The following is a 163,445-nucleotide window of genomic DNA, read 5'->3' on the forward strand; positions in this document are numbered from 1 at the left end:
CAAAGTCCGATAGGTGTCCTCACTAAAATCTTGGTGTCCAGGAGTGTCGAGTAAATTAATTTGACAGTTACGATAGGCAAATTGTAATACCGTAGAAGTTACGGAAATTCCCCGTTGTTGTTCCATTGCCATCCAGTCAGAAGTGACTTTGCGCTGGTCTCTGCGGGCTTTTACTGCTCCAGCTTCGTGAATAGCACCCCCGTATAATAATAGTTTTTCTGTCAGTGTAGTTTTACCAGCATCAGGGTGAGAAATAATCGCAAAGTTGCGACGCTGTTCCACCGCTTGACCTAATTCTGCTTGCAGTTCAATGGACATATCTGTAATTTCTTTGTAACTTCACTAAATGTAATCTTTTTCAGGACGGGGGAACAAATTTATAAATTCTCTAGCAGCTTTCAGTAAAACCCTTTGAATATAACGCTCTGGGATTAAAATTAGGATCTGATTCAAGTGCATACTGCTATATTAATTCTTGCCGTTAATTCAATCTTAATCTGGTTTATGTCAGACGACGCTATCAGAAATTTATGGGTGAGATAGTTGACAAATGCCGGACTTTCCCCTATTATAACAGTATAGTGGAAATCTGTGCGCCCATATATATAGGGGTTAAATTTTTCCGAAAGTATTAATTTCTAAATTTACCGAACATCGGCAAAAACCTTGTGAATATCAACTGCTCCATGATAGAAATGTTGATAAATAGCCATTTCATGCAGCAGTGATCTAAAATAGAGTTTCACAAACAATGTCTTGAGATTTTTAACAAATCTACAACTGCAAATTTTGTGTAACCAAAAAAACAAATTTATTCTAGCTATTGCAATTCCATGAAAGCAGAAGTGATTGAATTAATAACAACGGTTTTCCATGTTTTACAAGTTAATCTGCGGTGGATGACTTGGAATTTATTTTTGGCTTTTATTCCTTTAGCTTTGAGTGTTTGGCTATTTCGCCGTCAGCGCAGTGGTTCATGGGTTTGGTGGCTAGGATTTTTGAGTTTCTATGCTTTTTTACCAAATGCGCCTTATTTATTAACTGATGTCATTCATTTGATAGATGATATCCGGCGAGTTCAGTCAATATGGATGATTACATTAGTTTTAATTCCTGTTTATTTTGTTGTCATTTTTGGCGGATTTGAAGCTTATGTTATATCTTTAATAAATTTGGGTTACTATTTACATCGAACGGGTAAAAGTCAATGGATTTTTCCTGTTGAGTTAATCACTCATGCTCTTTCTGCTGTGGGTATTTATTGGGGACGATTTTTGAGATTTAACAGTTGGGATTTTATTACTCAACCAGATGCCATAATCACAAAAGGTGTAGAAGAAATTCTTGGTAAACAACCCTTGATAATTATTACTCTCACTTTTATAATCCTTTGGGGTTTGTATTGGTTTATGAAACGAATTACTTTGGGTTTTCTGAATAAGGGTGTTAATTCACAAATAAAATAAATGATCATCATATTCACAATATTAACTAATGACATTAAATTAAAATCAAATATCCCCGACTTCTTTGAAAAGTCGGGGATCTATTTTTTGAATATTTAAGATTAATCGTATAATTTAGGATTTAGAATAGGAAAGCAAATATAAACAGCTATAAAAAGTGAAATTGGTTAAACAGCGATTAGATACATTATTAGTAGATTTGGGATTATGTCCCTCCCGTCAGCAAGCACAACGGCTAATTCAAGCTGGAGAAGTGACTGTAAATCAACATAAGGTTGATAAAGTCGGGACTGAAGTTGATATTACCGCAGAAATTCAAGTTAAAGAACGTCCTCCTTTTGTTTCTCGTGGTGGTGAAAAACTGGCTAAGGCTTTAAAATTTTTTGAGATTTCTGTAACTGACAGGATTTGTTTAGACGGGGGAATTTCTACTGGTGGCTTTACTGATTGTTTATTACAAGCCGGTGCAAAACAAGTTTATGGTGTAGATGTTGGTTATGGACAAGTTGACTGGAAAATCAGAAATGATCAACGGGTAATCTTAAAAGAACGGACGAATTTACGTCAACTACAACCAGAGGAATTATATGCTGAAAATGCCATATTTCCTGATTTGATAGTTGTGGATGTTTCGTTTATTTCTTTAACCAAAATTTTGCCGGCGGTATGGCAATTAACACAAGCTCCCAGAGAGGCTGTATTGCTGGTAAAACCACAATTTGAGGTTGGCAAGTCTCGCATCGGCAAAAAAGGCGTTGTCCGCGATTCTGATGACCAAGGAGATGCAATTTTTAATGTGATGAAAGGGGCATTAGAGTTAGGATGGAAATATAAAGGTTTAACTTGGTCGCCAATCACAGGACCTGCGGGAAATATTGAATATCTTTTATGGTTGGGAATGGAAAGCGAAATTATCCCTCCAACTTTAGCAGCAATTCAAGAAATTACTAAACAAGTCATGCAGGAGTTTGGGAAAAAATGATGATTAATCAAGGTTATACTCAACACGGCTTAATAATTTGATTTTGTGGGTAGGGGTTTAGCAGTGCTAAACCCCTACAAATCTAGGTTTTTCGTAATTTTGTAAAAGTCCATGTCTCAACCGTGTTTAGTATAAAAGTGATTTTTTAGCAGCTTGACAGATAAATGTGTTTGATGGTATAAACAGTAAGGATTCGTTATACCAGATTTTGTTTATGCTTGATAAAATTATTGACGTATTAATTGGGGAAACAGTACATAAAGTCTTAGATAAATTAAAGTATAGTGAAATACGATTACAATTGTTAAATGAATTTGGTTTAAAACCAGATACACCACCAAATGATTTTGAGGGAGTTTATGTTTATACTTTAATTGAGTATGGTGTAGGGAAACAAAAAGTTATTTTACAGTTATTTAAAGAAACAGAAATTAAAGAAGAATTTAGGAGAGCATTTAGTCAAAATAGAAGTTTTAATATTCAAACATTAGATAGTTTTATTCAAAGTTCTCATATTGGCGATAAAATCAAAGATCAAAATATTGATTATCGCCGAGAATTGACTGAATTTGCCAGATTATTTATTGAAATTGCCAAACGAACTAGAACAGCAACGGAAACTTTACAAGACCATAAATTAGATAGTTTACAAAATAGTTTAACTCAAGTTCGGGAACAAATTAACCAACTTAGTTTACCAGAACTTCAAAAACAAATTGCCCAATTAGCACAAAGTCAACAGCAATTATTATCACCTGCGGAAATTATCAGAGAAACAGAATTAGCTAAACAATTAAAAAAATGGTTTGAAACACTGGGTTATAAATTTGAACAATACGAAGTTTTAGAAAAAGAATATTTTGAATGGATTATTAATATTCCCAAACGGCGAGGATATGACCGGATTTTAATTAGAGGAATCAACGCAGAAACAGGAATTAATGATATTAATGCCGTCAAAACAATCGTAGAAATTCAGAACGTTGATGAAGGTTGGATTGTCGCACCACGTCGAGTTAGTAAATTAGCTAGAAACGAAGTTAAAAAAGCTGAAAATAACCAGATTTTTTGTTATTCATTTGATGAATTAATTGAAGCTGATGCTGATTTTAGTGGTTATTTTGATTGGTTAGAAAGAGAAGTTAAAAGCAGAGGAATTGATCAATATTATGTTCCCTTAGCTTGTACTAAAGAAGAAATTAATCCCCAAACTAAACAGCGAATAGGCATTAGTCATTATGGTGAAGAAGATGGTTGGATTGAACGTTATATTAATGAATGGTTGGCTGACCCAGTAAAAGAACATTTATCTGTTTTAGGAGAATTTGGCACGGGTAAAACTTGGTTTGCTTTTCATTATGCTTGGTTAGCTTTACAAAAATATCGTCAAGCGAAAGCAGAAGGGTCACCTATTCCGCGAATTCCTTTAGTCATTCCTTTAAGAGATTATGCCAAAGCGGTGAGTATTGAATCTCTATTTTCTGAGTTCTTTTTTCGTAAACATAACATTGGTTTATCAGGATATTCTGCCTTTGAACAACTTAACCGCATGGGGAAATTATTATTAATTTTTGATGGCTTTGACGAAATGGCCGCACGGGTAGACCGTCAAGCAATGATTAATAATTTCTGGGAATTAGCAAAAGTTGTGGGAACAGCAGGAACAAAAGCAATTTTAACCTGTCGGACAGAACATTTCCCCGAAGCATTGGAAGGACGCAGCCTGTTAAATGCCGAATTACAAGCATCTACTTCTAATCTCACAGGAGAATCACCCCAATTTGAAGTTTTAGAATTAGAAAAATTTGATGATCAACAAATCAAACAGGTACTTAATTTTAAAGCCAAACCAGAAACCGTTGATATTATCATTAATAATGAAAAATTATTAGATTTGGCACGTCGTCCGGTAATGATTGATTTGATTATGGAAGCATTACCGGATATTGAAGCTGGTAAACCTGTGGATATTTCCCGTGTTTATCTCTATGCGGTGCGTCAGAAAATGGCACGGGATATTAAAGCTGACCGCACTTTTACCTCAATGGCAGATAAATTATATTTCCTGTGTGAATTATCCTGGGAAATGCTGTCAAATGATAAAATGAGTTTAAATTATAAAGAATTTCCTGATTTGATTCGTAGTTATTTTAGTGAAACGGTACAGGAACAAAAAGATTTAGATCATTGGCATTATGACATGATGGGGCAAACCATGTTAATTAGAAATGCTGATGGTGACTATTATCCTGCCCATCGATCATTATTAGAATTTTTTGTATCCTATAAATTGGGACGAGAATTAGGGATTTTAGCAGCAGATTTTCAGGAAGTTGTGGAGGTTCTTCCCTACGACCAAGGAACAACAGATTTAAGCCAAACTTTTGGGAAAACTCTCTTAGCCAAAGCCGTCTTAGATTTAATGTTTCCCATGTTGTCAACAACAGCAAATCAACGTTTATTAGCAGAGGTCAAAGCCACCAAAGGTAAAACTGAAACAATTGCAGGTTACTGTGGTAGTAATGCGGTACAGTTGTTATTAAAAGGGAGTCGGTTGGCTTTAGAAAAACAGGATTTGAGTGAGACAGTTATACCTGGTGTAAATTTTGGTTTGGCTAGTTTGTATAATGTCAACCTGACGGGAGCAAATTTAACAGATGCTTTTTTTGCTAAGGCATTAGGATCAGTTTATTCTGTTGCTTTTAGTCCAGATGGGAAATACCTTGCTACAGGAGATAGTGATGGTAGAGTTCAAATTTGGAATGCTGTAACAGGAAGGGAATTATTGACATTGGTAGGTCATAGCCATTTTGTTGTGTCATTAGCCTGGAGTGGAGATGGTCTGACCTTGGCTAGTGGTAGTTATGATACTACGGTGAAACTGTGGGATGTCCAGTCTGGGGACTGTGTGCGAACCCTAGAGGGTCATAGCGATTGGGTTTACTCAGTAGCCTGGAGTGGAGATAGTCAGACCTTGGCTAGTGGTAGTGGTGATAACACCGTGAAACTGTGGGATGTCCAGTCTGGGGACTGTGTGCGAACCCTAGAGGGTCATAGCAGTTGGGTTTGGTCAGTAGCCTGGAGTGGGCTGACCTTGGCTAGTGGTAGTCATGATACTACGGTGAAACTGTGGAATGTCCAGTCTGGGGAGTGTGTGCGAACCCTAGAGGGTCATAGCCATTGGGTTTGGTCAGTAGCCTGGAGTGGAGATGGTCACACCTTGGCTAGTGGTAGTGCTGATAAGACGGTGAAACTGTGGAATGTCCAGACTGGGGACTGTGTGCGAACCCTAGAGGGTCATCGCAGTGGGGTTAGGTCAGTAGCCTGGAGTGGAGATAGTCTGACCTTGGCTAGTGGTAGTGCTGATAAAACGGTGAAACTGTGGGATGTGCAGTCTGGGGACTGTATCGCTACCTTTGACCATAGGTTATATGCAGGGTTGAAGATTCAGGGGGTGAAAGGGTTAAGCCGGGCGGAAATATTGACTTTGAAGGCGTTGGGGGCTGTGGAGTAGGGGGTTTTATATTTTTTGATCATAAATTGGGTAGGGGTAAAGCACAATGCTAAACCCTGATCTAAATTAAAGATAATTAAAGATCGTAAATCAAACATTCCAACGCATCTGGATACATTTCGCAGTAGTCTTCTAAGGCTGTTTTGCGGTGTTTTGCTTGCTTTTGATGGGCTTTTTCTGCTTGCAATTCTTCGACAATATCCCATGCTACTGCACAATTAGCGGAATTATTGCCATTTTCTGTACAGGTTGTCCGCGCTTCTGTAATCGCTTCAAGAATTGCTTCTTCAATGGGTTTTTTACCATTGATAACTTCGTTTAGGGATACCATGATCATGTTACCTTTGTTGAGGAAAATAAAGGTTAATTAGGAATTTTAAGGATTGCTAATGAAGAGAATTACTCATAGTTGGTAAACTCTTTTTCAGAGTAACAATTCAAATAATTATTTTTAGTTAATTTATATACTTTTTGATTCTATGATGGGATAACCATGACATGATACGTCAGGAGTCAGAAGTTAGGAGTTAGAAAGAAGGAAGGGTTTAGCAATGCTTTACCCCTACAATCTTGTGTAATTTCAAAATTCACCAAAAGTACTGCCTAATTCTTGCTGTAAGCGATACAAAATAGTATTTTTATCAACTTGTGACAAAATTTCCTGAATGACGGTATTAGCGCCTAATTGTCCCCAAGTACAGCCTTTTTCTAGATATAACTGGGCGGCTTTACCGACTGTATAAGCACCATAACCGGCAATTCCACCTTGGGTAATGGCACTCCCGAAAAAAGTAGTAATATTAAAGGGATTATCACCACTAGCTATGGCTGCGGCACTTTTACCTAAACCTAATATAAAACTACTGCCAATTTCACTTAATAATAAACCACCAGAACTAAATAAAATTGTTTTTAATAATTCACTGGCTTCATAGCTAGTCATGGGTAAACCATACAATTTAGCTAATGCCCGAATTAAGGCTAAATCGGTAATTAAACCACCTATTATATCTAAGAAAGCAATAGGATTTAAACCAATGGCTAGGGCTTTATATTGGCTAAACCTCCAAATTATATCTTCTGCTTCTTTTTCGCGGATATGAACGGTTTTTTGAGCGATATTTTCTTCGGATTCTCTAGCTTGAATAAGTGCATTTAAAGCTAAAAGAGATCGTCCTTCTCGATTTAATATATTTAAGATTGTTTGCTTTAATTCATCTACTTGCGGTGGCGGTGTTTCCCATTCAGAAGTAACGCTTCCATCTGCATATTCTACTCTCACTTCCATTGGTGCAGGTTCAGCCGCTATCATCACAATTTCATCAGGTAATAATGGCTGATTTTGGATATTTCCTGCTCCTAATTGTTGCAGATTTTTATAAATTGCATTTTTATCTGTATCGGGATATAAATCAATTTTATTAAATACCAAAATTAAAGGTTTTTGTGCTTGACGTAATTCTAATAATCCTTGATATTCAGTTCTCGTAATATCCCCAGAAACCACAAACAAGATTAAATCAGCTTGACGCGCTACGTCTCGTGCCATTTGCGCCCGTGAATCGCCTTCAATTTCATCTAAACCGGGAGTATCAATTAATTCGACTAATACCTTATCTCCTGGTTTCCAAGGTACAGAACGCGGCCATTGAGTGACACCATTTAGGGGTCCGGTTTGCAGAATTTTTTCTCCCAATAAAGAATTTAATACTGCTGATTTTCCCCGACTGACTAAACCAAAAGCGGCAATTCTGATAACATTGGCATCTAATTTATTGAGTGTGGCATTTAAGGTTTCTATTTCTGGTTTTAGCAAACTTGCTAACTCTGGATTTGCTGCCATTTGTCCCGATTTACGGAGATATCCATACCAAGATAATGCTTGTCTGAGACTAGCACGGGCGCGATTTAAATGAGTTTCTTGTAGGTTACGATTCATAGGATTTTTGATTGTGGATTTTCAGATCCCCGACTTCTTAAAGAAGTCGGGGATCTAATTAATGCCGATAATTTGCGGTTCGGGTATTGGTTGTCCGTCTTCTAAATAAGATGAAATCAGCATTTCTAAAACTTCTTGGGCATTTTTCAAAGCCTCTTCATAAGTGTCTCCATGAGTACAAGGTTGCATAATATCTGTAAAATCTGGTAATGAGACTACATAACATTTATCTTCATTTGACCATTGAATAACAATTGTATATTTCAGTTCTCTAATTTTTTTGGGCATATCTAATATAATATCATTGTCCTAAATATGCTTCTAAAACTTTGGTATTATTTTGGATTTCTGTAGGGCTACCAACGGCTAGATTTTGTCCTTCAGCTAATACCCAAACTCGATCACATAAGGACATAATTACGTCCATGTTATGTTCAATAATCAAAAATGTCATACCGTCGTGACGATTCCACGCTAGAATGCGATCGCATATGTCATCAATTAATCTGGGATTTACGCCAGCAGCAGGTTCATCTAGCAATATTAACTTAGGATTAGTCATCAATGCCCGACCGATTTCTAAAAGTTTCCGCTGTCCCCCAGATAAACCACCGGCATAATCAGCGGCTTTTTTTTCTAAACCTACTGACTCTAATAAAAACATTGCCCGTTCTTTTAGTTGCTTTTCTTCCTTAGCAACAATGTGGGGTTGAAATTGTACTTGCCAAAAGTTCTCCCCGGTTTGTTTTTGCGCTCCCAAAAGCATATTTTCTAATACTGATAACTTCGATAAAACCCGGGCAACTTGAAAGGTTCTCACTAATCCCTGTTGGGCAATTTGGTATGGTTGTAATTGATGAATGGGTTCACCATCAAAAATCACTCTACCCTTATCGGGACGAATAAAATTAGAGAGTAAATTAAATAAAGTGGTTTTACCAGCCCCATTTGGACCAATTAACCCAGTAATGCTACCTTTGATTACTTCAATATTAGCTTCCTGAACTGCTTTAATGCCGCCAAAATTTTTAGAAAGTCCAGTTGCAGCTAAAAGAGGTAGTTGGGGTGATGCGATATTATTTACCATTATAATTTTCTTCTCAACTTCATTTTTAGGTTTTTTGTTGGTTTTTAATTATTGTTATGAAATAAAAATTGTCGGAGTTCATCAAATTTTATCCCTGGAAAACCTCAGCCACAGTTAACTTTAAATCACTAAATAGAGGCGAACAAATCATATCATCTCCCCTATAAACCTGCTCCTCATAAAAACCCTCCACCCATTCTAAAACCGTCACTTTTTGCCCAATTGGATCAACAATCCAATACTCAGTAATTCCCCGCGCTGCATACTCAGAACGCTTATAACGATAATCACGATTTTCCTGATTTGGACTCACTACCTCAACCACCAACAGAGGCGGCGGCATATCCATTAAAATCAGCGAGCGTGTAGCCCCCTGCATCACCTGAGCTAATTCTTCAGAAAACACCACCAAATCAGGAACACGCACCCCCACTTGGCGACTATTCACAGCAATTTCTGTTTTCATACTCAAGCGGTAATAGGGAATACCCAATTTAGAAAAATAGATTAATAAAAATGTAGCTATTCGCCGATTTAGCTCACTTTCTAAAGGCATAGGAATTAATTCTCCATTATCTAATTCATATAAATTATCCGTCCCATCGTCAAACTGAAGAAATTCTTCCAAAGTCATCTTGTTAGCAGTTGCAACTATCATGGCTATTCCTCCCATAAACGGCTTGTATCAACTATTTTAACATCACAAATGCCCAATTATTTACCAAGAGTCAGTTCCTCCTTTTTCCCTAAAATCCCTTGAGGTCGCCAAATCATCAATACCATTAAAAGTAACCCAATAAACATGATCCGAAACGCACCAATCCGTTCTACATCTAGGGGAACAATTTTGGGTAAAAATTCTCTAGTGAGGGCATCATAGGTAAAGAAAATGACTGCACCTAAAATAGTTCCCAGATTGTTGCCAGAACCACCTAAAATTACCATAATCCAGGCATCAAAGGTAAGTTGGGGTTGGAAGTTATCGGGGTAAATTGCGCCTAGTTGCCAAGCAAAAAATGCTCCAGCAATGCCCGCAATTGCCCCACCTAACATTAATGATTGTAGTTTATAGGAGAAAACGTTTTTGCCTAAGGCTTTGGGAATTTCTTCATCTTCACGAATAGATTTTAGCACTCTTCCCCAAGGCGATCGCACTAAAATTTCTAACCGCCAAAAGACAAAAGCTAAAATTAACAATATGAACAACATTAACCCGGCTTTGGGATTATAATTATAGAGTCCAATCACACCAGAAATATAAATTGCAACAGCTAATAACCCTAAAGCAATTCCGACTATTAACCGAGAGGTAAATTCTTGTTTAAGACTACTATTTCTAACTATACTATTACTTGCAGAAATTTGAGCAGTCCGTACCCAACGCCATAGGGAAAATAATGTAATTCCTGCTAATAAAGTTAATACTCCAATCATTACCAAACGGAAAAATAAATTGGGAGTTGTTGATAAAGGGATAACATAACTTTGCACACCGAAAGATCCCGATATCCACGTATTACCTACAGGTAAATCCTGATTATTGACTATTAATCGAATTAATTCACCTGTACCAATGGTGACAATTGAAAGATAATCTTCGCGTAACCGCAAAGTTGCAAAGCCAATTACTAAACCTAGCATTGCGGCAACAATTGCCCCAATTCCCGCCGATAGCAGTAATGGTACGCCCTTGAGACTTAATAAAACCGTCGTATACGCACCCAAAGTCATAAAAGCAATATGACCAAAGTTAATTAAACCGGTAAAACCCCATTGGAGATTGAGTCCTAGTCCGAACAGGGCGAAGGTGGCGGTAGAAATAGCGAGAAAAATCAGGTATTCGATCATAAGCTGTCACGCATTTAAATTACTGGTTGGGAACAGGGAACAGAGAAGAGTTTGATGGCTTATTTTCTAACTTCACTAAATCAAATTTAGATGCGTTATAGCTTAATTTAGTTAGTTGTCAGTAATAATTATTTATTTGCTGCCCTGCTTCTTAGTGCCATAAATTGTAGTGTATTTTGAATCTTTTTTAGTGGACTTCAAAAGTTTAGAACCCACGTGCTATGAACGGGTGTATAATTTTGTCCTTATTGAATTAGCGGAAAAGTTACAATTCCATTACCTGCCAGAATTACGACAGTTGGACGAGGAGGGGATTTTCTTCCGCTTTAGATAATTATTTGATAGGTGTATAGAAATTAGGGGAGAAATAGTTAGGTTTCTGCGTGTTGTGCCAATGCCGGATGTTTAGGTAACGGGACACTTTAATTTGAGGTAAACATCAGATTGTTGCCAAGGGTCAGGTTGATAAAAGAAATTAGGTTTTAGCTCAATATTTTCATAAGTGCGATGAAAAACTGGAGTTGCAGACCCAGACATCGGAGGCACAATCCAAGACCAGTCTGCATAAGCACATCTTTTATTTAATTTTTCTTTATTTTCAAACTGGATAAAATGACGACTTTCTGTATGATGATCAACGATAGTTACGCCAGCTTTTTGAAATGAGTAAAGAACAGCGACATTTAATTCTACTAAAGCACGATCTCGCCATAATGTGTAGCTAGATCGAGGATTCAAACCTAATTTTTGTGCGACGATAAATAACAAGTTATAACGAGATTCATCTCCAAAATTACGAGATCCAATTTCAGTTCCCATATACCAACCATTAAAGGGAGCAGATGTATATTTAAGTCCACCAATATCTAACATCATATTGCTAATTAATGGTACTGCGTGCCACCTCAAACCCAATTCAGCAAACCAAGGATATTCAGGATGTTGAATTGATACTTCAAGAACTACATCAGGAGGTAACTCGAATAAATGAGGTTGCTGGTTAGGCATTTGAATGACAATTGGTAAAATATCAAAAGGAGTGCCTTTACTTCCTTTCCATCCCATTTGATGAACAATTTTTGTGAACTCTACATATTTTGGATCACCAATAATAGAACCATCAGATTGTTTATAACCTGCATAGCGAATAAGTTGTTCATTCCAGATTCGGATTCCTGGTTGATTGGGTTCTTGCGGTGCAAAAACAGTGATCAAAGGTTTAATTCGACCTTCATTAGTAGCCAACCTTAAATGTTCTACTAAAGCATCAAATATTTCATCTGGTTTATTTAAACTGCGGTAATCACTAACTGCCAATAAATCCCAATAGTTACGACCTATACATCTAGTGCTATTACGCCATGCCAATTTAGCACCATAAGCTAACTCATCATAAGTTTGCCAATATGTTCCTGTTGCTTTTATTTCATTTTTTATATCTGTGAATCTTTGAGTTTCAGATAAATATAACTGACATTCTTTTTGTAATAAAAATAAGAACTCTTGAACTTCACAAATTATTTGATCTGTTTGGTTACTTTTAGTTTTTGATGGATGGGATTTTAAGTTGATTTTTGGGAATTTAATATTTATTTTTTTAATTAAAGATAGCAAGTATTTTACTGTGTCTTTTTTGAAGCCTATCAACAAAAATAATATCTTATTTAGCATTTTATTAATCCTTAATCTTAGAGGATGTTTGAAAAGTATCAGAATTAATCGAGATCCCCCCAACCCCCCTTACAAAGGGGGGCTAAATTCCTCAAAGTCCCCCTTTTTAAGGGGGATTTAGGGGGATCTGCGGGTGTCAGATCCCACACGAGAAAGTTTTCAAACATCCTCTTAGATAAAAGTCGGGGGACTATTACAAAACAGCGGACACAGTGCTAATACGGTTAGATATTAGCACTGTGTTAGAGAATGAGTTAAGTGATTAAAGCTTTTAAGATTCACGTAGTTCACGTAGTGAAGAGTTGAACTGAAGCACAAAATTCCGAACTTCTTAGAGAAATCAGGGATCTGAATAATTACTGATGATATATTATATAGCACATTTTCCCTATGTTTCGGCAGATGATTACAAACTGTATAAGACAAAGCAGGGATCGCCAAAACCATACATTAAACTGGAGTTTGATCAATATATTTGAGAATTCCCTCTTATGGATGCTCAGGCACTTTGGCAACGATACCAAGATTGGTTATATTTACACGAGGGATTAGGACTGTATTTAGATATCAGTCGAATGCGTTTTGATGATGGGTTTGTGGCATCGTTACAACCTAAGTTCGAGAAAGCGTTTGCGGATATGGCAGAATTGGAAAAAGGGGCGATCGCCAATCCCGACGAAAACCGCATGGTAGGACATTACTGGTTGCGGAATCCAGATTTAGCCCCCACCCCCGAACTCACCCAAGAAATAGTTCAAACCTTAGAACAAATCGAAGCATTTGCCGACCAGGTACACACCGGGGCAATTCATCCCCCCAAGGAATGCCGCTTTACAGATATCATTTCCATTGGTATTGGTGGTTCAGCCTTGGGTCCACAATTTGTCACCCAAGCCCTATCCCCCGACCTACCACCCCTACAAATTCACTTTATAGACAATTCCGACCCCACCGGAATTGACCGGGTTCTTGCCCAACTTGGCGATAAACTAGCCACCACTTTGGTATTAGTCATTTCCAAATCTGGAGGCACACCCGAACCTCGCAACGGCATGATTGAGGTTAAACAAGCCTACACAGCCAAAAAATTAGACTTTGCTAAATATGCAGTTGCGATTACCGGACAAGATAGCAACCTGGATCAAGTCGCCAAAGCTGAAAATTGGTTAGCCCGGTTTTCCATGTACGATTGGGTAGGTGGACGTACCTCAGAAATGTCCGCTGTAGGGCTAGTACCTGCGGCATTACAGGGCATTGATATCCGTGCCATGCTGGATGGTGCAAAAGAAATGGATGATGCCACCCGCGTCCCCAATCTCAAAAACAACCCAGCCGCTTTATTAGCCCTTGCTTGGTATTTCTCAGGAAATGGCAAAGGTGAAAAAGATATGGTAGTCCTCCCGTACAAAGACAGCCTGTTGCTATTTAGCCGCTATTTGCAACAACTGATCATGGAATCCTTGGGTAAAGAAAAAGATTTAGATGGGAAGACTGTATTTCAAGGGATTGCAGTTTATGGTAACAAAGGTTCTACCGACCAACACGCCTATGTGCAACAGTTGCGCGAAGGTGTCCCCAATTTCTTTGCTACCTTAATTGAAGTTTTGGAAGATCGTCAAGGAAAATCCGTAGAAGTTGATCCTGGAGTCACTTCCGGTGATTATCTTTGTGGTTTCTTGTTAGGAACTCGTCAAGCATTGTATGAGAATCACCGCGATTCGATTACAGTCACTATTCCTCAAGTTAATGCTCGCACAGTTGGCGCGTTAATTGCATTGTATGAACGGGCTGTGAGTTTATATGCCAGTTTAATAAATGTCAATGCTTATCACCAACCAGGTGTGGAAGCTGGTAAAAAAGCCGCTGCTGTGATTCTGGATTTACAAAACCGAGTCTTAGAAGTGTTAAAAACTCAGAAAAAAGCACTTTCTATTTCTGAACTTGCAGATATGTCCGGCGCTGCTGAGGAAGTGGAAGCAATTTACAAAATTCTCCGTCATTTACACACCAATAATCGGGGTGTGGTGTTAACTGGTGATTTAGCTAAACCTGGAAGTTTAACTGTTTCTCTCGGTTAAAAATTTAGATCCCCTTAATTTAGATCCCCGACTTCTTTAAGAAGTCGGGGATCTTGTTTTGTGGCTATAAATTATCAAAAATATTAAAAGTATCATTAGATAGAGATAAAAAAATAACATATTAGGTAAATATGATAGATACGCTAATAACTTATTTAAGCCAGAAAAAAGAATTTTTAATAAATTCAGTAAATTCAGGAGATTAAATTATGTCCAATATTGTAAAAATATCCAAAGAAGATATTATTTATCACCTCAAAATATCTTGTCAAATCCCTAGTTTGTTAGAAGCGATCGCCACCAGAACAATTATTACAGAAACTGCTAAAAAAGAAAATATTACCATCGAAATAGCAGAATTACAACAATCCGCAGATAGTTTACGATTAGTTAATAATCTACTTAAAGCAGAGGACACATGGCAATGGTTACAAAAACATTATCTTTCCTTAGATAACTTTGAAGAAGTAGCAAATCTCAATCTCCTATCAGCAAAATTAGCTCATCATTTATTCGCTGAAAAAGTTGAACCATTCTTTTATGCTCACCAACTTGATTACAGCGGAGCAGTTACCTATGAAGTCATATTAGATGATGAAGATCTAGCTTTAGAAATATTTTATGCTCTTCAAGAAGGAGAAATTAGTTTTCAAGAAGTGGCTCGTCAATATATCGAAAATCCCGAAATTCGTCGCGCTGGAGGATATCAAGGTATCCGCAAACGTAGTGATTTTAGACCAGAAATTGCTGCCGCAGTTTTTGCAGCTAATCCCCCAGAAATTATTAAACCAGTCATTACACCCAAAGGAGTCCATATCATTATAGTTGAAGAAATTATTGCCCCCGAATTGAATGAACAAATGCGCGTAGCAATTCTCGGAGATTTATTTACCAATTGGTTAAAAGAGCAAATTAATAAATTAGAAATTGTTGCCACATTAGGAGATGAAATAAATTCTCCTGTTTCTTCCATAGAAATGTTTAGTGAAGCTAGTTAAAATTGAAAATAGTTAGATCCCCGACTTCTTAAAGAAGTCGGGGATCTGAGTGAGTATCATCCATCTAAAGTAGTATAAATATCTTTTGAATCGGGATTAAGATAAGGATATTGTAAATTAATTTTGTGTAAAGTAAATTGTTCCAAAATAGCTGTCATTCGACTTTCAGGATGATTATTCCCCCCTTGCCAAGCAGCAATTAAACCATTAGCAATCATTTGACAACGATTAGTCCCAAAACTTTCTTTTTCTGCCAACTTATTGGTTGGTTCTTCAGCACAACCTAATCCTGGTGCTAGTTGCTTAGTAAACAACGGTACTTGTGGAAAAAAACTATCTTGATTTTCTGAATATACCTGTTGTAACATAGGATAAATTGTTTTATATTGATGTTTATTAAAGTAAAGAACTGCCGAATCATAACGTCTATATTCATCAGGATTATATAGAGCTTTAAAGGAGAAAGCAATGTGCATATTATTGAGTTCTCTAGTCACATTATCCATCACTGATACCGCCCCATCAGGTGATACATTAAAGTAGATTCTAACAATATCTTGATTATCTTGAGTACCTAGATTAGATACTGCCATATAAAATCCATTTTGGACTAGATTTTTAGGCATTTTAATTGCCACCAAATCACCAACATTAGCTGATTTATCAATTTCTGATAAATATAAATCCCGCTCAATATGCAAAGTCAACCCATTTTTTTGGACTGCTAAACAACCATCTTCTTCTTCATTAACTACTAACCAATTTTTACTCCAATAACCTCCACCTGTATTACTCGTATGGAGTCTTTCATAAAACGCCAAATCCATGCCAAATAAGCTATTATTACTGAGGTTATTTATTTGATTGTCATCACCAAGAGAATCATGCCAAGAACCATTGTAATAAGCACTATAGAGAAAATTACGTAAGTGAATACGCAAATGCTTCTCTTGAATATCTAAGGATAGATTTTTAAACCGAGCGATTACTGATTCTGGCAATTCTAATAATTTGTAATCTGGATGCTTAATAGAATAAAATGATTTAATTTCCAGATTATCAACAATATTTTGCAGTGCTGTTTGTAATTCTTTTGGTAATTGGAAAAGTTGACTATTTATAGAATCTAATACTTGCATACAAGCTTTCCTTTTCTAAACGAGAGATAAATTTTTAGTAGTTATTGTTGACAATTCCATCCCCAAAATTGTGGGAATAGATGCTTGAGGACGACATAATAAACTTTTAGCAACTTGGAGCATACAAATACCTGAATTATCAAAGGTTTTTTCATGTTGAAGTCTAGCTTGAATAGCTCTAATTAAAGCTAAACCACTAAACTGCATCACTAATTGTAAGAAATCTGGACGCAATTCTAAAATCTCTGGAAAAGTAGTTAAATAAGCAGTAACTAATGTTGATAAAGAAGGTTGAATCATTGATAAGGGAATCGCAGCTAAACGCAAACATTCCTCAATTGGTATGGTTTTACTAGAGACTATGCTATATAACCAAACTTGCAGATAACTAGCAATTATTGTGCCTAAATCATTAGCAGGATCTCCCCAATTACCTTTTTCCCAATCAATTAGTCGGATGATATTTTTATTTTCAGGTAATTTATCTTCTATTTCTATTTCCCAGTTCAAAGATACAAGAATATTATTAAGTTTGAGATCATTATGGGTGAGACAAGCAGGAGTAAAAGCCTGATTTAATTGTGTAATTGCTTTTCCTAAATTATCGTAACGTTGATAGAGAGTAAAAAACTTTAAACCATCAGCCGGAAGTTGACCAAATATTTCTGGTGTAATTCTATCTAATCCTTTGTTAATATTTTGAGATTTTAAAGAATTTTCAAAGAACTTTTGATAGTTATTATTGTCTATTGTCATGCGATGAATAGCTGCAATAGTTGTGCCAACTACCTGAGCAATTTCCTCCGGAAATTCCTGATCTTTGGCGTAAAATTCAGCTAAGTCTTGATATTGATTTAGATAGTTAAAAACAATGATAGAGTTTTCTAAATCAAAATGAATTGCTTCTGACAAAGATGCTCGTAAATGAGTTATTTCTGGGAATTTTTGCCAAAAATCATGAACTCTCCACTCATCTATAAATTCACCTAAAGTTTTACCATTTCGATCATAACGCTCTTGTTTTACTAATAGTTGACGACCATCTGATAAAGTGATTAATAGGTTAAAGTTTTTAGCAGATTTTAATTCGATTTTACTTAGGGACTCCTCTTGTGGCTGACAAATTTTGTTTTCAACAAGGTAATTGAAAACATTTGCAAAACTAATTATGAATGGCATGATTTCAAATGATAATAATATATGTGTGTGAAATTGCTATTGCTGAGTTAATTTCAGTTTTAGTAAAATGATTAACTTGATAGGTTGGAAATTATTTATTTTCTAAATGTCTTCGTTAATAGTGAAATGGCATCTATAGCATAAATTACTAAGACAAATTCTAGAGCCTTAACGCCATAATTAAGTATTTGACTAGCATTATTATATTCACCTCCAAATACAGATACTGCGTCTAAATTACTTAAATTAATAATAAACTTTTTTTCATCAGTATTCTCTAGATTAGAAATCCTAATGTTTGCCATTTCTTACCTCTAGAAAGATTCGATTTTTGTGTACTGCAATTTTATTAACTATCCAGAATTATTAGTAATCAATCTCATGCAAATAACATAGATTAGTTTTTACTTTTACTCCTGGATAGTTATATCGGCTTTGTAGTTAACTACAAAGCCAAGTAATTAGTGTCCGTAGTGAGAATCATTGCTGAAGGATTTAGCGATATGCTTAATACTAGCAATCGCATAGCCATCAACTAAGAATTCTAGATATTTAACACCAAAGTCACCATAAGCACTAAAACCGCTGAAATCGCCACCACCACCATTGATTGATACGGAAGCTGCATCATTCAATTCATTAAGATAGCTTTCAGAATCTGCAAATAATTCAGAACCAGTTGTATTTAGTTGAGAAAGGGTAATAGTTGCCATAATTTCCTCCAAGAAGATTTGTTTTTGTAAGTTAGAATTTGTGAGTCGGTTAAGTTGGTGTTTCCTTAACCGTTACTCCTATTTTTATTCATAAAAAATAGAAAAATCAAGGCTTTGAACCTAGTAAAAAAGACACAAATATCTGAATTCTGTCTTTTATAAAAACTGCAAACTATGGAATTAACCTCCATAAAAAATCGTGTATCTTCAGGTTAATAAATCTGAAAACACACGAAAATAAGTAAAATATTGAATTTTTTCACAGCAGATATTAAAAATCGAATTTGCTTCTTAGACTATCTGTTGTATCTTTGAGGCTGATTTTCCACCTTTCCATACTACTGTCTAGTTCTTTGAATACTGTTGAAAGATCAGTTGTATTGGTTATATTGGTTGTTGGCGGATTTATTCTGTCTTTTCTCATCACGTAACCACCTTTAAGAGTCTTCATTTCCCAAGGTGTTAGTTGATCCAGAATCGGTTCTGCAAGCCTAATTTCTAATTCAGAAATTGTAATTCTCATTGTTGATTCACCTCCTTGAATGCTCCATTTATATGGAATCAGGCTATAAATTTATCCTGCTCTTATATTCTGGAATAGTATCTGACAAAATAAATGATTTGAAACTAATTTATTAGACAGAATCAAGGGTATTTTGTCTATCAAAACAAAAAAAGCAAAGGAAGTTTCATAAAAGTAACTTCCCTTGCCTTAGATGAATTAAAAACTATCTACCTCTATCAAAAGGTGGAAGTTTCTTTCTAGCTTTAGTAATTAACCAACAAATGCTAACCGAGGTGCAACCGCAGCAGGACGTTCTACACCTTTGAGGTAAGCAAGAACGGTATCAGCATCAGATACTTCAAAAGGATCACTACCACAGTTATCTTCAAAACCTGGTTCAATGAACATTTTTTCAATTTCGCCGTTATTAACAACCATTGCATAACGCCAAGAACGCATTCCAAAACCGATGTTAGATTTATCAACTAACATTCCCATTTTGCGGCTAAATTCTCCACTACCATCTGGTAACAAGAAAACATTTTTAGCGCCTTGTTGTTTGCCCCATTGGAACATTACAAATGCGTCATTAACTGACAAACAAATGATTTGATCAACACCTTGCGCTTTGAATTCTTCAAACAGTTCTTCATAGCGAGGCAAATGAGTAGAAGAACAGGTAGGAGTGAAAGCACCAGGAAGCGCAAATAATACTACTTTCTTACCGGCAAAAATTTCTTGTGTGGTGACATCTTTCCAAGTGTAAGGATTTGGTCCACCGATAGATTCATCCCGCACACGAGTCTTGAATACTACATTTGGAACGTGAGTAATAGCAGTCATAAATACCTCTTTTTTAGATGGAAGATTTTAACTCGTGTTGCTGCTTTTGCTTAGAGCATCAGTAGCTTATCTCATAAATCAGAATAATTCTGATTTAGGAATTAGTCAATAGTCATAAATACTTATTTTATAATGTATTTATTAAAAAATATTAGTTCTTAAAAATGAACGTTATAATAAGAGATTATATTTTTATATAGCTAAGTAAATCTTATGCAGCAAAAAGCTAATGATATTGTCAAAACCTTGAAAACTAGAGGGTTGCGAGTCACACCCCAGAGATTTGGCGTTTATGCCAACCTATTAGCCAGACGAGATCACCCGACGGTTGATCAAATTATGAGAGACTTGAATCATGAAGCACCCACTTCTTCTCAGGCAACCGTATATGCGGCACTTCAGGCACTGCGAGAGGTGGGTTTGGTGCGAGAAGTGCTATTAGAGGAGGGTGTCTCCCGTTATGATGCTAACGTTGCCCCCCACCATCATTTTCGCTGTAACTGCTGTGGTGCAATTGAAGATATCAACTGGAATACTTTCCCCGATATTGATGTCAGTCAATTGCGACAGGGGTTAAAAGTGGAACGGTATGAAGTGACAGTTGAGGGAGTGTGCGATGTTTGCAGCACCCATGTTTGATATAATAATTAACTAGAATTGCATAGGAGTAGACAATGTACGACAGCGATAAACGGAAACTCTTATCAGCATTGTGTCATGGAGCAATTTTTTTTAGTACCACAATTGTCTCCGTTGGCTTACCCATAGCCATACTATTTGTATCAGATGATCCTGTTGTCAAAGAGAATGCCAAAGAATCTATCAATTTCCATTTTAACGTTTGGTTATATGGAGCAATTCTGGGAGCATTGTTTTTTCTGTTTGGTTGGTTGATTTTACCATTATTCATCTTGTTTCCACTCGCAGGTTTAGGTTATATCCTCCACTGGGGATTGACAATTTGGGCGCTAATTGGCGTTTTTAGTGATCCTAATCAACCTTGCCGTTATCCGTTTATTTTTCGAGTTTTTTAGCTCATATCAGGAAAGACATGGTAGGTTAATTAATCATAGACCTTTGATTAAACAACTTACCAAAATTAATTCCATGATTTTTTAAGATTGTTTTTTGCAAATTTGTTATAAGCAAATGTCTATCAAGTTGTAAAATATAAAATTGCCCCACAGCTTCATCAACAGTAGGGCAAAAGACAGTTACGCACTGCTTGTAGTTTGTCTGAATAGAGCAAGTTGAAAACTTGCTTTTGTGACGCTTTATTCTATGTCCATTGTATTATTTTGTCTGCACAAAATTTATGTTTCCTATACATCGCCCTCGTCGTCTGCGTAGCCATACCCAATTGCGTCGGATGGTACGTGAAACCGTTTTAACTACTAACGATTTGATTTATCCATTGTTTGCAGTACCAGGAGAAGGTATTGCCAAGGAAGTCAAATCTATGCCCGGTGTCTATCAACTTTCAGTAGATAAGATTGTTGAAGAAGCTAAGGAAGTTTATGATTTAGGAATTCCGGCAATTATCTTATTTGGAATTCCGGCAGATAAAGACATAGATGCTACCGGGGCGTGGCATGATTGTGGTATTGTTCAAAAAGCAGCAACCGCAGTTAAAAATGCTGTTCCTGATTTAATTGTTATGGCTGATACTTGTTTATGTGAATATACAAGTCATGGTCATTGTGGTTATTTACAAGTTGGTGATTTAACTGGAAGGGTTTTAAATGATCCAACTTTGGAATTATTAAAGAAAACCGCAGTTTCTCAAGCTCAAGCTGGTGCAGATATTATCGCACCTTCGGGGATGATGGATGGTTTTGTGCAAGCTATTCGCGCAGGTTTGGATGAGGCGGGATTTGAAGATATTCCCATTATGTCCTATGCTGCTAAATATGCTTCGGCTTATTATGGGCCATTTAGAGATGCGGCGGACTCAACACCACAATTCGGGGATAGACGCACTTACCAAATGGACCCCGGTAACGCTAGGGAAGCACTGAAAGAAATTGAGTTGGATATTGCTGAAGGTGCTGATATGCTCATGGTAAAACCAGCTTTAGCATATATGGATATTATTTGGCGCGTCAAGGAAGCTACTAATTTACCTGTGGCGGCTTACAATGTTTCTGGTGAGTATGCGATGGTGAAGGCTGCGGCTTTAAATGGTTGGATTGATGAGCAGCGCGTTGTTATGGAAACTCTGACTGGCTTTAAACGGGCTGGTGCTGATTTGATTTTGACTTACCACGCTAAGGATGCGGCTCGGTGGTTGTAAGTTAGGATATTATCTCACCCTCCAGGCGCAAAGAGTGTTTTTGTGTTTGGGCGTGAGATTTTTTGGTATATTTTAAACTAAACCCTTACTTTACAGCACATTCCATCTGCGTGAGTTACAGCATTAGCGAGCAAGATGCTCGCACTAAGGATTTTATTAATGACCCTAAAGGTGAAATTGTACGGTTATTGACGTGCGATAAAAGTATAACTGCTTCGGCTTTGGTTGCTATTGTTTGGTAGTTTGTAAATGAAGTCTATTTTAGCGATTCCTAGGTCGCGCACTGCTTGCAGCAGCGCAACGCTTACGCACATCCCTAAACCCCTAAACAGCGATTACTAGGTCGCGTTTCGCTATTGCTATCTCACACATCCCAAAACAGCTATATCTTCCCTTGACAAAATATTTTCATACAATTAACATGAAATTATCAAATAATTTGTTGAAATTATCATGTTTAGCCTAAGCGATATTCACCCCTTATCAGAATTTCAGCGTGGAGCAAAGATGTTTCTGGATAAGTTAAAAGAAACTAAATCTCCCATTGTGCTGACTGTGAATGGTAAAGCTGCTGCTGTGGTTCAAGATGCTGAAAGTTATCAAAAACTTATTGATAGACTGGAATTACTGGAATCTGTTGCTAAGATCCGTCAAAGTATAAATGAGTTTAAGCAAGGTGAGGGTATGCCCTTAAATCAAGCATTTGCAGAATTTAAGGAAAAATATGGCATACCGGATTGAGATTTCACCTAGTGCTATTGCTGATATTGAGAGTATTTTCCTGTGGATAAAAGAGGAGTCACAGGAACGAGCTTTTCGTTGGGTGCGGGGATGTTATGAAATTATGCTGACGTTGGAAAATTTTCCCCAACGTTGTTCTTTAGCTATAGAAAGTAGGTATATGGGAATTGATGTTCGACAACTTCTTTACCAAAAACAATTTTTGATTTTATTTACGGTTCAAAACCTTGGGGAAGAGGAAGGAGAGGAAGGAGTTGTATATATTCATCGTGTTCGTCATGGTTCTCAGCAGAGATTGGAAAATATACAGGATTTATTAGGAGATGAGTTATAAAATTTGAGACTCAAAAGCGATTCCTAGGTCGCGCTTCGCTATCGCACTCCTACACATCCCCAAAACAGCGTATAGTTAAATTAGGCTTAAAACTATAAATAAGCAAAAAATGTATGTCTAACTATCAAGAATTGTTACAACAGGCTAAAAATCTGACTCCAGAAGAACAACTTAAATTAGTCGAAAATTTATCTATCTTAATTCGTCAACAATTGAAAATGACATCAAAACCAAAACGTAGTATTTTAGAATTGCGTGGTTTAGGTAAGGAAATTTGGGGAAATATTGACGCTCAGAAATATGTTAATCAGGAGCGTGATTCATGGAATGGTTAAATAAATTACAGGGTAAAATTATAGGTTTAGATACTGCACCGCTAATTTATTTTATAGAAGAAAATCCTATTTATTTAGAAGTTACAGATACTTTTTTTACAGCCATGTATAGAGGTGATTTTAGTGTTGTTACGTCAGTTTTAACTATATCAGAAGTATTAGTTTATCCTTTACGTGCAGGAAATACAATATTGGCTCAACAATATCGTGATATTCTCTTCAATTCTCAAGGTTTAACAACTATTGAAGTTTTACCAGATATTGCTGAAAATGCAGCCAAATTAAGAGCAGATTACAATTTAAGAACACCGGATGCTATTCAAATGGCCACTGCTATTTATGGTGGTGCGTCTTTTTTCTTAACAAATGATATTCGTTTACCTTCTTTACCAGGGTTAACGGTTTTGGTTTTAAATCAGTTGATGAGTTGAGTGTTTTTGAATACAGCGATTCCTAGATCGCGCTTCGCTATCGCAATATTTTCTCTTAACTGGTATAATCATTCCTATAGTTCACTGTTTAAAGAAACTATGCAAATTAAAGAAATGACGGCGGAACAGTTACAAAACCTAATCCGTACTACTGTAGATGAAATGCTAGATGAATACTTCGGTGATCCTGATGAGGATAAGGAAATTAAAGAATCATTCAAGCAAAGTTTATTGGAAATCCGGCGTAAACGTCAAGAAGGAAGACCTACTATTCCTCTAGCCGAAGTTTATAAAAGGTACGGGATAGAACGTTAAATGAGTTATTCTGTAAGTTTTGAATCAGAGTCTATCACTGATTTAGATAATTTAGATCAGGTTGTGCGTCTGCGGATTCTGAATAAAATTCAATGGTTAAGTGTCAATTTTGAGCAGATAACTCCTCTATCTCTTACAGGTCAATGGTCAGGTTTTTATAAGTTAAGAGTGGGTGATTATCGAGTTATTTATGAGTTAGATATAGAAGAACAATTAATCATTATCATTAGAATTGGTCATCGTAGAGAAATTTATTAGATCAACATCCCCAAAAAGCGAACTGCTTGCAGCAGCGCAACGCTTACGCACACTGTCAAAATATAAAATTATGATATAATTCAGTGGTACTATTAAGCAAAAAAATGTATGTCTAATTATCAAGAATTGCTACAGCAAGCTAAAAATTTAACTGCTGAAGAACAACTTAAATTAGTAGCTGAATTAATATCAGTGGTTCGTAATCGCGTTATAGATAAATCAAAAAAGCGTAGTATCCTAGATTTAGAAGGTTTAGGTAAGGAAATTTGGCAAGGTATTGATGCTCAAGAATATGTTAATCAGGAACGTGGAAAATGCAATGGATAGAACAATTACAGGGACAAACTGTGGCTTTAGATACTGCACCTTTTGAATTTATCCAAACATTAAAACTAACAGAATATTTTTTAAAAGAGGTTTTACTACTATAGCCTGGATAACCTTCTTCTAGCTTTTTAACAGAAGTTAAAGGTGGAATTTTTGCATGATTTTGAGACCATTTAATTACTGTTTTTATACTTTGTTCTGGCAGTGCATAAGCTGGTAAGATTTTACAATTTAGCACAGCTAAACTTAAACTAAATGTTAATGCTAAGTAATGTTTTGATTTCATAATTATAGACACTATCTACATCTTAAAAATTTACTCTTGTTCTACGTGATAAACTACCAAATCATCCCCAAATTCAAAACAAAACCCTTTAAAACATCTTCCCCCGAAACCGTAACAGGAGAATCCAAAACCTCAACCTCTTTTCCTGGTCTATAAATCTCCACTTGACGAGATTTACGATTAATTAATATACCCAAACCCACTCCATTATCTATATATTCCCTCATCTTTTCCTGTGTAGTTTTCAAACTATCACTAGGAGAAAGTAACTCAATTACAAAATCAGGACAAATCGGGGGGAACTTTTGTTTTTCCTCATCAGTTAAAGCATCCCATCTTTCCAACTTTATCCAACAAGCATCAGGAGAACGATCTGCACCATTAGGTAACTTAAAACAAGTGGAAGAATCAAAAGCTATCCCAGTACCATCAACATCAGTCCAATTCATTACTTGTTGAGTAATTCTCGCATTTTTATTTCCCGTTTCTCCTCCCGTTGGTGGCATAATAATTAATTCCCCATTTGCAGTTCTTTCAAATCTCAATTCCCGGTTATTTTGACATAGCTGAAAAAACTGATCATCAGTCATATCTATCACTGATTTTAAACTCACAGTTAAAGCATTCATAGCCATATCCCACAATTACAAAAATTATCACTTTACTCAAATCATAAACCAATCTCTCTCTTTCTCCGCGCCTCTGCGCCTCTGCGTGCAAAAAAATCAAAAATAGGCAGGTTTTATACCTGCCTATATAACCCACATTCCGCACCCTCAATCCGATTTTCCACCTCCTGATACAACTCACGTAACCGGTCTAAATTCTCCTCGCTAGTCTCCCAATAACCGCGTCCATTCATTTCCAACAAAGTAGAAACAATCTTGCGGAAAGAATTAGGTTAGTTTTCGCTATCGCATTTATTTATGATTTTGTACCTTCCAATAATTTGTTAGACCTTAGTTTTGGTTGTAGTGTAACAACTTTATGTCCGCTTGAATTTTGCTTTTTTTGTAAGTCCAAAAATATGGCACGCAAATCATAGTTAAAGGACTTAGCGTAGGCTTCTCGAACGTGATGAATTTCTTCTACAATTTCATCTTCCCACATAATTTATCGCTCCATTAATTCGTAAGGTGTACAAATAGTTGGCATTTCATAGCCAAAGTCTAAACTGACTTGAGCCAATTTTTTCTGAATTTGTGCGTTAGCAATATGTTTACAATTCCATGTTAACAGATAATCGATACCATGAATTGTAGCTAGTGCAATATGTATTGCATCTGTGGCAGCTTTAGAAGGTAGGTTACTTTTATTAATAAATTGTTCTGCAAGATTTATAACAGTTTCGTTTATTGATAAAAGTTCAAAGTTTTCCAGCAATTCTAGCCGTTTATTAGCTATTTCTATATCTCCTGCGGCAACTTCATCTAAAACAGCTTGAGAAATGTTTTAACACCTAAAAAGTTTCTTCTGTGGTTTGGAACTACTGCCCGTTATACAGTTTATTATAAAACAGTAAGTTGGCTAACCATTGATTTCTAGTAATTCCATCAGGATGATGATTATCAAATATCATTTCTACTCCATCTATTATAATCATAATCCCTTGATGACGACCATTAATAGAGATTGCATCCCCAGAAACACTTTCATCATAGATATAACTATCGCGTCCTATTCCTGAACCTGTATAAAGTTTTAGCCGCTTTCCCGAAATTCTCTGTGATACCAAGTTTGGATAGCTTGAGCGCATTCAACACATTCCAGATTCTTATATTTGGCAATAATTTCTTTAACTTTGTAGATTTGCTTAATACTAACTGGAATCAAGTTTTCTCCTAAAGAGTCAAAGATAAGTGGTTATTTTATCACTAAAGCGATCGCTGCGGAGCATTTCGCTACACCCACAAAAAGCGAACTACTTGCAGCAGCACAACGCTTACGCACTCACACACATCCACAGCAGTGAACTGCTTGCAACAGCGCAACGCTTACGCACTCCCACATCCCAAAAAGCGATTCCTACGGAGCGCAACGCTTACGCACTCCCACATCCACAACAGCGATTCCTACGGAGCGCAACGCTTACGCACTCCCCACATTCCCAAAAGCGATCGCACTCCCAACATCCCAAAAGCGATGACTATCATACAAACTCCTCCGTGTATCAAGAAAGTGAAAGAAAGGTGCTATGCTGGAAAAACGTCAAAAATAAAAACTTAAATTGTATGAAACAGAAAGTTAAACAAACTCATCAAAATGTTGCACAACTTTCTCTGGTATTAGATTACAAAGATGCACTACACCAAATCCGTAACTATTTAGCAGGCCAAATGATAGGCGCTACCCGTGATGAAACTTTACTAGAGGAAGTTATTAAGTGTTTATTTTGCAAGATTTATCTAAAAAAACACCAAAATATAGTAATTAACCCCGATACTAGATTAAGTATTCAACAACAATATCAAAAAACTTTTAGCGAAATTCAGATTCTATTACCTAACTTATTTAATTCTCAAGATAAATTACAGCTAGATAAAAATAGTTTAGAATTTGTTGATCAAAAATTAGAAATACTTGATATTCATCAATGGAGTTATGATCCTTTCGGAGATGCTTATGAAGTTTTTACTAGCTCTATTGTTAAGGGAAAAGAAGGACAGTTTTTTACCCCTCAAAATGCTATTGATTTATTAGTTGAATTAATTAATCCACAACCCGGTGAAACAATTATAGATCCTGCTTGTGGTGCTGGAGGTTTTTTAAACTCAGCAGCACGTCATCTTATTAATTTAGGAATTACATCTGAAGAGGTAAATCAATATGTTTTTGGTATAGATAAAGATAATTATTTAGTTCGGCTTGCCTCAGCTAGATTATCATTATTTACTAAAACATCAGCTAATATATTTTGTGGTGATTCTTTGGCTTGGGATGTAGATAAATCATTACAGGATAAACTTGGTACTTTTGATATTGTTTTAGCAAATCCACCTTTTGGGACTCGAATTGTTGCCGCTTCTAGTAACACTCAAAGAACTTTTGAATTAGGTTATAAATGGCATTTAGATAAAAAATCAGATAATTTTATTAAATCCAATGAACTGCAATCCTCTGTACCTCCACAAGTATTATTTATTGAAAGATGTCTTTCTTTAGTTAAACCTGGAGGACGTTTAGGTATAGTAGTTCCAGAAAGTCTAATTTCTAGTAAAACTTATCGCTATGTTATTAATTATATTGAAGAAAAAGCAGATATCAAAGCGGTTATAGGAATGCCAGAAGAATTATTTAAGGTTTCAGGAAAAAGTGGTACTCATACAAAAACTTGTTTATTAGTCTTACATAAGAAAAAAGAAGCAAATATACAGCAGAAGAATAATATTTTTATGGCTGATGCTAAATTATGTGGACATGATAGCAGAGGACGGAAAAATAGTAGGGACGATCTGCCAACTATTGCCTTAAATTATCATAAATATAGACAGAATAATCTAGTTAATTCTAGTTTAGGGTACGAGGTAGAATTTAGTAAAATTACAGATTACATTCTTGCCCCTCGTTATTATAACCCAGAAATAATTAATGAATTGCAAAGATTGCATAATACCCATGATTTGATTCCCATATCTGAATTAATCTCTCAGGGTTTACTAGATGTAACAACAGGTGATGAAGTAGGTAAAGAAAATTATGGAACTGGTGATATTCCATTTGTAAGAACTTCAGATATTTCTAACTGGGAAATAAAAAGAAATCCTAAACATTGTTTAAGTGAAGAAATTTATCGTTCTCTTGCTGCTAAACAAGATGTCAGAGAAGGTGATATTCTCATGGTTAGAGACGGAACATATTTAGTAGGACACTGTGCTTATATTACGAAATATGATAAGAGAATAGTATTTCAAAGTCACATTTATAAATTGAGAATAAAAGATAATTCTAAATTATCTGCATATTTATTAATAGCAGCTTTAAGTTCCGAACCTGTAATTATGCAGATCAAGGCTAAAAGATTCACTCAAGATATTATTGATTCATTGGGTGATAGACTAGGTGAAATTATTTTACCTATTCCTAAAGACTGTGAATTAAAGGAAAAAATTACACAAATAGTAAAAAGATCCATAGATGATAGAATTGAAGCACGTGAACTCGCTAGACAAGCCTGTGTTGAATTAGTTAGTTAAAAGCGAAAATTTAGTATTTATAAAAGATTGTTGTCTTTATAGTTATTAAAAATCTTTTTTAATAAATTTCTAGTTTCATTTACTGAGCGATTTTGCTGGATTTCATTACCTTCTGAACTAATCCAGCAAATATTTTCTCCACTTTGTATTTGAAGATCAATTACACCTTTAGCTTTTCTAGGAACTATATGACCTACTTGAAACTTAGATTCCCCATGAGTACGATTTAATAATTCATTTTGAAAATCAGTAAACAACAAATTTTCCATTGTTATGGGACATTTGCAAGATTCGGGAATAATTTCCCCTTGTTCAATTATTTTTTCTTTTTCAAGACTCTGAATAATATCTACCGGAAATCCTTTAAATTCTAAAATTTGTGTAATTAATTTGTATTCTATTTCTTGACAATCTCGAACAAAAGCAAACTCTATAGACTCTGGATGTACTTCCCATCTTATTTCACGATTAGTTGGATAGTCTCCTGTTTGACTGCGATCTGTTAAATAGGCTTTAGTTCTTACTTTATTATAAATTTCTTTAAAGAGTTTATAATAATCTGGATTTTTAGTTCCATTTATTAAAAATTTTTCTAAATTAAAGATTTTCAATATCAATTGATGTCTACTGAAATTAATAACTTTTATATTATCAACTTTGTGAATACTATCATCATTTATTTTGTGTTGATAGTCAATCCAATAAAATTTTGTCCAATTTTGGAGTTGAATAAAATTTGTTGTATTTTCCTCTATTTCTAAAAAATTTACTAAATCACTTAATATTCTAATAAATATATCTACACAATTTTCATATTTACTGTATCGTGGATCTTCTAATTTCAAATGTTCAGACCATCTTCTAGTGTAATTAGCAGACCCTCCTTTTTCTCTGACAATTTGAATAAAAAAAGAAAATCTGAATATATCAGTTAAACTGCTAAATATCTGTTGTTCTGTTAAAAATTTCTCAAGTTGCAAACATCTTTTATCTATCTCAGGTTCTTGTTGTAAGATAGGCAAAACTTTGTTACAGAGTGAAATAAGTTTAAACTGTTTTTTCTTAATGCTTGTGTCTAATTTACTTTGTTCCTTGCTCAAATCAATTGCTTTTAGTTCTTCGTCCAGAATAATCTTTACTTGCTCAATAATACTATTCATTGTTTTCAATATTATATTCTGAGAAAAGATCAGAAATAGAAATACCTAAAGCTTTAGCCAGCTTTTCTATATTTTTTAAGGAAGGGTTACGAGTACCTGATTCAATCCCCGAAATATAGTTACGATGAAGACCAGCTTTTTCAGCAAGCTGTTCTTGCGACAAATCTAGTTCTCGCCGTCTTCTCCGAATTGCTTTTCCAAAACGGTATTCAATTTCGTCTTTTATTTTTTCCACATCAACATCTTTAAATACTCAGCAGGGAAAGTCTATACATTATTAGTGGAGTTTTGCACACTATAAGTTTATGTAGTATAATTTTTTATAAAAAAAAGGAGCTATCTAAGCTCCTTTCTATTAGTGATAATTTTTTAAGTCTGAGTGATAGATTCTACTCAATTCCCTCAATCCGGTTTTCTACCTCCTGATACAACTCACGTAACCGATCCAAATTCTCCTCGCTAGTTTCCCAATAACCGCGTCCATTCATTTCCAACAAAGTAGAAACAATCTTGCGGAAAGAATGAGGATTGAGATTCATGAGACGCTTTTGCATTTCCTCATCTTTGATGAAAGTTTCGTTCGTGTCCTCATAAATCCAGTTATCCACAGCGCCAGCAGTCGCACTCCAACCAGTAGTATTTACCAACCGCTTAGAAAGTTCGCGCACACCTTCGTAACCGTGAGATAACATCCCCTCATACCATTTGGGGTTTAACAACTTCGTCCGCGCATCTAAACGCACAGTTTCTGATAAAGTTCTCACCTGTGCATTCGCTGTAGTTGTATCTGCAATGTAAGAAGATGGTTTCTTACCATCTGCACGCAGACTTGCTACTAACTTAGTCGGATCTGAGTCAAAATAGTGGGAAACATCTGTTAAACTGATTTCCGAAGAATCGAGATTCTGGAAAGTTGCATCAGCAGTTTTCAAAGTAGTTTCAAAAATCTCCCGCGACTCATCCATAACCCCAGGATTATCAGAATTGAAAGAGAAAGATTTCCGTTTCAAATACATTTCCTGTAACTCAGCTTCACTATCCCAAGTGCTATTCTCCACCGCTAAGTTAATATTAGAAGAATAAGAACCAGAAGCATTAGAGAAAACGCGAGTTGCAGCTTGACGCAGATTTATGCCCATGTCCTCCGCTTGTTTCAAAGCGTGCTTGCGGACAAAATTCATTTCCAAAGGTTCATCAGCTTCCGCAGCCATTTTTACACCTTGGTCTAGCAAATTCATTTGGTTAATGAACAAGTCGCGGAATACACCAGAACAGTTAATTACAACATCAATTCTAGGACGACCCAACTCTGATAAAGGTATCAATTCCAACTTATTCACCCGTCCCAAAGCATCGGGTACTGGACGCACACCAATCATCCACATAATTTGGGCGAGGGATTCGCCGTAGGTTTTGATGTTATCTGTACCCCAGAGGACACAGGCGATGGTTTCTGGCCAGTTTCCTTCATTTTCTGACTTGTTGCGTTCTAATAACCGATCCACGACGATTTTCGCAGATTGAACTGCGGCAGAAGTGGGGATAGATTGGGGATCTAAAGCGTGAATATTTTTACCTGTGGGTAATACGTCAGGATTACGGATAGGATCTCCACCGGGACCAGGGAGAATATATTCACCGGCTAAACCTTGGAGAAGTCCACCCAGTTCGTTATCTGCACAAACTTGTTTTAAGCAGAATTCCAAATATTCAAACAGGGGTTTTAACGCAGAGGTATCAACTTTGGTGTAACCTGATTGATGCAGTGATTCTACCCAAGGTTCTTTTCTCCCCATATTGAAGAAATTCAACTTGGAAACCGCGATAACTCGACCTTCTGCGTCAATTTGTTCTTGAACTAATGCCGTTACAGCCGCACGGGTAGCGAGGGTGATATCTTGTAATAATTGCACATCTGCCAAAATTCCGGCATCATTGTTTCTGTAGATATCCTCAATGGTGCGTCCCAGACTTCTGGCAATAATTCCCGGTAAACCTTGAATTTCTTCCTCTTGTCGATCTAAACTGGCAATATTGACCAGAGTGGCGATCGCTTCTTCGGCACTAGGAGGCTTACCAATCACGTGCAGTCCACAAGGTAACAAGCGCGATTCAATCTCCATCAACCGCCGATAAACGCTACCAACAATGTTATCCCGTTCTTCCGAGGACATATCCTTAGAATCGGTTTCTGGTAACTCAATATCCTTGTCTAAGTTGACAATGCGGCATTTATCCATGATGGAATTGACAATGGAAACGCCCCGGCCAGTGTCTTTTAAAGTTTGGTAAGAAGCAATTAACTCACTGAGTTCCTTCAAACCTTTGTATAAACCAGCATTTTCCGCAGGTGGTGTCAGGTAAGAAATAGTTTCCGCATAACTCCGACGTTTGGCAATTGTGGCTTCACTGGGGTTATTGGCTGCGTAATAATACAGGTTAGGAATTGAGCCAATTAGTTGATCTGGGTAACAATCACCAGACATTCCCATTTGCTTACCAGGCATGAATTCCAAAGAGCCATGTGTCCCAAAGTGTAACACAGCATCAGCGCCCCAAATCCGTTCTAGATAGGTGTAATATGCTGCAAAACCGTGATGGGGACTTGCGGAACGGGAGAATAACAACCGCATGGGGTCGCCTTCATAACCAAATGTTGGCTGAACACCAATGAAGACGTTACCAAATTGTTTCCCATAAATCAAGAGATTTTGTCCGTCGCTGTTGAGGTTTCCGGGAGGTGGTCCCCAGTTTTCTTCTAAACGTTGGGAGTAGGGTGTCAGTGCTTCATATTCTGGCACAGACATTTTGTAAGCAACGTTGAGTTCAGGACTGTTGTATTGTGCTTGTGCGTCGTGGATGACTTGTTCTAACAACTCTTGGGGAGTTTCGGGAATGTCTTGTACATCGTAACCGTTGTTTTTCAGTCCTTTCATGACTTCATGGATAGAACCGAATACATCTAAATATGCGGCTGTACCCACGTTACCTTTGTCGGGAGGGAAGCTGAAAACAGTGATAGCAACTTTTTTGATTAATTTAGGTTTGCGGCGCAGAGTTGCCCATTTTAAGGCGCGTTGGGCGACTATTTCTACCCGGTCTTGGAGGGCGATCGCTCTCCCGGTTGCCCCATCTTTACCTGATAAGATAATCGGCTCAATTGCCCCGTCTAGTTCAGGTATAGCAATCTGTAAAGCCACTTGAATGGGATGTAACCCCAAATCGCTATCTAGCCATTCTTCGGTGGTTTGGAAGACCAAAGGCAAGGCTACCATGTAGGGACGATTGAGGCGTTTTAAGGCTTCAATAGCTTTAGGATGGTCTTGTCTAGCCGGTCCACCCACTAAAGCGAAACCAGTTAAAGAGACTACTGCATCTACTAATTGTAATTTAGTTACTGGTTCATAGAAGTAAGCTTCTATTGGTTTAGAGAAATCCAAACCACCAGCAAACACAGGCAGAACTTTTGCACCTAATGATTCTAATTCCTGGACAATTGCCACATAATGGGCATCATCACCGGTCACTAGGTGAGTCCGTTGTAAAACCAAACCTACACAGGGTGCAAGGGGGTCTTTCAGGTTACTAGAAATGTCCTTGCGGGCAGAATACCAGTTAAGATATTCTCGCACATCCTCAAACATGGTTGGTGCTAAAGGATGCCAAATTCCCATGTCGGGATAAACAACTGGCGCTTCATACTTAGCAGCAGCAAAGCTTTCTTTTTCTACGCCTTTCAATACGTATTTATCAGCCAGCATCAGTAAAAAGTTTTCCAGGTTTTCCGCTGAACCACCTAGCCAATACTGAAAACTGAGCATGAAGTTTCTCGCGTCTTGTGCTTTTTCCATGGGGAGGAATTTCAGCACTTGGGGGAGAGTCCGCAATAACTTCAACATTCCGTCTTGGAAACCAGCGCCAGATTTCTCTTTGCGCTTTTTCATGAAGTTAGCGATTACGCTTTTGGATTGTCCTAACTGCGCCAAAGAGAAGCTACCCATTTTATTGAGGCGCATAACTTCGGGCATGGAGGGGAAGACAACGGATACATCTAGGTTATCACGATGGGGTTCAACTGCGGCCACTACTTTCTGTGCTAAGTCTTCTATAAAAATTAGAGAAGCAATGAATATATTAGCACTGGCTATATCGCGTTGAAATTCTCCATAATTTTCAGACCCGCGTAGTTCTTCAATCAAGTATCCACTGATTTCTATTGCTATGCTGGGATGATTAGCGTTAATTTCCCGTACCGCTTGGGACAAGGAACTCTGGTACTGGGACTCCAGCACGACATAGACAACCTTGATTAACTTACGTCCCCGTAAATCGTCAGGTGCAATATGTCGAATCGTGGACTTGACTTGGGTAAACATTCAAATAAGCTCCTTTAAGGCGTATTTCTGCGAAGTTCATGGCGGTTAATCTGGCCGTTTGTAACTTCAATTATCTTCCACAATAAGAGTTTTTTAGCAGAAAACTCCGATTCTGTGGGGGTTTTGTCCTATATCTGACACAAAATGATATAGAAAACAATACATTTATTAATGAATCTTAACAAAGAATACAGGTTCTCTCACCTGGTTTTAAATTTTGTTTACATAGCTAAATAATTACTTAGTTATAAACTAATGGAATTATTCAGCAAATTTAACATTCTATAGTTCTATTTGACACCAAAAACTCCAAGATGATGACAAAATAAAGCTATTAATTGGTAACTAATAATATAGAATAGGATATGAGATAGTTAAAATTTCTCCCTGAACATTCAATGAGGATATGACAATGAATGCTTTAACTGTCAATTTGAAATCATTAATAGAAATGACTGATGAGCAGTTTTTTCAGTTATGTCAAAACAACCGCGAATTGAGATTTGAAAGAAATGCAAATGGAGAGTTAATAATTATGCCACCAACGGGAGGAGAAACGGGAAATCGTAATGCGGGTATTACTGCTCAAGTTTGGATTTGGAATGAGCAAAATAACGAGGGTATAGTTTTTGATTCTTCTACTTGTTTTAAATTACCAAATGGTGCAGATCGTTCTCCTGATGCTTCTTGGATCAAGTTAGAAAGGTGGGATGCTTTAACTGATGAGGAAAAACAAAAGTTTCCTCCTATTTGTCCTGATTTTGTGATTGAGTTACTTTCTCCTAGTGATAGTTTGAAGACTACACAGGAAAAGATGCAGGAATATATAGATAATGGTGTGCGTTTAGGTATATTAATTAATCGTAAATCTCGTCAAGTGGAGATTTATAGACCAGGGAAGGAGGTTGAGGTTTTGGATTCTCCTGCTACGGTTTCGGGGGAAGATGTTTTAAAGGGGTTTGTTTTGAATTTGGGGATGATTTGGTAGAATCATACAGTTATGAAGTTGTTATTTTGGTATATATACAATTAACAATGTCTTTCATATACACTAAATTTTCAGATTCTTCATCTGCTATTTCTATCTCAAATTATTCTTCCAAAGCCGTAAATAATTCCATTGCTTCGACACTATCACCCGAATAAGTCTCCCATACTTGTTTATAGGTATGAAACTTGTCCCATTCTGGCCATGAAACCTTAGTAAAATTACTAAGACCTCCTTGATATAATGTGGTTGTAAATATTTGAGTTTCAATAATTTTCATAAATAGTTCATTATTGAAAACTTCCTCATCATCTAATTTATCGTTTTCATCTTTATGAGAATAAGGATAAGAAAAGTAATGTTCACAACATAGTTTATGAACTCTGATAAAAACGTCTAATTTAATTTTATCAAAATTTAACTCTTTTGGTAAACTGTCAATAAAATTAGTAATTTCACGTTCTTTTTTTAATCTAATTTTTTCCTGATAAGCTTTTTCTTCTTCGGCTTTAATTCTGGTTATTTCTTGATAAGCCTTTTCCTGTTCAGCTTTAATTTTCATCATTTTCTGATAAGTAATCATTTCTTGATGAGCTTTTTCTTCATCTTTTTTAAGTTGCTCTTTCATATCTTTAATTCTCTGATCAACTACATCTCTAGCAAAAGACATAGTAACTTTATATCCACTTTGATTATAAATCGCACTGACTATATCCCAAACAAGTTCATCTTTATTAGCTTCAAGTCTTTGTAGATTTTCCTGAGATTTTTGTAAATTTTTATCTAAATATTTATTGATCGCAATTTTTAAAATATTGGACTCATAAACTTGTTCTGAATTATCCATAATAATTATTTTACCTCAAAAAATCAACAATATCTATTGTAAAACAACATAGTCAATAGTGATCGCTGTTTTGGGATATTGGGGTGCGATAGCGAAGCGCTCCGTAGGAATCGTTTAAAATTGGGGTTGTGAGCGATAGCGAAGCGCTCCGTAGGAATCGCTGTTTGGAGATGTTGGGAGTGCGATAGCGTAAGCGCTGCTGCAAGCAGTTCGTTTAAAATTGGGGTTGTGTGCGATAGCGAAGCGCGACCTAGGAATCGCTGTTTGGGGATGTTGTGAGAGCGATTATGATTTTTTGTCAGAATCAGGATAACCAGGATTAAAGGATTTACAGGCTGTTATTTAATAATTGTTGGTGAAAATTTGGGGATTATTTTGTTTATTCTGATATGGCTAACGCCACGCTACGCTATCAGACAATTACAACATTAACCACCAACAAACAAATGAGCAATTACATCCTGTACATCCTCAAATCCTGGACATCCTGATTCAGACAAAAAATCCGCGTTTATCTGCGTTCACCCCTGAATCAAGAAAAATAGGCGATCGCTATTTAGGGATGTGGGGTGCGATTGTTTAAAATTAGGGGGTTGTGTGCGATAGCGAAGCACGACCTAAGAATCGCTGTTTGGTAATGAGTATTAAAAAATTAATTTATTGAACGATATAATATAAATAAGAATTAGATTTTTCCAAAGCACAAACAGAGTAAACATCATGCAAGAACAATTAACCGACTATCAACAAGAACTAACAGAACGCATTTCTCATGTTGTAGATAAACTATTTCGAGGTAGTAGTTTCTACATGGTGAAATTAGATCAATATGAAATGACCGCAACGTTAATAAAATTATTTAGCAGATTTTCCCCAGAAGAAATGAGAGCAATTAAAGAACATGATTTAACTAGAAGAATTAGTAAAATATTAACATTAGAAGCTGTTGCTGGGACATTAAATGATTTAACACCAGAAGAAATAGCGATTTTTGATGCAGCAGTAGCGAGAAAATAAAACCATGAATTTTTTACTTGATTCAAATATCGTTAGCTATGCGTTAAAGAAAAATATAACTATAAATAATAAATTGAAAGAGTTAAGCTTTCTCGGTGCAGAAATATTTATTAGTTGTATAACCTACTATGAAATTAAAAGAGGTTTGATATCTCTCAATGCTACTAAACAATTAGTAGATTTTCATGGATTTTGTAATGATTATCCTGTATTATTGTTAGAGGATGTTTGAAATTATTGAAAAATCCTGTGAAATTCATGCAAAATTAAAATCCAAAGGTACTCCTATCCAAGATGCTGACATTTTAATAGCAGCTACAGCAATTGTCCGGGATTTAATTCTCGTTTCTAATGATTCTGATTTATTAAGAATTGAAGAACTTAAATTAGAAAATTGGTTATGATAAAAATTCAGGAATAAGTTGGGAGAGCGATAGCGTTCGCGGAGCGTCCCGGAGGGAACTAGCGCTGCTGCAAGCAGTTCGTTTAAAATTGGGATGTTGGGGTGCGATCGCCATTTAGGAATAAGTTGGGAGTGCGATAGCGTAAGCGCTGCTGCAAGCAGTTCGTTTAAAATTGGGGTTGTGTGCGATAGCGAAGCGCGACCTAGGAATCGCTATTTGGGGATGTTGGGGTGCGATCGTTTACAGCGCGACCAAGGAATCACCAATTTTGTAGTGCCAGGATACTACGAAGAACCGTTTGCTATGATTGAGATTAATTCTACAAATATTATAGTAACTATGAAGTGGCGAGTCATACTTGAACCTGATCCAGAAACAAGCGAATGGGCAATTTGGTGTCCAGAACTCCCTGGATGCACCTCTGCTGGTGTTACACAAGAAGAAGCCCTTAATAATATAAGAGAAGCGATCGAGCTTTATTTACAGCCCGATACTATTCAACTTCTTCCTGGAGCAGTAATCCGTGAGGTTATGCTCGGATGACTCGACTCAGGAGAATGAAGGCTGATGATGTTGAACGCATATTACGTAAACATGGCTTTGAACTGATATCTCAGAAAGGTAGTCATAGAAAATGGCGTAGTCAAGCTCAAGACACCCAAGTTATTGTGCCTTTTCATCAAGGTAGAGACTTGCCCACTGGAACATTACGTAACATTATGGTTACAGCTATGATCCCAGAGGAAGAGTGGAAATCTCCTTAGAAGTCAACCAGAGGGGGCAATAGTGCAAGCTCTAACTTGTCAGTTCGCTGTTTAGGATGTTGGTTGGGAGTGCGTAAGCGTTGCGCTGCTGCAAGCAGTTCGTTTAAAATTAGGAGTAGTTGTAAGCGATAGCGAAGCGCTCCGTAGGAATCGCTGTTTGGGAGAGCGTAAGCGTTGCGCTGCTGCAAGCAGTTCGTTTAAAATTAGGGTGGTTGTGTGCGATAGGAAGCGCGACCTAGGAATCGTCTGAATAATCTATAACTTGTGGCATAATCATAATGTAAATTTTAGGAATAGAAATTTAAAATTTAGTATAATAATGAATAAGTTGGAATTTACTTGGGATTCACAAAAAGCCGAGAGTAATATTCAAAAACATGGGATTTCTTTTGAAGAAGCAAAATCTGCCTTTATTGATGATAATGCTCGTTTAATTTATGATCCCGATCATTCTCAAGATGAAGATAGATTTATTTTATTAGGAATCAGTGTTTATTATCGCCTTTTAGTTGTTTGTCATTGTTATCGAGAAAATGATGCAATAATTCGGATTATTTCAGCCAGAAAAGCAAATAAACTAGAACACAAACAATATCAGGAGTTCCTATGAGAGAAAATTATGATTTTTCTAAATCCGTTAAAAATCCCTATTCTAAACAATTAAAAGAACAAGTTACAATTGATTTAGAAAAGGATATAATTCAATACTTTGAAGAAATAGCTCAAGAAACAGGTATTTCTTATTTGAATTTAATTAATCTTTATTTGCGTGAATGTATGGAAAATAAACGTAGGTTATCGTTGATAGAAAGCAACAATTAAATCTGTATAGTGCGATCGCTGTTTGGGGATGTTGGGGTGCGTAAGCGTTGCGCTGCTGCAAGCAGTTTGTTTAAAATTAAGGGGTTGTGAGCGATAGCGAACGCATTGCGTCCCGGAGGGAACTAGCGCGACCTAGGAATCTTTTAGAGTAATTTTTCATACATTAATTTACCTGTATTTACGTTTAGCTACTGGTAATTTTTAGATACATAGCCATGTGATTATGTATCTACAGCAGCTTGATCTAAAGATTAGTTTCCACCAAATTATGATCTAAGATTAAACCACCTTGCTCTGTAATTCTTTTCGCTGCATCTAAAAGATACTCATAATAGGTATGAGCAATAATGGATAATTGCTTACCAGCAGGATAAACCATATACCAAGTGCGTTTAATGGGAAAGTGCTGGACATCTAAAATGCTAAATTCCGCAATGTCCGTGAGTAAAGTATGACGAGATAATACGGATATACCTAGACCACCAGCGATCGCTTGCTTAATCGCTTCATTACTCCCCAATTCCAACTTCACCTTCACTTTTACCCCATGTTCCTCAAATAGACTTTGGACAGCGCTGCGAGTTCCTGAACCCGGTTCACGCATAATAAACAGTTCATCACCTAAACGTTCAATAGGAATATTTTTTTCCTTCGCTAAGGGATGATTAGCTGGTGCAAAAACTACTAAAGGATTTTCTAAAAATGGCTGAAAACTGACATCGAAATGATCGGGAATCTGACTCATAATATACAAGTCATCTAAATTACTCATCATCCGATCTAAAATCAGTTCATGATTTGTGACTTGGAGAGAAATATCAATCCCAGGGTAAAGCTGACAAAAAGGCCCCAACAATCTGGGAATAATATACTTTGCTGTGGTAATTGCTGCCAGCCTTAATTGTCCTTGCTTTAGTCCTTTTAAATCTGCAATCGTCATTTGAAACTTGTCCATAGTCTCAAAAATTTGCCGACAAGTAGCAAATAATTCCCGTCCTGCTTGTGTCAAATATAAACGCTTTCCTACCTGTTCAAATAATGGCAAACCTACGGATTTCGTCAACTGTTTAATTTGCATGGATATGGTAGGTTGAGTCAAAAACAACTCTTCCGCAGCGCGTGTAAAACTACCATGCCGGGCAGCAGCCTCGAACACCTTCAACTGGTGCAATGTCGCTTGGTTCAAGCCGATTCTCCTCTGATAACAATTTTTATATATAATAATATAGTATTCTGTAACACTAATAAAATTTTGAGTGTTATTTATACAAAGTTCTCAAGTCCAATCTTAAATCTCTCACATAAAAACAAAAATCTATAACTGAAGATTATCCAGAAATTTTCTGTCTTTGGGCTTCATATAACATTAAAGCAGCAGTGATTCCTACATTCAAGGATTCCACCCCAGGATTAAGAGGAATTTTTACTTGAATATCTGCCAACGCGGCTAAATCCGCTGATAATCCTGCCCCTTCGTTACCCAATAATATTAAACTAGGTTTACACCAATCTACCTGCCAATAAGTTAAATCGGCATGAGGTAAGGTAGCTACTACCTGCATTCCTGCTTGCTGACTTTGTTGAACTGTGGCTTTCAAATCTCCACTTACAGCCATATTCAAACGAAACCATTGCCCAGCAGAAGCGCGTAAAACCTTGGGATTATCTAAGTCTACACTATCTTCACTTAACCACAAACCTGATGCACTTGCCGCTGCGGCTGTGCGAATCATCGTCCCCAAATTACCAGGATCTTGGACAGTTTCCAAAGCCAGAACTAAACCAGTAAACGGAATTTGTCTTGCTTGTGCTTCTCGTTGAGCTATCGCCACTATACCATCAGGATTGACAGTTGTTGCCATTGCTGCTAAAACTTCTGGACTAACAATTTCAACACGATAGCATTGACCACAAATAATTTCCCACAATTGGGGATGTGTTTCCTGCCATTGAGGAGTGCAACATACCGCATCTAAAGGATAGCTAACCGCACAAGCTTCTTCTAATAAATGCGTTCCTTCCAATAAAAAAAGCTGTTGCTTATTTCTCTCCTTGGTGGAGTGCAACTTGCGGATTTGTTTAACTAGGGAATTTTGTAAACTTGTTAACACAATCTTAGATTTGAAATTTCGGATTTGAGATCAATCCAAAATTGATATACTGATATGCGGAACCCGGGACTTGAACCCGGAAGCCCGTGAAGGCACTAGAACCTGAATCTAGCGCGTCTGCCAATTCCGCCAGTTCCGCTGGAATTGAATCTTATTTACGATTTATCATTATGTCCTAATCATTTTCATTTGTCAAGAAAAAATTTGCCAGAATAGACATCTAGCTAATCCCGATTTTTCCAATCAAACTGGCATACCGCATGATAGAATCTAACGACTTTATGGCATTTGACAACTTCAAGAAAAATCTTCCCGCTTTTAGCTAGATGATTGTCGAGATAGAATCAAAACCAACATCAAACCTTTATAATTACTTACTTTTGGAGGTAGGCTTATTAATTCTTCTAGCAGCTTACCAGATGCCAAATCTTCACTAGAAGCAGACTCCTCAGTCTTGCAAATCAGTGGAGGGCATTCTTTGGGCGGTCATGTAAACATTAGCGGGGCTAAGAATTCCGCACTGGTAATCATGGCGGGAACGTTCCTCTGTTCTGGCGATTGTCGCATTCGCAACGTTCCTTTATTGGCGGATGTAGCGCGAATGGGACAAGTTCTATCAGCTTTAGGATTACGTTTAAATAGAGAAGGGGACATTTTAGATGTTGATGCGCGGGAAATTACCACATCTAAAGCCCCTTATGAACTCGTTACCCAACTGCGAGCCAGTTTTTTTGCCATTGGTCCAATTTTAGCCCGACTAGGAGTTGCACAAATGCCCTTGCCGGGTGGTTGTGCCATAGGGGCTAGACCGGTAGATTTGCACGTCAGAGGACTGCAAGCAATGGGCGCAGAGGTGCAAATTGAACATGGTATTTGTAATGCTCATGTTCCCGGAAATAATGGTAGGTTAAGAGGCGCGAAAATCTACTTAGATACTCCCAGTGTCGGTGCGACGGAAACCTTGATGATGGCTGCTACTCTAGCAGATGGAGAAACCATCCTTGATAATGCTGCCAGAGAGCCAGAAGTAGTTGATTTAGCTAACTTCTGCAACTCAATGGGAGCAAAAATTCAAGGTGCGGGAACAAGTACAATTACTATAGTTGGCGTACCTAAATTACACTCAACCGACTATACTATTATTCCTGATCGCATTGAAGCAGGGACTTTGTTAATCGCTGGAGCAATTACCCGCTCTGAAATTATTCTATCCCCAATTGTACCGGATCATTTAATCCCAGTTATTGCTAAATTGCAAGAGATTGGCGTGTCAATTATTGAGGAAGGAAAAGATTGCTTACGGATTTTACCAGCGAAAACTCTCAAGGCTATAAATATTGATACCTTGCCTCATCCTGGGTTTCCCACGGATATGCAAGCACCTTTTATGGCTTTACTAGCTGTAGCAGAAGGTGACAGTATCATTAATGAATCAGTCTTTGAAAATCGCTTGCGTCATGCTTCCGAATTGAATCGTTTGGGTGCAGATATCCGTGTTAAAGGTAATACTGCTTTTGTGCGGGGAGTGCCAATGTTATCAGGCGCACCAGTTATAGGTACAGATTTAAGAGCTTCCGCAGCCTTAGTTATCGCCGGATTAGCAGCATCTGGAACAACAACAGTGCAAGGATTACACCATTTAGATCGGGGTTATGATCGTCTGGATCTGAAGTTGCAGCAATTAGGAGCAAAAATTATTCGTGTAAATGAAGCGTCAAAAGATGCAGATTTACTTGTTAATAACATTAATCCCCCAGCCTCAGTTTCTATCTAAGGTTTGAGTATTTTGTTGTTGTAAACTTAATGGCGATCGCTCTCCGTATTGTGCGAAGTGCGATCGCTTTTGGCTATTGATTAAATTTGACAAAGTTGCTAAAATCCTGGACATCCTGATCCGGCTTGCACCACGCTAGGCTATCAGACAATTTCACCATCTATTTTCCCCTTTCCCGATGATTAGCAGCTTGTAATAATAAAGATTCAGCAAAAGAAATTGCCTCATTTGCCGATTTACCACCAGCTAACTGAGCTAATTCTTCCCGACGAGTAGTTAAATTATCCAAACTTGTCACCCTCACCACAGTCCGCTGTTCATCATTACTATTTCTGGCTTTATTAATAACTAATTTATCAACGCGAAAATGACGATCTGCCATTGCGGCAACTAGAGGCTGATGAGTTACACATAATACTTGATGTCCTTGACTAAGTTGGTGCAATTTTTCCGCTATAGCTTGGGCAACTCTACCAGAAACTCCCACATCAATTTCATCAAATATCATTGTTCCCACTTCATTTCCTTGATGGAAACAAGCTTTTAAAGCTAGTAAAAAACGGCTCATTTCTCCACCAGAAGCAATTTCTGTTAATGGTTGAATAGGTTCACCGGGGTTAGGACTAAACATAAAAGTAATTTTATCTGCACCTGTAGCTGCGGGAGAAATGGGGACAATTTCTACTTTGAATTTCACCTTATCCATCGCTAACGGCTTGAGTTCAGCTAATAACCGAGATTCTAAATTAGCCGCAGTTTGCCGCCGTAATTGGCTTAATTGGTGACTAATTTGTTGGAGTTCTTGTAAAGATAATTGTTCTTGTTGTTCTAAAGTTTCGATAGATTGTTCACTATTATTTAATTCAGCTAATTCAGTTTGAATACGTTCATAATAAGAAATAGCTTCCGTCAGAGTCGGTCCATATTTGCGACAGATTTGTTTTAATTCCCGTATCCGTTCATCCACCTCTTCCAACCGTTGCGGATCTGCTTCTAACCCTTCTCCATAAATACTAATTTGTCTCCCCACTTCCATTACCGCTGCAACGGCATCTCGCACCAATTCCAACAAAGATTGTAATTGAGAATCATACTCCACCATGTGAGTTAATGTCATCTCTCCATCGGCTAATAAATCAGCAGCAGTCCGAGTTTCCTGATCATCTTGATACAAAGCCTGATAAACTTTGTAACTCATTTGTTGTAAATCCACAACATGATTCAGGCGTTCCCGTTCTTGATTTAATTGTTCCATTTCCTGGGCATCATCAAGATTAGCAGCGCCCAATTCTTGGACTTGATATGTTAATAAATCCAATTGTTGCAGCCGTTCCCGTTCCGATGTCCGGCGTTTTTCCAGCGCTTGCCGGGCTTGTTGATATACAATGAAAGCAGCAGCGACATTTTGGCGTTTGTGCAACAAAGCATCACCACCATATAAATCTAACCAATCTCGAACTTGGGCAGATTGTCCCACTTGTACCGTTTGCCCTTGTGCCGTAATTTCTACCAAGTTATCCCGTAATCCTGCCATTAAGGGGCGATTCACCAGTACCCCATTCACCCGTGACCGACTGCGGATATTACTGGTAGTAGTGGCAATTTCTCGACTAATGATCACAGCATGATCATCGGTTAAATCAATTTCTTGTTCACTCAACCAAGCTGCTAGGGGCGGAGTAACGCTAAAAGTCGCCTCCACTATAGCGCGATTTGTGCCAGTTCTAATCACCCGACTAGAGACTTTACCACCTAAAACCGCATCAATAGCATCTAATATAATTGATTTTCCTGCGCCGGTTTCTCCCGTCAACACATTCAAACCCGCACCAAAATCCAATTCCAAATGATCAATTAAGGCGAAATTTTCAATTCTTAAATATAGCAGCATTTAAATAATCCTTACTATTGCAGATTTACCCGGTTTCAAATTATGTTTCGCGCAAAGGCACAAAGAAGCAAAGGCGCAAAGGTGAAGATTTTTAATTTTCCTTTTTTTTACTTCAATATGGCTATCAGCAACGCTCAAAACTTAGAGGTGTAAGGGTTTAGTTCAGGCTTTACCCTACCTGTAGAATCAAACTTAGGCTATGGGAAACATAGTAATGGTTGTATCTCCACTCCCAGCCGCTAATATTTTACCATCTGGACTAAAAGCAATTGAGTAAATTACAGAATCGGTACATTTTACGCTGGAAATTTCTTCTCCACTAGCGACTGACCATAATTTCACTGTTTTATCTTTACTAGCGCTCGCTAAAATTTGTCCATTGGGACTATATGCAACGGAACAAATATGATCAGAATGTCCTGATAAGGTTTTAATTTCTTGACTAGTTTCTAGATTCCAAAGTTTAATAGTTTTGTCTTGACTACCACTAATTAAAGTTTTTCCGTCGGGACTAAATGCTAGAGAAGTAATCCCTCCAAACCAATCAGAATGTCCTGTTAATGTTTTCACTTTATTTTCAGCTAATTGTAAAATCTTGATAGTTTTATCATTACCACCTGCACTACTAGCTAATAGTTTACCGTCGGGACTAAAAGTTACAGATAAAACATCATCGGTATGACTTTTGAAAGAGTAAACTTCTTTTCCTGTTTCTAATGACCACAGTTTAACTGTTTTGTCTTTACTTCCACTTGCTAAAATTTTTCCCCAGGGACTAAATGCGACAGCATTAACTCTTTCTGCGTGTCCTGTAAAAGTGAAAATTTCTATTCCTAGATTTACATCCCACAATTTAATAGTTTTATCATCACTGCCACTTACTAAAAATTTACCATCTGGACTAAAACCTAGGGAATTAATCCCTCTAGACCAAGAATATTCCCCATGTCCTGCAAAGGTGCGATGTTGCTGAGTTGCTAAATCCCACAATTTAATTATTGTATCATCACTTCCACTTGCTAAAAATCTACCATCAGGACTAAAAGCGACAGAGAGAACTTTATGTTTATGTCCTTTGAGATTACTGAAAAATACTAATTTTCCTGTTTTGTCATCTGTTATAGATGTGGTAGGAATTACTTCTAGTGTTTCTTGATAATTATCTGATTCTTTTATACTTGATTCATTTGCTAACTGTGACGGGTTAAACCAAGGATTTAATTCCGTTAATACATCTAATGTTTTCAACGATTTGTTAATAGAATTGCTAATAGAATTTAAGTTATTAGTTGTGGAAATTTCTGCTTTTTCTTGACTTGCTGTTTCTGGTATTGGATTTGTTTGGGAATTTGATTTATTTTCTACCTGTAACGGTTGTACCAAAGCTGTGAATAAACTATCTAATTCTGTTAATCCATCTGTCAACCGTTGGTTAATAGAATCAAGGATATCATTATTTTTACAACTTTCACTTTCTTGCTTTTCTTTAATTTCACCTATCGCTTGTCTTTGTTCTAAAATTGTCTGATGTAATTTTTGTGTTGAATTATCAATTTCTGCAAATCGAGAATTAACAACTTCGATTTGTTGATGAATCTGAGTAAATTCCTGACTTTGATTTTCTTGATTATCCCGTAATTCTGCTAATTGCTGTTGACTGCTTTCATTACCATTTCTGATAGAAGTTTCAATTTCTGCAAATCGAGAACTAAAGACTTGTAGCTGTTGATTAATTTGTGATAATTCAGTTTGCAATTCTGCAATATTTCTCAAATATTCATCTTTATCAACAGTAGAACCTAAACTTTCTAAAGAAATATCTAATTGCTGTACCCGATTATTGATAACTTGCATTTGTTGATGAACTGCATTAAATTCTGTACTTAATTTTTGCATTGATATTTGAATTTTCTGGTCAACAATTTGACTAATTTCCTGTTTGTAAACTTCAAGTTTTCCCAAACGTTCATTAATTGCCATCTCAATTGTTTGGTCAATAATTTGGCTGAGTTGTTGTCTCCAAGCTTCGATTTGTTCCAAACGTTGATTAGAGGTATTCATGGTTTTTTCTACTTGGTGAAATTCTTCAGTAATATTTTGCAAACCTGTCTGTAATTGGTCTATTTGTGATTGTGATTGGGAATAATTAAACTTAGGACGATTGACTAAATTTAAAGCTACACTTAAACTCAGGGGAATAACTGCATAAACCACCTGTTGCGTCACTGTCGCTACTATTGTTCCCAATACTGATAACCCCAAACATACATACTCGCTAACTTCTAGCAACTGACGATTATTCATGTTAACTGGTATTACTTGTCAAGTCGTGATTACTATATCACAAAACATAGTCAATAAAATTCAGCAAATAAAACTTTATACTCTTTGCGCCTCTGCGTCTCTGCGTGCAAAAAATTCTTTCCTTCCGCAACGCTAATTTTTAGATATGAAAACTTCCAGATTGTATATCTTGACAATAGCATAAAATTTCCAGATGTCAATACCCTAGTAAAATCCTTAGCTTATTGATTACATGAGATTCTAAGTAGAGAAAAGACACAAGAGCCGCTATGAATTACCAAAAATGGTATTAAAATCCATTATCAGGAACAAGCGGAAGGTGGGTTTTATTAAGGTAGCATTAGTATTATAATGTATCAGTTACACTAAGACATAAGACCAAGTTCTCATTAAGAGGGAACTAGTAGTCTGTCAATCCAAAAATGACGGGTAAAGGCAAGCAGGGGGAGAAGAGGAGGGAAAAACAGAAGTTTTTTCCGATCATTCGTCAAAATAAATTTGACGAACTACTAGCGCGACCTAGGAATCGCTATTAATTTGGATAAAACCTATATACATCAATGGTTCTGGACATATAAAAGGGATATTTAATCACAAGGGGAGCGGTAGAACCAACTCTTCCAAACTTGGCACATTTACCCAACTTCCTGTTTCATGAGATTCATGGGATAAATCCATTAACAATTGCGAATAAACCCCTTCTTTTAAAGAAGGTGTAATTTCTTGATGATTAGTAATTCCTTTTACCCATTCATCAACAACACGAAGAAAAGCACAAATTCGCCCATCATGATAATGTTGAGGAAAGAGAAATTGTTGGGGAATTGCTATTTCTGTTAAAGATTCTCCCGGTTGAGAACCCCAAACCCGAAAACCATGAATATAGTCTTTTTGATTCTTGCTACCTAAAACTAATGTTCCCTTATCACCATAAACTTCTATCCAATGAGTTCTAGCTGCATGAACAACCGCACTAATAGCAACTTGGCAAGGTGTACCATTTGCCAATTCTAGAGATAATAAACAAGTATCATCAGTATCAACTGCTTGTAATTCTCCAGTTACTGGATTAACTCTTTCCGAAATAGCAGTAATTAAATGAGCGTTTAATTTGTGAACTGGACCAAATAACCAATTAATATAATCAAAAGCATGAGAACCTAAAGAACCTAAAGCACCACCACCTTTTTCTTGAGTAGAATACCAATTCCAAGGACGAGAAGTATCAGCGCGAGAAGAACCCAACCAATCAATTTTAATTAATCGGATATTCCCCACATAATTTTCAGCAAGAAGTTGAGCAAAAAATTGCCATTCTGGAACAAAGCGAAATTCAAAATCTACAGTGGCAATTACACCTTGATTTTTGGCTAATTGATATAATTCTTGAGATTCATTGACATTTAAAGTTATAGGTTTTTCTAACAAAAGATGTTTACCAGCTTGCAAAACCTGTTTAGCCATTTCATAGTGTAAAAATGGCGGTGTGGAAATGCTGACAGCTTCAACTGTCGGTAAAGCTAGAATTTCGGCTAAATTATCGCTTGCATAAGGGATATTATGAGTTTCTGCAATAGTTTTTGCTTTATTGACATCTCGATGATAAACAGCGACAATCTTAGTATTATGATGTGCTTGAAATGCGGGAATATGGACTTTTTGACCAAATCCCGTGCCAATAACTGCTACCCCAATCATGTTTAGTCTTTGCTAAGTTTACTTAAAAATAATTGTACCTTTGTGAAGATAGAAAATCAATTATTTAGTTTGATCAAATTTAATCACGAAAGCAATTGCAATACTCACCATCAAAATCAATACCATACTCAATGCTGAACCAAACCCCCAATTTTGACTAGCACCTAGAAACTGATTATAAACTAACCGCGCAGCAGTCATACTCGAAGTACCACCCAGTAATTCTGGGTCTATAAAATCTCCTAACCCAGTAATAAAAACTAGTAGCGAACCAGCCGCAATTCCTGGTAAAACTTGAGGTACAGTCACTTTCCAAAAGGTTTGCATGGGATTTGCACCCAAATCAGCAGCAGCTTCTAACAATTGTTTATCTAACTTTTCTAAGGAAGCATATAAAATTAATACCATGTAGGGTAACAGGCTGTAACTCATGCCAATTAATACCGCTAAGTTACTGTTCAAAATATTGATAGCGGGTAAACCAAAACTGGCTAATATACTATTTAATAATCCAGTGGGACGTAAAATTGTAATCCATGCGTAAGAACGCAATAAAGAAGAAGTCCATAAAGGTAAAACAAAAGCTAATACTAATAAAGTTTGCCACCGCTTCGGTGCTATTAAAGCAATCCAATAAGCAACGGGAAAACCTAAAATTAAAGTAATAATAGTAGTACCAAATGCCAAAAGAAGTGAGTTGAATATCACCTTTAAATAAATCGGTTCAAAAATGCGAAGATAGTTACCTAAACCGCTGGGATTTACTAAATCTCCTGGTCGAATATCCGGGACTAAACTTAACTCAAAAATTATTAATGTTGGCAAAACTAGCAACATTAATAACCAAATACCAGATGGTGCTAGTAAGCCCAAAGGAGATAACCAATTTTTCCCAGCAGGTTGTAATTTCTCTATTTTGTTCAGGTCGCTAGAAGATTCCATTTGCAAATTAGTGATTGTATAGCGGTATGCACTTGAATGAGATATTAATATTTACGGTAAAAGCCATAGGACAAAATATTTTCCTCCTTCTTTCTTTCCTCCTTTCCTCCTTCTTTCTTTCTTCTTTCTCCTGACTCCTGACTCCTGACTCCTGACTCCTTAAGTTAGTAATTGAGTCCAATAACGTTCATAAATCTCTTCAAATTTTCCTAAAGGTGTCAGACGTTCACATTTTGCTAAAAGTGATTGAGGAGGAAATAAATTAGTATTCTCTTGAATTGCTTTTGGTAACTGTTCAAATCCTGCCCGATTAGGAGTAGAAATATATAATCTTTCAGAAATTTTTGCTGCTACTTCTGGTTGCAAAATTAAATTAATCCAGGCATAAGCACCAGCTATATTAGGATTAGATTTGGGAATGACAATAGTATCAGTCCATAATGAAGAACCACTACGAGGAATTACAAATTTGAGTTTGGGATTTTCCTTGCAAATTTTGACGGCATCAGCAGAATAACACATAGCGACCGCTAAATCTCCCGCCAGAATTTTATTTTGCCAAGCATCTGTATCAAAAGCCGCAATAGCAGGTTTTAATATCTGCAATTTCTGATATGCTTGTTTAACCTCATTTTCATTTTGGGAATTATAGGAATAGCCCAACATCCGTAATGTTGCACCCATTACCTCTCGCACATCATTGAGTAAGGTAAATCGTTTATTTAGTTGATCTTGATTTTGCCAAAGATACTCCCAATCTTCTGGGGCATTTACCAGTTCTTCTGAATTATATAATAAACCCGTTGTTCCCCAATTAAAAGGAATACTATAACCATTATTTGGGTCATAAGTAGGATTATTAAACTGGGGAAATAAATTATCTAAGCCAATTAAACGGCTATGATCTATTTCTATTAATAACCCTTTTTCCGCCATCTTTTGTACCATATAGTCAGATGGGTAAATGATGCTATAAGTACCACCACCTCCAGCTTGCAACTTAGCCAACATCACATCATTGGATTCATATACATCTGCTATTACTTTCACACCTGTTTGGGTCGTGAAGGTAGTTATTAATTCTTTATCTGTATATTGAGTCCAGGTATAAATATATAGTTTGTCACTTTGATTAGAGCTAATATAGTTTGACCCCACATTAGCTAGTCGCCAACCACAACTACCTAAAGATAAGGTAGAAAATGCCGCCATCTTTTTGAGAAAATTCCGTCTGTTAGTCATCTAATTTACATCTTGACTAATAGCTAAACAGTCAAATTTTTCCCACCAAGCATAAATGGGTGTATTTCTATCTGGTAAGCTACCATAAGTATTGGGTTGTAAAACATTGAGGTTCACACCATTGATTAATTCCACAACATAATTAACATGAGTTCCTAAATACATGACATTAATTAGCCGTCCCTCGAAACAATTTGTGGGTATATTAGGTTGATAAAGGGAAAGTTGAATTTTTTCAGGACGCACACTAACAACAACACTTTGAGCTATTTTTAGAGGAGTTTGTTCATTACGACCAACAATTATGGTTAATCCGGTTTTAGTAGAAATTGTCACAGATTCTGCATCTACTTCCACAATTTCACCGCTAAATAGATTAGTATCACCAATAAAGTCAGCCACAAAAGGTGTTTGCGGACTTTCGTAAATTTGGCTAGGAGTACCAATTTGTTCTATTTTGCCTTGATTCATCACCGCAATGCGATCAGATAAGCATAGTGCTTCTTCCTGATCATGTGTCACCATCACAAAAGTTAACCCTAAATCCTTGTGAAGATTAGATAACTCAACCTGCATCTCCTTGCGAAGTTTTAAGTCTAATGCTCCCAAAGGTTCATCGAGGAGAATGACTGCGGGACGATTAACCAAAGCCCTTGCTAAGGCTACCCGCTGTTGTTGACCACCGGAGAGTTGACTGGGAACACGCGATCGCAAACTTTCCATTTTTACTAGTTTCAAAGCATCTGTAACGCGACTAGCAATTTCCGATTTGGATATTTTTTTTAATCGCAATCCAAAAGCAATGTTTTCCCACACATTCAAGTGATTAAATAAAGCATAACTTTGAAATACAGTATTCACAGGTCGCAGATAAGGAGGAACATCAGTCATTAACTGACCTTGAATGAGTAACTTACCAGCATCCACCCTTTCAAATCCAGCAATTAAGCGGAGTGTCGTTGTTTTTCCACAACCAGATGGACCTAAAATACTAAAGAACTCTCCCTGCCTAACATCCAAATCCACTCCGTGGACTGCGGGTTCTTGGTTGAAAAACTTAAATACGTTACGCAATTCAACATCAAGTAGCTGTAATGTTTTTGAACCTCTTTGATTCTGTATCGCAGTTTGAGCCATAATCTTGTCAGTTGTCAGTTGTCAGTAGGGGCGAAGCATTTGGAAGATAAATTATCGGTCATTGCCAAAAATAGTTCTCCAAATGCTTCGCCCGTACAGCCGAAGCATTTGGAAGATAAATTATCGGTCATTGCCAAAAATAGTTCTCCAAATGCTTCGCCCGTACAGTTGTCAGTTGTCAGTAGGGGCGAAGCATTTGGAAGATAAATTATCGGTCATTGCCAAAAACAGTTCTCCAAATGCTTCGCCCGTACAGGCAAAGCATTTGGAAGATAAATTATCGGTCATTGCCAAAAATAGTTCTCCAAATGCTTCGCCCGTACAGTTGTCAGTTGTTCGTTGTCCCTAGTCCCTAGTCCCCAGTCCCCAATTCCTATGGCTATCTTATCATCATTATTTAGTATAAAAAAAAATACACGCACAGTTGGACGTGGTGTCCAATCCACATTTGTAATTTTATTCACATTATTAATGTTATCTGGTATCGGCGCTAGATTAATATATTTACAAATTATCGAAGGAAAAAACCACCGCATCCGCGCAGAATCTAATCGGATTCGGATTATTTCCAAACAACCAGAAAGAGGTAATATTTTTGACCGAAATGGTAAATTATTAGCCAGCACCCGTTATCCCCGATCTGTATATTTGTGGCCAATGGCACATACCAAACCCTCCTGGCCGGTAGTTGGTCCACGTCTAGCCAAAATTCTTGACACCTCCCCAGAAGAGATCGAGAAAACACTTGAACAATCTGCTGTTAATCATTCTTCACTAATTCGCATCGCTCGCAATTTAAACGAAGCACAGGTAACAGCCTTAAAAGAGTATGAAAATGAACTACCAGGAGTAGAAATAAATACTGAAGCGGTGCGTTATTATCCTCATGGTCAAGAGTTGGCTCATATACTTGGCTACACCCGTGAAGTTACCGCTAAACAGTTGGAAAAAAAGAAAGCTGAAGGCTACAGATTAGGAGATGTCATGGGTCAAATGGGAGTAGAAAAAGCGTATGAAAAATTGTTAAGAGGTGAATGGGGAGGGCAGCAAATAGAAGTAGATGGTAGCGGTATACCTCTACGAATATTGGGGAGCAAACAAGCGAAAGCTGGTAATGATCTGCACTTGACCATAGATTTAGATATACAAATGGCAGCAGAAAAAGCTTTAGGTAAACGCAATGGCGCAATAGTCGCCATTGACCCTAAAAATGGGGCTATCTTAGCCATGGTATCTCATCCCACCTTTGACCCCAATATCTTTTCTAAACAAAAACTTTCTCAAAAAGATTGGGAAACTGTCCAAGGTTCTGAACATCCTTTAGTCAATCGTGCCATTAGTGTCTTTCCTCCAGCCAGTACCTTTAAAATCGTCACCACAACCGCTGCACTAGAATCAGGTAAATTTTCTCCTGATACGGTATTACAAACCTACGGTTCTTTAACTATTGGTGGGACTACCTTTGGTGAATGGAATCATGCTGGTTTTGGACCATTGGGTTTTGTAGGAGCGATGCAGTGGAGTAGCGATACCTTCTTTTATCAAATTGGTAAGCGAGTCGGTGGACCAACATTGATCGAATGGACTCGTAAATATGGATTTGGTCAAAAAACCGGCTTTGAATTTACTACAGAAGAGTCCAAGGGTTTAGTTCCCGATGAAAATTGGAAACAGAAAACATGGAAGATACCTTGGAGTGTCGGTGACACTGTGAATATGTCCATTGGCCAAGGTGCTTTACAAGCTACACCTTTACAAGTCGCAGTCATGTTTGCTGTCCCGGCTAATGATGGTTATCGCGTCCAACCCCATGTGTTGAAAGATAATGAAGAAGCTAGAAGTTGGAGAGAATCATTAAATCTCAAGCCCACAACTGTCAAAATTTTGCGGGAGGGATTACGAAAGGTGGTTAGTGAAGGTACAGGTAAGGTCTTAAATGTCCCCTCTCTTCCCCCGGTAGCCGGTAAGAGTGGGACGGCTGAAGCTTGGAAGAAAGGAGTTAAAGAAAATCACGCTTGGTTTGGGGCTTATGCACCTGCGGATAAGCCAGAAATTTTAGTGGTGGCCTTTGCGGAACATTCCGGTGGTGGTGGTGGTAGTGTTGCAGCACCCATGATTTTAGAAATAATGGAAAAACATTTTGCTCGAAAATAGGTGATTGTTAAAAACACAAAAAAATACCCTGAAATTATCTCCAGGGTACATATACGTTTTTCAGGCATTAATAAATTTAAGACTACTCGACCTTAAAAAATATTGCTACTACCTAAAGTAGAGTTATCAGAAAATAGGCTGAAAACCCCGGAATTGACACCTAAAAATCCAAAAAGTTTTTAGGTGTCCTTGATGATTAGCGGGCAAAATGCCCGCACTACCAAAAACCCGTCAAAATAAATTTGACAGACTAAGTAGGTGAACGGAAAAAACCGTAGACGCGGAGCGGCTTCTCGAAAAGTAATATGTAACGAAAAGTAAAGTTGCTCAAAACCTCTTATCTGTTTCCCGTTCCCTGTTCCCCGTTCCCCGTTGCCTCTGAATTTGATTTCGCTTCCAAATTTTCCAGCCGGCTTTTCAATTCCTGATTTTGCTGTTTAATTTGATCAAGTTCCTCACGTAATTGCTTCAGGGTTTTGTCTGTGCCAATATTCTTTTGCACTTTACTCACTTCCTCTTCAGCATAGCGACGAACACGGCCATCTGCGGTTTGATTGGCTAAAGATTGCAAAATACCAATGGCTTTGGGAGTTTCCATTTGTCCCAAGGCTGTTAAAACCGCTACCTGAGTTAAAAAGAAAGTCTCTCTAGCAATTTCCGCTAATCGGTCTAAAATTCGTTCAATATTAGCGGGAGTTTGACCAGTGGAAATTTTGCCAACAGCGCGAATTGCACCGAGACGTAATGGTTGCGGTATCCCAGCTTTCGTGTATTCCAGTAATAAACTTAAAGCTGCTTCTGAGGATTTGAATTCAGCTAAACCAGCCACAGCCCCACTGCGGACAACTTCATTCCAACCAGCCCGTTCTTCTAAAACAGATTTGAGTAACTTGATTACCTTGTCTTCATGGGGTTTATCTTCCAAATGTGCCGCTGCTATAGCCGCAATAGTCCGACAAGCCGCAGCTTCTACATAGTAGCTGGCATCCCCATGTTGGACAACACTCTTTACAGCTTTATAGCTATCATGAGTTTTAATTCGCGCTAAAGAACTAATCACAGCCCGCCGCACAAAGGGACTAGGATCATCTAATCCAGCTACTAAACCATCAAAAGCTTGATCTAATTGAATTTCTGCCAATTCCTTAGCAACTTCGATCCGCACACCCCAAAAAGGCTCATTTTTCAAAGCTGAGGATAGGGCTAAAGTCGCTTCTAATCCGCCTTTTTTCGCTAAAGCTTCCGCAGCATAAATGCGAGAAATGGGATGAGGATCAAATTCTAATTGGGCTTTTAATTCGGAAATTGGAAATTCTAACTTGACTGTTTTTAAGTAATTATTGCCCACATCAAAGCTAATAAAATCAGGCTTTTGTGTTAGTGGAAAGTAAAAACTTTGTTCTTTTTCATGTACCCGAACTGTAAAAGTTGTGAGTTGGGGATTTTCTTTATATCCAAAACCAATGGGAATCCTGAGATTAAATAAATCCTTACTATCGGCTTTGGCTTGGGTTTGGGTGACTGTCACCTTCGCTAAATTTGCGTCACCATCCCAGGCATAAGCTACTTTAAAATCAGGATGACCACCACGATAGACATATTGATCAAACAGGAAAGCCAAATTTCGTCCTGTGGCTTTTTCAATTGCTCTTAATAAGTCTATAGTTTCGACAGTGTTGTGGGCGTTGTCTTGAACAAATGTTTGGACTGCTTGCCAAAATAATTCATCACCCAATTCTGCCCGAATCATGTGATAAACACAAGATCCTTTTTCATAAATGTGGCGGTCATAAAGTTCAATTGCTTCCCGGTAAACATGAGTTACCATGGGTCTGCGGTAGCGACTGCTATCTTCACTTAAATAACTCCACGCTTCCTTTAACCGATAATATGCGGCTTCTTGGTCGCCATATTCCCGTTGGGTCCACATTACCTCTGAATAGGAAGCCATGCCTTCCTTAATCCAAGCATGGGACCAATGTTTAATTACCACCAAATCCCCAAACCATTGGTGTGCAAGTTCGTGGACAACTAAACTTTCGGTATTACGATTATCTAATATTGCTCGTTCGTCTAGTAAACATCGGTCACTTAATAGAGTTGTGGAAGTATTTTCCATGCCTCCAAAAATAAAGTCGTCTACGCAAACTTGAGCATATTTGGGGAAAGCGTAAGGATAACCATACTTTTCACTGAGAAATTCAATCATTTGGGGAGTTTTGCCCATGCTGCGTTGAGCATCTGCTTCTCGTCCCTTTTCGACGTAGTAGGTAACGGGTTTATCATGCCACTCGTCCCGAATTTCCGCAAAATCACCAACGGCTAAGGTCATCAAGTAGGTAGGATGAACTTGTTGTTGTGACCAATGGTAGGTTTTGTATTTTGCCTCCTCTACGGTGTCAATTAGTTCACCGTTGGAGATAGCTACTAAGGGATTGGGAACACGAACGCGAATTTCTGAAGTTGATAATTGTCCAGGGTAGTCGAAACAGGGAAACCAGTAGCGAGAATCTTCGTCTTCTCCTTGTGTCCAGACTTGGGTCGGTTTGTGGGGGTAGTGTTTGTTTGGTTGAATAAAGTAAATGCCCCGTTGGGGTTTTTCGGCGGCGTAGGCGATCGCAATTAACAAGCGATGACCAATTTCAGTGGGTTGTGACAGGTAGATACCAAGTTTTTCGCCATCATATTCAAATTTTTGCTCAACTGCGTTTACTTGTACAGCGGTGATCTTCAGATTTACCGCATCCAAAGTCAATCTATCAATCCCATTCCGCACTGGTAATAGGCGAATACTACAAGTTCCGTAGCAACTTTGGTTAGGGATATCCAAACTCAGATCCAGAAAAATATGTTCTACCTGTCCAGGTCGGTCAGGGTTATAGTGTGGTTTTGCCCCTGGTAACTCAAAACGGTTGTGTCCGGTTTTTTCGGTATCAAAATAAAACTGCAACATTTATTATTTCTAGCCTTCTAATTCTAAAAGATTTAATGGGATGTAAATCATACAAGTAAAGAAGTGTAGCGTAGTATGACATTTTTTGATCAGCAAACTCTTCCCTACCTTGATTCAAGAGAATCTTGATCCGTGATCATTTGTTATTGAGTACAAATACTACTAATTTTCCATATAGATTAGTTTTAGAATAACTTGGAGATGAGAAATTGACTATTGTTTTCACAGGAATAAGATATCATTTGCGGATTCAGCCTTAACCATAATGGAGTATTATTTAGACCCAATTACAACTTTTTGGTGAGCATAAACCGTTAATTATATCAGTAATTACCGTAAAATTAGCGGAAATTAGGGATAAAAAAAGGATTTAAACATCAAAATCTCTGGGAATTATGTTTTTTCACCACTTGATTGTAAACTGTCTCTAACCGCCAGGTGTTTTCACCCTTTTATACTCAATATGCGATATTTACTGATGTCAACTAAGTTGACAAAATCTCCAAAATATACTTGTTTTTCATGGGTTCTCCATTAGATAAAATCCTCTGTCTACCAATGATCATTGCGTAGATTCTGCAATAAAATTTACAACAACAAGGAGCATTTATCAATGTCTGAAAAGAAATCATCATTTTTAATCCCTATAATCGGTACTGCTGTAATTATAGCAGGAGGCATAGCAGCTTATATGTATCTAAAGGGTGGTGGTGATAGTTCTAGTCCTTTAGGTAGTGCTAAATTAGTACCGGCAACTGCTCTAATGGCAACTTATATTGACACTAATCCTGAATCCTGGCATAAGTTACAGCAGTTTGGTACACCGGAAGCGCAGAAATTACTGGCCAAAGAATTCCAGAGTTTCAACCAACAAATGTTGAATGATCATAAAATTTCTTACGAAGCAGATATCAAACCTTGGGTTGGTGGGGTGATGATTGCGGTACTACCACCAGATGCAAAAAAAGTATCCGAGAATAACTTTCCCGCCTCCGAAGCCCCAAATTATTTGTTAGTGGTAGGGATTAAAGATAAAATAGCTGCTTTGAAATTTGCCAATAAGTTGAAAGACCAAAAAAACGTCAAAATTCAGGAATCGGACTACAAAGGTCAAAAAATTATCGAATCTACTGGTCAAGGTCAACCGACTTATGTAACAGTTTTGAATAATGACCATTTGCTGTTTACATCCAATAAACAATCTGTAGAAAAAGCGATTGATACCTATAAAGGCGAACCTTCTTTTGCTAGTAAAGAAGGGGCAAATGATATTCTTAGCAAAGGTGTGGATGTTAAAAACAGTTTAGCGCAAATTTATGTTCCTGATTATGCCAATATGGTAAAACAATTAACTGCTTTCAATCCTCAATCTAAACAATTACCTCCACAAACCCTCGCGCAAATTAAGCAAGTCAAATCACTGACAGCAGGTGTGGGCATAGATGATGGCGGATTAAGATTAAAAGCAATTGTGAATTTAGATCCCCAACTGAATAAATTTGAATATCAAACTACTCCCGCCAAAATTGTGGGACAATTCCCCAGTGAAACTTTGGCTTTAGCTAGTGGACAAGGTATTAGTAAAAGTTGGCAAACTTTTGTGGAACAATCTAAAGATTATCCCGAATTAAATCAAGGAATTCAACAAGCGCGGACTCAATTAAAAAGTCTGCAAATTGATTTAGATAAAGATATTTTTGGCTGGATGAATGGAGAGTTTGGTTTAGGTGCAATTCAATCTAATCAAGGTTTATTAGCTAATACCGGTTTTGGAGGTGCGCTAGTATTAGATACGAGCGATCGCAAAACTGCTGAAGCCACTTTCACTAAACTCGATAATTTTGCCAAACAGCAACGGCTGAATGTCGCTCAAAGAACCATTGGCGGTAAAAATGTCACAGAATGGCAAATCCCCCAACAAGGCGCTCTAGTGGCACATGGTTGGCTCAATGATAATACAGCATTTCTGGCTATTGGTGGACCCGTTGCGGAAATACTGGCAGATCGCAAAGGTGCATCACTTGATCAAAGTGATACTTTTAAAACTGTTACAGGTTCTTTACAAAAACCCAATGGTGGTTATTTCTATTTAGATATGGAAAAAACCAAAACCATAATTGAGCGTTTATCCGCTCAAAGTCAACCTTTACCTGCGGACGCTACTGCTATTCTCGATTCTCTTCGTGGTATTGGTGTGACTGTTAATAGTCCTAGTAAATCTCTGACTCAAATGGAGATGCTGTTATCTCTTAAATCTGGTAAAGGGAAATAATATTCTTTTTTGAATTTTTTTCACTTTCAGACGCACAAGGCACAGAGAGTAGTTTGTAGGGTGCGTCAGACCCGATAATTTCGTAAAAAACAGATATCTTCTCTCTGACGCACCTTATTCACTGGAATCAGATTTCTAGTCAAAATAGACTTTACGATTCCTTAGACATAATTCTCACAAATACATATAATATATGTATGCAAGTTGAATGGAATCCTGAAAAAGCTAAAAGCAATTTACAAAAACACGGAGTCAGTTTTTCTGATGCTGAGGCCGTCTTGTTCGATCCTTATGCACTTTCTTTTGAAGATCAATCAGCACAAGGTGAACAACGATTTATTATTATGGGGATGGATCACCTTTGGCGGTTGCTAGTAGTAGTCTATACCTATCGAGGTGATAACATTCGCTTAATTTCTGCCCGTCCTGCTACTCCTAAGGAGAGACGTGAATATGAAACCGGAATATGATTTTGATCAAGCTAAACGGGGTGCGATTATCCCACAACAAGGTAAAACTCGTATTACCATCTATATTGATGATGATATTTTGGAAGCGTTTAGACAAAAAGGAGACGCTGAAGGGAAAGGTTATCAAACAATGATGAACCAAGCGTTACGAGAATATCTTGATCAAGCCAAACCTCCCTTAGATGAAGATACACTACGCCGAGTCTTTCAAGAAGAACTGCGGGCTGTAACTGTTGTTAGTTAAGTTTATGATTAATTGAACGCGGATAAACGCAGATAAACGCAGATTTTTATGATTCTGTACAGTTTCATATAAAATTGTGATTATTCCATGACGGCTAATACAGATTTTGGTAAGAGTTTTTCTTTAAACCAAATTATTCTTGCGGGAACGTTATCTAGTTTGACTCCGGCTTTTTCTAGGTTCAATCTTTCGGAAATTGCTAAGATCAAATTATCACAATTTGCCTTTCTTACTTGAGCAAATTTCTTTTGTAAATATTCTGGTCGCCAATAACCGACAATTTCTAAGATAAACACCCGTCCGTCTGGATGAACTAGCCGAAAATCGGGAATCATCACACTACCAGGAATGGGAATTAAATCTACTTCTCGTTCTAAGATCCAACCACTTTTTAAGGCATCCCATTTACTCGCAAAGGATTCTTCTAACATACTATCATAGGGTTTACCTGGGGGATAATGGGATACTAATCCACATTCTGAATTGAGGGTGAATCGTCCGGTTTTCCATTCGTTTGTATAAGAATCACGGGTTTTTAAGGTTGCTGATAAACTCCATTTGGTGACATGAAGTAAAGCCGGAATTAGTTTGGCTATGGCTAAACCGTAGCGGGTGCTGGGAGTAAATAAACTGGTAGGACCATCCACACTAATTGTAAAACCATGATCAGCATCACCTTCAATATAAGCCATTAGTTGAAATAGCTTTAAATAACGAAATAAGAGTTTATATTCTCCGGGAACATTGCGATGTGCATTTAATACTAATTGACTAGCTTTATAAAAAACTCCTTGGACTTGAGATAAATTATAACGATGTAAAACTTCTTCTGGTTTAGGTGCATCAAAAGCAGTTAAAATTTTATTTTCTGATAAATCAGCATAAAGTCCATTTTTTATTTGAGCAGGTAAAACTTCTTGGTTGAGTTCTTGACTTAAATCATCAGCAATTTTATTTAAAATAATATCAGTTGATTCTCGACTAGCAACGGATTTTGCTGCTAATGCAAATACTTTTGCTCTTAACATGGGAGGTTCGAGGGGACTAACTACTTCAAATGTACAAAAACCACTTTTCAGAATATAAGCTAAACCCCGTTTCATGCGGTAATCTGTGGTATCTCCTTCAAAGTCTGCTAACTGACGTTCTAATAATCCTTGAGTTTTTCCGACTGCTTCCTGAAAAAAGCTAATTAATTCAGTTGCTAGATTCAAATGTTTTTGATCAAGTTTCAGTCTTTTTGGGATAATTTCTTCGCCGTTTTGGCGGTGTATCAGTAGGTCTGTTGGTAACATCTTTCTTTTCGGTTGAATAATTAATTTCTAACTGTTCTGCTGCTTTTAAATCGCTTTTCTTTTCACTACTATAAACAACTTGTAAATTTGCTCTTTGCGGTTTTTCTTCCTGACTATTATTTTCTCCTCTGCGTCTGGCTGAAGTTCCTTCTTCGCTGGTATCTTCGGCTATGACTTCATATAAAATTGCCTGTTTATTTTCTATATTACCTTTGCGTAAAATCCTCCCTAAACGTTGAATATATTCCCTCGTTGAACCTGTTCCTGATAAAATAATGGCAATACTAGCTGCGGGGACATCTACACCTTCATTTAAGACATTAGAAGCAACTAAAGTATTATATTCACCTGATTTAAATTTAGTTAGGATTTCATGTCTTTCTTTAACTGGTGTTTGATGAGTAATCGCGGGAATTAATAAGTCTTGAGAAATGCGGTAAACTGTGGCATTGTCAGCGGTAAAAATTAAAATTCTTTCGGGATAATGGGTGGCTAATAAGTCTACAAGTACCCGGATTTTACCATCTGTGCCTAAAGCGATTTCTTTGGCTTGACGATGTGATAACATTGCCCTACGTCCAGGTTGAGAACGCGCACTCATTTGCACAAACATTTGCCAACCTTGGAGACTTCCTAAAGATATTTTTGATTGCTTTAAAAAATCATTGCGAGTTTGAATTAACTGATTATATTTTTCCCGTTCTAATTGGGATAATTTAACCTTAATTTGCACAATTTCATGAGCAGCTAAAGCTTTTCCTGCTAAATCTTCAGCGCATTTGCGATAAACTTCTTTACCAATGAGGATATCTAAATCAGCGTGTTTACCATCTGTGCGTTCTGGGGTTGCGGACAGTCCTAGCCGATAGGGAGCGATCGCATATTCCGCAATAACTCTGTTAAAATCTGTAGGTAAATGGTGACATTCATCAAAAATTATTAAGGCATATTTATTACCCAAACTTTCTGCGTGAATAGCCGCACTATCATAGGTAGCAACTAAAATTGCGGTTCTATCCCGCGAACCACCCCCCAGTAAACCTACTTCCCCGTCAGGAAAAGCCGCTACTAAGTGAGCATACCACTGGTGCATTAAGTCCAAGGTGGGGACGACAATTAACGTGGTGCGCGGTGTGGCTTGCATCGCCATTTGGGCTAAATAGGTCTTACCCGCTGCTGTCGGCAGGACAACTACCCCCTGTCGTCCTGCGAGTTTCCAAGCCGCTAACGCCTCATTTTGGTGAGGATAGGGAGTCATTTCCAAACTAGCAATCAACTCTAAAGGATAAAAAGCCTTAGCTTCATCAATAAAATCTGTTGCTTCTGCTTGGAGGGCTTCAACTAAAGAACGGTATCTAATTGCCGGAATACGGAATTTTTCAATTCTATCATCCCAAATTGCATAATCTATCCAAGTTTTACTGCGTGGTGGTGGGTGTAAAATTAACGTACCACGATCAAAAGTTAAAGTCGGGTGACGAGCCATTTATTTTCTCTCAATCCAGTTACACTGATGTAACTACTCATAACGCAAAATGGGGATTGAGAGAGAGCACAGAATAATAATCATCCATATTTATCTGCGTTTATCTGCGTTTATCTGCGGTCAATTATTCTTGATATTTTATTCTATGCAGCTTCATATTAATTTGGTTTTAGATGTTCTTAATGCCAAGCGCGATCATACTGCTTGGGGACTGATACAGGTTGGCGTAGTTGCTTTGCAGCCCGCCTTGCCCAGTAAGGATCACGTAACATTTCTCGACCGATTAACACCATGTCTGCTTGTCCAGTGCGAAGGATCTGATCGGCTTGTGCCGGTTCTGTAATCATGCCCACTGCTCCGGTAGCGATTTTAGCTTCGCGGCGAAGGCGATCGCTAAAAGCAGTTTGATAACCAGCACCAAGGACAAATTTCTCTCCAGGTACAATTCCCCCTGATGAGCAATCTATTAAATCAACACCCAGGGATTTTAAAATATGACAGAGGGCAATACTTTGCTCAATATCCCAACCATCACTAATCCAATCAATGGCAGAAATCCTCACCCACAGCGGCATCTGATCTGGTAAAATGTTTCGCACGGCTTGAACTACTTCACATAAAAACCGAATCCGATTTTCAAAACGGCCACCGTATTCATCTGTCCGCTGATTGCTCAGTGGAGACATAAATTCATGCAACAAGTAACCATGAGCCGCGTGAATTTCAATTAAGTTAAATCCGGCTGCTAGGGAACGTTGAGCCGCATTTACAAATGATGCAATCAGTTCTTTAATATCTTCAATACTCAATGCTTTGGGAGCAGGACTTTCTAACCTAAAGGCAATACCCGTGAATGAAATTAATAGCCTACAAATAATTACTAATATTAATTCTGCAAATATTAAGGCATAAAAATAACTTCAGTTTAGTCTAAACTCCAGGCAAAATGTATCTAAAATTATATGATCATGAGATTTTTCTTGAATTTATAAATCATCAATCTTGTCAATTATTTGAAATCAAATTTAAAAAATCATAAATGTGTCATTTTTTTCGTCGAGAATTTTTATTCCTGCTCCAAAATGAGTAGCCTGATAGTATATATTGACAAAATATGAAAGAATATTTAAGCTTTATAAGAGTTTATTTCAAGTCATCGAGCCAAGGTAAAGGAACTGGTGAGAGGACTTTAATGACTAAATTACTGGCACAATTCTCAATTTAGAAAAATCTACAGAATCGCATAAACAATGGAATCAGGAAAGTATCATTGTCCGAGTTATTGAATATCAAATTCCTGGTTTTCTCCCTCGTCGTTTAGTTACTAGTATTATTGACCCTAATATTTCTGCCAAAGAATTAATTATTCACTATCATTGCAGATGGGAGGTGGAAATTAGTTTCTGTGAAATAAAAACACATCAATGTGCTACGCTCAAAGGACAAATGCCCACTATTTTTCGGAGCAAAACATCTGAATTAGTCGAACAAGAACTTTATGCTATGTTAATTGCTTATAATCTACTCCGCGATTTAATTTACCAATCTGCTAACGAATATAATAAAAATCCTTTACTCCTTAGTTTTCTTGAATCTTTGCAACTAGTTATAGATTTAGTACAACTCATCAGCCATTCATCCTTAAAATTACGAGAAATTCAACATCAATATTTATTATCATTAATTTCCCAGTCTGAAATTGATCGCCCCCGACGAAAACGTATTAATCCCCGTGTTGTCAAAATTAAAATGTCCAAATTCAAGCGCAAAAACTCTTCCCATAAATCTGAAATCAGAGATATAGAAAAAGACTTGAAAATCCTTCCCCCACAAGCAGTTTGACAATTTCATTCACGGGTATTGAAATTAAATCAGTTTCTCTGGTGTCAGATGTCTTTGTTTCTGATACCTGTAAAGCTTGATGAGAAAGAGATTCTAAAAATTCAACTGCTTTTACTAAAGATTCTCCCGGTAATTGTTCCAGGAGTGCAATTGCCCTTTGACGAATTTCTGTAGGTGCAATCATACTCAATCTGACCTCATTTATATATAGCTTAGATTATAAATCTTGCTCTAAACTAAAATTTATTACCTAATTTCAATAGAATACAATACCCATGACCGTACAACTATCACAAACAGACTTCCAACGCCTAACCCGTATAATCCAAAATTTACCAGATTTTGTCACTGTGCGCGATCGCTGTTGTAATTGAGATGCCAAATTGTGATTATTTTAGATTCTATCGCTCAGTCTTCAAACTTATGTTTATGGGAATTTAATCACAGTCAATTCCCAATCTCTCAACCTGCAACAGCTACAATGAGAATTGTTGTGATGTTCTCTATTAGCTAAAGTGTCAGACTCTTTACCATTACGCGAGCATTATCTCGCTTTAATTAACGATATTATCGAAACCACTCTCAAGGGTAAAATTAGCTCTGTAGAGCAGGTTTATCAAATGTTGCTCAAAGGTATCACTTCCGGGACTGGGGAGGTGTTTGAATTAGTTTTGAGCGATCGCCTGAATACGATACAATCTCAGGTAGACTCGGAAACCGATGAACTGAAAAAAGCCAAAGCCACCCGGAGTTTACGCGCGGCTAAAACTATCCAAACTCAATGGCAACGGTGGCAAGAACAAAATAAAGCCACTGAAGCGATATCTCTATCTATGCGGGAAATTACCACAGCCACCGCAGATGAGCGATTAACGGCTTTGCTACGAGCTACTGATCCTAATCAAAAGTATCCCTTAAATTTGTCTCAACTTCAACAGTTAGCCAAATCTTTACAACAATTTGCCAGTGCTAATCAAGATTTTCAGCAAATTGCTGACGGGATTAATCGTGGTATCGCTTCTTGGCAAAGAATCCAAGCAAATTTACTGAATTGGATGTATGAACGCAAAAATTCATTAGGATTTGGAGGTGTACCTGGAGAAAATAGTCCCTGGGCAAGTTGGGCTAAAGTAGTTAATAGTGAAGTTCCCCAAGCCTTTTTTCATACCTTAGCAGTAGAACAATCAGCCCTAGAATTTGCCGAAAAACAACAGGCAATTAGTTTGAGTAATTGGGTAGAATTAACAATAATTTTACAGCTTTTACAAAGGGGTTTAATTAATTGGTTTGACCAACAAGCTTATGATATTCAAGCAGGACCCAAATTATCTATTTCCACATTTTTAACATTTGCCGTAATTTGGAGTCAATTAGCCAGCGGTTTTCAAAATCAAGCTTTAATATATAGTAACAGTGCATCGCAAATCATGCTGCAAATTTTGCGAACCTTTGCCCAACGTCCTTACTTTCCCCTTTACGGTGGGATTTTTGCCTCATTTTCTGGTAGTTATTTACGAGATGCTTTAGATTATTTAGATGCCCCTTTACGTTCTGCCGAAGGTACTCAAGAAAAAGCCCGGATTTTGACATTATTGGGGTATTCCCAGCGCGGTTTAGGCAGATATGATCGCTCCCTTGATTTTCATCAACAAGCCGTAGAAATAGCCAGAAATGCCGGAGATAAAATCTGTGAAATCGCCAATCTTAACCATCTGAGTCGGACTTATGTGCAACAACAAAATTATGGTGAAGCAATTAATTATAGTCAACGGGCATTAATTTTTAGTAGACAAACCGGGGACAAAACTGGAGAAGCTAACGCTTTAGTAAATCTAGGTTATAGCGAAGTCATGCAAGCCAAGCAAACAGAACTTAGTGAACCAGAAGTTTATGAATTTGCAATTAACTATCTGGAACAAGGATTAAAACTAGCAGAAAAATTAAATGATTTACAAAGTCAAGCTTTATGTTTTAGTAGTTTAGGAATTGCTTATTTAGTTACCGCACAATATCCAACAGCAATTAACTATTTAGAAAATGCCTTTAAAGCCGCCCAAGTTTCTGGTGATTTGTATTTACAAGGCAGAAATTTAGCATATTTAGCTGAAGCTAATTATCTTATGGCTAATTATGAAAAAGCCAGTTATACTGGTAGTCTAGGAATGTATCTTTTAGATCAAATTGCTTCTGATGAATGGCGACAACCTGCTGGTTTATTGACTATTATTAGGGGACAAATTGGTACAGACAAATTCCAATTATTACTCCAACAAAATCGCCCCAAAATGATTGCCATTATTGGTGTTGATGGCTATGATTATATTCCTACATTGTTAGTGAAATATCAAGAGGATATGTAATTACTTACCTGTGGGTAGAGAAGGCAAATTAGGGAAAAATACGTTGATTTACCCTTAATATAAAATGTTGGGTTTTCTTGCGTCAATCCAACCTACCTCACTAGAATGGACACCTATTCTATAATTAGGACTAAATGTCTTTGAAGTGCTGAATAAATCTTGTCTAACCCCTAGTGTTTAGAATTAGGTTGCGAATTTTGCTATGCTTAATGTATTGTAGACTATATGTCACAGAACAGTAACCTTTTATATCAATTATCGAATGCAAGGAACACAAATTTCTTTTTTACCTAACGAAGATGAACATAACCCTAGTAAAAAGCAAAAGAAACCAAAATTAGGGCGTTATGAGCGTATTAAGCGCGAACTAGATCAAAACAATTCTGATCCATATAAGATATTTACTGATGTTAGTTCTCAAACAAGTCCATTATCTCAATATACTTTTGTGGATCTGTTTTGTGGTGCTGGGGGAATTACACAAGGATTATTTCAAGCTGGATTTACACCATTAGCTAGTGTAGAAATTAGTCAAGTTGCTTCGGCTACGCACAAAAAAAATTTCCCACAATGTCATCACTTTTGTGGAGATATTGAACAATTTTCTGCCCAAGATTGGCTGCAACAAATAGGCTCACCTGATGTTAATGTTGTTGTTGGTGGTCCACCATGTCAAGGATTTTCAGTAGCCGGAAAACGTGATCCAAAAGATCCTCGAAATAGGTTATTTTATGAATTTGTACGTGTTGTTTCCGAAATACGTCCTTGGTATGTCGTGATGGAAAATGTACCAGGTATTTTGACAATTCAAAAAGGGGATGTAAAGACAGCAATTATTGAAGCTTTTGAATCTATTGGTTATCCTCATATTTCTGTGGCAATTCTGGAATCTGCGGCTTATGGAGTTCCACAAATTCGACCAAGAGCTATTTTTATTGCTAATAGATTTGGAATGCCAAACCCTTATCCTCAATCTCAATTAAATCAAGAAGAATACAAACCTATTGAGTCAGCAATTTCTGATTTACCCGAATACACTCGAATATCAGAGATTAATCACGAGTGGACTAAACATTCACAGGAGTATATGGAACGTCTTGCTCAAGTTCCTCCTGGTGGTTCATTATATGAAAAATATGTTGATGCTTTCAAAAGACAATATCCTGGTAAACCAAGTATGACTGTGAAAGAAAATCATGGTGGTACACATATTCATCCATATTTAAATCGCGTGATTTCCGCTAGAGAAATGGCAAGATTGCAAACATTTCCTGATTCATTTATTTTTGAAGGTAGTATGAAAAAAGCCATGTGGCAAATTGGTAATGCTGTACCACCACGTTTAGCAGAATGTATTGGTTATGGACTGATTCCTTCCTTAAATAATATTTACTTGAACCAAAAACGACCAGTTAATTTTCCTCATTGTCAACAAACTCAGCTAACTTTTGATTAAGTGAATTACGCCACTTTTCCATATCGTACCAACCACAGCCAATACAGCCTGTTTCAGCATCTTTGCCATTTTTAGGTATATAATTTGGCCATTTTTCATCACCTTGATAATAAAACTTAATGCCAAATGGATAAGGTCGAATATTACTTTCATAGCATTGACGGCAAACTTCTCTTTTTTGCAAGTTACGCTGATTTGTCATCAGTTGAAAATCATTTTTAATTTCTTCATCTGTAAGATTATCAAGAACTTCTTTGGTTCTTGGTGTGGTTATATTCCATCTTATTTCAGGAAATTTATGTTCTATTAATAATCCTTTTTTATTGACAGTTTTTCCTTCATAAACATCATAAGAATTAAAAATAATAAAGCATCTATTTATGAAAGTAGGTGACATTATTTCATATTGTAATTCATCTCTACGAGGAAGTGGAACAAGAAGAATATGAGTTCTTTTATCTCCACACTTTTGACATAGCATCAACTCATGAGTTGCAATGCTATAACCCACATCTTTTAACCTCTTGTATCTATTTGCAGGATTATTATTCCCTGGAAGTACGCAGGTAACACAAGTCCACTGAAAGGTTAGTAATTTGTAAAATAATGGTTTTGTTACTAACTTGGGAGGTGATTTTGTAGACTTAGTTGGTAATGGTGATTCCCAAAATTCTTGTTGTTTCTCTATCCATTGCTTATGCTGATTGGGGTCACAATAAATATAGGCCTGTTTTAGATAGTCTTTAATCTTTGATTCTTCCTGTATATCAATACCTGCACGGCGACACTTAATTACGATAGAACCTTCCCATGATCTATCATCATTATAAGTAAAGGTTACATCCAAATAGCTTTCTTGAGCTTTTCTATTATGACGTGGTTGACTATGAACCTTTATATTTTCCAGATCGTCATAGTTATAGTTGAATTCTGGAGATTTTTTTGAGGCTTTACTACTAGTGCGCTTACGAGTAACCTTGTTTTTTTTCATTCTGTGTAACAGCTTTTTCTTCTAGATCACTAAGCAGAACGGAAACACTAATACCTAAGCCATCTGCAAGACTTACAAGAGCAGTGAGAGAAGGATTTCTGACTCCACGTTCCACACCAGAAATGTATGTGCGGTCTAAGTTAGCACGTAGTCCTAACTCCTCTTGTGAAATTCCTAACTCCGTTCTGCGTTGTCTGACTAGATAACCTAAAGCATTCAGAATTTTTTGTTTTGATTCATCCATCTGCTGATTTTGAGCGTTTATGGACTATCAGTCTACGGACGATGTGTCACATTAAACAAGGAAATTCTCAAAAAGAACAACTACTTAAATTTATGATTGTCAGCAATAGCATATTCAAATTACACAACTCGGACAGGCAAGATGCCCGTCCCACAATGGTTTTATTTAAATATAGTCTGCAAATTAGAGATTTTTTAACTGATTACTCCATTGCTTCATTCACAGGGAATCTATCAATTAACTGCATCGCCCGTTGAGCATTCCGCCGCAACATATCTGGTAAATTAGGAACATGAGGAATCTGAGATAATAAATCCAGAGTGCGGCGTAAAATTCGCACTACGTCTCCTTCATCTAAAGTGGTTTTTTCACATAATACTTTCCACTCTACCCCTAATGCCCACTGTTCCACCAAAGAGATTAAGCTGATAAAACGAGTTTCTAAACCTACAGGTAAGGCTACCCCATGACGATACTGCACCTTTAATACAGAACGACGAATGGGTTGCAATGTTAACCAAGCTGCGTCCGCTTCTGGAGATAGATTAAAGTCAACTTTTGTATCTGGACGGGGGCTTTCAGTCACCAAAGCGGCTATTACTGCTGCTAAGTTATGGGGACCAATATTATCTAACTCTCCACTGGACAGAACTAAACCTAACCATAATTCATTTTCACCGCGAATAGCCGCAGCAATTTGTCCTAATTTTGTGGGGACTAAATTATCTAAACATTCAAAGGATTGCAAGATTTCAATTAAACAGAGAAACTCTTCCCAATATCGTTGGGATTGTAATGATACTTGCTCTTGTAAATGTTCAAGTTCTGCTTCTAGTTCCACACAACGCGCTCTATTTTTAAATATTTTGGCAATATTCCCCGATTTATAAATGGGATGGGTTTCTAACTGTTCTTGAACCGCAGTTAAGCGACTGAGTTGCTCCTGTACCTCTGTCGGTAGATGATTAAATTCTTCAGGATTGGGTATACTCTGAGCGATCGCTATCGTGCTTTCATCACCACGGATTGATTGTCCTCGTTTCAAGCTCAATTCTGAAGGTGGTATTAGCTGCGCTGGAACTTCTACCCGTGGTATTTCCGCATACATATCTAATATATCTGCTGAAGTTGCTACATACCAACGGTTATTTTGCCCTAAGCAGACAAAGTAAGATGTTTCACCCACACTCACGGCTTTGTCAACCAACACTACTGTTATCGGTAGGGGTGACATGGCGTTTCTGTCGTTGAGACTCAACATAGTTCCAGATATGGCAAAATCTAGCATCATTGCCAATTGTGCCTGTCTATCTTCCTGTGCTTGTTCTTGTAAGGTTTTGAAAATTTGCCGTTCTACTTTCAGCCGTTGACGCAATTTTTCATATTGCATCAATTCATTTTCATCAATAGCTGCCAATTGTGACTGAATTTGCGATAATTCGCCTTGAACTTGCGCCAGTTCTTCAAAATCTGGTTGCAAATGCAAGTTGGACATATATTGTCCAAAACTTCGTTCTATCAGTTCTCTGGCTTTTTCGATGGTGTGAGTTTGCAGCAGGTTCAATACCATGCCGTAACTGGGTGTAAACTGACTAACTAAGGGATCAGCCTTAGATGTAGCTAAATAAGACGCTTCTTTAGCTCCTTCAAAAGGAGTTTGTAATGTCACTACATAGCCTTGGAGATCCATGCCCCGACGACCAGCGCGACCTGCCATTTGCAGGAATTCCGAAGCATTGAGTAAGCGGTGTCCATTATCAGTCCGTTTAGACAAAGTAGAAATTACTGTTGTCCGGGCGGGCATATTAATTCCCGCTGCTAAGGTTTCCGTAGCGAATACAACTTTAATTAATCCCTGTTGAAACAGTTCTTCGACAAATCCTTTCCAGGCTGGTAAAATCCCGGCATGATGGGCAGCTATGCCTCGATACAGTGGGGCAACTTGTCCAGCCCTGCCAGCATCAGGGTTTTTGCGTAAAAATTCATCAATTTGTTGCCGCAGGATTTGGGACTCATCATTATTAACTAACCATAAATCACCAACTTCTTCGACAGCCTTATCACAGCCCCGACGACTGAAAATAAAGTAAATCGCAGGGAGCATATCCCGTTCTTGCAGTTGGCTGAGGGTATAAATAATACCGGGCGGTTCTGGTCTACCAGCTTTGCCTTTTTCCCAATATCCTTTTTTAGCCTTTTTGACTAAGCGGGGATTAATTTTGGTATTGGTTTCATTTAATAACGGAAATAATCCTTTGGGATTACAAAAGTTAAATTCTAGGGGAACGGGGCGAAAATCGGAGTAAATCAGGTCTGTTGGCCCATGAACATGATTTAACCAACTGGTGAGTTGATCACTGTTGGCAACGGTAGCGGAAAGGGCTACAAGTTGGACGCTGCGGGGACAGTAGATAATTGATTCTTCCCACACTGTACCGCGTTGGCGATCGTTCATGTAGTGGCATTCATCTAGCACTACAGCCTCAACATCTGTCAAGGAGATCCCGATTTGACCTATGGGTGTACCATAGAGCATATTGCGGAAAATTTCTGTGGTCATGACCAAAATTGGTGCATCCCTGTGAATGGAAGCGTCTCCGGTGAGGAGTCCAACTTGATCAAAGCCAAATTTTTCGCGGAAGTCTCGAAGTTTTTGATTAGATAATGCCTTTAAGGGAGTGGTGTAAAATACCCGTTTCCCGCGAGATAAGGCACGATAGATAGCATATTCCCCGATGAGGGTCTTTCCTGAGCCTGTGGGCGCACAGACGACTACTGAACGGTCAGCATTGAGGGAGGCGATCGCTTCTTTCTGGAATTGATCTAATTCAAAGGGGAAGATTGACCCAAGGTCAATTTCATTAGCGAAGGCAGAATAATTCACTCAATCATAATTTACAAGCAGACTATCCACTATCATAACGTGATTCGTGGTTTGCTACGTTGACATGAAAAGCGCAAGTTGTGAGGCTATTACTGAGCTTTTTTTAATCATTTTACTATTTCAGCAATTTTGCGGAGAACTCGACAGGCAATTACACTGACTACTTCCGCCAAGAAGTTTGTTGCAAAATTTGATCTATTTCTTGAGGAAAAGGACAATCATCAGGAAAAGAAAAAGATTGATAATCAGAGTTCTCTCGCAGAGTCGTTAATGCGCTGATATAACATTCTATAAATATTTCATCCCAATACGGTCTTAAGCTGGGAGAGTCTTCCAATAAGCCTTTCAATTCTCGCTGACTACGCTTAATTGTTTCTGTCCAACCACGATAGTCTTGAACGTAGTCTGAATAACAAAGTTTAAGACAATGTTCTAACATTGTGATGAGCCGATTTCGCAATTCTCGCTTTTGACTCCTTCCCAAACTTTCAATCTCCTCAATTAAGTCTTCCCAGTCAACACTATGATAATTTTGCTCTTTCAATAGATTAATTGTCTCTTCAATCCAGAGGGCGTAATCTGTTTGGGTTAGCATAGTATTTTTCCTCTTTCCCTAATTTTACACTTTTTTATCATTTTACTATTTCGGCAATTTTGCACAAAACTCGACAGGCAGATTCTAATTCGCTTTGGGTAGATAGTGGGGCAAATACTCGTGATATGGCATAGTGTTTATTTTCTAGTTTGACAAACACAATATCGTCACCATTGGTTAACATTCCAAAGTTAGGTAGATTAGTGTTGGGACTAGCCATTAAGTAAGCCAGGGTTTGTGGCAATGCTGACCACACTGATAACATGATTTTTTTTGATTCTAAAACAATTACCCATAGTTGATCTTGCAATACCAGTAAATCTATTCGACCCTGGAGAGTTTCTTCGCTATCAGCTATTGTTATTTGTACAGATTCTTCTGCTTTGATGCGAAAAGGTGGATCATATAAACCTGCAATGGTCAGCAATGGAGAAACGAGTAATAGCATTACTGTACTTTCTAATAAATGCCCACCTGAACGATGATAAAGATAACGTTTCCACAGAATTTCTAGGTTGGTGTGGTCATTAGAGTTAATTTCAGGTAATTGATCATGCCATTCTGTGAAAAAATCCTCAGATTCATTGCGACTCAAGCCAAATCGTTTTTCTGCTTCAGCGATGGTGGTGATAGTTTCAGTCACAAAAAGATGTTCAAAAACTTGGTTACTGAAGTAGACCCTTAATGCAGTCATAGCAGCAGTTTGTATATCTTTCATAGGATGGGACTTAAAACGCTGTCGATAATTATCTAAACCATCCCACTTTTTAATACTACTTATCCCACCGTGTACAAGTTCGTTCCGAAGTTTAAAAAGTTCATCTATACGCTTCTCCCAGTCGTTTTGATCAGGAAATGTTTTTCTGATACCTTCTTTAAGATTTTTACGAACTTTATTTTGTTCACAAAAAAGAGCATCTAAGGCAATGAAGAAGTGAATAAAACGCTCTGTACCATCATAAACAATTCCATAGTTAATAAAATGGGCAGCCGTAGTCGCTCGTTGTTCAGCCAAGTTTGAAGCATTAGACTTTAATTCATACCAACTTTGTATTTCAGATAATATATCTGATGATATATGAAGACAATTGTTAACCAATAAAGGTGGAAATAGATTGCCTATTCTTGCGGTTATAGAACCGCATTCTGCTTTACTTGCATCATCTGGAAATTGAATTGAATAGGTAGTTGGATCTGCACCACTCTTAGTTAGAAGGTTAGGTATTTGATCATCTAAACAAGAGCAAAGAATAGCAATGAAAGTACGCATACTGTCCCCTGCAATACTTCTAGCACCAGAGGCTGTCCCTGATGCTTCACAAATCAACCAAGTTGGTGAAAATAAGAAGTCCTTATTGCTATGGTCACTTATTCCATTTGCCCAAGTTCCAATGCTAGGCATCCAGTCTTGTGATTCATCGTAATTTTCAGAAAGTTTTTTCCATTGATCTTGATCATTAGCCCTAAGAAGAGTTAAACCATCAAATCCAAGAATAAATGAATCAGTTCTGACTAAACGCAGTGGGTACATAATTAGCCATTGAACTAGCGAATTAGCTAAATTGCGATGGATTTCATTCCACAAATGAGATGCAAATTCGTCCGGATTTTTAATTGCTCTGGCTTCAAAAAGTGTACTGGCTCTTCTTAAAAAAAGACTGTCAAAGGTAAAAAGATTTGGGTTAATTGCATTTTCTCGCAATGTTTCTCTAATTATCTTTGAAAAAGACTCTTTGTCACCTCCTTCAAGCTGAGGATCAAAACGTATAGCTATATCTGCAATATCTTCACAACATTCAAACACACCACGATTTATCCACCACTCCATTCCAAATGATGAACCCAGATGTTTCCCAGTCATAAATGATTCTAATAATCCAGAACCATCTTCTGGCTCGTTCAAATAAATCTGTTTTGTCAAATGAATAAGCTTCTTGATAAGCTTCTTGATAAGAGCATTATTGGCTTTCATTATTTCGATAGATTTTATAAAATCCTTTTTATTATAGCTGTTATCCTTTGGATGCAATACAATAGAGGGCGGGGAAACCCTAATCCTAAAGATTTTACAACTCACAGACTTTTTCACAAACTGGAGAACCGTTAGACAGCAATTTCAGTCAGAATAGAATAGTGTGTTTGAAGTAAGCCGCATTCCTTTAAATCAATATATGGATACTTTAACCAAAAACCGAGAGCAGATTATTGAGTCAATTAAGACATTGCCAGAAGATTCACTCACTGAACTCATCAATTTTATTGATTACCTGCGCTATAAAGCAACTCAAAAACAATCCCAAAAAACTAGTAAAAACTTTTTGCTTTCAATTGCAGCCTTGGGAAATTCAGTAAAAAAGAGTGATAATGGAAAATATTAACGCAGCCATTTCTGGTTTCCCAATTTAATCAGCTATGCAAAACCTCACCAGAATTACCCGTAACCCAGAAGTAATGGGCGGCAAACCCTGCATCCGGGGAATGCGTGTCACAGTTGGTACTATCGTTGGACTAATGGCATCTGGACACAGTGCAAATGATATACTCAAGGCTTACCCATACCTTGAAGAAGCAGATATCTATGAAGCTCTTGCCTATGCTGCATGGCGGGCTGAAGAAATTGAAGTCCCGTTGATAAGTGCATGAAAATTTTGATTGATATGAATCTTTCCCCTGATTGGGTAGCGGTTTTTGGGAGGTATAACATTACCGCTGTCCACTGGTCTACAGTTGGCGATACCCGTGAGAAAGATTCGGTAATTATGGAGTGGGCAAGAACTAATGGATATATCGTCTTTACCCACGATTTAGACTTCGGTTCTCTATTAGCTGCCACAGGTGCAAATACTCCCAGCGTTATTCAGGTTCGGACTCAGGATATTTTGCCTAGTAGCATTGAAAATATAGTAATTTCAGCCCTGAACCAGTTTGAATCTTCTCTTTTTTCCGGTGCGTTGCTAACAGTTGACAAAGCCCAATCTAGGGTGCGTATTTTACCCATTAAACGTGGTTAAGAGGGAGTGGATATTTCTGGGTTTTCAACCATAAACCGCTGTATTTTGTAATTTCCCGTGCTGCATATCATAAAAAAACTTCACTTATCACCCTTTCCCCAATTCCTGAGCGCGTTCTTTTGAGGCTTTGACGGCTTCAATGATAGCAGAACGAAAACCGGCTTTTTCCAAGGCGCTGACACCGGCAATGGTTGTCCCCCCAGGACTGGTAACTCTATCCTTGAGTTCCGCTGGGTGGATTTTTGTTTCTTGTATCAGTGTAGCTGTTCCTAATACCGTTTGTACAGCTAGTTGTTGAGCGATCGCTCTTGGTAAACCCACAGCCACACCTCCATCAGCCAACGCTTCAATCATCAATGCCACATAAGCCGGTCCACTACCAGATAATCCTGTCACCGCATCCATGAGGCTTTCCGGGACTTCGACGACTTCCCCCACAGCGGTAAAAATCTGCTGTGCTGTTTGTTGGTGATGGGGATGAGTATATGCACCTAAAGAAATTGCCGTTACCCCTGCACCTACTGTAGCGGGAGTATTAGGCATAGCCCGAATTATGGGAACTTGGGGAAAGGCTGCTTCCAATTGTTTTAAAGTTACACCCGCGAGGATAGAAATGATCAGGGGTGAATGTTCTGTGGGCAGGATATCTGCTAATTCTTGAGCCACAGCCGTAAATATTTGGGGTTTGATTGCCAACATCACCGCTGTTTTCGCTTCCCCTAACACCAAGCTATTATCCGTAGTTACAACCACCCCATATTGCTGCTCTAAATAGCTACCGCGTTCAGCCTGGGGTTCACTGACGATGATTTCTGAGCCTTGATAAATACCACTGACAATAAGGCGGGATAATAGAGCTTCTCCCATTACCCCACCGCCAATTAAGCCAAATTTTATATTCATTTTCATTAGTCACTAGTTAGTGGTCAATTAATTATCAGAACTAATGACTAATTTACCTTACTGTGCCATCCGAGTGGGTTCATTTCCCCAAGCGGTCGTTGCTGCTGTCGCTGCGGGACGAGCGGGACGAGCTTGGCTGATAGGCACTTCATGTATTAAACCACCTTGAGTGCTAACTTGCACGCAACTGGGAGTAAACAAGAAGATGCTTTCACCAATTCGTTCTTGATGTCCGTCTAAGGCATAAGTACCACCGGCAACAAAGTCAACTGCACGTTGAGCTTGGTCGGGGTCCATAATGGTCAAATTTAATACTACTGATTTGCGTTCGCGCAATGCTTGAATCGCTTGGGGCATTTCTTCAAATGTGCGAGGTTCGAGGACTAGAACTTCAGAGATTCCATTAATTGCGCCTGGCATACCAATAACATTACTCATAGGTTTGGATACTGTTGTTGCTACTTCTTCAGTAGTGGTAGGTGGATTTTCCCGCCAACGCCGATTGGCAGGAGTAGTTTCCTGTGGCGCTGGTTGAGGATTTTCTTGCTGATAGATGTTTTGATAGTTATTGGCTGTATCAGCTTCTTCTTCGTAGTATTCGTATTCTACCTGCTCATTTAAGCCAACAAAGTCCCTGAGTTTGGAAAATATATTACTCATGTTGTACGCTCCCGGATTAAAATTCCCCTAATTTTCCTGGCTATAAGTTACATTAAAGTTACTTTTAGGCAGTAGTCGTAACTATAGTAGATGTTGGACGTAGCAATTGTACTACTGATTTTACTCTTTAGTACAAATTCTCAATTATCAACAGATACTCATGTTAATGCCTGCACATTAACGAATCTGTAACATTGAGTTAAAATTGTAGCCTAATGATCATTAAAAATAAAGGGGGTCTGACCACCTTTGCAATTAAGAATTACTTATGAGAATATTATATTTTTTGACAATTATCAATACTTGGTAGTAAATTCGCAACCGAGTGTTAATCATGCCGTCTCGAAGTATGACTACAGCTATGTCTAGGCTCGTTCACCAAACAAAATTGTACCTAATCGCACCATTGTTGCCCCTGCTTGCACTGCCAATTGGTAATCCCCAGACATACCCATTGATAATTGCTGCATTGTAATATTTGGCCAATTTTGTGATTTGATGGTTTGTGCTAATTTGTATGTACTATTAAATAGTGTTAAAATTTCTGCATCCGCCAAACCTTGCGGCGGAATTGTCATCAAACCTTGAATTTGTAAATTTTGACATTGGTTGAGTGCTGCCAAGTCAGCTAATAATTCTGGAACCATCCAACCAGATTTATTCGCGTCGGGGAGAAGTTTGACTTGTAAGCATACGTTAGGATTCACTCCCAGTTCTTGCGCTAGAGTATTTAAGCGTTGTGCCAGCGGCAAGTTATCAACGGAGTGAATCCATTGAAATAGTTCTAAGGCTTTTCTGGCCTTGTTCGTTTGCAGATGTCCAATTAAGTGCCAGGTAATATCCGATAGATCTTGCAATTCGGCTTGTTTACTGGCAGCTTCTTGGATGCGACTTTCGGCAAAATCACGAACTCCTGCGGTGTATGCTTCCCGCATTAATTCGGTAGATACTCTTTTTGTAACAGCAATCAACCTCACTGTAGATGGGAGTGAGGCGCGAATTTGAGTAAGGCGATCGCTAAGTGAACTACTCATTGGAATGTGCGCTGAAATACACCTTGAAGTTGCTCGTACTCTTGAGAATTACCACTGCGGCGCAAAGTCCGTAGGCGATTTTCCAGCATCATTCTGGCTTCAGTCCGGCCAATTGGCTGAAATTTCAGGGCTTTAAGCTCAGTTGTTACCAGAAAAAATAAGCGTTGGGCGTAGAGTGTGGTAAACAGATCCTGGTTCTCATCAACCATACAGATCCTATAGAGTAAACCCCAAGTTGGATGATTTATGTAAGTTTCTGAGTTTTCTGGATTCATTTCCTAGTCAGGGTGGGGAGTATATGTAGCCGGGAACGGGGAACAGGCTGAAAAGTTTGATGATAACTGGATGTTTTCATGCAACTGACAACCGCTATAGCTTGTTCTGCAATTTACTAACATTCAGAGGATAGTATATCCCTTCCGCCAAATTTTTCGTTGACAGTGCGAAACTAACAATCTTCTTGACGGTTTCTGAAGCAAAACAACACCCTTTTAAGTCTGTGATGTTGCACAGGCTTCTTTCTATCCTGCCACAATTCTCACCCAACGGCGCAAAAATGGACATTTATCCAGCCGGCATATAGTAGGAGTCAGGAGTCAGGAGATTAAGGAGTCAGGAAGAAAGAAGAAAGAAGAAAGAAGAAAATTTTTTCTCGTTCCCATACTCTGTATGGGAATGAATTCTCAAGGCTCTGCCTTGAATAACAATAGAGGCAGAGCCTCTAGAGGCAGAGCCTCTAGATAGTATTCCCAGTCCGAGACTGGGAACGAGATGAAAAATGTCATATTAGAATTGAGGGCTTCTGTCTCTCGACGGATGAAAACACCTAAATTCATTGCTTAAATCTAGAATACCGGGAATTCATGCGCCAATTTACCAACGAGGAGAAGCAACCCTGCTGCTTTTGCCGCAAGCATTAATAATTCCTTTTCCTTTTTGCAGAGGTGAAGTTCCTCTGTTGTCATTTCATCGTAGTCGAGTTCCTCCTCAATGAGATCAATGATCTCTCGAGCTAGTTTCATTGTAACGAAAAGCACTGTGCGCTCGTCTTCGCAGAACGCTACAGGTGCCATATCCCAGGCTTTCGTAAACGTGAGTATATAACCCGCCTTACTGGGACAGAAAAACTTTAACTCAAACCCAATCTCCTTTAGATCCGATATTTTAAGCGACTTCCTGTTCTCGTAAGTGATCGGAACGTCTGTTCTTAGGAATTTCATGTCTTTAGTCTTTCTGCTTTATGTATATTATGTATATTATGTATATATTGTAAGATAAATGCGTTGCTTATTTACCAGAGTCAGATCCCCGACTTCTTGAAGAAGTCGGGGATCTTGTTACCGATTTTTCAGAGAAGGAAAATTTTTCCCACCTAGTTCAATTTGTCCAGTTACGCACCCAGCTTTTAACCTATTTACTAAATACTCCAAATCATTAGCAATAAAATTTGTGCCATGATCTGGTTCTACTAAGCTAATTAAATTGACATCATTGATTATTTGATCACCTAAATCAGCAATTCCTAGAAAATTGAAAACCCCTGATTCATAAGTTCCACAAGGTACAGAAGGATTATTCATCCCCACACAATATTCATTGTCTTGAAACCAATCAAAACTAGGATAGCCATGAAAGTGAACTATGGGCGCACCATTGGCAATTAATTCTGGTGTGTATAAAGCCGCAGCTAAACTAATGGCTAACATGACATAGATATCATAGGAAGGTTTGATATCTGCTTTTTTTGAATTACTTCCTAATGGTAATTGCAGATGTAATTTATCTTGTAAACCAATCCGCAGAATATCAGAATCAATGTTTAAATCCGTTTTATTTGCCCCAGAACGAGAACTAACTAACCAAATATCAGGTATTTGCTTAAATCTATTTTCGGCGTTGATATTTAGTTTAATAAAACGTCTACCTTGTTCATTTTGGCGAAGTTCATAACTACTAAATCCGGCTACAGGTAATAAATTCTCCCATTCATCAATAGTGATTTCTGGCTTACCGACATAATGAGGAGGTTCAGCATAAGCCACAAAACCATAAGATACTCCTGTTCTGCCATTAACGATGACATTAACAATGTCTCTATGGGATTTTCTTTTAATAACTTCATCTAATTTAAATCCGGCGGGAAATAAACCTGTAGATGCTAATTCTTGCCCTAATTTTACCAGCTTTCCGGCATGGTTTGATAGATGAGGATTATATTCTCCTAGTTCAAAGCGACTAATTAATAATGGAGTAATGGGGACAAATACTTTAGGAATAAGTGATTTTAAAGCAAAATTTTCAATTTCATGGGGAGCGAATTTAGAATCAGAAAGATTCATATTCAAAATAGAAAATTTTTCATCAGATACACCAATAACAATTTCTGAAAAGGTTTTAACTAGTGTATTGATACCAATGCGAATTTTTTCTGAATAAGGTGTGAGTGGATTAACAAATTCAGCATCTATATCAGTGAGAATTATTACTTGTGTATTTGTCGGATCTTCCACATATTTGGCAGCATGATCTTCAGCCCAACTACTTAATTTAGCAATTTCAATAACGGACATTTGCTGTTTTTCTTTCAACCATGTATAAGATAACTTATACCAAGCCTCAGCTATAAATATTCCTAATTTTCTTAACCATGAGTTTGGTCTTTCTACGTCTATTACAGCATCAATATCTGCTCTGACACTCTGCATTTTTAAAGATTTCTGCCAGTTAATAATGGGGATTTTAATGGTATGTTTTAATTCGGTTGTGGCTTCTTTCCAGGGAATTACTTTCACACCATGCTTTTGCAGATAGAAAATTAATTGTTGGCGAAATCTGACAATAACTTGATGATGATAATTATCGGGTAAAGGTCTAAAAGTAACTTTTAAGTTTTCAGCCATGAATTGAGGATTAATAATTGGTGCTTGATATCCTGTGGGTGATTCTCCAGAAAAGCCACCAATTAATTTACCAATAGTTTGTAAACTAATACCTTGAGTTAAAGGTTCATGGGCATAGTTATTTGTAACATTCATTTCCTGGATTAATGCTAAAATATCTTCTTTATATGTAGCTATTTCTATTTGTATTTCTGGAGTAATTACACCCTTGGGAGAACGAATATTTAGCTTGCTATTTTCTGACCAGAATAAGACACCTTGTTGAGTGAGTTTTGCTAAAATTTCTGCTGCGTTCATAACAAAATTTCCTGTATTTAAAAATAGGAAGTTAGAAAAGAGGACACCTGGCTGAATTAGGCTATCCTAATCTAGCGAAGTGTCCCAATAATCAAGGAGGAAAAACTGGTTTATCAGTAATTAAACAGAATTTGTAGAGGTTATATCTGGATAATTTCTGACTGGGAATTTTCTAATTCTTCAGATAATCTGAGAGAAAGTTCTTCAATGGTGGGATAATACCAAAGGTGGATAAGTGATAATTTAAATCCCAAAAACTTTTCGGCTCTACTAGCGATAATTATGGTTTGTGCTGAGTCTAAACCGTAACTATCTAAAGGTTCACGAATATTTATTTCTTCTGGATTAACTCCCAGTAAAGAGGAAATTTCGGAAACTAACCAAGCTTGAATTTTAGTGGCGTTATCTTGGTTGTCGGGTAGGGAATGAGAGAGATTGTTATTCATTTATGTACCTCCTGGTATTAAGTAATGAGATGAGATCTTCATGATATAATCAATGCAATTATCAACAAGTTTTTCTATGGTTTGGCGATTAAGTGCAGGTTGAGAAAAAACAAAATTTAAAGTCATTTTTTCTTGAAAAGTAGCAGCGTGAACAATAAACATTCCTGCATATAAAGCATGAGAACCAACAAAACTGATTTCTTCTAGTTCTAATTCTCCATAAGTATGGGGAATATTAACTTTACCAATGTTAGAAACTGAAACTGTAGCAGATACTTGATTCGGGAATAGCAAAGAAAAATTTATCAATTGTTTAGCGAGAAATATCATTTGAACAATTTCTCCTTGGCTAATTTTTTTATTAAGAGTATGTTTTGCTTTTCGCGCTAATTCCCAAAAAGATATATTATTAGTAATTCGATAAAATCCCATGATAGAGGCTGCTAAAACCGTCATATTTTCTTGACTAATTTCTGGTTGTAACCGTCTTCTTAAATCAAGATATGATAAACAACTAACTCGAATATTATCTTCATGGCTTTTAGTCAGTTGTTTGGAGACTGTTAACATTAATGCCGCACATAAAGCACTTTGTACTGTAGTTTTTTCTTGTCTGCATTGCTGAATAAACTGTTGTGTTGATTCTTCGCTAAGTTGTCTATGAATAATTTCGCAACGCCGTTGAGAAATGGGAACATATTTTTCTACTCCTAATGTTTTTGGTTGATTCCAATATTTTTGCAGTGCGAGATTTAATAATAAAGCAATTCTCCCTAGTTTGCCTTTAAAACTATTTGTCCATGGAGGTAATAGTTTTTCAATGGGTGGAAGTGGTTCTAACGTAGTAACTGCTGGAATGGATTTACCTGCGGTAATTTTTTGACAGTAGGTTAAAATTTCTGAATGAAGTTGGATGCTTGATAAACCGTCGGTAATAGCATGATGTGTAGTTGTAATTAGATAATTAATATTCTGCTGATTTAATATTTTTACAAGTACGACTCGTAGCAGATATTTACTACTATCAATTACCTGATTCATTTCTGTATTAACGATTGCTTCCCATTCCTGACTTTCTCTAATATTAACAACTTGCAAAGGAAGTTTTCCTGTACCTTTGGACTGATAATAGTAGGAATTTCTAGAATTAATAATATGAGCATTAAGCGCAGGATGACGATATTGAATAATATCTAAAGACTGTCTGAGAACCGTTTCTTGAATATTTCCTTGAATCCGGCTAATGGTAACTAAGTTCCATGTTTTAGCTCGTTGATTCAGGATTTCCATTGTTTCTTCTAGCTGTCCTAATTTTCTATTTATAGCCATTTTTATCACCGTTGTTGGTAGTGAGGGATAAATCCCTCACTTGCATATAAATCTAATTTGATTTGTTTATGTTGTGGGCATTATTGTATTTTGATAACGAACCACAGAGGCACAGAGATCACAGAGGAAATGCTGTATAGTGCTAACTACAAATTTTGTGGATGATATTGGCTGAATTCTTCTGGCATTTGTAAGCCTTGAATTTTTAAGTTTTGAATACGATATAAATACGCTGCACCTGTCATAATTTGATCGGCTATATCAACTACTCGACGATTATTGATATCTGCTAAGTAAGAATGACGTACCCAATTATTAAAACTTCCCATTGCTGGTCCACACCAGATTTGATAATCAATTTCCCGACCTTTTTCTCCAGTATTTGACCACCGGGAAGATAGTCCTAAATACCAGCGAAATATTAATGCCATTTTTAATTTAGGATTATTAGCTGCTTTGCTTAATTTTTCTGGGTTACGTTGAGATAAATAAGTAGATGTTTCTTGCCAAATTTCGGCAATTGTTTTTCGCAGAATTTGTTTTTCTAACTTTTCTATTTCATCTGGAGGAATTTCGGCAAACGAATTATAATTTCTGTATAATTCCCCTAGTTTTTGAGCGCGAAGGGGGAAAAGAGTTCCCCGCTTAAGAACTTGTAATTTGACTCCCATTTCAAACATATCTGCTGCGGGTGCCATCATTACATCAGTCATTTCTGCTTCAGCTAGGAGCTTTTTTGTATATTCAGAAGTCCCAGCTTCAAGGCAAGATTGATTAATAGAACCGGTGACAATATAAGCTGCACCCATCATTAAGGCTGCTAGTGCTGATTGGGGTGTGGAAATTCCCCCAGCTACCCCAATTCTTACAGGTTGTTTATAACAATATTTACGTTGAATTTCGTCTCTTAATTCTAAGATAGAAGGTAATAAACAAACCAAGGGACGATTATCTGTATGTCCTCCTGAATCTGCTTCTACGGTAATATCATCAGCCATAGGAATCTTCGCGGCAAGATTAGCTTGCAATTCGCTAATTAATCCTTGTTCAACTAATTGGGTGAGAATTTTTGTGGGTGCAGGTTGGAGGAATTTAGTGGCAACTTCTCGCCGGGAAACTTTGGCAATAATTTTATTTTTGATTTCAATGTCATTAGCTGAATTTAAACTTAGTCCAGCAGCCCGATAGTAGACGATATTATCACTCAAATCTAAGAATGCAGAGGCTTCAATTATTCTGACTTGATGCTGTAAATACAAATCAATTAAACGCCGTTCAATAGCAGGTTCGCTAGGACTATGAAGCAAGTTGAAAACATAAGATTTGTTATGCAAAGCTTGTTGAATTTTGTGAATTGCTGTTTCTATCCGGGAAGGAGATAAACCTCCTGCACCAAAGGAGCTTAAAATGTTGGCTTTTCCCAAGGTAATTACCATTTCTTCAGATGCAATACCTTGAGCCATTGCCCCAGTCATATAGGCATATTTTACGCCGTAGAACTCTAGAAAAGTTGGATCACCTAATTGATGAAATCCGATAGTAGGAACAGTTAAAAGCATTTCCAATTTCTGAGTTTTACCGTTAGCACTATATGATAAACTGCCTTCATTGCTAATGCCAATTTGTCCTTCTTTATTCAGAATATAACAAGGAGAATTTAAATTCATCAGTTTATTTTTAATATTTACTGCATCAAAAGACACAGTATTTAAATCGCCTTGCCATCCTTGATAATTGTTATTCATTGAAGGAGAAAATTTGAGTTGTTGTTGATATTTGTTTTCTAAATTAACCACGTTATTTAACCTCTAATCATCAATTTGAATGTTTTGGACAGGCAAGATGCCTATCCCACAATAGATTCACAAGAATTACTCTGTATTTCTACTTTTCTTTTCTAACTTGGGTCACCATTTTTTTGTACAAATCTAATTGCTGCTGGAGAAAGAGACTAAGTTGTTGAAGTGATGTTTGCCGGGACTTTAATAAAAATCCGTGTGCTTTAGCCAGCCGGACATGATGATCATTTAAACTTTTATAATTAGGGGTGGATTTTATTTTGTGTTCATAATTTAATAAGGAATTATCTGGAAAAGATGACTGATTTTCGCAAGCATGATCTTGATCCAATTTGATGTTGGGAAAAGAATATAAAGGTGATAAATCCAATTCAACTCGATGACTAAATAGCTTGGCTAAGGCTTTAATAATGGAGGTATGATCATCTACACCTCTTCTATTTAGAGATACAGCTAGATGTTCTTTGTCTTTGAGAATTTCGCTAATCCACCGACTACAGTTACTACCAACACCAACTTCAATAAAGATTCTGATATTGTCATTGTAGGCACGATTAACTAAGCGAGGAAAATCAAGTTGGTGACAAAGGGCTTTAGCAATATTTTTGCCTATTAAATTACTATCAATTTTCATGGGTGCGTATTCTGCCGCAGAGTAGAAAATTGTTTTTGAATTTGCTTGGCTAGGTAAGGTATTGATTTTTACTAATTCATCATATTCAGAGTGCATTGGTTCACAATGAATTACATGATTAATTGATGTTGGAAAAGCGTCACATTTTAATGTTTGAATAACTCTTTCACAAGCTTGAGTTTCACCAGCAATAATGACTTCTTCAGGTGTATTAATTAAAACGATATAAACCCGACTTTCATTTTTTAGGACTTCTTGGACTAGGGAAGAGGAACATATCAAAATATAGTTACTCCAAAATTCTTCGCTTTTACCTGTATAAATTAAAGGTAATCCCCAATGCTGACGAACTGCATTTTTTTGACCAGATAGCCGGGTTTTAAATAAAGGGGATGAATTCAAATAATCACTGGTACTTTTAAAGCTAGTCCAGACCCCTTGTGCTAACATCATGCTAGTTTCACCAAGGCTATATCCAAAAGCATAGGGGGACTGAATGCGAAAGTGATTTTTCAGCATTACTGTCATTAATCTCGCTAAACCAACTTCCCATTCCAGCATAGAAACTGGATCATTTATTAATTTTTGTTCTATAGTTTCTAGTTGTCTTTTTGATAATTTATTAATGCTGCGAGGATAGATAAATTTTTCAATGTCAGCGGCTCGATTATAAACGCTTTTAACAACAACATCATCGTAGAGTTGAGGGAAAAGACGGAAAATATTTCGTCCCATTCCTATATAAGAAGTAAAAGAACCAGGATAAACAAAAGCAATATGACCTTTTTTTCCTTGGGGATTAACTGTAAAATAACTACCAAGAGGAGTTTGCCAATCTTTGCCAGTGGCAAAAGCAATTTTCACTCCCTGAATTGCCCTTTCAATTTCTCGTTTTAATTCTTCTGGATGTCGTGAAAGAATTGCTAAAGCGTAAGTTGATTGTTGATATTGCTGATATTTTTGGAAATAATCACTAGCAAGTTGCGATAGAGAAGAAACATCTGTGAGACTTTGTTGAAGTGCGGTAATTTGTGTTAATAAAGAAGCACGATCATCAGCCGCAATGGGAAATAAATAATAGGACATTTCTGCTAAATATTGACTACTGCGTTCTATCTGGCTGATTTCTTCTGACAAAATTAAATGTCCATAAATATTATCTTCTTCCATTATATTTACCGCAGCTATTCTTTTAGTCGCACCAGGTTCTAAAAACCAAGGTTTTGATTCTACGGCTACATAAAAGGGGCTTCCATGCCAAATTTCTGGCTGTTTAGGATTGAACCACTGGGGAACACCGGGAATATAACGATAATATAAACAAAGTGCGGTTTTAATGAGGCTAAATATGCCCGCAGAGGCTTGTGTATTGCCAATATTTGCTTTAACACTACCCAAGGCACAACTCAGATTTTCTGCCCCTGTCTGATAAGCCGATATTAAACCTTGAATTTCCGCTATATCTGCGTTAGGAATCCCACTAGCAACAACTTCCAAATAACCAATATCTGCGGCATTAACATCTGCTATTTGAAACGCCTCTTGACAAGCTTGCTTAACAGTTTCTGGATGATTTGGAGCATCTTTCACTACACTCAAACCATCAATGACTGCATAGATGCAATGATTTCGTTGCTTGGCTGTTTCATACAGTTGTAATACTACTGCGGCAGCACCTGCTGTTTTTATGATACTCTGAGCTTTTTCGTCATAACTGAAAGCATATCCAGTCGGATTAATTTCTATCTGGTAATTCTTATCTATCCCGACAATTAAAACAGCTTCAACTTGTTGGGAAATTAATAATTTTTTACTGACATCCAAGGCTGATAAAAGCGAATTTTCTTCGGCAAAAAATGCTAATTCAGCAGAAATATAATTAGCTAATTTAGCAGAATTTTCTGTGGGAGAAATGATGATTAAAGCTATCTTTCTATCTGGTTGAATTTTAGCATCTTCCAGCGCAGAATTGATCACCTCTCGACTTAAAGGAGTTTGCTGATAATTTTCAGATGTAACTGAATTTTGCTTACCTTCATAAATCAGACGTTCAAACTTATTTAATGTTGGTGAACTACTCACAAAACAATCCATACCGACAATTGCTAACTTTTGATTCTGTGCAATTGATTTCATTATGATTCTCCATTTTTTTATAAACTAACCGAAACAGAGGACACAGAAAAAATATTTGCAGATAAATACACTCTTAATTCTCTCCGTGCCTCTGCGTCTCTGCGTGAAAAAATCTAATCTTTGACTATTTGTCGAGGTAGAATTGTTCCTTTAGCGCCAATCATGCGATTATAAATTTGTCCTTGATGACCATAGGTAATCACATCTGTAACCACCGATGATTCTGTCTTTGATTGCACTTCACAAGTCACATAAAATGTCTCACCAAAAGGCACTTTTGCAAATTGTTCAAAGTTCTTAATTTCTGATGGTAAACATCCAACTTGATGAAAATGTTGTGTCCAAATCCAGAGAGAATGAATCTGGACATCTGCTATGTAGGAATTGAATGTTTGCACTGGGAATTGTCCCTGTTGTTGTGCTGTGGGTTCTGGTAAGTAGCATTCAATCGTTATCTGACTAGGGCTGGTATTTAAAACTGATTTTACACCTTGAAAGGTGACTCCATGAAATAGGCTAGAAGCATTTACTTGATATAATTCTTGATTGGTTTTGAGGAGATTTTCATCCTGATTAAAGTTCAGGTTTCCATAATTAGGAGGTGTGGGGATTTCTCGTTTGAGAATTAGATTTGTGCTGAAATGATAGCGGACTTTTCCGTCTGATGTCTTACTACTAATTTTAGCAGCAAATTCTATTTTCTGATTTTCATGTTTTGCAAGTTCTTGAATTTCTAAAACATACTCATTTGTTGAGGTTTCATCAAAAACTATGCCTTTTAAAACTTTGAAATTGGGAGAACCGAAGGCTGTAAATCCAGGATAGAGTTGTTCACAAGCATTAGTCATCCATAATAACCCACAGGTGGCAGGAAGTACGGGACGACCGAGGATAACATGATCATGTAAAAATGGGTTTTCTGCTAATGTTAATTGGCGGTTAATTCGATAGGTTTTTAGCTCATTAGATAAGGTTGCAGGAACATAAGTTAAGGGACTACCAATCACTAATTGAACTGTGTCTTGATTAGCGGTAGTTAGTTCATTAACTAATATTTGTGTTCCTGTCTCTACGGGAATAACTTCAATTCCTCTTTCTGCAAAAGCTTTCTTTAGTTCTGATGATACCATGCCACTTTCCCAGGGACCCCAGTTAATAGCCATGACATGACAATTGGGGTAATTATGTTTAATTAAATGGGCAGATTTGTTCAGGATTTCATTGGCTATGGCATAATCTGATTGTCCCACATTGCCATAAAATCCTACCACGGAAGAAAACAAAACTAAATATTCCAATTGACTCGCTGGTACACACCGCAGAAGATTTTCTAAACCTTTAACTTTAGCTGCATAAACATTTTCAAAATCCTGAATTGATTTTTTTTCAATGCGTTTATCAGCTAAGTTTCCTGCACCATGAATTATGCCAGTTATCGCCCCAAAACGTTCAATTACATCTGCAAGTTTTGATTCTAGTAATACTGTGTCGGTAATATCTACACTCAGATATTCTGCTTTTCCTCCTGCTTGTTCAATGGCTTTAAGATTACTTTGAATTTCTCGCTGTGAGGAAATTGCTTGATACTTTTTCTGTACCATTATTGGTGTTGCTTTTTCCCCTTGGGCTTGGAAATTTTCTAAAATTCGCTGTTTTAATTCTGCTTCATTTTCGCAATTTTCTGCCCAAACTGGTTCAGGTTCTGGACTGGAACGCCCTAAAAGAATAAATTTACATTGATATTGCTGGGCGATTTTAATGACACATTGGGCTGTGATTCCTTTTGCACCACCACTAACTAGAAAAACTTGATCTTTGGTAATCTCTCTTTGAGAATTAGTAGTTGGTAATGGGCTGAAGTCTGCAATTAAAGTGACTCTTCCTTTTTTGCTATATCCTACTTCTTGAATTAACAAGTTTGAATCATGAATTTCCGCGAGGATATGTTTTACAGATGTTTCTGGATCTATTTCTGGATTTAAGTCAAGGGAACGACAAAATACATTTTCCCATTCTTGATTAATACTCTTGCTAAGTCCGAATAATCCTCCGGAAATTGCACTAAAATCATGGGTTTCTCCTAATCCAAATTCACCATCTAAACGCGCAACGTTAATAAAACAACTGCGGCCAAATTTTGCGGCTTCGTTGAGTGGTTCTTTCAGGTATTTAGCGATTAAGAAGACGTGACGCAGAATGGATTTATCTATGTCTAATGGTGTTGCTGGGTGGAGATGAATAAATGCAGCTACAGTACCATAATTATCAGCAATCTGTTCTAACTGTTGTTGTAAATTTTCTTCATTCCAATCAGTTAAAACTACTCTATTGATTCCTTTATGAATATTTGAATCAATTCCAGGGAAACTTAAAACTACAGTTTTCCAACCTTTAGCTGTCAAACTTTCTGCTAATTTTTCAGTAGTAGAAGAACCATCATCAGTTATTAATACAATGTGGTTTTCAGGAAGAGAAAATTCTAAACTATCAGGTGTGGGAAGTTGCTGTAATTTGGCAATACTGCGGCGGATATTTGGCAGAAATGTGGTTGTTGTGATCTCTACTATTTCTTCAGTCAATAAATTAGAAATTCCCTGGGCTTGTTGCTGCATATAAGTGGCAATTTCGGCCAAAGTTCTCAATTCTCCAATTTCTTCGAGGTTGGGTTTAGGTAAGTCGGGATATAGTTCTAATAAACCTCCTAAAATTTCTACCCGTTTGATAGAATCAATTCCCAAATCTGCTTCCATATCCATTGACAGTTCTAACATTTCTACTGGGTAGCCTGTTTTATCACTGACAACTGTTAACAGAATATCGCTTAAATCTGCGGGAATTTCTACTTCTGCTTTTTGTTCTTCAATTTCAGGTGTGGATGTTATTAATTCCGGTTGAGGAACTTCTACTAATACCTCTGTGGTAATAATTGCGGTTGATGTTTCTATCTGTTGATTTAAGACATCTGAAACTAAAGTTTGCATATATTCGGCAATTTGTTCCAAAGTTCTTAATTGTCCCAATTCTTCGGGGTTGGGTTTAGGTAAATCGGGATATATTTCTAATAAACCTCCTAAAATTTCGACTCGTTTGATAGAATCAATTCCTAAATCTGCTTCCATATCCATTGACAGTTCTAACATTTCTACTGGGTAGCCTGTTTTATCACTGACAACGTTTAGTAGAGTTTGACTAAGGGTAGCTTTATCTATATTTGGGATGATTTTTTCTTCACGCAGAGGCGCGGAGGTACAGAGAGGAAGAGGTGGAGATAAGTCGGTTTTTTCATCGTTTTCTAAGTCTTGTTGAATTTGGGGAGAAAAAGTGGGTTGAGGATGATTTACATAATTGATGACTTTATTTTCTGAAGTCAGTAAATGAAAATGTTTTTGCAGAAGTTGAAAGTAATTTTGGGTATATTCATGTTGATATTTGAGATATTGTTCATGAATGCGGAGGGTATCACCTTGATGATCATGAAACCGCATCATGTTCTGTTCAGAATTGGAAATTGCTAGTTGCTGAGTTTGAGATTGATGTTCTGTAGGTTCATTATTTCCCAATAATGAATACTGCTGCTGCATTAATTGAGAAAATGTCTTTGTGTATTCTGTTTGATTTTGCAAAGATTGTTCATGAACATGGATAATGTCCCGTTGTTGCTGACTAAATTCTGTGATGAAATTTTCTAAGCTGTGAATAACTTTTTCAGAATTTTGAGGGTGAATTTCTACTTTTTCTAATTTACTGTTGAGTGAAGTTGGAGGCTTTTCGTTACCCTGTGGTTGATGATTTCCGTTAAATGAAGTTGGAGGCTTTTCGTTACCCTGTGGTTGATGATTTTCGTTAAATGAAGTTGGGTAATTTTCGTTAATTGTTGGTTGGGAAGATATCACCCCTACATGATGACCATTTTCTAAGGCTTTCGCAAAGGCTTTTTGAGTTCTTTCGGTAATATTGGTACTATTTAACCGCACATTCAAAACTTTTTGTTGAGGAATTTCGGGAATTTTAGTTACGACTTGATAGGGATCTAAATTTTGCAAAGATAACCCAGCTACCTGCAATTGAACTATGGCTTGTCGAAGAGTTTTGTCGCTATTTTTGGTATGATTTGGATTTACAGCTATAGCTATATGGGGTTGATCATTTAAAATCTCCTTTACCAAATTTGTAAGCACATTTTTAGGACCAAATTCCACAAAACAATAACCACCAGCAGCATAAATATTTTCAATCTCCTGCTGAAATAATACCTGATTGAACAATTGTTCTTTGAGGATTTTTTGGATAGCGTGGGGTTCTTGAGGATAACAGCCACCTGTAACATTAGTATAAACGGGAATTTGTGCTTCGTTGAAATTTACTTTTTCAACAGCTTGGGCAAAAGGTTTTTGAGCATGAGATACTAATGGTGTATGAAATGCTGCGGAAACTCCTAATAAAAAAGTAGTAAAACCTTGTTTTTTGAGAATATCTTGGACTTGACTAATTTCCTCTTTCTTCCCAGCTAATACTATTTGGTGCTGAGAATTTTTATTAGCAACTGCTACCTGGGGAAACTTTTTAATTACTGCCGTTATCTGCTGAATATCTCCTTTAACGGCTAACATTCCTCCAGCATCAAAATTGGGATTTGCCGGTGCAGCCATAGCTTGTCCTCTAGCTTTTGCTAAGAACAAATAATCTTCTTCATTTAATACACCTGCAACCCACAAAGCTGTTAATTCACCAAAGCTATGACCAGCAACAAAATCAGGTTTAAATCCAGCTTGTTGCAAAATTTTATATAAACCCGCACTAAATACTCCAATTGCTGGTTGTGCATATTCAGTTTTTTGCAACGTTGCTAACTGAACTTGCTTTTGTGCTTCATCAAAAACAGGCTGAGGAAATACTACCGTTGACAAGGGCTGTAACCCGTCCTCACACAAAAGGCTATCCATGTGCGTATAGGTTTGGCGCAAGCAGGGAAAATTCATCACCAACTCCCGCCCCATTTCTAAGTATTGTGAACCTTGTCCAGAAAACAAAGCCACTACTTTACCTGTCGGATCTATCCCCTTTTGACGGTAGTAAATCCCTTGAGGATGTTCCCAGGATTCGGCTTCAGGCTTCTGTTTTAGCCCTGCAATCGCAATTTTTAGTAATTCCTCAGCTTGCGCTAAATCATTAGCTACAAAGCCCATTCTGGCATAATTAACGGGAATTTTCCTGGTTTGAGAATCAGTAATTAATTGTTGATAGTGTCTTTCTTTACCCTCAATCTGTAATTGTTGCTGGATTTGTTGACAACGAGATAACAACTCTGAAGGGGTGGGGGCAAATAGCAGTAAGGATTCTGGCCTATGGTGTAAACGGTAAGGGTGATGATGTTCATGCTCGTATTCTTCCAGGACAACGTGATAATTTGTACCACCAAAGCCAAAAGCACTGACTCCTGCCCTTCTTGGTTGGGTAGGATGACTTACCCAAGGTCTAGTTTCCGTATTTAAATAAAATGGCGAGTTCTCAATATTCAGTTTAGGATGGGGTTTACTGATATTGATCGTCGGTGGTAAGACTTTGTGGTGCAACGCTAAAGCCGCTTTGATGAGACTAGCTGCACCAGCCGCCGCCTTAGTATGTCCAATTTGAGATTTGACAGTTCCCAAAGCAATATGCTGTTTTTTCGGGTTATTTTCGCTAAAAACGCTGGTAATAGATGTAAATTCTGTAGGATCTCCTACCATCGTTCCCGTGCCATGTGCTTCGATTAATCCTACACTAGCAGGAGAAACACCTGCATCTATATAGGCACGAACCAAAGAACTAATTTGTCCTTCTGCCCGAGGTGCGTAAATACTTTTATACTTGCCATCGCTAGAACTACCCATCCCTTTAATGACTGCATAGATGCGATCGCCATCTCGTTGGGCATCTTCTAGACGTTTAAGTACCAGCATTCCCACGCCTTCGCCTAATAGCATTCCATCTGCATCAGTATCAAAGGGTCTTACCTTTTCTCCAGGGGAAACAGCAGGGGTTTTACTGAAGCACATATAGGCGAAAATTGAGTTATCCGTATCCACCCCGCCAGTTATCATCATGTCAGCGCGATGTTCCACTAACTCGCTAATAGCCATTCTTAATGCACCCAAAGAACTCGCACAGGCTGCATCCACTACGCAATTCATTCCGCCCAAATCCAGACGGTTGGCGATACGTCCAGAAATCACATTAGCTAACATTCCGGGGAAGGCATTTTCGTCCCATTGCACATATCCACTTTTGAGTTTTTCAATAATTTTCTGGCTATCTTCGTCTGATAAACCACTATTTTTGAGAACTTTTTTCCAAAGTGGATCTTGCAATCTTGCACCTAAAGGAACAGCCAATTGTCTACCAATTGCTACTCCTAATATTACTCCTGTTCGTTCGTGATTAAATTGGCGAGATGTCCCATAACCAGCATCTTCTAATGCCTCTTTTGCCACTACCAAACCGAGTAATTGAGAAATATCTGTCACCTCCAAAATATTAGGAGGTAAGCCAAATTCCATGGGATTAAAATCAATATCTGGTAAAAAACCACCCCGTTTACAATAGGTCTTATCCGCTGCTTTGGGGTCAGGATCATAATAATCATCTATTTGCCAACGGGAAGCCGGAACATCAGTAATACAATCCACTTTCTGAATAATATTTTCCCAGTATTCCTGTAAATTCTTCGCCTGGGGAAAAATAGAAGCCATCCCAACAATTGCTACATTAGTTGTTCGCAATTTAGCATTAATTTCATTTTTCATCTTTGTGGTATCAGGCATATTTTTTTTAACCTTTATCATCTTGAGTACAGACTTTTCACAGTTACTAATTTCAGATTGCAACTGTGCAAAAGCAGCTTCAAATTTGGAAGCAGCCATGATCATATTTCCCTCTTTTGATCGAGCAATATAGAGGTGAATAGCAGCTTGTTTTTTGACTAAATTAAACTAAGCTAGAATTGATTTTCATTCTTAACAGTATTGAAATCTGAACTCGACATAAATTATTGATAAATATTGTGGCGATTAAATATGAAATAGTCTGATTAATCCTCCAGACTATAAATTAAATTTCCGCCTATATTAATCTGAGTTTGGTGACAACCCTATTGCAACTCATAAGCAACTTACGTGCAACTTTATAAAAGTCTTGCAGATGTAAAATTGATAGAGTCGTCGCAGAAATATCTTTGCTTATCCAATACACTAATTATTATCTAAGTTTTAGCCATTTTGACAAAAGTTGCATAGAGATTGCATATTATTAGTTCCAACTTATTGAAAACTTTATTTTACAATAACTAAGAATAACAAATTCTCTGGATAAAAATAGAATGTGCAATATGTAATTATTGTTCATTAGTTTCTAATGCTAAATAGTTATTTTTTACATCTATCTCCAGAAATATTTTTTCACCTTTGTAAAATAGATCACTATTAAATATATCTCAGGAGTTAAAAATATATTTTTTCATCAACTTAAGTCCTAAATTTGAGATAATGCAAAATTAGTAATCCTCTATTTAAAGAATTAAAAATTTGAGGCTTGCGATTTTTACAAATCCCAGATAGTGCGATAAACAAGGTTCTATGAAACAATCTGTTGCATATAGGTTGAAATTCTCAAAAAATAAGTTTACTCTAAATTATTAAATCAGGGAAATTTAGACTGTGAATTTCAAACAGTCTTCGAGCATAAAATTAGTCAATTAAACGTTATTGCATTATTTGGCTTCTGCAATATTGGAATTACAAAAACTACAAGGAATTGCTGGCATGAGACTATCTGAATTAGATCCACTCATCCCGCTGAATGAGTTACGAGAACAACTCCTCAAATTACCAAAAGGTTACTCATTTCATGAAGATGAATTAGTAGATTTTCTATCACGGAGAAGATGGCCTGAAAGCAATCGTCGAATTGATAGAACCACATTCTGGCGGTGGCGGAATGACAACGCTATTGAACATCAAAAAATCTTCAGTCGCTTGGATCTTCTCAAACTTTGTCAAATTTGTGATCATTATCGAGTAGACGGAACCCGCAGCGAATATTTGGCAATCATGCGGAAGAAAAAAGAGAAAGAGGTTGTGTTAAATAAATAAAATTTTGATCATGGTAATTGGTAATAGTCAGCAACTAATTACCAATTACCTGGCAGAATTTTAGTATTTAAGTATTTTATGTAACTTTCCATTTAGTCAACCAAAGTAAAGAATTTTTGATTAGTTGTATTTTGTTGGATATTAAGGTTATCAATTAATCCAGTTCAGTTAATTATGTAGGTTGAGTTGACGGCAGTAAACCCAACAAAATGATTGATAATGTTGGGTGGTGCTGTCACTTAATCCAACCTACTTTTTTCTTAACTGAACCAGATAAGGTTATCAAGAGATGCTATCAAGTGTAATGGCTTTTCTGTCTCTAATTTAGAGTCAGAAATATTGTCATATTTCCTAATTTAAAAGACAAAATTATGGTACACAAAGAAAAGCACTCATTCACAAAACCTATGAGTTTGTGGCCGATAATGTTAGGAAGTGCTGGAGTTATAGCTACTAGCATAATATCTATCTATAGCCTTTCATATTTTCAGAAAACGTCTAAATCATCCCCGACCATATCTTCTATTTCTCCCATTTCAGCCCCTACTATTACTGCTGTTGCTGCTTTAGGGCGTTTAGAACCCCAAGGAGAAGTAATTCGTCTCTCCGCACCTAATTCTCAAACAGGGATAAGAGTTAATCAACTCCTAGTTAAAAAAGGAGATAAAATTCGTCAAGGACAATTAGTAGCAATTCTTGATAATTATATACCTAATCTTGCAGCTTTAGAAAAAGCAAACCGACAAGTAGAAGTTAGTCGAGCGAATCTTCAACAAGTAGAAGCAGGGGCAAAAGGAGGGGATATTTCAGCCCAAAAAGCCACAATTTCTCGTTTAGAAGCTGATTTACGAGGATCAGTTTCTACTCAAAAAGCTACAATTTCTCGTTTAGAAGCTGAACTAAAAAATTCAGAAACCGAAAATCAACGCTATCAGAAATTATATCAAGATGGTGCTATTTCTGCTTCTGATGCAGATACTAAAAGATTACGCCGGGATACTGTGCAACAACAACTTAATGAAGCTAATGCTAGTCTAAAACGAACTATAGAAACTTTGCAAAAACAGTTAACTGAATCTCAAGCTAGACTTAATAGTATTGCCGAAATTCGCCCCACAGATGTGCAACTAGCTCAAGCAAATGTAAAAAGTGCTATAGCATCTGTTCAACAAGCTCAAGCCGAGCTAAATTTAAGTTCTATCCGTTCCCCTATTGATGCTCAAGTTCTAAAAATTAATACTTGGCCAGGAGAAATAATTGGCAATAAAGGCATAGTAGAACTAGGACAAACTCAACAAATGTATGTAGTTGCAGAAGTCTACGAAACTGATATTAAAAAAGTTCGTTTAGGTCAATCAGTAACTATCACCAGTGAGGCTTTTAGCGGAAAATTAAAGGGAACTGTCGCAGATATTGGTTTACAAATTGGTAGACAAAATATCTTCAATACTAATCCCGGTTCAGATACAGATAACAAAATAGTTGATGTGAAAATTCGCATTGACAACTCGGCAGATAATCAACGAGTTTCTAGTTTAACTAATTTACAGGTACAGGCACTTATTAAAATATAACAAAGTCTGAACTATGATTTGTCTGATTAATTTGATTTGGATGATTTATATAGCGGTATGCACTTGAATGAGATACATCATAGTCCCCTCCTCGCTTGCGGGGTGGGGTGCATTTATATAAGGAATAGGAGGTAAAACATGATTTTAAATATACCTTTGCCTTGGCTACAATTGATCAAACAAAAAGTGCGCTTTTTTGTAGCATTGGCTGGGATTGCTTTTATTTCTGTGTTGATGTTTATGCAAATTGGGTTTCAGGATGCTCTTTATTCTAGTGCTACTCAAGTCCATAAACACCTGCGAGGTGATTTGTTTTTAATTAGTTCCCAATATAAATCTTTGACTTCTACTCAAAGCTTTCCTCGTAGTCGTTTATATCAAATATTAGGTTTTAACGGCATAGAATCTGTTGAACCTTTATATGTCCAATTTGCTAAACTCAAAAATCCCATTAATGGCCGCAAATATCCTATTTACATTCTAGGATTTGATCCGGTAAAATCTATCTTTACATTACCAGAAGTAGATCAAGATTTTCAATTACTAAAAATTCCTGATCAAGTATTTTTTGACCGCGCAGCCCGGCCAGAATTTGGACCAATTGCTGAATATTTTCAAAAAAATCAGCCTATAGGTATGGAAATATTTAGTTATTTGGGAACTATTGGTTATAAGGTTAAAGTTAGTGGTTTATTTACTCTTGGTCCTTCCTTTGGTGTGGATGGTAATTTAATAGTCAGTTCTTCTACTTTTTTTAAAATCTTTCCAGAACATAGATCAAATCAAATAGATATAGGCTTAATTCATCTAAAACCTAATGTTAACCCCCAAACAATTCTCACAACTTTATCTAATAGTTTACCAAAAGATGTCACGGTAATGACACGCCAAGAATTTATTGACTTTGAAAAAAGCTATTGGACATTAAGAACACCAATTGGATTTGTATTTAATTTAATGGTAATGATGGGTTTTGTGGTTGGTGTAATTGTTGTTTATCAAATCCTTTATAGTAATATATCAACTCATTTTGTCCAATTTGCGACACTTAAAGCTATGGGATTTAGAAATAAATATCTTTTAAATGTCGTATTTCAGCAAGCTATAATTTTAGCTGTCTTGGGTTTTATTCCTGGTTTTGCTATCTCTCTAGGGCTATATGATATTGCTAAAGATGCAACTAAATTACCAATTGTTATGGATTTAAGTAAGGGATCATTAGTATTCACTTCTGTGATTATTATGTGCTTAACTTCTGGTTTCTTTTCTACCAATAAACTCCGTAAAGTAGATCCAGCAGAAATCTTTAATTAACTAATAATGCAATATTTACCTGATGCCAATATTTTGAAAATCACAAATCTTAATCATTACTTTGGTCATAGTAAATTACGAACTCAAACTTTGTTTGATATTAATTTAACTATCAAAGCTGGAGAAATTGTGATTATGACTGGACCATCTGGTTCAGGAAAAACTACTTTATTAACATTAATTGGTGGTTTGCGTTCTGTCCAAGAGGGAAGTTTAAAATTTAATGGACAGGAATTATTAGGTGCTAGTAATGAAGAATTAGTCCAGGTACGGCGACAAATTGGCTATATTTTTCAAGCTCATAATTTACTAGATTTCCTCACAGCTATGCAAAATGTGCAAATGTCTTTGGAATTACAACGCAATATTTCTCAATGGGAATCTTATATCCAATCAGAAACAATGCTCCAGGCTGTGAAATTGGGAGATAGAATTAATTATTACCCCTCCGATCTTTCCGGGGGACAAAAGCAACGAGTAGCCATTGCGCGGGCTTTGGTGAGTCATCCTAAGTTAGTCTTAGCTGATGAACCTACGGCGGCTTTAGATAGTAAATCAGGAAGAGATGTGGTTAATTTAATGCAGCAATTAGCAAAAGAACAAGATTGCACCATTTTAATTGTTACCCACGATAACCGAATTTTAGATATTGCTGACAGAATCATTAATATGGAAGATGGTTATTTAATCCAACATGATTGATTTATTTAGATCCCCGACTTCTTGAAGAAGTCGGGGATCTAGTAGTTATAGTAAACTAGCAGAATTAACATCTAAAAATAAAGTAGCTTGGGGTTGTTGACGTAAAATAGAAGCTGGACAATTAGTAGTAATATTTCCTGTTAACAGAGTTTTAACTACTTGGGCTTTTCTGGTTGCTGGTGCTAAACAAATTATTTTTTTAGCATGACAAATCATGGGAATAGTTACAGTAAATGCGTATTGAGGAACATCTGCTAAATTGGCAAAATATGCTGTATTTACTTGTTGTTGACGGTTAACATGATCCAGTTTGACAAGTTTAACTTTAGCAGGATCTTGAAAATCTGCCACCACTGGATCATTAAATGCTAAATGTCCATTTTCCCCAATACCTAAAAAACATAGGTCAATAGGTTGATTTTCTAAGAGTCGAGTATAGCGATCGCACTCAGCTATTGGTTGTAATGTATCCCCTGCTATATAATAAAATTGTTGGGGACACACCTTTTCTTCGACCCGTTCCCGCAAATAACGCCGAAAACTAGCAGGATGATCGGATGTAATTCCCAAATATTCATCTAAATGAAATAAAATTATCCGTGACCAATCTATTCCCTCTAAAGCAATTAAAGCCTCCAAAAATCGAATTTGGGAATTTCCTGTAGCTAATAAAATCGCAACTGTATCCTGTTTGTCAAGCAGATTTTGTAAATATTGATGTGTGATTTTAGCCACACTTTCTGACATTTCCATTTCAGAAGCATAAACCTCTACCAATAGATGATCAACATAAAAAGATTTGCTAGGTTCTATCATTTGTTTACTCCCAATTACTAATTATCAATTATAAAAAAAGACAGGCAAAAAGCCTGTCAAATAGCTGATGATTTAGCAAAGAATTTGTCAGTATCCTCAACCCTGATTGTTGTAATCAATCATCTCAATCAAATCAATCACACAAATCATAGTTATGATTTAGAAATTCATTTCCGCAGCTTGAACCCTGATTGTTGTAATCAATCAAATCAATCACACAAATCATAGTTATGATTTAGAAATTCATTTCCGCAGCTTGAACTTTTTCTACTTGTTTCTTCTTGAGAACTAGCATTACTTGTGCCAACATCACCAAACAGATAAAAGCAACCAACCATGCAACTCTAGAAGAATCTTGCAACACAATTTCTGCATCTTTTTGACCAAAACCACCAACATTGGGGTTGTTAGTCAAAGCATCACCAATTGTAACTACTTGTCCTTGAGTCACAATTAGTTCAGGACCAGCAGGAACTGTATCTGTAACAACATCACCAGTTGCAGTTGTGATACTAATCAGATTCTTAACGTTACCGTCCTCATCTTCTGTTTTAGCAATTTTGCTAATTGTACCGGCAGCAGAAGCGTTGAATGCGTTATTATTGCTCTTTTCACCTGTGGGGTAAACTTGTCCACGGCCACGATTACCGCCTACATGAACAGAGTATTTGCCAAAGTGGATATTTTTGTCTGTAGCGGGGTTAGGAGAAAGAATAGGGAAGACAATTTCTTGATATTCTTCACCAGGTAATGGACCAACAATGACAACATTATCTGTACTGTCGTTGTAAGGAGTGAATGTCATATCACCCACTTCTGCCTTGAGTTCTTCAGAAATGCGATCTTCTGGGGCAATCTTGAAGCCTTGAGGCAACATTAGTACAGCACCAACATTTAAGCCCACCTTAGAACCATCAGCACCCACTTGTTGCACAGTGGCATCGTAGGGAATCTTGACAACGGCTTTAAATACAGTGTCAGGAAGCACAGATTGGGGAATTTCCACTTCTGTGGGTTTAGCTGCTAGGTGACAGTTAGCGCAAACAATTCGACCCGTTGCTTCGCGGGGGGTTGCAGGAGCGGTTTCTTGCGCCCAGAAAGGATAGGCAGCAGCAGTTTGTGGGACGGCTATATCGCTAGTGAAGAAAAAAGTCACAGTAGCGATCGCTATAAGCAGTGTATTAACCATTGCTTTAGCAGTGCGAGTTAACCTCGCAGGTGTAAGGGCATTTCTCATCTCTATAAAGTCATTTGTCAGTGGTCAGTTGTCAGTTGTCAGTTGTCATTGGTCAGTAGTCAGTAGTCAAGAGTTGATTAAAAGCCCTAGATTGTTGACTTGAGACTAATAACTTTTGCACTATTTAAGCCCACCAAGCGGCATCCCCAGTGCGGAAATCGGTTTCTGTCCAAGGTGTTAACAGAATTTTGTCGTCTGCCACTTTGGCATGGGCTAGAGGCAAGGATTTTGGTGCAGGACCGCGAATTACTTTACCAGTAGCGTCATATTGTGAACCATGACAAGGGCATTTAAACTTATTTTCAGCCACATTCCAAGGGACAACACAACCTAAGTGGGTACAAATAGCATTAATCCCGTAGTCAGCGATCGCTTCTTTACTTTCCACTACAATATAGGTAGGATCTCCCTTGAGTCCTTGTACCAAACTGCGACCGCCCACATTATGGCTGTCTAGAAATTGACTAACACTAACATCATTACCCAATTCATTCTTGGCTACTGTACCGCCACCAGCACCACCGCTAGAAGGAGGAATAAAGTAGCTAACAACAGGGTACAATGCACCCAACGCCACTCCGGTAACAGTCCCAAAAGTGAGTAGGTTCATAAACTGACGACGACCCATATCGGGAACATCTGCTGATTCAGAAAATTGAGCCATAATCTCCGCGCTGTTTGTGTAATTTATTAATCATTTTGACAAGAGTACCAGCACAAGAGCCACTCTTATCTGAATCGAAATCATAACGCTCACAGCGATACCCTAATTCTCAGTTGCAAGACATAGTGAGCATCTTTATCTGTTAGCATTACATTTCTTTATATCCTTATCATACTGGAGTCACGGAACTTAATATCATAACTAAATGTAAAATCTAGATAAGCTCAGGGAATAGGGAATAGGGAACAGGGAACAGAAGGAAACTTCTTAACAACGGACAACGGTACGGGCGAAGCATTTGGAGAACTATTTTTGGCAATGACCGATAATTTATCTTCCAAATGCTTCGCCCCTACTGACAACGGACAACGAACAACTGACAACGGACAACGAACAACGAACAACTGTACGGGCGAAGCATTTGGAGAACTATTTTTGGCAATGACCGATAATTTATCTTCCAAATGCTTCGCCCCTACTAACAACGGACAACGAACAACGGACAACGGACAACGGACAACGGACAACTGTACGGGCGAAGCATTTGGAGAACTATTTTTGGCAATGACCGATAATTTATCTTCCAAATGCTTCGCCCCTACTAACAACGGACAACTGACAACGGACAACGGACAACGGACAACGGACAACTGTACGGGCGAAGCATTTGGAGAACTATTTTTGGCAATGACCGATAATTTATCTTCCAAATGCTTCGCCCCTACTAACAACTGACAACTGACAACGGACAACAGACCAAAATTACTATGACCGGAAAGGAATTACGCCAACTGTTGATTGATAAATGGGGACAACCTTATGATGTCCAGTTTCGCCGCACTCAGGGCAAAATATTTCTACAAATCATGTGGAAATACTTTGGACAAGCCTCTTTCCCTTTAAGCGAAACAGATTACCAAGATCATCTTGACAGCATTGCTAATTATCTCAATGCCTTGGGAGGAATACAACAAGTACAAACTTTCATTCTAGAAACCAAAGAGCGTCCCCGTCTTGGTAAAGCAGTTAGTATCCCCCTGGACTTAGGTGAACGCGCTTCAGAATGGATCGTTTAAAAATTAGGCAATAGGTAATAAGGTGTTACTCCTAACTCCTGACTCCCAACTCCATAACCTTAAACTGAAGATATAAAAAAATTAACGGAAATGACTAATATATCTGTTACTATCTACACTTATTGTACTAGGTCAACACGGTATTAATCAAGCTATGATTATGGGACGGTTTTAGAAGCCTGGAACGCTCTGGGTAAATTATGTTAATTTTTACGAGATGCTACGAGAACACAGTGCAGGGGACGTAAGCTGTGCGAATTCCGCTTGATTATTACCGAATTCTAGGATTACCGTTGGCGGCCAATGAGGAACAATTGCGACAGGCATACAGCGATCGCATTGTCCAATTGCCCCGACGGGAATATTCGACTACATCTATATCTTCTCGCAAGAAGCTGATTGAAGAAGCTTATATGGTTTTATTAGATACCGACGAGCGCAAAGCCTACGATCAGCTTTATCTAGCTCACGTTTATACTCCTAACAAAACTGCTGATCAAGTTCCACAACAAACCCTAACAGATAATAACTCCAAAGATCAAGATGCTCAAAGTCTCAGCATTGAAATCACCCCAGAGCGATTAGTTGGCTCTTTGTTAATCCTCCAAGAACTAGGAGAATATGAATTAGTATTAAAACTTGGTCGCCCGTACCTAGTTAATAAACCTAGTTCAGTTAGTCTTAAAACAGGTCATCGTGCTACCCAAATAGAAATTCCCGAAAACCCTGACTTACCAGATATTATCCTCACCGTCTCCCTAGCTTGCCTAGAACTAGGACGGGAAGAATGGCAACAAGGTCACTATGAAAATGCCGCCGTATCCTTAGAAACAGGTGAAGAATTATTAGCACGAGAAGGCTTATTTCCCAGCGTCCGCGCTGAAATGACCGCTGATCTTTACAAACTGCGTCCCTACCGCATCTTGGAACTATTAGCACTACCACAAACACAAATTCCCAAACGTCGGCAAGGATTAGAATTATTACAAAGTATCTTAGAAGATCGTGGCGGTATTGATGGTACAGGCAATGATCAATCAGGATTAAATATAGATGACTTTTTACGATTTATCCAACAAATTCGCCATTATTTAACAGTCGCAGAACAGCATAAACTCTTTGAATTAGAAAGTAAACGCCCCTCAGCCGTGGCCACATATTTAGCAGTATACTCCCTAATCGCCAGAGGTTTTGCCCAACGCCAACCAGCATTAATTCGCCAAGCCAAGCAAATGTTAATGCAATTAGGCAAACGCCAAGACGTGCATTTAGAACAATCGCTTTGTGCTTTGCTAATGGGACAAACCGAAGAAGCCACCCGTGTTTTAGAACTAAGTCAAGAATATGAAGCCTTAGCTTTTATTCGGGAAAAATCCCAAGACTCACCAGACCTATTACCAGGACTGTGTTTATATAGTGAACAATGGTTACAGCAAGAAGTATTTCCCCATTTTCGGGATTTAGCAAAACAGCAAGCCTCTTTAAAAGATTACTTTGCCGATAGACAAGTACAAGCTTATCTAGAATCTTTACCTACCGATGCCCAAATTACTAATGAATGGTCAGTAATTAATCATCAATCCTTTCCCCAACCAGATATTAATAATTCTCGTTACCATACTAATAACACCACACAAACACCGCAACATCATCAACCCGTCAATCCTGAGTTACCACAAACCCAGCCTCGACCTCAACCTGAATCTACCCAAGTTTCCATACCGAGATGGAATCATCCACCAACAAATGCAAATGCGGGAAATCAAACATCACAAATACCCTCAACAGCAGCAACCCCGAACCTAATACCACATCAAACCAATGGTACTCCGACCACAGCAACAAACCACCAACCCCCCAAACGCAGAAGACGTAAACCTACTGCTAATAACCTTTCCCAGCGATTCATCCAGTCTCAAACTAATTTTCTCAGTAGTCTAGATCCAAAAACACGCTTAGTTTGGCTAGTTTTCTTCTCATTGGGAGGAGTATTAATTTTTTCGTTATTAGTATCAACAACTTTTGGCTTGGTCAAAAATATCTTCTTTCCCAGTGCATCATTCCAGGGAGAACAGTTAGCAATACAACTAAATCAACCACCAATCACCATTCCTGACCCCAACAGCGAACCTGAATCAAGCACCGAAGAACTGACCAAGGAGACAGCAAAAGAAGTAATTGAAACTTGGTTATCAGTCAAAACCTCAGCTTTAGGGCAAAAACATGACATTGATGGTTTAAAGGAAATTTTAACAGGTGCAGTTTTATCACAATGGCAGTCAGTAGCCCAGCAAGAACAAGAAGAGAAACGCTATCGCCAATATAAACATAATGTAGAAATAGTAGCTGTTTCTAAAAAAGGTACAGATAAAGATTATGTATCTGTAGACGCTAAGGTACAAGAAGTTACCCAGTTCTATCAGAATAGTCAGCAGAAAAAGTCTTCTAATGAAAACTTGCGCGTTCGCTATGATTTGGTTCGCAAAGAAGGTAAATGGCTGATTCAGCGAATGTCAGTAATTCAGAATTTTTTGTAATTGGTCAGTTGTTAGTAGGGGCGAAGCATTTGGAAGATAAATTATCGGTCATTGCCAAAAATAGTTCTCCAAATGCTTCGCCCGTACAGTTGTTCGTTGTTAAATCTACTCTTTTCCATGTTCCCTGCCCTCAATGTCATCAAACCTTGACAGTAATCCTCTATCTGAGATCACTATATTAAGATTCCATGACAAACTGATCCCCGCAAGGCTGATAACTACGTGAAATATAGTAAAACCTATCTTTAGACCCCTTGATCCCTAGATAGTTTTACTGGTTAATATTTACTTAACAACTTTTGGCAATCCCAAAGAAATGCAAAACAACGGCATAACTAGGAATTTCGATGAGTTGGTATCTTAATAAAAAACAAACAGTAAACAAATTTAAAACTGGAGACAAACCAGGAGTCAGGAATAAAAAAATCTGGGTAGATGATATTTCATCAAAATTTTTTTAACCCGGAAAAAATAATTTACCTTGTAAACTACTGGAGTCCAAATCAATGGCAAAAGAACGGCCACCGCTAGAAGAGATGACCCTACGGCAATTACGCAAAGTTGCCAGTGAATTCTGTATATCTCGCTATAGCAGAATGCGGAAATCGCAGTTATTAGCATCAATTGAAGAAGTTCAGCATAGTAAGTTCTCGCTCAGTTCATCCCCTAATCTGGAGGCACAAGAAACCGTGGAAGCAGCAAAATTTGAGTTAGGTCAAGAAGATCGGACTGGTGGTTCTCTCGCTGATGTTGATGAAGCACTAGCAGATTTACCAGCTGGTTATGGTGACAGTCGGATTGTTCTGTTACCTCGTGATCCTCAATGGGCTTACACTTACTGGGATATTCCTAACGACCATAAAGAAGCACTGCGTCGTCAAGGTGGACAAACCCTAGCTTTGCGGATTTATGATGTCACTGATGTTGATCTAGATTATCAAAGTCCCCACAGTATTCAAGAATACCCTGCTGATGAACTAGCGAGAGAATGGTATTTGCCAATTCCCGTGAGCGATCGCGATTATGTGATAGATGTTGGTTATCGCACCGCTGATGGTGGTTGGTTAGTATTAGCACGTTCTGCGAGAGTACATATTCCCCCCGTTTATCCTTCCGATTGGATTGAAGATGTCTTCATCACCGTAGACTTTGAAGAAGACCTGCGTGCTAAGACTTTCTACGAACTAGTTCCCCCATCTAAGAAATTAGCAACTGCTGCTGCTGCGACTGCGGGTGGTGGAAATCCCATTTACGAACAAATCTTTGGTCTAGCAGAATCCGCTGAAGCTCAACGGGTAGCAGGTTCTATCTTCGGTTCTATGCAGCACGTCCCCGGTTCTGCTGCTCCCGAACAAGCTCTCAGTTCCTACGTTTTCCCATCTGGTGTGGGTATGTGGGCTGTTCCTACCGTATCTGGTTTAACCATGTCCGGTGTGGGAATGTCCGGTTTCTCCGCTTCTGCTGTTCCTGCACGTCCTCGCAAATTCTGGTTAGTTGCTGACGCTGAATTGATTGTTTACGGTGCAACTGAACCTGATGCAAATGTTACCATTGGTGGTCGTCCAATTAAACTCAATTCCGATGGTACATTCCGCTTCCAAATGTCCTTCCAAGATGGTTTAATTGACTATCCAATTTTAGCTGTTGCGGCTGATGGTGAACAAACCCGTTCTATTCACATGAAATTTGAGCGGGAAACACCTTCTCGTCATACTAATACTAAAGATGAAGCTGTTCTGGAATGGCTGGCATAATATTTGTATCTGAAAATTAACCATAACTGTAATTGTTAATTTTACCCGCTATAGTATTCCTATAGCGGGTTTTTTACTGAAAAAAATAAACAACTTTAGCTCACATTCCGACCTCAACTGTCACAATTGTTAATGACTGGAAGAAAAATATAAATTAAGAATAAATATGGAAGATTTGATTTATAAGATAGTAGAATAGGGGACAGATAAGCTGCACCTAAGAGAGGAAGGGAAATTGGAAGAACTCAGGGCGGTATTGGAACTAGCTACAGAAGAGGAACTACAGGACTTAACAGCAATTCTGTTTAGTCGCAAGTTTAACCCCTTAGATTATGTTCACACACCCGAACCCATTGCAGTACAAAGCCAAGATCGTCAAACTTGGTTAGATACAATAGAAAATCGCTTTCGTTTTTTAGCTGCTGACGGGATGACAGTATTACGGGGACGTACTGATCAAGTAACTTACAGACAAGCCCTAATTCAAGTATGCAAATATTTGAAAATTCACTATTATCAAGATCTAACAACAATTGATTTAGAAGCAGAAGTATTTTTGCATCTCTTAGGAAAGGTTTGGAAAAAACTACCAAAACAGGAAAAACAACAACTAACTATTAATGTTCAACATCAATTAGCACAATCAAAACTTAAACAACCATTACCATTATCATTGCAACGTGATCCTTTAGGATTAATATTTAAAGGTGGTAGTGCCTTGGCTGTAACGTCTGTAATCCAACCTTTTGTTCTCCAACAAATCGCCCGTCAATTTGCTATTCATTTAGCTACTTATCAGGTAGCGAAAGAAGCCACAATTACAGGTACAGGATTAGCAACCAAACAGTTTCAAAACTATGTAGCTTTACAAATGTCCCGTCGAGGTATGACTATGAGTGCAGCCCGTTATGGTGCGGTTCGCAGTGCGTTTGCTTTGGTCGGTCCAGTCATGTGGGCTTGGTTTTTTGCTGATTTAGGTTGGAGAGCGATCGCCACAAACTATGGCAGAATTATTCCTTGTGTCTTCACCCTCGCGCAAATTCGTCTTACCCGTACAGAATGTTGGGAAATAGCTTAAATAAAACTTTTTATCATCCAAATTCCCGCTTACAAACCCCTTGGAATTGGTTGCAATTTGGACTATTATCTTGCCCCCTGAGTCCATTTTTGGGCGGTATTTCTATCGTCGTGGCATCATTGTTAACTTGGCGAAAACAATCGCGGATTATTAGCAATCGGCCAATTCACAAGGGATTTGCTCTTTTGAGTATCTTACTACTCATTACTACCGGATTTGCCTATCGTAAATTAGATGCTTTTTTAGGTTTATTCAACTTCATCCCCTTCTTTTTCTTTTTTACAGGACTAACTTCCCTGATGCAAACACCCAACCAATTACGACAAATTTCTTGGATCATGGTGTTTGGTTCTGTACCTGTTTTAATCATCGGTTTTGGGCAATTATTTCTCGGTTGGAATTTCCGATTTCAGGTTTTATGGATTGTCTTTGATTGGATAGTTGCACCAGAAAAATCATTATCCGGACGCATGGCTTCTAACTTCATGCACCCAAATACCTTAGCCGCATACTTAGTAACTATCTTTATTTTGGGTTTAGGTTTATTGCTAGAAAACTATCACAAACTCAAGCAAAAAAATCGCCTGATTATCTTCTTAACAATTACGGTATTTGCTAATTTTATCGCCTTGATATTAACCAATTCTCGCAATGGTTGGGGAATAACTATTTTTGCCTGTTTAGTTTATGCTTTATATCAAGGTTGGCGATTAATTGTTGCTGCTGTTGTCAGTATTACAAGTTGTTTTTTCTTGGCAGCTTTTGCACCTTCACCTATTGCCCAATTTTTCCGCCTTTTTGTTCCCTACGGCATTTGGGCGCGGTTAAATGATGATATGTTTCCTGATAGACCGCTGGAATTAATGCGGAAAACCCAATGGGAATTTGCCTGGAATTTAACTCAGCAACATCCTTTAACTGGTTCAGGTTTACGCAGTTTTAGTGGACTTTATAAAACCCAAATGCAAATTGATGTCAACCATCCTCATAACCTATTTTTAATGCTGTCTGCGGAAACTGGGTTAATTACTACTTTGCTATTTTGTGGTTTGCTGGCTTGGATATTAATTGCAGCTAGTCAAATTTTATTTAACAATAAGAATAAGATCCCCGACTTCTTAAAGAAATCGGGGATCTCTGCATCTATAGAAGCAGAAAATCGCCTAATCTTCTTTAGTTATCTAATTACTTTTATAGGGTGGATATTATTTAATACCGTTGATGTTACCACATTTGATATTCGGTTGAATACTCTCTCTTGGGTTTTTGTTGCTGCATTGTGCGGAGTTATGTATGAATATCAATCACGTCAAACAAGTAGGTAGACTGGGGAAAACCCAAATGTGTAAAGCAATCTTAACAAGAGGATTAGTTGTGAGGAAAGGGGTAATTAACAATTATCAATTACCCCTTTCCCCATTAAAATCTAAGCATTAAGCTTTTGCAAAATTTTCAGCGACAAAATCCCAGTTCACCAAATTATCTAAGAAATTCTTGATGAATCCAGGACGAGCATTTTTGAAGTCAATGTAATATGCGTGTTCCCAAACATCAATGGTAAGCAATGCTTTTTTACCATGTGCAAGGGGGTTTTCGGCGTTAGGGGTTTTCATTACCTTGAGTGTGCCACCATCATCAACCAACCAAGCCCAACCACTACCGAATTGAGTTGCAGCAGCAGTAGAAAATTCCTCTTTGAATTTCTCAAAGCTACCAAAATCCTGTTCAATTTTAGCTGCTAATGCGCCTGTAGGTGCGCCGCCACCTGCTGGTTTCAAGCAATTCCAGAAGAAAGAGTGATTCCAAACTTGAGCCGCATTGTTGAAGATTCCAGCCTTAGCAGAGTCACCAAAAGCAATTTGAATTACTTCTTCCAAAGACTTATTAGCTAATTCTGTACCATCAACAAGCTTATTCAAATTATCTACATAAGCTTTATGATGCTTACCATAGTGATATTCAAAGGTTTCCGCTTTCATGCCATAGGATTCTAAAGCATCAGAAGCAAAAGGTAAAGCTAGTTGGGTAAATGCCATTGTGTGAGATCTCCTCTCTTTACTGTTTTCTAGTTGAAAGCTATTGCCAGAGCTAGGCAAATTACAGGTTTCGTATTCAGGAATTTTATACAAAACTTAACATTATTATTCTACTACCAAACTGAAAATTCCCAGCAATTAGTTTATAAATAAAGCAAATTTCATCTATTTAGACCAAACTCCTAACTTCCCTCTGTTGCCTCTGCACCTGAAGCGTGAGAAAAAAGCCCAGTCTAAAATATATAATGATTAACTCAGACTAATATCCATCTCAAGATAGATGAATCAATCTGCAAATAGTTTAGGATGTAGTTCAAAGCAATAAAATCTAATAATGGTGAGTCCGTCGGCACTCACCACCATTTTCAACTCAAAAATTCCCGAATTACCAATGGGATAGCCGTTGATTGTAGTGGCTAATAATTTGTGCTGCTACTTCAGAAGCTGTTAAACCATCAGTTTGTAATTCAATCGCATCAGCCGCTTTTTGCAAGGGGGAAACCTTGCGAGTGCTGTCTTTCAAGTCCCGTTCAGCAATGTCCCGTTCTAGTTGTTCTAAACTAACTGCGGGTTGGTTCTGCCTTTGAAAGTCTTGCTGACGACGACGCGCTCTTTCACCCACAGAGGCGGTTAAGAAGATTTTAATTTCCGCATCTGGGAAAACATGAGTGCCAATGTCCCGACCTTCCGCCACTAAACCGCCACGTTGTCCCCAGCTTTGCTGTTGTTGAACCAATGCTTGACGCACAGTGCTTTGAGCAGCGATCGCTGATACTTGAGAAGTGACTTCAACTGTGCGAATTTTCTGAGTGACATCAATATCATTAATCTGGACTCTGACGGGAGATTGCAGGCTTTGACTGGGAGTCAGTTCAATTTTACACCCAGCAACTAATTCAGCAACAGCACAATCATCATCAATGGCAATCCCCTGTTCCAGCACTAACCAAGTAATCGCCCGGTACATAGCGCCCGTATCTAAATAGACTAAACCTAACTGATGTGCCACTTGGCGAGCGACGGTAGATTTACCAGCACCAGCCGGACCATCAATAGCAATGATTGGTTGGCGTAGTCCGTCGTTGCCATCGCGCAAAATCGTATTGTCAATTAACCGTGTAGAACCAAGACGAGCAGCGATCGCCAACATTCCTTCATCCTCAACTTTTTCTAAAAACATCAACGTATTCGGTTCAACCAATTCAATATATTCCAAGCTGATATTGCTAACTTTTGCGATTTCTTGCCGCGCTAATGCTATGAGTTCACCACTGTCACGAACGCCAGCCCGAAACGCCGCCTCAGCTTGCCGTAAACCTTTAAATAACACCGTTGCTTGCTCTTTTTCTGTAGCCGTCAAATATTGATTACGAGAACTTAAAGCCAAGCCGGACAATTCCCGCACTGTAGGACAAGCAACAATTTCTACTGGCAAATTTAAATCAGCTACTAACCGTTTAATAATTGCTAGTTGTTGACCATCCTTTTGTCCAAAGTAAGCTCGGTCAGGTTGTACCAAATTAAAAAGCTTGGTAACAATCGTTGCCACACCTTGAAAATGACCCGGCCGAAAATTACCACACAAACTAGATATCATATCAGATGGCGGGATCACTTGTGTCACCTGAGTTGCTGCTATATTCTTCCCAGGGACACCAATTTCCTCCGGAGTTGGGGCAAAAATCACATCAACTCCCGCCTGTTCACAAAATTGTCGGTCTTGCTCTAGAGTGCGGGGATAGCGTTGATAGTCCTCATTTGGTCCAAATTGCAGGGGATTGACAAAAATACTGACAATCACCGTCGAATTTTCCTGTTTAGCCCGTTCAATTAAACTTAAATGACCTTGATGTAAACCCCCCATAGTTGGCACTAAACCAACTGCTGTGGGAGACCAACTGGTTTGTTCATCAAGTCCGAGATCCTCTGGTAGCCTAAGATGGCTTGGCCAGCGACGGCGATTTAAATAGCAGCGTAAGGCTACAACTTTTGTCAGCACACGCACAAAATACCCCTAGTTCCAATAATCCTTTCCCCCGTTAGTGTATATCTGATAGCGCAGCGTGGCGCAAAGGATAATTGGGGGATAGGAGGGACGAACCAGGGGAATTTAATAGTGAAGAGCGAAAAGAGAGTAGGAATGAGGAAACGGGTTATTTTCCTAAAACCTCAAGACTGACTGGAGCAATGCCACTGCCGATCATGCCTAATAGCCGGGCAGCACCAGCCGAAAGGTCAACAATTCGACCCCGGATGTAGGGACCTCTATCATTGATTCGCACGACGACAGAGCGACCATTCCGGGTGTTAGTGACACGGATTTTTGTCCCCATGGGTAAACTCCGGTGAGCCGCAGTTAATCCTTCGGGATTATATCTTTCACCACTGGCGGTTTTATTGCCAGAGCCATCATATCCGTACCAAGAGGCTATCCCTTGAAAACTGAGATTGATATTTCTAAAGGCAATCTTTTGCGGTAGGTTGGCTCTGGAGACTGATCTATCTACTGGTAAGTTGGCAATTGCTTGAATAGGAGATGCGTTACCTATAAGTCGCCGCAGTCTATTAGTTGCTTGTAAGGCATCTTGGGCAAGATTTTTGGTACTATCTGCTAATATTGTGAGTTTATTGACTTCTACCAGTTCTTGACCGTCAATAGTAATGGTGTAGCGATCTGCCGACGGTTGTTGAACGATGAAGCCTGGCTTTTGGGCTTTATTGTTAATTGTGGAGTTATCTCCTGTTTTCCAACTGACGGTAATCTTGCTTGCGTCTACATTTTTTTCGATCAGTTCATTGATTCTAGCGGCTATGACACTAGCTTTTTGAACTGGATCATTGTCAATGGATCTAACTTTTTTGTTAAAATTGACTACATTCCCAGTATTGCTAAAACTGGTAACTTTGGCGGAGTTGGTAGCAGTCTGCGGGTAAAAATTTAAATTCTCGCCATTGCCGATTACTCCAACTTTTGTTTTGCTGTTAGTAACTGGGTTAGAACCCAAAAAGGTGAGAACGGGAATATCCCGAATATAAAGAGTTGCTGCTTGTAAGCCGCGAATACTGTGAGGATGAATTCTGGTAATCACAGGATTGGAAATGGGGCTTTCTGTCTGGGATTGGTACTCTCCTACTTTGACTGCATCATTCACAGATGATGCTTGGCTAGTTGGGGAAATTCCCGCAATGGTTTGAGTTCGACCAACTGAGGGTAGACCCAAAACAGCTAGAAATACGGCAACTGTAGTCCACAAATGTCTTTGATTCATGCGTCCGATTTTAAAGCGACTATAGAACTTAAGTTTTATTTAGCTAGTACATCACGGCGTAAATAAAGCAACCATATTCAATCGCCAAAAAGCTTACTGTATATTAGTTTTGACTTTTGACTTTTGACTTTTGACTTCCGCCCTGCGGTACTAGGGTTTTTCACTTGATGAATAGTGATCCCCTTTGGAAACTCGAACCCGTTCCGCTTTCACTTTGCGTTTTGTAACTCGAATACATTAGCATGAATTTTTGGGCTTGGGGATCAGGGTTTTAGCGGAAGTCTGAAAGAAATGCTTAAATTTACGGTTGAGCTTGAGCTTGTAAACCGTGTTCAAGTCAGGATTTTGGCTATGTAACGTTTTTTTGGGAAATTTCCAGATTTTCCTAGGGAAACTTCATGTTGGCTGATCACATAATTCAACGGTTACTCCCTAACATTTATCCTCAGTAGTTGTAAATTATTAAGTATTGAAAAATGATCAAGTCAATTTGCGTTTAGATAAAATTTTACTTTCAATAATTTGATTGTTAGAAGCTAAAATTAGCGCAAAAACAATCTCTCTAAAGATTTTATTTGCAAAATACTTTGGTTGTTTCGCTCAAGGATGATAGTTTTTGACCTACATTTTAAATAAGTAAATACTATTAAGTATTTAATTTTATAAGTATTAATTATTACAATAATTACTCAAGCAATAAAAGTGATTTATCTCCAGTAAGTATTTATTCTTATCCTGAGATAAATAATTAATGAGACAATGAAAAGAGTGGTCAGCGCGTATATATGAGCATTTTAGGTATAAGAAACTACCCTATAGTAGCTTTTACCGTAATAACCCCAGCAATCAATTTTGTATCAATCAATCAGCCCCATCTTTAAGCCAGAAAATCCAGAAATATTACCACCAGCACTTTTAGACATTCTCAAAGAATTGCATTCCCAGTATAAATCCCTGAAAGATGGTGTAGTAGCCAACTATATTCCCAAACTTACCAAATTAAATCCTGATTTATTGATGATTTGTAGCGTTACCACAAACGGACAAATTTACGAAGTTGGAGATTTTCAACAACTGTTTACTATCCAGTTAATTGCCAAAGTCTTTGTTTATGGACAGGAGGCGCATTTAACGCCATTATCCTTGATGGACATTCCAAGCGTCCTGATCATCCGGTGGTAAATGCTGGGGCTATAGCAATTATTTTTAAACAAAATGCCTTGAGAAACAGCCATATAAATTGTAAAGTAGTGTAATTTGTATTGTTTCAACTGACAAGGCAGTTTACAATAGTTCTAGTATGGAAGCTAGAAAACACTATTCACACGCACCAATCACCGAAGCAGTGATTAACATCCAAGCTCAACTGTCGCCAAAAGTTAAGCTCGATGTTTTGTGGCAAATGTACTCAAATATTCAAACTGAGTACCCAAAGTGCGAAGATGTGTTCATTTTGCAGGGACAAATGATTGTAGCTGCTACTGTAGAGCCCACAGCCACTCAATCTCAAATTGGTTATAGAGTCTTAAGTAGTGACCAAAAGCATATTATAGAAATGCGATTGGATGGATTTAGTTTCAGTCGTTTAGCGCCCTACGACTGTTGGGAAAACTTCCGAGATGAAGCCCAGCGATTGTGGAGTATATATCAATCATTGACATATCCACAAGCTATTACTCGTTTAGCAATTAGGTATATTAATAGGTTAGATATTCCTCTACCTGTTGGTGATTTACAAGAATATTTAAGGACATTTCCTGAAGTTTCTGGTGACTTACCTCAAGGACTAAGCGGCTATTTTATGCAGCTACAAATTCCTCAGGATAATTTAGGAGCAATGCTAGTTATTAACCAAGCAATTGTTACACCACCTACAGAAGAAGTTGTTTCTATACTATTAGATTTAGACTTATTTGTGGAACAGAATATTGCTAATAATGAACTAGGAATTTGGGAACTTCTAGAACAAATGCACACACAAAATAATCAAGCCTTTGAAGCTTGTATTACAGAACGCACAAGGGAGTTGATTAACTAATGGCTACTATTACCCCCCTACGTCCGAATGGGACTCTTATCCCACAAAGACGAATAGTGTTAGACACAAAAGCAACTTCACAGTTGCAAAGTCCAGAAGGACGCAAGATTGATGATATTTTGCGTAATTTGATATTTATCAAGCAATATCTAGAATCTATTGAAATAAGTAGTGAAATAAATTACAATCCTGTTTTACCAAAACGCTCAGAACGTATAATTATGCGTGCCAAATTTAAAGGGCGTGGAAAACCTATGCCATATCCTTTAGAAGAAGAATGACGATAGAATCTTTTTGGGTGCAGATAAATGAAGCGACGCTCAGGCAAGGAGATTACCTACCTGGGTGTATTGTGCCATTACCAATATTTGATCCGACAACTTTTGGAAAAAACTATGAAACTCAGGACATAGAAATAGAAGTAAATGAATATGATTTAATTATTTTAACTCAGAGTTGTGATTTAGATAATAAAAAAGTTAGTCAAGTTTTACTATGTCCTATTTATTCAATATCTGAATATGAAATTGCCAATCCAGCATTTGCCAAAAAGGGTAAATGGAATGAAGTGTTAAGAGGTAGAATTGAGGGATTACATCTACTTGCTTCGCCCATAAATCCAGGTAATAATAGGGAAGCGTTAGTTGTGGATTTTCGTCAAATTTACAGTTTACCTTATGAATATATTTTAAAACACGCTACAGAATTGGGTTCTAGATGCCGGTTAAAATCTCCTTATTTAGAACATTTTTCTCAAGCATTTGCTAAATTATTTATGCGAGTTGGTTTACCATCTTCAATACCTCCTTTTTCTTAAAATATACCCAGATACCCGACTTCTTAACGAAGTCAGATACCTTATTTCTCAATTTACAATTTCTGCAACAATTCCTGAGTTAACTGCATAAATGCCTTAGAACCGACTGTATTCGGACTTAGTAAGGAAACTGGCATAAAACTATCAACAGCTTTGGCAACATTAACATCAACTGGTATTTGGGCTTTACAGATTTTATCTACTCCAAAATCTTCGATAACTCGGTGCATTACCTGTTTATAATATCTGCCATTCAGGAGATTAGCATTGGACATACTAAAGACTATTCCCAACATTTTAATATCTATTTTAGCTTCGTGTTCATGACTTTCTTTTAATTGGGCAATACGTCTTTCTAAAAGTTGAATTCCGACTACAGATAAGGGTTCTGGTCTAGCTGGAAGAATGTAGAAATCACTAGTGGCTAAAGCACTCCGAGTCAAGAGATTATAACCGGGAGCGCAATCTAAAAGAATAAAATCATATTCATCCCGGATAGGTTCTAAAATATCTCTAATTAAGACCCTTTCAAAGCGATTCCAGATGGTTTCAAAATCCTGTTCTCCTAATGCTACTGATTGATTATGCAGCATTTCTGAAACCACAAATTCATCATATAAATCTATGTCTCCCGGTAATAAATTTAATCCTGTCAGGTTACAAAGTTGAGGTTGAATGATGTCCCCAATTGTAAATTTTGCCTCTGGTTCAGGGTTGATAATTTGATCTAGTAAATATCTAAATGTCTTTCTTTGTTTGCGACGTTTGGCAAAATCTACTGGTGACATTAAACTTAGCGTGGCACTAATTTGACTATCTAAATCTAAGACAAGTACCTTTTTTCCGTGATTTTTGGCTAAACAAGTAGCTATATTCACGGTAATGGTGGTTTTACCGACTCCACCTTTCATGTTTGCGGTTGCAATTACATATCCCATTTTAATTCCCCTACTGACGCTTTCCCAATGATATAGCGTTTATATTATCTAATAAATTTAGATCCCCGACTTCTTAGAGAAGTCGGGGATCTTTTTTTTAAGGTAGTTTAATAGTTTGTGCTAATAAGCTTTGAAGACGTTGTCCGTGCGAACCACCTTGGTAAACTAAATCACCTTTGCCTAATAAATAGGCTGCTGTTGTTTCTTTTCCACCCAGAATAATACATGAATCTGCTTGGCTGGAGGTACGCAGGGCGACTCGTCCAGGTAGGTTAGAACGGATAATTGGGGTGACAATACTGGCTTCTGGGCGTTGTGTGGAAATAATTAGATGAATACCTGCGGCTCTTGCCATTGCGCCTAAACGTTTGATACTTTGTTCTAAGATGGTGCGAATTTCTTTTTCTGCCATAAAATCAGCATATTCATCAAATATACAGACAATACGCGGTAAAGCTGGGGAAGAACGTTGATTATAGGTGGTTAAATCTGCACATTTAGCTTTTTCAAATTTCTGATAACGAGATTCCATTTCTGCAACTAGTTCCTGCATTAATTCTACGGCGCGATCGCTATCTTTGACAACTGGTGCATATAACGACGACATTTGTTCAAATTCGGGAAATGTTACCCGCTTGGGGTCAACTAAGGCAATTTTAAGATGTTGGGGAGAATGACGATAGATTAAACTGAGAAGAAGCGATCGCAAAAATTCACTTTTTCCGCTTCCTGTTGTTCCTCCCACCAAAAAATGACAGGTATTCGGATCTGATAAATCAGCCTCTAATAACTTCCCATCAATACCCACTCCAATAGCAATTTTTACGGGTGCTGTTGGTGGTAAAAACTGCTTTTGAATATAATCTTCAAATTTGGCAATTTGTCTATCTTGACGCGGCAAATCAATACTTACATAACCAGCTTGAGGAGCAATTAAAGGCGGATATTCTAACCCCAATTGTACTTGTAAATCAGCGGATAATTTGAGAATTGAAGGAACTTTCACACCTAAATGTGGTTTAATTTTCACCCGAATAAATGCCGGACTTACATCAGCACCATAATAATCTACATTAACCTTAAAAGATTCTAGAATTGCCACTAAAGATGCGCCAATTTCATCAGCATTAATAAATGTATCTTTCTGACTTTTAAAAGTATCTGAAAAACCTCTCTCCAAACCTCTCTCCTGCAAGGAGAGAGGCTTTGAATTCTCCCCCTTCCCTCGTAGGGAAGGGGGTTGGGGGGTTAGGTTTCGTGTTGGGTTTTCCAAATAATGTGAAAAGTCAGATATATCTTCTCGTTTTTTGGAAGGTGCTATAAAATCAGGATTGTCATTATCTGGAATAACTTTATTTGGCGGTGCATTAGATTCAACATCGAAAAAAGTCTGACACTTTTGTTGTTGGGGGCAAATTTCACATAAATGAGGTTGAGTTGTCGCAGGTGGTGGGTTAGGATTGGGAGATTCCCAACTTAACCATTGTTGCATTTGTAATAATTTATAGGGAATTAATTGATGAACCGTATTTTCTAACTGTTCCCAAGAATATTTGTATTCTTTAAATTCTGGTAAAACACAATAAACAGCAGAATCAACAGGTGCTTTTTTCTGCTTCCACAACATATAACTATAAAGAGAAACTTGCGCTAATTGTGCTGCTGAATCTACAGATTGATAGGTTTTAAACTCCACCATACAAAGGCGTTTAAGTTCAAAATTAAAAACCAGACAATCAAACTCACCTCTAATTAATTGTTTTGTCCCATTGGGTAAATCAAAGTAATATTCTAAATTGCGTTCTTCTGAAATAAAAGTATTCTGAATAACTGTATCAGCACTACAATAACGGCGATTGATTACTAACAATTCAGTAAAATTTTTAATTAATCCTTGTAATCCTTGCCAAACTTGTAATAATCCAGGTGCTTTACTATAATCTTGACTGATAGTATCTTGTAAATAAGGAAAGAATTTGATTTGATAGAATAATTGTTGAATTTCTGATGTAAGTTCATCTACATTTAATTGTGTTGCAGATGGATTCAATAAAGCTTTAAATCTGGGTTCAATTAGCAGTAAATTGATAAAATCATCCGCTAGTTGGTGAAAAATATTTCCAATACCTGTAATGGCATCTTTAGGAAAGAATATTGCTTTATAATTAAAATTATGGTTTAGGTAAAATAGTCGAGGACACTCAAAAGCTAATCTAACTTTAGTAGGAGTTAAAGAAGAGTTTGCAGATTTATGATTTACCATATTAAATATATTACTGATAGCATCAGGATTGGATATTTCCAGTAAGCGACGATGAACAGCAGCTAGATAAACTGTATCCATTGCTGCATAGTTTAACTGTTTTTGAGTGAGAGGGCGTTTTCCCCAGTCGCTTGTTCCTTCTTCTGCATCTACATGAGAAAAGTGGCAGAGTTCAGCAGCTAAGGTTTTTAGTTTTAAGTTGGTAGTTTGTAAAACTTTACGGTTAATTTTTTGGGCTAATTTTAAAGTACAGGTAACATTTTGGGCTTGAGTTTTGCCTAAATATTTTAAATCAAAACCCGCGCTATGAAATACTTTTTCAATTTGCGGATTAACCATAATTTGGGTAATGAAATATTCTGTTAAATCAGGTTTATCTAAGACATCAAAAAGGTAAGCAGATTCACCTGTGGAGTCTGTAGAATCAGCCAATGCCTGAATTAGTGCTAATTTGGGATTATGAGTATTCCAATCAGCAATTTCTGTATCTAGCCAAAGGGTTTTATAACTTGCTAGTTGAGATATTTGCTTGTAGATTTCAGAAGCTTCTGTCAGGTAGTGCATTGGCTGATTATATGATAAAAAACAAGTGAATTTAAGCAATTAAACAAATTAATTGATCTGGTAATTTAGCTTTTGGATTAATCAACTTCACTTTCTTTTCTTGACATAATAGATCAATTAAATGTTGAATATCAGTTTCTTTGGTATCTGAAAACTGATTAGAAGCTTGTGAAATCAATGTAGGTACTCCCATAAATTGCTGAGTTTTGACTAGATTTAATAAAAAATCCTTAACAGGTCTTAAATCTCTTTTTCCATTTCCATTATTTGTACCTGGTTCTTTTTCTGGTTGAGAAACAAGACCTAAATAATGCAATAAAGTACATTTCTTCTGCAAAATCTCAGATTCACGAATTAAAGTTTCTAGTCTTGGTAAATTAATCGTTTTCCCACCAATTACTAATTCTTGCGATTTAGCAGAATTTACCAAACTTTGGTATGTTGCCAAGTAGTGAATAGAAGCCAGACTTGGTTTAATATGAACATGATTAGTATTGGTGAAAATCTGTCTATAGAGTTGATTTCCAGTCATGTTTGGTTTTCCTAAATCCCCACCACGAATTAAGTACATAGTTTGACAGAGATTTTTTTGAATGACTGTTTGACAAGCATTCATTACATGATAAAAACTGGTCATATTTGAGTCTTCTGTCCAAACTATACCCAATTTTTGCCGATTTGTAGGATGTTGATAACTCAAGGAATAACTAGCATACTTTCCGCTTAAAAGTTTAGACTTAACTCCCTGTATTTTTAAAGTAGATATAGACTGCTGCAACATCTGAATTAAATCAGGTGATGATAACAAAGAAATCTTGGTAATTTTCCCCTGACTTTTTGTATATTCGTGCTGCCATAATAATTGAAATTCTGCTTGAGTTGTATCTTGATTATCTTGATGTCGTGGTGGAACAATGATTATAGGTTTAGGAACAGTTTTTTCATCTTCATCTAATAACGAACCTTTATATTTTTGATATTCATCACGACCTAGAGTTAGTGCATTTCTAGGCATAGTTTTACCACCAGGATAGGTTTTCTCTAAAATTTCCCGATTTAGGGGAAAAATAGGAGATTCAGGTCTAGGATTTGCTAGTTGATGTAATGGCTGAAGTTGATAAGCCCAAAGTGCTTCTGCCTGTTCTATAGTAATAGGTTTTAACTGAATTGTTTTATGTATTCCGGCTTTATCTGCTGGCAGAATTCGATCAAAATGCCGTTTTAATGTGTTTGTAATAACGCTGATAATCACCAAAAAATTTTTTAAATTATCTCCATGAATTGTGGTGTTGACATTAAAAAAAGGTTGTATATCCAGAAAACCTTCTGGTAACTGGGGCATAGTATCTAAATTGTCAAAACATAAAACAATCGGTTGGGTTTGTGTGGAAATTCTGCCAAAGTTGGCTAAGATATTTTTTGCAGCATCTTCTGTATCAATGCAAGTTTTGACCTTGATTTCTTTCATGGAATCTTCATTTAAATCATCACCACGCAGCCATTCACAAGCTAAATCATATAATTCTGGATTTGCGAGATCATGTAGCACTCCAAAAAACATATCAGGGTTATAAATACCTGCTTTTTTATAACTATCCTTGAGGTGTTTGATAAATTTCTGCCGATTACTTTGTAATGCTTCCCAAAAATTATCATTAAATATTCTTTGTTTGATATCACTTCTTGTAAATGCCGTTAAACTTTTTAGCCACAACATTAACTGTGATTCTTTTTCACCTTCGGGAACTTGAATTAAACTATCAACAGTGTGACGTAAAATATGCCGCCAGATATTACCACTATCAGCCCAGTTGCAGAGAATATAAGCAAAAAAGGCTTTCGGGTTAAGAGTACGTTTAAGCCGACCTAATAAATAACTTTTGCCAGAACCAGACTCACCAGCTAATAAAACTGTACGGCTACGATGATCTTTACCTACTAAATCAAGTAAACCTTCAATTTCTATGATTGCGTTTTCATGAATTGACTCAACCATGAGTTTTGAATCTTGTTCTTCAGCCCAAAAATTAGTGGGCTTTAAATTGATCACGTCAAAAGGGTTGACCTCGCGTTTAATAATGTCTTTAATGTCTGTCATAGATATGGGTGAGTGAGAGGAGGAAGTAATGAAAAAATGAAAAATATCGGGAATACTGTTAATTAACTATGAGAAAAAACAGTTGTCCACCAATATTTTGAGGAATTCCCGCGTCAATTTGTTCTGGTGTATAAGCACTGACTTCTTGTAGGGTACTAAAATCAATTTTGTCACTTTTTTGCAACCTATACAAAGCCTGATCTAAATCATCTCTTAATAAAGGCGGTTGTAACTTTTGCCGTAAATGGAAAATTGGTAAATAATTCTCTGTACCCAATTCCCTATCTAATTTCTTGATAGTCTCTAAAATTTCTTCATCACTGATATTGCTAGTAATATCAGAATGTGATTCCAAATTATCAGAAACTAAAGTAGAAACTTGTTCTGGCTTAACCCGCAAATTCTTCCGCAAAAAGCGCAAGTAATTACCCAGCAATTCCAAACTAATAACAGGGTTAGCACCTTTATGGGGATTATATTCATCCCGCAAAAACTCAATTCCTCTTTCCGTTAACCAAACTTCAGCCTTAACCCTTTTCATCTTGATTTCAGCAGCAATTAAACCTCGTTCACTCAAGATTTTTAAGATTGCGTCTCGTTCATCTGATTTTAGCGATGAAACTTTGATTTCACTGGGGGCTATTTTTCCAGAACTCTTACCTATCTTCTCCAGTACCTTGAGTTCTTTATCATCAATAGGTAATTGTGCCGAGTCGAGTTTCAGTAGTGCTTGACCAGGAGGTAAAATCTTGACTGTGGCAATTTCGCGGGAATAGTCTACATATTCCAGTTCCCCCAAATCTCGACAAATTTTGTTTTTCTCACTTTTAAAACTATCAAAAGTGCTGGAACTCAAGCCAGTACGATAATTGGGACATCCCAACAGTTTTAAGATGAACTTTAACTCTTTCGTTTCCATACGGTTAGTCTTGCTGTATTCGATACTTGACTACTTTAGCGCGAATCACAAAAAAATAACACACAGTTTCTATATTAACTCTAATAAGAGCGATTCTTCCCTAAAAACTCAAAATATTATCCAAGTTTTCACTGATTACTTTCTAAATAAAAGACGGATTTTTTCTAGAGTTTTTCTACAAGCTTCCATGACATCAAAAAATTGGGAAGACTTGGATCTTCTATCCATTGGACTTTTTTAGAAAAATTTTATACAGATATTAAGTAAGTAGACGAAAATAAATCAAAGTAGATTAAGTAATGTAAAAAATCTGGAGATGATTTCGTAGTGAGGGCTTCAGCCCTCAAATGACGAATAAATTCCTGACTACAAACTTTGAATTATTCAAGCCGTTCTACTTAAATAAATTCCACCATATAGCGAGATTTATATGTATCATCTTTTAGATGACCAGATCATTCTATCTTTGACATTTCCTACCCATTCACAAAAGTTTAACTATTCATATTTGCACATTATTTACCGGAAATTCACTGTATCAATTTATTAGAGATAAAGACCTTACAGACTGCAATTAATATCTTTCTTGCTTTGCATCTTGGCGTGAGAAAAAAATATAGGGTAGAATAAAAACCTCCCCTAATCAACAATTTGCCAAAATCAAATTCCACTCATCTTGAGACAAAGGTATTACCTCTATTTCCATAGCAAAACAATCACAAGCTGCGGCTATTAAAGCCTTAATTATTGTTTCTTGATTGATAGTTTCTGGAAATTGGATAGGATGAAAAAACTCTTGATTAAATACCTTTGCAAATAAATCTGCATCTGGATTCAATCGCATAGAACCATGCTGAAGAACTGCGTCACCTTTCCTTAATTGAGCGCTACCAATCAGTTTAGAACCATCTGCTAAAACTAAATCTGCACCTGTCGCAGTCCCAAAACAATTAGGATTGTGAATATAACCGCGTCCAGCTTGACCATAGTACAATTCTATATCGAGCGATCGCCATCCTTGAATCAAAAACTCACAAATCTTCGCATACACATCTAACCGATTTCCCCTCAGTCCAGACGTGACCACAGAGTAAGTTAAATCACCTTGATGTAAAACAGCCCTCCCACCTGTATTCCGGCGCACCAAATCTAATTTCTCCCCTTTCCACCGCAAACTTTGCCAAAATTCAGGATATTGACGTTGATGATAACCTAAAGAAATTGCGGGTGGCGACCAAGTATAAAAACGTAAAGTTGGCGGATGTTTTCCTGACTCATGCTGTGCTAATAACCAGCGGTCTATAGCCATCTGAACATCACCAGCGGCTGCTAAAATCGGAATAAGTCGCCACACCTCCTGATCCGGCATTAAATATCACATCCCTAAACTAAAATTCTGGAAACTTAAACTGTACCAAACTCAGATTGCAGATATTCATCATTATCATCAGCAATACTAGCAACGATAGTAATGATCCGAGAAACTTCCCCTGGTGACAACTCCGCTAAAGTGCGTGTAGAAATCACAACCACCTGATTATCAATAATCCCGAACCGGGCTTCAAAGGTACTCACACAATTCATCTCTAACAAATATCGTGTCAATTTTGGTTCATTTTTAGCGGGTAACTTCAGCACCGCAGACCAAACCGTGATTGTATCTTCATCAGTAATTCCCGTCAACTGCACAAATACTTCTATACTGCCATATTGGAATTTCCACAGATATCCACCCTCGGCAGCATGACTAACCATTGCACTTTGATCTTGTGCTAGACTATCAATCACATTTTCAATTACTTCCACATGGTTTGGGGTTGTGGTGTCTTCAATAAGTTCAGTCAACAACTCATCTGGAGACTGGGCTTCTAGGTAGCTTGCCATACAGATTTTTCTCTAAAAATATAGTTACTGCCTTAATCTACTATTATGCTACCAAAAATGCCAGCATCTACTTCGTCTATTGTTCAAAGTTGAGATATCAGCCATACATTCGCCATTTTTTGCAGCTTGGGTTAAGAAACAGCGCAACTCAACGCATTTATTGAATTATGGTTGATGCCTCGGACACGCTACTGTGAACAACCTAACCTACAAATCAAAGCTTTTTCCAATTTGGTGAAGGTATTGATTAAAAGATGAGAAAGTATTGATCAAGATCACAGCCATACTGATTAGTATGACATAGGCTCAAGTTATTATTGTATATGTCAATTTCCTAATTATTTTTTCCCGGTTTCAGGCGTTTACATCCAGAACCATTAGATGTAAGTTACCTTTAACCTCATTGGCTGTCAACATCAAGTAAAGATATTAGAATTTATTATCTAACTCTCTACTGTACCTCATTAATAAAAGACAAACAAAACCCTATTTTGTCTATATTACATCATTCAATGCCTACTATCGGTTACATAAGCTACCAATTTCAGTTAAAATAGGCTATCAAAAACAGTTTATTTAGGGGTAGCACAAAAATTACTCGCCAGTTTGATGTTAAAAGATGTAAAAATGATGGCAGAGGAACAATTTACTGATTTACAGCATCAAGGGATACAAAACGATCAGTTAAATTGTGAGTTGCCGAATGTACAGCGATTGATCAAAACTCAAGTTGACAAATTGGGGTGCTATCTGTTAAAAGGTTCTAGAATGTGACGTAAAAACCCGAAAAAAACCCGAAAACTTTTTTGAGATTTTTCCGGATTAGTCAAAAAATCTGCGATTATTGTTACACTGATTTTAATAAGCACTATGAATATTAAACTTGATCACAGCACTCCATGTCATTTAACTTCCTTCTTTAGCCTACTGATGAAGGAAGGTATTTCCCCTAATCAAATCGTTTTGGGAATTGTTCAATTAGCCACCCAGACTCATGAATTAGACGGAATGATGGCATCAGCAGACTGTTTACGGTTGCTACTGGTACTGATGCCAGCAGAAACCTGTGCTAAAGGCGTTTCTCAGTATATATCATCTTTAGCAGCGGAAGGCGTTACTACTTTAATGTTATTAGATGCCTTGAGTCTAGCTTGCTATGTTTGTGGACAATCAGATGAAGCTAACCTAGTTCACTTGACTTACAAGAGATTACAAGCTGATGCTATTATCTCCCAAATGCTTCGTGATTAAGCCCTAAAATATTAATTTTTCATCCTTTTTTCAAAATCCAACTATTTTCAAGTTAACTTGTACTCAGACATGGCAATCATGGCAATTTTGTACTGAATCATTCCGTTTATTCATTAGGCAACCAGTCAATTCGATTAATTTATATTTTCTTTGCGATCCTTAGCCAATAGCTGTTAGCAGTGGCTATAATTTGAATGTCGCCATATTTATGGTCAGTTTGACAGCACCGCATCTACCACTTTTGATCTGGTCTAGAAGTCTCTAGCACTGGGAAAACCCTGACATCAATAACTTTTCAGCTTTCTTATTTACCCTGTTGATATTCAATTAAAGCTCTAAACTAAAATAGTTATCTGCCAAATTGCCAAAATATTAGATCATTGCCGAAACATTTCTGGAATTCTCTGTTTTGCATAGATAGCGAGCATTTAGTTTCCAGTATCTCTACTGTTTTGTTGATTATTGGCTATAGAAAAATTTTTGACATTAAAAAGCGCCTGGGAGTGTTGCCGTGTTTCCACCCCAGACGCTTTTTAAATTTTCTCCTCACACACAAATATAACTTATCACTCTTTTCTTCAAATGGCAAGTACCTGAGACAACAATTTTGGAAATTGTTTGAAAGAGGGAACAGAGAATATTTTTCTTCCCCATGACAACTGTACGGGCGAAGCATTTGGAGAACTATTTTTTGTAATGACCGATAATTTATCTTCCAAATGCTTCGCCCCTACTGACAACTGTACGGGCGAAGCATTTGGAGAACTATTTTTTGTAATGACCGATAATTTATCTTCCAAATGCTTCGCCCCTACTGACAACTGTACGGGCGAAGCATTTGCAGAACTATTTTTTGTAATGACCGATAATTTATCTTCCAAATGCTTCGCCCCTGCTAACCACTGTACGGGCGAAGCATTTGGAGAACTATTTTTTGTAATGACCGATAATTTATCTTCCAAATGCTTCGCCCCTACTGACAACTGTACGGGCGAAGCATTTGCAGAACTATTTTTTGTAATGACCGATAATTTATCTTCCAAATGCTTCGCCCCTACTAACCACTGACCACTAACCTAATGTAAAAAGTGCCTGACACCAGTGACAACCATGAGTAAACCCAGTTCATTAGCGGCTTTGATAGAGTCTTTATCTTTGAGACTTCCCCCTGGTTGGACAATGGCAGTAATTCCGGCTGCTGCTGCGGCTCTGACGGTATCATCGAAGGGGAAGAAGCCGTCACTAGCGAGAAATGCTCCTTGGGCTTTTTCTCCAGCTTGTTCGATAGCGATTTTTGTCGAACCAACGCGGTTCATTTGTCCAGCCCCTATACCCAAGGTTGTGCGATCGCTCGCAATCACGATAGCATTGGATTTAACGTGTTTGCAAACTTTCCAGGCAAATAGTAATTCCGCTAACTCACTGGGGGTGGGTTGACGCTCCGTGACAACTTGCCATTGACTAGGATCAGCAATGATATCATCAGCAGATTGGACTAAAAACCCACCTGCTACTACTTTCACAGTTTCTTTTGGTCCAGTCAATAAATCTGGTAAAATCAAAACTCGGACATTACCTTTTTTAGTTAAAATTTCCTGGGCTGCTTCGTCACAACCAGGAGCAACCACGCACTCTAGGAATGTCTTCGTTAATTCCGTCGCTGTGGCTGCATCAATAGGACGGTTTAAAGCGACAATTCCGCCAAAAGCAGAGGTGGAATCAGCATTAAAAGCTTTTTGATAAGCGTCAAAAATGTCTGCTGCTTCCGCAGTTCCACAGGGATTAGTATGTTTGATAATTGTTGCTGCGGGACTATCTGTAAATTCAGCAATTATCCGCCGTGCAGCTTCCAAATCTACCAAATTATTGTAGCTAAGTTCCTTCCCTTGCAGTTTGGTGGCCGCAGCCCAACCTGTAGCTTCATTTCCTGTTTGATACCATGCTGCGGGTTGGTGAGGATTTTCCCCATAACGCAAAGATTGGAGTTGTGTACCGGAAATAGTAAATTCTTGGGTTTGTGTGCCAGCTAAATAGGCAGCAATGGCATGATCATAACTAGCAGTATGCAAAAATCCTTTTAACGCGCATTTTTGGCGAAACTCTAAAGATGCTGCTCCATTTTGGCGTAATTCTTGCAAATACTCACCATATTGGGCAGGATCACATAATACCGTCAAATGGGCGTAATTTTTAGATGAAGCCCTTAACATTGCCGGGCCACCAATATCAATTTGTTCCACTGCGTCAGCTAGGGTAACTCCTGGTTTAGCAATAGTTTCCGCAAAAGGATAAAGATTCACAACTACCAAATCAATGGGTCGAATTTGATTATTTTCTAAATCTGTTATATCTTGTTCGACATCCCGCCGTGCTAAAATACCGCCATGAATGCGAGGATGAAGAGTTTTCACCCGACCGCCTAAAATTTCCGGTGAACCTGTATAATCAGAAACTTTTGTAACTGGTATGCCAGCATCTTTCAGGGTTTTGGCTGTTCCCCCACTGCTGATGATATCAAAGCCAAATTCTTCAACTAAACTCCGGGCTAAATCGCCTACACCAGTTTTATTAGATACACTCAGCAGGGCTAAACGCGCCATAATTCCCCAGATTCCTTTGGACTAAATTGCTTTCTGTGATGAACATTCTACCGAAAGGATGGTCAGAATCATAATTAGCCTGGGGAGTATTGGCAAAATATGAAAATGCGTAGGTTGGGTTGACAAAGGAAACCCAACAAAATCTCAAAATGTTGGGTAACGCTATCGCTCCACCCAACCTACAATTATCTTTAATTCTTATCTCAATTATCCATGACTCCAACATTAGATTTTATTAGGGTTTCTCCACCAAAAAACCAAACACCAGACGCTTTAATCGTCACTCTACATGGTTGGGGTGCAAATGCCCAAGATGTGGCATCTTTAATCCCTCATGTCAATTTACCTGATTACGAATTTTTACTCCCCAATGCCCCCTATCCTTATCCTTATGCTGATACAGGTAGGGCATGGTATGACCTGCGGACGGAAAATATGTATGATGGATTAAATGAAAGTAAACAACTACTGATAGATTGGTTGCTCTCTTTAGAAAGTAATACAGGTGTACCGTTATCACGCACAATTTTGAGCGGATTTTCTCAAGGTGGGGCGATGACTTTAGATGTAGGATTAAGCTTACCCTTGGCAGGGTTAGTAGTGATAAGTGGCTATTTACATCCTAGTGTGGCCATGCTGAATCAAGGTAATTTTCCGCCGACATTAATCATGCACGGGACACAGGATGAAGTTGTTCCTCTCCAAGCGGCAATTAAGTCGAGAGATGTGGCACAATCTCTAGGTGTAGCAGTGGAATATCATGAATTTGCCATGGGACATGAAATTAATTTCCAAATGCTAGAAGTGCTACGAACTTTTGTTGTCAACACAATTGGTCAGCTTTAGTTACAGAATTTTTACAATTCCGGTGAAATTCACAAGAATTTTTACAAATTTAATGCTCGTTAATGAGTAAGATAGTAAAGGTGGAATCAACTCCACCCTCAGCTGAATGTAAGCGCTGCAAAAGGGAGGGGCAAGCATTATGAAAACTCTAAGCATTTCCAAAACAGAAATTTCTGCTATGACAGCGACAGAGGTAAAAGATTTGGCTACACGTCTGGAATTAGATAATTATAGTAATGCTTTTGAGGGTTTAAATGATTGGCATCTATTGCGAGCAATTGCTTTTCAGCGTCCAGAGTTAGTTGAAGCCTATATCCACCTCTTAGATTTAGAAGCTTACGACGAAGCCTAAGAATTTTAGATTTTGGATTTTGGATTTTAGATTGGGTGGGACGGGCTAAAATCAAAGGTAATCGGAATTTTGCCCCAAAATGCCATCATTTACAAATCTCAAATCTAAACGGGTTATTATCTGTGTAGGCGGTGGTATAGCCGCCTATAAAGTCTGTGAATTGGTATCTACACTGTTCAAATCGGGGCTAGAAGTGCGAGTTATTCTCACTAAATCTGCCCAAGAATTTATTACTCCTTTAACTTTATCTACTTTATCCCGTCATCAAGCTTATACAGATGATAATTTCTGGCAGCCCATTTATTCTCGTCCTTTGCATATTGAGTTAGGTGAATGGGCTGATTTAATTGTAATTGCGCCTTTAACTGCTAATACTTTGGCTAAGTTAGCTTATGGAATGGCGGATAATTTGCTAACAAATACGGTTCTCGCTTCTACCTGTCCGGTGTTGTTAGCACCTGCCATGAATACAGATATGTGGCAACAGGTAGCAGTACAAAGAAATTGGCAGCATCTATTGACAGATAGCAGATTTTATGGTATGGAAACAGGTTCTGGGTTGTTGGCGTGCGATCGCATTGGTGCTGGTAGAATGGCAGAAGCCGCCGAAATATTTGTTTATATTCAATCTTTATTACACACCCAAGGCAAGAGAGATTTAGCCGGGAAACAGGTTTTAATCAGTGCTGGGGGAACGCGAGAATATTTAGATCCGGTGCGATTTATTGGCAATCCCTCCACTGGTAAAATGGGTTTAGCATTGGCACAGGCTGCACTGCACAGAGGGGCAAAGGTAATATTAGTCCATTGTCCGGCGAATTGGGATGTACCTTTGGGAGTAGAAGCAATTCCGGTTGTGAGTGCAGACCAAATGCAGCAGGTAATGTTCAAGCATTTAACCAATGCAGATATAATTATCATGTCAGCCGCAGTTGCAGACGTAAAGCCTAGAGATTATAGTAGCGAAAAATTGCCCAAGCGATCGCTTCCTGAAAATTTACCTCTAGCAGCAGTACCAGATATTGTCGCTGAAATTGGAAATCGTAAACAACCCCATCAATATTTAATTGGTTTTGCAGCACAAACTGGAGATATTATTACTCCTGCGAAAGAGAAATTGCAAAGAAAGAAATTAGATGCAATTGTCGCAAATCCTATTGATAAAGTTGACAGTGGTTTTGGGAGTGATCATAATCAAGCGGTGTTTTTAGATAAAGAAGGGAGAGAGTTAGAAATTCCGACTTGTTCTAAATTGGAAATGGCGCATTATTTGTTTGATTTTGTTGTTTAATCGAATCAAATTATATTGTACTTTCTTTAGTATTCTGGAAATCGGCAAATAATTCATCTTCATTAATACCTCTTGTTTCCAGCAATTGTTGGATTTTTTGGACTGCTGTTTGTAAAGCCATTAAATCTTGTTTTTGAGGAGTAGGTTGTGTTGGTATGTAGTAACCTATTGGGACTCCATGAGAAGTAATTGCAATTGGTTCAGATGCTTGTTGTGTGTACTTATGTAAATTAGCCCGAAATTCTTTAATACCTACAGATTGGATGTCCATAATGGTGAATTGACAAATTGTGTACACCTAAGTACACTATAATATAAACTTTGGGTTATTGAAGTTATTGATAATAAAAATTTATCTTTTATCAGGCTGGAAAAGAGATAACTTTGACCATTTTCCGTCGTATTTATCCCCAGCAAGTTAGGATTATAGAGATTTTTGTTTATCAAAAGCTCAGTAAATCATTTAATAAATGTCAAGCATTATACAAGTGCGAGTGATTTAATTAGGGTACATAATGAAGTAAATTTAGTCCTATAGTGTATAATGGAGATGTCCAGTCAATACTACTGGAATATGAACAATTCCGATCTTGATAGAAATCTTGATATAGAAGAACTAGCTGAGTATATAGCTACGGCATCTCAAACGATAGTTAATGAGATGAAAAAACAAGGTGAAAATCATTTGGATTTTAATGAAGCTGTTCAAGCAATGAAAAATGAATCATTAATAGAGCAACAGAAATGTCAGGAGGATTTTAATGCAAGAAGATCTCGAATTAAAAGAAAATTTAATAGAAGAAGATGAGATTTTAAGCTTAAAACATTTTATTTATTTGGATAAAATAAAATTACATTCTTATTCTTCTCAATTATTTGGAGGTCTAGTACAACTGAGAAGATTAACAGAGAATGAAGGTACTAAATCTACACAAAGTTCAGGTGAAGAATATAAGGAAAGAATTCAAGAGGATGGTAAAGAAGGTGAAATAAGCATTGGTCCCAAAAATTATGCAGGTGGAGCTAGTGGAAAAACAGTAGATAAAACAACCCAGAAAGATGGATATAAAAAAGGGGTTAATACTACATCCGATGAATATTTATATTCTACCACTGAAGATATTGTTGAACATGACTATGGCTATCTAACATTTGAAGAAATATTAATAAATAAAGGAATTTTAAAAGAAATAAAAGACATAGAGGAATTAGAAAAATATTCATCGTTAATAAAAATAACTGGAGTTTGTAGATTTATTGATTGGGATTCTATTATAGAATTATTTAGTCATGATAATGTAATAAATCTTTTTTTACCAAATTCTGACCAAAATAGTAAGAAGGGTTTTAAGCAGAATACTCAACAAAAAAAAGAAGAAGAAAATCATTTGAAAACTACAAAAGCTGGATTAGAGATAATCAAAGCATTTTCAATTGGTTCTGTTACAGTCAATACTAATATAGGAAATTCAAATCTAATAGGAACTATAAATCAAGAACACCTTCGGATAACAAGAGATCAACTTAGATCAGCATATATTATGCCAGGGGATGTAGAAATGACAATAGTTGGATTTATACCGAGAAGAGGAATAGAAAAAATTACTTTTCCTGGTCTTTCAGGATTAATAGATATGACAGAAGTATGGAAAGCTTGGACAGGAGAAATTGACTTAGTAATAGAACCAATAGCAATATATACAGAAATTAAATAGAAATTTATATTCAGCTTATCTTCTAGTTGTAATTGTAGGTTGGGTTAAGCAAAGCGCAACCCAACAACAATTAATAAATGTAAAAATTACGCGACTTTCAAAGACTTAACTAATGAAAAAAATATTGATAAAATGGGAACGTCAAACTAAAAAACTAGGATTTTTAGCAGCTATTATGGCCGTGAGTATGATTGCATTCTTCATGCTATCATTCCCCTTAAATGCTCAAATTCCTAAATCCACAGAATTACGGGGAGTATGGTTAACAAATATTGATAGTGACGTTTTATTTGAGAGTAATCGTCTAAAACAAAGTTTACGAACATTACAACAACTCAACTTTAACACCGTTTATCCCGCCGTCTGGAATTGGGGATATACACTTTATCCTAGTAAAGTCGCAGCCAAAGTTATTGGTAAAGCAGTTGACCCTACCCCCGGACTGCAAAAGCGAGATATGCTCAAAGAAATAGTCACCGAGGGACATAAACAAAATTTAACAGTAATTCCCTGGTTTGAATTTGGCTTTATGGCACCTGCTGATTCTCTCCTCGCTAAAAATCGTCCTACTTGGTTGACAAACCGCAGAGATGGCACAAAAATAGTCAAAGAAGGAACACATAACCGAGTTTGGTTAAATCCCTTTCGTCCCGAAGTGCAACAATTTATTCAAGATTTGATAGTAGAAATAGTCAAAAACTATAATATTGATGGGATTCAATTTGATGACCATTTCGGCTTACCATCAGAACTAGGATATGATGCCTACACCACAGCATTATACAAAAAAGAACACCAAGGAAAACTTCCTCCCGCAGACTTCAAAGATCCAGAATGGGTAAATTGGAGAGCGAACAAAATCACCGACTTTATGAAACGAGTCTTTACAGCAATTAAAGCAAATAAAAAAGATTGTATCGTTTCCGTTGCTCCTAATCCCCAGCGTTTTTCCTACGAATACTTCCTTGCAGATTGGCAGAAATGGGAAAGAATGGGAATAATTGAAGATTTAGTTTTACAGATTTATCGAAATGATTTAAACGTCTTTATCAGCGAATTAGAATATCCCGAAGTCAAACAAGCCCAAACTCATATTCCCGTCAGCATTGGCATTTTAAGTGGGTTAAAAAATCGCACAGTTCCTATGGAACAAATCAAAACCCAAATAGAAAAAGTCCGAGAGAGAAAATTTGCCGGCGTTTCCTTCTTCTTCTACGAAACCCTCTGGAACATGAGCCAAGAAAAACCCCAACAACGTCAACAAACATGGCAAAAAATATTCCCCACACCCACAAACTACCCCAACCTATTAGCAACCTGGAAACCGTAGAAAATTGGTAAAGAAAATCTGGCGTTGCAGAATTAAAGGATGAAAGTGAAAAATTTAAAAGCATAAACTTTGCGCCTTTGCTCCTTTGCGCCTTTGCGCGAAACATAATTCTATGCAACGCCAAAATTCCTAACTACCGATACCCAAACGCCCAGCTAAAGCCGGAGTCAAAGGTAAAAGAGTAGCAATCATTAAAAACAAAGCCAAAAGGCATAAAGCCGCTCTAGCATCATCTGGTTCACTGATTTCATTCAAACTAGGACGTTCTAAATCCCGTTGTAAAAACAAAATCACAATTGCCCAATACATCGCCAAAGGATTACCTAATGATACGATAGCCAGTAAAACTATCGTCGCAAAGGTGGTTCTCCCTGCGGTTTTGCGTCCATAAATCGCTTGTACAATTCTCCCCCCGTCCAATTGTCCAGCGGGCATTAAATTCAAAGCAGTAATGACTAATCCTAACCAACCAACAATTACCAAAGGATGAATATTCACCAACGGAGATTGTAAAGCCGAACCGAGGACAACTCGTGCCAAGCTACCGACTAAAATTGAACCTTGGAAAAACTGATTGGGTAATTGAAATAAACTGCCTGGGTGGGACAGTAGCAATCCTATTACCAGTAATAGTAAGGAAGTAATCCCCCCAAAAGCCGGTCCAGCCAAAGCAATATCAAATAAAGCATTCCGGCTAGGGACAAGGGACTCAAACCGAGTAATTGCCCCAAAAGAACCAATTTGCACCGCTGGTAAAAAGAATGGCCAACTTAATTTAACTTGGTGACGACGTGCTAATAACCAATGTCCCACTTCGTGAGAGATCAAAATTACCAATAAACCCAAGGCAATAGGTAAGGTTTCGGCAAAGCGTTCGGGGTTACTGAATAAATCGAAATTCTGTAATATACCCCCCACTTCTAAGCTGGTAGCGATAGTTGCTATCAACAAGATCACCGCAAAAGCTTTTTGTGCTAACTGGGTGCGTTGGGGGTCTGTGCGGCTAGGGAGAACAATCATCACAGGTTTACTGTCAGTATCTTCTACCAAAAACAGCCGATATTTATCATCTAACCGTTCTCGTAAAGTTTTCGTCAGTCGGTTGTGAACGGCTTCTGGTTCTCCGCGCAAGTTGCCTTTAAAAACTACTCCTTCTTGGTAGGGAATAGTTTCGGTGGCAAAAAATGTGTCAATGCCAAAAATGCCTCTAATTAGGCTTAAATCTGCTTCAGGTATGGGTGTTGGTGCTAATTGTAGTTCTGATACTACGACTGAACTGTCTTTATCACCTTCGCTTGCAGTTTGGGCAGCGAGTCGCTCTGTTGCCCGTTGTTTGAGAATAGCATCTTGTCCCGCGTCCCGTAATTTTCTACCCAGGAAAATATACAATCCAGCGGAAGCTACCACTAAGAATAAGATACCAACGATGTTGATATAAATCCCAGCGGCAAATAATCCAAAGAACAAAAGCCAGGGAGTCATTAAAACGAGGGATTGTAACCAGGCTAAGATGCCTAGTTTACCAAAAGGTCTGGCGCGATAAAAGCCCCAGCCTAAAATGCCGGACGCTATCAGCACAATGGCTGCAATTATAGGAGTTTCCGATGAAGTCAACATCTCTAAACCTTTGCTATTGAGACCGAAGCTAGTACCGCAGTGCGGAATTAAAAATTAAAAATTAAAAATTAAAAAAGCAGATTACACAAGCTTTTGTCAAATTTTTAATGGTTGATTGACTTACGCCGTTGTGTACTAGTACAAGTCTGTTTTTCTATATATTTTACCATTTTTGAGGATAAAATCAATAAATAAGTTGATTTGTTTTCTGCTCAAATTGCGCTATGTTGTGGTGACACTACACGCAGTTATCAGGCTTTAAGTAATATTCTTTTGTCAAAGAATTGACAAAGTGCAATTTTTATGATTTGAAAATTCGCTACAAAAGGACAGTATCAAAGTTCTGATGCTGTTTCAGGGGCAATAATTTCTCCAGCACCCAGTTTTAACATTATATCCTGATCGGTAATCAATTCTTTGAGTTCTTTAACTTGCAAATTCATTTTTTCACAAGCTTGGCGTAATTCTTGAGCAAATGTATTAATATCATCCCCATAACCACACTGACACGCAGCGGTTTCTATTCCCTGGTTGGCGTTTGCTCTAGCACAATCTACTAATTCTGTATCATGTAATGGTTCTGGAGATGCCATAAGTGGATTTTTTAATATTTATCTATTTCCATTTCGCAATTATATTAGTTATTAAATATTTATTTATCTGTCTTTAGTCTGAAATTTTTATTAATTAATATGGCATTTGTTTGTGTGGTGAACTGTAATTTTTTTTAACGAACCGCAGAGGCGCAGAGGTCGCAGAGGTGGAGAATGAAGAGATGGAGATTTTTATATTTAACAAAACGATACATTTACAATCTTTATCTGCACTCTCTCTTGGGGTATATATTAGGTAAGGAAGTAGTATGGGTATGGGGATATGGTGACACTAAATATTGATGATTTTCAGGAAGTTGATAAATTTCGGAGTTTACAATTAACTTTACGCGATCGCTGGAAAACTAGCGAGTTATTCGATAATAGTGAAGCGGATATTTTAATTATTCCTTCTTTGAGTATAGATCAGCGGGAATTACTCAAGGTGGAAGGCTGTGAGCATTATGAGGAAAGGTTACTTTTTTCGTTAATGCGGTTACGAAATCCCCGCACTAGGTTGATTTATGTGACTTCAATGCCGCTTCATCCTAGCATTATTGACTATTATCTGCAATTACTTCCGGGTATTCCTTTTTCTCATGCTCGTCATCGGTTATTATTACTTTCTACTTATGATTCTTCTTTAAAACCTCTGAGTCAAAAAATATTGGAACGTCCTCGCTTATTAGAAAGAATTCACAAGGCTTTGCGGTTAGATAAGGCTTTTATGGTCTGTTATAATTCTACTTTTTGGGAATCGGAATTATCTCTAAAGTTGGGTGTACCTCTATATGCTGCTGCACCAGATTTACAAATTTGGGGAACAAAAAGCGGCAGCAGACAAATTTTCAAAGAAAGTGATGTCCCCCTTCCCGACGGTAGTGAGTTAGTCAGAAATACCAACGATCTAGCCAATGCTGCGGCTGATTTGTGGGAACGTCAACCCACATTACAAAGAATGGTAATTAAGTTGAATGAAGGGTTTTCAGGAGAGGGAAATGCACTCTTAGATCTAAGACAAATAATGGATTTTGCACCGGGAAAAGCTGATCATATTCACAGGGTAGCAGCTATTAGCGATCGCTTTCTAAATTTACGCTTTCAATCTTTACAAGAAACTTGGGCAAATTTTTCCCAACGCATTCCCGAATTAGGGGCAATTGTTGAAGCTTTTATCGAAGGAGAAATCAAAAATTCTCCCAGTGTTCAAGGCAGAATTACACCCAATGGAGAAGTAGAAATTATTTCTACCCATGACCAAATTTTAGGGGGTCCAGACGGGCAAATTTATATAGGTTGTCGTTTTCCTGCGGATGCAAATTATCGCTGTGAGTTACAGGAATTAGGTTTAAGAGTTGGCAAAAAATTAGCAGAGAAAGGAGCTTTGGAAAGATTTGCAGTTGACTTTGTGACTGTTGATAAAGGTGATGGTAAATGGGATATTCAAGCCATTGAAATTAACCTTCGTAAAGGGGGAACAACTCACCCATTTATGACTTTAAAATTCCTCACTAATGGTCGTTATGATTTATCCACGGGTTTATTTTATAGTCAACAAGGTAGACCAAAATATTATATTGCCACAGACAATTTGCAAAAAGCTAGTTATCAGGGATTATTACCTAATGATTTAATGGATATTATCGCCCACCATAGACTACATTTTGATAGTGGCACGGAAACAGGTACGGTATTTCATCTTATGGGTTGCCTTTCCCAGTTTGGTAAATTAGGATTAACAAGTATTGGTGATTCTCCCCAGGAAGCCCAAGACATTTATCACAAAGTTATTGAAGTTCTTGATCAAGAAACTAGCAGCGATTATACTAATCGTGCTATGTTTTCTGATGACAATTTTCCTCTAACTGGAGATGGATATAGTTGTTAAAATTTTGAGGGTGCTATGTTACAAATATCAAAAATGTATAAGCAACTGAACTTACCTAAGTATTCTATAATTTTATTATGGTTTTTATTATCACTGATGGGAGTGCTAATGTTGTTGGGAACGTTCCCACCTACTAACACTAATAATCCCTTAGAAACAAGCAATACCGTAGTATTACATGATCAACAAAAACAATATAAATTAGGGAAATATCTGGAAATTTTCCAAGATCCAACCCAACAGTTAACAATAGCAGATGTTAGTCAACAGCCACAAAAATTTACCCCCAGTCATACAGATATCCCGAATATGGGCTTCTCTAAATCTGCAATTTGGGCTAAGGTAAAGTTACAAAATCATAGCACTGTCACCTCAGAATGGTATCTTCAAGGCGCACCTAATAATGTGGATCAGGTGGAATTATATATTCCTCAAGGAAATACCTGGATTAAAAAACAAATTGGTCGCTTACTGCCTTTTTCTAATCGTGAACTGTCAGATCGTAAGCTTATATTTATCCTCCCTTTAGCTGTAGATGAAGAAAAGACTATTTATTTGCGATATACCAGTCAGGGAACTATAGCCATTGATGTCATTCTCTGGACACCTCTTGCTTACTATAAAAGTAGTTCTACCCAGCAACTATTACTGGGTGGATTTTATGGGATTTTATTGAGTTTTGTAATCATAAATTTACTGCTGGTTTGCTTATTAAAAGATGTCGTTTACCAATACTACGTTCTTTTCCTAATTGGTCTGACTGGTCAGTTTTTTATCAGATATGGTTTGGCCTTCCAATATCTATGGCCAGAATTTCCTGGATATAACATTCCTGTTTTATTAATATTTCTATGCATTATTCTAGTAGGCTGTTCCAGCTTCTTTATCTCATTTTTGCAAGTGCGTGTTTATAGTCATCAACTCTACAAACTCATGAATTGGTTTCGCTGGACTAGTGTGGGATATACTTTATTTAATTGGTATTTTCCTGTTCGTAATAGCATCATTATTATTATGTTGTTGTTGATAATTATGTCTATAGTGATGATTTATGCTAGTTTCTACATCTGGTCTAAAGGTTTTACTCCGGCTCGATTTGCTATTTTAGCATTTAGCTGCTTTTTATTAGGTATAGCTATGTTGTGTGCTACCTACCTTGGTTGGTTATCTGTCAATCCATTGACTGAAGCATTTATTCGTCTTGAAGTAATTGGCTTATTATTTTTTTTAGCCATAGCTTTAAGCGATCATATTAATTTACTGAAAAAAGAACGCAACAAACTAGCATCAGAACAACAAAAACTAGCCATGATAGTGGAAAATAGTTCAGAATTTATTACTATTACTAATCTTAATGGAGAAACAATTTTTATGAATGATGCGGCGAAGAAAATGATCGGTTTAATTGGTGAAAATTATGATTCAGAAGTAAATATATTAGATTATCTTTGTCCAGAGGAGCGAAATTTATTTGAATCACAGATTTTGCCAACTGTATTAGAAATAGGAAGTTGGGAAGGAGAATTAAAATTTTGTAACTTGAAAACAGGAACAATCATTTATAGTATCGCTTATTTTTTATTAATCAAGGATCAGCTAACAGCAAAAACCACTAGTTTAGCATCTATTATTAGGGATATATCTCCAATTAAACAAGCTAAAAATGAGATAATTGAGGCACTAAAAAAACAAAAGGCTATTAGCGAAATGAAATCGCGCTTTATGACAATGTCATCCCATGAGTTTCGCACACCTCTAACCATTATCTCCTCATCTACAAGCATTTTACAAAACTTTGGCGATCGCCTCACTTCAGAAAATAAACAGGGACACCTAGAGACTATCCAAGAAACTATTACTCGGATGATTCAACTTCTAGACGATGTCCTCACTATCAACCGCACCGAAGCTGAAAAAATAGAATTTAACCCAGAATTAAGTGATATAATTGCTTTCTGTCATGATCTCAAAGAGAAAATAGAAACTACTTGTCAGCACCATACCATTGACTTTTCTTGGAACTTAGGCGCAGGAGTTGCAGACAGTTCTCTAATTGTTAATTTTGATCAAAAACTCTTGCATCAGATTCTCACTAATTTACTGACTAATGCCATTAAATACTCACCTGGAAAAACTTTAGTTGATTTTAATTTAACAAAAGAAAATGACCAACTGATCTTTAAAATCACCGATAGTGGCATCGGTATTCCTGAAAAAGATCAGGTTAATTTATTTACATCTTTTTATAGAGCCTCTAACGTCGGTTCGATTTCTGGCACAGGTTTGGGATTATCCATAGTGAAAAAATGTGTAGATTTGCACAAAGGCAAAATTATCTTAGATAGTCAAGTAGGACAAGGAACAACATTTACAGTAATTATTCCCTGGGAACAGTAAAAACTTATTTACCGCTTAATTATACTCCAATGATTAACATTAACGCTAACAATACAAATACACTATACTAATCATGTGTTAACATTAAACATGGGTTGAGCATTCTGGAAAATAGTTAATAACTTGATTTTAAATGCTCCAAAGCCGATAATTAGTAGTTGTGAGAATTGATTGATTTTTATATTTTAATCTTTAAAAGCCTTAATGGACGGTTGCTTCTCGGTTCACTGCATAAATCCCCATTGTCAACGTCCCTATCCTCAACCCTGGGGAAACAAATTCTGTAACAGTTGTGGCGCACCGCTGCATCTGTTAAATCGCTATTTCTCTCTTAAACCTCTCGGTGCGGGGGGATTTGCCCAAATTTACACAATTTGGGATGAAAAGACACAGACAGAAAAAGTGCTGAAGGTGCTGGTAGAAACCTCACCCAAGGCGCTGGAATTATTCAAGCAAGAAGCGGAAGTTTTAAGTAGTTTCCGTAACTCTGGCGTACCAACAGTTGATGCTGACGGATATTTTCAAATTAATTTGGTTAACCCTAAACCCCATCAATTACCATGTTTGGTGATGGAAAAAATCAATGGCTACACTTTAGAGGAAGTATTAACAAATTCTCCTCAAGGTTGTTCCGAAGATTTGGTAATAGGTTGGTTTATTCAAGCTGTACAGATTTTACAGGAATTACATCAACGCCAAATTATTCACCGAGATATAAAACCTTCTAATTTAATGTTGCGTACTTCTACACCCGCAACCCCTGGGAAGGATGATAAATTGGTGCTAATTGATTTTGGCGGAGCTAAACAATTTAGTGGTTCAGTTTTGCGATCGCATCCCACATCTACACGCTTGTACTCCTCCGGTTATAGTCCTTACGAACAAATTCGCGGTGGTAATGTTGGCCCAGCCGCAGATTTTTATGCTTTAGGACGGACTATAATTCAACTACTAACAGGTAAGTATCCGCCAGACTTAGAAGATAGTCTGACAGGTAAATTACGCTGGCGTAATTACCGACAGATTAAATCAGATTTAGCGGATTTAATTGATGAGATGGTACAGGATGATCCGAAATTTCGTCCAGCGGATGCAGCTATTATTCATAAGCGATTAATCAAGATTGCTTCTTTACGTCCACACAAGGGGTTATTGATCAGCGCAGGTCATTGTGTTGTAACATCAATTACTGATATTACTCAATTCATAAGTAATACTACTGTATTTATAATTGAGGGAATATATAAATTTTTATTAGCTTGTTTGGCGACTATTTGGGTGATGATTCTGACAAGTATCTGCGCGGGAATCGGGACTATAATTGGTTTTGTCCTGGCTTACCATACCAGTTTAGGCGCTCGCTGGTTAGAATTACTAGCCTATCCATTACCAACATTAGTCCAAAAACAACCTTATATAGCCGCAGAAAGTATAGTTTATGGTTTTGCAGGTTTGGGAACAGGTTGGGGATTAACCTTATCAGGCTGTTTTGGACAAAAGCGGCGGTTTCTGATCACAGCTTTAATGGGCTTAATTGGCTACAGTTTAGGCTGGATAGCTTGTCAATTCATCACCACTCCAAATCCGGCGGAAAGCTTAGTCACATGGATTTTAATCTCACTTCCCCTCTTAACCCTCGGCTTAGGTCTTCGCAGTCATCAAATCGCTTATGCTGTCATTGCAGGTTTAGGAAGCGCCAACCTCATAGCCATTCTTGTGCGGTTAGGATTGGGACTGCTTTTATTCCATTTTTCCAGTCAACCACAAGGGCTTGATGTATTTTCACCCATAGGTTTTTTTAGTTTAGTGAGTATCTTAATTAGTTTTTCCTTGAGTATAAGCTATTACCTAGTTGTCCCTTGCTTACGCTGGCTAGGTTGGCGATAACAATTAAAAATTCGGTATTAGTAACAATACCTTGTCCATTCTCTGTAGGTTGGGTTAAGTGACAGCGCAACCCAGCGCTCATGTTGGATTTCATGCTGATTGCTTGGCCTTCACGCAGTGTCCCGCAGGGATACGTTTACGTTCCACAACCCAACCTTGTATCTTATGGATTATTTAACTTTTCAAGTCTTGCGTGTCTTTTTTGCTGATGCAAGCGGTAAATTTTTATTTATCTATTTTAGCTCAATATGTAAAATTGCCCCATCAAACTCAAGCTATGATTGAGGATGGCTATATTCACCAACTGTAAAATCAATGGACAGACGATCTTTTTTATTGGGTACAAGTACCTTAACACTTTCTCAATTGATCACAGGATGCGGAACAAACCAGCAACCTCCCTTAAATGTACAGCTATTAAAAAATTCTATTCCTGGTCAGGTAGTTAATCAGTTTCGGAAAACTGTAACTCAAGGGGGAAAATTGAAATTTACCCCAGTGAATCAGCTTCAGGAGTTATTTAAATTATTACAGACTTGGCAACAACCGCCAACTAATAATCAGCAAGAATTGACTCGTTATTTACCATTTAATCAAAATCAAAAATCACCGACTGCTAATTTAGTTACCTTGGGAGATTATTGGTTACAAGCAGCAATTGATCAAAAACTAATTCAACCATTAGCAACAACAAATATCAAAAATTTAGCTAACTTAAATGAAAAATGGCAACAACTAATTAAGCGTGATCAAGAAGGTAAAATTTGGGGTGTTCCTTATCGGTGGGGGAATACAGTAATTATTTATAATCAAGAAAAGTTTCAACAATTAGGTTGGAAACCAACAGATTGGAGTGATTTATGGCGGAGTGAATTACAAAATCGGATTTCTTTACTTAATCATCCCAGAGAAGTAATTGGTTTAGTTTTGAAGAAATTAGGAAAATCTTATAACACGGAAAATATCAAGCAAATTTCTGCACTAAAACCAGAATTACAAGCATTAAATCAACAAGTCAAATTCTATGATTCTCAAAACTATCTAGAACCATTAATTACTGGGGATACTTGGTTAGCAGTTGGTTGGTCTCATGATATTATTCCGGTAATCAGTCGTTATCAAAAATTTGCCGCAGTTGTTCCCCAATCAGGAACAGCAATTTGGACTGATTTATGGGTAAGTCCTACAGGTGTTAGTAATGATGGTTTAGCATATCAATGGTTAGATTTTTGTTTACAACCCAATACCTCTAAACAAATTGCCTTACTAACTAAAAGCAATTCTCCTGTGGACAATGCTATGGTCCTGGGGGATATTCAGAAACAGTTACAGAATTTATTATTAACTGATGCTGAAATTCTGGCCAAAAGTGAATTTATACTCCCCTTACCTCCAGCAGTTATGAAAGAGTATGAAGATTTATTCATCAAGATCAAACAATCATAATTTTGGCAAGAAGAACGGAATCCAACTTTGCTTTTGATGATTCATTCTTGAGGATAATTGCTGATTTTGTCTCTTTGGACTCTAATCCATAACTGCTGACTTTTGTGAAATTTTAAGTTCAGTAAAGATGTTTGTAATCAATAGGGCTTACGGACTGGTGGAGTTTTGGAAAATAGCCTGGTTTTGAAACCAATCCTTTCCTATCTGAATAGTAATATCTGAACCGATATTACCAGTGCTTTCTACGCGTACTTCCCCAAATCCCAAGAGACTACGGACTGATTCGGCACTATCTCCATCTCCTTGTTGTGCCACAATGTGAGTTATATCCAGGGGTTGTCCCCAGGGTTTGGAGACAAAGATATTTTTATATCCAGCTTTTTCCAATGTTCTAATTAGGGGACGCAATTGAGAGCGATTGTTCCCTGTACTATCCTGAATAGCTACACGCAGATGACTAGGTTCAGCAAACGATATTTCTGCCGTCTTCGCTTCTAAACCAAAATGCTGCGTCATTACTTTCGCAATATTCCGCCCATCTGGAACCCAGTAGCTGGCATCAAACTCATGATTGTCGCTAAAGCGTCCAGGTAGCATTAACATTTGCATATTCGAGCGATTGATTTTTGAGCCAAAACCAACCAGCGCTACTAATTCCTCAACAGATAAGTTAGTATCAATATTTTCCTTAACAACATTGAGAATGTCTGGTAATTTCGTGATGGTTGTCGGGTTCAGAGTCTGTTCAATTAAGGACCGCAACACCATTTGCTGGCGCTGAATTCGACCAATATCTCCCAGTTCATCATGACGATAGCGGAGTAATTGCAATGCCTGTTCACCATTGAGATGTTGTTGACCCGCTTTTAAATTAATGTATAAATGCTGGGAATCATCCCGATATTTCATATCTTTGGGAACATAAATATTCACTCCCCCCAAAGCTTCAATTAGCTTACTAACGCCCAAAACATTAATGCGAATATAGCGATCAATTCCTACTCCACCTAAAAGATTACTAACGGTTTTCGCCGTTAACGCTGGTCCACCCTCTGCATTAGCCGCATTAATTTTTTTCACTCCATACCCTTCAATTTCTGCACGGGTATCTCTAGGCACAGAAAGCATGACTATTTTTTTTGTCTCTGGATCAAATTTGATCAACAGCATGACATCAGAAAGACCGTCAAAAGAATTAATTTGGGGTAAATAACTCAGATTTTTGCTGTCAGAAGGGGGGTTTTGGACATCTGGAGGCAGTACGCTCATCCCCATTAGCAGGATATTAACAGGACGAGTTAGTTGGGAAAATTGTAACCCATTGCCAGAAATACTATCCCCATCAAATACCGCTTCCTCCTGGGGACTGAGTTGAGCTTGTTGCAAAGGCGTACTTTCCCAAGAAACCGCCAACAACGCCCCTGCAAGTCCAGATACTAGGGCAATCCCACCCATACCCACCGCAAACCATAGCCACCGTCCTAATTTTGATGGGCGGGAATTTTGCCCTTTCCCCTTATATTTAGCTTTTGCGGCTCTTTGTTGTGCTGCTGATGTTTTTTGACTAGTCACAGACTTCCTCTCACCTACGATTTTAAATAAAGTAAATTTGCCGACTCAATACATCCCCAACAAATCAGACTATAATAGCTAACTTCTCATCAAATTTGCTATAATAAACCTCCGAATATACAACAGAATTCACAAACCAGGGGTTAGGGGTGAAAGCCTTTTTATTAATCTTGAGATTTTGATTTGAAATTTATACTTCCGGCAATCTGTAACGGGCTGCGATAATTTCTATGATTTTCCGATTTGCTATTTAATACTTATGCCATAGTCGCTCTGCCAAGTTGCTAAATCCTGGTAAATGGGAAGATTTGCCTTGAATGACCCGGAAAATCAAGCAAACACTGACTAAAAAGTAACCAGAAGTCAGAAAACTATTGAGAATTAACAAGCGCAGTGTCAAAAAATCTGTTGCTGCTCCAGTAGTTAACAATAAATAACCTAACATCCAGATAAAGGCCAAGGTAATAGATAAACGGCTGGCAGTAACTTGTTGCCGGCTACCCTGACGCTGGTAGAGAGTCCACAGCGAGGGAAAAAAGCCGATAATGGGAATCAAATATAAAATAAGTTGTGTTTTTGAGATATCTGTATCTTTTGCTGGCAAGTTATCCATAGTGGTTGATGTGATCATAAACTAGAGATGGTGAATAATAGTCATTAAGTTAGAGATAATAACCTAAGTTGTTAATTAGGTAGGGGCAACTAACAATTTAAATTACCGATGACCAACTTCCATGGGATTAATACTTTGTCAAGAAGAAATTAATTTAGTTCTATAGTGTAATTACCTAAAAATGCAAACACGTAAGCTACTCAATTGGTGGCAAACATTGACACCTATAGCGAGATACTTAGCGATCGCGCTACTTGCACCATTATTAGTTCTCAATGGTTGGGCTATTGCCGCAATTTTCAATTATTTTCACTCCCTGATCGTTATTTTAGTCGGAGCTTCGGTAATAGCATTTTTACTCAACTATCCCGTAAGTTGGATGGAAAATCACGGAGCAAAACGAGAGCAAGTAGCCATCCTCGTATTTTTGTTAGCATTATCCATTTTATTAGCTCTAGGTGTCACCCTGTTTCCTCTCGCCCTGACTCAAGCCCAACAACTGGTGGCGCGTTTACCAGACTTAATTGATTCAGGACGTTCACAATTAATGATACTCAATGGCAAGGCAGAAAGTGTAGGTTTACCCATTAACTTAGATGCTTTAGCTGCACAAATCAATGATCGCGTCAAAGGACAATTACAGTCCATAGCTGGACAGGTGCTAAATCTAGCCGTGATCACTGTTACCAGTTTGTTGGATTTCCTACTAACAATGGTATTAACGTTTTATTTATTACAGCATGGCGGTGAACTTTGGCAAAGTTTAGTAGAATGGCTACCTTCTAAATTTCGCGCTCCCTTTTCCAAAACAGTCCGTTTAAGCTTTCAAAACTTTTTTATCACCCAATTAATTTTATCAACCTGCATGGCTTCCGCGCTGATTCCTACCTTTTTATGGCTGAAAGTTCCCTTTGGTCTATTATTTGGGTTAACTATTGGAGTCATGGCACTTATCCCCTTTGGCGGTTCTGTGGGTATCGCTTTGACAACTTCTTTGGTTTCACTCCAAGATGTTTCTATGGGGGTGAGGGTCTTAATAGCTGCCGTAATCGTGCAGCAAATTCTCGAAAATCTGATTGCACCCCGAATTTTAGGCAGTTTTACGGGTTTAAACCCCGTTTGGATTTTAATTTCTGTCTTAACTGGAGCGAGAATTGGCGGACTTTTAGGAGTAATCGTGGCTGTCCCCTGCGCTGTGGTTATTAAAAGCATCATCAGTGCTATTCGCCCCTCAGCACTGAGTCTTGATCCAGAAGACTCTTCTCTGGATGATATAGCCACACCTATGACACCAGAAGCATCTCCAAAAGTAGAAACCAATAATTCCTTGAGTGTTTCATAAGACCTCGCGGTAAGTGGGAAACGAGCGTGTCTTTAGACTTTCTGGTAAAAAGCCTAGTTCTGTATTGGGTAGATAAGATCTAGTAAAAACGTTATTGCTGTTATCTATCGAGGAATAAGCAAACGCACCTAATAGCATAACACTAGCGGCTGCTAAAACATAACGTCTGCCCAAACTTACCCCATAACGTCGTTGCAGAAAATTGGTTGTGATAGAATTCATAATTATTTCCTCAATTACTCCAGATTTTCGGGTGTCTATTGCAAAAGACGTTGCTAATCTACTAATTGTTCACTATCTCATCCACAGATTCATAAATCCTCAATCGTTACAGTTTTGGTAACAACTGTTCCCTGTTCCCTGTAGATAAACATCAATTATTCTTACTCACAAATACAAACCCCCGCGTCTTGGCTGCTGTTGAATCAACAGTATTCATTGCCTTCCATAAATCTGCTGTTTTCACCCAAACAGGTGGATATTTATAGCGCGAAACATCCATAATTAAAAATCTATCTGTTAACTCGTTATATGCAGCTAAAGGCGAAATATGTCCACCTCGTTCTTGACCAATTTCCTGACGTAAATAGTTAATAATAATAAAATTTCCTGGTTGCTTTACATTCTCTGCTGCTAACTTGCGAAACTCTGCTAAATTTATCCCACCAGCATGATACACCTTAACTTGCACATCATAACTTTCCAATAATCCTCCTAACTGATCTAAAGTCATACCTTGACGGGCAACAACTTCAGAATTTACGACTTTTCTAGTTTTTTCATTACTGAAAAAGTTATCTTGGGTAAATACTCGAAATGGTTTATATTGTGGTGCTTCTGGTGCAGGAATTTTCAAGCTATTTAGCACCATCACCATACTAGCAACTCCACAATATGCCTGATTAATTTGGGTGACAAATTGTGTACTTAATGGGAAAAAATCACTTTTTGATTTACTAGCAATTAATAATGTTTCACCTTCAGGAGTATCAAAACCAATCAAGTTAGGGGAAAGTGATAATGTTTGAGCAAAAACATTTCCTTTCGCTAAACAAATGCCTAAAATTATAACTCTAATTGATGTTTTGATAGGATTGATTGCTGCCAATTTCATAGTTTATTTTCAGCCTAATTTAAGTTGTTTGAAGGGAAAAACCCAGGTGCGATTGTATATTATTGTTAAATCAAAATCCCCGCAATTCCCGCAGTGATAAAACCCGCTAATAATCCACCAATCATAGTTCTTACACCCATACGGGCTAAGTCTTGTTGGCGGTTGGGTGCTATTCCTGTCATCCCCCCAATAGTAATGCCAATTGAGCCAATATTAGCAAAATTACACAAAGCGTAAGTGGCAATAATTGCTGAACGTTGAGAAATTTCTTGTTTCTTAATCATTTCTCCTAAATCCAAATAGGCGATAAATTCATTAAGAATCGTCTTTTTACCTAATAATGCCCCAACTTGTCCACAGTCGGCCCAAGGTATACCCATCAACCAAGCGACGGGAAACATAACAAAAGATAACATCCATTCTAAGGACAATTGCGGATAACTTACCAAACTCCCCAACCAACTTAAACTGGCATTGACAGCGGCTAATAAACTCAAAAAAGCAATTATTATGACTCCAACATTAACCGCTAATTTTACGCCATCAATTGCCCCAGAAGTCGCAGCATCAAGAACATTAACATAATTACTTTTGATCTCTATATTCACTGTTCCAGTAGTTTCCGATACTTCTGTTTCTGGATACATGATTTTAGATACTATTAGAGAAACAGGGGAAGTCATGAAAAAAGCCGCAATTAAATGTTCTGGCGGAATTCCAAAGGACAAATAAGCACCTAGTACACCCCCGGCAATGGTAGCAAAACCACCAGTCATGACGGCGTGCAATTCAGATTTTGTCATGTTTGCTAGGTAAGGTTTGACCATGAGTGCTGCTTCTGTTGGTCCCAAGAAGATATTTCCCGCACAGGACAAAGATTCAGAACCTGATGTTTTCATGGTTTTCATCATCAACCATGCTAGGGCATTGACAACTCTTTGCAAAATGCCATAGTAATAAAGAATACTGATAAATGATGAGAAAAAGATAATTGTGGGGAGAATTTCAAAAGCAAACAGATGATCTTTGAAGTTTTCACCAAAGACGAATTTTGCACCAACATCAGAAAAAGCTAAAAAGTTACCAACGATATTTCCCAAGGATTTAAATAAGTTCAAACCCCAAGGGGTCTTGAGAATGACTATAGCCAAAATAAATTCTAACCCCAATCCCCAGGCGACTGTCCGCCAACGCACAGCTTGACGACTCACGGACAGGACGTAGCATATACTGATGAAAACACAAATGCCTAAAAATGAAATAGTGCGTTCCATATTCAATGTTTCCATATTTTTTGCAAATAAGCTTCAGAATAACTTAATTTCCGATCATTAAGTGCCGAATTAGCTGATTTAGGCGGTATTTATCACCAAAATGCTGCTAGTGCAAGGGAAGAAAAACAGGATATTTGCTGGCTTAATTAATCTTAAATATAAAGAAATAATTAAAAGTATACAAAACTTAAATAAATTGTTATTACAGAACTATGCAAATGGGAATAAAGAGTGTATATTGGTTTCAACTTCAGTATACCGAAAGATTTATAGTCTACCAATTATGAGATACCTCTGGTTCACAACAAAATGAACTGGGGGTATCTGTGTTTTGGGAACTGTAGAGACGTTCCATGGAACATCTCTACAAGGGTTTCAAACCACGCACGTTTAATTCTCACCAGATGTCTATTGATAATCATAAGTAATGAATTATACATTACCCAATATCATGCTTATCTCTCCAGCTTGTTTCTGTAAATCTAAATCTTGATAGATTTGCAAACTCTGAGTTAAAAACTGATGAGCAATAACTTGATTATCAGGCTGTTTTTGCTTTAATAGCTTGCTGTGCAATTTGCAAACCAATCAAAACCTACAACTTCAGCATAGCCAATGTTATATCTATCTAGGGCTGTTTGGGTATCTATCCAAATAACAGTATGTGTATTTCCTAATTTTTGTTCTAATCGTCGCAGTTCAGTAGTTTTACCGCCACCTCGATGACCCGCCAGTAAAAATTTTGCTGGATCATCTACCACTTCTTCTAACATACCTCTAAGATACAAGGTTGGGTTGTGGAACGTAAACGTATCCCTGCGGGACACTGCGTGAACGCCAAGCAATCAGCATGAAATCCAACATGAGCGCTGGGTTGCGCTGTCACTTAACCCAACCTGCAAAAAATGGCTAAGGTATTGAAACAAGATGAAAAGTTAAATAATCCATAAGTATATCGAAGATCCTCAGTAAAGTGAATAACATAGAGACAATATTTTTTGGTGCAGGTATTAAATGGAATCTTTAGAAAAACAAATTCTCACATTGAGCCAGAAAGTTGATGCTATCTATGAAGTGATTGAAAGGCTTGATATGCGGCTATCTCAAGCTTTGTCAGATTCATCTTTAGATAAGTTACCAGTCATAGAACATTATCTAGAAAAGAAACAGCCAGTGCCTGAGTTAAAAGAATTGAAGCATAAAGATATTTTGTCAGATGGTATTGTAGAAATGAATTATCAGACGACAGATAAACAAATAACACCAGAAATCCAAATTCAACGGCTAACAGCTCAGTTAACCGCTGCATATCATCGGATTGCTGCTTTGGAAGAACAGTTACTCAGACAGAGAGCTTATTAATTGCGGCTAATTTCTTCAAGTTGGGCTTCAATAGCTGCTAATAATTGATTTTGTTGCCAATTTTGACTTAAAGAGGCAGCGATACAAGCCGCACCAGCACCAATACCTTCTTTGACAAAACCCCGTTCATAAGCTTGAAGTTGAGGATATCGAGAATTAGCAAAACTCAATTGTGTAGCTAACAAGGGAGGGATGCTATTTTTGTGTAAACTTTGGGCTAAATCAACTGTTGCACCTGTGGGATCTTCTGCTACCCAACGGGTTGTGCCGATGACAATTTCTGCGGGTTGCCAAGATAAAGAATATGTGTAAGCGATCGCTTGAATTAAAGCATAAACTGCTAACATTTGTGTACCTCCACCCAATAATACCCCACAACTCCGACTCGCGGCGATCGCCATTCCTGCTACTACCACCTGCATAGGATCACCTACTGCGGCCACCAGTTCTAAAGGATCAACTGACGGGGGCATTTTTGCCAATCCCGCTTGCACCAAATCCCATTTCTGTCCGTGATTACACACAGGATGGCTACTATTAACTTTACCAACAGCATCAATGCCCAAACCAGTTAAAATTGCCAAGGCTGTTGTTGTGCCACCGACAACGCACTCGCTGAGAATTAAATACCCATGAGAACTTAATTCAGAACTTAATTGATCACCCCAACGCAATCCTTGTGCTAATAAATGTTTGACAGTATCTATATCCATAGCTGCACCCTGACTTAAACACTTCGCCGGCGCACCACCCAAATCAATTAATGGTACAGGTGGAGTATGGGGTAATCCCGCATTAAACAAGTACACAGGGATATTTAAATTAGCCACCACCGCCCGCGAAATCAGCACAGGAGAAGCCCCGGAAGTCAAAGGAGGGAGAGGGTACTTGGGTTGATGTTCAGCACCGTAATAGAGAAATTCTCCATCAGCACAAGCTGTATATTGGCGATCCTGTGGAGTCAACCCAGCGGCAGAAATACCAGGAATTAAACCCGTTTCTGTAAATCCCAAAATACAGGCAAATATCGGTAATTTACCCCGATAACGATGAAGCCATGCTTTGCCCTGGGGAACTTGTGTGTAAATATTAATCATATCTAAACTGTGATTTTTCTGATTTTTCTGATTTTCCTGATTAATTAATCATCTTTATCAAATTAATCAAAAAAATCATAGTTATGACTTTTACAATTAATCATCTTCATCAAATTAATCAAAAAAATCATAGTTAGGACTACTCATAATCCATCAACACTTGCAACCAATGAGGTGGACGGGGAATGGGATTTCCTAAGCGATCCAAAAGTAACAAAGCAGTAAGATGGACTATAAACAAGTAAATAAAATTATTAAGAACAATGAAAGCGATCGCTCCTAATTGAATTAATAATAAATTGGGAGTCATTAACAATTCCAACTTTAAAAAAATCCATTCAATAATTTCTGTCACTTGGTTAATCACATAAACCCACAAATCTTCCCCCGATAGCACAGACAAAAACCACAGCCGAAAAAACACCCCCATAGTCCCCAATAACGTCCCTAAAGTCATCGAAACAATCCAGGGGACACGACGATACCAAGTCACCCCCAATAGCACACCCATCAAGCCAAAAGGCATGACAAATAACAAACTGCGGAATGGACCCATCAACACAGACAACAGCAACCCAGAAGTCACTGCTGCCATCCAAGCTGCCCGTTTACCCCAACGTAAATAAACCAAAGCAATAGGGATAGGAAAAAATACCCGCAATACAGGACCCAAAGGAAAATAAAAATTAATAAACCAAATTAAACTCGCCGTACTTGCTAAAAAAGCCGTTTCCACCATCCTCAAGGTACTCTCAACTTTAAGAGGTTGGTACTGTAATTGAATTTGGGGAAGAGATTCAGGAGATGAATCTTTCTCTGGTTCTTCTGGGAGCAAATCAACAATACTCATGCAGGCAACTAAATTAAACGATGGTTTTTTCCAAAGCTGACCAATCGGGAATATGAATTCTATCTTATACTAAACACGGGTGAGATTTAAACTTTTGCCAAATGACAAAGAACCCAGATGTGTAGGGGTTTAGCAGTGCTAAACCCCTACGTTTAGAATCAAACAATCAAGCCGTTTTGAGTATAATCTCTCACAATCAAACCCTTTTTTTCTAATTTTCTCAGCACTCTTGTCACAGTTTCCCGTGCCAATCCGCTTAAACTACTTAACTCGCGGTGGGGTAAATTAGGAATTTCCGTGCCTGTATTCTCTTGTTTGCTTTGCCCCTCTGCCAAAAATAGCAACGTATCCGCCACCCGTGACTGACTATCTGATTCCCGTAACTGCAATTTTCTGTTAACTTGTCGCAACCCATTAAATTACAACCACCTTTAATAGAGATTGTCTGAGATTACACCAACTATGTTATAAAAATTTCAGAGGGAACAGGAAAAACTCATGTTTAAGTTCCCTGTTCCCAGTTAAGAGTTCCCTGTTCCCTTGTCATAACGACAATTTTTAACGCCAACCTACTTAGAAGTATTATTTGATTTTCCTGTATCCCTCACGAGAGTGCATGAATAACACCACGCAATCGCGTAGACTGCGCTCTGCGCTTAAAAACTACCTAAACCTGAATCTTCTAAAATTTTGTACATTTTTAACTAAGGTAATTTAACGTGACTTCCCATATTGATGAAATTCACCAACTAATTGCAGATATTGATCACTTACTGTCTCACACAGCTAAAGGCATTTCTAAGTTCCTGTCTAACCAAGGACAACAGGAAAAAGACGTTTTACAACGAGTGCATAACTTCTTGGTGCGACTGAGTGAGGAGGAAGTATCAAAAGATGATGTCCTACCGGAAACTACAAACCCACTTCCCACACCAAAATTTTCATCTCTCTTGACACAATTTAACCAAGAGGTTAATGTTCCATCTGTATTTGAGTCTGGTTCGCATCAACCAGAGCTTAGTAGTATTGAAACAGGACAAATCAAACAAGAATTGATGGTCTTAATTCAGCCTTTACAAGCGGAATTATCCAGGCTGTTAGCAGAAAGAGCCGATTTGATTCAGGAAATTAGGCAACTAGAGCAAAAGCGACTGCAAAACCATTCATTAAGTCAGCAGTTAGCGAACCAAGACGAAATGATTTCTGAATTTTTAGAAGTCCTCATGGGTCGTTTAGTGCCACATCTAAAATCAAATTCTGCGGTAATAATTAACCCTGATTTACAGAATTTAGAAGCAATTACTTCTGCCATTCAACCTATTTTAGAATCAGCAGAACGGGTAGAACAGTTGGCAAATTTGGCTCGGAATTTAGATCAACACTTACTGTCTCTAGATGGAACTGTTAATACTATTTTTGAAGCCCTAGAACGGAATATTAACGCCTATTATCAATCCTTATCCCAAGCATTAGCTAAAATGCACAATGAGGGGATGCAAGGTGAACAATTGATGGCGAAGTTTCTCAATAATTTGACTCAATATTTACAACAACAAGTCTTGATTAATGAGTCTTCTATTTCTGATGTCAACACTGAAATAGTTTCGGCATCACCATTATTAACTGAGTCCTCTGTTGTTGAACAATTAACACCTTCAGAAAATGTATCTACAGAACTTCCGACTGCGGCATCACCATTATTAGCTGAGTCCACGGTTGTTGAACAATTAACACCTTCAGAAGATGTACTTGTAGAACTTCCTGCTGCGGAAATATTGCCAATTGATCTGGATACAGAGTTGTTACAAGAGCCAACACAATCTGCAAAAGATTTACAATTAACAAATACTGATGAAGTAGCTGAACTTTATGCCAGTTTCTTTAATACTGAAATTTCTTCACCGCTAAGTTTCTCATTTTCTCCTGATATTTTGCTGAAGGAAGATGAAAGTTTATCCATTGCTTCTGAAGTGGTTAATCATGATTTATCAGCATTAGAAATTAACAGTTCGATAGTTTCTAGTCTAGCTGACAGCACTACGTTAGCAGAACCAAATTCTGTGGATACAATTACAGTTCTGACTGATTTGTTAGTAGATACGACTCATGAACAAGTACCAATAACAGTTATCAATCAATCAGATAATTCCCACATAGAACCGGAAAATCAGGATGTAGCTTTAGATAACTGTCAGGAAGTAGATTTAAGTTTGACAACTCAGACATATATAGAAGCAGAAAAAGAAGATTTTTCTCAAGCTTTAATTACCAGTGAGCAAACTCCAATTACCAGTCCTCAACCCTCAATTCCCAATGATGAAAATAATCATCTTGTCCCAGAGGATAATTTAAATACGACTTGGTATTTAGGAATTGATATTGGCACGACAGGAATTTCTGCGGCTTTATTAAATCACTCTAAATTGGTAGTTTATCCAATTTATTGGTCAGCAGAAAATCAAAGTGGTGATGCTTCTTTTCAGCAATCATTCCGGTTACCAGCAGAAGTTTATTTACCGACAAATTCAACTTCTCATCAGGTGAAAAATGGACAATCAGAATCTTCCCCTCATCTTTATTCAGCACAGTTAAAGCCTTATTTACAAATAGCAGTTCCCTACCAGCAAGAACGACAAAAATGGGAACCAATGCTGCAATTAAATGAGTTTTCCGCAGGTCCATTGATTTGGGTAGTGCGATCGCTCTCTAAGCTACTATCAACTCTCAGAGCTAGTCAAACTAGTACCACACCAGCTTTAATTGCTAATGCTGTGGGAATGAATATACCAACTTTTTCCAAGGTAATTAAGAATATCGCTGGTGTCATCTGTACTTGTCCTTCCAGTTGGACAGAACAATATCGCTTTAATGTTCGAGAAGCGATTGTGACTAGCGAACTTATCTCTCATCCTCAACAAGTCTTTTTTGTGGAAGAAGCGATCGCCAGTTTACTGCCAGAATTAGACAGTGCCAATGGTCAATCTATCCAAATCAGCGAAAAGCAGGGTTTACGGGCTTTAAAAACTAGCAATTATCTCCTGGTAGGTAACACTTTAGCAATTAATATTGGGGCAACCCTAGTAGAAATGACCTTGGTAGATATACCAGCAAATCTGGAAGAATTGGTACATAAAAACTTCATGCTCCACAATTTTGCCTACTCTGGCAAAGGCATTGAACAGGATATTATTTGTCAGTTACTATTACCACCAAAATCCCGCCAACTTCGCCAACCTGGGCAATTTCATCATGAAGAAGCGAATGCTAATCCTTGGCATTGGCAACCCTCAATTCCCGGTTTAGACCAAATGCAATTCTCTAATTTGGGTTTAGAAGGACTGGTACTACCCAAAGTTGGAGAACCAGATACACAAGCACGGATTCGTCTCCAGCAACGTCTAGAAAGTTCTCTCCTGGGACAAGCCTTATTAGATGCAGCATTGGCATTAAAGTTAATTTTACAGCACCAAGAAACCTTTACCCTAGAATTCGCCGACCAACGTTGGGTATTACAGCGCCGAGATTTGGAAAGTCAAGTCTTTGTTCCCTTTGTCCGTCGTCTCAATCGAGAGCTTAACAAATTATTAGTAGCCCGTGGTATTCCCACCGAAGCTATTAATCAAGCTGTCCTCAGCGGTGGTGTGGCTTCCGTCGGCACTATTAACCGTTGGTTACGGCAAAAATTGCCTAATGCCAAAATTATTCAGGACTTATACCTTGGTGAAAACGGCGCTCCTAATTGCAGTCGAGTTGCATTAGGTTTAACTATGTTACCGTTGCATCCCCAAGTTTTAGACATACCTAAACAACAATACACAGATTATTTCCTATTCTCTGAATTGCTAAAACTATTGCCCAACCGTTCTTTAACCTTTGGTGAAGTCTTGCAATTATTTGAAAGTCGTGGTATCAATACCCGTATCTGTCAACAGCGGTTATTGGCTTTCTTGGAAGGTGAACTACCACCAGGCTTAATTCCTGCGGCTTCAGATTACCTTTGGCTGACCCATCACTCCCAGGAAAATCTCGACTACAAAGCAATTGATTCCCTCAAAGCAGGCATAAACTCTCCACCACTATTTGAAAAACAAGGCAATCTCTCCTATCGTCCCAATTTACAACAAGTCCAGTTATTACTACGTTATTTAGATGCCATTAAATCTAGTACCGTGCAATCCCTAGAAGAACCATATAGTTACCTTTTACATAGTCAAGTATAGGGCAGAGGAGCAGGGGGCAGGGGGGATTTTACTTTTTCTTTTTTTCCTCCTGACAACTGACCTTTTGGGAACGTTAGATACAATTAGAGCATCTCTAAATGGAGGACTCAATGGCAAAACATCAGGATCTTCTTTCTTCCTAGAGAAGACATATAATAGGGTTTTCAGGCTTTTGGGTGGGATCATGGAAATGAGTAGCAAAGTAAAAATAAAAATAAACTAACTTTAGTGCGTATATTCAGTTTCTAGAGATGATAATATCATCACAACCCGACGCTCATGTTGGGTAACATACGTCAACCCAACCTACAAATCAAGACTTTTTTCGATTTGGACAAGGTATTGATATAACTGAAACTGGTTATTGGTGCATAAATCTCACAATTTGTCTAGTTGCTGGCATTAATAAAATTATTGACGGGAGGAGTGATCATGAAATTATTAGTTCGTTGGAGCTTAACATTGGGTTTGGCTGGCAGTACATTTTTGGGGGTGGTACTTGTCCCTCATATCCCAGCATTGGCATTACCAGAACAAGAAATAAAGGCTAAATTAGACGGAGTGCCTGTCTATTTAGTTACTAATGGTAAAGGTATACCTTTAAGCCGTTCCCTATCTAATAATCAAAATGGTCAAAAAGATGGGGATTCGTTGACAAGAGTTTATATGAGTCGTCAAGAGGCTCAAGAGTTTATTAAGAAGTTACAACAGGTCAAGGACAAAAATCCCAAACTAGATGAAGTTGTGAAAACTCTGCAAGTAACAGCAGTACCGCTGGGAAGTATTTATCAGCAAATTCGAGAAACCAAAAATCAGCCTAATCGCCTTATATTTGATTTTAAACCTGTAGATCGAGATATTCAGGGAGCCTTAGACTTGCTGCGGCAAAGTGGTCAAAAGGTAGATAAATTTTCGGGTTTACCTGTATTTGCAGTAAGATTTGGTGCTGATAAGGGTTATGTGCCAATTCAAACCGCAGCCGAAAAACAGCAACTCATTCCTCTATTTTTAAGTAAACAAGATGCACAAGGTTTATTAACCCAAGTGAAGCCGAAATATCGGACAGCGGACATTCAAGTTATAGCTGTAGATGAAGTAATTAAAACTTTACAAAGTAAAAATGATGACTGGTTAAAACAAGTTTTGTTAGTTCCATCTCCGGAGTCAAGGGAATATATGATGTCAAGGGAATATATAAAGACTCTACCGAATAATAAACCTTCGCAAAAGTAAAGTTTACGTATGGTAGAACAACAGCTACAGGTAGTTTCTGGATTAGAACTTTGGCAATGGCGAAAAACCGCAATTCAAACAGCTATAGCCTCGGACATATCCCCAATGGAGGTAGATTGGCTATTATTAACAATAGCTAATTTAGACCGCTTGGCACTGCGTTTGGAGTCTTTCAAAACATGGCAGCAAATCCCCATAAAATTGTCCTTAACAGAATTAGAGCAATTGTGGCAAAGGCGATTAGATGACCGTTTACCGGTTCAGTATATTGCAGGGACGACAGCTTGGCGGAAGTTTCAACTCACAGTTTCCCCTGCGGTCTTAATTCCCAGACCAGAAACAGAAATATTGATTGATTTGGCCGTAACTGCTGCTAACGGTGAAGCCAAAGCAGGTCAATGGGTGGACCTGGGAACGGGTAGTGGGGCGATCGCCCTAGGATTAGCTGAAGCATTCACAACCGCCACTATTCATGCTGTAGATATCAGTCCAGCCGCTTTAGCCATTGCTCAAACCAACGCTGAAGATTTAGGTTTTCGGGAACGGATTCAATTTTATCAAGGTTCTTGGTGGCAACCCCTAGAATCCCTCAAAGGTCAGTTTAGCGGCATGATATCAAATCCGCCCTATATCCCCAGTAATACCGTACTGACCTTACAACCAGAAGTAGTCAACCATGAACCTCATTTAGCCTTAGATGGTGGTGCAGATGGTTTAGACTATATTCGTCATTTAATTGATATTTCCCCTAATTATTTGCGTCCTGGTGGGCTGTGGTTAATTGAAATGATGGCAGGACAGGCAGAAATGGTGCGGGAATTGTTGGAAAATAATGGTAATTATATCAATATTTCCATTCATGCTGATTTAGCCGGAATTAAACGTTTTGCAGTGGCTTGTAATTGCAAATAAAAAATATTCTATGGCAACCACCTATTTCTCCTCCTTGCATTCCTCTTTGCGACTTTGCGTGAGACAAAAAAAGATTTTGGAAAAAAGAATATTTTGCCATTAAATAGGAGGATTCCAGATAAACACCCCATAAAATTCTCACTGCCTACAACACCTTACACTGCCCATAATGCCTTAATAAATGATCACATAAAACCAAAGCCACCATAGCATCAACCATTGGCACAGCGCGGGGTAAAACACAAGGATCATGTCTTCCCTTCCCAGATAAAAGAGTTTCTTCACCTTCCTTAGTTACGGTTTTTTGTTCCTTTCTAATAGTAGCCGTCGGCTTAAAAGCCACTCGGATAATAATATTTTCACCGTTGGAAATTCCCCCTTGAATTCCGCCCGAACGGTTAGTTACTGTTCTAATTTCGCCACTTTCATCAATATAAAATTCGTCGTTATGTTCAAAACCTGTTAACAAAGTTCCGTCAAAACCAGAACCGATTTCAAAACCTTTACTTGCTGGTAATGACATTACCGCTTTTGCTAAATCTGCTTCTAATTTATCAAAAACAGGTTCGCCTAAACCCTTGGGAACATTCCGCACCACACATTCAACCACACCACCGATGGAATTACCATCTCGACCGGTTTGTTCAATTAATGAAATCATGGTATTAGCAGTTTCGCCATCTGGACAACGGACAATATTGCTTTCGACATCTGCTAAACTGACGGTATTCGGATCAACAACACCTTCTAAATCCTTAATTCGCTTGACATAAGCAATAACTTCCACATTTGCCACTTGATGTAAAATCTTTTTAGCGATCGCCCCTGCGGCTACTCTACCTATTGTCTCACGCGCCGACGACCTACCACCACCTTGCCAATTTCTGAATCCATATTTAGCATCATAAGTAGCATCCGCATGAGAAGGGCGATATTTTTGCGCCATTTCATCATAATCTTGGGGACGAGTATTTTTATTTCTGACTAAAATGGCAATTGGTGTTCCCAGAGTTTTCCCCTCAAACACCCCAGATAAAATCTCACAGGTGTCCGCTTCTTTGCGAGGAGTCGTAATTTTACTTTGTCCTGGTCGTCTTCTATCTAACTCAAATTGAATTTCTTCGGCAGAAATTTCCAGTTGTGGGGGACAACCATCAATAATAACTCCCACACCGCCGCCGTGAGATTCGCCAAAAGTAGTAATACGGAAAAGATGACCAAAAGTGCTGCCCATGATATTCAGGAAATACAGACCGGAATATGTATTTTACATGGAGTTGGGCGATCCTGGGAAAAATCAAAAATTCCCCATGATAATCAGTTATCTTAAAGACTCTCACCTTGTCCCCTGTCACCTGTTAATAATTGAGTCTGGCAGATGAACTACCCCTGGCTAACTTCGTTTGAGCCAGGGGTTTCTACATCCCCTAGCGGAGCCTGAGATTTTTGACGCTTCGCACGACCCAGTTGCTTCATACTTCCAGCATTCTTGCGTTTGCTGGTGTTTGAAGTAGAGCTAGAATCATCCACGTCTGAGAGGCTAGTTCCTAACCCCTGTAGATTATTTGAGTACCAAAGTAGCATTACTT

The 163,445-nt window shown here is 37.7% G+C and carries 141 protein-coding genes, 1 tRNA gene and 7 pseudogenes (1 of these 149 cut by a window edge); 68 read left to right on the top strand and 81 right to left on the bottom strand.

The genetic code is table 11. The features are described 5' to 3' along the window. Nucleotides 1-318, bottom strand: the beginning of a protein-coding gene (locus FJR09_RS15315) for a peptide chain release factor 3 (protein WP_168653071.1). Its footprint begins 1,311 nt before the window's first position; 318 of the gene's 1,629 nt are visible here — the first part of the coding sequence; it begins with the start codon at nt 316-318; its stop codon lies off the left edge, out of view. Between the two features lie 515 nt (nt 319-833). Here FJR09_RS15315 and FJR09_RS15320 point away from each other — a divergent pair. The 3 genes and pseudogenes from FJR09_RS15320 to FJR09_RS15330 form a co-directional block, all read left to right on the top strand. After that, the gene (locus tag FJR09_RS15320; protein WP_015078670.1) at nt 834-1,466 is read left to right on the top strand and encodes a DUF1361 domain-containing protein; all 633 of its coding nucleotides are present in this window, start codon (nt 834-836) and stop codon (nt 1,464-1,466) included. Nucleotides 1,467-1,629: 163 nt separating this feature from the next. Further along, nucleotides 1,630-2,448, top strand: coding sequence for a TlyA family RNA methyltransferase (locus FJR09_RS15325; RefSeq protein WP_168653081.1), 819 nt, complete (start codon nt 1,630-1,632; stop codon nt 2,446-2,448). Between the two features lie 214 nt (nt 2,449-2,662). Further along, nucleotides 2,663-5,863, top strand: a pseudogene (locus FJR09_RS15330) (WD40 repeat domain-containing protein); the annotation flags it as partial. A gap of 175 nt (nt 5,864-6,038) precedes the next feature. Here the strand turns inward: FJR09_RS15330 and FJR09_RS15335 are convergent. The 6 genes from FJR09_RS15335 to FJR09_RS15360 form a co-directional block, all read right to left on the bottom strand. Then, nucleotides 6,039-6,299 (bottom strand): Calvin cycle protein CP12, encoded by a 261-nt coding sequence (locus FJR09_RS15335; protein ID WP_015078667.1) that lies wholly within the window; start codon nt 6,297-6,299, stop codon nt 6,039-6,041. Between the two features lie 243 nt (nt 6,300-6,542). Continuing rightward, complete coding sequence (locus FJR09_RS15340) at nt 6,543-7,901, bottom strand: GTP-binding protein (protein WP_168653073.1); 1,359 nt, start codon at nt 7,899-7,901, stop codon at nt 6,543-6,545. Between the two features lie 54 nt (nt 7,902-7,955). Continuing rightward, nucleotides 7,956-8,168, bottom strand: a complete 213-nt coding sequence (locus tag FJR09_RS15345; protein WP_041458216.1) for a type II toxin-antitoxin system HicB family antitoxin — start codon at nt 8,166-8,168, stop codon at nt 7,956-7,958. 34 nt (nt 8,169-8,202) lie between these two features. Further along, on the bottom strand, nt 8,203-8,988 hold the full coding sequence (locus FJR09_RS15350; protein ID WP_015078664.1) for an ABC transporter ATP-binding protein: 786 nt from the start codon (nt 8,986-8,988) through the stop codon (nt 8,203-8,205). 88 nt (nt 8,989-9,076) lie between these two features. Beyond that, nucleotides 9,077-9,646: a Uma2 family endonuclease gene (locus FJR09_RS15355; protein WP_015078663.1), complete on the bottom strand. Its 570-nt coding sequence runs from the start codon at nt 9,644-9,646 to the stop codon at nt 9,077-9,079. Between the two features lie 56 nt (nt 9,647-9,702). Then, nucleotides 9,703-10,836, bottom strand: coding sequence for a branched-chain amino acid ABC transporter permease (locus FJR09_RS15360; RefSeq protein WP_015078662.1), 1,134 nt, complete (start codon nt 10,834-10,836; stop codon nt 9,703-9,705). Between the two features lie 163 nt (nt 10,837-10,999). On the opposite strand from FJR09_RS15360, the pseudogene FJR09_RS25305 reads away from it, so the two are divergent. Further along, nucleotides 11,000-11,245: pseudogene (locus FJR09_RS25305) on the top strand (cytotoxic translational repressor of toxin-antitoxin stability system). Here the strand turns inward: FJR09_RS25305 and FJR09_RS15370 are convergent. After that, nucleotides 11,242-12,507, bottom strand: coding sequence for a nitric oxide synthase oxygenase (locus FJR09_RS15370; RefSeq protein ID WP_015078660.1), 1,266 nt, complete (start codon nt 12,505-12,507; stop codon nt 11,242-11,244). The pseudogene FJR09_RS25305 and the gene FJR09_RS15370 overlap by 4 nt on opposite strands. A 491-nt stretch (nt 12,508-12,998) precedes the next feature. Here FJR09_RS15370 and FJR09_RS15375 point away from each other — a divergent pair, with 491 nt between their 5' ends. Both FJR09_RS15375 and FJR09_RS15380 read left to right on the top strand, forming a co-directional pair. Continuing rightward, nucleotides 12,999-14,585 carry a glucose-6-phosphate isomerase gene (locus FJR09_RS15375; RefSeq protein WP_015078659.1) on the top strand — a complete coding sequence of 529 codons (1,587 nt, stop codon included), beginning with the start codon at nt 12,999-13,001 and terminating at the stop codon, nt 14,583-14,585. A 209-nt stretch (nt 14,586-14,794) separates the two neighbouring features. Further along, on the top strand, nt 14,795-15,583 hold the full coding sequence (locus tag FJR09_RS15380; RefSeq protein WP_168653074.1) for a peptidylprolyl isomerase: 789 nt from the start codon (nt 14,795-14,797) through the stop codon (nt 15,581-15,583). A 56-nt stretch (nt 15,584-15,639) separates the two neighbouring features. Here the strand turns inward: FJR09_RS15380 and FJR09_RS15385 are convergent, their stop codons facing one another. The 6 genes from FJR09_RS15385 to FJR09_RS15410 all read right to left on the bottom strand — a co-directional run bounded on the left by FJR09_RS15385 (nt 15,640) and on the right by FJR09_RS15410 (nt 19,962). Continuing rightward, nucleotides 15,640-16,722 (bottom strand): T3SS effector HopA1 family protein, encoded by a 1,083-nt coding sequence (locus tag FJR09_RS15385; RefSeq protein ID WP_168653075.1) that lies wholly within the window; start codon nt 16,720-16,722, stop codon nt 15,640-15,642. A gap of 15 nt (nt 16,723-16,737) precedes the next feature. Then, the gene (locus FJR09_RS15390) at nt 16,738-17,901 is read right to left on the bottom strand and encodes a phosphotransferase (RefSeq protein ID WP_174782889.1); all 1,164 of its coding nucleotides are present in this window, start codon (nt 17,899-17,901) and stop codon (nt 16,738-16,740) included. Between the two features lie 95 nt (nt 17,902-17,996). Next, nucleotides 17,997-18,206, bottom strand: a complete 210-nt coding sequence (locus tag FJR09_RS15395; protein WP_148763419.1) for a hypothetical protein — start codon at nt 18,204-18,206, stop codon at nt 17,997-17,999. A gap of 156 nt (nt 18,207-18,362) precedes the next feature. Then, a complete protein-coding gene (locus FJR09_RS15400; protein WP_148763421.1) occupies nt 18,363-18,614 on the bottom strand; it encodes a hypothetical protein in 252 nt (83 codons plus the stop codon). A 271-nt stretch (nt 18,615-18,885) separates the two neighbouring features. Continuing rightward, nucleotides 18,886-19,137 (bottom strand): hypothetical protein, encoded by a 252-nt coding sequence (locus FJR09_RS15405; RefSeq protein ID WP_168653076.1) that lies wholly within the window; start codon nt 19,135-19,137, stop codon nt 18,886-18,888. A gap of 252 nt (nt 19,138-19,389) precedes the next feature. Next, complete coding sequence (locus FJR09_RS15410) at nt 19,390-19,962, bottom strand: peroxiredoxin (protein ID WP_015078652.1); 573 nt, start codon at nt 19,960-19,962, stop codon at nt 19,390-19,392. Between the two features lie 213 nt (nt 19,963-20,175). Between FJR09_RS15410 and FJR09_RS15415 the strand changes: the two genes are divergently transcribed. From FJR09_RS15415 to FJR09_RS15460, 10 genes are all read left to right on the top strand, one after another. After that, nucleotides 20,176-20,601, top strand: a complete 426-nt coding sequence (locus FJR09_RS15415) for a Fur family transcriptional regulator (RefSeq protein WP_015078651.1) — start codon at nt 20,176-20,178, stop codon at nt 20,599-20,601. 35 nt (nt 20,602-20,636) lie between these two features. After that, nucleotides 20,637-20,996 carry a DUF4870 domain-containing protein gene (locus FJR09_RS15420; protein WP_015078650.1) on the top strand — a complete coding sequence of 120 codons (360 nt, stop codon included), beginning with the start codon at nt 20,637-20,639 and terminating at the stop codon, nt 20,994-20,996. Nucleotides 20,997-21,277: 281 nt separating this feature from the next. Beyond that, a complete protein-coding gene (hemB, locus tag FJR09_RS15425; protein WP_015078649.1) occupies nt 21,278-22,255 on the top strand; it encodes a porphobilinogen synthase in 978 nt (325 codons plus the stop codon). Between the two features lie 453 nt (nt 22,256-22,708). Further along, complete coding sequence (locus tag FJR09_RS15430; RefSeq protein ID WP_041457626.1) at nt 22,709-22,996, top strand: type II toxin-antitoxin system Phd/YefM family antitoxin; 288 nt, start codon at nt 22,709-22,711, stop codon at nt 22,994-22,996. Next, on the top strand, nt 22,980-23,330 hold the full coding sequence (locus FJR09_RS15435; protein ID WP_015078646.1) for a type II toxin-antitoxin system RelE/ParE family toxin: 351 nt from the start codon (nt 22,980-22,982) through the stop codon (nt 23,328-23,330). Before FJR09_RS15430 ends, FJR09_RS15435 begins: the two co-directional genes overlap by 17 nt. Before the next feature lie 113 nt (nt 23,331-23,443). Continuing rightward, nucleotides 23,444-23,665, top strand: a complete 222-nt coding sequence (locus tag FJR09_RS15440; protein WP_015078645.1) for a hypothetical protein — start codon at nt 23,444-23,446, stop codon at nt 23,663-23,665. Continuing rightward, the gene (locus FJR09_RS15445; RefSeq protein WP_015078644.1) at nt 23,653-24,096 is read left to right on the top strand and encodes a PIN domain-containing protein; all 444 of its coding nucleotides are present in this window, start codon (nt 23,653-23,655) and stop codon (nt 24,094-24,096) included. Before FJR09_RS15440 ends, FJR09_RS15445 begins: the two co-directional genes overlap by 13 nt. A 99-nt stretch (nt 24,097-24,195) precedes the next feature. Further along, nucleotides 24,196-24,411: a hypothetical protein gene (locus tag FJR09_RS15450; RefSeq protein WP_041458214.1), complete on the top strand. Its 216-nt coding sequence runs from the start codon at nt 24,196-24,198 to the stop codon at nt 24,409-24,411. After that, nucleotides 24,412-24,669: a type II toxin-antitoxin system RelE/ParE family toxin gene (locus FJR09_RS15455; RefSeq protein WP_015078642.1), complete on the top strand. Its 258-nt coding sequence runs from the start codon at nt 24,412-24,414 to the stop codon at nt 24,667-24,669. A 108-nt stretch (nt 24,670-24,777) separates the two neighbouring features. Next, a complete protein-coding gene (locus tag FJR09_RS15460; RefSeq protein WP_015078641.1) occupies nt 24,778-24,996 on the top strand; it encodes a hypothetical protein in 219 nt (72 codons plus the stop codon). 339 nt (nt 24,997-25,335) lie between these two features. On the opposite strand, the gene FJR09_RS15465 is transcribed toward FJR09_RS15460, so the two are convergent. The 4 genes and pseudogenes from FJR09_RS15465 to FJR09_RS15480 all read right to left on the bottom strand — a co-directional run bounded on the left by FJR09_RS15465 (nt 25,336) and on the right by FJR09_RS15480 (nt 27,115). Further along, complete coding sequence (locus tag FJR09_RS15465; protein WP_015078639.1) at nt 25,336-25,911, bottom strand: Uma2 family endonuclease; 576 nt, start codon at nt 25,909-25,911, stop codon at nt 25,336-25,338. 295 nt (nt 25,912-26,206) lie between these two features. Next, nucleotides 26,207-26,392, bottom strand: coding sequence for a hypothetical protein (locus FJR09_RS15470; protein WP_015078638.1), 186 nt, complete (start codon nt 26,390-26,392; stop codon nt 26,207-26,209). Between the two features lie 3 nt (nt 26,393-26,395). Next, complete coding sequence (locus FJR09_RS15475; RefSeq protein WP_015078637.1) at nt 26,396-26,731, bottom strand: type II toxin-antitoxin system VapC family toxin; 336 nt, start codon at nt 26,729-26,731, stop codon at nt 26,396-26,398. 37 nt (nt 26,732-26,768) lie between these two features. After that, a pseudogene (locus FJR09_RS15480) lies at nt 26,769-27,115 on the bottom strand (papain fold toxin domain-containing protein). A 26-nt stretch (nt 27,116-27,141) separates the two neighbouring features. On the opposite strand from FJR09_RS15480, the gene FJR09_RS15485 reads away from it, so the two are divergent. Continuing rightward, complete coding sequence (locus FJR09_RS15485; RefSeq protein ID WP_168653077.1) at nt 27,142-29,475, top strand: N-6 DNA methylase; 2,334 nt, start codon at nt 27,142-27,144, stop codon at nt 29,473-29,475. 17 nt (nt 29,476-29,492) lie between these two features. Here FJR09_RS15485 and FJR09_RS15490 read toward each other — a convergent pair whose 3' ends face one another. The 3 genes from FJR09_RS15490 to FJR09_RS15500 form a co-directional block, all read right to left on the bottom strand. Beyond that, the gene (locus tag FJR09_RS15490) at nt 29,493-30,635 is read right to left on the bottom strand and encodes a hypothetical protein (RefSeq protein ID WP_015078635.1); all 1,143 of its coding nucleotides are present in this window, start codon (nt 30,633-30,635) and stop codon (nt 29,493-29,495) included. After that, a complete protein-coding gene (locus FJR09_RS15495; RefSeq protein WP_015078634.1) occupies nt 30,628-30,870 on the bottom strand; it encodes a helix-turn-helix domain-containing protein in 243 nt (80 codons plus the stop codon). The genes FJR09_RS15490 and FJR09_RS15495 overlap by 8 nt, the downstream gene beginning before the upstream one ends. 154 nt (nt 30,871-31,024) lie before the next feature. Further along, the gene (locus FJR09_RS15500) at nt 31,025-35,011 is read right to left on the bottom strand and encodes a magnesium chelatase subunit H (RefSeq protein ID WP_168653078.1); all 3,987 of its coding nucleotides are present in this window, start codon (nt 35,009-35,011) and stop codon (nt 31,025-31,027) included. Between the two features lie 412 nt (nt 35,012-35,423). On the opposite strand from FJR09_RS15500, the gene FJR09_RS15505 reads away from it, so the two are divergent. After that, complete coding sequence (locus FJR09_RS15505) at nt 35,424-35,999, top strand: Uma2 family endonuclease (RefSeq protein WP_168653079.1); 576 nt, start codon at nt 35,424-35,426, stop codon at nt 35,997-35,999. 103 nt (nt 36,000-36,102) lie between these two features. Here FJR09_RS15505 and FJR09_RS15510 read toward each other — a convergent pair whose 3' ends face one another. Next, nucleotides 36,103-36,846: a hypothetical protein gene (locus tag FJR09_RS15510; RefSeq protein WP_168653080.1), complete on the bottom strand. Its 744-nt coding sequence runs from the start codon at nt 36,844-36,846 to the stop codon at nt 36,103-36,105. 720 nt (nt 36,847-37,566) lie between these two features. On the opposite strand from FJR09_RS15510, the gene FJR09_RS15515 reads away from it, so the two are divergent. The 6 genes and pseudogenes from FJR09_RS15515 (at nt 37,567) to FJR09_RS15540 (ending at nt 39,853) form a co-directional block, all read left to right on the top strand. Next, nucleotides 37,567-37,863: a hypothetical protein gene (locus tag FJR09_RS15515; RefSeq protein WP_168652616.1), complete on the top strand. Its 297-nt coding sequence runs from the start codon at nt 37,567-37,569 to the stop codon at nt 37,861-37,863. 4 nt (nt 37,864-37,867) lie between these two features. Further along, a pseudogene (locus FJR09_RS15520) lies at nt 37,868-38,267 on the top strand (type II toxin-antitoxin system VapC family toxin). 339 nt (nt 38,268-38,606) lie between these two features. Further along, the gene (locus tag FJR09_RS15525) at nt 38,607-38,810 is read left to right on the top strand and encodes a type II toxin-antitoxin system HicB family antitoxin (RefSeq protein ID WP_027402758.1); all 204 of its coding nucleotides are present in this window, start codon (nt 38,607-38,609) and stop codon (nt 38,808-38,810) included. After that, the gene (locus tag FJR09_RS15530) at nt 38,807-39,031 is read left to right on the top strand and encodes a type II toxin-antitoxin system HicA family toxin (RefSeq protein ID WP_028091223.1); all 225 of its coding nucleotides are present in this window, start codon (nt 38,807-38,809) and stop codon (nt 39,029-39,031) included. The genes FJR09_RS15525 and FJR09_RS15530 overlap by 4 nt, the downstream gene beginning before the upstream one ends. Nucleotides 39,032-39,350: 319 nt before the next feature. Then, entirely contained in the window at nt 39,351-39,641 is a 291-nt protein-coding gene (locus tag FJR09_RS15535; RefSeq protein ID WP_015078625.1) for a BrnT family toxin, read from the top strand. Next, nucleotides 39,638-39,853: a hypothetical protein gene (locus FJR09_RS15540; RefSeq protein WP_015078624.1), complete on the top strand. Its 216-nt coding sequence runs from the start codon at nt 39,638-39,640 to the stop codon at nt 39,851-39,853. The genes FJR09_RS15535 and FJR09_RS15540 overlap by 4 nt, the downstream gene beginning before the upstream one ends. A 244-nt stretch (nt 39,854-40,097) precedes the next feature. On the opposite strand, the gene FJR09_RS15545 is transcribed toward FJR09_RS15540, so the two are convergent. The 3 genes from FJR09_RS15545 to FJR09_RS15555 form a co-directional block, all read right to left on the bottom strand. After that, nucleotides 40,098-41,039, bottom strand: coding sequence for a LysR family transcriptional regulator (locus FJR09_RS15545; protein WP_015078623.1), 942 nt, complete (start codon nt 41,037-41,039; stop codon nt 40,098-40,100). A gap of 142 nt (nt 41,040-41,181) precedes the next feature. Beyond that, on the bottom strand, nt 41,182-41,964 hold the full coding sequence (locus FJR09_RS15550; RefSeq protein ID WP_015078622.1) for an RNA methyltransferase: 783 nt from the start codon (nt 41,962-41,964) through the stop codon (nt 41,182-41,184). 55 nt (nt 41,965-42,019) lie between these two features. Further along, nucleotides 42,020-42,103, bottom strand: a tRNA-Leu gene (locus FJR09_RS15555). 255 nt (nt 42,104-42,358) lie between these two features. On the opposite strand from FJR09_RS15555, the gene murA reads away from it, so the two are divergent. Beyond that, nucleotides 42,359-43,738, top strand: coding sequence for a UDP-N-acetylglucosamine 1-carboxyvinyltransferase (gene murA / locus FJR09_RS15560; protein WP_083881418.1), 1,380 nt, complete (start codon nt 42,359-42,361; stop codon nt 43,736-43,738). Between the two features lie 160 nt (nt 43,739-43,898). On the opposite strand, the gene recN is transcribed toward murA, so the two are convergent. From recN to FJR09_RS15590, 6 genes are all read right to left on the bottom strand, one after another. Then, nucleotides 43,899-45,629, bottom strand: a complete 1,731-nt coding sequence (recN, locus tag FJR09_RS15565; RefSeq protein WP_015078620.1) for a DNA repair protein RecN — start codon at nt 45,627-45,629, stop codon at nt 43,899-43,901. A gap of 192 nt (nt 45,630-45,821) precedes the next feature. Next, nucleotides 45,822-47,933, bottom strand: a complete 2,112-nt coding sequence (locus tag FJR09_RS15570) for a WD40 repeat domain-containing protein (RefSeq protein ID WP_168652898.1) — start codon at nt 47,931-47,933, stop codon at nt 45,822-45,824. 591 nt (nt 47,934-48,524) lie between these two features. Then, on the bottom strand, nt 48,525-49,631 hold the full coding sequence (locus tag FJR09_RS15575; RefSeq protein WP_015078618.1) for a Gfo/Idh/MocA family protein: 1,107 nt from the start codon (nt 49,629-49,631) through the stop codon (nt 48,525-48,527). A gap of 60 nt (nt 49,632-49,691) precedes the next feature. Further along, nucleotides 49,692-50,573 (bottom strand): ABC transporter permease, encoded by an 882-nt coding sequence (locus FJR09_RS15580; protein WP_041457620.1) that lies wholly within the window; start codon nt 50,571-50,573, stop codon nt 49,692-49,694. A gap of 159 nt (nt 50,574-50,732) precedes the next feature. Next, complete coding sequence (locus tag FJR09_RS15585; RefSeq protein ID WP_168652897.1) at nt 50,733-51,815, bottom strand: spermidine/putrescine ABC transporter substrate-binding protein; 1,083 nt, start codon at nt 51,813-51,815, stop codon at nt 50,733-50,735. Beyond that, nucleotides 51,816-52,952, bottom strand: a complete 1,137-nt coding sequence (locus tag FJR09_RS15590; protein ID WP_168652896.1) for an ABC transporter ATP-binding protein — start codon at nt 52,950-52,952, stop codon at nt 51,816-51,818. A gap of 18 nt (nt 52,953-52,970) precedes the next feature. Between FJR09_RS15590 and FJR09_RS25310 the strand changes: the two genes are divergently transcribed. Genes FJR09_RS25310 through mrdA form a run of 3 tightly spaced genes read left to right on the top strand, consistent with a single transcriptional unit; the run spans nt 52,971 to nt 55,106 of the window. Next, nucleotides 52,971-53,159: a hypothetical protein gene (locus FJR09_RS25310; RefSeq protein WP_254433126.1), complete on the top strand. Its 189-nt coding sequence runs from the start codon at nt 52,971-52,973 to the stop codon at nt 53,157-53,159. After that, the gene (locus FJR09_RS25315) at nt 53,104-53,301 is read left to right on the top strand and encodes a hypothetical protein (RefSeq protein ID WP_148279019.1); all 198 of its coding nucleotides are present in this window, start codon (nt 53,104-53,106) and stop codon (nt 53,299-53,301) included. Before FJR09_RS25310 ends, FJR09_RS25315 begins: the two co-directional genes overlap by 56 nt. A gap of 26 nt (nt 53,302-53,327) precedes the next feature. Further along, nucleotides 53,328-55,106: a penicillin-binding protein 2 gene (mrdA, locus tag FJR09_RS15600; RefSeq protein ID WP_168653831.1), complete on the top strand. Its 1,779-nt coding sequence runs from the start codon at nt 53,328-53,330 to the stop codon at nt 55,104-55,106. Nucleotides 55,107-55,443: 337 nt separating this feature from the next. On the opposite strand, the gene FJR09_RS15605 is transcribed toward mrdA, so the two are convergent. Then, complete coding sequence (locus tag FJR09_RS15605; protein WP_168653830.1) at nt 55,444-58,059, bottom strand: M1 family metallopeptidase; 2,616 nt, start codon at nt 58,057-58,059, stop codon at nt 55,444-55,446. Between the two features lie 613 nt (nt 58,060-58,672). On the opposite strand from FJR09_RS15605, the gene FJR09_RS15610 reads away from it, so the two are divergent. From FJR09_RS15610 to FJR09_RS15620, 3 genes are all read left to right on the top strand, one after another. Next, nucleotides 58,673-60,331, top strand: coding sequence for a DUF3352 domain-containing protein (locus FJR09_RS15610; RefSeq protein WP_168653829.1), 1,659 nt, complete (start codon nt 58,673-58,675; stop codon nt 60,329-60,331). Nucleotides 60,332-60,528: 197 nt separating this feature from the next. Further along, nucleotides 60,529-60,801 carry a BrnT family toxin gene (locus FJR09_RS15615; RefSeq protein ID WP_168495787.1) on the top strand — a complete coding sequence of 91 codons (273 nt, stop codon included), beginning with the start codon at nt 60,529-60,531 and terminating at the stop codon, nt 60,799-60,801. Further along, on the top strand, nt 60,785-61,045 hold the full coding sequence (locus FJR09_RS15620; RefSeq protein WP_148761391.1) for a BrnA antitoxin family protein: 261 nt from the start codon (nt 60,785-60,787) through the stop codon (nt 61,043-61,045). Before FJR09_RS15615 ends, FJR09_RS15620 begins: the two co-directional genes overlap by 17 nt. Nucleotides 61,046-61,125: 80 nt before the next feature. Here the strand turns inward: FJR09_RS15620 and FJR09_RS15625 are convergent, their stop codons facing one another. The 3 genes from FJR09_RS15625 to FJR09_RS15635 all read right to left on the bottom strand — a co-directional run bounded on the left by FJR09_RS15625 (nt 61,126) and on the right by FJR09_RS15635 (nt 64,728). Next, nucleotides 61,126-62,340 carry a DUF790 family protein gene (locus FJR09_RS15625; RefSeq protein WP_168632262.1) on the bottom strand — a complete coding sequence of 405 codons (1,215 nt, stop codon included), beginning with the start codon at nt 62,338-62,340 and terminating at the stop codon, nt 61,126-61,128. After that, nucleotides 62,270-63,826, bottom strand: coding sequence for a DEAD/DEAH box helicase (locus FJR09_RS15630; protein ID WP_168653828.1), 1,557 nt, complete (start codon nt 63,824-63,826; stop codon nt 62,270-62,272). Before FJR09_RS15630 ends, FJR09_RS15625 begins: the two co-directional genes overlap by 71 nt. A gap of 179 nt (nt 63,827-64,005) precedes the next feature. After that, nucleotides 64,006-64,728, bottom strand: a complete 723-nt coding sequence (locus FJR09_RS15635) for an NADH:flavin oxidoreductase-like protein (protein ID WP_015078606.1) — start codon at nt 64,726-64,728, stop codon at nt 64,006-64,008. 310 nt (nt 64,729-65,038) lie between these two features. Between FJR09_RS15635 and FJR09_RS15640 the strand changes: the two genes are divergently transcribed. Further along, nucleotides 65,039-65,668 carry a transposase gene (locus FJR09_RS15640; protein WP_371725502.1) on the top strand — a complete coding sequence of 210 codons (630 nt, stop codon included), beginning with the start codon at nt 65,039-65,041 and terminating at the stop codon, nt 65,666-65,668. Here FJR09_RS15640 and FJR09_RS24755 read toward each other — a convergent pair. After that, a complete protein-coding gene (locus tag FJR09_RS24755; RefSeq protein WP_083881416.1) occupies nt 65,619-65,852 on the bottom strand; it encodes a hypothetical protein in 234 nt (77 codons plus the stop codon). The two genes, FJR09_RS15640 and FJR09_RS24755, sit on opposite strands and share 50 nt — an antisense overlap. A 331-nt stretch (nt 65,853-66,183) precedes the next feature. Between FJR09_RS24755 and FJR09_RS15645 the strand changes: the two genes are divergently transcribed. Together FJR09_RS15645 and FJR09_RS15650 are read left to right on the top strand one after the other, a co-directional pair. Continuing rightward, complete coding sequence (locus FJR09_RS15645) at nt 66,184-68,028, top strand: tetratricopeptide repeat protein (protein WP_168653827.1); 1,845 nt, start codon at nt 66,184-66,186, stop codon at nt 68,026-68,028. 262 nt (nt 68,029-68,290) lie between these two features. After that, the gene (locus tag FJR09_RS15650) at nt 68,291-69,484 is read left to right on the top strand and encodes a DNA cytosine methyltransferase (protein ID WP_168653826.1); all 1,194 of its coding nucleotides are present in this window, start codon (nt 68,291-68,293) and stop codon (nt 69,482-69,484) included. Here the strand turns inward: FJR09_RS15650 and FJR09_RS15655 are convergent. The 5 genes from FJR09_RS15655 to FJR09_RS26215 all read right to left on the bottom strand — a co-directional run bounded on the left by FJR09_RS15655 (nt 69,441) and on the right by FJR09_RS26215 (nt 76,170). Beyond that, nucleotides 69,441-70,475 carry a restriction endonuclease gene (locus FJR09_RS15655; protein WP_168652217.1) on the bottom strand — a complete coding sequence of 345 codons (1,035 nt, stop codon included), beginning with the start codon at nt 70,473-70,475 and terminating at the stop codon, nt 69,441-69,443. The two genes, FJR09_RS15650 and FJR09_RS15655, sit on opposite strands and share 44 nt — an antisense overlap. Continuing rightward, entirely contained in the window at nt 70,450-70,719 is a 270-nt protein-coding gene (locus tag FJR09_RS15660) for a helix-turn-helix domain-containing protein (RefSeq protein ID WP_168652216.1), read from the bottom strand. The genes FJR09_RS15655 and FJR09_RS15660 overlap by 26 nt, the downstream gene beginning before the upstream one ends. Before the next feature lie 202 nt (nt 70,720-70,921). Beyond that, nucleotides 70,922-73,603, bottom strand: coding sequence for an RNA helicase (locus FJR09_RS15665; RefSeq protein ID WP_168653825.1), 2,682 nt, complete (start codon nt 73,601-73,603; stop codon nt 70,922-70,924). Nucleotides 73,604-73,763: 160 nt separating this feature from the next. After that, nucleotides 73,764-74,198, bottom strand: coding sequence for a DUF29 domain-containing protein (locus FJR09_RS15670; protein ID WP_015078603.1), 435 nt, complete (start codon nt 74,196-74,198; stop codon nt 73,764-73,766). A 37-nt stretch (nt 74,199-74,235) separates the two neighbouring features. Beyond that, nucleotides 74,236-76,170, bottom strand: coding sequence for a HEPN domain-containing protein (locus tag FJR09_RS26215; protein ID WP_174783317.1), 1,935 nt, complete (start codon nt 76,168-76,170; stop codon nt 74,236-74,238). 199 nt (nt 76,171-76,369) lie between these two features. Here FJR09_RS26215 and FJR09_RS15680 point away from each other — a divergent pair, with 199 nt between their 5' ends. Genes FJR09_RS15680 through FJR09_RS15690 form a run of 3 tightly spaced genes read left to right on the top strand, consistent with a single transcriptional unit; the run spans nt 76,370 to nt 77,209 of the window. Further along, on the top strand, nt 76,370-76,576 hold the full coding sequence (locus FJR09_RS15680) for a DUF2281 domain-containing protein (RefSeq protein WP_168653832.1): 207 nt from the start codon (nt 76,370-76,372) through the stop codon (nt 76,574-76,576). Nucleotides 76,577-76,610: 34 nt separating this feature from the next. Next, entirely contained in the window at nt 76,611-76,841 is a 231-nt protein-coding gene (locus FJR09_RS15685) for a DUF433 domain-containing protein (RefSeq protein ID WP_015078595.1), read from the top strand. After that, complete coding sequence (locus FJR09_RS15690) at nt 76,838-77,209, top strand: DUF5615 family PIN-like protein (protein WP_015078594.1); 372 nt, start codon at nt 76,838-76,840, stop codon at nt 77,207-77,209. The genes FJR09_RS15685 and FJR09_RS15690 overlap by 4 nt, the downstream gene beginning before the upstream one ends. 87 nt (nt 77,210-77,296) lie before the next feature. Here the strand turns inward: FJR09_RS15690 and proC are convergent, their stop codons facing one another. The 11 genes from proC to FJR09_RS15745 all read right to left on the bottom strand — a co-directional run bounded on the left by proC (nt 77,297) and on the right by FJR09_RS15745 (nt 96,249). Next, nucleotides 77,297-78,112, bottom strand: coding sequence for a pyrroline-5-carboxylate reductase (proC, locus tag FJR09_RS15695; protein WP_015078593.1), 816 nt, complete (start codon nt 78,110-78,112; stop codon nt 77,297-77,299). 57 nt (nt 78,113-78,169) lie between these two features. After that, a complete protein-coding gene (locus FJR09_RS15700; RefSeq protein ID WP_015078592.1) occupies nt 78,170-78,772 on the bottom strand; it encodes a cell division protein SepF in 603 nt (200 codons plus the stop codon). Between the two features lie 365 nt (nt 78,773-79,137). Further along, complete coding sequence (locus tag FJR09_RS15705; protein WP_168632274.1) at nt 79,138-79,806, bottom strand: YggS family pyridoxal phosphate-dependent enzyme; 669 nt, start codon at nt 79,804-79,806, stop codon at nt 79,138-79,140. Further along, nucleotides 79,803-80,081 carry a transcriptional coactivator PipX gene (pipX, locus tag FJR09_RS15710; RefSeq protein WP_015078590.1) on the bottom strand — a complete coding sequence of 93 codons (279 nt, stop codon included), beginning with the start codon at nt 80,079-80,081 and terminating at the stop codon, nt 79,803-79,805. Before pipX ends, FJR09_RS15705 begins: the two co-directional genes overlap by 4 nt. A gap of 570 nt (nt 80,082-80,651) precedes the next feature. After that, a complete protein-coding gene (locus tag FJR09_RS15715; RefSeq protein WP_015078589.1) occupies nt 80,652-81,026 on the bottom strand; it encodes a hypothetical protein in 375 nt (124 codons plus the stop codon). Nucleotides 81,027-81,143: 117 nt separating this feature from the next. Then, nucleotides 81,144-83,003, bottom strand: a complete 1,860-nt coding sequence (locus FJR09_RS15720) for a hypothetical protein (RefSeq protein WP_168652213.1) — start codon at nt 83,001-83,003, stop codon at nt 81,144-81,146. A gap of 140 nt (nt 83,004-83,143) precedes the next feature. Continuing rightward, nucleotides 83,144-83,449, bottom strand: coding sequence for a phosphopantetheine-binding protein (locus FJR09_RS15725; RefSeq protein ID WP_015078587.1), 306 nt, complete (start codon nt 83,447-83,449; stop codon nt 83,144-83,146). Then, nucleotides 83,450-84,778, bottom strand: coding sequence for a condensation domain-containing protein (locus FJR09_RS15730; RefSeq protein WP_015078586.1), 1,329 nt, complete (start codon nt 84,776-84,778; stop codon nt 83,450-83,452). Between the two features lie 146 nt (nt 84,779-84,924). Next, a complete protein-coding gene (locus FJR09_RS15735; RefSeq protein WP_083881495.1) occupies nt 84,925-86,523 on the bottom strand; it encodes a PfaD family polyunsaturated fatty acid/polyketide biosynthesis protein in 1,599 nt (532 codons plus the stop codon). A gap of 139 nt (nt 86,524-86,662) precedes the next feature. Continuing rightward, complete coding sequence (locus FJR09_RS15740) at nt 86,663-89,347, bottom strand: PfaB family protein (RefSeq protein WP_015078584.1); 2,685 nt, start codon at nt 89,345-89,347, stop codon at nt 86,663-86,665. A gap of 113 nt (nt 89,348-89,460) precedes the next feature. Continuing rightward, nucleotides 89,461-96,249 carry a type I polyketide synthase gene (locus FJR09_RS15745; RefSeq protein WP_168653824.1) on the bottom strand — a complete coding sequence of 2,263 codons (6,789 nt, stop codon included), beginning with the start codon at nt 96,247-96,249 and terminating at the stop codon, nt 89,461-89,463. 897 nt (nt 96,250-97,146) lie between these two features. Here FJR09_RS15745 and FJR09_RS15750 point away from each other — a divergent pair. From FJR09_RS15750 to FJR09_RS15765, 4 genes are all read left to right on the top strand, one after another. Beyond that, on the top strand, nt 97,147-97,476 hold the full coding sequence (locus tag FJR09_RS15750) for a hypothetical protein (protein ID WP_015078582.1): 330 nt from the start codon (nt 97,147-97,149) through the stop codon (nt 97,474-97,476). 371 nt (nt 97,477-97,847) lie between these two features. Then, entirely contained in the window at nt 97,848-99,050 is a 1,203-nt protein-coding gene (locus tag FJR09_RS15755; protein WP_168632282.1) for an ABC exporter membrane fusion protein, read from the top strand. A gap of 138 nt (nt 99,051-99,188) precedes the next feature. Then, on the top strand, nt 99,189-100,364 hold the full coding sequence (gene devC, locus FJR09_RS15760) for an ABC transporter permease DevC (protein ID WP_168652211.1): 1,176 nt from the start codon (nt 99,189-99,191) through the stop codon (nt 100,362-100,364). A 6-nt stretch (nt 100,365-100,370) separates the two neighbouring features. Beyond that, on the top strand, nt 100,371-101,066 hold the full coding sequence (locus tag FJR09_RS15765; protein WP_015078579.1) for a DevA family ABC transporter ATP-binding protein: 696 nt from the start codon (nt 100,371-100,373) through the stop codon (nt 101,064-101,066). A gap of 45 nt (nt 101,067-101,111) precedes the next feature. Here FJR09_RS15765 and FJR09_RS15770 read toward each other — a convergent pair whose 3' ends face one another. Together FJR09_RS15770 and petA are read right to left on the bottom strand one after the other, a co-directional pair. Continuing rightward, on the bottom strand, nt 101,112-101,882 hold the full coding sequence (locus FJR09_RS15770; protein WP_015078578.1) for a glucosamine-6-phosphate deaminase: 771 nt from the start codon (nt 101,880-101,882) through the stop codon (nt 101,112-101,114). 235 nt (nt 101,883-102,117) lie between these two features. Further along, a complete protein-coding gene (petA, locus tag FJR09_RS15775; RefSeq protein WP_015078577.1) occupies nt 102,118-103,119 on the bottom strand; it encodes a cytochrome f in 1,002 nt (333 codons plus the stop codon). Between petA and FJR09_RS15780 the strand changes: the two genes are divergently transcribed. Next, complete coding sequence (locus FJR09_RS15780; RefSeq protein WP_168654115.1) at nt 103,022-103,222, top strand: hypothetical protein; 201 nt, start codon at nt 103,022-103,024, stop codon at nt 103,220-103,222. The two genes, petA and FJR09_RS15780, sit on opposite strands and share 98 nt — an antisense overlap. Nucleotides 103,223-103,243: 21 nt before the next feature. Here FJR09_RS15780 and petC read toward each other — a convergent pair whose 3' ends face one another. Further along, complete coding sequence (gene petC / locus FJR09_RS15785; protein ID WP_015078576.1) at nt 103,244-103,783, bottom strand: cytochrome b6-f complex iron-sulfur subunit; 540 nt, start codon at nt 103,781-103,783, stop codon at nt 103,244-103,246. Nucleotides 103,784-104,007: 224 nt separating this feature from the next. After that, entirely contained in the window at nt 104,008-104,514 is a 507-nt protein-coding gene (locus tag FJR09_RS15790; RefSeq protein WP_254433127.1) for a hypothetical protein, read from the bottom strand. Between the two features lie 36 nt (nt 104,515-104,550). Here FJR09_RS15790 and FJR09_RS15795 point away from each other — a divergent pair, with 36 nt between their 5' ends. The 6 genes from FJR09_RS15795 (at nt 104,551) to FJR09_RS15820 (ending at nt 111,553) form a co-directional block, all read left to right on the top strand. Next, nucleotides 104,551-104,859 carry a DUF3067 family protein gene (locus FJR09_RS15795; RefSeq protein WP_015078574.1) on the top strand — a complete coding sequence of 103 codons (309 nt, stop codon included), beginning with the start codon at nt 104,551-104,553 and terminating at the stop codon, nt 104,857-104,859. 251 nt (nt 104,860-105,110) lie between these two features. Then, nucleotides 105,111-107,396, top strand: a complete 2,286-nt coding sequence (locus FJR09_RS15800) for an IMS domain-containing protein (RefSeq protein WP_015078573.1) — start codon at nt 105,111-105,113, stop codon at nt 107,394-107,396. After that, nucleotides 107,354-107,578 carry a hypothetical protein gene (locus FJR09_RS15805; protein ID WP_083881415.1) on the top strand — a complete coding sequence of 75 codons (225 nt, stop codon included), beginning with the start codon at nt 107,354-107,356 and terminating at the stop codon, nt 107,576-107,578. Before FJR09_RS15800 ends, FJR09_RS15805 begins: the two co-directional genes overlap by 43 nt. 324 nt (nt 107,579-107,902) lie before the next feature. Continuing rightward, nucleotides 107,903-109,150: a DUF4912 domain-containing protein gene (locus FJR09_RS15810; RefSeq protein ID WP_015078572.1), complete on the top strand. Its 1,248-nt coding sequence runs from the start codon at nt 107,903-107,905 to the stop codon at nt 109,148-109,150. 235 nt (nt 109,151-109,385) lie between these two features. Beyond that, the gene (locus FJR09_RS15815; RefSeq protein WP_015078571.1) at nt 109,386-110,228 is read left to right on the top strand and encodes a YaaW family protein; all 843 of its coding nucleotides are present in this window, start codon (nt 109,386-109,388) and stop codon (nt 110,226-110,228) included. Further along, on the top strand, nt 110,210-111,553 hold the full coding sequence (locus FJR09_RS15820) for an O-antigen ligase (protein ID WP_168653399.1): 1,344 nt from the start codon (nt 110,210-110,212) through the stop codon (nt 111,551-111,553). Before FJR09_RS15815 ends, FJR09_RS15820 begins: the two co-directional genes overlap by 19 nt. A gap of 108 nt (nt 111,554-111,661) precedes the next feature. Here FJR09_RS15820 and FJR09_RS15825 read toward each other — a convergent pair whose 3' ends face one another. The 3 genes from FJR09_RS15825 to FJR09_RS15835 form a co-directional block, all read right to left on the bottom strand. Beyond that, entirely contained in the window at nt 111,662-112,264 is a 603-nt protein-coding gene (locus FJR09_RS15825) for a superoxide dismutase (RefSeq protein ID WP_015078569.1), read from the bottom strand. 385 nt (nt 112,265-112,649) lie between these two features. Continuing rightward, complete coding sequence (locus FJR09_RS15830) at nt 112,650-114,269, bottom strand: bifunctional pantoate--beta-alanine ligase/(d)CMP kinase (RefSeq protein WP_168653400.1); 1,620 nt, start codon at nt 114,267-114,269, stop codon at nt 112,650-112,652. Between the two features lie 148 nt (nt 114,270-114,417). Beyond that, nucleotides 114,418-115,533: a septal ring lytic transglycosylase RlpA family protein gene (locus FJR09_RS15835; protein WP_168653401.1), complete on the bottom strand. Its 1,116-nt coding sequence runs from the start codon at nt 115,531-115,533 to the stop codon at nt 114,418-114,420. 873 nt (nt 115,534-116,406) lie between these two features. On the opposite strand from FJR09_RS15835, the pseudogene FJR09_RS15840 reads away from it, so the two are divergent. The 4 genes and pseudogenes from FJR09_RS15840 to FJR09_RS15855 all read left to right on the top strand — a co-directional run. Beyond that, nucleotides 116,407-116,732, top strand: a pseudogene (locus FJR09_RS15840) (glutaminase); the annotation flags it as partial. A gap of 101 nt (nt 116,733-116,833) precedes the next feature. Then, nucleotides 116,834-117,571, top strand: coding sequence for a TIGR04255 family protein (locus tag FJR09_RS15845; protein WP_015078565.1), 738 nt, complete (start codon nt 116,834-116,836; stop codon nt 117,569-117,571). Beyond that, on the top strand, nt 117,571-117,852 hold the full coding sequence (locus tag FJR09_RS15850; RefSeq protein WP_015078564.1) for a hypothetical protein: 282 nt from the start codon (nt 117,571-117,573) through the stop codon (nt 117,850-117,852). Before FJR09_RS15845 ends, FJR09_RS15850 begins: the two co-directional genes overlap by 1 nt. Continuing rightward, nucleotides 117,849-118,388, top strand: a complete 540-nt coding sequence (locus FJR09_RS15855) for a hypothetical protein (RefSeq protein ID WP_015078563.1) — start codon at nt 117,849-117,851, stop codon at nt 118,386-118,388. The genes FJR09_RS15850 and FJR09_RS15855 overlap by 4 nt, the downstream gene beginning before the upstream one ends. A 53-nt stretch (nt 118,389-118,441) precedes the next feature. Here FJR09_RS15855 and FJR09_RS15860 read toward each other — a convergent pair whose 3' ends face one another. The 6 genes from FJR09_RS15860 to FJR09_RS15885 all read right to left on the bottom strand — a co-directional run bounded on the left by FJR09_RS15860 (nt 118,442) and on the right by FJR09_RS15885 (nt 127,054). Further along, nucleotides 118,442-119,326, bottom strand: coding sequence for a ParA family protein (locus tag FJR09_RS15860; RefSeq protein ID WP_015078562.1), 885 nt, complete (start codon nt 119,324-119,326; stop codon nt 118,442-118,444). A 97-nt stretch (nt 119,327-119,423) separates the two neighbouring features. Then, complete coding sequence (locus FJR09_RS15865) at nt 119,424-122,153, bottom strand: DNA translocase FtsK (protein ID WP_168653402.1); 2,730 nt, start codon at nt 122,151-122,153, stop codon at nt 119,424-119,426. A gap of 31 nt (nt 122,154-122,184) precedes the next feature. Beyond that, on the bottom strand, nt 122,185-124,251 hold the full coding sequence (locus tag FJR09_RS15870) for an ATP-binding protein (RefSeq protein WP_168653403.1): 2,067 nt from the start codon (nt 124,249-124,251) through the stop codon (nt 122,185-122,187). 58 nt (nt 124,252-124,309) lie between these two features. Beyond that, nucleotides 124,310-125,170 (bottom strand): transcription factor RcaD, encoded by an 861-nt coding sequence (locus FJR09_RS15875; protein ID WP_168653404.1) that lies wholly within the window; start codon nt 125,168-125,170, stop codon nt 124,310-124,312. A gap of 643 nt (nt 125,171-125,813) precedes the next feature. After that, nucleotides 125,814-126,539: a biotin/lipoate A/B protein ligase family protein gene (locus FJR09_RS15880; RefSeq protein ID WP_168653405.1), complete on the bottom strand. Its 726-nt coding sequence runs from the start codon at nt 126,537-126,539 to the stop codon at nt 125,814-125,816. A 35-nt stretch (nt 126,540-126,574) separates the two neighbouring features. Continuing rightward, on the bottom strand, nt 126,575-127,054 hold the full coding sequence (locus FJR09_RS15885) for a YbjN domain-containing protein (protein ID WP_015078557.1): 480 nt from the start codon (nt 127,052-127,054) through the stop codon (nt 126,575-126,577). Nucleotides 127,055-127,924: 870 nt separating this feature from the next. On the opposite strand from FJR09_RS15885, the gene FJR09_RS15890 reads away from it, so the two are divergent. Continuing rightward, entirely contained in the window at nt 127,925-128,305 is a 381-nt protein-coding gene (locus FJR09_RS15890) for a hypothetical protein (RefSeq protein WP_015078555.1), read from the top strand. Between the two features lie 578 nt (nt 128,306-128,883). Here the strand turns inward: FJR09_RS15890 and FJR09_RS25330 are convergent. Both FJR09_RS25330 and purH read right to left on the bottom strand, forming a co-directional pair. Next, complete coding sequence (locus FJR09_RS25330) at nt 128,884-129,348, bottom strand: hypothetical protein (RefSeq protein ID WP_254433128.1); 465 nt, start codon at nt 129,346-129,348, stop codon at nt 128,884-128,886. Between the two features lie 33 nt (nt 129,349-129,381). Beyond that, on the bottom strand, nt 129,382-130,905 hold the full coding sequence (gene purH / locus FJR09_RS15900) for a bifunctional phosphoribosylaminoimidazolecarboxamide formyltransferase/IMP cyclohydrolase (protein ID WP_168652209.1): 1,524 nt from the start codon (nt 130,903-130,905) through the stop codon (nt 129,382-129,384). A gap of 213 nt (nt 130,906-131,118) precedes the next feature. On the opposite strand from purH, the gene FJR09_RS15905 reads away from it, so the two are divergent. From FJR09_RS15905 to coaBC, 3 genes are all read left to right on the top strand, one after another. Further along, nucleotides 131,119-131,751, top strand: coding sequence for an alpha/beta hydrolase (locus FJR09_RS15905; RefSeq protein ID WP_015078553.1), 633 nt, complete (start codon nt 131,119-131,121; stop codon nt 131,749-131,751). A gap of 139 nt (nt 131,752-131,890) precedes the next feature. After that, on the top strand, nt 131,891-132,103 hold the full coding sequence (locus tag FJR09_RS15910) for a DUF2555 domain-containing protein (RefSeq protein ID WP_015078552.1): 213 nt from the start codon (nt 131,891-131,893) through the stop codon (nt 132,101-132,103). A gap of 79 nt (nt 132,104-132,182) precedes the next feature. Next, nucleotides 132,183-133,394, top strand: a complete 1,212-nt coding sequence (coaBC, locus tag FJR09_RS15915; RefSeq protein ID WP_168652840.1) for a bifunctional phosphopantothenoylcysteine decarboxylase/phosphopantothenate--cysteine ligase CoaBC — start codon at nt 132,183-132,185, stop codon at nt 133,392-133,394. 10 nt (nt 133,395-133,404) lie between these two features. Here the strand turns inward: coaBC and FJR09_RS15920 are convergent, their stop codons facing one another. Continuing rightward, the gene (locus FJR09_RS15920; protein ID WP_168652839.1) at nt 133,405-133,665 is read right to left on the bottom strand and encodes a type II toxin-antitoxin system Phd/YefM family antitoxin; all 261 of its coding nucleotides are present in this window, start codon (nt 133,663-133,665) and stop codon (nt 133,405-133,407) included. A gap of 303 nt (nt 133,666-133,968) precedes the next feature. Here FJR09_RS15920 and FJR09_RS15925 point away from each other — a divergent pair, with 303 nt between their 5' ends. The 3 genes from FJR09_RS15925 to FJR09_RS15935 all read left to right on the top strand — a co-directional run bounded on the left by FJR09_RS15925 (nt 133,969) and on the right by FJR09_RS15935 (nt 136,439). Then, nucleotides 133,969-134,202 (top strand): hypothetical protein, encoded by a 234-nt coding sequence (locus FJR09_RS15925; protein ID WP_041457607.1) that lies wholly within the window; start codon nt 133,969-133,971, stop codon nt 134,200-134,202. Beyond that, entirely contained in the window at nt 134,156-135,109 is a 954-nt protein-coding gene (locus FJR09_RS15930) for a hypothetical protein (protein WP_015078549.1), read from the top strand. Before FJR09_RS15925 ends, FJR09_RS15930 begins: the two co-directional genes overlap by 47 nt. A gap of 112 nt (nt 135,110-135,221) precedes the next feature. Continuing rightward, nucleotides 135,222-136,439, top strand: a complete 1,218-nt coding sequence (locus FJR09_RS15935) for a glycoside hydrolase family 10 protein (protein ID WP_168652838.1) — start codon at nt 135,222-135,224, stop codon at nt 136,437-136,439. A gap of 129 nt (nt 136,440-136,568) precedes the next feature. Here FJR09_RS15935 and FJR09_RS15940 read toward each other — a convergent pair whose 3' ends face one another. Continuing rightward, nucleotides 136,569-138,056, bottom strand: a complete 1,488-nt coding sequence (locus FJR09_RS15940; protein ID WP_015078547.1) for a site-2 protease family protein — start codon at nt 138,054-138,056, stop codon at nt 136,569-136,571. 335 nt (nt 138,057-138,391) lie between these two features. Next, the gene (locus tag FJR09_RS15945; RefSeq protein ID WP_015078546.1) at nt 138,392-138,649 is read right to left on the bottom strand and encodes a hypothetical protein; all 258 of its coding nucleotides are present in this window, start codon (nt 138,647-138,649) and stop codon (nt 138,392-138,394) included. A 283-nt stretch (nt 138,650-138,932) separates the two neighbouring features. Between FJR09_RS15945 and FJR09_RS15950 the strand changes: the two genes are divergently transcribed. The 4 genes from FJR09_RS15950 to FJR09_RS15965 all read left to right on the top strand — a co-directional run bounded on the left by FJR09_RS15950 (nt 138,933) and on the right by FJR09_RS15965 (nt 146,267). Next, nucleotides 138,933-140,537 (top strand): peptide ligase PGM1-related protein, encoded by a 1,605-nt coding sequence (locus FJR09_RS15950; protein WP_168633853.1) that lies wholly within the window; start codon nt 138,933-138,935, stop codon nt 140,535-140,537. A gap of 33 nt (nt 140,538-140,570) precedes the next feature. Beyond that, nucleotides 140,571-142,934, top strand: a complete 2,364-nt coding sequence (locus FJR09_RS15955) for a 7TM-DISM domain-containing protein (RefSeq protein WP_168652837.1) — start codon at nt 140,571-140,573, stop codon at nt 142,932-142,934. Nucleotides 142,935-143,138: 204 nt separating this feature from the next. After that, nucleotides 143,139-144,821 carry a serine/threonine-protein kinase gene (locus FJR09_RS15960; RefSeq protein ID WP_168652836.1) on the top strand — a complete coding sequence of 561 codons (1,683 nt, stop codon included), beginning with the start codon at nt 143,139-143,141 and terminating at the stop codon, nt 144,819-144,821. Nucleotides 144,822-145,136: 315 nt separating this feature from the next. After that, a complete protein-coding gene (locus tag FJR09_RS15965) occupies nt 145,137-146,267 on the top strand; it encodes an extracellular solute-binding protein (RefSeq protein WP_168652835.1) in 1,131 nt (376 codons plus the stop codon). Between the two features lie 147 nt (nt 146,268-146,414). On the opposite strand, the gene FJR09_RS15970 is transcribed toward FJR09_RS15965, so the two are convergent. Continuing rightward, nucleotides 146,415-147,839, bottom strand: a complete 1,425-nt coding sequence (locus FJR09_RS15970) for an LCP family protein (RefSeq protein WP_168652204.1) — start codon at nt 147,837-147,839, stop codon at nt 146,415-146,417. A 250-nt stretch (nt 147,840-148,089) separates the two neighbouring features. Then, nucleotides 148,090-148,452 (bottom strand): hypothetical protein, encoded by a 363-nt coding sequence (locus FJR09_RS15975; protein WP_174782878.1) that lies wholly within the window; start codon nt 148,450-148,452, stop codon nt 148,090-148,092. A 181-nt stretch (nt 148,453-148,633) separates the two neighbouring features. Here FJR09_RS15975 and FJR09_RS15980 point away from each other — a divergent pair, with 181 nt between their 5' ends. Further along, a complete protein-coding gene (locus FJR09_RS15980; protein ID WP_015078540.1) occupies nt 148,634-149,794 on the top strand; it encodes an AI-2E family transporter in 1,161 nt (386 codons plus the stop codon). Here the strand turns inward: FJR09_RS15980 and FJR09_RS15985 are convergent. From FJR09_RS15985 to FJR09_RS16000, 4 genes are all read right to left on the bottom strand, one after another. Continuing rightward, nucleotides 149,789-150,016, bottom strand: a complete 228-nt coding sequence (locus tag FJR09_RS15985; protein ID WP_015078539.1) for a hypothetical protein — start codon at nt 150,014-150,016, stop codon at nt 149,789-149,791. The two genes, FJR09_RS15980 and FJR09_RS15985, sit on opposite strands and share 6 nt — an antisense overlap. 151 nt (nt 150,017-150,167) lie before the next feature. After that, a complete protein-coding gene (locus tag FJR09_RS15990; protein ID WP_015078538.1) occupies nt 150,168-150,908 on the bottom strand; it encodes a phytochelatin synthase family protein in 741 nt (246 codons plus the stop codon). A 65-nt stretch (nt 150,909-150,973) separates the two neighbouring features. After that, the gene (locus FJR09_RS15995) at nt 150,974-152,182 is read right to left on the bottom strand and encodes a NupC/NupG family nucleoside CNT transporter (protein ID WP_015078537.1); all 1,209 of its coding nucleotides are present in this window, start codon (nt 152,180-152,182) and stop codon (nt 150,974-150,976) included. A 557-nt stretch (nt 152,183-152,739) separates the two neighbouring features. Beyond that, entirely contained in the window at nt 152,740-152,955 is a 216-nt protein-coding gene (locus FJR09_RS16000; protein WP_041457601.1) for a hypothetical protein, read from the bottom strand. 241 nt (nt 152,956-153,196) lie between these two features. Here FJR09_RS16000 and FJR09_RS16005 point away from each other — a divergent pair, with 241 nt between their 5' ends. After that, on the top strand, nt 153,197-153,544 hold the full coding sequence (locus FJR09_RS16005) for a hypothetical protein (protein WP_015078535.1): 348 nt from the start codon (nt 153,197-153,199) through the stop codon (nt 153,542-153,544). On the opposite strand, the gene cobT is transcribed toward FJR09_RS16005, so the two are convergent. From cobT to FJR09_RS16020, 3 genes and pseudogenes are all read right to left on the bottom strand, one after another. Continuing rightward, nucleotides 153,541-154,641 (bottom strand): nicotinate mononucleotide-dependent phosphoribosyltransferase CobT, encoded by a 1,101-nt coding sequence (gene cobT / locus FJR09_RS16010; RefSeq protein ID WP_168652833.1) that lies wholly within the window; start codon nt 154,639-154,641, stop codon nt 153,541-153,543. The two genes, FJR09_RS16005 and cobT, sit on opposite strands and share 4 nt — an antisense overlap. Before the next feature lie 139 nt (nt 154,642-154,780). Continuing rightward, nucleotides 154,781-155,491 (bottom strand): DUF2232 domain-containing protein, encoded by a 711-nt coding sequence (locus FJR09_RS16015; RefSeq protein ID WP_041457600.1) that lies wholly within the window; start codon nt 155,489-155,491, stop codon nt 154,781-154,783. 158 nt (nt 155,492-155,649) lie between these two features. Continuing rightward, a pseudogene (locus FJR09_RS16020) lies at nt 155,650-155,901 on the bottom strand (helix-turn-helix domain-containing protein); the annotation flags it as partial. 309 nt (nt 155,902-156,210) lie between these two features. Here FJR09_RS16020 and FJR09_RS16025 point away from each other — a divergent pair. From FJR09_RS16025 to prmC, 3 genes are all read left to right on the top strand, one after another. Beyond that, nucleotides 156,211-159,711, top strand: coding sequence for a hypothetical protein (locus FJR09_RS16025; protein WP_015078531.1), 3,501 nt, complete (start codon nt 156,211-156,213; stop codon nt 159,709-159,711). Between the two features lie 432 nt (nt 159,712-160,143). Further along, the gene (locus FJR09_RS16030; RefSeq protein WP_168652198.1) at nt 160,144-160,944 is read left to right on the top strand and encodes a Tic22 family protein; all 801 of its coding nucleotides are present in this window, start codon (nt 160,144-160,146) and stop codon (nt 160,942-160,944) included. A gap of 9 nt (nt 160,945-160,953) precedes the next feature. Further along, complete coding sequence (prmC, locus tag FJR09_RS16035; protein ID WP_168652197.1) at nt 160,954-161,856, top strand: peptide chain release factor N(5)-glutamine methyltransferase; 903 nt, start codon at nt 160,954-160,956, stop codon at nt 161,854-161,856. A gap of 145 nt (nt 161,857-162,001) precedes the next feature. Here the strand turns inward: prmC and aroC are convergent, their stop codons facing one another. Then, nucleotides 162,002-163,090 carry a chorismate synthase gene (gene aroC / locus FJR09_RS16040; RefSeq protein ID WP_015078528.1) on the bottom strand — a complete coding sequence of 363 codons (1,089 nt, stop codon included), beginning with the start codon at nt 163,088-163,090 and terminating at the stop codon, nt 162,002-162,004. Nucleotides 163,091-163,239: 149 nt separating this feature from the next. After that, nucleotides 163,240-163,445 (bottom strand): annotated as a pseudogene (locus tag FJR09_RS24760) (RNA-guided endonuclease TnpB family protein); the annotation flags it as partial.

Source organism: Dolichospermum sp. UHCC 0406, from assembly GCF_009712025.1.
Taxonomy (GTDB): Bacteria; Cyanobacteriota; Cyanobacteriia; order Cyanobacteriales; family Nostocaceae; genus Dolichospermum; species Dolichospermum lemmermannii.

Coding starts and splice junctions, on each gene's coding strand:
- FJR09_RS15320 (WP_015078670.1), top strand. CDS start 834: ATGAAAGCAGAAGTGATTGAATTAATAACAACGGTTTTCCATGTTTTA.
- FJR09_RS15335 (WP_015078667.1), bottom strand. CDS start 6,299: ATGATCATGGTATCCCTAAACGAAGTTATCAATGGTAAAAAACCCATT.
- FJR09_RS15340 (WP_168653073.1), bottom strand. CDS start 7,901: ATGAATCGTAACCTACAAGAAACTCATTTAAATCGCGCCCGTGCTAGT.
- FJR09_RS15350 (WP_015078664.1), bottom strand. CDS start 8,988: ATGGTAAATAATATCGCATCACCCCAACTACCTCTTTTAGCTGCAACT.
- FJR09_RS15355 (WP_015078663.1), bottom strand. CDS start 9,646: ATGATAGTTGCAACTGCTAACAAGATGACTTTGGAAGAATTTCTTCAG.
- FJR09_RS15360 (WP_015078662.1), bottom strand. CDS start 10,836: ATGATCGAATACCTGATTTTTCTCGCTATTTCTACCGCCACCTTCGCC.
- FJR09_RS15370 (WP_015078660.1), bottom strand. CDS start 12,507: ATGCTAAATAAGATATTATTTTTGTTGATAGGCTTCAAAAAAGACACA.
- FJR09_RS15375 (WP_015078659.1), top strand. CDS start 12,999: ATGGATGCTCAGGCACTTTGGCAACGATACCAAGATTGGTTATATTTA.
- FJR09_RS15380 (WP_168653074.1), top strand. CDS start 14,795: ATGTCCAATATTGTAAAAATATCCAAAGAAGATATTATTTATCACCTC.
- FJR09_RS15385 (WP_168653075.1), bottom strand. CDS start 16,722: ATGCAAGTATTAGATTCTATAAATAGTCAACTTTTCCAATTACCAAAA.
- FJR09_RS15390 (WP_174782889.1), bottom strand. CDS start 17,901: ATGCCATTCATAATTAGTTTTGCAAATGTTTTCAATTACCTTGTTGAA.
- FJR09_RS15395 (WP_148763419.1), bottom strand. CDS start 18,206: ATGGCAAACATTAGGATTTCTAATCTAGAGAATACTGATGAAAAAAAG.
- FJR09_RS15400 (WP_148763421.1), bottom strand. CDS start 18,614: ATGGCAACTATTACCCTTTCTCAACTAAATACAACTGGTTCTGAATTA.
- FJR09_RS15405 (WP_168653076.1), bottom strand. CDS start 19,137: ATGAGAATTACAATTTCTGAATTAGAAATTAGGCTTGCAGAACCGATT.
- FJR09_RS15410 (WP_015078652.1), bottom strand. CDS start 19,962: ATGACTGCTATTACTCACGTTCCAAATGTAGTATTCAAGACTCGTGTG.
- FJR09_RS15415 (WP_015078651.1), top strand. CDS start 20,176: ATGCAGCAAAAAGCTAATGATATTGTCAAAACCTTGAAAACTAGAGGG.
- FJR09_RS15420 (WP_015078650.1), top strand. CDS start 20,637: ATGTACGACAGCGATAAACGGAAACTCTTATCAGCATTGTGTCATGGA.
- hemB (WP_015078649.1), top strand. CDS start 21,278: ATGTTTCCTATACATCGCCCTCGTCGTCTGCGTAGCCATACCCAATTG.
- FJR09_RS15430 (WP_041457626.1), top strand. CDS start 22,709: ATGTTTAGCCTAAGCGATATTCACCCCTTATCAGAATTTCAGCGTGGA.
- FJR09_RS15435 (WP_015078646.1), top strand. CDS start 22,980: ATGGCATACCGGATTGAGATTTCACCTAGTGCTATTGCTGATATTGAG.
- FJR09_RS15440 (WP_015078645.1), top strand. CDS start 23,444: ATGTCTAACTATCAAGAATTGTTACAACAGGCTAAAAATCTGACTCCA.
- FJR09_RS15445 (WP_015078644.1), top strand. CDS start 23,653: ATGGAATGGTTAAATAAATTACAGGGTAAAATTATAGGTTTAGATACT.
- FJR09_RS15450 (WP_041458214.1), top strand. CDS start 24,196: ATGCAAATTAAAGAAATGACGGCGGAACAGTTACAAAACCTAATCCGT.
- FJR09_RS15455 (WP_015078642.1), top strand. CDS start 24,412: ATGAGTTATTCTGTAAGTTTTGAATCAGAGTCTATCACTGATTTAGAT.
- FJR09_RS15460 (WP_015078641.1), top strand. CDS start 24,778: ATGTCTAATTATCAAGAATTGCTACAGCAAGCTAAAAATTTAACTGCT.
- FJR09_RS15465 (WP_015078639.1), bottom strand. CDS start 25,911: ATGAATGCTTTAACTGTGAGTTTAAAATCAGTGATAGATATGACTGAT.
- FJR09_RS15470 (WP_015078638.1), bottom strand. CDS start 26,392: ATGTGGGAAGATGAAATTGTAGAAGAAATTCATCACGTTCGAGAAGCC.
- FJR09_RS15490 (WP_015078635.1), bottom strand. CDS start 30,635: ATGAATAGTATTATTGAGCAAGTAAAGATTATTCTGGACGAAGAACTA.
- FJR09_RS15500 (WP_168653078.1), bottom strand. CDS start 35,011: ATGTTTACCCAAGTCAAGTCCACGATTCGACATATTGCACCTGACGAT.
- FJR09_RS15505 (WP_168653079.1), top strand. CDS start 35,424: ATGAATGCTTTAACTGTCAATTTGAAATCATTAATAGAAATGACTGAT.
- FJR09_RS15510 (WP_168653080.1), bottom strand. CDS start 36,846: ATGGATAATTCAGAACAAGTTTATGAGTCCAATATTTTAAAAATTGCG.
- FJR09_RS15515 (WP_168652616.1), top strand. CDS start 37,567: ATGCAAGAACAATTAACCGACTATCAACAAGAACTAACAGAACGCATT.
- FJR09_RS15525 (WP_027402758.1), top strand. CDS start 38,607: ATGAAGTGGCGAGTCATACTTGAACCTGATCCAGAAACAAGCGAATGG.
- FJR09_RS15530 (WP_028091223.1), top strand. CDS start 38,807: ATGACTCGACTCAGGAGAATGAAGGCTGATGATGTTGAACGCATATTA.
- FJR09_RS15535 (WP_015078625.1), top strand. CDS start 39,351: ATGAATAAGTTGGAATTTACTTGGGATTCACAAAAAGCCGAGAGTAAT.
- FJR09_RS15540 (WP_015078624.1), top strand. CDS start 39,638: ATGAGAGAAAATTATGATTTTTCTAAATCCGTTAAAAATCCCTATTCT.
- recN (WP_015078620.1), bottom strand. CDS start 45,629: ATGCTGCTATATTTAAGAATTGAAAATTTCGCCTTAATTGATCATTTG.
- FJR09_RS15570 (WP_168652898.1), bottom strand. CDS start 47,933: ATGAATAATCGTCAGTTGCTAGAAGTTAGCGAGTATGTATGTTTGGGG.
- FJR09_RS15575 (WP_015078618.1), bottom strand. CDS start 49,631: ATGATTGGGGTAGCAGTTATTGGCACGGGATTTGGTCAAAAAGTCCAT.
- FJR09_RS15580 (WP_041457620.1), bottom strand. CDS start 50,573: ATGGAATCTTCTAGCGACCTGAACAAAATAGAGAAATTACAACCTGCT.
- FJR09_RS15585 (WP_168652897.1), bottom strand. CDS start 51,815: ATGACTAACAGACGGAATTTTCTCAAAAAGATGGCGGCATTTTCTACC.
- FJR09_RS15590 (WP_168652896.1), bottom strand. CDS start 52,952: ATGGCTCAAACTGCGATACAGAATCAAAGAGGTTCAAAAACATTACAG.
- FJR09_RS25315 (WP_148279019.1), top strand. CDS start 53,104: ATGCTTCGCCCGTACAGTTGTCAGTTGTCAGTAGGGGCGAAGCATTTG.
- mrdA (WP_168653831.1), top strand. CDS start 53,328: ATGGCTATCTTATCATCATTATTTAGTATAAAAAAAAATACACGCACA.
- FJR09_RS15605 (WP_168653830.1), bottom strand. CDS start 58,059: ATGTTGCAGTTTTATTTTGATACCGAAAAAACCGGACACAACCGTTTT.
- FJR09_RS15610 (WP_168653829.1), top strand. CDS start 58,673: ATGTCTGAAAAGAAATCATCATTTTTAATCCCTATAATCGGTACTGCT.
- FJR09_RS15615 (WP_168495787.1), top strand. CDS start 60,529: ATGCAAGTTGAATGGAATCCTGAAAAAGCTAAAAGCAATTTACAAAAA.
- FJR09_RS15620 (WP_148761391.1), top strand. CDS start 60,785: ATGAAACCGGAATATGATTTTGATCAAGCTAAACGGGGTGCGATTATC.
- FJR09_RS15625 (WP_168632262.1), bottom strand. CDS start 62,340: ATGTTACCAACAGACCTACTGATACACCGCCAAAACGGCGAAGAAATT.
- FJR09_RS15630 (WP_168653828.1), bottom strand. CDS start 63,826: ATGGCTCGTCACCCGACTTTAACTTTTGATCGTGGTACGTTAATTTTA.
- FJR09_RS24755 (WP_083881416.1), bottom strand. CDS start 65,852: ATGATTGCACCTACAGAAATTCGTCAAAGGGCAATTGCACTCCTGGAA.
- FJR09_RS15650 (WP_168653826.1), top strand. CDS start 68,291: ATGCAAGGAACACAAATTTCTTTTTTACCTAACGAAGATGAACATAAC.
- FJR09_RS15655 (WP_168652217.1), bottom strand. CDS start 70,475: ATGAAAAAAAACAAGGTTACTCGTAAGCGCACTAGTAGTAAAGCCTCA.
- FJR09_RS15660 (WP_168652216.1), bottom strand. CDS start 70,719: ATGGATGAATCAAAACAAAAAATTCTGAATGCTTTAGGTTATCTAGTC.
- FJR09_RS15670 (WP_015078603.1), bottom strand. CDS start 74,198: ATGCTAACCCAAACAGATTACGCCCTCTGGATTGAAGAGACAATTAAT.
- FJR09_RS26215 (WP_174783317.1), bottom strand. CDS start 76,170: ATGAAAGCCAATAATGCTCTTATCAAGAAGCTTATCAAGAAGCTTATT.
- FJR09_RS15680 (WP_168653832.1), top strand. CDS start 76,370: ATGGATACTTTAACCAAAAACCGAGAGCAGATTATTGAGTCAATTAAG.
- FJR09_RS15685 (WP_015078595.1), top strand. CDS start 76,611: ATGCAAAACCTCACCAGAATTACCCGTAACCCAGAAGTAATGGGCGGC.
- FJR09_RS15690 (WP_015078594.1), top strand. CDS start 76,838: ATGAAAATTTTGATTGATATGAATCTTTCCCCTGATTGGGTAGCGGTT.
- proC (WP_015078593.1), bottom strand. CDS start 78,112: ATGAATATAAAATTTGGCTTAATTGGCGGTGGGGTAATGGGAGAAGCT.
- FJR09_RS15700 (WP_015078592.1), bottom strand. CDS start 78,772: ATGAGTAATATATTTTCCAAACTCAGGGACTTTGTTGGCTTAAATGAG.
- FJR09_RS15705 (WP_168632274.1), bottom strand. CDS start 79,806: ATGAGTAGTTCACTTAGCGATCGCCTTACTCAAATTCGCGCCTCACTC.
- pipX (WP_015078590.1), bottom strand. CDS start 80,081: ATGAATCCAGAAAACTCAGAAACTTACATAAATCATCCAACTTGGGGT.
- FJR09_RS15715 (WP_015078589.1), bottom strand. CDS start 81,026: ATGAAATTCCTAAGAACAGACGTTCCGATCACTTACGAGAACAGGAAG.
- FJR09_RS15720 (WP_168652213.1), bottom strand. CDS start 83,003: ATGAACGCAGCAGAAATTTTAGCAAAACTCACTCAACAAGGTGTCTTA.
- FJR09_RS15725 (WP_015078587.1), bottom strand. CDS start 83,449: ATGAATAACAATCTCTCTCATTCCCTACCCGACAACCAAGATAACGCC.
- FJR09_RS15730 (WP_015078586.1), bottom strand. CDS start 84,778: ATGGCTATAAATAGAAAATTAGGACAGCTAGAAGAAACAATGGAAATC.
- FJR09_RS15735 (WP_083881495.1), bottom strand. CDS start 86,523: ATGAATAACAATTATCAAGGATGGCAAGGCGATTTAAATACTGTGTCT.
- FJR09_RS15740 (WP_015078584.1), bottom strand. CDS start 89,347: ATGAAATCAATTGCACAGAATCAAAAGTTAGCAATTGTCGGTATGGAT.
- FJR09_RS15745 (WP_168653824.1), bottom strand. CDS start 96,249: ATGGCTGCTTCCAAATTTGAAGCTGCTTTTGCACAGTTGCAATCTGAA.
- FJR09_RS15750 (WP_015078582.1), top strand. CDS start 97,147: ATGAGACTATCTGAATTAGATCCACTCATCCCGCTGAATGAGTTACGA.
- FJR09_RS15755 (WP_168632282.1), top strand. CDS start 97,848: ATGGTACACAAAGAAAAGCACTCATTCACAAAACCTATGAGTTTGTGG.
- devC (WP_168652211.1), top strand. CDS start 99,189: ATGATTTTAAATATACCTTTGCCTTGGCTACAATTGATCAAACAAAAA.
- FJR09_RS15765 (WP_015078579.1), top strand. CDS start 100,371: ATGCAATATTTACCTGATGCCAATATTTTGAAAATCACAAATCTTAAT.
- FJR09_RS15770 (WP_015078578.1), bottom strand. CDS start 101,882: ATGATAGAACCTAGCAAATCTTTTTATGTTGATCATCTATTGGTAGAG.
- petA (WP_015078577.1), bottom strand. CDS start 103,119: ATGAGAAATGCCCTTACACCTGCGAGGTTAACTCGCACTGCTAAAGCA.
- petC (WP_015078576.1), bottom strand. CDS start 103,783: ATGGCTCAATTTTCTGAATCAGCAGATGTTCCCGATATGGGTCGTCGT.
- FJR09_RS15795 (WP_015078574.1), top strand. CDS start 104,551: ATGACCGGAAAGGAATTACGCCAACTGTTGATTGATAAATGGGGACAA.
- FJR09_RS15805 (WP_083881415.1), top strand. CDS start 107,354: ATGGCTGATTCAGCGAATGTCAGTAATTCAGAATTTTTTGTAATTGGT.
- FJR09_RS15810 (WP_015078572.1), top strand. CDS start 107,903: ATGGCAAAAGAACGGCCACCGCTAGAAGAGATGACCCTACGGCAATTA.
- FJR09_RS15820 (WP_168653399.1), top strand. CDS start 110,210: ATGTTGGGAAATAGCTTAAATAAAACTTTTTATCATCCAAATTCCCGC.
- FJR09_RS15825 (WP_015078569.1), bottom strand. CDS start 112,264: ATGGCATTTACCCAACTAGCTTTACCTTTTGCTTCTGATGCTTTAGAA.
- FJR09_RS15835 (WP_168653401.1), bottom strand. CDS start 115,533: ATGAATCAAAGACATTTGTGGACTACAGTTGCCGTATTTCTAGCTGTT.
- FJR09_RS15845 (WP_015078565.1), top strand. CDS start 116,834: ATGGAAGCTAGAAAACACTATTCACACGCACCAATCACCGAAGCAGTG.
- FJR09_RS15850 (WP_015078564.1), top strand. CDS start 117,571: ATGGCTACTATTACCCCCCTACGTCCGAATGGGACTCTTATCCCACAA.
- FJR09_RS15855 (WP_015078563.1), top strand. CDS start 117,849: ATGACGATAGAATCTTTTTGGGTGCAGATAAATGAAGCGACGCTCAGG.
- FJR09_RS15860 (WP_015078562.1), bottom strand. CDS start 119,326: ATGGGATATGTAATTGCAACCGCAAACATGAAAGGTGGAGTCGGTAAA.
- FJR09_RS15865 (WP_168653402.1), bottom strand. CDS start 122,153: ATGCACTACCTGACAGAAGCTTCTGAAATCTACAAGCAAATATCTCAA.
- FJR09_RS15870 (WP_168653403.1), bottom strand. CDS start 124,251: ATGACAGACATTAAAGACATTATTAAACGCGAGGTCAACCCTTTTGAC.
- FJR09_RS15875 (WP_168653404.1), bottom strand. CDS start 125,170: ATGGAAACGAAAGAGTTAAAGTTCATCTTAAAACTGTTGGGATGTCCC.
- FJR09_RS15880 (WP_168653405.1), bottom strand. CDS start 126,539: ATGCCGGATCAGGAGGTGTGGCGACTTATTCCGATTTTAGCAGCCGCT.
- FJR09_RS15885 (WP_015078557.1), bottom strand. CDS start 127,054: ATGGCAAGCTACCTAGAAGCCCAGTCTCCAGATGAGTTGTTGACTGAA.
- FJR09_RS15890 (WP_015078555.1), top strand. CDS start 127,925: ATGAATATTAAACTTGATCACAGCACTCCATGTCATTTAACTTCCTTC.
- purH (WP_168652209.1), bottom strand. CDS start 130,905: ATGGCGCGTTTAGCCCTGCTGAGTGTATCTAATAAAACTGGTGTAGGC.
- FJR09_RS15905 (WP_015078553.1), top strand. CDS start 131,119: ATGACTCCAACATTAGATTTTATTAGGGTTTCTCCACCAAAAAACCAA.
- FJR09_RS15910 (WP_015078552.1), top strand. CDS start 131,891: ATGAAAACTCTAAGCATTTCCAAAACAGAAATTTCTGCTATGACAGCG.
- coaBC (WP_168652840.1), top strand. CDS start 132,183: ATGCCATCATTTACAAATCTCAAATCTAAACGGGTTATTATCTGTGTA.
- FJR09_RS15920 (WP_168652839.1), bottom strand. CDS start 133,665: ATGGACATCCAATCTGTAGGTATTAAAGAATTTCGGGCTAATTTACAT.
- FJR09_RS15925 (WP_041457607.1), top strand. CDS start 133,969: ATGAACAATTCCGATCTTGATAGAAATCTTGATATAGAAGAACTAGCT.
- FJR09_RS15930 (WP_015078549.1), top strand. CDS start 134,156: ATGCAAGAAGATCTCGAATTAAAAGAAAATTTAATAGAAGAAGATGAG.
- FJR09_RS15935 (WP_168652838.1), top strand. CDS start 135,222: ATGAAAAAAATATTGATAAAATGGGAACGTCAAACTAAAAAACTAGGA.
- FJR09_RS15940 (WP_015078547.1), bottom strand. CDS start 138,056: ATGTTGACTTCATCGGAAACTCCTATAATTGCAGCCATTGTGCTGATA.
- FJR09_RS15945 (WP_015078546.1), bottom strand. CDS start 138,649: ATGGCATCTCCAGAACCATTACATGATACAGAATTAGTAGATTGTGCT.
- FJR09_RS15950 (WP_168633853.1), top strand. CDS start 138,933: ATGGTGACACTAAATATTGATGATTTTCAGGAAGTTGATAAATTTCGG.
- FJR09_RS15955 (WP_168652837.1), top strand. CDS start 140,571: ATGTATAAGCAACTGAACTTACCTAAGTATTCTATAATTTTATTATGG.
- FJR09_RS15960 (WP_168652836.1), top strand. CDS start 143,139: ATGGACGGTTGCTTCTCGGTTCACTGCATAAATCCCCATTGTCAACGT.
- FJR09_RS15965 (WP_168652835.1), top strand. CDS start 145,137: ATGGACAGACGATCTTTTTTATTGGGTACAAGTACCTTAACACTTTCT.
- FJR09_RS15975 (WP_174782878.1), bottom strand. CDS start 148,452: ATGGATAACTTGCCAGCAAAAGATACAGATATCTCAAAAACACAACTT.
- FJR09_RS15980 (WP_015078540.1), top strand. CDS start 148,634: ATGCAAACACGTAAGCTACTCAATTGGTGGCAAACATTGACACCTATA.
- FJR09_RS15985 (WP_015078539.1), bottom strand. CDS start 150,016: ATGAATTCTATCACAACCAATTTTCTGCAACGACGTTATGGGGTAAGT.
- FJR09_RS15990 (WP_015078538.1), bottom strand. CDS start 150,908: ATGAAATTGGCAGCAATCAATCCTATCAAAACATCAATTAGAGTTATA.
- FJR09_RS15995 (WP_015078537.1), bottom strand. CDS start 152,182: ATGGAACGCACTATTTCATTTTTAGGCATTTGTGTTTTCATCAGTATA.
- FJR09_RS16000 (WP_041457601.1), bottom strand. CDS start 152,955: ATGTTAGAAGAAGTGGTAGATGATCCAGCAAAATTTTTACTGGCGGGT.
- FJR09_RS16005 (WP_015078535.1), top strand. CDS start 153,197: ATGGAATCTTTAGAAAAACAAATTCTCACATTGAGCCAGAAAGTTGAT.
- cobT (WP_168652833.1), bottom strand. CDS start 154,641: ATGATTAATATTTACACACAAGTTCCCCAGGGCAAAGCATGGCTTCAT.
- FJR09_RS16015 (WP_041457600.1), bottom strand. CDS start 155,491: ATGAGTATTGTTGATTTGCTCCCAGAAGAACCAGAGAAAGATTCATCT.
- FJR09_RS16030 (WP_168652198.1), top strand. CDS start 160,144: ATGAAATTATTAGTTCGTTGGAGCTTAACATTGGGTTTGGCTGGCAGT.
- prmC (WP_168652197.1), top strand. CDS start 160,954: ATGGTAGAACAACAGCTACAGGTAGTTTCTGGATTAGAACTTTGGCAA.
- aroC (WP_015078528.1), bottom strand. CDS start 163,090: ATGGGCAGCACTTTTGGTCATCTTTTCCGTATTACTACTTTTGGCGAA.